Origin of the sequence: Streptomyces sp. NBC_01012, from assembly GCF_045162755.1 — a bacterium.
In the GTDB taxonomy this organism is placed as follows: domain Bacteria; phylum Actinomycetota; class Actinomycetes; order Streptomycetales; family Streptomycetaceae; genus Streptomyces.
The window spans coordinates 1-230,686 of record NZ_CP108688.1; the positions used below are offsets into that span (position 1 = coordinate 1).

194 protein-coding genes and 3 pseudogenes (1 of these 197 cut by a window edge) are annotated in these 230,686 nt (G+C 70.5%); 96 read left to right on the forward strand and 101 right to left on the reverse strand.

What is annotated here, in order from left to right:
• The first annotated feature begins 1,096 nt into the window (after positions 1-1,096).
• A complete protein-coding gene (locus OG623_RS00005; RefSeq protein ID WP_406143076.1) occupies positions 1,097-3,778 on the forward strand; it encodes a Helicase associated domain protein in 2,682 nt (893 codons plus the stop codon).
• A 220-nt stretch (positions 3,779-3,998) separates the two neighbouring features.
• On the opposite strand, the gene tpg is transcribed toward OG623_RS00005, so the two are convergent.
• The 8 genes and pseudogenes from tpg to OG623_RS00045 form a co-directional block, all read right to left on the reverse strand.
• Positions 3,999-4,556 carry a telomere-protecting terminal protein Tpg gene (gene tpg / locus OG623_RS00010; RefSeq protein ID WP_406143078.1) on the reverse strand — a complete coding sequence of 186 codons (558 nt, stop codon included), beginning with the start codon at positions 4,554-4,556 and terminating at the stop codon, positions 3,999-4,001.
• A 12-nt stretch (positions 4,557-4,568) separates the two neighbouring features.
• Positions 4,569-6,812, reverse strand: a complete 2,244-nt coding sequence (gene tap / locus OG623_RS00015) for a telomere-associated protein Tap (protein ID WP_406143079.1) — start codon at positions 6,810-6,812, stop codon at positions 4,569-4,571.
• A 201-nt stretch (positions 6,813-7,013) separates the two neighbouring features.
• Positions 7,014-7,529: a hypothetical protein gene (locus OG623_RS00020; protein WP_406143081.1), complete on the reverse strand. Its 516-nt coding sequence runs from the start codon at positions 7,527-7,529 to the stop codon at positions 7,014-7,016.
• Between the two features lie 866 nt (positions 7,530-8,395).
• The gene (locus tag OG623_RS00025) at positions 8,396-9,811 is read right to left on the reverse strand and encodes a lamin tail domain-containing protein (RefSeq protein WP_406143083.1); all 1,416 of its coding nucleotides are present in this window, start codon (positions 9,809-9,811) and stop codon (positions 8,396-8,398) included.
• Positions 9,812-10,022: 211 nt separating this feature from the next.
• A pseudogene (locus tag OG623_RS00030) lies at positions 10,023-10,775 on the reverse strand (phosphotransferase family protein).
• A gap of 99 nt (positions 10,776-10,874) precedes the next feature.
• Positions 10,875-11,705: a hypothetical protein gene (locus OG623_RS00035; RefSeq protein WP_406143085.1), complete on the reverse strand. Its 831-nt coding sequence runs from the start codon at positions 11,703-11,705 to the stop codon at positions 10,875-10,877.
• Entirely contained in the window at positions 11,702-12,958 is a 1,257-nt protein-coding gene (locus tag OG623_RS00040; protein WP_406151610.1) for a glycosyltransferase family 4 protein, read from the reverse strand. Before OG623_RS00040 ends, OG623_RS00035 begins: the two co-directional genes overlap by 4 nt.
• A 669-nt stretch (positions 12,959-13,627) precedes the next feature.
• Positions 13,628-14,386, reverse strand: a complete 759-nt coding sequence (locus tag OG623_RS00045) for a siderophore-interacting protein (protein WP_406143087.1) — start codon at positions 14,384-14,386, stop codon at positions 13,628-13,630.
• A 206-nt stretch (positions 14,387-14,592) separates the two neighbouring features.
• Between OG623_RS00045 and OG623_RS00050 the strand changes: the two genes are divergently transcribed.
• From OG623_RS00050 to OG623_RS00065, 4 genes are all read left to right on the forward strand, one after another.
• Positions 14,593-15,510: an NAD-dependent protein deacetylase gene (locus OG623_RS00050; protein ID WP_406143089.1), complete on the forward strand. Its 918-nt coding sequence runs from the start codon at positions 14,593-14,595 to the stop codon at positions 15,508-15,510.
• A gap of 102 nt (positions 15,511-15,612) precedes the next feature.
• Entirely contained in the window at positions 15,613-16,224 is a 612-nt protein-coding gene (locus OG623_RS00055) for a TetR family transcriptional regulator (RefSeq protein ID WP_406143091.1), read from the forward strand.
• A 92-nt stretch (positions 16,225-16,316) separates the two neighbouring features.
• Entirely contained in the window at positions 16,317-17,798 is a 1,482-nt protein-coding gene (locus tag OG623_RS00060) for an FAD-dependent monooxygenase (RefSeq protein WP_406143092.1), read from the forward strand.
• Between the two features lie 99 nt (positions 17,799-17,897).
• Entirely contained in the window at positions 17,898-20,228 is a 2,331-nt protein-coding gene (locus OG623_RS00065) for an FUSC family protein (protein ID WP_406143094.1), read from the forward strand.
• Here OG623_RS00065 and OG623_RS00070 read toward each other — a convergent pair.
• Positions 20,216-20,743, reverse strand: a complete 528-nt coding sequence (locus OG623_RS00070; RefSeq protein WP_406143096.1) for a secreted protein/lipoprotein — start codon at positions 20,741-20,743, stop codon at positions 20,216-20,218. The genes OG623_RS00065 and OG623_RS00070 overlap by 13 nt on opposite strands.
• 257 nt (positions 20,744-21,000) lie before the next feature.
• On the opposite strand from OG623_RS00070, the gene OG623_RS00075 reads away from it, so the two are divergent.
• The 4 genes from OG623_RS00075 (at position 21,001) to OG623_RS00090 (ending at position 26,513) form a co-directional block, all read left to right on the forward strand.
• A complete protein-coding gene (locus tag OG623_RS00075; RefSeq protein ID WP_406143098.1) occupies positions 21,001-22,224 on the forward strand; it encodes an alginate lyase family protein in 1,224 nt (407 codons plus the stop codon).
• 105 nt (positions 22,225-22,329) lie between these two features.
• The gene (gene thpR, locus OG623_RS00080) at positions 22,330-22,905 is read left to right on the forward strand and encodes an RNA 2',3'-cyclic phosphodiesterase (RefSeq protein WP_406143100.1); all 576 of its coding nucleotides are present in this window, start codon (positions 22,330-22,332) and stop codon (positions 22,903-22,905) included.
• Positions 22,906-22,947: 42 nt separating this feature from the next.
• Positions 22,948-24,918, forward strand: a complete 1,971-nt coding sequence (locus OG623_RS00085) for a DUF4139 domain-containing protein (protein WP_406143101.1) — start codon at positions 22,948-22,950, stop codon at positions 24,916-24,918.
• Positions 24,919-24,926: 8 nt separating this feature from the next.
• Entirely contained in the window at positions 24,927-26,513 is a 1,587-nt protein-coding gene (locus OG623_RS00090) for a mucoidy inhibitor MuiA family protein (RefSeq protein ID WP_406143103.1), read from the forward strand.
• 172 nt (positions 26,514-26,685) lie between these two features.
• Here the strand turns inward: OG623_RS00090 and OG623_RS00095 are convergent, their stop codons facing one another.
• Complete coding sequence (locus OG623_RS00095) at positions 26,686-27,135, reverse strand: spore-associated protein (RefSeq protein ID WP_406143104.1); 450 nt, start codon at positions 27,133-27,135, stop codon at positions 26,686-26,688.
• A gap of 259 nt (positions 27,136-27,394) precedes the next feature.
• Here OG623_RS00095 and bla point away from each other — a divergent pair, with 259 nt between their 5' ends.
• The gene (gene bla / locus OG623_RS00100) at positions 27,395-28,312 is read left to right on the forward strand and encodes a class A beta-lactamase (protein ID WP_406143106.1); all 918 of its coding nucleotides are present in this window, start codon (positions 27,395-27,397) and stop codon (positions 28,310-28,312) included.
• A gap of 22 nt (positions 28,313-28,334) precedes the next feature.
• On the opposite strand, the gene OG623_RS00105 is transcribed toward bla, so the two are convergent.
• Positions 28,335-28,721 (reverse strand): VOC family protein, encoded by a 387-nt coding sequence (locus OG623_RS00105; protein WP_406143108.1) that lies wholly within the window; start codon positions 28,719-28,721, stop codon positions 28,335-28,337.
• A 278-nt stretch (positions 28,722-28,999) separates the two neighbouring features.
• On the opposite strand from OG623_RS00105, the gene OG623_RS00110 reads away from it, so the two are divergent.
• Genes OG623_RS00110 through OG623_RS00135 form a run of 6 tightly spaced genes read left to right on the forward strand, consistent with a single transcriptional unit; the run spans position 29,000 to position 34,514 of the window.
• A complete protein-coding gene (locus OG623_RS00110) occupies positions 29,000-30,571 on the forward strand; it encodes an ATP-binding protein (protein WP_406143110.1) in 1,572 nt (523 codons plus the stop codon).
• A 38-nt stretch (positions 30,572-30,609) separates the two neighbouring features.
• Complete coding sequence (locus OG623_RS00115) at positions 30,610-30,981, forward strand: roadblock/LC7 domain-containing protein (protein WP_362895659.1); 372 nt, start codon at positions 30,610-30,612, stop codon at positions 30,979-30,981.
• Positions 30,978-31,343 carry a DUF742 domain-containing protein gene (locus OG623_RS00120; RefSeq protein ID WP_406143111.1) on the forward strand — a complete coding sequence of 122 codons (366 nt, stop codon included), beginning with the start codon at positions 30,978-30,980 and terminating at the stop codon, positions 31,341-31,343. Before OG623_RS00115 ends, OG623_RS00120 begins: the two co-directional genes overlap by 4 nt.
• The gene (locus OG623_RS00125; protein WP_406143113.1) at positions 31,321-31,929 is read left to right on the forward strand and encodes a GTP-binding protein; all 609 of its coding nucleotides are present in this window, start codon (positions 31,321-31,323) and stop codon (positions 31,927-31,929) included. Before OG623_RS00120 ends, OG623_RS00125 begins: the two co-directional genes overlap by 23 nt.
• Positions 31,926-33,200 (forward strand): cytochrome P450, encoded by a 1,275-nt coding sequence (locus tag OG623_RS00130; RefSeq protein WP_406143115.1) that lies wholly within the window; start codon positions 31,926-31,928, stop codon positions 33,198-33,200. The genes OG623_RS00125 and OG623_RS00130 overlap by 4 nt, the downstream gene beginning before the upstream one ends.
• Before the next feature lie 60 nt (positions 33,201-33,260).
• Positions 33,261-34,514, forward strand: a complete 1,254-nt coding sequence (locus OG623_RS00135; RefSeq protein WP_406143117.1) for a cytochrome P450 — start codon at positions 33,261-33,263, stop codon at positions 34,512-34,514.
• 53 nt (positions 34,515-34,567) lie between these two features.
• On the opposite strand, the gene hemC is transcribed toward OG623_RS00135, so the two are convergent.
• Positions 34,568-35,503, reverse strand: a complete 936-nt coding sequence (gene hemC / locus OG623_RS00140; protein ID WP_406143118.1) for a hydroxymethylbilane synthase — start codon at positions 35,501-35,503, stop codon at positions 34,568-34,570.
• Positions 35,504-35,901: 398 nt separating this feature from the next.
• Between hemC and OG623_RS00145 the strand changes: the two genes are divergently transcribed.
• Positions 35,902-36,717, forward strand: coding sequence for an SAM-dependent methyltransferase (locus OG623_RS00145; protein ID WP_406143119.1), 816 nt, complete (start codon positions 35,902-35,904; stop codon positions 36,715-36,717).
• A 100-nt stretch (positions 36,718-36,817) separates the two neighbouring features.
• Here OG623_RS00145 and OG623_RS00150 read toward each other — a convergent pair whose 3' ends face one another.
• From OG623_RS00150 to OG623_RS00170, 5 genes are all read right to left on the reverse strand, one after another.
• Positions 36,818-37,759 carry a helix-turn-helix domain-containing protein gene (locus OG623_RS00150; RefSeq protein ID WP_406143121.1) on the reverse strand — a complete coding sequence of 314 codons (942 nt, stop codon included), beginning with the start codon at positions 37,757-37,759 and terminating at the stop codon, positions 36,818-36,820.
• Positions 37,760-37,866: 107 nt separating this feature from the next.
• The gene (locus OG623_RS00155) at positions 37,867-38,103 is read right to left on the reverse strand and encodes a DUF397 domain-containing protein (RefSeq protein WP_362895630.1); all 237 of its coding nucleotides are present in this window, start codon (positions 38,101-38,103) and stop codon (positions 37,867-37,869) included.
• A gap of 207 nt (positions 38,104-38,310) precedes the next feature.
• Positions 38,311-38,943, reverse strand: coding sequence for an SGNH/GDSL hydrolase family protein (locus OG623_RS00160; RefSeq protein WP_406143122.1), 633 nt, complete (start codon positions 38,941-38,943; stop codon positions 38,311-38,313).
• 110 nt (positions 38,944-39,053) lie between these two features.
• A complete protein-coding gene (locus OG623_RS00165; protein ID WP_406143123.1) occupies positions 39,054-39,215 on the reverse strand; it encodes a hypothetical protein in 162 nt (53 codons plus the stop codon).
• Between the two features lie 137 nt (positions 39,216-39,352).
• Complete coding sequence (locus OG623_RS00170) at positions 39,353-39,763, reverse strand: organic hydroperoxide resistance protein (protein WP_362895624.1); 411 nt, start codon at positions 39,761-39,763, stop codon at positions 39,353-39,355.
• 110 nt (positions 39,764-39,873) lie between these two features.
• Here OG623_RS00170 and OG623_RS00175 point away from each other — a divergent pair, with 110 nt between their 5' ends.
• From OG623_RS00175 to OG623_RS00185, 3 genes are all read left to right on the forward strand, one after another.
• Entirely contained in the window at positions 39,874-40,347 is a 474-nt protein-coding gene (locus OG623_RS00175) for a MarR family winged helix-turn-helix transcriptional regulator (RefSeq protein WP_406143125.1), read from the forward strand.
• Between the two features lie 99 nt (positions 40,348-40,446).
• The gene (locus tag OG623_RS00180; RefSeq protein ID WP_406143126.1) at positions 40,447-41,280 is read left to right on the forward strand and encodes a PP2C family protein-serine/threonine phosphatase; all 834 of its coding nucleotides are present in this window, start codon (positions 40,447-40,449) and stop codon (positions 41,278-41,280) included.
• A gap of 63 nt (positions 41,281-41,343) precedes the next feature.
• The gene (locus OG623_RS00185; RefSeq protein WP_406143128.1) at positions 41,344-42,330 is read left to right on the forward strand and encodes an MASE1 domain-containing protein; all 987 of its coding nucleotides are present in this window, start codon (positions 41,344-41,346) and stop codon (positions 42,328-42,330) included.
• Positions 42,331-42,357: 27 nt separating this feature from the next.
• On the opposite strand, the gene OG623_RS00190 is transcribed toward OG623_RS00185, so the two are convergent.
• Positions 42,358-43,647, reverse strand: coding sequence for an FAD-binding protein (locus OG623_RS00190; RefSeq protein WP_406143130.1), 1,290 nt, complete (start codon positions 43,645-43,647; stop codon positions 42,358-42,360).
• 621 nt (positions 43,648-44,268) lie between these two features.
• On the opposite strand from OG623_RS00190, the gene OG623_RS00195 reads away from it, so the two are divergent.
• The 3 genes from OG623_RS00195 (at position 44,269) to OG623_RS00205 (ending at position 48,243) form a co-directional block, all read left to right on the forward strand.
• The gene (locus tag OG623_RS00195; protein WP_406143132.1) at positions 44,269-44,463 is read left to right on the forward strand and encodes an antitoxin; all 195 of its coding nucleotides are present in this window, start codon (positions 44,269-44,271) and stop codon (positions 44,461-44,463) included.
• 208 nt (positions 44,464-44,671) lie between these two features.
• Positions 44,672-46,264 carry a sigma-70 family RNA polymerase sigma factor gene (locus tag OG623_RS00200; RefSeq protein ID WP_406143134.1) on the forward strand — a complete coding sequence of 531 codons (1,593 nt, stop codon included), beginning with the start codon at positions 44,672-44,674 and terminating at the stop codon, positions 46,262-46,264.
• Between the two features lie 155 nt (positions 46,265-46,419).
• Positions 46,420-48,243, forward strand: a complete 1,824-nt coding sequence (locus OG623_RS00205; protein WP_406143135.1) for an FUSC family protein — start codon at positions 46,420-46,422, stop codon at positions 48,241-48,243.
• Positions 48,244-48,316: 73 nt separating this feature from the next.
• Here OG623_RS00205 and OG623_RS00210 read toward each other — a convergent pair whose 3' ends face one another.
• The 3 genes from OG623_RS00210 to OG623_RS00220 all read right to left on the reverse strand — a co-directional run bounded on the left by OG623_RS00210 (position 48,317) and on the right by OG623_RS00220 (position 51,189).
• The gene (locus OG623_RS00210) at positions 48,317-48,658 is read right to left on the reverse strand and encodes a hypothetical protein (protein WP_406143137.1); all 342 of its coding nucleotides are present in this window, start codon (positions 48,656-48,658) and stop codon (positions 48,317-48,319) included.
• 33 nt (positions 48,659-48,691) lie between these two features.
• Complete coding sequence (gene ctaD, locus OG623_RS00215; protein WP_406143139.1) at positions 48,692-50,422, reverse strand: cytochrome c oxidase subunit I; 1,731 nt, start codon at positions 50,420-50,422, stop codon at positions 48,692-48,694.
• Positions 50,423-50,637: 215 nt separating this feature from the next.
• Positions 50,638-51,189: a glycoside hydrolase family 25 protein gene (locus OG623_RS00220; protein WP_406151612.1), complete on the reverse strand. Its 552-nt coding sequence runs from the start codon at positions 51,187-51,189 to the stop codon at positions 50,638-50,640.
• Between the two features lie 135 nt (positions 51,190-51,324).
• Here OG623_RS00220 and OG623_RS00225 point away from each other — a divergent pair, with 135 nt between their 5' ends.
• Positions 51,325-52,038 (forward strand): NADPH-dependent F420 reductase, encoded by a 714-nt coding sequence (locus tag OG623_RS00225; RefSeq protein WP_406143140.1) that lies wholly within the window; start codon positions 51,325-51,327, stop codon positions 52,036-52,038.
• Between the two features lie 66 nt (positions 52,039-52,104).
• Here OG623_RS00225 and OG623_RS00230 read toward each other — a convergent pair whose 3' ends face one another.
• The gene (locus tag OG623_RS00230) at positions 52,105-53,454 is read right to left on the reverse strand and encodes a radical SAM protein (RefSeq protein ID WP_406143142.1); all 1,350 of its coding nucleotides are present in this window, start codon (positions 53,452-53,454) and stop codon (positions 52,105-52,107) included.
• A gap of 143 nt (positions 53,455-53,597) precedes the next feature.
• On the opposite strand from OG623_RS00230, the gene OG623_RS00235 reads away from it, so the two are divergent.
• Positions 53,598-54,125 carry an SRPBCC family protein gene (locus OG623_RS00235; protein ID WP_406143144.1) on the forward strand — a complete coding sequence of 176 codons (528 nt, stop codon included), beginning with the start codon at positions 53,598-53,600 and terminating at the stop codon, positions 54,123-54,125.
• 100 nt (positions 54,126-54,225) lie between these two features.
• Positions 54,226-54,843, forward strand: coding sequence for a TOPRIM nucleotidyl transferase/hydrolase domain-containing protein (locus OG623_RS00240; RefSeq protein ID WP_406143145.1), 618 nt, complete (start codon positions 54,226-54,228; stop codon positions 54,841-54,843).
• Between the two features lie 5 nt (positions 54,844-54,848).
• Here the strand turns inward: OG623_RS00240 and OG623_RS00245 are convergent, their stop codons facing one another.
• On the reverse strand, positions 54,849-55,706 hold the full coding sequence (locus OG623_RS00245; protein WP_406143147.1) for a pentapeptide repeat-containing protein: 858 nt from the start codon (positions 55,704-55,706) through the stop codon (positions 54,849-54,851).
• Between the two features lie 128 nt (positions 55,707-55,834).
• Between OG623_RS00245 and OG623_RS00250 the strand changes: the two genes are divergently transcribed.
• The 5 genes from OG623_RS00250 (at position 55,835) to OG623_RS00270 (ending at position 61,720) form a co-directional block, all read left to right on the forward strand.
• On the forward strand, positions 55,835-56,335 hold the full coding sequence (locus OG623_RS00250) for a hypothetical protein (protein WP_406143148.1): 501 nt from the start codon (positions 55,835-55,837) through the stop codon (positions 56,333-56,335).
• A gap of 86 nt (positions 56,336-56,421) precedes the next feature.
• Positions 56,422-56,649: a hypothetical protein gene (locus OG623_RS00255; protein ID WP_406143150.1), complete on the forward strand. Its 228-nt coding sequence runs from the start codon at positions 56,422-56,424 to the stop codon at positions 56,647-56,649.
• A gap of 216 nt (positions 56,650-56,865) precedes the next feature.
• Positions 56,866-58,032 (forward strand): L-rhamnose isomerase, encoded by a 1,167-nt coding sequence (rhaI, locus tag OG623_RS00260; protein ID WP_406143152.1) that lies wholly within the window; start codon positions 56,866-56,868, stop codon positions 58,030-58,032.
• A 79-nt stretch (positions 58,033-58,111) separates the two neighbouring features.
• Positions 58,112-60,157: a bifunctional aldolase/short-chain dehydrogenase gene (locus OG623_RS00265; protein ID WP_406143154.1), complete on the forward strand. Its 2,046-nt coding sequence runs from the start codon at positions 58,112-58,114 to the stop codon at positions 60,155-60,157.
• 81 nt (positions 60,158-60,238) lie between these two features.
• Positions 60,239-61,720, forward strand: a complete 1,482-nt coding sequence (locus OG623_RS00270) for a rhamnulokinase family protein (RefSeq protein WP_406143156.1) — start codon at positions 60,239-60,241, stop codon at positions 61,718-61,720.
• Between the two features lie 9 nt (positions 61,721-61,729).
• On the opposite strand, the gene OG623_RS00275 is transcribed toward OG623_RS00270, so the two are convergent.
• Positions 61,730-62,788, reverse strand: a complete 1,059-nt coding sequence (locus OG623_RS00275; protein WP_406143157.1) for an enoyl-CoA hydratase/isomerase family protein — start codon at positions 62,786-62,788, stop codon at positions 61,730-61,732.
• Positions 62,789-62,979: 191 nt separating this feature from the next.
• On the opposite strand from OG623_RS00275, the gene OG623_RS00280 reads away from it, so the two are divergent.
• A complete protein-coding gene (locus OG623_RS00280) occupies positions 62,980-65,103 on the forward strand; it encodes a SpoIIE family protein phosphatase (RefSeq protein WP_406143159.1) in 2,124 nt (707 codons plus the stop codon).
• A 137-nt stretch (positions 65,104-65,240) separates the two neighbouring features.
• Here the strand turns inward: OG623_RS00280 and OG623_RS00285 are convergent, their stop codons facing one another.
• The 5 genes from OG623_RS00285 to OG623_RS00305 all read right to left on the reverse strand — a co-directional run bounded on the left by OG623_RS00285 (position 65,241) and on the right by OG623_RS00305 (position 68,927).
• Positions 65,241-65,873 (reverse strand): LAETG motif-containing sortase-dependent surface protein, encoded by a 633-nt coding sequence (locus tag OG623_RS00285; RefSeq protein ID WP_406143160.1) that lies wholly within the window; start codon positions 65,871-65,873, stop codon positions 65,241-65,243.
• A gap of 203 nt (positions 65,874-66,076) precedes the next feature.
• The gene (locus OG623_RS00290) at positions 66,077-66,565 is read right to left on the reverse strand and encodes a GNAT family N-acetyltransferase (protein WP_406143162.1); all 489 of its coding nucleotides are present in this window, start codon (positions 66,563-66,565) and stop codon (positions 66,077-66,079) included.
• Positions 66,566-66,609: 44 nt separating this feature from the next.
• The gene (locus OG623_RS00295; protein ID WP_406143164.1) at positions 66,610-67,590 is read right to left on the reverse strand and encodes a DUF6397 family protein; all 981 of its coding nucleotides are present in this window, start codon (positions 67,588-67,590) and stop codon (positions 66,610-66,612) included.
• 108 nt (positions 67,591-67,698) lie between these two features.
• Positions 67,699-68,109 (reverse strand): roadblock/LC7 domain-containing protein, encoded by a 411-nt coding sequence (locus OG623_RS00300; RefSeq protein ID WP_406151613.1) that lies wholly within the window; start codon positions 68,107-68,109, stop codon positions 67,699-67,701.
• A 182-nt stretch (positions 68,110-68,291) separates the two neighbouring features.
• Positions 68,292-68,927 carry a GTP-binding protein gene (locus OG623_RS00305; RefSeq protein ID WP_406143165.1) on the reverse strand — a complete coding sequence of 212 codons (636 nt, stop codon included), beginning with the start codon at positions 68,925-68,927 and terminating at the stop codon, positions 68,292-68,294.
• A 180-nt stretch (positions 68,928-69,107) separates the two neighbouring features.
• Between OG623_RS00305 and OG623_RS00310 the strand changes: the two genes are divergently transcribed.
• Entirely contained in the window at positions 69,108-69,707 is a 600-nt protein-coding gene (locus OG623_RS00310) for a class I SAM-dependent methyltransferase (protein ID WP_406143166.1), read from the forward strand.
• Positions 69,708-69,765: 58 nt separating this feature from the next.
• On the opposite strand, the gene OG623_RS00315 is transcribed toward OG623_RS00310, so the two are convergent.
• Entirely contained in the window at positions 69,766-70,671 is a 906-nt protein-coding gene (locus OG623_RS00315) for an oxygenase MpaB family protein (RefSeq protein WP_406143167.1), read from the reverse strand.
• A 208-nt stretch (positions 70,672-70,879) separates the two neighbouring features.
• On the opposite strand from OG623_RS00315, the gene OG623_RS00320 reads away from it, so the two are divergent.
• Entirely contained in the window at positions 70,880-71,770 is an 891-nt protein-coding gene (locus OG623_RS00320; protein ID WP_406143169.1) for a hypothetical protein, read from the forward strand.
• A gap of 95 nt (positions 71,771-71,865) precedes the next feature.
• Here OG623_RS00320 and OG623_RS00325 read toward each other — a convergent pair whose 3' ends face one another.
• Positions 71,866-72,048: a hypothetical protein gene (locus tag OG623_RS00325; protein ID WP_406143171.1), complete on the reverse strand. Its 183-nt coding sequence runs from the start codon at positions 72,046-72,048 to the stop codon at positions 71,866-71,868.
• A 97-nt stretch (positions 72,049-72,145) separates the two neighbouring features.
• Positions 72,146-73,210 carry a fatty acid desaturase family protein gene (locus tag OG623_RS00330; RefSeq protein WP_406143173.1) on the reverse strand — a complete coding sequence of 355 codons (1,065 nt, stop codon included), beginning with the start codon at positions 73,208-73,210 and terminating at the stop codon, positions 72,146-72,148.
• A gap of 259 nt (positions 73,211-73,469) precedes the next feature.
• Here OG623_RS00330 and OG623_RS00335 point away from each other — a divergent pair, with 259 nt between their 5' ends.
• The 3 genes from OG623_RS00335 to OG623_RS00345 all read left to right on the forward strand — a co-directional run bounded on the left by OG623_RS00335 (position 73,470) and on the right by OG623_RS00345 (position 78,344).
• A complete protein-coding gene (locus OG623_RS00335; RefSeq protein WP_406143174.1) occupies positions 73,470-76,343 on the forward strand; it encodes a DEAD/DEAH box helicase in 2,874 nt (957 codons plus the stop codon).
• Positions 76,340-77,632 carry an SWF or SNF family helicase gene (locus OG623_RS00340; protein WP_406143175.1) on the forward strand — a complete coding sequence of 431 codons (1,293 nt, stop codon included), beginning with the start codon at positions 76,340-76,342 and terminating at the stop codon, positions 77,630-77,632. Before OG623_RS00335 ends, OG623_RS00340 begins: the two co-directional genes overlap by 4 nt.
• Before the next feature lie 127 nt (positions 77,633-77,759).
• A complete protein-coding gene (locus OG623_RS00345) occupies positions 77,760-78,344 on the forward strand; it encodes an N-acetylmuramoyl-L-alanine amidase (RefSeq protein ID WP_406143176.1) in 585 nt (194 codons plus the stop codon).
• A gap of 39 nt (positions 78,345-78,383) precedes the next feature.
• Here the strand turns inward: OG623_RS00345 and OG623_RS00350 are convergent, their stop codons facing one another.
• Both OG623_RS00350 and OG623_RS00355 read right to left on the reverse strand, forming a co-directional pair.
• On the reverse strand, positions 78,384-80,075 hold the full coding sequence (locus tag OG623_RS00350) for an MFS transporter (RefSeq protein ID WP_406143177.1): 1,692 nt from the start codon (positions 80,073-80,075) through the stop codon (positions 78,384-78,386).
• A gap of 179 nt (positions 80,076-80,254) precedes the next feature.
• On the reverse strand, positions 80,255-80,923 hold the full coding sequence (locus tag OG623_RS00355; protein ID WP_406143179.1) for a lytic polysaccharide monooxygenase: 669 nt from the start codon (positions 80,921-80,923) through the stop codon (positions 80,255-80,257).
• A 215-nt stretch (positions 80,924-81,138) separates the two neighbouring features.
• Between OG623_RS00355 and OG623_RS00360 the strand changes: the two genes are divergently transcribed.
• The 5 genes from OG623_RS00360 (at position 81,139) to OG623_RS00380 (ending at position 84,647) form a co-directional block, all read left to right on the forward strand.
• Positions 81,139-81,582, forward strand: a complete 444-nt coding sequence (locus OG623_RS00360) for a hypothetical protein (protein WP_406143181.1) — start codon at positions 81,139-81,141, stop codon at positions 81,580-81,582.
• 1 nt (position 81,583) lies between these two features.
• Positions 81,584-82,603: a PHP domain-containing protein gene (locus OG623_RS00365; protein WP_406143183.1), complete on the forward strand. Its 1,020-nt coding sequence runs from the start codon at positions 81,584-81,586 to the stop codon at positions 82,601-82,603.
• Positions 82,604-82,724: 121 nt separating this feature from the next.
• Complete coding sequence (locus OG623_RS00370) at positions 82,725-83,699, forward strand: iron-containing redox enzyme family protein (RefSeq protein ID WP_406143184.1); 975 nt, start codon at positions 82,725-82,727, stop codon at positions 83,697-83,699.
• 50 nt (positions 83,700-83,749) lie between these two features.
• Positions 83,750-84,433, forward strand: coding sequence for a HemK2/MTQ2 family protein methyltransferase (locus tag OG623_RS00375; RefSeq protein ID WP_406143186.1), 684 nt, complete (start codon positions 83,750-83,752; stop codon positions 84,431-84,433).
• A complete protein-coding gene (locus tag OG623_RS00380) occupies positions 84,417-84,647 on the forward strand; it encodes a CDGSH iron-sulfur domain-containing protein (RefSeq protein WP_406143187.1) in 231 nt (76 codons plus the stop codon). Before OG623_RS00375 ends, OG623_RS00380 begins: the two co-directional genes overlap by 17 nt.
• A gap of 6 nt (positions 84,648-84,653) precedes the next feature.
• On the opposite strand, the gene OG623_RS00385 is transcribed toward OG623_RS00380, so the two are convergent.
• Positions 84,654-85,892 carry an FUSC family protein gene (locus OG623_RS00385; RefSeq protein ID WP_406143189.1) on the reverse strand — a complete coding sequence of 413 codons (1,239 nt, stop codon included), beginning with the start codon at positions 85,890-85,892 and terminating at the stop codon, positions 84,654-84,656.
• Between the two features lie 138 nt (positions 85,893-86,030).
• Here OG623_RS00385 and OG623_RS00390 point away from each other — a divergent pair, with 138 nt between their 5' ends.
• Together OG623_RS00390 and OG623_RS00395 are read left to right on the forward strand one after the other, a co-directional pair.
• Positions 86,031-86,213, forward strand: a complete 183-nt coding sequence (locus tag OG623_RS00390; RefSeq protein ID WP_406143191.1) for a DUF6480 family protein — start codon at positions 86,031-86,033, stop codon at positions 86,211-86,213.
• The gene (locus OG623_RS00395) at positions 86,210-86,824 is read left to right on the forward strand and encodes an endonuclease (protein WP_406143193.1); all 615 of its coding nucleotides are present in this window, start codon (positions 86,210-86,212) and stop codon (positions 86,822-86,824) included. The genes OG623_RS00390 and OG623_RS00395 overlap by 4 nt, the downstream gene beginning before the upstream one ends.
• 6 nt (positions 86,825-86,830) lie before the next feature.
• Here OG623_RS00395 and OG623_RS00400 read toward each other — a convergent pair whose 3' ends face one another.
• Positions 86,831-87,580, reverse strand: coding sequence for a hypothetical protein (locus OG623_RS00400; RefSeq protein WP_406143194.1), 750 nt, complete (start codon positions 87,578-87,580; stop codon positions 86,831-86,833).
• Positions 87,581-87,741: 161 nt separating this feature from the next.
• Positions 87,742-87,936, reverse strand: a complete 195-nt coding sequence (locus tag OG623_RS00405; protein ID WP_362895531.1) for a hypothetical protein — start codon at positions 87,934-87,936, stop codon at positions 87,742-87,744.
• Positions 87,937-88,351: 415 nt separating this feature from the next.
• Here OG623_RS00405 and OG623_RS00410 point away from each other — a divergent pair, with 415 nt between their 5' ends.
• Complete coding sequence (locus OG623_RS00410) at positions 88,352-89,269, forward strand: response regulator transcription factor (protein WP_406143196.1); 918 nt, start codon at positions 88,352-88,354, stop codon at positions 89,267-89,269.
• On the opposite strand, the gene OG623_RS00415 is transcribed toward OG623_RS00410, so the two are convergent.
• The 8 genes from OG623_RS00415 to OG623_RS00450 form a co-directional block, all read right to left on the reverse strand.
• Complete coding sequence (locus OG623_RS00415) at positions 89,249-90,481, reverse strand: cytochrome P450 (protein WP_406143197.1); 1,233 nt, start codon at positions 90,479-90,481, stop codon at positions 89,249-89,251. The two genes, OG623_RS00410 and OG623_RS00415, sit on opposite strands and share 21 nt — an antisense overlap.
• Before the next feature lie 12 nt (positions 90,482-90,493).
• The gene (locus OG623_RS00420; protein ID WP_406143198.1) at positions 90,494-90,703 is read right to left on the reverse strand and encodes an MbtH family protein; all 210 of its coding nucleotides are present in this window, start codon (positions 90,701-90,703) and stop codon (positions 90,494-90,496) included.
• 68 nt (positions 90,704-90,771) lie between these two features.
• The gene (locus OG623_RS00425; protein ID WP_406143200.1) at positions 90,772-94,680 is read right to left on the reverse strand and encodes an amino acid adenylation domain-containing protein; all 3,909 of its coding nucleotides are present in this window, start codon (positions 94,678-94,680) and stop codon (positions 90,772-90,774) included.
• Positions 94,677-109,928, reverse strand: a complete 15,252-nt coding sequence (locus OG623_RS00430; protein ID WP_406143202.1) for an amino acid adenylation domain-containing protein — start codon at positions 109,926-109,928, stop codon at positions 94,677-94,679. Before OG623_RS00430 ends, OG623_RS00425 begins: the two co-directional genes overlap by 4 nt.
• A complete protein-coding gene (locus OG623_RS00435; protein WP_406143204.1) occupies positions 109,921-110,997 on the reverse strand; it encodes a methyltransferase in 1,077 nt (358 codons plus the stop codon). The genes OG623_RS00430 and OG623_RS00435 overlap by 8 nt, the downstream gene beginning before the upstream one ends.
• Complete coding sequence (locus tag OG623_RS00440; protein ID WP_406143205.1) at positions 110,997-111,689, reverse strand: DUF6875 domain-containing protein; 693 nt, start codon at positions 111,687-111,689, stop codon at positions 110,997-110,999. The genes OG623_RS00435 and OG623_RS00440 overlap by 1 nt, the downstream gene beginning before the upstream one ends.
• 29 nt (positions 111,690-111,718) lie before the next feature.
• Positions 111,719-112,972: a pyridoxal phosphate-dependent aminotransferase gene (locus tag OG623_RS00445; RefSeq protein WP_406143207.1), complete on the reverse strand. Its 1,254-nt coding sequence runs from the start codon at positions 112,970-112,972 to the stop codon at positions 111,719-111,721.
• Positions 112,969-114,303 (reverse strand): KamA family radical SAM protein, encoded by a 1,335-nt coding sequence (locus OG623_RS00450; RefSeq protein ID WP_406143209.1) that lies wholly within the window; start codon positions 114,301-114,303, stop codon positions 112,969-112,971. Before OG623_RS00450 ends, OG623_RS00445 begins: the two co-directional genes overlap by 4 nt.
• A gap of 259 nt (positions 114,304-114,562) precedes the next feature.
• Between OG623_RS00450 and OG623_RS00455 the strand changes: the two genes are divergently transcribed.
• Positions 114,563-115,804: a cytochrome P450 gene (locus OG623_RS00455; RefSeq protein WP_406143210.1), complete on the forward strand. Its 1,242-nt coding sequence runs from the start codon at positions 114,563-114,565 to the stop codon at positions 115,802-115,804.
• A gap of 12 nt (positions 115,805-115,816) precedes the next feature.
• Positions 115,817-117,040, forward strand: a complete 1,224-nt coding sequence (locus OG623_RS00460; RefSeq protein ID WP_406143211.1) for a cytochrome P450 — start codon at positions 115,817-115,819, stop codon at positions 117,038-117,040.
• 6 nt (positions 117,041-117,046) lie between these two features.
• Here the strand turns inward: OG623_RS00460 and OG623_RS00465 are convergent, their stop codons facing one another.
• Positions 117,047-118,168 carry a PLP-dependent cysteine synthase family protein gene (locus OG623_RS00465; RefSeq protein WP_406143212.1) on the reverse strand — a complete coding sequence of 374 codons (1,122 nt, stop codon included), beginning with the start codon at positions 118,166-118,168 and terminating at the stop codon, positions 117,047-117,049.
• Between the two features lie 137 nt (positions 118,169-118,305).
• Between OG623_RS00465 and OG623_RS00470 the strand changes: the two genes are divergently transcribed.
• Together OG623_RS00470 and OG623_RS00475 are read left to right on the forward strand one after the other, a co-directional pair.
• On the forward strand, positions 118,306-119,838 hold the full coding sequence (locus tag OG623_RS00470; RefSeq protein WP_406143213.1) for an MFS transporter: 1,533 nt from the start codon (positions 118,306-118,308) through the stop codon (positions 119,836-119,838).
• 83 nt (positions 119,839-119,921) lie between these two features.
• Positions 119,922-120,674, forward strand: a complete 753-nt coding sequence (locus OG623_RS00475; RefSeq protein ID WP_406143215.1) for a TetR/AcrR family transcriptional regulator — start codon at positions 119,922-119,924, stop codon at positions 120,672-120,674.
• Positions 120,675-120,715: 41 nt separating this feature from the next.
• Here OG623_RS00475 and OG623_RS00480 read toward each other — a convergent pair whose 3' ends face one another.
• From OG623_RS00480 to OG623_RS00500, 5 genes are all read right to left on the reverse strand, one after another.
• Positions 120,716-121,837, reverse strand: coding sequence for an acyl-CoA dehydrogenase family protein (locus OG623_RS00480; protein ID WP_406143217.1), 1,122 nt, complete (start codon positions 121,835-121,837; stop codon positions 120,716-120,718).
• Positions 121,834-123,030, reverse strand: a complete 1,197-nt coding sequence (locus OG623_RS00485; RefSeq protein WP_406143219.1) for an acyl-CoA dehydrogenase family protein — start codon at positions 123,028-123,030, stop codon at positions 121,834-121,836. The genes OG623_RS00480 and OG623_RS00485 overlap by 4 nt, the downstream gene beginning before the upstream one ends.
• The gene (locus tag OG623_RS00490) at positions 123,027-123,995 is read right to left on the reverse strand and encodes an NADPH:quinone oxidoreductase family protein (protein ID WP_406143220.1); all 969 of its coding nucleotides are present in this window, start codon (positions 123,993-123,995) and stop codon (positions 123,027-123,029) included. Before OG623_RS00490 ends, OG623_RS00485 begins: the two co-directional genes overlap by 4 nt.
• Positions 123,996-124,100: 105 nt before the next feature.
• Positions 124,101-124,700 carry a helix-turn-helix domain-containing protein gene (locus OG623_RS00495; protein ID WP_406143222.1) on the reverse strand — a complete coding sequence of 200 codons (600 nt, stop codon included), beginning with the start codon at positions 124,698-124,700 and terminating at the stop codon, positions 124,101-124,103.
• 42 nt (positions 124,701-124,742) lie between these two features.
• On the reverse strand, positions 124,743-125,474 hold the full coding sequence (locus OG623_RS00500; RefSeq protein WP_406143224.1) for a PIG-L deacetylase family protein: 732 nt from the start codon (positions 125,472-125,474) through the stop codon (positions 124,743-124,745).
• Positions 125,475-125,678: 204 nt separating this feature from the next.
• On the opposite strand from OG623_RS00500, the gene OG623_RS00505 reads away from it, so the two are divergent.
• Positions 125,679-126,251 (forward strand): rhodanese-like domain-containing protein, encoded by a 573-nt coding sequence (locus OG623_RS00505; RefSeq protein WP_406143225.1) that lies wholly within the window; start codon positions 125,679-125,681, stop codon positions 126,249-126,251.
• Between the two features lie 20 nt (positions 126,252-126,271).
• Here the strand turns inward: OG623_RS00505 and OG623_RS00510 are convergent, their stop codons facing one another.
• Complete coding sequence (locus OG623_RS00510; RefSeq protein ID WP_406143227.1) at positions 126,272-127,573, reverse strand: alpha/beta fold hydrolase; 1,302 nt, start codon at positions 127,571-127,573, stop codon at positions 126,272-126,274.
• A gap of 187 nt (positions 127,574-127,760) precedes the next feature.
• Here OG623_RS00510 and OG623_RS00515 point away from each other — a divergent pair, with 187 nt between their 5' ends.
• Positions 127,761-128,585, forward strand: a complete 825-nt coding sequence (locus OG623_RS00515) for an aldo/keto reductase (protein WP_406143228.1) — start codon at positions 127,761-127,763, stop codon at positions 128,583-128,585.
• Between the two features lie 84 nt (positions 128,586-128,669).
• On the forward strand, positions 128,670-129,644 hold the full coding sequence (locus tag OG623_RS00520) for an acetylxylan esterase (RefSeq protein WP_406143230.1): 975 nt from the start codon (positions 128,670-128,672) through the stop codon (positions 129,642-129,644).
• A 97-nt stretch (positions 129,645-129,741) separates the two neighbouring features.
• On the opposite strand, the gene OG623_RS00525 is transcribed toward OG623_RS00520, so the two are convergent.
• Positions 129,742-130,185 carry a nitroreductase family deazaflavin-dependent oxidoreductase gene (locus tag OG623_RS00525; RefSeq protein ID WP_406151614.1) on the reverse strand — a complete coding sequence of 148 codons (444 nt, stop codon included), beginning with the start codon at positions 130,183-130,185 and terminating at the stop codon, positions 129,742-129,744.
• Positions 130,186-130,480: 295 nt separating this feature from the next.
• On the opposite strand from OG623_RS00525, the gene OG623_RS00530 reads away from it, so the two are divergent.
• The 3 genes from OG623_RS00530 to OG623_RS00540 all read left to right on the forward strand — a co-directional run bounded on the left by OG623_RS00530 (position 130,481) and on the right by OG623_RS00540 (position 132,878).
• Complete coding sequence (locus OG623_RS00530; RefSeq protein ID WP_406143232.1) at positions 130,481-131,842, forward strand: FAD-dependent oxidoreductase; 1,362 nt, start codon at positions 130,481-130,483, stop codon at positions 131,840-131,842.
• 94 nt (positions 131,843-131,936) lie between these two features.
• Complete coding sequence (locus OG623_RS00535; RefSeq protein ID WP_406143234.1) at positions 131,937-132,557, forward strand: L-threonylcarbamoyladenylate synthase; 621 nt, start codon at positions 131,937-131,939, stop codon at positions 132,555-132,557.
• Between the two features lie 126 nt (positions 132,558-132,683).
• Positions 132,684-132,878: a DUF6381 family protein gene (locus OG623_RS00540; protein ID WP_406143236.1), complete on the forward strand. Its 195-nt coding sequence runs from the start codon at positions 132,684-132,686 to the stop codon at positions 132,876-132,878.
• Here the strand turns inward: OG623_RS00540 and OG623_RS00545 are convergent.
• Complete coding sequence (locus OG623_RS00545) at positions 132,863-133,909, reverse strand: MsnO8 family LLM class oxidoreductase (RefSeq protein WP_406143238.1); 1,047 nt, start codon at positions 133,907-133,909, stop codon at positions 132,863-132,865. The two genes, OG623_RS00540 and OG623_RS00545, sit on opposite strands and share 16 nt — an antisense overlap.
• On the opposite strand from OG623_RS00545, the gene OG623_RS00550 reads away from it, so the two are divergent.
• Positions 133,838-134,083, forward strand: coding sequence for an arginine deiminase family protein (locus OG623_RS00550; protein ID WP_406143240.1), 246 nt, complete (start codon positions 133,838-133,840; stop codon positions 134,081-134,083). The genes OG623_RS00545 and OG623_RS00550 overlap by 72 nt on opposite strands.
• Before the next feature lie 47 nt (positions 134,084-134,130).
• Here OG623_RS00550 and OG623_RS00555 read toward each other — a convergent pair whose 3' ends face one another.
• A complete protein-coding gene (locus tag OG623_RS00555) occupies positions 134,131-135,036 on the reverse strand; it encodes an endo alpha-1,4 polygalactosaminidase (RefSeq protein ID WP_406143242.1) in 906 nt (301 codons plus the stop codon).
• A gap of 42 nt (positions 135,037-135,078) precedes the next feature.
• Positions 135,079-135,486, reverse strand: a complete 408-nt coding sequence (locus OG623_RS00560) for a winged helix-turn-helix transcriptional regulator (protein WP_406143244.1) — start codon at positions 135,484-135,486, stop codon at positions 135,079-135,081.
• Between the two features lie 100 nt (positions 135,487-135,586).
• Between OG623_RS00560 and OG623_RS00565 the strand changes: the two genes are divergently transcribed.
• The gene (locus OG623_RS00565; RefSeq protein ID WP_406143246.1) at positions 135,587-136,426 is read left to right on the forward strand and encodes an alpha/beta fold hydrolase; all 840 of its coding nucleotides are present in this window, start codon (positions 135,587-135,589) and stop codon (positions 136,424-136,426) included.
• Positions 136,427-136,510: 84 nt separating this feature from the next.
• On the opposite strand, the gene OG623_RS00570 is transcribed toward OG623_RS00565, so the two are convergent.
• From OG623_RS00570 to OG623_RS00585, 4 genes are all read right to left on the reverse strand, one after another.
• A complete protein-coding gene (locus tag OG623_RS00570; protein WP_406143248.1) occupies positions 136,511-137,197 on the reverse strand; it encodes a glycoside hydrolase family 11 protein in 687 nt (228 codons plus the stop codon).
• 367 nt (positions 137,198-137,564) lie between these two features.
• Positions 137,565-138,944 carry an alpha-amylase family protein gene (locus OG623_RS00575; protein ID WP_406143250.1) on the reverse strand — a complete coding sequence of 460 codons (1,380 nt, stop codon included), beginning with the start codon at positions 138,942-138,944 and terminating at the stop codon, positions 137,565-137,567.
• A 196-nt stretch (positions 138,945-139,140) separates the two neighbouring features.
• Complete coding sequence (locus OG623_RS00580) at positions 139,141-139,902, reverse strand: IclR family transcriptional regulator (RefSeq protein ID WP_406143252.1); 762 nt, start codon at positions 139,900-139,902, stop codon at positions 139,141-139,143.
• Positions 139,848-140,441, reverse strand: a complete 594-nt coding sequence (locus tag OG623_RS00585; protein ID WP_406143254.1) for a winged helix-turn-helix transcriptional regulator — start codon at positions 140,439-140,441, stop codon at positions 139,848-139,850. Before OG623_RS00585 ends, OG623_RS00580 begins: the two co-directional genes overlap by 55 nt.
• A gap of 159 nt (positions 140,442-140,600) precedes the next feature.
• Here OG623_RS00585 and OG623_RS00590 point away from each other — a divergent pair, with 159 nt between their 5' ends.
• Both OG623_RS00590 and argB read left to right on the forward strand, forming a co-directional pair.
• Entirely contained in the window at positions 140,601-141,470 is an 870-nt protein-coding gene (locus OG623_RS00590) for an NAD(P)H-binding protein (RefSeq protein ID WP_406143256.1), read from the forward strand.
• Between the two features lie 92 nt (positions 141,471-141,562).
• Positions 141,563-142,441: an acetylglutamate kinase gene (gene argB / locus OG623_RS00595; protein WP_406143258.1), complete on the forward strand. Its 879-nt coding sequence runs from the start codon at positions 141,563-141,565 to the stop codon at positions 142,439-142,441.
• A 10-nt stretch (positions 142,442-142,451) separates the two neighbouring features.
• Here argB and OG623_RS00600 read toward each other — a convergent pair whose 3' ends face one another.
• Positions 142,452-142,973 (reverse strand): GNAT family N-acetyltransferase, encoded by a 522-nt coding sequence (locus OG623_RS00600; protein WP_406143260.1) that lies wholly within the window; start codon positions 142,971-142,973, stop codon positions 142,452-142,454.
• A 157-nt stretch (positions 142,974-143,130) separates the two neighbouring features.
• Between OG623_RS00600 and OG623_RS00605 the strand changes: the two genes are divergently transcribed.
• Positions 143,131-144,219 carry an alpha/beta hydrolase-fold protein gene (locus OG623_RS00605; RefSeq protein WP_406143262.1) on the forward strand — a complete coding sequence of 363 codons (1,089 nt, stop codon included), beginning with the start codon at positions 143,131-143,133 and terminating at the stop codon, positions 144,217-144,219.
• 6 nt (positions 144,220-144,225) lie between these two features.
• Here OG623_RS00605 and OG623_RS00610 read toward each other — a convergent pair whose 3' ends face one another.
• The 7 genes from OG623_RS00610 to OG623_RS00640 all read right to left on the reverse strand — a co-directional run bounded on the left by OG623_RS00610 (position 144,226) and on the right by OG623_RS00640 (position 162,957).
• Entirely contained in the window at positions 144,226-145,926 is a 1,701-nt protein-coding gene (locus tag OG623_RS00610; protein WP_406143264.1) for an ABC transporter ATP-binding protein, read from the reverse strand.
• The gene (locus tag OG623_RS00615) at positions 145,913-156,826 is read right to left on the reverse strand and encodes an amino acid adenylation domain-containing protein (protein ID WP_406143266.1); all 10,914 of its coding nucleotides are present in this window, start codon (positions 156,824-156,826) and stop codon (positions 145,913-145,915) included. Before OG623_RS00615 ends, OG623_RS00610 begins: the two co-directional genes overlap by 14 nt.
• Positions 156,827-156,936: 110 nt before the next feature.
• The gene (locus tag OG623_RS00620; RefSeq protein ID WP_406143268.1) at positions 156,937-158,742 is read right to left on the reverse strand and encodes an ABC transporter ATP-binding protein; all 1,806 of its coding nucleotides are present in this window, start codon (positions 158,740-158,742) and stop codon (positions 156,937-156,939) included.
• Positions 158,743-158,785: 43 nt separating this feature from the next.
• Entirely contained in the window at positions 158,786-159,838 is a 1,053-nt protein-coding gene (locus tag OG623_RS00625; protein WP_406143270.1) for an iron-siderophore ABC transporter substrate-binding protein, read from the reverse strand.
• Between the two features lie 115 nt (positions 159,839-159,953).
• Entirely contained in the window at positions 159,954-160,778 is an 825-nt protein-coding gene (locus tag OG623_RS00630) for an ABC transporter ATP-binding protein (RefSeq protein WP_406143272.1), read from the reverse strand.
• A gap of 59 nt (positions 160,779-160,837) precedes the next feature.
• Positions 160,838-161,902 (reverse strand): FecCD family ABC transporter permease, encoded by a 1,065-nt coding sequence (locus OG623_RS00635; RefSeq protein WP_406143274.1) that lies wholly within the window; start codon positions 161,900-161,902, stop codon positions 160,838-160,840.
• Positions 161,899-162,957, reverse strand: coding sequence for a FecCD family ABC transporter permease (locus OG623_RS00640; protein WP_406143276.1), 1,059 nt, complete (start codon positions 162,955-162,957; stop codon positions 161,899-161,901). Before OG623_RS00640 ends, OG623_RS00635 begins: the two co-directional genes overlap by 4 nt.
• 309 nt (positions 162,958-163,266) lie before the next feature.
• Between OG623_RS00640 and OG623_RS00645 the strand changes: the two genes are divergently transcribed.
• From OG623_RS00645 to OG623_RS00675, 7 genes are all read left to right on the forward strand, one after another.
• Positions 163,267-163,614 carry a VOC family protein gene (locus OG623_RS00645; RefSeq protein WP_406143278.1) on the forward strand — a complete coding sequence of 116 codons (348 nt, stop codon included), beginning with the start codon at positions 163,267-163,269 and terminating at the stop codon, positions 163,612-163,614.
• 174 nt (positions 163,615-163,788) lie between these two features.
• Positions 163,789-165,270, forward strand: a complete 1,482-nt coding sequence (locus OG623_RS00650; protein ID WP_406143280.1) for a glycosyltransferase — start codon at positions 163,789-163,791, stop codon at positions 165,268-165,270.
• Positions 165,271-165,276: 6 nt separating this feature from the next.
• Positions 165,277-166,821, forward strand: coding sequence for a DUF6056 family protein (locus OG623_RS00655; RefSeq protein WP_406143282.1), 1,545 nt, complete (start codon positions 165,277-165,279; stop codon positions 166,819-166,821).
• Between the two features lie 68 nt (positions 166,822-166,889).
• Positions 166,890-167,837 (forward strand): DUF1648 domain-containing protein, encoded by a 948-nt coding sequence (locus tag OG623_RS00660; RefSeq protein WP_406143284.1) that lies wholly within the window; start codon positions 166,890-166,892, stop codon positions 167,835-167,837.
• 2 nt (positions 167,838-167,839) lie between these two features.
• On the forward strand, positions 167,840-168,241 hold the full coding sequence (locus OG623_RS00665; RefSeq protein ID WP_406143286.1) for a GntR family transcriptional regulator: 402 nt from the start codon (positions 167,840-167,842) through the stop codon (positions 168,239-168,241).
• Between the two features lie 200 nt (positions 168,242-168,441).
• On the forward strand, positions 168,442-170,319 hold the full coding sequence (locus tag OG623_RS00670; protein ID WP_406143288.1) for a CocE/NonD family hydrolase: 1,878 nt from the start codon (positions 168,442-168,444) through the stop codon (positions 170,317-170,319).
• A gap of 88 nt (positions 170,320-170,407) precedes the next feature.
• The gene (locus OG623_RS00675; protein WP_406143290.1) at positions 170,408-171,193 is read left to right on the forward strand and encodes an integrase; all 786 of its coding nucleotides are present in this window, start codon (positions 170,408-170,410) and stop codon (positions 171,191-171,193) included.
• A 27-nt stretch (positions 171,194-171,220) separates the two neighbouring features.
• Here OG623_RS00675 and OG623_RS00680 read toward each other — a convergent pair whose 3' ends face one another.
• From OG623_RS00680 to OG623_RS00690, 3 genes are all read right to left on the reverse strand, one after another.
• Positions 171,221-172,579 (reverse strand): NtaA/DmoA family FMN-dependent monooxygenase, encoded by a 1,359-nt coding sequence (locus OG623_RS00680; RefSeq protein WP_406143292.1) that lies wholly within the window; start codon positions 172,577-172,579, stop codon positions 171,221-171,223.
• Between the two features lie 10 nt (positions 172,580-172,589).
• Complete coding sequence (locus tag OG623_RS00685) at positions 172,590-173,699, reverse strand: LLM class flavin-dependent oxidoreductase (RefSeq protein WP_406143294.1); 1,110 nt, start codon at positions 173,697-173,699, stop codon at positions 172,590-172,592.
• A 249-nt stretch (positions 173,700-173,948) separates the two neighbouring features.
• Positions 173,949-174,089 carry a putative leader peptide gene (locus OG623_RS00690; protein WP_406143296.1) on the reverse strand — a complete coding sequence of 47 codons (141 nt, stop codon included), beginning with the start codon at positions 174,087-174,089 and terminating at the stop codon, positions 173,949-173,951.
• 469 nt (positions 174,090-174,558) lie between these two features.
• Here OG623_RS00690 and OG623_RS00695 point away from each other — a divergent pair, with 469 nt between their 5' ends.
• The 8 genes and pseudogenes from OG623_RS00695 (at position 174,559) to OG623_RS00730 (ending at position 183,884) form a co-directional block, all read left to right on the forward strand.
• On the forward strand, positions 174,559-176,175 hold the full coding sequence (locus OG623_RS00695) for an ABC transporter substrate-binding protein (protein WP_406143298.1): 1,617 nt from the start codon (positions 174,559-174,561) through the stop codon (positions 176,173-176,175).
• A complete protein-coding gene (locus OG623_RS00700; protein ID WP_406143300.1) occupies positions 176,172-177,122 on the forward strand; it encodes an ABC transporter permease in 951 nt (316 codons plus the stop codon). Before OG623_RS00695 ends, OG623_RS00700 begins: the two co-directional genes overlap by 4 nt.
• On the forward strand, positions 177,119-178,042 hold the full coding sequence (locus tag OG623_RS00705; RefSeq protein ID WP_406143302.1) for an ABC transporter permease: 924 nt from the start codon (positions 177,119-177,121) through the stop codon (positions 178,040-178,042). Before OG623_RS00700 ends, OG623_RS00705 begins: the two co-directional genes overlap by 4 nt.
• Complete coding sequence (locus tag OG623_RS00710; RefSeq protein WP_406143304.1) at positions 178,039-179,694, forward strand: dipeptide ABC transporter ATP-binding protein; 1,656 nt, start codon at positions 178,039-178,041, stop codon at positions 179,692-179,694. Before OG623_RS00705 ends, OG623_RS00710 begins: the two co-directional genes overlap by 4 nt.
• Positions 179,695-179,731: 37 nt before the next feature.
• Positions 179,732-180,724 (forward strand): annotated as a pseudogene (locus tag OG623_RS00715) (PLP-dependent cysteine synthase family protein); the annotation flags it as partial.
• A gap of 62 nt (positions 180,725-180,786) precedes the next feature.
• The gene (locus OG623_RS00720) at positions 180,787-181,311 is read left to right on the forward strand and encodes a GNAT family N-acetyltransferase (protein ID WP_406143305.1); all 525 of its coding nucleotides are present in this window, start codon (positions 180,787-180,789) and stop codon (positions 181,309-181,311) included.
• A gap of 43 nt (positions 181,312-181,354) precedes the next feature.
• Complete coding sequence (locus OG623_RS00725; RefSeq protein ID WP_406143307.1) at positions 181,355-182,176, forward strand: DUF1684 domain-containing protein; 822 nt, start codon at positions 181,355-181,357, stop codon at positions 182,174-182,176.
• A gap of 226 nt (positions 182,177-182,402) precedes the next feature.
• Positions 182,403-183,884 (forward strand): family 43 glycosylhydrolase, encoded by a 1,482-nt coding sequence (locus OG623_RS00730; RefSeq protein WP_406143309.1) that lies wholly within the window; start codon positions 182,403-182,405, stop codon positions 183,882-183,884.
• A 273-nt stretch (positions 183,885-184,157) separates the two neighbouring features.
• Here OG623_RS00730 and OG623_RS00735 read toward each other — a convergent pair whose 3' ends face one another.
• Positions 184,158-184,904: an esterase/lipase family protein gene (locus tag OG623_RS00735; protein WP_406143311.1), complete on the reverse strand. Its 747-nt coding sequence runs from the start codon at positions 184,902-184,904 to the stop codon at positions 184,158-184,160.
• Positions 184,905-185,252: 348 nt separating this feature from the next.
• Between OG623_RS00735 and OG623_RS00740 the strand changes: the two genes are divergently transcribed.
• The gene (locus tag OG623_RS00740) at positions 185,253-185,837 is read left to right on the forward strand and encodes a hypothetical protein (protein WP_406143312.1); all 585 of its coding nucleotides are present in this window, start codon (positions 185,253-185,255) and stop codon (positions 185,835-185,837) included.
• A gap of 53 nt (positions 185,838-185,890) precedes the next feature.
• On the opposite strand, the gene OG623_RS00745 is transcribed toward OG623_RS00740, so the two are convergent.
• Both OG623_RS00745 and OG623_RS00750 read right to left on the reverse strand, forming a co-directional pair.
• Positions 185,891-186,778, reverse strand: coding sequence for a universal stress protein (locus OG623_RS00745; protein WP_406143314.1), 888 nt, complete (start codon positions 186,776-186,778; stop codon positions 185,891-185,893).
• 75 nt (positions 186,779-186,853) lie between these two features.
• Positions 186,854-187,543, reverse strand: coding sequence for a helix-turn-helix domain-containing protein (locus tag OG623_RS00750; RefSeq protein ID WP_406143316.1), 690 nt, complete (start codon positions 187,541-187,543; stop codon positions 186,854-186,856).
• Between the two features lie 215 nt (positions 187,544-187,758).
• On the opposite strand from OG623_RS00750, the gene OG623_RS00755 reads away from it, so the two are divergent.
• Positions 187,759-188,205, forward strand: coding sequence for a universal stress protein (locus tag OG623_RS00755; RefSeq protein ID WP_406143317.1), 447 nt, complete (start codon positions 187,759-187,761; stop codon positions 188,203-188,205).
• A 5-nt stretch (positions 188,206-188,210) separates the two neighbouring features.
• Here OG623_RS00755 and OG623_RS00760 read toward each other — a convergent pair whose 3' ends face one another.
• From OG623_RS00760 to OG623_RS00775, 4 genes are all read right to left on the reverse strand, one after another.
• Positions 188,211-188,942 carry an amino acid ABC transporter ATP-binding protein gene (locus OG623_RS00760; protein ID WP_406143319.1) on the reverse strand — a complete coding sequence of 244 codons (732 nt, stop codon included), beginning with the start codon at positions 188,940-188,942 and terminating at the stop codon, positions 188,211-188,213.
• The gene (locus OG623_RS00765) at positions 188,942-190,453 is read right to left on the reverse strand and encodes an ABC transporter substrate-binding protein/permease (protein WP_406143320.1); all 1,512 of its coding nucleotides are present in this window, start codon (positions 190,451-190,453) and stop codon (positions 188,942-188,944) included. The genes OG623_RS00760 and OG623_RS00765 overlap by 1 nt, the downstream gene beginning before the upstream one ends.
• Positions 190,454-190,523: 70 nt before the next feature.
• Positions 190,524-191,540, reverse strand: a complete 1,017-nt coding sequence (gene hutG / locus OG623_RS00770; protein ID WP_406143321.1) for a formimidoylglutamase — start codon at positions 191,538-191,540, stop codon at positions 190,524-190,526.
• Positions 191,541-191,591: 51 nt separating this feature from the next.
• Positions 191,592-192,335, reverse strand: a complete 744-nt coding sequence (locus OG623_RS00775) for an IclR family transcriptional regulator (protein WP_406143323.1) — start codon at positions 192,333-192,335, stop codon at positions 191,592-191,594.
• A 638-nt stretch (positions 192,336-192,973) separates the two neighbouring features.
• Between OG623_RS00775 and OG623_RS00780 the strand changes: the two genes are divergently transcribed.
• On the forward strand, positions 192,974-193,144 hold the full coding sequence (locus OG623_RS00780; protein ID WP_406143325.1) for a hypothetical protein: 171 nt from the start codon (positions 192,974-192,976) through the stop codon (positions 193,142-193,144).
• 43 nt (positions 193,145-193,187) lie between these two features.
• Here OG623_RS00780 and OG623_RS00785 read toward each other — a convergent pair.
• From OG623_RS00785 to OG623_RS00795, 3 genes and pseudogenes are all read right to left on the reverse strand, one after another.
• Positions 193,188-193,986, reverse strand: a pseudogene (locus tag OG623_RS00785) (hypothetical protein); the annotation flags it as partial.
• A 314-nt stretch (positions 193,987-194,300) separates the two neighbouring features.
• Entirely contained in the window at positions 194,301-195,266 is a 966-nt protein-coding gene (locus tag OG623_RS00790) for an SRPBCC family protein (protein WP_406143326.1), read from the reverse strand.
• Between the two features lie 5 nt (positions 195,267-195,271).
• Positions 195,272-195,859 (reverse strand): hypothetical protein, encoded by a 588-nt coding sequence (locus OG623_RS00795; protein ID WP_406143327.1) that lies wholly within the window; start codon positions 195,857-195,859, stop codon positions 195,272-195,274.
• Between the two features lie 414 nt (positions 195,860-196,273).
• Here OG623_RS00795 and OG623_RS00800 point away from each other — a divergent pair, with 414 nt between their 5' ends.
• The 9 genes from OG623_RS00800 (at position 196,274) to OG623_RS00840 (ending at position 200,593) form a co-directional block, all read left to right on the forward strand.
• The gene (locus OG623_RS00800; protein ID WP_406143328.1) at positions 196,274-196,597 is read left to right on the forward strand and encodes a gas vesicle protein; all 324 of its coding nucleotides are present in this window, start codon (positions 196,274-196,276) and stop codon (positions 196,595-196,597) included.
• A gap of 40 nt (positions 196,598-196,637) precedes the next feature.
• Positions 196,638-197,090 carry a gas vesicle protein GvpJ gene (gvpJ, locus tag OG623_RS00805; RefSeq protein WP_406143329.1) on the forward strand — a complete coding sequence of 151 codons (453 nt, stop codon included), beginning with the start codon at positions 196,638-196,640 and terminating at the stop codon, positions 197,088-197,090.
• A gap of 3 nt (positions 197,091-197,093) precedes the next feature.
• Entirely contained in the window at positions 197,094-197,834 is a 741-nt protein-coding gene (locus OG623_RS00810; RefSeq protein ID WP_406143331.1) for a GvpL/GvpF family gas vesicle protein, read from the forward strand.
• Between the two features lies 1 nt (position 197,835).
• Positions 197,836-198,084 carry a gas vesicle protein GvpG gene (locus OG623_RS00815; protein ID WP_406143332.1) on the forward strand — a complete coding sequence of 83 codons (249 nt, stop codon included), beginning with the start codon at positions 197,836-197,838 and terminating at the stop codon, positions 198,082-198,084.
• Complete coding sequence (locus OG623_RS00820) at positions 198,081-198,458, forward strand: gas vesicle protein (protein WP_406143334.1); 378 nt, start codon at positions 198,081-198,083, stop codon at positions 198,456-198,458. The genes OG623_RS00815 and OG623_RS00820 overlap by 4 nt, the downstream gene beginning before the upstream one ends.
• On the forward strand, positions 198,455-199,324 hold the full coding sequence (locus OG623_RS00825; RefSeq protein ID WP_406143336.1) for a GvpL/GvpF family gas vesicle protein: 870 nt from the start codon (positions 198,455-198,457) through the stop codon (positions 199,322-199,324). Before OG623_RS00820 ends, OG623_RS00825 begins: the two co-directional genes overlap by 4 nt.
• Entirely contained in the window at positions 199,308-199,538 is a 231-nt protein-coding gene (locus tag OG623_RS00830) for a gas vesicle protein (protein WP_406143337.1), read from the forward strand. Before OG623_RS00825 ends, OG623_RS00830 begins: the two co-directional genes overlap by 17 nt.
• Positions 199,535-199,819, forward strand: a complete 285-nt coding sequence (locus OG623_RS00835; protein ID WP_406143339.1) for a gas vesicle protein K — start codon at positions 199,535-199,537, stop codon at positions 199,817-199,819. The genes OG623_RS00830 and OG623_RS00835 overlap by 4 nt, the downstream gene beginning before the upstream one ends.
• A 180-nt stretch (positions 199,820-199,999) precedes the next feature.
• The gene (locus tag OG623_RS00840) at positions 200,000-200,593 is read left to right on the forward strand and encodes a LacI family DNA-binding transcriptional regulator (RefSeq protein ID WP_406151616.1); all 594 of its coding nucleotides are present in this window, start codon (positions 200,000-200,002) and stop codon (positions 200,591-200,593) included.
• A 106-nt stretch (positions 200,594-200,699) separates the two neighbouring features.
• Here OG623_RS00840 and OG623_RS00845 read toward each other — a convergent pair whose 3' ends face one another.
• Together OG623_RS00845 and OG623_RS00850 are read right to left on the reverse strand one after the other, a co-directional pair.
• On the reverse strand, positions 200,700-201,749 hold the full coding sequence (locus tag OG623_RS00845) for a FecCD family ABC transporter permease (protein ID WP_406143341.1): 1,050 nt from the start codon (positions 201,747-201,749) through the stop codon (positions 200,700-200,702).
• Positions 201,746-202,816, reverse strand: a complete 1,071-nt coding sequence (locus tag OG623_RS00850) for a FecCD family ABC transporter permease (RefSeq protein ID WP_406143343.1) — start codon at positions 202,814-202,816, stop codon at positions 201,746-201,748. The genes OG623_RS00845 and OG623_RS00850 overlap by 4 nt, the downstream gene beginning before the upstream one ends.
• 112 nt (positions 202,817-202,928) lie before the next feature.
• Here OG623_RS00850 and OG623_RS00855 point away from each other — a divergent pair, with 112 nt between their 5' ends.
• Positions 202,929-203,981 carry an ABC transporter substrate-binding protein gene (locus OG623_RS00855; RefSeq protein ID WP_406143345.1) on the forward strand — a complete coding sequence of 351 codons (1,053 nt, stop codon included), beginning with the start codon at positions 202,929-202,931 and terminating at the stop codon, positions 203,979-203,981.
• A gap of 64 nt (positions 203,982-204,045) precedes the next feature.
• On the opposite strand, the gene OG623_RS00860 is transcribed toward OG623_RS00855, so the two are convergent.
• Genes OG623_RS00860 through OG623_RS00870 form a run of 3 tightly spaced genes read right to left on the reverse strand, consistent with a single transcriptional unit; the run spans position 204,046 to position 207,076 of the window.
• Positions 204,046-204,729 carry a DAK2 domain-containing protein gene (locus OG623_RS00860; protein WP_406143346.1) on the reverse strand — a complete coding sequence of 228 codons (684 nt, stop codon included), beginning with the start codon at positions 204,727-204,729 and terminating at the stop codon, positions 204,046-204,048.
• Positions 204,726-205,733: a dihydroxyacetone kinase subunit DhaK gene (locus tag OG623_RS00865; protein ID WP_406143347.1), complete on the reverse strand. Its 1,008-nt coding sequence runs from the start codon at positions 205,731-205,733 to the stop codon at positions 204,726-204,728. Before OG623_RS00865 ends, OG623_RS00860 begins: the two co-directional genes overlap by 4 nt.
• Positions 205,730-207,076: an MFS transporter gene (locus OG623_RS00870; protein ID WP_406143349.1), complete on the reverse strand. Its 1,347-nt coding sequence runs from the start codon at positions 207,074-207,076 to the stop codon at positions 205,730-205,732. Before OG623_RS00870 ends, OG623_RS00865 begins: the two co-directional genes overlap by 4 nt.
• A 173-nt stretch (positions 207,077-207,249) precedes the next feature.
• Between OG623_RS00870 and OG623_RS00875 the strand changes: the two genes are divergently transcribed.
• The 3 genes from OG623_RS00875 (at position 207,250) to OG623_RS00885 (ending at position 210,405) form a co-directional block, all read left to right on the forward strand.
• Positions 207,250-208,137, forward strand: a complete 888-nt coding sequence (locus OG623_RS00875) for a dihydrodipicolinate synthase family protein (protein ID WP_406143351.1) — start codon at positions 207,250-207,252, stop codon at positions 208,135-208,137.
• A 72-nt stretch (positions 208,138-208,209) separates the two neighbouring features.
• Positions 208,210-208,908 (forward strand): GntR family transcriptional regulator, encoded by a 699-nt coding sequence (locus OG623_RS00880; protein ID WP_406143352.1) that lies wholly within the window; start codon positions 208,210-208,212, stop codon positions 208,906-208,908.
• An 18-nt stretch (positions 208,909-208,926) separates the two neighbouring features.
• Entirely contained in the window at positions 208,927-210,405 is a 1,479-nt protein-coding gene (locus OG623_RS00885) for an aldehyde dehydrogenase (NADP(+)) (protein ID WP_406143353.1), read from the forward strand.
• Here the strand turns inward: OG623_RS00885 and OG623_RS00890 are convergent.
• The 7 genes from OG623_RS00890 to OG623_RS00920 form a co-directional block, all read right to left on the reverse strand.
• Positions 210,392-211,342 (reverse strand): anchored repeat-type ABC transporter permease subunit, encoded by a 951-nt coding sequence (locus OG623_RS00890; protein WP_406143355.1) that lies wholly within the window; start codon positions 211,340-211,342, stop codon positions 210,392-210,394. The genes OG623_RS00885 and OG623_RS00890 overlap by 14 nt on opposite strands.
• Positions 211,339-212,109, reverse strand: a complete 771-nt coding sequence (locus OG623_RS00895) for an anchored repeat-type ABC transporter ATP-binding subunit (RefSeq protein ID WP_406143356.1) — start codon at positions 212,107-212,109, stop codon at positions 211,339-211,341. The genes OG623_RS00890 and OG623_RS00895 overlap by 4 nt, the downstream gene beginning before the upstream one ends.
• Positions 212,096-213,058 (reverse strand): TIGR03773 family transporter-associated surface protein, encoded by a 963-nt coding sequence (locus OG623_RS00900; protein WP_406143357.1) that lies wholly within the window; start codon positions 213,056-213,058, stop codon positions 212,096-212,098. The genes OG623_RS00895 and OG623_RS00900 overlap by 14 nt, the downstream gene beginning before the upstream one ends.
• On the reverse strand, positions 213,055-214,497 hold the full coding sequence (locus OG623_RS00905; protein ID WP_406143358.1) for an anchored repeat ABC transporter, substrate-binding protein: 1,443 nt from the start codon (positions 214,495-214,497) through the stop codon (positions 213,055-213,057). The genes OG623_RS00900 and OG623_RS00905 overlap by 4 nt, the downstream gene beginning before the upstream one ends.
• A gap of 276 nt (positions 214,498-214,773) precedes the next feature.
• Entirely contained in the window at positions 214,774-216,573 is a 1,800-nt protein-coding gene (locus OG623_RS00910; protein WP_406143359.1) for a choice-of-anchor M domain-containing protein, read from the reverse strand.
• Between the two features lie 172 nt (positions 216,574-216,745).
• The gene (locus OG623_RS00915; RefSeq protein WP_406143361.1) at positions 216,746-216,955 is read right to left on the reverse strand and encodes a hypothetical protein; all 210 of its coding nucleotides are present in this window, start codon (positions 216,953-216,955) and stop codon (positions 216,746-216,748) included.
• 112 nt (positions 216,956-217,067) lie between these two features.
• Positions 217,068-218,033: a pirin family protein gene (locus OG623_RS00920; protein WP_406143363.1), complete on the reverse strand. Its 966-nt coding sequence runs from the start codon at positions 218,031-218,033 to the stop codon at positions 217,068-217,070.
• A 120-nt stretch (positions 218,034-218,153) separates the two neighbouring features.
• Here OG623_RS00920 and OG623_RS00925 point away from each other — a divergent pair, with 120 nt between their 5' ends.
• Positions 218,154-218,567, forward strand: coding sequence for a tetratricopeptide repeat protein (locus OG623_RS00925; protein WP_406143365.1), 414 nt, complete (start codon positions 218,154-218,156; stop codon positions 218,565-218,567).
• An 88-nt stretch (positions 218,568-218,655) separates the two neighbouring features.
• Here OG623_RS00925 and OG623_RS00930 read toward each other — a convergent pair whose 3' ends face one another.
• On the reverse strand, positions 218,656-219,351 hold the full coding sequence (locus tag OG623_RS00930) for a TetR/AcrR family transcriptional regulator (protein WP_406143367.1): 696 nt from the start codon (positions 219,349-219,351) through the stop codon (positions 218,656-218,658).
• A 92-nt stretch (positions 219,352-219,443) separates the two neighbouring features.
• Positions 219,444-220,193, reverse strand: a complete 750-nt coding sequence (locus tag OG623_RS00935; protein WP_406143369.1) for an SDR family oxidoreductase — start codon at positions 220,191-220,193, stop codon at positions 219,444-219,446.
• 187 nt (positions 220,194-220,380) lie between these two features.
• On the opposite strand from OG623_RS00935, the gene OG623_RS00940 reads away from it, so the two are divergent.
• Positions 220,381-220,947 carry a GNAT family N-acetyltransferase gene (locus OG623_RS00940; RefSeq protein WP_406143371.1) on the forward strand — a complete coding sequence of 189 codons (567 nt, stop codon included), beginning with the start codon at positions 220,381-220,383 and terminating at the stop codon, positions 220,945-220,947.
• 17 nt (positions 220,948-220,964) lie between these two features.
• Here OG623_RS00940 and OG623_RS00945 read toward each other — a convergent pair whose 3' ends face one another.
• The 4 genes from OG623_RS00945 to OG623_RS00960 all read right to left on the reverse strand — a co-directional run bounded on the left by OG623_RS00945 (position 220,965) and on the right by OG623_RS00960 (position 224,919).
• Positions 220,965-221,639: a 4'-phosphopantetheinyl transferase gene (locus tag OG623_RS00945; protein ID WP_406143373.1), complete on the reverse strand. Its 675-nt coding sequence runs from the start codon at positions 221,637-221,639 to the stop codon at positions 220,965-220,967.
• Complete coding sequence (locus OG623_RS00950; RefSeq protein ID WP_406143375.1) at positions 221,636-222,553, reverse strand: metallophosphoesterase family protein; 918 nt, start codon at positions 222,551-222,553, stop codon at positions 221,636-221,638. Before OG623_RS00950 ends, OG623_RS00945 begins: the two co-directional genes overlap by 4 nt.
• A 118-nt stretch (positions 222,554-222,671) precedes the next feature.
• The gene (locus OG623_RS00955) at positions 222,672-223,847 is read right to left on the reverse strand and encodes an epoxide hydrolase family protein (protein ID WP_406143377.1); all 1,176 of its coding nucleotides are present in this window, start codon (positions 223,845-223,847) and stop codon (positions 222,672-222,674) included.
• 121 nt (positions 223,848-223,968) lie between these two features.
• Positions 223,969-224,919: a MerR family transcriptional regulator gene (locus OG623_RS00960; RefSeq protein ID WP_406143379.1), complete on the reverse strand. Its 951-nt coding sequence runs from the start codon at positions 224,917-224,919 to the stop codon at positions 223,969-223,971.
• Between the two features lie 104 nt (positions 224,920-225,023).
• Here OG623_RS00960 and OG623_RS00965 point away from each other — a divergent pair, with 104 nt between their 5' ends.
• From OG623_RS00965 to OG623_RS00975, 3 genes are all read left to right on the forward strand, one after another.
• Entirely contained in the window at positions 225,024-226,553 is a 1,530-nt protein-coding gene (locus OG623_RS00965) for an alpha/beta hydrolase (protein WP_406143381.1), read from the forward strand.
• 151 nt (positions 226,554-226,704) lie between these two features.
• Complete coding sequence (locus tag OG623_RS00970) at positions 226,705-227,913, forward strand: lycopene cyclase family protein (RefSeq protein WP_406143383.1); 1,209 nt, start codon at positions 226,705-226,707, stop codon at positions 227,911-227,913.
• Entirely contained in the window at positions 227,913-229,466 is a 1,554-nt protein-coding gene (locus tag OG623_RS00975) for an FAD-dependent oxidoreductase (RefSeq protein ID WP_406143384.1), read from the forward strand. Before OG623_RS00970 ends, OG623_RS00975 begins: the two co-directional genes overlap by 1 nt.
• A gap of 3 nt (positions 229,467-229,469) precedes the next feature.
• On the opposite strand, the gene OG623_RS00980 is transcribed toward OG623_RS00975, so the two are convergent.
• A complete protein-coding gene (locus OG623_RS00980) occupies positions 229,470-230,477 on the reverse strand; it encodes a DUF5914 domain-containing protein (RefSeq protein ID WP_406143385.1) in 1,008 nt (335 codons plus the stop codon).
• Positions 230,474-230,686: the final stretch of a phytoene/squalene synthase family protein gene (locus OG623_RS00985; RefSeq protein ID WP_406143387.1), read on the reverse strand. The gene runs 774 nt beyond the window's last position; 213 of the gene's 987 nt are visible here — the last part of the coding sequence; its start codon lies beyond the right edge, outside the window; it ends in the stop codon at positions 230,474-230,476. The genes OG623_RS00980 and OG623_RS00985 overlap by 4 nt, the downstream gene beginning before the upstream one ends.

The window sequence follows — 230,686 nt, forward strand, 5'->3', positions numbered from 1 at the left end:
ATCGCTGCGCGATATGCAAGCGGGGCGGTCGCTGCGCTCCCGCTGGCCCTCGCGATGCGAGGGCGGTCCCCTCCGCTGCGCTCCAGGGACCGGTGGAGCCGGCCGCTGCGCGCCCGGCTGGCCGCGCATCGCGCGGCCGTGGCTGGCGGCGTGTCAAGGTACAGGTATTGGGGGTCTTCAGTAAGGGAGTTGAGAGTGCTCCGCACCTCTTGGGCGGGTCCGCTGCGCTCCCCCGTCTGACGGTCCTTCCCGCTGCGCCTCCAGTCCCTTGGGGCCCGCTGGCGCGGGCCGGGCTGGCTGCAAGGGGTGGGGGTCGCTCGTTGGTATGAGGTCTAGTGTACCGTGTGCATCAATTTGATGCAGCATGTACCGTTGGCAGAAACATGGGACACCCCCAACCGCCCGGGAGCCTTCCCTAAATTCCGAGAGGAACGGCCTCAGGTGACTGTTCACCACGAATCTACCGGACCCCATCCCAATCGAGTGCCGGGTTCTGTGCGTCGGGTGACGCAGTACCAGACAGCGGGCGTGAACGCCCGGTTGAAGCTGTTCGCGCTCCTGGAGGCGCAGGGGTGCCCGCAAGCGAGGCGGACGACCTGATGGCCGCGCTGGAGGCCCGCTGTTCGCGGACGGATAGGACAAAGGCGTGACGGCCATGAGGGAGGCCCTGGTGGCATCGCGGATCGGGACTGGTCATGGGCGCGGCGGTCAATCTGCCGAAGCGGCTGAACTGCCGTACACATGGCGTACGTGAGACAGCGTGAGCGGGTTGGCCTGGTGTGGCTGGAGAGGCTCGTCCGGGAGACCGTGTTGCCGCGCACGCACCCGAACACCACGCAGTCGCGGCGGGTGCTGGAGGCGCTGGGCGAGGCCGGATGTCTGTGCGCGGCGGGGGGGGATGTCCAGTGGGGACGTCATCTTCTGCATGCGCAAGACCGGGCACTACGCCCCGGACGACAAGCCGTCCTTCATGGACAGAAAAGCCCGGCGGCTGGCATCTCACGGACGTGTCGATCTGGGACGACTCCGCCTACGCACATCTACACATGGCCATCTGAGGCACCACCAGGAAATGGGCATCGGGAGAGCAAAGTAAATGTCTGTGATTCCACTCAAGGAACATCAAGTAGACCAAAAGTCGAGCTTCCGAAACTGGGTCGGATTCCCTGCAAGATCACCTGTGCCTCCGGAGGGGGCCCGCGCCACTGGGGTGTCGGCGACCGGATCCGGGAAGACGATCATGGCCGCCGCGAGCGCGCTGGAGTGCTTCCCGGACGGGCGGATCCTCGTGATGGTGCCCACCCTGGACCTGATCGTGCAGAGCGCCCAGTCCTGGCGCCGGGTCGGACACCGCGCGCCGATGGTCGCCGTCTGCAGGGTGGACAAGGACGAGGTCCTGGAGCAGCTCGGGGTGCGCACCACCACCAACGCCATCCAGCTCGCGCTGTGGGCAGGGTCCGGGCCGGTGGTCGTGTTCGCCACGTACGCGTCCCTGGTTGACCGCGAGGATCCCACCGACGTCACCGGCCGCCGGAAGGTCCGGGGGCCGCTGGAGGCGGCGCTGGCGGGTGGGGAGCAGCTGTACGGGCAGCGGATGGCCCCGTTCGACCTGGCGGTTCTGGACGAGGCTCACATGACGGCCGGGGACATGGGGCGGCCCTGGGCTGCGATCCACGACCAGTCGCGGATTCCGGTTGATTTCCGGCTGTACCTGACCGCTACCCCGCGGATCCTGGCCGCGCCGCGGCCACAGCGGGGGCGGGACGGGAAGGAGTTGGTGATCGCCTCGATGGAGGACGACAGCGTCACCTATGGCAACAGGATCTTCGACCTCGGACTGGCGGAAGCCGTCGAGCGGGCGATCCTTGCCGGGTTCGAGATCGACGTGCTGGAGATCCGGGACCCCGACCCGATCCTGGGTCTGCCCGAGGATGCTCTGCGCGGCCGGCGGCTCGCGCTGCTCCAGGCCGCGCTGCTGGAGCATGCGGCGCAGATGAACCTGCACACCGTCATGACTTTCCATCAGCGGGTCGAGGAAGCGGAGGCGTTCGCGGAGCAGATGCCGCGTACGGCAGCCGAGCTCTACGCAACCGAGGCGTCCGAGGCTGCTCTCGCTCACGCGAAGGAGCTGTCGGCCTCCTCCATCGACGCCTCGCTGTACGAGCTCGAGGACGGCCGCCACGTGCCCTCGGACAGGGTCTGGGCCGGCTGGCTGTGCGGCGACCACCCCATCGCCCACCGGCGCGAGCTCATCCGCCAGTTCGCAGACGGCATCAACGCCGCGAACCGGCGAGTCCATCGGGCATTCCTCGCCTCCGTACGCGCCCTCGGCGTCGGCGTCGACATCACCGGACTGCGCGGTGTGGAAGCGGTGTGCATCGTCGGCTCCCGCAGCTCCCAGGTCGACATCGTCCAGAACATCGGGCGGGCGCTGCGCCCGAATCCGGACGGCAGCACGAAGGTCGCGCGGATCATCATCCCGATCTTCCTGCGGCCCGGTGAGGACCCCAGGGACATGGTCGCCTCCGCCAGCTACCAGCCTCTCGTCGACATCCTCCAGGCCCTGCGCTCACACTCGGAGCGCCTCGTCGAGCAGCTCGCCTCGCGTGCCCTGACCCGCGGCGCCGAGCGCCGGCTTCTCCACGTCCGCCCTGCCCCCGCGGGAGGAACCGGCGGCGGGGGGAACGGCGGGGGCGTCGAGGAAACCAGTGAGGCGCAGCGGGAGATCGAGCGCGTCACCCAGGTCGTGGTCAACTTCGCCCGCCCCCGTGACGCCGCCGACATCGCTGCTCTGACCCGCTGCCGCGTCATCCGGCCCGAGTCCCTGGTCTGGCTCGAGGGCTACCAAGCCCTCGTCCGCTGGCGGAAGGAGAACGAGATCACCGGCCTGCACGCCGTCGCCTACGACACCGAGGCGGCCGTGGGCGCGACGACGGACTTCCCTCTGGGCAGATGGGTCCACCAGCAGCGAAGAGCGCTGCGTGCCGGTGAGCTCGGTCCCCACCGCAAGGAGCTCCTCGACCTGCCGGAAGCCGGGATGGTGTGGGAGCCGGCTGAGGAAGCCTGGGAGACGAAGCTCGCCATGCTCCGCTCCTACCACCGGGCCACCGGACACCTCGCCCCCAGGCAGAATGCTGTGTGGGGCGAGGGCGAGGCGGTGGTGCCCGTCGGACAGCACATGACCAACCTCCGCCGGAAGGGGCAGAAGAACGGCCTGGGCGGGGACTCGGAGCGGGCCGCCGTGCGCGCGGCGCAGCTGACGGAGATCGACCCGGACTGGGACTGCCCATGGCCGCTGGACTGGCAACGCCACCACCGCGTCCTCGCAGACCTCGCCGACGCCGACGGGCACCTCCCCGACATCCAGCCCGGCGTACTGATGGACGGCGACGACCTGGGGAAGTGGCTGAAGCAGCAGAAACAGCCGGTTACCTGGGCAAGGCTCCTGCCCGAGCAACAAGAGCGCCTCACCCGGCTGGGCGTGAGGCCCGATGAGCCGTCGTCTCCCGCCCCCGCAGCGCTGCGTGCGGCGAAGGGGCCGAGCAAGGCGCAGCAGGCGTTCCAGCGCGGCCTGGCAGCCATGGCGCAGTGGGTGGAGCGGGAGGGCGCCCACCGGCCGGTGCCCCGCGCCCACGGCGAGGAGATCACCGTCGAGGGCAAGGCGGAGCCGGTGATCGTGAAACTGGGCGTGTGGGTCTCGAACGCCAAGTCGAGGCGCGACAAGCTCACCGCGGAACAGCTGGCCGCGCTGCGGAAGCTCGGCGTGGAATGGGCCTGACACCGTCTCCGGCTGATCGTTTGAACCGTCTGGACACGCGAAGTGCGCAGAGACTCCGGGGAGTCGGGTCCTGGATCTTGTGCGGTCAGTGCTCGAGTTCGAGCGGTAGACCACAGGCCCAGTGTCGAGCAGGAGTGCGGCCGACAGTCTCGCTCAGGGCGCTGTCGGAACGCGGGGACGGCCTGCAGCAGCGGGAGCCGTCTGCCGTTGGGCGCGGCTGCTAGAGCCCGAACTCCAGGTGCTCGATGTCCGTAAAACGGACCTCCTCCAGGCTGCCGGCGCGGCGGCCGTTGTCCTGGAAGTACACCTCTTTGAGCGCTTCGGCAGCGATCTCCTGGAGTTCGCGTTCGCCGGCGCCGGCCTCCTGGGCCTCGAAGAGGCGGGCGGCGTGCTGCGGGGGCAGGGCGACGGTCAGGTGCCGGATGCGGTCCTGGTCGGTCGACCCGATCGGCGCGGTGTAGCCCATGCGGGCGCGGGTGTCGATGACGATGCCGCCGGTGGTGGCCGCCTTCTGCCTGGCCTTGGCCCTGATCTGCGGCTGCCACCGGGCCTTCACCTCACGCTCCAGGCGCGCGGCGAGGTCGGCGCGAGGCTTCTTGATCTGGTCCTTCACGTACCGCTCGACGGTGCGCTGGGAGATGTGCAGCATCTGGGCGACCGCCTTGGTGCCCTTGAGCTGCTTGACCAGGTACCGCATCTGCGCGGGCGCGCTTTGGGGTGTCGGGCGGGTGAACGCCTTGTGCACCGCGGCGTCCAGGCCGTCCCCGAACAGGCTCATCGTGCCCTTCTCCTACTCTCCGTTGTCGGCGTCGGTGACGGTGCCGTCCTTGATGTACCGGGCGAGGTTGAGCTCCGGGGCGTTGAACCGGTCACGGACCTCTTCGCCCCACAGGACGCTCTGGGTGCCCTCGTGCTTGACCAGGCCCGGGTTGATGCCGAGCTTGAAGCCGCCGGGCAGCGGCTTGCCGTCCCGGTAGGGCAGGAAGTCCGGGGGGCTGGTGCCGTCGGCCGCGTAGACGACGCAGTCGGAGAGGATCGCGATCGGGTACTGGCCGGTGAACGACGCATGCTTGACGATCTTGCGGTGCAGGTTGATCCGGGTGCGGGAGATGACCGCCGCGCGGATGTCGGGGCGCCAGGTCGGGCGGGACAGGGCGCGCCACGGCTCGCCGGGCCGCCAGCCCTCCCCGCGCGGGCGTTCGCGCAGCTTCCCCAGGCCGCCCTTCACTGTCGCCTTGATGGCCGAGACGGCGATCGCCAGGTGCGGGTCTCGGTTCTTGTAGCTGTCCATCGCCGCGAGGAAGTCCTCCGGCGACAGGTCGGCGTGGATGCCGAGGTCGGCCATCGTGGCGAGGTAGGCGTCACGCAGCCGGTTGTACCAGCTGTCCAGGTAGCGGCCGTTGTCGTACCGGACGTATGCCTCGATCGGCGTAACGTCGTAGCCGAGCTCCACCGCGTAGGCGACGGTGGGCGTGGCGTACCAGGCCGGGCCCTCGGGACGGTCGCCCTTCGGGGTGAACGGGCTGGGCAGCAGACTCGCGTCCAGGTCCGCCCAGGTGTCCTTGGCGGCCTTCACCCGGTTCAGGTCGACGTGGGACAGGTCCACCAGCCATGAGCCGGGCAGCTTCGGGTCGAAGACCGGGTTCTTGACATGGGTGGGCGCGCCGAGGCCGACAGTCAGGCCGTTGGCGCCCGCGCCGAACGCGAGGTTCACGTCGATGCCGACCAGGTGGCGCAGGGTGCACTCGGCATCCGTCATCGGCCGCGCCCAGTCGTACGCCTCCTCGAACAACTTCTCCCCGGGACCACGGACATGGAAGCGCGGGAGGTCCGCCAGGAGCGGGTGTCCGTCGGGCGCCTCGCACGGCGCGCAGTCCACCGGGTCCTTCCCCAGCGAGCCGGGGTTGTGCTCGGAGTGCCGCCTGCCGTCGGTGTCCGGCGCGGATGCGCGGGTCGGCGGGTGCAGGGCGGTCATCAGTTCCAGGCCGGTGACGGCCGTGGAGCCGCGCGGCGTCATCACCCGGGCGGCGTACACGCCCAGGAGGCGGGCGAGTTCCGCCGGCGGGAGCCGCCCGGCCTCGCCCCAGTGCCGGGTGTCCAGCGCGTTCCAGGAGGGGATGCACAGTTGCACGCAGGCCCGCTCCGAACCCTGCGCGGGGCGGTAGATCCGGGCCCACGGCCCCAGGCCGCGCTTGGTCAGCATCCAATCGGCGCGGGCGAGCTGCTTGACGGCCTTGTGGTTGTCCGGGATCCGCCCGGCGAGCCGCTCCTCGTCTGTGAGGGTGCCCGGGAGGCCGTAGCGCTCCAGCGCGGCCTCGGTGAGCACGAGCAGCGGGTCGGCGTCCTTACCGGGACCAGACAGCTTCGACTGACCGAGTTTCGCCTCGCGCAGTGTCCAGTCCACCAGTGCCGGCAGCGACTTGGCGGGCACGTCCAGGACCAGGCCGCCGACGCAGTACGCCAGTACCTTCCCGTCCTCGATGTCCAGGACCGCCAGCGGGCCGTTCTCGAACCGCAGACCCGTCTCGCCCGCGGGGGGTACGGGCGGGGCCGCCTTCCGTGCGCCCGGACGGCGCGATGTCGACGTCGGCCCGGCGGTGCGCGCAGGACGGAATGCGGTCGATGGAGTGGCGGTGGGGGCAGAGGTCTGGGTGTTCTCGTGTGCCGTCGTCATGGCCGCAGCCCCGCGGGCCGGGCCTGTGTGCTGAGCCCGATCTTCCGGCGCGGGGGCCACGGGGCCGTCGAACATCGCCGGTGCCGCCGTGTCCTCCTCCGCCGCACCGGTGGTGACCGGGGCGGGGTAGAGCCTCGCAAGCCCGTCGAGAAGCCGCGCATACGCGTCACGCTCCGGCGGGCGGGGCTCGGTCTTGCCGGACTCCCAGCCGGACACCGTGGCCCGGCGCACCTGCAGCGCGGTGGCCACCTCGTCGATCGTCAGGCCGTGCGCGGCACGCAGCCTCTTGCGCTCCGCCGGCGGCGGAAGCACGGCGCGGGACGCGAGCAGCGCATCGACCGCGTCGAACAACTCGGACATGGAGCACCTCCCGACTGGGAGCCTACCCCATGAACCGCACGGATCACGTACGTTCGCCGTTCGAACAGCGTACATATGGCGTGCTTTTCAGGTGATGGTGTTCCAGGGACCCGGCAGACCGATCTCTCGCAGCGAAGGTCGAGCGGCCGTTACAGCCAGGCTGCCTGGGGCAGGCGATCAGGGACGGGGACTCCCAGGCCGCTACGAGGTCCGTTCCGGGCACGGGCGGGCATCCGGGGCCCCGGCCAGCGGCGCCTCCCACTCATACGGCGTCGCGGTCAGATACAAGCGGCGCTTGGTGCGGACCCGGGAGGAGCCGTGGAACACCGTCCAGTCCCTTGTCCCAGCCGCCCGCGGTGCGGTATGCCTCATCCACGTCGCGAGAACGAAGACCGCAGCCGGGAAGACGGAGTGCTGGACCTCCTCGATCCGCGGGAGCGAGTCGAGGGTCACGGACACGGTCGCCGACTCGTTCTTCTTGGCACCCTGGGCCAGCCAGTACGCCAGGTGCTCCCCCGAACCCGTGGACACCGCCCCTGCCTCGGCCGGCACGGGATGCTTGCGTACCTCGAGTGAGGACATGGCCATCAGCGGCTCGCGGCGGCCATCCGCACGGGCGGCCTGGGCCCAGCACCACACCAGCAGAAGCCGGGTATCGACGGCCTCGACCGTCCGCAGGGCGATCAGCGTCCTGCCCGTGCCGCACGCGAACACCATGTGACCACACGAACCCGGCTTCCTGGGGCCGCGTAGCCCGCTGTGAACCACCGCCTGCCGGCCGGAGCGCAGCATACAGCGGACGGGCGCGACGGCGTCGGCCAGAGACGGGGGGCGGTCCGGGGCGACAGAGCTGAGGTCTCGGCGGCCATCAGGTGGTCCTTGAGAGAACCGGCCGAACGCCGCAGGGCGGAAGGCCCCGCGACGACATCGACCATCGCCTCAACCAGATCGGTCCAGTGGGTGAGAACCTTGACCACCACGGCCGTACCGAAGATCTCCAACACACTGGTCGCCAGAGGCCACCGACCGCTGCCACATGACGATGGATTCCTCGGCCCGCCCCACCGACTTCAGGGCTCCGGCCACCCGGGCCAAGCCAAGTGCCGCAATCGAAGCCCTCCGACCCGTGGAAGGACGGCACTCCGGCATGTCGGAGGGGACGCCTGCTACCCAAGTCCGCTCGTACGGTTCCAGTGAGCCGACAACGACGTACCGGGAACGGCTTGGCGGGCACGTCCAAGACCGGGCCGCCCCCGTGGACCGCGTGGGCGCTTCCGCCGGAGCGGGAACCGCCCCGCTGAACCCGCAGCCTCAGACGCCGTTGGCGATGACCGCACCGGGACGGGGCAGCAAGGCCCTGATCCAGGGATCTGGGACCTGCACGCAGTTCCTTCATGCGCAGTCAGGTGAACTGCCGTCGCGGGAGTGCGCCGGCGTCTTCGGCATACGGGAGAGAGCGCAGGGAGCCCCAGACCCTGCGGTCCGGGGCTCCCTGATCGTGTTCACCCGTCCTTGCCACCCCGGTCCCGCTGCCGTTCAGCCCGGCCGGCCGGTGCCTCCCGGCAACGCGTCACCGTGAAGGATCAGCAGGTGATGGTGCCCCTGCGCAGGGCGTGGCCGCCGTCGTTGGCGTCGTCGGCCCAGTGCACAGGCTTGGAGCCGGCCACGCAAGCATCCGAGCCGGCGAGCGTGAAGCCCTCGTTGTTGTAGTTGGGCATGCCGGCGGGGCGGTCGTAGACAGCGGCCGTGGCGAAGGCACCGGAGGTGTCGACCTTCAACGTGCTGTGCCGGCCCTCGCAGGTGTCGTCGCAGACCGCCCACAAGCGTTCCGCCTGGGGTTCCCACTGCAGTTCCATCACCCCGGCCATACCGCTGCTGAACGAGGCGACACGGGTGTAACTGCCGGAGTCGGTCAGAACATAGCCGTAGATCATGCCCGTGCCCTCCAACCCGACGAAGAACACCCCGCCGCTGTGAGCGCCGTAGCCGGCCGGATCGTACACCGCCCCCGTGGAGGCGTCCCTGAAACCAGCACCGCTCAGGTAGGCGTCGGGAATCCAGGTGATCCCCTCGAAGCCCAGGTTGGAACCCGTCCCGGGCAGATCAGAGGTCAGGTCCCACTCCCTGGAGGCAGCCAGCAACGACCCCGATCCGGTGACGTCGTACCTCAGCACCGACAGGCGGCTGGTGCCCGAAACATCACCATCGCGTTCACTGGCGACGAACACCCCACCCGCAGAACCGGAACCGGCCAGCGTGACACCCTCGCTGTCAGGGCTCCCGGAACCACCGGTGAAACGCAGAACCCTGCCCGAAGACCATCCACCGCCCCCCTCCGGCTCCCAACCACCCACGCCGTCCTGCACCAGCCGCCACAGCTTCCCGCTGTTCTGCACACCCCACAGCACATCACCCTCCTGGAAGAGACCGCTCAGATCCTCCCCGAACACACCGGAAGCATCCGCGGTCTCCACCCCGCTGCCACCCGGCCACACGACCGGACCACCCGGACTCCCGCAGCTGTTCAGGCCACCGAGACTCACAGCCGCCGCCTGCCCGAACTCACCACTGCCGTCCGGGCAACGTGACCAGGACGGATCGGAATGCTCACTCCAGGAAAAGCCATCCACCAAGGTCTCACCGTCAGCAAGATAAAGACGCGCCTCATCACCGGAGCCAAGCCCGAACGAATCCCCGACAACGAACGCCCGAGCCTCACCCGCCGCCAAAGCGCTCCCAGAGGCAATCCTGTAAACGTGATCCCGGTCGCCGTCCCTGAGAACCCAGCCCGAAACATCGACCGTGGCAGTGCCCTTGTTGAACAGCTCGACAGAGTCACCGGCATCCCCCCTGGTCACCACCTCGTTGATACGGACATCATCAAACACAGCCGCATGCGCCACCGGCACAGCACTCAACACGGGAGCGGCCAACAACGGACCGGCCACGAGGAAACCCGCAAGAACACGACGCCTACCGCGGCCGATCGATCTGTACACGAAACCGTCCTGACATGGTCATGAGCAAGACCATTCGATCCTCCCCACCCAGACCCAACAAACCCCTCCCACCAAAAAGACAACCCATGAACGCCAGACACACCCCACGACCACAAGACCGCCGGGCACCCGAACCCCCAGCCCCGGCCCATGACCGGCCGAGCCCACCACCTCCACTCACACCCCCACCCGCAAAGGCCATGCCCGCGACTCACATCCGGGACCTCAACACGCCCACCTCACAGCCCCGCGCGAACGGGTCGAAACCATGCTCCAACAGCCAGCGAACCACCAACAGGCTTCACAACGACCACCACCCGCGGATCACATCAACATCGACCTCGACATCGGTGCCGTAGCCGGCGACGACATCATCGAGATGCTCCTCGTGCCCGAGCGTAAAAGTGGCAAGGTCATACATCGCATCACCCCGGCCCGCCTCGGACCAGTCGATGATGCCCGTGACCTCGTCACCGTCAAGAAAGACATGCGCGATCTGCAGGTCGCCATGCGTGAACACCTCAGTCCACGGCCGGAACACAGCCTCCGCGACCCCGCGGTTACGCGCCACCAGACCGGCAGGCAGAATCCCGTCCCGCACCAGCACCCCGCACTCCTCATCGAGCTCCGCCGCCAGCACACCGCCACTCCGGCTGGCCCTGCCCGACCACGACGGCAACGGCGCATCATGCAGCTCCCGGATAACGGCGCCCGCCGCGGCCCACCCCGCTCCTGACCCGGCCGACGACCCGCCAAGACGCCCCAGCGTCACCCCCGCAAGCGCACCGAGCGCCAGCACAGGCGGCTTACACCACAACACCTCAGGAGTCGGGACCGGCGCCCGGGACATCGCATCGACCTCGATGCTGATACGCGCCTGATCGGCATCCGCCTTCAAGAACACGTCACCGACACGCAAAGTCACACGCTCACCATGAGCGACAACCACTTCGACCTCATCCACGGGCCACCATTATGCCGGGAACCACCCACCGGCGTCGCGGGCTTTCCGGCGTACGACCACACCCGACGGCGTCCACGACGCACCTCCCACCGGCCCCCCTCACCCCGTCCCGGACGAAGAAACCTCCACGGACAGGTCGTTGTCAACCGTGTAATACACACGCGCCGACACCCCACCAGCCACAACCACCGGATAAACAAAAACCCCTTTACGATCCGCGATGTCATCCAACAACCGAGCCACCCGAACCCGCGGCGCGCCCAAAGCCGGGCGCACGAACACGTCCCACACCACCTGCTCCCCGCCACCCGGAGCAAGCTCCCGGCAGCCGACCGTGAACGAGAAATCCTGACCATCCCCGGCATCGAGCACCGCCTCCCGCACCACCGAGGCCTGCCCCCGACGGACCAGCGACACCGACGCGCCCTCCCCCAGCCGGGCACCGAGCAGACGCGCCGCCACCGTCACCGAGCCGCCCCCGAGCACAATCCGGCCGGCCTCCGCATGCGCCGCCCGCATCCAGGCGCGCACAGCCAATCGCCCATCCTTGGTGACATAAGGAATCCGGACCGCCAACGGCACCCTCCCGCCGCCCGACACCAGCTCCCGCAGATCACGCAGACCAGGCAGCAGCGCCATACGCTCCTCCCCCGGCACACCCACCACATAGACGTCCCAGCGGCCCTCCTCGAAAGCCGGAGCCGCCTCCAGGACAGCCTGCCACCGGTCCCCGCCCACACACTCCAACGCCACAACCCGTCCGGTCTCCGGCGCCTGCCCCTTCTTCACACGCCGCTGAAAGAGCAGTTGAGGGCTCGACCCTGCAGCCGGTGACAGCTGCACATCCACCACCAGCCGACCGTCCTCACCCACCGACACATCCGCCCGCGGCCTCACCACACCCAGCACACCCTCACCACTGCCGCTCATCCCCGCACCCTCCGCACAGCCCGCACCACACCGCTCGCCGCGACGAGCGCCACGTCCCTGGCCGCGTAACCACCACTCACCAAAGCACTGTCCGCCCCACCCACCGACACCCCGCCACCGCTCCGGGCCGCCAACAACTCCTCGAACAAACCCTCCGCCTGCGCCACCACAGGACCCGGCGCATAACGCCGGGAATTCTCCACAGCCGCACACCCCATACGACGCCGCAGACCGTCGTCACGCACAAGATCCAGCAGAGCCCCCGCCAACGCCTCCCGGTCCCCCACAGGAACCAGCCGGCCGTCCTCACCCGCAGAAATGATCTCGCCCGGGCCGTACGCGCAATCGGTACTCACCACAGGCAGTCCACACCGCATCGCCTCGACGATGGTCATACCGAACGGCTCAAAACTCGACGTCGCCACACCGATCGAGCCCTTCACCCACTCCGCTTCCATCGGAGTGACCGCACCCATCAGGAACACATTGTTGTACAACCCCAACCGATCAATAAGCCCACGCAACCGCTCCCCTTCCTCGCCCCTGCCATAAATACGCAAAACCCAATCAGGACACTCGGTCACCACCGACGCAAACGCCTCGATCAAAAGATCGAAACGCTTCACCGGCACCAGCCGCCCAGCGGCGACCACCACACGCTCATCACCCCCCGCCGGGGCCAGGGTCGGAGTCGGAACACTGTTGGGCAACGCCCGCACCCGCACACCCGGCAGCCGCATCCTGCGCCGGTAAACAGCCGCGTCCGCCTCCGTGACAGTGGTGACCGCGTCCAGACGCCGATACGCCCGGCGCAGGACATTACGCAGACGCGGCGGATGATTGTTCAGCGTGAGGTGCTCCTGCCCGACCCGCACCACCCGCGCGGGAGCCTGAAGCGCAACATGAACATTGAGCCCCGGACGGGTCCCCACCACGACGTCGGCGTCGATCGACGCCAGGGCCTCACCGATCCGCTCATCGGTCAGCGCACTGTACTGGCCGAAACGGTACTCGGACGCCGGGAAGACCCTCGCCGGAGCCAGATGACGCGGATCGTTCTTCTCCCGCCGAAGGTCCACCAACGCCCTCAACCGCACCCGGGGATCAAGCACGAGATTCGGCTGCTCCCGATGACGGAACACCGAAACGATCTCGACGTCGTGCCGAGCCGCCAGCGCCCCCGCCAGGTTGAACGTCGTGGTAATCGTCCCCCCTATCCCATACCCGTTATGAATGAAAAGTGAGATTTTCATACCGTGCATGACGGTCAGCACTCCCGAGAGGTTGCCTCCGCAACCCCCCGGCAAGAAAAAAGATCCCTCGCCGTAACCCGGCCGGACCGGACCGCTCAGAGACCGGTGACCACCCAGGTGCGACGTCCGGCCGGCCCGTGCCCGTACCGCACCCGGTGGCGGACCGATGGGCGGTGAGCTGACGCAGGACGTCGTCCCCGCTCGTCGAGTGACCGGGGGCCAGACCTCCCTGAGAGAGGACCAGCAAGCACACCTGCCGTTCCTGATCGGACAGATGCACCGTGACCCGGGATCCGGAGTCCGCGGTCGCTGTCGCGGTCTCGACGAGAAGCGTCACCATCTGGCCGACCGTGCCGGCCGCCTCCGGGGAGAGTCGGTACCCCCATGTGCCGAGCTTGCTCAACACCCCGGGCCGGACCCCGGGCCGGGCCTTGCCCTCAGCCCAGGCCCCGATTCCAGAACCCGGTTCGTGCAACGGCGGTTCGCCATCACCACCCCGCGCCTCGCGGACCCTGAGGAGTGGGCGGAACTCAACGGCACCGCTACCCCGACACAGTAGGCGCAGCCCCGGCGGCAATATGGGGAGTCAGTCCCATTCGCCGCATTCCCGCCCGGCGGCCCCCTCGTGCTCGATCCGCGGCGTGCCGTCCAGCCCTTGGGCGCGTCGGATCAGGCGTGTACAGGTTCCCGCTTCTTTTCGGTGGCCACCGGGGTGGTGGACGGCGTACCGCGCCAGTAACCGCAGAAGTAGATCTGCTGCTTGTCGATACCTCGTTCGTTCACCAGATAACGACGTACGGACGTGGCCAGAGCGGACTCGCCCGCCACCCAGACGTACGGGGTGCCGGGCGGGAAGGGCAGGGCGCGCAGGGCCTCCACGGCCCGGGTACCGGGAGAACCCGAGCGGTACAGCCAGGTCGCCTCGCCTGCCAGGTCCAACTCGTCCTGTTCGTCCTTGACCTCGAGCAGTGTGTGCACGGGGGTACGGACACCTTCCAGCATGCACGCGATGGCGGGCAGGGCCGTCTCGTCGCCGATCAGCAGCTGCCAGTCCGCGTCGCCCGGCTGGTACCGGGCACCGTCGCTGAGGATTCCGATCCGGTCGCCCGGCTTGGCGGCGCAGGCCCAGGCCGACGCAGGACCGCTGTCGCCGTGCAGTGCGAAGTCGACGTCGAGCCGACGCCGGGCGTGGTCGATACGGCGCACCGTGTAGTTGCGCACAACGGGGCGGCGATCAGCCGGCATCGCCTGCAGTTCGGTCCACCAGTCCGCGCTGGTCGGCAGCTGCAGATCGTCCCCGACCGGCAGGAAAAGCCGCACCAGGTGGTCGGCTCCGGCGTGGTGGAAGTCGACCACGTCGTCCCCGGCCAGGGTGATCCGGACCATGCGAGGCGCGATCCGCCGCACCTCGGCGACGGTCACGAACATGGGTCGCTGCGGTGGCACTTCACGAGCTGCGGGCGCTGGGGACATCGAAGAACCACTCCTCAACCAGGGACACCGTTATTAGGTTAGGTTTAGCTTAGTCGCAATGCGCTTGAGCGCCACACCGGCCCTGCTGGGAAACGGGCTCACCGTGCCCGCCTCGACCACAGGGCGACGGGGTGCCGCGGCCTGTTCCGTACCCTGGTGGCATGCGTATGCGCCCCACTCTGAGCTGGACCCCCGGCGACGACCTGCCGCCCGGCACCACGGATCCGGGACCGGTCACCGATGCGCTGAGCACCGGCGGCGTGCTGGTACTCAGCGGGGCGGGAATGTCCACGGAGTCGGGCATCCCCGACTACCGGGGTGAGGGCGGGAGCCTGAGCCGGCACACGCCGATGACCTACCAGGAGTTCACCGCCGATGCCCAGGCGCGGCGCCGGTACTGGGCGCGCAGTCATCTCGGCTGGCGCACGTTCGGGCGTGCGCGGCCCAACGACGGGCACCGGGCCGTGGCCGCGTTCGGGCGGCATGGGCGGCTCTCGGGTGTGATCACACAGAACGTCGACAGCCTGCACCAGGCCGCCGGCAGCCAGGACGTCGTGGAGCTCCACGGAAGTCTGGACCGGGTTGTCTGTCTTTCGTGCGGCACCTTCAGCTCGCGCCGCGAACTCGCCCTGCGGCTCGATGAAATCAATGCGGGCTTCGCACCGGTGGCCGCCGAGATCAACCCGGACGGTGACGCCGACCTCACGGACGAACAGGTCGGGGACTTCCGCGTGGCTCCTTGTACGGTCTGCGGCGGCATTCTCAAACCGGACGTGGTGTTCTTCGGCGAATCCGTGCCCCCGCAGCGGGTCGAGCACTGCCGTGCACTGGTTCGAGAGGCGGCCTCGCTGCTGGTCCTTGGCTCGTCGCTGACCGTGCTGTCCGGGCTCAGGTTCGTCCGCCAGGCGGCCGAGGCCGCCAAGCCCGTGCTGATCGTCAACAGGGATCCGACCCGTGGTGACCGGTACGCCGTCACCCGCCTCGCGCTCCCGCTGGGAACCACCCTCACCGCCGTCGCGGACCGGCTCGGGATCCCTCTCGACGACGATGGTGTGGCCGGGCAACGGGACGGTGCGTGACCGCTCCGGCACTCCGGGCCCGAACTCAGGGCACCGGCCGGTGATACTTTTTTGCGTGGCACGCAATAGTGCGTGGCACGCACTTTTTGCTACCCTGGGTGCGTGAGTGGTCTTCGGGAACGCAAGAAGGAAGCCACGCGGGCAGCTCTGAGCTGGGCCGCGATCAGGCTTACGGTCGAGCGCGGGTTCAACGCGGTCAAGGTCGAGGACATCGCCGAAGCGGTCGGCGTGTCGTCACGTACGTTCAACAACTACTTCTCCAGCAAGGCCGAGGCCATCGCCTTCCGGCACCTCGAGCGCTCACTGCGGGTCGCAGCCGAGCTGCGTCAGGGACCCCCCGGTGAGCCCTTGTGGGAGGCGATCACCCGCGCGGTGCTGCGGCAGCTGGAGCCGGGCCCGGAGGTGCGGCACATGCCTCCGCAGGAGCCCGCCGAATGGGCGGCCGGCCTGAGGGTGATGCTGGCCGAGCCCGCGCTGGAGGCCGAGATGCTCCGCGCGAGCAAGATCGCGGAGAAGGAGCTGGCCTCGGCGGTCGCCGACCGCACAGGCACCGATTCCGAGTCCGACCTCTATCCCCGGCTGGTGGCCGCGAATGTGATGGCGACCAATGGCGTCGCGATCGAACTGTACGTACAGGGCGGCACGGAGCAGCCGATGGAGGTCCTGCTGTCCAGGGCACTGAAAATGCTGGCCACCGGATTGCCCACTCCCTAGCCTGCGCCCACCTCACGCAAGATCCCCGCGGCCATGTCCCCTTGGCCGCGCCCCCTTCCATCTCTCCGAACAGTCCGAGCAGGAGGATTCTCATGTGGGACGTAGTAATCGTCGGCGGTGGCCCGAACGGGCTGATGCTCGCCTGCGAGCTGGCGTTGGCCGGGGTGCGTCCGGTCGTGATCGAGCGGCTCACCGGCCCGAAGACCGAGCCCCGTGCGAACGGCCTCGTCGGTCAGATCGTCCGCATGCTCGACCGCCGTGGCCTCTACGCCCGTATCAGCGGATCCGCCGGCCCGCCCCGGCCCGCGCCGCGTTACATGTTCGGTGCGTTCACGCTGGATCTCGCGGACGTCAAGGACAACCCCGTGAGGATTCTCCCGGCGCCGCAGGAGCAGATCGAAAGGGTCCTCTCCGAACGTGCCGTGGAGTTGGGCGTCTCCCTCCGCATGGGGCAGGAAGTGGCGGATGTGGAACAGACCGACGACGTCGTACGCATCACCCTGGGCAGCGGTGAGACGCTCACCGCCCGTTATCTGGTGGGGGCGGACGGCGGACGCAGTACGGTGCGGCGTCTGTCCGGCATCGGCTTCCCCGGCGTGACGGACGACGACTTCGTCTCCCGTTCGGCGAACGTGTCGGTGGCGCCCGAGTACCTCGCCCCGAACGGCGACCTGATCGTCCCGGGTCACGGCAGCCTGCCGGCCCTGCTGTACGTGCGCACGGAGCGCGGGACGATCGTGTGGGCGCTGCTGCCGGGCCGTCCGCCCACACTGCACACCACCGAAGTCGGTACGTCGGACGAGCACGGCGCGCCGATGACCTTCGAGGAGATGATGGCGAGCGCCGAACGCGTGCTGGGCGTGCCTGTCCCGGTGCGTCCGCCGGAGGGTGAAGGGCCGCATCTGCTGCGCCGTCTCACCGGCGGCAACACCCGGCTGGCCGAACGCTACCGGGACGGTCGGGTCCTGCTGCTGGGCGATGCGGCCCATGTGCACTCGGCGATCGGAGGTCCGGGCCTCAACCTGGGCCTGCAGGACGCGGTCAATCTCGGCTGGAAGCTGGCCGGCACGGTGCAGGGGTGGGCCCCCGAGGGTCTGCTGGACACCTACGACGAGGAACGTCGTCCTGTCGCGGAGCGTGTCGTGGCGTCGACCCTGGCCCAGTCGGCGCTGATGCGTCCCGGCCCGGAAGTCACCGCCCTGCGGAGCGTCTTCGGTGAGCTGCTCGCCTCACCCGGCGGCACCGAGCGGATCGCCCACCTGCTCGCAGGCAGCACGGAGGGCTTCGCTCCCGACCTGGAGGTGCGGACCGGAGACGGTACGCGTCGGCTGGCCGAGCTGACGACGACGGCGCGCCCCCTGCTGCTCGACCTCGGCGGTGACTTCTCCGACGCCGCGAGGCCCTGGCGTGACCGGGTGGACGTGGTGAGCGGCAAGTCCGAAGGCACGACCGCGACCGGGCTGCTGCTGCGTCCCGACTGCCATGTCGCGTGGACCGGTTACGGGCCCGACGATGTCAGCGGTCTGCGGACCGCGCTGAACAGATGGTTCGGGGCACCGCTGTGTGAGTCCTGAGGTCCGGACGGCGACGGCTGATGCGCCGGCCGGACCCACGGACGCACACGCCGTGTCACGGACCCGGCAGTCATTCGTCCTCGGGTTCGCCGTCGTGCGATGCTGAACAGCACGTGGGGCACGGTGGGTGGCGGAGGAAAGCGCAGGGTGAGGGCAGTGCGGCGGGGCGCGGCGAGGGTGTGGGACCGGTTCGCGGCGTCCGATCCTGGGCTGTTGCGGCTCACCGCGGGGCTGCGGACCGTCTCGGCGATCGCACTCGCGCTGGTGGTTCTGGCCCTGCTCGACACCGGGGTCAGTCACATGGTGGCCGGTGCGATGACGGCGATGACGGCCACTTTCGCGATCAAGGACAAGCTGGTGCGCGACCAGGCGGTCACGCTTGCCCTCGGACTGCCGGTGGCGCTCGTCGCGATATCGCTGGGCGCGCTGCTGACCTCGCAGGTCATCGCGGGCGATCTGTTCTTCGTCGTCCTCATCTTCGGTGCCGTCTACTGCCGGCGGTTCGGCGAGCGTGGCACGGCACTTGGCCTCATCGGCTTCCAGGTCTACTTCCTCGCCCTGTTCGTCGGTGCCGCGACGGATGCTCTGCCGGCGCTCTATCTGTCGCTGACCGTCGGATTCGCCTCCAGCGCGGTGGTGCGGTTCGCCATCGTTCCGGAAACGCCCCAACGTGTCCTGGCACGACTGCGCGACGCCTTCCGGACGCGGCTGGCTCAACTCGTGTCCATGCAGATCGAGCTGCTCGACGCCGGCCCCGAGCAGCTGGAGAAGGTTCTCGACGACATGCGCCAGCGCACCGCGCGGCTGCATGAGACGGCCCTGATGATCCAGGACCGTCTGGAGGAGGGCACGCAGGACGCGGACAAGGCGTCGCTGCTGCAACGTCGGGTCGCGGATGCCGAGATCGCCACGGAGCGGCTGGGGATGCTGCTGCTGAACGCCCGCAGTGTCGAGCGTGCGGACACCCTGACCCTTCATCTGCCGCACGCGCCTGTGCCGCTCACCGGGGACTGGAGGCCTGCCGAGGACGACGCCACCATCGCCCTTCGCCGGGACCTGAAGGCTCTGCACCTCCTGGTGAGCAGGCCGCCCTCGCGCGACGGCGGCACGGCTGTGGCCCACGTACGCAACAGGCTGCTCGGCTACCGCGAGGAGGAGAGGCTGCCGTCCGCGCCGTCGGGCATCCAGGACGCCTTTCGTGGCATCGGTGAGGCCGCCCGGTCCGTGCTGGGGCTACGGCTCGCGCTGGGCGCTCCGCAGGACGAGTCCGACGACTCCCCGGCCACCATCCGTTCCCGGGAGGAGTTCGACGCGGAGGACATCGCTCTCGGCACCGCCGAGCCGTCCGGGAGTGGGGACAAGGACAAGGATCCTGGAGGGCTGCAGCGTCCCACCACGAGGGCGGCCTTCCAGGTGTCGGTGGGCTCGGTACTGGCCATGATCGGCGGTGAGTTCCTCTCCTCCGACCGCTGGTACTGGGCTGTTCTCACCTGCTGGGTGGTCTTCCTCAACACCGCTTCCACCGGTGAGATCCTGGTCAAGGGCTACCGGCGGCTCCTGGGCACTCTGCTGGGTGCGGTCGCCGGTGTCGCTCTGGCGGGTCTGGTCGGTGACAACACCTGGGTCTCGTTCGCGCTGGTCCTTGTCCTCATCTTCGCGATGTTCTTCAGCGCGCCGCTGTCGTACGCCGTCATGTCCTTCTTCGTCACGGCCATGCTGGGCCTGCTGTACACCTTGCTGAACTCGTACAGCTTCGACGTATTGGTGCTGCGCATCGAGGAGACGGCGATCGGCGCCGCGTGCGGCGTCGTCGCGGCTGTCCTGGTGCTGCCGGTGCGTACCGACCGTCGCACCGACGAACTGCTGGGGACGGTCCTTGAGCGGCTGGGTGATGTCGCGTCCGCAGCGGTGGAACAGCTCAGCGGTGGGCCCGCGTCCGATCTGCTCGGCAAGGCGCGGGGCCTGGACACGGCGCTGGACGAGCTGCGGGATTCGACCAGCCCGTTGACGTATCCCATCGCCCCGCAGCGGGGTCGGCGTCGCACCGTCCGCTATCTGGTGGCGCTGCTGGAGACGTGCGCGTACCACGCCCGTTCGCTCGCGGCGACGGCCGAGCTCGTGCCGCACAGCAGGACTGTCGCGGCCGACCCGCGGCTTCACCGGGCCGGGCAGCGTATCGCCCACAACATCGAGGTGCTCGCCGCGTATGTCGAGGACGAGGAGGCCCGGGGCAAGGTCGAGTCCGGTGCCAGTATCGCCTCGACGCTGCGCGACGACGGTTCGGGCACGGAGCCCTCAGGCACGGTGACCTTCCGCGTGCTGCGGCACCTGCAGCGTCTCGATGAAGGGGTCGTCGGGCTCGCCCGCCCCCTGGACGTGCCCGTCGCCGAGCGCTCCGATGCGAAGGCAGGGCGCGGTCAGCACCCGTGAGTTCTGTCCTCGGTGTACTCCGTGACCGTCCACCGCTCCCCGCGCTCCATCCTCGCCGTGACCACGTACCTCACCTCTTGGTCGGCCGGTGGCGGGAGCCGCCACCCTGTGGTCGTGTCGAGGATCTGCCATCTCGAACTGTCCACACAGTCCCGCACCGTCGCCGTGTTCGGTTGGGCGCCGACCGTGAGCGTGGTGATCTCCGGCTCGTGCCCGAGATCACCACGCATCACCGTGCGTTCCTTGCTCATGCGCGCCAGATCCGCCTCGACGGTGCGCAGTTCGGCCGGCGCCAGGTACCGCCAAAGGTCGGTCTCCCGCGTCGACGCCACGCGGTACGCCTTCGTCTGCTCCGCCCACATCGCGCCGTACGCGTCGAGGACCTCGGTCTCCGTCGCCGGCGACTTCGCGTCGCTCTCGCCGTTCCCGGCGCAGCCACTCAGCGCGAGGAGGCACATCACCGCGCCGCACCGGAGCACGCGGCCCGCCCGGGAGAACTTCTGTCGAGCCGTCACCAGGGTCCCCCGAGCCAGCCGTCGGATATCGGTCACCGGCTCAACGACGTCCGCCCCGGTGAGGTCACCGCTCCCCAGGGGTGACCAGTGGCCGAGAGCTCTCGAAGCGCGGTCAAGTTCTCATCCGTGAACGGCGGTTGAGTCGCAGATCCTGAGCTGAGCCTTGACGGGGCCCTGGTCTGTACCTATGGTCACCGATCAGCGCGCACGTTCAGCATCCAGTGCATCGTTCACATACACGAATGGATGGCCCCCACATGCCAGACGTCCCCGCACACCGCCGCTCCGGACGGCGTCCAGCGCTCCTGGTCACGGCCGCCGCCGCGACCGCCGCTCTGGTGGCCGGCTTCCTCTCCCTTCCCGGCTCGGCACACCGCGCCGACGCCGCTCCCGCCGCCTTCGCCCACCCGGGAGTGACCGTCTCCCAGGGACAGCTGGACTTCACCCGCGAGAAGGTCAACGCAGGTGAGCAGCCCTGGAAGGGCGCGTACGACCAGATGATGTCGAGCAGGTACGCCGATCAGGGCCGTACCGCCAAACCTCGCGCGACCGTCGAGTGCGGCTCCTACTCCGACCCGAACTACGGCTGCACGGACGAACGCGAGGACGCGATCGCCGCGTACACCAACGCCCTCGCCTGGTACATCACACGCGATGAGCAGTACGCGAAGAAGTCGATCGAGCTGATGGACGCCTGGTCGGCGGTGATCGAGGAGCACACCAACAGCAACGCCCCGCTGCAGACAGGCTGGGCCGGATCCTCCTGGCCGAAGGCGGCCGAGATCATCAAGCACACCTACACGGGCACATGGCAGGAATCGGGACGCTTCGCGGACATGCTGCGCGATGTCTACCTGCCCGAGATCATCAACGGCTCCAACTCCAACGGCAACTGGGAGCTGTCCATGATGGAGGCCGCCGTCGGCATCTCCGTCTTCCTCGACGACAAGACGTCCTACGACAAGGCCATGGCGACCTTCCGGACTCGCACGGCCGCGTACGTCTACCTCGAATCCGACGGCGCGGTGCCGAAGACCGTGCCGAGCCAGAACCTCGACACCACCGAGAAGATCGTCAACTACTGGCAGGGGCAGTCCACTTTCGTCACCGGACTCACCCAGGAGACCTGCCGCGACTTCACGCACACCGGTTACGGCATCTCGGCCATCGCCCACATCGCGGAGACCAGCTGGATCCAGGGCGAGGACCTCTACGGCACGGACGTCGGCGAGCGGCTGCGGCAGGCGCTCGGTTTCCAGTCGACGTACGAGCTCGGCGAGCCGGTGCCGGACTGGCTGTGCGGCGGATCGGTCAACACGGGCCTCGGTCCCGTCACCGAGGTCGGGTACAACGCCCTCCACAACCGCCTCGGCACCGCGATGACCAACACCCAGCGGCTGACCGAGCAGAACCGCCCGTCCGGCAGCAACAACCTCTTCGTGGCCTGGGAGACACTGACCCACGGCGACAATCCGAGCTGATCCGCTCGGCGGATGCGTCCCCGCGGCCGCTCGTCGCGCGGACGCATCCCCTCCACCACGCACCCGGTCCTGGGCCGGCCGAGGGGATGCTGTACGAAGTCCTGTGTGAACGAACAGACTCAGCCCGCGACCGTTCGCGTGTTCATCGCCCTCGCCCCGCCCGACGACGCGAAGGACGAACTGGCCGGGGAGCTGCGCCCCGCGTACGACACACACCCTCATGTGCGGTGGAACCGCATCGAGGACTGGCACATCACCCTGGCGTTCCTCGGGGAACTTCCGGCCGGGACCGTTCCGCTCCTGCGTCGGCCGCTCGCGGCCCTCGCGGCGGACCATCAGCCGCCGCGCCTCGCCCTGCGCGGCAGCGGCACCTTCGACGACCGGGTGCTGTGGAGCGGGATCGAGGGAGACCTCGACGCACTTCACAGGCTCGCCGCCGACGTGCGTACCGCGGTCAGGAACTGCGGTGTCGCCCTGGAGGACCGGCCTCTGTGCCCCCATCTGACCTTGGCGCGTGCCCGGCGCGGGGACCTGACCTCGGCGGCTGAGATCGCCGAAGGGTTCGCCGGATTCGCCGGCCGACGGTGGCCCGCCGAACGTCTGCACCTGGTCGGCAGCAACGCCGGACGCGGCCGTGGACCGATCCACTACCGGGACATCGAGGCCTGGCCCCTCGGTTGAGGCCCGGGCATAGACTCGACCCGGCACCGATGGGGGGAACGTATGACGGGCGAGACAGCGCAGAGGTGGACGTCGACTCTCGACTCGGTGGTGGTCCACGAGCAGGGCGCGGTCTGCCGTCGCCTGGCCCGTGGACTTGTGCCGTCGGACGGCAGGGTCCGGGTGACCGGGCTGCCCAGGTCCCTGGACGCGGGGTCGCTGCGGGCCCGCGTTCCCGGGGGCGGCGGGGTGCGTGTCGGCGAAGCGCGGGTGGAGGTCGAGGCCGAGCCGCTCGGCGCCTCCACATCCGACGGACTGCGGAGCAGGGTCGAACGGCTGCGTGAGGAGTGCACGGCCGCGCAGGGACGGCGCGACCACCAGCTGAGCCTCATCGAGGAGGTCGGGGCTCTGCGTCCGGTCACGCCCGGCCGTCGGCGTGAGGACGGGCATCGTCGCACCCCGGTCGATGCGTGGCTGGAGCTCGCCGGCTTCGTGGACGAGCGGCTGACGGGTCTGCACACCCGCCTTGTCGAACTGGAGGAGGCGCTGAGCCGTGCCGAGCACGAGCTCGCTGTCGCCCTGGACGCACTCGCTCGCGCCTCCACCGACGCACCGTCCGAGCACGTCGACACCACGGTCTCGGCCGTCCTGACCATCGATCCCTCCGGCGCGGACGCGCCCGATGCCGAGGTGGAGCTCGAACTCGAATACGGGGTGCCGGGCGCTGTCTGGGCGCCGGTGTACCGGCTCGCCTACCGTCAGGGTGAGCCCGACGGCCGTCTGGTGCTGCGTGCGGCGGTGGCCCAGCGCACCGGCGAGGACTGGTCGGGCGTGTCCGTCGGCCTCGCCACCGCCGATCTGCGGCGCGGGACCGAGCTGCCGAAGCTCCGCTCGATCCGGATCGGGCGCAGCCAGCCCGCCCCCGCACTGTCCGGCTGGCGCGAACCCCCGCGAGGTCTGGCCGATCTGTTCGCCGGATACGACGCCGCGCTTCCTCTCCCGTCCACGAGGCCGGCGCCCGTGGCCGCCGCGGCCGGACTCCCCGCACCACCGCACCCGCCGCAGGCCTACGGCGGGCCGGCTGCTCCGCCCGCACAGCCGGTACGGGCGCGCAGGAGTGCCGGGCTGAGTGCGGAGGCCGGGCCGCCCCCTGCCGCCCCCGGCGGAGCCGCACCGCCTCCGGTCCCTCCGGCCGGTCCACCACAGCCGAGCGGGGCCGAGCTCGACTACGCCGCCCTCGTCCTGTGCGGCCCCGGCGAGCAGCACAGTCGCAGGGGAAGGCTGTTCCCCGACTCCCCGTTCGATCCGGTGGCGGCCGAACACCGCCGCCGCGCCGCATCGGTGGCGGCGCTTCCGCTGCCCGGGCATGCCGTGCGGCCACGGGAGTCGGCGGGTTCCTTCGACCACCGCTTCGACACCGCCGCCCGCGCCGACATCCCGTCGGACGGCACCTGGCACACCGTCACCGTCGGCGAGATCGCAGTGGGAATGCGCACCGAGTACCTCTGCGTACCGTCCGTGGAGCAGACCGTGTATGCCACCTCGGTGCTCTCCAACGCCACGGGCCAGGCTCTCCTGGCCGGCCCGGTGGAGGTCAGCGTCGACGGCGAGTTCCTGCTGACCGCCGCACTGCCCACGCTCGCCCCCGGCGCTGTCCGCAGGGTCGGGCTCGGCCCCGCGGAGGGCATCCGGGTCACCCGCCGTACGAACGTGCGCGAGTCCGCATCGGGGCTGCGCAACAGCACCACGGTACTCGACCACCGCGTCCGTGTGGAGCTGGCCAACCGCCTCGCCGGACCCGTCACCGTGGAGGTGCGCGAGCGGGTGCCCGTCACCTCCGATCCGGATGTCAGGATCGAGGAGCGGGCCGATTGGTCTGTGCCCGAGGACGGCCCTGGGCCCGACAGCCATGCCCCGGGGGCCCGCGTGTGGCGGGTGGATCTGCCCGCCGGTGGAACCGCCCTGCTCGAAGGCGGCTACGAGATCCGTACGCCGGCCGGCAAGTCCCTCGTCGGCGGCAACCGGAGGAGCTGACACCCGACATGACCAAGACCCCGCATTCGGCTTCGGCCTCGGCTGCCGGCTCGATCGCCCTGCCCGTCACCGCTGTGACCTGCCTGGAGGATCGGGCCCATATCGAGCGTGCCGTGGTACTCGATCTGGAGGCGGGTGTACAGCGGCTGCGCCTCGGCCCCGTCAGCGCACTGGCCGTCGACCGGACCCTCCATGCCGAGCTGTCCGCCGATCATCCGGCGAACGTGCTCGACGTACGGATCGTCCGCAGTTGGACACCGCGTGATCCCCTGCCGCACGCCGAGGACGACTCCGCTCTGCGCCGACGGATACATGCCATCGAGGACGAGCAACTCACCCTGGGGCAGCGGCGCGACCGGTTGCACGCCCGCCGGGACCTTCTCGGCCGTCTTGCCGCGGATCTGCTGCGGGAGATCGGCGAGGGTGCCGGCTACGGGGAGACGGACACGCCCCGGTGGGGCGCCGAGCTGGACCGGGTCGACGGCGAACGTGCCTCGTGCGGCGAGGAGCTGCGCACCGTGGAGGCCCGGCTGACCACGCTCGCCCACGAACTCGGACAGGCCGAGCGGGCCGTGCAGGCGTCCGAGGAGGAGCCGGCCGAGCTCGTCGGCCATATCGAACTGACCGTGGAAGCGGCGGCGTCAGGTCCGGTCGGGCTGCGTCTGAGTCATCTCACCTCGTGTGCGCTGTGGCGGCCCGCCTACCGGGCGGTGCTCGACGGTGACTCGTTGGCCCTGGAGACGGACGCGGTGGTCTGGCAGCGCACAGGTGAGGACTGGTCGGACGTTCGCCTCACACTGTCGACGGCCCGCTCCGCACTCGCCACCGAACCGCCGCGCCTCGACGAGGATCGTCTGACGCTCACGGACCGTTCCCCCGAGGAGCGCCGCACGGTGGGCGTCGAGCTGCGCGAGGAGGAGATCGCCGGCCTCGGGCCGGCGCCGGTCAATGGTCTGCCGGGGGTGGACGACGGCGGCGAGCCACGGGTGCTACGGCCGTCCGCGCCGGTCTCGGTGCCTGCCGACGGTCGGGCGCACCGTGTGCCACTGTCCGCCTTCAGCACGGCCGCGCGCAGCGAGTACGCGTGCGCGCCCGAGTTGTCTCCTCTGGTCACCCGCGTCGTACGGTTCGACAACCTGGCAGGGCATGCGCTGCTCGCCGGGCCCGTGGACCTGGTGCGTGACAGTGGATTCGCGGGCCGCGGCACGCTGGACTTCACCGCACCCGGCGCCCCCGTCGAGCTCGCCTTCGGCAGCTGCGACGACCACCGGGTGGTCCGGCATGCCGAGGAGACCCGGGACACGGCCGGCATCACCCAGCGGACCGTCATCACCCGCACGGTCCGACTGCATCTGTCCCGGTTCTCCGCTCCCGAGGAGCGGGGCGACCAGGTGGTCACCGTGCGGGAGCGGCTGCCGGTCTCCGAGGTCTCGGCCGTGGAGATACGCGTGCGGAAGGATTCCTGCTCCCCCGAGCCCGACACGGTCGATGCCGACGGCATCGCCCGTTGGGATGTCACGCTCCCGCCCGGTGGGCACCGCACGGTCACCCTGGTCTACGAGCTGTCGGCGAGCGCCAAGGTCGTCGGAATCTGAGCCGTACGCGTCCGCCGCCGGTGGTCGTCTCCGTCCGACGCGCCCTGCCGGTCGCGGGACGCTGGGGCGTCACGTGCCGCGGCGGGCCCGGCAGGGGTTTCCTGCTGGGCCCGCCGCCGCAGAAGGCACAGGCCGGCTCCGCTGCTGAGACTCCGCTGCTGAGAGCGGAGTGTCAGCGGACTTCGGTGACCCTGTGCTCCTTCAGGGCGGCACAGTTGGAGTTCTCCACCGACACGTACACGTTGTCGATGTGCCCGCCCCAGCTCACGCAGTGACCCTTGCCCTGGACGTAGCCGGGTCCCGCGTACGAGGTGAACTCACCGTCGTCACCGGCCCATTCGTCGGTGTCGGGGACGTAGACGTACGCGGACATGCTGACGGCCGTACCCGGGTTGGTGCGGATGGTCGCCACACAGTTCTGGCCGTTGGAGGCGTTGTACGTCAGATAGACCGTGCCCTGTGAGCCGATGGCCGCTGAGTTCACGGTCTTGTAGGCCGCTCCACAGACACCCTGCGGCGTGACGTTCGGTGCGGCGGAGGCCGTCGCGCTGAACGCCGCCGTGCCGCCCACCGCGAGCACGGTGACTGTCCCGACAGCGGCGAGATTACGAGCAATGCGCATATTTCCCCCTTGCATCATTGAGAGCCGTTTGCTCCCACTTGATGTGACCCATGAGGGGCACGGATGGTTGCATCACATCCGCACGAAGAACCCGAACGGCCGACAGGCACGGTGGAGAACACGAGGGTCCGCCCTACGCTGGAGCGCCAGAACGCTGTCGGCCACATCGCCCCTGCGCCCCCGGACACCCGCGCCGACAGGGGCGCGTCAGCGGACGGGCGGTGGGCAGCCCACCCGGACCCAGGAGGCCGTCGTACTCATGCTCAGCCCTCTCCCCCGCCGTACGGCGCTCTGCGCACTGGTCGGCCTCGCCACCCTTCCGCTCGCCGCGTGTGACACGACGACGTCCGATGCCGCGCCGCCGGCGCCCTCACCGTCCGGAGGCGCAACGCCCGGGACGCAGCGCGCGTTCGAGGCGCTGGAGCGGAAGTTCGATGCCCGTCTGGGCGTGTACGCGGTCGACAGCGGGAGTGGCCTGTCCGTCACCCACCGCCCTGACGAGCGCTTCGCCTACGCCTCGACCTGCAAGGCCCTGCTGGCGGGTGCTGTGCTGGACACGTACAGGATTCAGCGGCTCGACCGCCGCGTGCGGTACGACCGTGCTGATCTCGTCGCCAACTCGCCGGTCACCGAGCAGCACGTGGACACGGGGCTCACTCTGCGCGAACTGTGCGACGCTGCCATCCGCTACAGCGACAACGCGGCGGCCAATCTCCTCTTCCGCGAGCTCGGTGGTCCCCGTGCCCTGCAGAAGGCGCTCGTGGCTCTCGGCGACCGCACCACCCGGTGCGACCGCCTCGAACCCGACCTCAGCGAGGGTGCGCCCGGTGATCCCCGCGACACCAGCACGCCTCGGGCCCTGGCCGCCGGTCTGCGCGCCTACACGCTCGGCGATGCTCTCGGCGCGGACGAACGGGCACTGCTGAACGACTGGCTGAAGCGCAACACCACCGGCGACGCCCTCATCCGCGCGGGCACCCCGGCCGGATGGCTGGTGGGCGACAAGACCGGTACGGGCGGCTACGGCGCCCGCAACGACATCGCAGTCGTCCGGCCGCCGGACTCGGCGCCGATCGTCCTCGCCGTACTCTCCCGTCGCGATGTCCGCGACGCGGAGCCGCAGGACGCGCTCGTCGCGCAGGCCGCCCGTGTCGCCCTGGACGTCTTCGCACGGTGAGGTCCGCCGTCCTCCGCGACGCTCAGGGGCGGTAGCGCAGAGGGTGGTCGGCGGGTACCTCGGTCAGTACGATCCGGTGACCGTCCGGATCGGCGATCCACATCTCGATCAGCCCCCAGGGCTCCTGGAGCGGCGGCCGGAGGACGCGTGCCCCGCGGGCCGCGATCTCCTCGTGGGCCGCCGCACAGTCGTCGACCTGCATCCAGAGCTGCAGCGTGTCGGCCGGTTCGCCGTCCGAACGCCCGGACACCTCGAGGAAGCCGCCGCCGAGGAAGTACACCGTGCCGCGCTCGGGTCCTGTGCCGAACTCCCTGTAGACGGGCAGCGCCAGCGTCCGTCCGTAGAAGTCCCTGGAGGCCTCCGGGTCGCCGGGCCTCAGCAATACCCTGCTGCTCAGTACATGCACCATGGCCTTGACCCTACGCGGACCGGTTCCGCGCCGCAGCCCGCGACCACTGGTCACGGGCCAGGGGGTGACGACGACGCTGTCCGGAACGGTTCACGCGTTCCCCTTGACCGCACTCCTGAGCGTATTCGACGTGCCCAAGTGCGTGTGTATATGCGATGACCTGTGAGGGGACCGTGCCCAAGTGTGGTGCAGACCGGCGGAGTTAGTGTCACTTGTCTCCTCCGCTTAGCCGGTGGGGGCTACGATCTTTTGACGTGTCGCCGACTCGAAGGTCTTCCATGGCTCGTCCCCCCACTCCCCCGGTCAAGCGCCGAAGGAGCAACATTCTCTGGACGGTGGCCCTCGTCCTCCTCGTCGCGTTCGCGGCAGCGCTCATACCTGTGGCCGGTCTCGGTACCGGTGTGACCGTGGCCTTCTCCGCGGCGTTCGTGCTCGTCCTCGCCCTCCTCCTGTCCCTGCGGAAGCAGCACCTGGCCTCCGTGGCCGAGGCCGCCGGCCTGCACGCCGAGGTACGTGAGCGGGAGGCGGAGGCCTCGCGCCGTGACGCAGACTGGCACGCGTACGTGCGTACCCAGACCGAGGCGGCGCTGCAGGGGGCCGAGTTCCTCGTGGCGGAGCGGGTGCCCGCCGCGCTGAGCCTGAGCGAGGTTCCCGAATCCCCGCAGACCGACGAGCCCCTCGCACTGGAACTCGCCAAGTGGTACGACCGGCTCCTCGCGGACGTGACCGAGGTCGTCGACGGCCGTGGCGAGTCGCAGCGCATCGCGCTGGTGGAACTGGCGAGCCGCGTCCAGACCTCGGCGCACCGGATCCAGGCCACCGTGTCGGGAATGGCGGAACGCCATCCCTCCGACTCCGGTCTGCTCGAGGCCACCATGCAGGTGGACCATGCGGCGACGCAGCAGGCCCGTCATGCCCAGAGTCTCAAGGTGCTGTGCGGGGAGTGGCCGGGTCAGCAGTGGCAGAAGCCGCTGGCGCTGGTCGATGTGGTGCGAGCCGCTTCGGGCCGGATCATCTCGTTCAGGCGTGTGGAGGTCACCGGCGACCCCGATGTAGGGATCACCGCTTCGGTGGTCGAGCCGCTGATCCACCTGATCGCGGAGCTGCTGGCCAACGCGACGGAGTACTCACCGCCCAGAACGAGCGTGCCCGTCACGGTCCGCACGGTGCAGCGCGGGGCCGTGGTCGAGGTGGACGACGGTGGTCTGGGCCTGGACGAGTACCGGCTGGCCGAGGCGCGCGAGGTCGTCTCGGGCCGGCGTCTGCTGGGTGTCGGCGACGTCGGCGAGATTCCGCAGACCGGATTCGCCGTCGTCGGCCGCTTCGCCCACCGTCACGGTCTCGGCGTCGATCTGGGTCCTTCGCCGTACGGAGGCGTCCGCGCGGTCATCCTGGTGCCGCTCGAACTCCTCAAGACGCTCGCACCCGCCGGCGGGACGGACGGACGGGTGCTGCCCACACCTCCGCCGGCTCCGGCGCCGGCCGGCGCCTCCCCCGGGGCGCCGGCGGACACGCCCGAGGCCACCGTTCCCCGGCAGGCACCGGAGCCCGAGGCGCGTCCTGCGCCGTCGTCCGAGCTGCCCTCGCAGCAGGCGGATGAACCCGCCGGCCGCCGTCGGCTCCCCCAGCGCCGGTCCCGCCGTGACGGGTACGTCCCCGCGGTGGAAGAGGCACCGACGGCTATCACCCCGCCGGGTTCGCCCGAGGACGCCGGCGACTGGATGGAGCAGTTCTTCGAGGGCAGCAGGACCCCACCCCCCTCGACGGGCTCCCTCCCCACGGATCCCGTCCCGTACGACCCCCCGTACGACCCCTCCGAATCCCCCGATTCCTCGGAAGGACAGAAGTGAGCACCAATTACGTGGAGAACCCGGAACAGCGCGGCTGGATGATTTCCGAGGTCGCCGCGGTGCCCGGCGTACGCCAGGCCATCGTCTTCAGCTCGGACGGTCTGCTGCTGGCCAGCTCCGAGGGCATGGACCGTGACTCCGCCGACCGTCTCTCAGCGAGCTGCTCGGGTCTTCAGTCGCTCGGCCGGGGGCTGGGGCGGGAGTTCGGCGAGGACGGCGGCACGGTCCATCAGCAGATGGTGGAGTTCAACGGCGGCTTCCTCTTCATGCGCAGCGCCAACGGCGCGCATCTCGCCGTCGTGACCGGCCCGGTGGTCGACCCGAAGCTGGTGGCCCGGCAGATGCAGGCCCAGGTGATGAAGATCGGAGCACGCAACCTCACCAGTCCCCCTCGCCAGGGCTCCGTATGAGCGGCCCTCGCGAGGGCTTCTCGGAGGGCGCGTTAAGGCCGTACGTGATCACGAAGGGGCGCTCCAGGCCTTCCCGCAACACGATCGGGGTGGAGACGCTGCTCGTCGCTGTGGACCCACCCCGGACGCTCCCCCTCACGGCGACCAGGGAGGAGACCGCTCTCGTACGGATGTGTGGGCAGCTGCTGTCCCTGGTGGAGGCTGCCGCGCATCTCGGGCTGCCCGTCAGCCTGGTGAAGGTGCTGGCGTCCGATCTCGTCGACAGCGGGCATCTGTCCGCGCGCTCCGGTGTTCCGCAGGCCGCGCTGCCTGAAAAGCAACTGCTACAGGAGGTACTGGATGGTCTCCGTCGGCTCCGCTGACCGCTATCTGCCCGACACGGTGCAGCAGGCCGTCAAGATCCTCGTCGTCGGTGCGTTCGGCGTGGGCAAGACGACGCTCGTGGGGTCGGTCAGCGAGATCGCACCGCTACGCACCGAGGAGGTGATGACGGAGGCCAGCGTGGGGGTCGACGAACTGGCCGGCCTCGAGGAAAAGAACACCACCACGGTGGCCCTGGACTTCGGCCGCATCACGCTCAGTTCGCGGCTGGTCATGTACCTGTTCGGCACCCCGGGCCAGCGGCGGTTCTGGGATCTGTGGGAAGGGCTGGCCGAGGGCGCCCTCGGTGTGCTCGTCCTGATCGACACGCGTCGGCTGGAGGACAGCTTCGACGTCCTGGAGCAGTTGGAGATCCGGGGGCTGCCGTTCGCGGTGGCGGTCAATCAGTTCCCGGACAGCGAGCAGTACTCCGAGGAGGAGCTGCGCGGTGCGCTGGATCTGCTGCCGTCGACGCCGATCGTGCTCTGCGACGCCCGTGAGCGCGTCTCGTCGGTCGATTCCCTGATCACTCTTGTGCGGCACGTGTCGCACACCGGCACGGCACGGCGTACGGAGGCTGTTTCATGAGTACGCCGCCGCCCGGGTGCCCGGCGCACGTACAGCAACAGGGCGGCGGCCTCGCGTCGCTCCCTTCGGTGGTCGGTTCACCCGACCCGCGGGCCGTCTACCGGGGGCTTCGCGAGCAGTGGGGCAACGTCGCGAAGGTCGAGCTCGAACCGGGTGTCCCCGCCTGGCTGGTGATGGGCTACCGGGAGCTGCTGACCATCACCCGTCAGGAGCAGATCTTCTCCCGTGACGCCCGTAACTGGCGTGATCTGAACGAGGGCGTCGTCCCCTCGCATTCGGGGCTCATCCCGATGATGGGCTGGCGTGCCAACGTCATCGGTGCGGACGGTCCCGAGCACCGTCGGCTGCGGGCGCCTCTCGACGACGGGATCGCGCGGATGGACCAGCGCAGAGTGCGTCGTGAGGTCGAGGCCCTGTGCACGGAGCTGATCGCGGCGTTCTCCGGACGTGGCAGTGCCGATCTGGTCAACGAGTACGCGACGATCGTGCCGATGCTGTCTCTGGCCTCACTGTTCGGCCTGGACAGCACGGAGGGCCGGGAGCTGTTGGACGCGCTCATCGCCCTGTTCGGCAGTGCGGACAACTCGCAGGCGGGGAACCGGAACTTCGAGCAGATCCTTCTCGACACGGTGCGTGAGCGCCGTCGTCACCCCACCGACGACATGACGACGGTCTTCATCGATCACCCGAATCTGCGCAACGAGGCGGAGCGCCTCCAGTCCATCGTGGTGATGATCTCCGCCGGGAACGAGACCGTCACGGCGTGGATCTCGCACACGCTGCGGCTGATGCTGACGGACCCGCGTTTCGCCGCGCGCCTGCACGGCGGGCGGCTGGGGGTGGACGACGCCCTGGACGAGGCGCTCTGGCGGGATCCGCCGATGAACAACATGCCCGCCAGATACGCGCTCCACGACACGGAGCTCGGCGGTCACCACATCCGGCGGGGTGACTGCCTCATCCTCGGGCACGCCGCGGCGAACGACGATCCCGATGTCAGGCCGGACGGTGCGGAGGACGGCTGGGGCAATCGTTCGCATCTGGCGTTCTCCTCAGGTCCGCATGTGTGTCCCGCACAGGTGCCCGCACGCCTGATCACGCGTACAGCGGTGCAGACCGCCCTTCATCTGCTGCCGGACATGAGGCTCGCTGTTCCGGCGAAACAGCTGGCCTGGCGTCCGTCGCCCTGGACGAGGATCCCGGTCGCCCTGCCCGCGGAGTTCTCCGCCGCCCGTATACCGGCCCGTGTCCCCCGCGCGTCCCGCCGGTGAACTGCCCCATCCCACTCAGGACCGCCGGACGGCGGGTCCCCCAGACCAGGAGCAGCCCGTATGACATCTCAGACGAACTCCGCCACCGGGGACCGGATACCGGTCGTCGCTCTGGACCCTCACGGGACGGATCACCAGGGCGAGGCCGCCAGGCTCCGTGAACTCGGGCCCGTGGTGAAGGTCCTGCTGCCGGGGGATGTGATGGCCTGGTCGGTGACGGAGCACACCCTGCTCAACGAGATGATCACCGACCCACGGTTCAGCAAGGACTGGCGCAACTGGAATGCCATCATCCGGGATGAGATAACCGACGGCTGGCCTCTCATCGGCATGGTGAAGGTCACCAACATGGTGACCTCCGACGGGCAGGAGCACCGTCGGCTTCGCAAACTCGTCACCCAGACCTTCACCCCGCGCCGGGTCCAGGCCCTGCGTCCCCGCATCCAGCAGATCGTGGACCATCTGCTGGACGAGTTGCCCTCGCACGCCGGAGCGGACGGCAGCGTCGACCTCCGCAGGCACTTCGCGCACCCCGTGCCGATGCAGGTCATCTGCGAGCTGTTCGGGGTTCCGGCGGACGAGCGTCCTCGTCTTCAGGAGCTGATGGACAACATCTTCCGCTCCGATCTGGCGCCGGAGGACGTCACCGCGAGCCAGCTCGAGCAGTACCAACTGCTGGCCAGGGTGGTCGAGGGGCGCAGGCGCGATCCCGGCGAGGACCTCACCAGCGCGCTGATAGCGGCCCGTGCCGCGGACCCCGACTCGCTGAGCGAGGAGGAGCTGGTCGGGACCCTGCTGCTCATGCTGTCGGCGGGGCAGGAGACCACCCTGAGCCTCATCACCAACGCCGTGCGGGCGCTGCTGACCCACCCCGATCAGCGGGAGATCGCCGTACGCGGGGACGCGGACACCTGGTCGGACGTGGTGGAGGAGACACTGCGCTGGGACGCCCCGATCGGGAACTTCCCCTTCCGTTATCCCCTGGAGGACGTCGAGCTGGCCGGGGTCCGCATCCCGAAGGGTGAGGCGATCATGGCTCCGTTCAGCGCGGTGGGGCGTGACACGGGCCAGCACGGAGAGGACGCCGACCGGTTCGACATCGCCAGGGAGCAGCGCAGGCACCTGGCGTTCAGCAACGGTCCGCACTTCTGTCTGGGCGCGCCGCTGGCCCGGCTGGAGGCGGCGCTGGCTCTGCCCGCGGTGTTCGCGCGGTATCCAGGGATGTCGCTGGCCGTCGATCCCGATGAGCTCGTGGCGGTGCCGTCCCTGTTCTCGAACAGTTCCTCGACCCTGCCGGTTCGGCTCGGCGGCTGAGCCCGTGGGGCCGACGGACCGCGGGTCCGCCGGGCAGGCGGCCGGGGCGGGGCTCAGTGGGCGATGCTGTCGATCAGTTCGCGTGCGCCCTGGCGCAGCAGGGCGACGGCCACGGAGGTGCCGAGGGTGGCGGGGTCCAGGGGGCCGGCCCATTCGTGCGCGTTGAGGATGGTCTTGCCGTCGGGCGTGAACACGCAGGCGCGCAGTGACAGGTCTCCGTTGCGGTGGGCCGTGGCGTACCCGGCGATCGGCGAGTTGCAGTGGCCCTGCAGGACGTGGAGGAACATGCGCTCCGCCGTGGTCTCCCGGTAGGTGCCCGGGTGGCTGAGCGGGCTCACGGCGTCGATGGTCGCCGTGTCGTCCTCACGGCACTGCAGGGCGAGGACACCGGCGCCGATGGGCGGGCACATCGTGTCCGGGGCGAGAATCTCGCTGATCACGTCGGGGCGTCCGATGCGGTGGAGGCCCGCGGCGGCCAGAACGAGGGCGTCGGCCTCCCCCGCGGCGAGTTTCGCCAGTCGCCGGTTGGCGTTCCCACGGAACGGAACGCAGGTCAGGTGGGGGTACGAAGCGGCCAGTTGCGCGGATCTGCGGACGGACGACGTCCCGACGCGGGCGCCGTCGGGGAGCTGGTCGAGCGTAAGCCCGTCGGGGTGGACGAGGGCGTCGCGGATGTCGTCGCGCTCGAGGAAGGCGGCGAACGTCGTGCCGGCGGGCAACGGGCGGTCGGCGGGGATGTCCTTGACGCAGTGGACGGCCAGGTCCGCCTCCCCGGCGAGCAGGGCGGCGTCGACCTCCTTGGTGAAGGCTCCCTTGCCTTCGACCTTCGAGAGGTCGCCCATCCACTTGTCGCCCGTGGTCCTGACGGGAACGACCTCGGTGACGATGGAGGGGCTGTGGGCCGCGAGTTCGGCTTGGACGCGCTCGACCTGGGCCAAGGCCATCGGCGAGTCGCGTGAGACGATGCGAATCAGCTCTGGGGCGGACATGGAACCCACGATAGACCGCCGGGCTTGAGCGGCGATCCACCGACGCGGTTCCGTGCCGTCGCTTCCAGGACGCCGGGTCGGCTACGGGCCGTCACCACATCGTCGATTTCCGGCCGCGTTGGAGCAACGTCGCGTACGCCCCGTACATGGGCCCCTGGCCCACCTGCCGGGGCAACAATAGGTAGTTCATCAGGCAGAGTTGACATACCGTCGGGCAGAAGGGGCCTCATCGGTGGAATCGGACCCGGCGACACGGCTTCGGGACCCGCCCACAGATGGCTGATTCGAACCCCTGCGGCCTTGCCTCACTCCCCCGAGGACTGTCAGCCACCCGGCGAGATCTCTAGCATGACGTCACGGACACCGACTTCACTCTCTTTGAGAACCGCGAGGGCTGGATGAGCAACGGGGATACCTCCATTCCGAAGAACATCGACGTACACGTGCCGAGCGTCGCGCGAATGTACGACTACTACCTGGGTGGCAAGGACAATTACCCGGCCGACCGGGAGGCATCCGAGCAGCTCCTGGTACGTGTGCCCAGCACCAAGGTCCTGGCGGTGAACAACCGCAGGTTCCTGCGCCGCGTCGTGCGTCATCTGGCGTCCGAGTACGGAATCCGTCAGTTCATCGACCATGGATCCGGCCTGCCGACCCAGGACAACGTCCATCAGGTCGCCCAGTCGGTGGACCCCGAGTCCAGGGTCGTCTACATAGACAACGACCCCATTGTCCTGGCGCACGGCAAGGCCATACTCGAGGAGAACGACCGGACCTCGGTCATCCAGGCGGACATGCGGGACACCGAGGGGATCTTCGGCCATCCCGAGGTGAACCGGCTCATCGACCTCGACGAGCCGGTCGCCGCCCTGTTCGTGTCCGTCATGCACTGCATCCCGGACGAGGACGACCCGGCGGATCTGGTGCGCCGGACGGCGGCCCGGCTGGCGCCGGGAAGCTTCCTGGTGGTGTGTCAGCTGGTGAGCGAGGACGCGGCCACCCGCGATTTCGTCACGGACTTCATGGCGAAGAGCACCGGCAACCAATGGGGCCGGGTGCGCCAACAGCACGATGTGCACAGCTTCCTGGAGGGCCTGGAGGTGCTGGAACCCGGACTGGTCGAGGTATCGACCTGGCTGCCCGATTCGGACCTGGCGCCGAAGCAGGAGACCGAGGAGTGGATCGAGTACGGCGGAGTCGGCCGCAAATGGTGAGGTGACGGGCCGTCAGCGACGAGTCGGCTGCCGCGGACGCGCCTGCCCCCCTGGCCATCCCCGTGCCGATGGGTGGGCGCAAGCCGTCGGAGCGGAGCGGTCACACAGTGGGACCGTCGGAGAGCCGGCCGTCCCCGCTGTAGCGCTTGAGCGCCAGCCTCAGCAGGTCCCGGCTCTCGGCGGGGCTCGGCGACTGCGCGCTGAGTGAGTCCAGGATCCACCGGTACTCATCCGTACTCTCCGGCTTGTTCACCGATGTGGCGTTCGTCAGGTGCTCGATGTACGCGACGTCGGGGAGCCCGTCCACCGCGAACCGCAGATAGGTGATGCCGTTCCCCGGAGACGTATGGGCGGTCACCTCGAATGGGGCCACCTGCACGATCACATGGGGCAGTTCCGTCATCTCCAGCAGATGCGCGAGCTGCTCACGCATCACCCGGACGCCGCCCGTCGGGCGCATCAGCACGGCCTCGTCCAACAGGACCCAGAGCTTCGGCGCGTCCCTTCGCTGCAGCAACTGCTGCCGCCTGAGCCTGAGTTCGACGCGACGCTGGGTGATCTCCTCGGATTCGAGGGCATGGCCCGAACGCACCACGGCATAGGCATAGTCGGCGGTCTGCAGGAGCCCAGGGATGTAGTGCGCCTCATAGGTACGGATGGACGCCGCAGCCTCCTCAAGACCGACCAGGGGCTCGAACCAGTCCGGCAGCACGTCGGCGAAATTGCGCCACCAGCCGCGCTGGCCGGCCTTGCGCACCAGGTCGATGAACTCGGCTGTCCTCGCGGGGTCGGCCACGCCGTAGAGCGCGAGAAGGTCGGCGGCGTCGCGCTCCTTGCAGGGAGAGTGCCCTGTCTCCATCCTGCTGATCTTCGCCGTCGAGCACCGGATCCGCTCGGCGGCGGCTTCCGGCGTGATGCCCGCCTCGCCGCGCATCCGTCGCAGCTGCGCGCCCAGAACCAGGCGCAGTGCTGTGGGACTTGCCCCGGTGGCCGGGGTGAGCGTCGGCTTTCGTGAGGGCTGAAGCGGTTCGATGCCGGGCATGCGGACTCCTGAGGGCGGGCGTCGTCACACCAGTGTGCCATCAGGAGTCCCCTCAGGGACCGGCCGATCCGAGAGTGCCGTGTCTTTCGGCCCGACCTGCCGTGGATTCAGCCGGTCATGGTGTCGAAGTCGCCGTCCCTGACGCCCGCGAGGAACGCGCGCACCTCGTCCCGGGTGTACACGAGGGCGGGTCCTTCGGGGTGCCGGGAGTTGCGTACGGCCACCGAGCCGCCGGGCAGGAGCGCCATCTCGACGCAATTCCCACTGGGGTTGCTGTGATGACTCTTCTTCCACTCCACGCCGGTCAGGGAGTTGGCGGGAACGCCGTTGTCGATGTGCTGCATGCGGTCCGTCCTTTCGTTGCGCCGACACCACTTCCTGGTGTGCCACCGGAGCCCGCCACGGGTGAACAGGCCTCCCGTGCCCACACCTCTGGATGCAATTCCGGATGCAATTGCATCAGAAGCGGACGGCGAGATACTAGCGGCCATCCGGCCTCCGTGGCACCACTGGCCAGCGTTCAACTGAAGGTGATCGCACGGACTCCCGCGCTAGAGACCCGCGAGCTCCGTCCAGGCTTCGGCCAGCACCGTGTGGCCGAGCGGGGTGGGGTGGACCCCGTCCCCCGTGATGAGCTCGGCACCGCCGACGGCGCGCGCCGCCTGGTTGAGCAGACCGTCCGCCGCCAGCAGCTCGGCGTCGAACTCCTCGGCCAGCCTGCGGACGACCTGGATCCTGGGGTCGAGGTCCTCGCGCCAGGCCCACTGCTCGTCCTGTACGGGCACGAGGAAGGGCTCGATGAGGATCAGCTGGGCGTCCAGCTCATCCCTGACCTGGGCGAGCATGGTGCGGTAGTCGTTCTCGTACGCCCGCACCGACGTGACGACGCCGGAACAGTAGCGGCGCCAGGTGTCGTTGACACCGATGAGGACGGACACCACGTCCGGCTGGATGTCCAGTGCGTCCTCACGCCAGCGGGCGCGCAGATCCGAGACACCGTCGCCTGCGACGCCCCGGTTGACGAACGTGATGCCGGCGTCGGGCAGCGCGGTCAGCACCCGCTCGGCGGCCATCCTGACGTATCCGTTGCCCAGAGGGCTGTCGGGCTCCACCAGCCGTCCCACATCGGTGATGCTGTCGCCCTGGAACAGGACGGTTGCCGAGCGGTGCAGGCTGATGGTCACGCGGCGCTCCGGGGGTGAGGGGATCCAGGGGACGGACCTGCATCCTGCCCGCCGAGGCCCCGCTCGATCCGGACCGGGGCCACTGGGGCGCCGGCGTGTCCGGGCCGGGGTCAGCGGGCGGCGGCCGGTGCGCGCACCGCGCTGAAGTCGAGGGCGCTCTCCACCTCGAGCAGGGTCTCCTCCGCCACCCGCCGAACCTCGGCCGGAACGTCGCCCTGCTCTTCCACCAGACCGGCGTAGATCGGTGCGTCGGTTGCCTCTGCGAAACTCACGTGAACTGCCCATCCATCGGTTATGCCCGCCAATCAGCGGAAACGGGAGCCGAGTGTACGCGTTCGCCACCGGCCGCTCGGGGGCGGTACCCGGCAAACGGTTCCCCACCCGGGCAGCGGGTGGGGAACCGGGCCTTCTATTCGATCACGAGCTCGACGTCGATGTTGCCGCGCGTGGCCTTGGAGTAGGGGCAGTACGCGTGCGTCGCCTCGACCAGACGCCGGCCCGTCTCCCCCTCCAGCGCCTCGGGCAGCTCGACACGCATGACGACCGCGAGGCCGAAGCCCGAATCGTCCTTGCCGATGGAGACCTCGGCCGTCACGGCCACGTCCTTGGTGTCGACCTTCATCTCGCGGGCGACCGAGCTCATGGCGCTGGCGAAGCACGCGGCATATCCGGCGGCGAAGAGCTGCTCCGGGTTGGTGCCCTCCCCGTTGCCCCCGAGGGCCGGCGGCATGGCGAGCGCGAGGTCGATCCGTCCGTCGGAGCTCACGGCCCGGCCTTCACGGCCGTTGGCGGTGGCGGCAGCGGTGTACAGCGCGTCCATGGGGTGACCTTCTCTCGTACGACGGTGACCGCGACCCGGCCACCCCTTAAGAGTTGCACACAATTCAATTGCACACAACTCAATGATGGGCATCGGGTTACGCTGGAGTCATGACGTCTCCCCCTGCCCCCGGATCGACCGACCTGCCCGACACGGAACTGCTCAGGCTGGACCACCAGGTCTGCTTCTCCCTGCAGGCGGCGTCACGCGCGTTCGGCGGCGTGTACCGGGAGGCGCTCAAGGATCTCGGCCTCACCTACCCGCAGTACCTGGCGATGATGGTCCTGTGGGAGCACGGCCCTCTCCCGGTCAAGACGATCGGTGAGCGGCTGCATCTGGACTCCGGCACGCTGTCGCCGCTGCTGAAGCGGCTGGAATCAGCGGGTCTGGTCAGGCGTGAGCGCAGCCCGGAGGACGAGCGTTCGGTCACGGTCCACCTCACCGACGCCGGAACGGGGCTGCGTGAGCGCGCGCTGCCCGTGCCCCGCGCGATCCTCAAGGCCACGGGGCTGTCGGTCCAGGAGGTACTGGCCCTTCAGGAGACCCTGGGACGGCTCACCGCAGCACTCGGCCGGGCCTGCTGATCGCGCCGGCCGGCCGGCGCCTCCTGGTCCGCCGACAGCGCTCGCAGGAGTTCCGGCGCCGAAATATGATGCAGGGACTATCGCAACGCGAGGCGGCCCATGAACCGGCGTCGAACTCCCCGGTCCGCCAGCGCCGAGGATCTGCTCAGCACTTTGCAGCATCTGACCGCGCGCGCCCGGGAAGAGGTGGAGCTGCATCAGGCCCGCGTCGAGCTGGCTCAGGCCCTGCAGCGCAAGATGCTGCCCGCGACACTGCCCGTCTTCCCCGGGCTGGAGACCGCCGCTCGCTACGCGCCCGCGCGCGACGGGCTGGACATCGGCGGCGACTGGTACGACGGCTTCGTCCTGCCGGACGGGGCTCTCGGCCTGGCCATAGGTGACGTCCAGGGGCACGACGTGGAGGCGGCGGCCTTCATGGGGCAGATCCGGATCGCCATGCGGGCCATCGCCAGCTCGGCCGCCGATCCGGGTGAGGTGATGAGCCGCACCAACGATCTGATCCTCTCCATGGACTCGGATCTCTTCGCCACGTGCTCCTTCCTCCGGCTCGATCCGCGCACCCGTGAGCTGTGGAGCGCCCGCGCGGGGCATGTCGCGTCCGTGTGGGCGACGGCCGACGGCCGCTCAGGTGTGACCGCCGACGCCGGCGGGCTCCCGCTCGGCATAGCGCTGCGGCAGCACTACCCCGTCACCCGGCGCGCTCTGGACGTCACCGGTGCGTTCGTCCTGCTCACCGACGGAGTCATCGAAGGGCCGTCACTCTCGCTCGACGACGGTCTTGACCGGATCAGGCGTCTGGTGAGTGCCCACGCCACCGCCGACGCCGAGGAGCTCGCGGACCGGGTCCTCCGGGCCGCGGGGCTCACGGGCCACGAGGACGACGCGGCCGTGCTCGTTCTGCGCCACGGCGACGCGGCCCCTGGCCCGGGGTGAGGCGGTCCCCGGCCGCGCGTGTCACCAAGGGCCCGCTGTCATGAGCGGTGTCTTATGAGATGCGTGATCCGCAGCGAGCAAACCAGACGCCGGACCGTGATCGTTCTGCAGATGCTGGGCATCGCCGCCGCCTATTACGTCTCCGGACAGCTCGGACTCCTCAGAAAGGTCGAGGTGGAGGGCACGGTCGTCACCCCTCTGTGGCCGCCGTCCGGAATCGCCCTGGCTTCCCTGTTGTATCTGGGGCCACGGATCCTGCCCGGAATCGCGCTCGGGGCGCTGCTCACCGTCACCTCCATGAGCGGCGGGTTCAACCTCTGGGTCCTCGTCATCACGGCGGGCAGCACGCTGGCCCCCCTGTGCTCCTTCCTGGCCCTGCGCGCGGTGGGGTTCCGCCGAGAGCTGGACCGCCTGCGTGACGGGGTCGCCCTGGTCTTCCTGGGAGCCCTGGCCGGTATGGTCATCAGCTCCACGGCGGGCACGGGGGTGCAGTTGCTGAGCGGAGCGCTGTCCGCGAACCGGTTCTGGCCGATCTGGTCGGCCTGGTGGGCGGGGGACGCGATGGGCGTGCTGACGGTCACTCCCCTGCTACTCGTCCTGCGCCGGGCACGCATGCCCCGGAGGGACGACCGGTGGGCGGAGGGGCTGGCACTCGCGGTGGTCGCGTCGGGCGTGACCACGGTCGCGACCAGAAGCCCGTTGTCCATGATCTACCTCCTGTTCCCGGTGCTCGTCTGGGCGGCGCTCCGGTTCCAGCTGGCCGGCAGCGCTCCCTGCGCCCTAGTGATGTCCGTCATGGCCATCGTCGCGGGAACTCAGGGTGCCGGACCGTTCCACGACCACACGGTGCTGGAGGTCATGCTCAACCTGTGCGTGCTGAACGGTTGTGTGGCGCTCACCGCGCTCCTGCTCGCGGCGATCGTGACCGAACACAACAACATCCGCCACGAGACGGAGGTGGCGTGCGAGGAGCTCGCCGCGCTCGTGGAGAAGCTCGCGCCCGGCCCGACGGCGAGCCGCCGGCCCGACGGACCGAGCGGGGCGTTCTAGGCTCCGTCGGGGTGGAGGCCCGGGGCCTCAGTCGGTACGGGGGAAGTGGTCCGCCAGGAAATCGTTGCGGAAGGTGCCGGTGGGGTCGAACCGCTCGGTCAGCCGCTCGAAGTCGCCGTAGTGGCCGTACAGCTCCCGGAGCGCGCCGGGCGGGGTGGTGAAGACCTTGCCCCAGTGGGGCCTGGCGCCGAAGGGGGCGAGCGCCTCCTCGATGGCCCTGAGCGCGGGCGTGACGGCTGCGGTGTCGGGCACCCAGGTGAAGTGGAACGCCACGGAGTCCCGTCCCTGGGCCGGGCTCAGCCACAGGTCGTCGGCGGCCACGGTGCGGATCTCGCCGATCTGCAGCAGCGGCGAGAACTCCTGCCGGATCCGGTCGAGTGCCTCGTAGGCCGCCACCGCGTCACGCCGGGCGACGAAGTACTCGGACTGGAGTTCCTCACCGTTGCTGGGGGTGAATTCCAGGCGGAAGTGAGGGAGGCGGGCATGCCAGGGTCCGGGGACGCCCTGCTGCTGCGTGCAGTGCTCCGCGTCGACACCGGGGACGGGGTGCTTCGCGCCCTGCGCGAGCGTCGCTCCGAGCCAGTGCCGCGGGGCGGTCCGGGGGCCGCCGTCCGGGACCCGCTGCTTGAGCCACACCTGGTCGACCGGGCCGCCGTGCCAGCCGGTGAAGAGGCTCACGCTGTAGGCCGCGGACATCACTTCGTCGAACTGGCCGAGCAGCTGCTCCTGCGGGAGCCCTTCGTACACCCACTGCTGGATCTCGAACGCCGGTACGAGGTCCAGGGTCAGCCGGGTCACGACGCCGAGCGCCCCCATCGAGACCACCGCTCCGTCGAATCCGGCGTCGCCCCGCTCCAGCGAGACGATGCCGCCATCGGCGGTGACGAGTTCCAGCGCCCTGACGGCGCCGGGCAGGGAGCGGTTTCCCGGGCCCGAACCGTGGGTGCCTGTGGCGCACGCTCCCGCCACGGAGATGTGGGGCAGGGAGCCGAGGTTGTGCAGGGCGAACCCGCTGCGGTGCAGGGGCCCGGTGAGCTCACCGAAGCGCAGACCGGCGCTCACCGTCGCGGTCCGGGCCTCCTGGTCGATCTCGATGGAGCGGGGCAGGTCCGCGACGGATATCAGGTCGCCGTGTGTATCGGCCACGGTGTTGAAGGAGTGGCCGGTGCCCAGCACCCTGACCGCTGTGCCGGCGGACACGATGTCCTGGAGTTCGGCGACGGAGGCGGGGGCGTGCAGCCGCTTCGCGCCGAAGGTGATGTTGCCCGCCCAGTTCGTCGTGCGAGCGGACGGGGCGTGCGCCGAATGGTCGATCATGTCTCGGGAGCTTACGCCTCGCCCGACCAGGCCTCAGGGCTTGCGCCCCACACCGCTGACGCATCGCTCGGCGGTGTCTGCTGCCCGCCCCTGACCGGGTCGGGACGCCGGTCCGATGTCCTGACGACCCCCGGCTCGACCATCGCGAGCCCGTCGAAGAACGCGGCGATCCGTGCCGGGGGCGCGCAGGTGGCAGGAACTCCAGGAGTGCACTACCTGCTCGGGGGCAAGGACAACTACCCCGCTGACGCCGAAGCCCCGTCAACCGGTGGCTGTCGGTGATCGCTCATGTCGAAACCTCGCACACCGCAGTGGTGACGGGGCAGGGTACGCGCCCGGGGTGTCCCGGAGCGGCTCAGTACGGCAGGGGCCGTCCGGACGGCGTCCTCAGGTCCAGCGGGGGCGGCCCCGCGGGGGGTTGCGGTCGGCGGACGATCTGGATGCGGCCCACGGCCACCACCTCCTCCTGGTAACCCGGTATCTGCCCACCCAGCCGCTCTTCACACGTCGGGGGGCCGTCGGACCCGTACGGACCCCGTGCGGCAGCGCTCGCGGATGCGGAGCCGGCGATCTGCGGTAACCCTGGATACGTGGGGGGACCCGACACGAGGAGGATCCGCCATGTCCGCGCTGGACAAGATCAAGAAGATGCTGAAGGGCCACGAGGACCAGGCCGGCAAGGGCGTCGACAAGGCCGGAGACATGATCGACGAACGGACGCACGGCAAGTACGGCAAGCAGGTCGACGCCGGTCGGGACAAGCTGAAGCAGCAGCTCGGCTCGGACCGCGGCAAGGACGACCCGCCCCGCTCCTGACCGTACGGGCGCGTCGGTCCGCCGTCCGTCCCTCGTCCCGTTCCTGACCCGGTGACCGCGCACGCGGCCACCGGGTCAGGCGCGCTTCACGCGCGGATCTCCCGACGCCTCTCGAGCACATGACCGGTTTCCTGTTATCGTCCCCGCCGCACGGCGTCTCCCGAGTGTGGGAAGTGACGGAACAGGATCCCGGAAGAGTGAGCACAGCATGGGCGAGACACGCGAGACGGCGTTGATCAAGGCCGCGCAGCAGGGCGACCCCGAGGCGCAGGACCGGCTCGTCGCGTCCTACCTGCCGCTGGTCTACAACATCGTCGGCCGGGCGCTGAACGGGCACGCCGATGTCGACGACGTGGTCCAGGACAGTGTGCTGCGCATGCTCCGCGGACTGCCCTCCCTGCGTGACCCGAAGAGTTTCCGGTCCTGGTTCGTGGCCATCACCATGAACGAGATACGCGGGCACTGGCGTCGGCGCAGGACCGGGGAGATATCCGCGGACGGGATGGACGACGCGTACGACGTCGTCGACCCCGCCGCCGACTTCGTCGAACTGACGATCGTCCGGCTCGGCCTGACGGGCCAGCGCCGGGAGGCGGCCGAGGCCACGCGGTGGCTCGACGACGACGACCGGGAGCTGGTGTCGCTCTGGTGGCTGGAGACCGCGGGGGAACTGTCCCGGGCGGAGGTCGCGGGCGCTCTCGATCTGTCTCCCCAGCACACGGCCGTGCGGGTCCAGCGGATGAAGGAGCGGCTGGAGGCCGCCCGGGTGGTGGTACGCGCGCTGGCGGCGGATCCACGCTGTGTCCTGCTCGAGGACCTGACGGCCCGGTGGGACGGGATGCCGTCCGCACTGTGGCGCAAGCGTCTGGCGCGACACGCGCGTGAGTGCACGGTGTGTTCGGGGCACCGGTCGGGTCTTGTCCCCGCGGAGGGCCTGCTGGTGGGGCTGGCGCTGGTTCCCGTGGCGGCGTCCGCCGGTGGCCGGGCGACCGAGTTCCTGCCCACGGCGTCGTCGGCCGGGTCGGGGACGGTCGCCGTGTCCGGCCCCGGCCGCGCCGAGCGCCGTCGGGACGGTGCCAGGAGACGCCGGCGGCGCACCACGGTCGTCGCGGGCCTGGCAGCGGTCGCGGTGCTGGGGGGTGGCGGGACCGCGGTGCATCTGTACACGGATGACGGGGACGAGGACCCGGCGACCGCCGTCGCTCCGCTCACCGGCCCTTCGACGTCGGTGACCACGTCGGCCTCCCCGTCCCTCTCCTCCCCCGCCCCTTCGTCCTCGTCGGCCTCGCCCTCGCCGTCCAGGAGCGCCTCCGCTTCGCCCTCGAAGAGCCGGAGTCCTTCGACCGCTCCCGTGAAGACGCGGAGTCCGCACCCACCGTCCTCCGCGCCCGCTTCCGCCCCCAAGGCCTCTGCCGCCCCGTCGGCGGCCGACGAGGTCATCGGTCTGGTCAACACCGAACGGGCGAAGGAGGGGTGCGCGCCGGTGAGCGACAACAGCCTGCTGGCGAAGGCCGCTTCGGGCCATTCGGCGGACATGGTGGCGCGGGACTACTTCGACCACACCTCTCCGGACGGCACCGATCCCGGTGCGCGTATCACCGCCGCCGGGTACCGGTGGAGCACGTACGGCGAGAACATCGCGAAGGGGCAGCAGTCCGCTGCGGCGGTGATGGACGCCTGGATGAACAGCGAGGGTCACCGGGCGAACATCCTCAACTGTGCGTTCAAGGAGATCGGGATCGGCAGGGTGGACTCACCGGGTGGGCCTGTGTGGACCCAGAACTTCGGCGCCGCGCTGTGACGCCTGGTGACGCCGGCGGTCCAGGGCTCTGTCATGCGGTGGAAACGGACAGGTAGCACAGCCTCCATGTAGGGGATCTACGCTGGGCAGGAGCCCAGGCCGAAGGTGTCCGCCGGCGATGTCGTCCCTATCCCGCGGACAGGAGCACGGTGCCCATGCCTTCCCTTCTTGCCTCTCGGCTCCCTCCCTGGCTCGCCCATGTGCTGCGCGCGCAGCGCGGACCGGTCCCGTGGAACGCGGTGCTGCGTGGAGGGCCGGCCGCCCTGCCGCTGCTCGTGGCGGTGCTCGCCGAGCGGCCGAGCGCCGGGGTCCCCGCCGCGCTCGGAGCGATGCTGGCCGGCATCAACGACCGGCCCGGCAGCCGCCGTGCCTCGGTGGCGAGGCTGGGGTTGCCCGCTCTGGCCGGATCGGCGGGTCTGCTGCTCGGCACGGTGATCGCCGCGGCTGTGGGGGACGGCCGGTCCATGGTCGTTCTGCCGCTCGTGTTCGGGCTGCTGGGTCTGGTCGCGGGAGCGGTCAGCTCGACGGGGCCGGTCGCGTCGGCGTGCGGTACGCAGGTTCTGGTCGCGGTCGTGATCGGCGCGGGCATGCCACTGCCGGAGCCGGGGCCGGTGCGCGCGCTGCTGTTCCTGGCCGGTGCGGGATGGCTCCTCGTGCTCCGTCTGGTTCTGCCCTCGCCGGGGCGGCTCGGCAACGGTCCGTACCGTTTCGACGGGGAGCGGGAGGCGGTCGCCGGGGTGTACGAGGCAGTCGCCCGGCTCCTGGAGGCCACCGGCGGCCCACGGGCACGGGCGGGGCGCGCAGCGCTGAGTGCCGCGCTCGACCAGGCCCAGGATGCTCTTGCGGGCCCGCGGCTGCGGCGTTACGCGAGCTCGGCGGCCGAGCGCCGACTGCACGCCCAGTATGCGGCGGCGTTTCCGCTGGCCGAGGCGGCGACCGCGCTGGCGTGGGCCGGATATCCGTTGCCTGCGAGAATCGTGCAGGGTCCCCGAAGGCTGGCGGCAGCGGTGCGGGCGGGCAGGCCGTGCGGACCGCTGGCCGCTCCTGCCAGGACGGATGCCGGGCTGCGGGCCCTGGACGACGCCCTGCTGCGGGCCGCCGCGGTCTTCGACCGCCCTGCCGGCGTTCCCCCGGGCGGCGGTGCTCGCTCGTACGTGTCCGGCCTGCGCCGGGCGTGGAGCGCCGCGGGGTACGAGTACGGTCTTCGGGTCGCGGTGTGCTGTGCGACGAGTACGGTCCTGGCGCAGTGGTTGCATCATGACCACTGGTACTGGCTGCCGGCGACGACCGTGTTCCTCGTCAAGCCCGATCTCGGGCCGCTGGCCTCGCGGGTGGTGTGCAGGGCGGCGGGCACGGTCGTGGGCGCCGCTGTCTTCGGGGCCGTGATCGTGCAGGTGCCGGGACCCTTCCCGCTGGTCGCGGCGGTGGCGTTGTGCGGCGCTCTTCTGCCGGTGGCGACCCGTCACTTCGCGGTGCAGACGGCGGTGGTCACCGTACTCGTGCTGTCTCTTGTCGTGCTGGGCGGCGAACCGCCCGCCTCCTGGGGACGGGTGGTGGAGTCGCTCCTCGCCTGTGTGACGGTGCTGCTCGTCGGGCACCTGCCGCTGCCGGTTCGGCGGGGCCACGCGGTACGGGCCGCCCTCGACACGGCGGTGGGTGCGGCGCACCGCTATCTGGGGCATGTCCTGGAGGCCCGGGGGGATCACGCCGGAAGGGCGGCCCTGCGCCGGGACGCCTACCGCTCGCTGGCGGTGGCGCGTGCGGCGATCGACCGCTCGGCGGCCGAACTCCCCTCGGTGGCCAGGCACTCGGCCGGCTCCGAGGGCGTCGCGGGCACGCTGGAACAGCTCATCGACACCACGACCGCGTGCGCGGTGCAGTTGGACAGGCCCGCCGCCGAACTCCCCTCGCTCCACGCCGAACTGCTTGCCTCGCATCTCGGCGAGCTCGACCGCGCGTGGGCGGTACCTGCCCGGTGAGGACCTCCGCCTCCGGCGGAGCACGGAGTACCGGCCCGGGTGCCCGGGTCCTGCGCGGGCACCCGGGCCGGGATCAGCGGGAGATCAGCGTCAGGACGGTGCAGGTGCCGCCGACCGTGCCGATCGTCAGGACGCTCAGGGCCAGACAGCGGGCCCTGAGCCGGCCGTAGCGCGCGGTGTACTCGCCGCGGAGTTCCACGGCCCGGCCGGCGATCCGGGTGAGCGTCTCCCGGCAGACCTCCATCCGGTCCGCGGCGTAGACACGTTCGACGTCCTCCCGCTGGGCGGTGGTGAGCCAGGGCAGCGCGTCGGTGAAGCGGCGAGCCTGTCGGCGGGCCTCCTCGATCTCGGCGTTCCAGAGCAGGTAGCCCTCCACCTGAGCCACGCCCCGGGCACTCTCCTTGTCCGGCTTCACGCGGTCCTCCTCTCGACCTGTCGCTCCGGGCTTCTATACCTGCTTGTCCCCGGGGGCCACGGTGGCGGAATCGTGAGGATGGGTGGCGGCTTCCTCGATGGCACGGACCGAGGGGTGGTGCAGGTCGAAAGCGGGGGATTCGGAACGGATCCTCGGCAGAGTCAGGAAATTGTGCCGCGGGGGCGGGCAGGACGTCGCCCATTCCAGCGAGCGACCATAACCCCAGGGGTCGTCGACCTCGATCTTCTTGCCGTACTTGGAGGTTTTCCAGACGTTGTAGAGGAAGGGCAGCATCGACAGGCCGAGCAGGAACGAGGAAATCGAGGAAATCGTGTTGAGGGCGGTGAAACCGTCGGTTGCGAGGTAGTCCGCGTAGCGCCGTGGCATGCCCTCGACACCGAGCCAGTGCTGTACGAGGAAGGTGCCGTGGAAGCCGGTGAACAGCATCCAGAACGCCATCTTGCCGAGCCGCTCGTCGAGCATCTTGCCGGTGAACTTCGGCCACCAGAAGTGGAATCCTGCGAACATCGCGAAGACCACGGTACCGAAGACGACGTAGTGGAAGTGTGCGACCACGAAATACGAGTCGGAGACGTGGAAGTCCATCGGTGGTGACGCCAGGATGACACCGGTCAGACCGCCGAAAAGGAATGTGACCAGGAATCCGATGGACCAGAGCATGGGTGTCTCGAAGGACAACGACCCCTTCCACATCGTGCCGATCCAGTTGAAGAACTTCACACCTGTCGGCACCGCGATGAGGAAGGACATGAAGGAGAAGAAGGGCAACAGCACACCGCCGGTGACGAACATGTGGTGCGCCCACACGGTCACGGAAAGCCCCGCGATGGCAATCGTCGCCGCGACGAGACCGACGTAGCCGAAGATCGGTTTCCTGCTGAAGACGGGAAGGATGTCGGAGACGATTCCGAAAAACGGCAGCGCGATGATGTACACCTCTGGATGCCCGAAGAACCAGAAGAGATGTTGCCAGAGCAATGCGCCGCCGTTGGCGGCTTCGAAGACGTGTGCGCCGAATTTCCTGTCGGCCTCCAGCGCGAAGAGCGCACCGGCCAGGACCGGGAAGGCCAGCAGGACCAGCACGCCGGTCAGCAGGACGTTCCAGGTGAAGATCGGCATACGAAACATCGTCATTCCGGGTGCGCGCATGCAGATGATCGTGGTGAGGAAGTTGACCGACCCGAGGATCGTGCCGAAGCCGTTGAAGGCCAGACCCATGATCCACATGTCGGCGCCCACGCCCGGCGAGTGAATCGCGTCGGTGAGCGGTGAGTAGGCGAACCAGCCGAAGTCGGCCGCGCCCTGCGGGGTGAGGAAGCCGGCCACGGCGATCAGCGAGCCGAAGAGGTACAGCCAGTACGCGAACATGTTCAGCCGCGGGAACGCCACGTCGGGCGCGCCGATCTGCAGCGGCATGATCCAGTTCGCGAACCCGGAGAACAGCGGCGTCGCGAACATCAGCAGCATGATCGTGCCGTGCATCGTGAACGCCTGGTTGAACTGCTCGTTCGAGACGATCTGGTTACCCGGACGAGCCAGCTCGGCGCGCATGACGAGCGCGAGGACACCACCGACGATGAAGAAGGCGAACGAGGTGACCAGGTACATCGTGCCGATGGTCTTGTGGTCGGTGGTGGTCAGCCAGCTGATGACCACGCTCCCCGGCTGCCGACGCCTCACGGGCAGTTCGTCCGGGTAGGTGTCATCGGCTTGCGCCGATACTGAGGGACCCCTCGTCGTCACTGCGGCACTCCTTCGGTCGACGGCCGATTGCGGACTCGGCGACCAGAATGGACTCCCCGCGGCGGTACCGCGGGTCATCTCCGTGCGCACTGCACCGGTGGCTGCCAAAGGGCACTCCACTGGCCGATGGGCATGTTGTCCACGTTGACGGGGGGACGCTGCGCGCTCTCAGGAGCTCTCCGGGCTTTCGGGGCTCTCAGGAGCGCGCCGCTCCCTCAAGCCGTGGCCCAGGCACGCATTTCCTTCCTCGACGAGAAGTCGGCCACGTTCTTGTCGAGTGGATCGTCGGTGTACTGGTGGATGCGCCAGTCGGCCTGGATCCGCGGTGCGCCCGCCTTGCCGTAGTCGGCGATCCAGAGTCCGTCCCCGGCGTACGACGTCGTGTCGTAGTTGAGCCAGAAGGAGCGGTTGCAGTAGAGCAGGACACGGTGATGGGGCCTCAGCTTTTTCACCTCCCGGATGAAGCTGTCCTTCTCCCCGTTGCTCGCGTGTGTCCCCTCGCCCGTCTGTTCCCAGTCGACGGCGAGCAGGTCGCCCTCGCGCTCTGGGGTCTTGTCGAGGAAGTACGCCGCCTGCTCCTTCGTGTTCCCGGGCCAGAGGAAGTGGTAGAAGCCGACGACGCAGTCGGCGTCCCTGGCACGTTTCACCTGGCTCTTCAGTCTCGGATTGACGTAGGAACGGCCCTCTGTCGCCTTGACGAAGACAAAGCTCGAGCCTGCCGTGTCGTAGTCCGTCTGGTAGGCGCTGACATCGACGCCGTGCAGCACAGGCGCCACCTCCAAGTGGGGCATCGCGGTTCCGTTTCTCTCTCCCATACGTGCCCACCCGGAGCTCTCCCATCCGTCGCCCGGGCGGTGAACCGATCCGGCGCGCCCGGAATAGTGGCTGTACCCCGGGGGTTGGTGATCCGGCGAGACCCTTTCACTTCAGGCACTCGGTATCGGAAGGTCGGATTCATGAAGATCGGCATCATCGGGGCAGGCAACATCGGCGGGAATCTCACCCGGCGGCTCACCGCGCTCGGCCATGACGTCTCCGTCGCCAATTCACGCGGCCCGGAGACTCTCGCGGCCCTCGCCGCCGAAACGGGTGCTGTGCCGGTCACGTCGGCCGAGGCGGCACGGGGAGCGCGGATCGTCGTGGTGACCGTCCCGCTCAAGCGCGTCCCGGACCTGCCGTCGGGCTTCCTCGACGGAGCGGCGGACGATGTCGCGGTCATCGACACGGGCAACTACTACCCGCAGCAGCGTGACGGACGTATCGCCGCTGTCGAGGACGGGCTCACGGAGAGCCGGTGGACCGAGCAGCAGATCGGCCATCCGGTGATCAAGGCGTTCAACGGCACGTACGCCCAGGACATCCTCGACAAGGGGCAGCCCCAGGGAACTCCTGGCCGGCAGGCGCTGCCGGTCGCGGGTGACGACCCGGCGGCCAAGCGGACGGTCCGCGATCTGATCGACCAGCTGGGCTTCGACACCGTCGACGCGGGCGGCATCGAGGAGTCCTGGCGCCAGCAGCCGGGCACGCCCGTGTACGGGAACCGGGGCGACGCCGAAGCCATCGCGAAGGCACTGGCCGACGCGTCCCCGGAGCGCACCGCCGAGTGGCGCGCCTGACGATCGCTGCGCCGGTGCGGCGCCGCGCACCGATCGGGGGACGGTGCGCGGCGTTCTGTCCCGGGCTCAGCTCCCGGCGGGCAGGCTGTCCATGAACGAACTGACCGAGAACACGGCCCGCCCGGGGCCCGCGGGGCCGTAACCGGGCGGTGAGGAGAGGCCGTACTCCTCCATGGTCGAGCGATAGGCGTCGAGCAGCCTGATGTGGTATTCGAGGGGTGCGCCGTCGGGATTGGTCTTTCCCAGCGGTGTCGTGGGCTCGGGGCACCAGGTGGTGAAGCGCGGGGTGATGCCGTGCGACATGAAGAAGCGAAGGCCTTCGGTGGTCGAGGCGATGGCTTCGTCGACGGTCGTGAAGCCGAAGGGTTCGGCCATCTCCACGCCGGCGACGAAGTTGGGAATCACGTTCCGCGCGCCGAAGACGTCGGCGGAGTCGAGGATGCGGCGGTGCCATTCGTCGCGGCCGACATAGCGTTCCTTGCCCGGGCAGTACAGCTCGAACAGACGCCGGTCCCACACCTCGTAGTTGGGGTGGTAGATCTGCACGCCGTAGTCGTGGAAGCGCTGGACGTCTGCCTTGGGGAGCGCCTGGGCGACGACCTTGCCGGTCCAGCGGCCGGGGAAGCGCTCCTCGATCGCCTTGGCGTACTGCCCGTAGAAGTCGGCCTCGTCACGCCCCTGGATGTGGGAGGTGATGGCACCGCCGGTGAGCGTGTAGGCGGTGGTCGTCCGCGCGGTGTCGTGGCGGTCGATGATCGCGAGGGCTTCGAGCACCTCCTCGACGTCCTTCACTCCGGTGTAGGGGCGGCCTGCCGCCTTGTGCTGGCGCCAGTTGTGGTTGATGTCGCAGTACTGGCACTCCTCCTTGGCGCCGAAGTACTGGCAGACCCTGAAGACCGTGAGATAGATCAGATAGCCCCACTGGATGGTGGGCGCCACCTCCATGACGGACTTTCCGTTGGCCAGCGTGTGCCGGTAGTAGTCCGGCATCGGCGGCAGGCCGACGTCGGAGATGCGGACGTTGTCGAGATAGAGCCCGAGGACGCCGTCGGGTCCGGCCGCGACGCGGTACGGCGAGGCGGGATTGACCCGTACCGACACCACCGTGCGGCGGAGGTCGTAGGGGCCGCCGGTGAGCACGATCTCCTCGGGCGGGCGGCGCAGTGCGGCGGCTCCCAGTTCGGGCAGGGTGCTGTGGTCGAAGGAGAAGATGAAGTAGGACTTGGGTTTGATGTCCCCGTGCTCGTTGTCGCTGAGTGCGGAGTCGTCGAACGCCATGCCGCCGCGCAGCAGGTCCTCCTTGAGGACGGCCTCTCTCGGTACATGGGGGAATCGCTCCATGAGCTGCTCCACCAGACGTGTCCGGTCGCCGGTGACGGTGGTGCGGGTGGGGCCGGGTTTGCTGGGGCTTGACATGTGCGGGCTCCTCGGGTCCGGTGTTCTGGACGCTGTTGCGTGTAGGCCACACTGTCCAACGAATCAGCACCACCAAGTGTTCGCAGTTGATCCGTCCGGCTCACCCGAGATGCCCGGCCGGCCCAGGACGAGGAGTACCTCCCATGCCCCGCACCATGTCCGTGTCGGACAGCATCCTGATCCGGGCGGCACCGTCCACGGTGTACGAACAGCTGAGCGACCCTACGGCGATGGGACGTTGGAGTCCGGAGAACCGGGGCGCCCGGGTCGTCGGGGAGCGACGGGGAGCGCATGTCGGCATGGTCTTCGAGGGCCGCAACAAGCGTGGCTCGTTCCGTTGGACGACCAGGTGCACGGTGACGGCGGCCGACCCGGGCGAGCGGTTCGCCTTCCGCGTGCACGCGATCGGGTTGCGGCGTCCGCGGCTGTCGGGCGCCATCGCACTGTGGGAGTACCGCTTCGAGCCGGTCGACGGCCTCACCCGGGTCACGGAGACCTGGACCGACAACCGGAGGGCCTGGCCCGACTTCCTGGCCGACGCCTTCGACCGGGTGGCGACGCGTGGGCACACGTTCGCGGAATTCCAGCGGGGAAACATCCGTACGACGTTGGAGCGCCTCAAGGCCGCGATGGAGCAGGACCGTCCGCAGGCGTCGGGCCGGGACGTGTGAGCGTGGGCCTGGCGAGTACCTCCGTAGGGCGTTGAGACCGAGGACGTTCCGGAGAAATACTCGGTGCCGTTCGGACCGGTGAACGTGCAGACTCACCCCCATGACGGACATGCGCGCATTCCGGGACGCCGTCGGCCACTGGGCGGCCGGCGGGCCCCAGGCACCGGCGAGTGATCTGGCTGCCCGACTGGGGGTGCGGACGGCGGTGCTGCTCGAAGGGGCGAGCGATCTCGCGGCGGTCGAGACGCTGGCCGCACGGCGTGGCCTGGACCTCGCGGCGGAAGGGGTGTGCGTCGTGGCGATGGGCGGAGCCATGAGTATCGGCCGCTACGCCGCGCTGCTCGGGCCGCCCGGTCTCGGACTGCGGCTGAGGGGGCTGTGCGACGAGGGTGAACAGCGCTTCTACGACCGCGGTCTGCGACGCGCCGGCGCTTCGCAGCAGGGTTTCTTCGTCTGTGTGGCGGACCTGGAGGACGAACTCATCCGTGCGCTGGGCACCGCGCGGGCCGAGGAAGTGGTCAGGGCCGAGGGCGACCTGCGTGCCTGGCAGACCTTCCTGTGCCAGCCCTCGCAGCACGGCAGGGCACGGGAACAGCAGCTGCGGCGCTTCCTCGGCACGAAGAAGGGCCGCAAGATCCGCTACGGCCGTCTGCTGGTGGAGGCACTCGGCCCCGGCGAGATGCCGGCCCCTCTCGACGGCCTCGTCACGGGCCTGTGAGACGTTCAGGCGGTGGGGAGGCGGTCCGCCGACCAGTGCGAAGGCCGGGTCAGGGAGTCCGGCAGCTTCGTGGCCGCATTGCCCTTCGCCGCGTTCAGCTGGGCCTGGGTGAGGAAGAGGGCACCGGTGAGGTCCGCGTCGGAGAGGTCGGCGTCACGGAAGTCGGCACCGATGAGCTCAGCACGGCGCAGGTCGGCTCCGCGCAGGTCGGCCGCGATGAGGTACGCCCCTCGGAGTTCCGCCCCGCGCAGGTCGGCGCCTGTGAGCCGGGCTCCGATGAGATCGGCACCCCGCCGGCTGCGCTTCCCACGCCGGGCGACGCCGGCGCGTTCCAGCTCCCCGGCGCGCAGCAGCAGCGCCGCGACCCGGTCGCGGTGCTCCGACACGTCCAGCTCCGCCAGATCCTCTGCGGGAAGCCGGGTGAGCCGTTCGGTCGCGTCGAGGGAGGCCCGGAGCTCGGCGTGCAGGCTCACCGCGGCCGGCAACGTGAGAGCTTCGGTCAGATACCACAGCAGTTCGTGCAGCTGCCTCATCACGGGGAAGACCCTGAACATCTGGCGGGCGATGTCCGGGGACGTCCGCCAGTCCTGGCCGGCGTACGTCTCCTGGGAGACCTTCTGGCCCGCGCCGAAACAGTCGTAGACCGTGCAGCCCGAGAAGCCCTCGCGCCTCAGCCGGGTGTGTATACCGCAGCGGAAGTCCTCCGCAAGGTTGGGGCAGGGGGTCCCCGCGTCCTTGTTGATCGCGAAGTCCGCCGAGGCGGTCAGCGTCAGCGCGACGCAGCAGAGCCCGAAGCAGCTCGCACAGTCGGCGCGCAGGGCCGTGCGCTCGCTGACGGGCGGGCCTGTCGGGTCGTCGGACATGCGCGTGGTTCCTCCGGTGTGCGGTCTGCGCCGAGTTTACGGGCACCGGCGGATGGGGCGGCACGGCCTCTGTCAGTCGGTGGCCGCACACTTGGCGACAGGGCTCGAAACCGGCGAGGGGACAGGACATGAGCGCGTCGCAGCGGCGGGAGAGCGGGTTCGAGCCCGCGACCGGGGACGGCCCCGAGGCGCACGAGGCCTCGGACGGGCGGGCCTCGGAGGTGCGGACCGCAGAGGTGCGGGCGGCTTTCGAGGGGATGCTTCAGATCAGGCGGCTGACCGGTGCGGGGCGTCCGGATCCCGAAGGCGTACCGGCGCCCTGGGAGCTGCACCGGCCGCTGCGGGCCGTGGCGTTGGCACTGGAGGCCGGCGGTATACCCGCGTCGTCGGTCGCGCCGTCCGGGGCGAGGGCGGCCACGGGGTATCGCGTGTGCGAGGGCGAGGCGCCGGGCTCGGTGCGGGTCGAGTGGACGGGTCCGCCCGGCAGTGGCGCGGCGCACGACGAGGAGGAGGCATTGGCCGGGTGTGCCTCGGTGCTGCGGCGGCTGGGGTGGACGGCCCTGCTGTACCGCGGGCCCCGCAGGCGACGCTTCCTCGAGGTCGAGCCGCCGTCAGGGGCCCGGCCCTGAGCGCCGTTGTCCGTCGCGCGCGAGGGCGTTGTCAGACCCATGGGGGATGCTTGACGGTCCGACACCTCTGACCGGGAGATGCTGAGATGCACCAAGCCGAAATCGCCGCGGCCCAGGCGTACGTCCGTCTACTGGCCGCGACGCGCGCCGCGCTCGCCGACCCGGCCGAAGCCCCTCTGTACATGCCCTTGCTCGCCTCCCCGATCGAGGAGGCCGACGAGGCACTGAAAAGCGCGGGCCTCGCGGGGAACGAGGACCGGCTGTTCACGCTCGTACGGAAGCTCCAGCCGAGTCTGACCGGGTCCGGGCGCTGACCGTTTCCGGATGACGGTGGGTGCCCGCTCCCGGGAGGGGCGGGCACACCTCCTTGAGAGCTGCCGCTCCGGGGCTCGATGAATTGATTCAAATCGAGAAGAAAGCTGACCAGCCGCTTGACTGTGTCTGCCCACAAACCTAGCGTACGTTCCGGATGAAACGATTCACATCCCGATCCTCATCGGTCGCCAGGTGACTCTGCTTACGAGGTGTTCATGTCTGATGTGTCGGCCGTCAAGGCAGCTCTGAAGTCTCAGGTCATCGAGACGCCCTCCTGGGGCTACGGCAATTCGGGGACCCGTTTCAAGGTCTTCGCCCAGCCCGGCGTCCCGCGCGACCCGTTCGAAAAACTGGCGGACGCCGCACAGGTGCACGCGGCCACCGGGGTCGCCCCGAAGGTCTCGCTGCACATTCCGTGGGACCGGGTGGACGACTACGCGGCGCTGACCCGGTACGCCGAGGGGCTCGGGCTGCGGATCGGCGCGATCAACTCCAATGTCTTCCAGGACGACGACTTCAAGCTGGGCTCGGTCACCCACCCGGACCCGAAGGTCCGCCGCAAGGCCACCGATCATCTGCTCGAATGCGTCGACATCATGGACGCCACCGGCTCACCCGACCTCAAGCTGTGGTTCTCGGACGGCACCAACTATCCGGGCCAGGACGACATGGCGAGCCGCCAGGACCGCCTGTCCGAGGCGCTCGCCGAGGTCTACGAGCGGCTCGGCGACGACCAGCGGATGCTGTTGGAGTACAAGCTCTTCGAGCCCGCGTTCTACACCACGGACGTCCCGGACTGGGGCACCTCCTACGCCCACTGCCTCAAGCTCGGGCCCAAGGCACAGGTCGTCGTCGACACCGGGCATCACGCACCGGGCACCAACATCGAGTTCATCGTGGCCTTCCTGCTGCGGGAGGGAAAGCTCGGCGCGTTCGACTTCAACTCCCGCTTCTACGCGGACGACGACCTGATGGCAGGCGCCGCCGACCCCTTCCAGCTCTTCCGCATCATGCACGAGGTCGTCAAGAACGGTGGGCTCGCCCCCGAGACCAACGTCAACTTCATGCTCGACCAGTGCCACAACATCGAGGCCAAGATCCCGGCCGTGGTCCGGTCGGTCACCAATGTCCAGGAGGCCACGGCCAAGGCGCTGCTGATCGATGCCGAGGCGCTGGCCGCCGCGCAGCGGTCCGGGGATGTCCTCGCCTCCAACGGCGTGTTCATGGACGCGTTCAACACGGACGTACGGCCGCTGCTCGCCGAGGTCCGCGAGGAGCTGGGCCTGGCCCGCGACCCGTTCGCGGCCTACCTCGCCTCCGGCAACCAGGAGCGCATCGCCGCCGACCGTGTCGGGGGCACGCAGGCGGGCTGGGGCGCCTGAGTCCCGCCCTCTCCCCCGCCCTTCTACGCCCGGCCGTCGCCGTGTCCGTACCCGCCCCACTCTTCTCGAAGGAACCCTCATGACGTCCGCGACGCACGCCGAGGTCGCCGCGCTCCTGGAGCGCGCCCACCGGATCGGGTCCGACCCGCGCAACACCAACTACGCCGGTGGCAACGCCTCGGCCAAGGCGGCGGAGACCGACCCGGTCACCGGTGGCGAAGCAGAACTGCTCTGGGTCAAGGGCTCGGGCGGCGACCTCGGGACGCTGACCGAGGCGGGGCTCGCCGTGCTCCGGCTGGACCGGGTGCGTGCGCTCAAGGACGTGTACCCGGGGGTGGAGCGCGAGGACGAGATGGTCTCGGCGTTCGACTACTGCCTGCATGGAAAGGGTGGAGCGGCCCCGTCGATCGACACCGCTATGCACGCGCTGGTCGAGGCCGCGCACGTCGACCATCTGCACCCGGACTCCGGGATCGCCCTGGCGTGCGCGGCCGACGGCGAGAAGCTGACCGCCGAGTGCTTCGGTGACAAGGTCGCGTGGGTGGGGTGGCGTCGGCCCGGATTCCAGCTGGGTCTGGACATCGCGGCGGTGAAGGAGGCCAGTCCGCAGGCGGTCGGTGTCGTCCTGGGCGGTCACGGCATCACGGCCTGGGGCGCCACCTCCGAGGAGTGCGAACGCAACGCACTGTGGATGATCCGTACGGCCGAGACGTTCCTGGAGGAACACGGCAGGGCCGAGCCGTTCGGACCCGTACTCCCCGGCCGGGGGGCCCTGGACGAGGAGGCGCGCCGGGAGCGGGCGGCGGCCCTCGCCCCGGTGATCCGCGGGCTGGCGTCCACCGACCGCCCGCAGGTCGGGCACTTCACCGACGCGCCCCCTGTGCTGGATTTCCTCGCACGGGCCGAGCACCCACGTCTCGCCGCTCTCGGCACGTCGTGCCCTGACCACTTCCTCCGTACGAAGGTGCGCCCGCTGGTCCTCGATCTGCCCGCCGGTGCGCCGCTGGAGGACGCGGTGGCCCGGCTCGGGGTGCTGCACGAGGAGTACAGGACGGCGTATCGCGCGTACTACGAGCGCCACGCGGCGCCGGACTCGCCGGCGATGCGCGGGGCGGACCCGGCGATCGTGCTGGTGCCCGGTGTCGGCATGTTCTCGTTCGGCAAGGACAAGCAGACCGCCCGGGTCGCCGGGGAGTTCTACCTCAACGCCATCAATGTGATGCGGGGCGCCGAGGCCGTTTCCACGTATGCGCCGATCGAGGAGTCCGAGAAGTTCCGCATCGAGTACTGGGAACTGGAGGAGGCCAAGCTCCGCCGGATGCCGAAGCCGAAGGCGCTGGCCACCCGGGTCGCACTCGTCACCGGTGCGGGGTCGGGCATCGGCAAGGCCATCGCCCACCGGCTCGTCGGCGAGGGCGCCTGTGTGGTCGTCGCGGATCTGAACGCCGAGAGCGCGGCGGCTGTCGCCGAGGAGCTCGGAGGCCCGGACAAGGCCGTCGCGGTGACCGTGGATGTCACGTCCGAGGAGCAGATCGCCGCTGCGTTCAAGGCCGCCGCGCTCACTTTCGGCGGTGTGGACCTGGTCGTGAACAACGCGGGCATCTCCATCTCCAAGCCGCTGCTGGAGACCACGGCCCAGGACTGGGATCTGCAGCACGGCATCATGGCGCGCGGCTCGTTCCTGGTGTCCCGTGAGGCGGCGCAGGTGATGCGGGCCCAGGGTCTCGGCGGCGACATCGTCTACATCGCGTCCAAGAACGCGGTGTTCGCGGGCCCGAACAACATCGCGTACTCGGCCACCAAGGCCGACCAGGCGCACCAGGTACGCCTGCTGGCCGCCGAGCTGGGAGAGCACGGCATCCGGGTCAACGGGGTCAACCCGGACGGGGTGGTGCGTGGTTCCGGAATCTTCGCGGCGGGCTGGGGGGCTCAGCGCGCGGCGACCTACGGGATCGAGGAGGAGAAGCTCGGCGAGTTCTACGCCCAGCGCACGATCCTCAAGCGGGAGGTCCTCCCGGAGCATGTCGCGAACGCCGTCTTCGCGCTGACGGGCGGCGATCTCACCCACACCACCGGCCTGCACATCCCCGTCGACGCCGGTGTGGCGGCGGCGTTCCTGCGCTGACCCCGTGCCACCGTGCCGCGCCCCGGTGCCGCCGTGTGCGTGCCGGGGCGCGGGCTTCACCCTGATCGGATGAGATTCTCCATGTCTGCGACTTCACGGCACGACCCGGTGTTCGCCGCGGTGGACCTGGGCGCCACCAGTGGTCGGGTGATCACCGGAAGGGTCGGTCCCGGCGACCTCGAACTGACCGAGGCGCACCGCTTCGCCAATACGCCCGTCCTGCTCCCCGACGGGCTGCACTGGGACGTACTCGCCCTGTACCAGGGCATGCTGGAGGGGTTGCGGGCGGCGGCACGGCGCGGTCCCGTGGCGTCGGTGGGCATCGACACCTGGGCGGTGGACTACGGCCTTCTGGACGCGGACGGGTCGCTCCTCGGCCTCCCGTTCCACTACCGCGACGGGCGTAACACCGCCGCCGCGGAGGAGGTCATGGCCCGTTTCGACGCACAGGAGCTGTACGACGTCGGCGGGCTGCAGCATCTCCCGTTCAACACCGTCTTCCAGTTGGCCGCCCACCGTTCGTCGGCTCAGTGGCCGGCGGCCCGGACGCTGCTGCTGATGCCCGATCTGCTGGTGTACTGGCTGACGGGTTCGGTGGGTGCGGAAGTGACCAACGCGTCGACGACCGCTCTGTTCGACGCGCGGACCGGCCGATGGTCCGATGCCCTGATCGGGCGGCTGGGTCTGGAGCGTTCACTCTTCCCCGCGTTGCGGGAACCGGGCGGTCGGGCGGGGACTCTGCTTCCGCACGTGGCGGAGTTCACCGGTCTGCCTGCGGACACGCCGGTGACGACCGTCGCTTCGCACGACACGGCGTCGGCGGTGGCCGCGGTCCCGGCCACCGATCCGGGATGCGCCTATGTGTCCTGCGGCACCTGGTCGTTGGCCGGCCTCGAACTCGACGCACCCGTGCTGACCGAGGAGTCCAGGGCCGCGAACTTCACCAATGAACGCGGTGTGGACGGCACGGTGCGCTATCTCCGCAACATCATGGGGATGTGGCTGCTGGAGGAGTGCCGTCGTACGTGGGAGCGCGAGGGTACGCCGACGAGCCTCGCGGCTCTCCTCGCCGAGGCGGAGCGTGCCCGGCCGTTCGCCGCGGTGATCGATCCGGACGACCCGGCCTTCCTGGCCCCCGGCGACATGCCGGCGCGGATCCGCGCCGCGCTCTCCCGGACCGGGCAGGCGACGCCCGACGGTCCCGGCGGGTATGTGCGGTGCGTGTTGGAGAGCCTGGCGCTGGCCCACCGCAGGACGCTGCGCGAGGCCGCGGAGCTGGCCGGGCGCGAGCTGACGCGCATCCATCTCGTGGGCGGCGGCTCGCGCAACGAGCTGCTGTGTCAGTGGACCGCGGACGCCTCCGGTCTGCCGGTCACCGCGGGGCCCGCCGAGGCCACGGCTCTCGGTAATGTGCTGCTCCAGGCGCGGGCCCACGGCCTCGTGGGCGGGCTGACGGACATGCGGAGGCTGGTCGCCCGCACACAGGACCTGCGCCACTACACCCCGCGGGGGGACCCGGGGGCGTGGGACCGTGCGGCGGACCGGCTGACGGGACGCGGTTGAGCGCGGAGGTCAGATCGAGGTCAGGCCCAGTTCCTGGGCTCCGAGCGGCTCGAAGTAGCGGGCGACGTCGGCGGCGGTGACGTCGCCGGGGTCGGCGGGGCTCCAGCGCGGGGTGCGGTCCTTGTCGATGATCCGGGCGCGGACGCCCTCGACCAGGTCATGCCCGTCGAACGCCCGGCAGGAGACACGGAACTCCTGGTCGAGAGCAGCTTCGAGGGTGCCGAGCCGCCCCGCACGGCGCACGGCGGACAGAGTGACCTTGAGCGCGGTGGGTGATGCGGTGAGGAGATCATCGGCGGTCTCCTTCGCGGCGGGCAGTCCGCTGTTCGCCAGCCGGTCGATGATCTCCTCGACGGTGTCGGCGGCGTAGCAGTCGTCGATCCATGCGCGATGGGCTGCCAGCTCCCCCTCCGGTGCTTCGGTCGCGTACTGCCGCACGGTGTCCGTGATCTCGGCGGGTGTCGTACAGGGGGCGAGCGCGGTGGTGAGGTCGGCGAGGCGGTGGGACGGGACGAAGTGGTCGGCGAGTCCGCACAGGATGGCGTCGGCCGCGCCGACGGCACGGCCGGTGAGTGCGAGGTGGGTGCCGAGGCGGCCCGGCGCCCCGGCCAGCAGGTGGGTGCCCCCGACGTCGGGAACGAAGCCGATTCCGGTCTCGGGCATCGCGACGCGTGAGCGCTCGGTGACGACACGCACGTCCCCGTGCGCCGATACGCCGACCCCGCCGCCCATCACGATGCCGTCCATGAGCGCCACGTACGGTTTGGGGAACCGCCCGATGTGGGCGTTGAGGCGGTACTCGTCGCGCCAGAAGTCCACGGAGGCGCGGCGGCCCGCACGGGCGTCCTCGTAGATCGAGCGGATGTCACCGCCTGCGCAGAGGCCGCGCTCACCCGCGCCGCTGATGACGACCGCGGTGACCCCGTCGTCGTCCGCCGCACCGGTGAGCGCCTCGTCGATTGCGCGCACCATGGTGTGTGTGAGGGCGTTCAGGGCCCGAGGGCGGTTGAGGGCGATGTGCAGGATGCGGCCCTCGGTGTGCAGCAGGACGGGCTCGTCGTCATTCATGTGTGCGCTCCGGTCAGCCGTGGACGATCTCTGCGTGCCATTCTGCGACGGCCCTGCCGGGGCCCTGTCGCCGGGTCTCCCGTGTACCGCTGTGGCACTCCGCCATCGCAGGCTCGACAATTGGGACTCACGGGCGGCGACGTCCAGCAGCCCCGCCGGACGACCTCCGGAGCAGGTATGACGGAGCAGGTATGACCGACCCTTCCTGGCGAGCGGACGACGACTCGGCGTCGCGGCTCCTGTCCGAACGGCATCACGCGGACGGGACCGCCATCGCGGAGCGCCTCGCCATGAACCGCACCGGCAGCTTCGAATGGGATCTGGACGCCCGGACGCTGGATATCGACGAGGCGGGGCTGCTGGTGTTCGGCCTGGATCCCGAGACGTTCGACGCCCGGCCGGGGGTGGTGCTCGAACGTCTGGACGAACCTGATCGTGCGCGTCTGGACGTCACGATCGATGGGGCGATCTCCGGCGGGAGCAGTTCCTACAGCGTTCACTTCCAGGTTCCCCTGGAGGACGGGACCCGCCAGTGGACACACGTCCAGGCAAGGATCCTGCGGTCGGCCGACGGCCGGGCACACCGTGTCATCGGCGTGGTGCGGGACGCGACGGCCGAGGTCACCCATTCGGCCTTCGTGCTGGATCTGGAAAAACGGCGCCGCCGCCAGACGAGCATCGTCGAGCGCACCACCGCCGCGATGTCACGCGCGGTGACCGTGGACGACGTCACCGCCGCGCTCACCGGCCCTGGCGGTCTGGTGGGGATCGGTGCGGACGGACTGGCGCTCGGTCTGGTGGAGAACTCCACACTCAAGATCATCGCGCTGAGCGGTGAGTCGGTGGAGGTGCTCCAGGGCCTGGGCTCCGGACAGCTCGACGCGACGCTTCCCCTCGGGGACACCGTCCTCAGCGGGCGCCCCCGGTTCATCACCTCGCTCGGTTCCCTCATCCGGCGCTATCCCGCGCTCGAACCTCACATCGGCGAGCTGAACTTCCAGGCGGTCGCCTATCTTCCGCTGATAGCGCAGGCCCGCTCCCTGGGCGGACTCGCCCTCTTCTACCGTCAACGCACCGCGTTCAGCGCGGACGAGAGAAACCTTTCTCTGGGGCTGGCCGCCATCGTGGCCCAGTCCCTGCAGCGGGCGATCCTCTTCGACGAGGAGCGCGAGTTCGCCACCGGGCTCCAGTCGGCGATGCTTCCGCGGCGGATCCAGGAGATCGAGGGTGGCGAGATCGCGGTCCGCTACCACACGGCGTGGAGCGGGCGCGAGGTCGGCGGCGACTGGTACGACGTGATCACGCTCCCCCGGGGCCGGATCGGTGTCGTGGTGGGCGATGTGCAGGGACACGACACGCATGCCGCGGCGATCATGGGCCAGCTGCGCATCGCGCTGCGCGCCTACGCGGCCGAGGGGCATCCTCCGGCGACAGTGCTGGCGCGGGCCTCCCGCTTCCTCGCCGAGCTCGACACCGACCGGTTCGCGACGTCGACGTACGCACAGGTGGATCTCGCCACGGGGGCGGTGCGTGTGACGCGTGCCGGACACTTCGGGCCGCTGATCAGGCACACCGACGGGCGGGTCGGGGTTCCTCAGGTGCGTGGCGGTCTGCCGCTGGGGATCTCCACGGACTTCCGGGACGAGGAGTACCCGGAGACCCGTCTCGATCTGGTGCCGGGTGAGACCCTCGTCCTGTACACCGACGGGCTGGTCGAGGAGCCGGGAGCCGATGTCGATGTGGGGGTCGCGGCCTTGATCCACGAGGTGAGCGGCGGGCCCGACGGTGCTGAGGCGCTGGCCGATCATCTGTCGGACCGGCTGTGGGAGCGGTGGGGGTCGGGCGACGACGTGGCGCTGCTGGTGCTGCGGCGCAGCCCTGATCTCGGATCTCCGCGTGCTCCCCGGCTGCACCAGTACATCCATCAGGCGGATCCACAGGGGCTGTCGGAGGCCAGGTCCATCGTGCGTCAGGCACTGACGGACTGGGATCTCGCCGACCTGGCGGACGACGCGGAGCTGGTCACCGGTGAGTTGCTGGTCAATGTGCTGCTGCACACGGAGGGCGGGGCTGTGCTGACTCTCGAGGTGCTGCCGGAGCCCGTTCGGCGCATCAGGCTGTCGGTGCAGGACCGCTCCAGCGTCTGGCCGCGACGCCGCACTCCGGGCGAGACATCGACCTCGGGGCGTGGCTTGCTGCTTCTCGACGCGGTCTCCGTGCGCTGGGGCATCGAGCCCAGGGGCGAGGGCAAGGCCGTATGGTGCGAGATCGGCCCCTCAGCCGACCGCGGCCGACGGCCGACGGCTGCCGGCTGACCGGTTGGCGGCCGGCCGGCTGACGGCGTCCCGTCCTGGAACGCGGCAGGGGCGTACCGCACCGAAGTCGATGCGGTACGCCCCTCACCCGGCGCGCCGGTGTACTGCCACCGCCGCGCCGGGATGCCGTGAGCGCGTCAGTGCTGCGCGGTGCGGCGCTTCCGGACGGACCACAGGATGCCGCCACCCGCGAGCAGGACCGCGGCAGCGGCTCCGCCGATCACGGGCGTGGCGGACGACGAACCGGTCTCGGCCAGGTCGGGCCCACTGCTGCTCGGCTCCGCGGGGGCGGGCGCGGCCTCAGAAGGGGTCTCGCTCGGCGCGGGGGTCTCCGAGGCCGGCGGCTCCGTGCTCGGGGTCTCCGAAGGCGTCGCCTCGGTCGGGGTGGGCGACGGGGTGTCGTCCTCACACACCGGAGCGGTCTTCGTGTCGTCGACGGAGTACTTGTCGTCGTCCCCGGCCTTGACGACGAGGCGGACGGTCAGCTCCTTGTCGTGCTTCGGGAGCTGCAGCGGCGTCTTCGTGCTGAAGTCCCGGCCGAACTGGGTCGTGGCAAGCAGATCGTCGCCGCCCACGACGGACACGGTCACCTCATTGGTGGCGTTGCCCGAGTAGGCCGTCAGGTTGAGCGTCACGTCGGAGCAGGTCACGGCCCAGGTGGGGGTGTGAGCTGCGGCCGGACTTGCGGAGAGGACCCCGCCGGCCAGGCCGACTACCGCGGCGGCCGCGAATGCTCCCGCGCCGCGCCACGATCTCCTGCGTATGGTCATGGATTCTTCCTCCATATGAGTTCCCCGCTGGGATGGCGGTGGGGCGCACAGTACTGCCCCGCGTCCCAGCGGTCGCACTCGCCCCATGGTTGAGCGATGTGTCAACCCGTCCTACATCACCGCTACTTGGGACATGACGGACAGTGCAGGATGGCCGGAAGTAACTGTGCTCACCGGTGCCGCGACGGCCTGTGAGGTTGTGTTCAGAGGGACTTGTGCATGATGTGCAGACCCACATAGCCGTGTGTGGGATGGTTGAACCCCTCGGGCAGCGTGCCGATGATCTCGAAGCCGAGGGAGCGATACAGCCGCACGGCATGCGTGTTCGTCTCCGTCACGGCGTTGAACTGCATGGCGCGGTACCCCGCCGCACGCGCCCAGTCCACCGTGTACGCGCAGAGGGCCCTGCCCACGCCCCTGCCGGCGTGCTCCGGGGCGACCATGTAGCTGGCGCCGGCGATGTGCGAGCCATTGCCCATGTGATTCCTGTTCATCTTGGCCGTCCCGAGGACGCTTCCGTCGTCGTCGACCGCGACAACCGTGCGACTGGGCTCCGGGAGGAGCCACCAGTCCCGCGCCGTGTCCTCGCCGAGGTCCACGGGGTAGGTGTAGGTCTCGCCGGCAGCGACGATGACGTGGAAGAACGGCCAGATCGCGGGCCAGTCCTTGTCGGTGGCTTCTCTGATCAACATGGTGGCCAAGGTTGCCCGGGCCGGCAGCCCCGTGCAATCGCTTTTCAGCGGCCTCTTCCCCCCACTCCGCGCAGGCCGATCCGGCCCAGCAGCCCTCGCCCGGTGCCGGCCCTCGCTCCGGGGCGGCCGTCCCTCCGCCGCCCTGGAGCGGCACGGCCTCGAACGGCACGGGCCGGAGTAGGGCGAGAGTGGACAGGGCGAGCCGGAACGGGGCGGAAGGCGGGGTCGCATCCGGGGCGCGGGGCGGGGCGGAATTCACGCGCCTGCTCCAGCTCCTGCGTCAGATTCACCCGGCGCCAGAGGATCTCGTCCGGGTCGTCCGCCAGCATCAGCCTCTCCATCGCCTCCCTCCCGGACGCCGACCCCGGCCGGCCGAACGCGGCATCCGGCCGCACCCGGGCCAGGTAGGCGCGCTCGTACGGGTCCTCCACCACCTCCGCGAGCTGGACCGGGTCGAGAGCGGACGCCTGCAGGGCCGCGCGCGTCCATGGGTCTTCCGCGCGGTTCAGCAGCCGGTCGGTCCTGCGTGAACGCCAGTTGCGCGCACGGTGGTCGGTGCCGGCCTCCAGCAGGGTCCGCATGCCCGCCGGGCTCCTCCCCCCGATCAGATCAGGCTCTTTCGCGGCGAAGGCGAGGAGCTCGTCCACCAGATAGAGCCAAACCACCGCGCGGTAGCGGTTCAGACAGAACGCGATCGGTGAGACGCATCCGATGCGGGCCAGGCCGGTGAAACGCACCGGGCTGACTCCGAGCAGCTTGGCGCCTTCCGCTGTGCCCGTCGTACGCACCTGGTCCTTGAGCCGGCCCGGAAATCCCGGCAGAGCGCGCAGCCGGTCGATCTCCTGCTGCCGGACCCGCGGCCTGCCCATGCCCGTCACCGGCTCCGCACAGATCAGTCCCAGATGGACGGCGAGGTCGAATTCGCCGCGCTTCAACGTCAGTTCCTGAGCCGCGCGTCCTGCGGAGACGCAACTGGGCTCCGTCGTGCCCGCAGTGTGCGTGCGCGTGGCTTCCGTAACGGCCATGGCCGTCCTCCCCCGTGAGGTCGAATACTCTGTGTGACCACGCTATCTCAGGGTGGAATGACCTGCACGGCCTGTGGATAACTGCCGGGGGCTCGGAGAACAGGCAGGTCAGAGGTTGTCCAGGCCGTCGCTGCCCTGCCGCACTGTTACACCGAGATGTTCGCCCACCCTGTTGACCAGGAGGGTCATCTCGTAGGCGACCTGGCCGACATCGGCTTCGGCGGCGGTCAGTACGCACAGACAGCTGCCGTCCCCCGCAGCCGTGACGAAGAGCAGCGCCTCGTCGAACTCCACCATGGTCTGGCGGGCCTTTCCCGCTCCGAAATGACGCCCCGATCCGCGGGCCAGGCTCTGCAGCCCGGACGAGACCGCGGCCAGGTGCTCCGCGTCCTCCCGCGCCAGGCTCGTGCTGGCCCCGGTCACCAGCCCGTCGTTCGACAGCACCAGCGCGTGGCGGACGTTCTCCACCCGGCTGGTGAGATCGTCGAGCAGCCAGTCAAGTCCCCGGTCCAGCGCCATGTGCTCGTCCTCCCCGTTCATTCGTTCCCCCGCGTTTGCGCGCAAGCCTCGCCTACGGCCCCGCTGCGGGCAAGCGCCTCCCCACACCGGGGGCGCTGCTTCGCGCCACCGTCGATCCGCTGCCGGGAACGGGCGTCATCCGCACGCCGGGAGCAGGAAACGACCGTGCCGGAATCCTCATCTCACGCGGGGCCGGGCGCCTGGCCGACCGAGTCGAGAATCCTCGCGGTGTGCATGCGTCCGGCGTACTCGACCATGCGGATCAGGACTTCCTTCCCTGAGGCACGGTCACGTGCGTCGCACAGGACGACGGGAGTGCCCCGGTCGAGATCCAGTGCGCGCGCGACATCGTCCTCCGCACAGGTCCGCGCGCCGGTGAAGCAGTTGACGGCGACGACGAACGGGATGCGGCGGTGCTCGAAGTAGTCGACGGCCGGGAAACAGTCCTCGAGTCGCCGTGTGTCGGCCAGGACGATCGCGCCCAGGGCGCCCTGCGACAACTCGTCCCACAGGAACCAGAACCGGTCCTGTCCCGGCGTGCCGAACAGATAGAGCGTCAGGCCCGACCGGATGGTGATCCTCCCGAAGTCCATGGCGACCGTCGTTGTTGTCTTCTGTTCGACCCCCTCGGTGGCGTCGACGGACTCTCCGGCCTTGCTGGGGACCTCCTCCGTGCGCAACGGCCGGATTTCGCTCACCGCACCGACGAGAGTCGTCTTGCCGACTCCGAATCCGCCCGCGACCAATATTTTCAGGGCGAGGTCCGTGGAGTCATCGGCCTCTTCCTCACCCGTGCTGTCCATGCGCCCTGAGGACATCGATCACTTCTCCCGCGAGTGCCGTCAGTAGGAGGCGACAGCATGGCAATCGAGGGCAGCCGGAGAAGCGGGTGAACGGTTTTTGACTTATGTGTCCGAACAGGTTCGCCAGACGCCCGGATGAGGTCGCAATCCGTCCTGAGTGGGCGGTGCGCACGAGCGATCAGTCACCATGTCGGTATGACCGATGACCGGGCACAGGTCCAGAACTTCTTCTCCGCACGGGCGGCAGAATGGGACAGTCGTTTCCCCGACGACGGCCCGGCCTACGCCGCCGCCGTGCACGAGCTCGGCCTGCGCCCCGGCGACGCCGTGCTGGACGCGGGCTGCGGGACCGGGCGTGCGCTGCCGGCCCTGCGGATCGCGGTCGGATCCGGCGGGACGGTGCTCGGGGCCGACCTGACGCCCGCCATGCTGGAGGCGGCCCTGCGAGCGGGAAGGGAGGCGAGCGGTGCACTCCTGCTGGCCGATGCCGCGCGGCTCCCGCTGCGCGCCGGGGCCCTGGACGCCGTCTTCGCCGCCGGGCTGATCTCACATCTGGCGCATCCCGAGCAGGGGCTCTCGGAGTTGGCCCGGGTGGTGCGTCCGGGCGGCCGGCTCGCCCTGTTCCATCCTCTTGGGCGCGCCGCGCTGGCCGCACGGCACGGCCGGGTCCTCTCGGACGACGACCTCAGGTCCGAGCCCCGTCTCACGCCCCTGCTGGCGGAGTCGGGCTGGCGGCTGGACTCCTACGCCGACGAGGACAGCCGCTTCCTGGCGCTGGCCGTACGGACCGGCTGAGCGGCCGCCACCGGGCACACCACTGCCTCCACCGCCTCCGGAACCGCCGCCTCCGGCTTCATTCGGCAGGTGCGTCCGGCAGCCGTCCGTGCGGCACGGGGCAGCCTCGCACGCCCGGTGTGGGGAACGTGCCGAGCCTGGCCACCTCGTAACCGTCCGGGTATCCCTTGATCTCGGGATTCTGGCGGGCGTAGTGGGGCGTGGAGCGCGGCGGCAGGAGGCGTACGGCGCGAGCCCTCAGGCGCAGGGCCCCCCGGGTCAGGCCCCGGGCGACGGGCCCCGGCCGCTCGTACCGGAACGCCCGTAGCAGTGAGTCGTCGAGGAGGGCCATGCTGGCCCCGCGGACCAGGGGCGCGAGCGGACGTGGATACCAGGAGCCCATCAGGTCCAGGGTGGCGTCGGAGACCGCACGTGCGCCCTCGTCCCAGCCGAAGTGCTCCTCCTCGTAGGTGTCCAGGGTGCGCTCGAAGTCCTCGTACGTCTGTGGCACGTCCTGGATGCCCATGCGTGCTCCGAGCGTGCGGTAGTACGCGGCGAAGGCACGCAGCTCATGGCCGGACAGCCGGCGCCAGCCGTACACGTCGAGCCAGCGTTTCGGCGTGACGACGAACGTGCACAGCACATAGCGCATGTCGTCGTTGCTGATGTCGTAGCTACGGTGCATCCGGTTGATCCTGCGGATGGCCGTACGGCCCTCCTCGCTGTCGAAGCCGTGCTCGACGACGGCGTCGAGGAGAAGTGCGGTGTCGTCGTACCTCTTCTGTGAACTTTCCGTCAGTTCGGCTGTCTCCGCCAGCAGTCGGCCGATGCTGGGCACGGCGTACGTGCGGTACAGGGCGAGTTCGAGAGCGCGGGTGATGTCCCAGGGGAATTCGTACGACACGGTGAGCCGGTAGATCTCCAGGAAGTCCCGCTCCGGGTCCAGACGCTGGATCTCCTTCAGGCGATCGAACCGCTGCGCCATGTTGTCCCCCCTCGTCGGCCGGAGAGACAACCGTACGTGTCCCGGGCCGGCCGGCACCACGGCACGAGGGGTGTTTCGGCGTGCGCCCGCGCACCGCGTCGGGCTCCGGGTCCGTGTCCGTTGCCGCTCGTCAGGGCCTCGACGGCAGGGTTACCCAGTAGTTAAGGTGCGCCGACGGAACAAGCGATCAGGAATGAGGGTGGGTGCTGTGGCAGCGACGGACGACACGGTCGCCGACGATGACGCGCTGTTTGTGCTGACCGCGGTACTGCTGACCCCCGCGCAGTTTCCCAGTGTGCTCGGCGACGACTACGTGGCGGCGTGCGCCGAGCTCGGCCTCGAACCGTTCGCGGAGGGGTACGGCCTCGTGCTCGGCCAGGACAGCGGCGGCGCCCGGTGGACGGTGGTGGTCGAGGACGTCTCGCTGGTGGCTGTCGCCATCGCCGCCTGGGACTGCGGGATGGAGTACGACCTCTCCCCCGACGACCGCTCGGTGGTCTGCGCACTCCCGGGATGGCCGCTCGCGCTGGCGGTCGCCGCACCCGGCGTCCCCGACCCGCACGATCCCCGACCCGGCCCCGACGACGAGGGCCCCGCACCACTGACACCACCAAACACCGAGGTCTGGGGCGCTCCGCAGCGGCGCCTGGGAGCCGACGAGATCGCCCTGCAGTGGGCGGCGTGGCGCGACCAGATCGACGACGAGACAGCGTTCGGCCGGTCCGGGGAACCCCGGCCGGAGGACCAGGCTCCCGCCGACAGTTCCTCGGCCGACGCAGCGCCGGCCGAGGAGAGGGAGCGGGACGCTGCGGATTCCACCGGATCCGGGCAGCACCCCGGCGTACGCAAGGCGCTCGAAGCTGCCCGGGCCTATGTCGGCTCTCCGCCGCCGCCAGGACGGATCCGCTCGGCGTTCGCTCCCGGCGGGGCGCGTACGCTACGGGCCGACGGCCCCGGCTGGTCCCTGGTGGCCAGGACCGACGACATCGCGTTCATCCTGCTGGACGAGGAGCCGGGCGAGATCATGACGGTGGGCCGCGGCCCGGAACTGCCCGGCCTGCTGAAGTCGCTCGACGAACTCGCCGTCCGGCCGTCCTGAGAGCGGGCCGGACGCGCCCGTCCCCCGGAGCGGCCGGCCCGACCCGCCCTGGACGCGCTCCGGTGGACCGGGCGGCTCCGCGGCGGTCGTGCCGCTCAGCGCCCGATCTCCTTACGGCTGATCCTGCGGAGCCTGCGCCGCTGTGTCGGGTCGAGCATCAGGTACCCCACGGCGGGTACACCGATGAGGACCAGCAGCGACCACCAGAATCCGATGAACGGAATCAGGACGACTGCCGCGACGACTCCCCCGATGGCGATCTTTGCACCGTTCGACATGATCCCTGCCTCCTCCGCGGCCGAGGCCGCTCCTGATGAGAGAACGCCTGTGCGTCTCTGTCGGTTCCGGCTTCGCCGTACGAGCCCTGCGACGGGTCTACCGGAGCGGCTCACCCACCTCGTGCATATGCTCCAGCGCCTGCCGGTAGGACTCGATGATCCCGGTCTCCGCGTACGGCATCCCTATGGATGCACAGTGCGCCTTCACCAGCGGCTGCGCCAGCCGCAGGTGGGGACGGGGCATGCTGGGGAAGAGGTGGTGCTCGATCTGGTAGTTCAGACCGCCGAGGAACCAGTCGGTGAGGACGGCGCCCCGGACGTTGCGCGAGGTGAGGACCTGGCGCTGCAGATGGCCCCAGCGGTCACCGTCCGGGTCGGGCATCTCCATGCCCTTGTGGTTCGGGGCGAAGGCCATGCCCAGGTGGAGGCCGAAGAGCGCATGGTGGACGAGGGCGAAGACGACGGCCTTGCCCGGGGACATCACGGTCAGCAGCAGCGTCGCGTACAGCCCGAGGTGGACGGTCAGCAGAAGGCCGGACAGCACACGCTCACGGACGGGCTGACGCCGCAGGAACTGGAAGCCGTAGATCTTGAGGGCGATGCCTTCGAGGAGCAGCATCGGGAAGAAGAGCCGCGCCTGGTTACGGGTGAGCCAGCGGGCGAACCCTTCGCGCTGGGCGGCCTGCTTCTGGGTCCACACCAGGGCGCCCACGCCGACGTCGGGGTCCTTGTCCACGTGGTTCGGATTGGCGTGATGGCGTACATGCTTGTCGTTCCACCAGGCCTCGTTCATGCCCAGGAGCAGATTCGCGTGCACAAGGCCCACGGCCCGGCCGGCCTTGCGGTCGGCGGTTATCTGGGCATGGCCCGCGTCGTGTCCGAAGAAGGCCGTACGTGTCCACAGGACCGCCAGCGGCAGGGCGAGGAACAGGTTCCACCAGGAGTCACCGAGGAGCACCATGCCGGTGATCACGGCTCCGAGAGCGACCAGGTTGGCGGCGATCCCCACCGTGTACCAGCCCGTGCGCCGCTCCAGCAGTCCCTGCCCCCTGACGGTCCGCAGGAGCGGTGTGAAATCGCTTCCGGCGGCCGACGGGGCCGGCGCCCCCTCCGATGTGTCGCCGATGTGTTGCACAACGGTGGCTTCTACCGCCTGGGGCATGACGTCTCCGGTTTCTGGGCAACTGCGCTGACCTCGTCAAACGTACGGAGAGCGGGCCTGAGGGAGCCATGGCGCCATCACCCCGGCCATGCGGGGGCAATCCCCCGTGTCCGATGGTGGGGCGGGCTGTACCTCGGGCTTCAGAAGGCAGAAATGAGTGAGGTGGATCACTGGGCACTTCTCCCGGAATGTGCCGTGGGTGGAGTACCCTCGGCGAACCCCGGGCTCACTAGTCAAATTTGAGGAATCTGACATCGCTGTGCACAGGCTCCCTGCGGTAACGCTCAACGAGATCTCTGAACTGTCCCGCTGCTCCGCAGTCTTCCTCCCCGCGGATCCGGCCCGTACCGGCCTGATCGCGTTCTGGAATGCGGACGGTAGCACCCCTCCCGGCCATACAAGCAGTCCGGCCGATCTGACGGTCGTAGGAAGTGACGTCCGCCCGTACGCGGTCCCGGCGTTGCTGCTACCCGTGCGGGACGCTCTGCCGGTCCTGACCAGGGCGCGGGCGGACTCACACGCCTCTCCGTCGGCGGCTTTCTGGGGCGCTGCCGGAGTGCTCGCGCTCCAACTCGTCGCGCGTGGACTGCTGCTGCCCGGGCTGAGCCCCACGGACCGTGATGCCTGGCGGGCCGGCCCGTTGAGCACGGACGACATCGAGCGGATCCGCGTGCTGGCGGCCTCCATGCCGCCCCAGGCCCACGCGGTGCCGCTCGACGTGCCGGACGGTCCGGTGATGCTGGCGGAGCCGGAAGCGTTGCTGCGGTCGTTCCTCGACGCGGTGGCCGACGGCCTGCCGCGTACTCCGGCGGCCGAATTCGTCACGGGCACACCGGCGTTCACCGCGTCGGCCGCGCAGCATCTGCCGGGGCTGCGGCCGTGGGCGGCCGATGTGGCCGCGGGACACGATGCGGGGGTGCGGCTCTCCCTGCGTGTCGAGGTTCTGGGTCTCGGCGACGCGACGGGCGTGGAGGACGCCGATGAGGCTCCTTCGTTCCGTGTGGTGACGCAGATCCACAGCGTCCAGGATCCGGCCCTGGTCGCCGACGCGGCGGATGTATGGGCCGACCGCTCCCCGGCCGTAGCGCGGTTCGGTCCGCGTGCGCGTATGGACGCCCTGCTCGCCCTGCGGCGCGCCGCCCGCGCCTGGCCGCCGCTGACGCCCCTGCTGTCGGCGGCGGTTCCGGACGCGGTGGAGCCCGCCGACGAAGAGATCGCGGAACTGCTGGGCCCAGCGGCGAGGGCGCTCGCCGCGACGGGTGTGCAGGTGCACTGGCCGAAGGAGCTGGGGAGGAAGCTCACCGCGCGTGCGGTGATCGGCCCGCGGGACGACGGCGCCGGGACGGCCGGACGGACCGGCGGGGGCATGCCGTCCTTCCTGTCGGCCGACGCGGCTCTGGCGTTCGACTGGCGGTTCGCACTGGGTGACAGGGAGCTGAGCCGGGCCGAGCTCGACCGGCTGGCGGAGGCGGGAAGACCGCTGGTCAGACTGCACGACCAGTGGGTGCTCGTCGATCCGGACGCCGCCCGTCGGGCACGCGGCACCCGGGACCGCGAAGTCACCCCTGTCGACGCGCTGGGAGCCGTGCTGACCGGGAGCACCGACGTCGACGGGCACCGGGTCGAGGTGGCGGCGACGGGCTGGCTCGAGCGGCTGCGCGAGAGGATCGCGTATCCCGAGCAGGGGGACCACGGGACGGTCGGGCAGCCGGACGCTCTCGACGCGAGCCTGCGCGACTATCAACTGCGTGGCCTGAACTGGCTGCACACCATGACCTCGCTCGGCCTGGGCTGCTGTCTCGCCGACGACATGGGGCTCGGCAAGACGATCATGCTGATCGCTTTGCACCTGCACCGACAGGGCACCGAATCCGCCGCCGGGCCCACACTCGTGGTGTGCCCGACCTCGCTGATGGGGAACTGGCAGCGGGAGATCGAGAAGTTCGCCCCTGGGACACCGGTGCGGCGCTTCCACGGCGCGTCGCGCTCCCTGGAGGGCCTGGTGGACGGCGAGTTCGTCCTCACCACCTACGGCACCATGCGGCTCGACGCGGCGCGGCTGGCGCAGGCGTCGTGGGGCATGGTCGTCGCCGACGAGGCGCAACACGTCAAGAACCCGCACTCGGCGACGGCCCGGCAGTTGCGCACCATCGGTGGGCGCGCGCGTGTCGCCCTCACCGGAACCCCGGTGGAGAACAACCTTTCCGAACTGTGGGCGATCCTGGACTGGACGACCCCCGGACTGCTGGGGCGGCTCGGCACGTTCCGTACGCGTTACGCGAGCGCGGTGGAGGGAGGCAACGATCCCGCCGCGGCCGAAAGGCTCGCCTCGCTGGTGCGCCCGTTCCTCCTGCGGCGTCACAAGTCCGACCCGGGCATCGCACCGGAGCTTCCACCGAAGACGGAGACCGACCGCGCGGTGTCCCTGACGGCGGAGCAGACCGGGCTGTACGAGGCCGTGGTGCGGGAAACACTGGATGCGATCTCCGGCGCGGACGGCTTCGCACGGCGGGGGCTGGTCATGAAGCTGCTGACAGCGCTCAAGCAGATCTGCAACCACCCGGCGCAGTACCTCAAGGAGGAACAGCCGCGCATCGTGGACCGCTCGGGGAAGGTGGAGCTGCTGGACGAGCTGCTCGACACGATCCTCGCCGAAGGCGCGAGCGTGCTCGTGTTCACCCAGTACGTACAGATGGCGCGGCTCCTGGAGCAGCATCTGTCGGCCCGCGGGGTGCTCACCCAGTTCCTGCACGGCGGGACGCCGGTCGCCGAAAGGGAGACCATGGTGAACCGGTTCCAGGCGGGCGAGGCACCGGTGTTCCTGCTGTCACTCAAGGCCGCGGGTACGGGGCTCAACCTCACCAGGGCAGGTCATGTGGTGCACTTCGACCGCTGGTGGAATCCGGCGGTGGAGGCACAGGCCACCGACCGTGCGTACCGGATCGGGCAGACCCAGCCGGTGCAGGTGCACCGGCTGATCGCCGAGGGCACCATCGAGGACAGGATCGCCGCCATGCTGGCCCGGAAGCAGGGGCTCGCGGACGCGGTACTCGGCAGCGGGGAGGCCGCGTTGACGGAACTGAGCGATGCGGAGCTGGCCGAGCTGGTCGAGCTGCGAGGGGGCGCACGATGAGCGAGGGTTACGAGCCGGAGCGCACGTTCGCCGCGCTTCCGCCCGCACAGGGACGTGGATTCGCCTCGTCCTGGTGGGGGCAGGCGTGGCTGAAGGCTCTGGAGGACACCGCGCTCGACGGTGGACAGCTCAAGAGGGGGCGGAGACTGGCCCGGGAGGGCAGGGTCGGTGCGGTGTCCGTACGGCCCGGTCGGCTCACCGCGGTCGTGAAGGACCCCGACTCGACGGCGTACCGCAGTGATGTGCTCCTCCAGGAGCTGACCGAGGAGGAATGGGACCGCTTCCTGGACATGGCGTCCGAACGCTCCGGGCACATCGCCGCGCTGCTCGACCGGGAGATGCCACCCCATCTGGTGGAGGACGCGGCGGCCGCCGGGCTGGATCTGCTGCCGGGGATCGGCGACCTGGAGCCGGAGTGCAGCTGCGAGGCCTGGGACCACTGTCCGCATTCGGGCGCCCTGTGCTATCAGGTGGCGCGGCTGCTCGACCAGGACCCCTTCGTGCTGCTGCTGTTGCGGGGGCGGGACGAGCGGCGACTGCTCGATGAGTTGCAGATGCGAAGTGCCGCCCGCGCGGTACGGGGGACGGCTGACGAGGCACCGGCGGACGATCAGCCCGACGGGCCGGCGTCACGCGGGGTGCTGGCCGACGAGGCGTACGCGGCGCGGGGCATCCTGCCGCCGCTGCCCCCTCCCCCGCCTCTGCCCGCGGAGCCCGGACCGGCGCAGTCGCTGGACGCGGAGACGGACCCGATCGCGGGTGTCGACCCCTCGGCTCTGGAGTTCCTGGCCGCGGACAGTGCCGTACGGGCGTTCGCGATGCTGGTGGAGGCGCTCTCCGACGGTCACGGACAGCGGCCCCCGGCAGCCGGTCCGACGCCGGAGCAGGACGCCGTGAGGATGGCCGCCGACGGCCGACCGGAGGCCCGTCTCACGGCGCGGCTCGGCGCGGTGGCCGGTCGCGGACCGGCGGGGCTGGACGTCGCGGTGCGGGCCTGGAGGTACGGCGGCACAGCCGCGCTGGCGGTCTGCGAGGAGGAGTGGCTGCCGGGCCCGGACGATCTCGCCCGAGCCCGGGGGCGTCTCTCCTCGGCGTGGGAGGAGGGCGAGGGCCCGCGACTGCGTGCGTCGGGCAACCGCTGGACCGTGGTCGGTTCGGGTGCCCAGCTGCGTTACGGGCGCGACGGGCGCTGGTGGCCCTACGCCAAGGAGCGGGGCAGGTGGGTGCCGGCCGGACCGGCGGAGGACGATCCGGCGGCCGCGCTGGCCGGGATGCTCTCCAGCTCCTGAGGGGCGGTCGCACGGTCACGGCCATCGGCACAACCCCGGCTCCCGCACCGCGCGGAACCGCACGGTGGGGAGGCGCGTGTTGTGCCGTGGAGGGCCGACCCGGCTCCCCGCACCGACAGGAGTGCCGATGCAGCGAAGACGGATCATCCAGGGCGCCGCGGTCACGGCCGCCGCGGCGCTCCTTCCTGCCTCGGCGCGGGCCGGTGCCGAGCAGGCGGCGGACACGGACCACCCGGGTGCGCAGTGGTCTCCCGCGTCGACATCCAACTACACGGTGTCGAGCCGTCCCTCGGAGTATCCGGTCGAGCGTGTCATCATCCATGTCGCCCAGCAGACGTTCACCGAGACGGTCGGTATCTTCCAGAATCCGGCCAAGGCGGTGTCCGCCCATTACGTGGTGCGCTCGGGGGACGGATTCGTGGCCCAGTGCGTGCGGGAGCGTGACATCGCCTGGCACGCGGGGAACTGGGACTTCAACACCCGCAGCATCGGTATCGAGCACGAGGGCTGGATCGATCAACCGTCGTACTTCACGCCCACGATGTACGAGCGGTCGGCGCGACTCACGGCGGACATCTGCGACCGCTACGGCCTGACCAAGGACCGGGCGCACATCATCGGCCATCACGAGGTGCCGGGCAGCGATCACACCGACCCCGGGGCGAACTGGGACTGGGTGCGCTACATCCGTCTCGTCAACCTGCTCGGGTGATCCGCCCTCGCGGCAGGGGCGGGTCTCCTCGCACCCTCCTCACCCGGGTGGCGGGGGACGAGGAGGGCCTTCGCCGGTGTCGCGCTCTTGTGCCGGAGTGCCGGCGTCGCGCGGGTCGCCACTGCCGCCCGGCCCCTCGGTGCCGTCTTCGGTCACGGCTTCTCCCGGGCCGTCCTGCGCGGGCATCGGCGGCCCTGCGCCCCCTCCGCCCCTCAGCCGTTCCAGGTCGGACGCCCGGACCTGGATGACGAACAGTGCGATCAGCGCCGCGATGACGGAGACGGCGGCGGCGACGGTGAACGCGCTCGAGACGCCGGAAGCCAGTACCTGGTCGCCCCATGGCGCGGGGAGCTGCCCGGTCCTGCGGAACCGCAACTGCTGCGCGGGGGTCGCCTCGGCCATGAAGCGGGAGATCTGGTCCTTCGCCTCGTTGCGGCTGGCCGTACCGAACACCGTGACCAGAATGGACAGCCCCAGTGAGCCCCCGACCTGCTGGGTGGTGTTGAGGACTCCGGAGGCTGCCCCCGCCTCCCTCGGCTCCACACCCGAGACCGCCATCAGGGTCAGCGACACGAACTGCATGCCCATGCCGGAGCCGAAGACCAGGATCGGACCGAGGAGGCTGCCGAGGTACGTGCTGTCGACATCGGTTCGGGTGAGCCAGGCGAGCCCCGCCGCCGCCAGGATCGCGCCGGTCACCATGAACGGCTTGGGGCCCCACCTGGGCAGCAGTCGAGACGCGATTCCCGCTGTGATCGCGATGACCACACTCACCGGCAGGAAGGCCAGCCCTGCCCGCAGCGGGCTGAAGTCGAGGATGTTCTGCACGAAGAGGGTCAGGAAGAAGAACATCCCGAACATCGCCGCGGCCAGGCACAGCATCATCCCGTAGGCACCGGCGCGGTTGCGGTCACCGAACATGTGCAGCGGGGTGATGGGCTGCCTCGACCGGCGCTCGACGGTCAGGAAGACGAACAGGAACACCACGGCGCCGCCGAAGGACGCCAGGGTGAACCCGTCGCTCCAGCCGTCCTCGGAGGCACGGATGAAGCCGTAGACGAGCATCACCATGCCGAGCGTGCAGGTGAGCGCCCCGAGGAGGTCGAAGTGGCCGGGGTGGCGCTCGGACTCCTTGATGTGACGGGGTGTCGCCAGTGCGATCAGCAGACCGATGGGCACGTTGACGAAGAGCACCCAGCGCCAGTCGAGCCACTCCACGAGCACCCCGCCGGCGAGCAGCCCGATCGCGCTGCCGCCCGCGGACACGGCGGCGAACACACCGAACGCCCGGTTCCGATCGGGTCCTTCGCGGAAGGTCGTGGTGATGAGGGAGAGCGCGGTCGGTGAGGCGATCGCACCGCCGATGCCCTGCAGCGAACGCGCTGCGAGCAGTTGCCAGGACTCCTGCGAGAGACCGCCCAGCAGCGAGGCCAGCACGAAGAGCAGCACACCGAACATGAAGACCCTGCGGCGCCCGAGAATGTCGCCCAGGCGCCCGCCGAGCAGGAGCAGCCCGCCGAAGGTCAGGGTGTAGGCGTTGATCACCCACGACAGACTCTCGGTCGAGAAGCCGAGAGATCTCTGGATGTGCGGGAGAGCGATGTTGACGATGGTGACGTCGAGTACCACCATCAGCTGGCACGAGGCGATCACGAGCAGGGCGATCCCCTTGCCGTGGCCCCGCTCCGGGGATGCGGCAATCGACGCAGACTTCTCTCGTGATCCGGTCATGGTATGAGTGCCGTACGAGTCAGCAGTGAACAGAAGTGTTCACTCGTCGACGTTAGGACGGGCAGGACCCGACCGCCAATCGATCACACGGCGGACGCACACACACGCGGACGCACGGTCGTTCGAGGCCCCGTCGGTGTGAGCGGCCGACGGGGCCAGGGGACGTGGACGGCGCGGGATCAGGTGAAGTTCACGTCGCTGCAGAGGAAGTACGTCTGGTCCATGTGTGAGGCCTGCCAGATCGTGTAGACCACATGACGGCCGCTGAGGCCTGAGGTGCTCACGGGGATCTCGTAGTTCTCACTGGGGCCGTAGCTGCCGGTCTCGGCGACAAGCTGGAGGTCGTCCCACGTCAGCGCCTCCGTGGCGGGATCGAAACCCTGCTGCGTGACGTACACCTGGAAGTAGTCGGCGCCATGGCTGGCCTGGTCGTACAGCTTCACCGTGAAGTCGCCGGTGATGTCGGTGGTCTGCCACGGGCCCACGGTGTCGAGGGCGTCGTACCGTCCGCTCTCCGTCCGGCCGCCGCTGCACAGCTGACCGTCGGGTACGACGCCGGGGAAGTCGCCGCCGGACCCGTTGCGGTACAGCCCGTTCCAGTTCCACATGGCATTCGGGTCGGCCTGCCACGCCTGCCAGCACATGGGGTCTTCCTGCTCCATGGCCGGGTTCTGGAAGTCATCGCCCCAGCGCAGCCAGCAGCCGTAGTTGCGTGAGGCCGGGTCGACGACGGAGCCGTGGGCGTTGGCGGTGCCCGTCCACGGGAGGAGACAGAGAACGGCTGCGACGAACACGCCGGCGAGGCGGAGCGCCCAGCCGCTCATATTGACGCGATCATGACAGATCATGGTGCGAACTCCATTCCGGATCAGGTGGGGTACTTGGCGTGGGAGCGCTCCCGCGCCACTGGGGCTTTGCCCCGCCCTTCCCTCCTCAAACATGCTGAGACATGTCGTCGATGAGGGCGGCAGTGCGGGCGGTACCCCTCTGCCGCACGGTCTGCGCTCACCCTTTCGCCGTTCCGGCGGGACGCATCGTCCGGGACATGTGCACAGTCGTATGCATGAGTGAGAGCCGTGGCCCCACCGGGCCCGATGAAGAGCATGTGCGGCCTCCCGGGGTCGACGACACGACCGTCGAGGCGGTGGGGGCGCTGGCGGAGGCGCTGGAGGGGGTGGAGCGTGCCCGGGGGCAGCTCTACGGCTTCCACCAGCTCACGGGCGGCGCGGATCTGACGCTCGACCGGGCGGTGGAGCTGCTCCGGATGGGCGGCCACGCGGAGCAGGCCGACCTGGTGGAGCAGGAGATCATCGGCCGCAACGTCGTACCCGGCTGCTGGACGTTCCAGCTCGTCGAGGCGTACGACGCCACGTACTACCGGCCGTTCGTCGCGGTCGAGGAGAGGGTGCGCACGGAGCTCGTGGGAGGGCGGCGCCATCTCTACGAGGCGGAGATGAAGGAAGCCCGCCGTACACACGGGCACCACCAGCACACCGCGCGGCCCTGACATGGAGCCGGCAGACGCCCTGCGGCGGATCGCGTTCCTGCTGGAGCGGTCCCAGGCGGCCACCTACCGGGTGAAGGCCTTCCGTACGGCGGCGGAGGCGATCAGCTCCATGGACGGGGACGAGGTCGCCCGGCGGGTGGCGCACGGTTCGCTGGAGACGGTACGCGGCATCGGTCCGAAGACGGCCAAGGTGATCCGCGAGGCGGTGGAGGGCGCGACTCCGGGATATCTCGAAGCGCTGGAGGAAGAGGCCGCGACGCCGCCGGTCCCAGGCGGAGAAACGCTCCTGGCCGCACTGCGCGGTGACTGCCACATGCACTCGGACTGGTCCGACGGGGGCAGCTCCATCGCGGAGATGGGCCGTACGGCGGCCGGGCTGGGCCATGACTGGGCGGTGCTCACGGACCACTCCCCCAGGCTGACCGTGGCCAACGGGCTCTCCACGGAACGCCTCCTTGATCAGTTGTCCGTCGTGGCGGATCTCAACGAGCGGTGGGCGCCTTTCCGGCTGCTCACCGGTATCGAGTGCGACATCCTTCCCGACGGCTCGCTGGACCAGGACCCCGACGTGCTGGAGCGGCTCGACGTGGTGGTCGTCTCGGTGCACTCGAAGCTGCGTATGGACGCGGCGGCGATGACCGAGCGGATGCTCGCCGCCGTGCGCGACCCGCACGCCGACATCCTGGGGCACTGCACCGGGCGGCTCGTCGGAGGCAAGAAGCGGCCCGCGTCGGAGTTCGACGCCGAGCGGGTCTTCGCGGCGTGCGCGGAGGCCGGGACGGCGGTGGAGATCAACTGCCGCCCGGAGCGCCTCGATCCCCCGCGCGCCCTGCTCCGGCAGGCGGTCGCGTCGGGCGCGCTTCTCTCGGTCGACACCGACGCGCACGCGCCGGGCCAGCTGGACTGGCAGCTCTACGGATGCGCCAGGGCGGAGGAGTGCGGCGTACCGGCGGACCGGATCGTCACCACCTGGCCCGTGGAGCGGCTCCTGGACTGGACGGGTGGGAAGGGGCGGCGGTAGCGCCACGGCCGGTGCGCGCCCGGGGGCGCCCGGTGTGGACGGGCTGGTCGCGGGTGTCCGGCGTACAGTCGATCACGGTTGTTCATGTGGCTCCGGGGCATGCCGGGCCAGGAGGGAAGCCATGTCGCCTCACCGCGCAGCCCCGTCCTCAGAGCCATCCCTTCCGCGACCGCGTGGAGTGCTGTCCGCCGCGGTGACCGCTTTCCTGCGGGACGGCGGCGCTCTGCCGGACCCGGGCACCGCTCGCGCCGCCGAGCCGTACGGCGACGACCTTCAGCTCGCCCTGTACGTCTGCTACGAGCTGCACTACCGCGGCTTCGGCGGCGTGAGCCCCGCGCTGGAGTGGGACCCTCCGCTGCTCGCGGTGCGTGCGGCGATGGAGGACCGTTTCCTGACGGCTCTGCGGCACGACGCACCGGCGACGGCGAGTCTGGACGAGGTCCTGGACGGCCTCCTGGTCGAACCGGTGCGCGGGTCCGGCGTCCCGTGGTTCCTGCAGACCCGGGGCGAGCTGCGCCATCTTCGCGCGTACGCCAAGCAGCGTTCGCTGTACCACCTCAAGGAGGCCGACCCGCATGCCTGGGTGCTGCCCCGGCTCAGCGGGCGGGCGAAGGCGGGCATGGCCGCCATCGAGTACGACGAGTTCGGCGCAGGGCGCGCGGATCGTGTCCACGCCCAGCTGTTCGCCGACCTCATGACCGATCTGGGCCTCGACACCGCGTACGGCCGCTATCTGGACGAGGGCTGCGCCCCCATGCTCGCCCTGGTGAATCTGATGTCCCTGTTCGGCCTGCACCGTCGGCTGCGCGGAGCGTCGGTGGGTCACTTCGCGGCTGTCGAGATCACCTCGTCGCCCGCGTCGCGGCGCCTCGCCGACGCCATGAAACGCACCGGCGCCGGCCCCGCGGCCGAGTTCTTCTACACCGAGCACGTCGAGGCGGACGCGGTGCACGAGCAGGTGGTGCGACGCGACGTGATCGGCGGTCTGCTCGACGACGAACCCGCGCTGGCGGCCGACATCGCGTTCGGCATCACCGCCACCTCCTTTCTGGAGGACCGGCTCGGGGACCGGTTGCTGGCGGACTGGCAGGCCTGAACCGTCGTACTGATCCGCACCCGCAGGTGAAGTCCCGAAGGGAGCCGCAGATGTCCGCAGACACGGCCGAGGACGCCCGCACCGCCCGCTTGATGACCCTCCCAGGGGTGTACGCGCCCCAGCACGACACCCGCCTGCTCATGGCGGCGCTGGACCGGGAGGACATCGGTCCGGGCGCCGAAGTCCTGGATGTCGGTACGGGCAGCGGCGCCCTCGCCCTGCACGCGGCGCGGCTGGGGGCGCGAGTGACGGCCGTGGACGTCGCGTGGCGTGCCCTGATGACAGCCCGGCTGAACGCACTGATGCACCGCCGGCGCATCACCGTGCGGCGCAGCGATCTCCTCTCGGAACTGCGGGGCCGCTCCTACGACCTGGTGATCTGCAACCCGCCCTACGTGCCCTCACCCCTGGGCCGGCTCCCCGGGCACGGTGCGGCGCTGGCCTGGGAGGCAGGGCGCGACGGCCGTGCGCTCCTGGACAGGATCTGTGAGACCGTCCCGGCGGCGCTGCGTCCCGGCGGACGGCTGCTCCTCGTCCACTCCGGCCTGTGCGACAGCGAGGCGACCCTGAGACGTCTGTCCGACGCGGGACTGCGGGCCGGTGTCAGTGACCGCGCTCTGGTGCCCCTCGGACCCGTGCTGCGCTCCAGACTCCGGTGGCTCCGGGAGACGGGGATGGTGGACGTGGGCGAGACGACGGAGGAGCTGGTGGTGATCCGTGCCGGACAGGACTGAACGCCCGTGCCGGATCGTCCTGGGCGACGAGGGGCCGCTTCTGGTCGAGGGACCGGTGGAGGTCACCTGTGCGGACGGCAGCGTGGCTGTCTCCGAGCGGTTCGTGGTGGCCCTGTGCATGTGCCGGCGCAGCCGGATGTACCCGTGGTGCGACACCAGCCACCGGCGCCGTACGCGGCACGGTGAGGCGGGCCGCCGCCGTTCGGCGGACTGACCACGTTCACTTGCCGGCACGCCGCCGCGTCGGCTTCGCCCCGCGCAGCCGACGGGACATCTCCCGCAGCCTCGGGTGGCGTTCGTGGGCCTGTGCGGAACGGCGGTCCAGCTCCTCGGCCAGGCGCTCGGTGCGTTTGTCGATGTCGAGTTCGTCGAGGATGCGGTCGACCTCCGCGAGGAGCGCACCGTGCAGCTGCCACTGTCTGGGGTGTTCCTGGACGTCCTCGAGCAGCAGGTTCGCCACGCGGTCGCGCGTCGTGCGGCTCCGGGCGAGTGCGTCGGCCAGGCGCTCCTCGGCCTCCTCACCGCTCTCGGCCAGCGGCGTCGTGATCATCAGGGCGAACCCCTCGATGGCGTCGGACATCTGCCCGAAGAGTTCCCGCAGGTCCATGGCCACGTCCTCGGGGAAGAGCGCTTCCTCCCTGCGCTCCTTGGCGAGGTCGGTCAGCGTACGGGTGAGGACGCGGAGCACCACGGCGCAGATCTCCAGCGTGTCCAGCCCGGTCCGCAGGACGACACGGTAGAGCAGCCCCTCCTTGACGCGAGGGTTGAGCATGAGGCTTTCCTCGGCCTGCCTCAGGGAAGCGTCGACCTGCACGATGTCGTGGTCCAGACGGCGAGCCTCGTGCAGACGCGCCGCCGCCTCCCCGACGGGGTGGTTGCCACCGATCTCGTCGCCCAGGGCCCGGAACATCTTTCCCATCCGCTCCCCCAGACCGCCGATGGAGGCGCCCGCCGACTCGACCCAGACGGGCGGTGCGAGCAGGAGGTTGAAGAGCAGGCCGACCCCGGCGCCGATCAGCGTCTCCAGCACACGCAGCCAGGCGCTGACGGCGACCTGCGACACCCCGAGTACCAGCATCGCGCTGATGGCCACCTCAGGCACGAACTCGTTGACTCGTACCAGGCGTCCGATCAGCAGCGCGGTGAAGATCGTCAGCCCGAGACTCCACCAGCTGAGGCCGACCAGGGCGCTGAATCCACTGGCGATCAGAACCCCGACGACGACCGCGTTCACGCGCCGGATACCGGTGGTGAGCGTGGCGTAGAGCGTCACCTGCACCACCAGGAGGGCGGTGAGGGGGGCGGTGAGGGGTGAGGGGTGGGGGTCGGGCAGAACCGCCTGGGCCACGGCGAAGGCGATGACGGCCGCCGCCGTCGACCGTAGCGTCTGGACCGCGGCCGGCTCGGCGGTGCGCTGGACGAGTTTGACGACGGGCTCGGGCGTGGAAACTGCAGGCATTTCTAGACGGTGCCCCGTTCCTCGGTTCCCCAGCGCTTCGGGGACCGGTCCCACTCCGTACGGACGCACGCGTGCCGCCACCGGCGCCCCGATGCGACCGCCCTCGCGGACCTGGCCGTGTGGAGGGAAGGTGGAGGCATGGCTATCTCACTCACGCCCCCCGGGGAGACGCCTCCGGCCGAGGGCTGCATAAGCGAAGCACATGTCGAGCGCCCGGACGGGGGGATCTGGGAGCACCCCGCCTTCTGGGCCGCCTTGGTGCTGTTCGGCTCGCTCGTCGTCGCGGGGTACTTCATCGCGCGGATCTTCGGATTCACGTGAGCGCCCGCCGGACTCTGGACGCACTGCTGGAGCGGCACGGCACCACCTACGCCACCGAGGCGGGCATCCGGCTGCGCGACACCCCTCAGCCCCTGTACCAACTGCTCGTCCTGAGCGATCTGCTGAGTGCGCGGATCCGGGCGGAGATCGCGGTCGCCTCGGCGCGGGCGCTCTTCGCTCACCGGTTGCGCACCCCGCGCCGTATGGCCGACGCGACCTGGCAGGAGCGGGTCGACGCACTGGGCGAGGGCGGCTACCGCCGGTACGACGAACGGACTGCGACGCAGCTGGGGGACGGCGCCCTGCTGCTGCTCGACGCGTACGGCGGTGACCTGCGGCGGCTGCGCCGGGAGGCCGACGGCGACATGGACTCGCTACGGGCGGGGTTGCGCCGCTTTCCCGGCATAGGTCCCGCGGGCGCCGACATCTTCCTGCGCGAGGTGCAGGCGGTGTGGCCCGAGGTATCGCCCTACCTGGACACGAAGGCGCTCCAGGGAGCGGAGCGGCTCGGCCTGCCCACCGCACCGGACGAGCTCATCCGGCTGGCGAAGGGCCAGGACCCGGCCGTACTCGCCGCCGCACTGGTGCGCGGAGCGCTGGACAGGTCCTGAGCCGAATCAGCCTGTCGGACGCCGCTTGCCTGGTTCGGTGGAGCGGCCCTCCAGGAGCGCGCGCCTGATCTGCGCGGCGGTGGCCCGGGCGTGTTCCGTGGTGGCCGTCCGGTCGGCCACCGATGTGACGAAACGGTGGGTGGGCCGCAGGCACTGGGCGCACGGTGTGTCGGTGGTGATCAGGTAGCCGTCCTCGCACTGGGGATTCGCGCAGGGGCCGGGGCCGACGAGCGCCTCGGCGATCTCCTGCGGTGCCCAGCGGCGGCGGCCGTCCTCGTCCTTCTCGTGCAGGGCGTGGGACCAGCGGACGTTCCACCGGCGTTCGAGCCGCTCCAGTAGCTGGTCGGGGGTGCGCCGGCCCAGCTCCTGGTGGATCAGGTCGTGGACCGTACGGGGATGACGGTGGGCGAGTGCCTGGACGAGCGGTTGCGGGAGGGCCTGGAGGATGTAGCTGACGGGATCGCCGGCCGCGCGCTCACGCCACTTGCGGCAGGGGCAGGGGCCCTCGGCCGGCAGCACCCGCTGGCACCGGCCGCACCGGCCACGGCACTCGGCGCAGAGCCCGTCGTCGAGCCCGTCCAGATAGGGCGCGGGTGCCCGGCCGCAGTCGCGGCAGCAGGCGGCGCAGGGGCCGCAGAGTCGTTCGTCGCCGAGCTTCGTCGTCCACTGCCGCTGCTGGCAGCGGCAGCACAGGGCGTTGTTGCAGTACTCGTGGTGGGCGGCGCCCGAGTGCCGTCCGGGGGGCGGGAAGGACAATGCGTTCTCCAGGTACGTGGCGAGGACCGGTCAGGTCCGAGCCATGTCGACGAAGCGCGCGCGCAGGGGCCTTTCGACGACGGTAACGCCCCGGTCGGGTCCCGCGCGGTGCTGTGCCGCGATCGGACCGACATTCTCCCGCACCCGGACGGTGCGTGCGGTCAGGGCCTCAGGCCGCTGACCACGTTCGCGGTGGCGGTGATCCCCTCATGGATGGTGGGAGCCATGCGCGTACTCGCGAGGAGGAATCCCAGCAGGGCGCAGACGATCGCGTGCGAGATCTTGAGTCCGCCGTTACGCAGGAAGATCACTGCGAGAATCAGCAGAAGCAGCACCACTGAGATCGAAATGGCCATGGCCAACCTCCTCCGCCGCACCGAATTGCGGCATTCGGCGGCCAGTGTGGCGCAACGGAGGGGCCGTTCGGCGCACCGGCGTGTCCGCCGAACGGGTGTTGACGCTCGGTGACGGGCCCCGGTGGGCTGCCATGACGATCACCGCGGCCGACGGGCGCCTCCCCTGCCGGGTGGTGGCGTGTTTTGGCCTACCTGAAACGCCTGTGCACACCGGATATGGATTCTCGCATTCCATATGAACAGAGCGTTTTCCCGGGTCAGCGGCTGCCTGTGAAGATTGCAAGACCCCCACGGAGTGGCTCAAAAGCAGCCATGAGGAACCGATTTATCGTATCATCGCATTGAAATAGATGGACTGAGCGACAGCTGGAGAGAACGAGCACGATAAAGAAACAAAAAGCGATACGGGGGAATTTTGAGTACGCCGGTAAGCGGCCTCTCGCAAGAAAAGCCGTACATACACGAGTCCGTCCCCAACACTACCGACGACCATGTCAGAGCGGCCCTGGCCCAGGCACAGACACTCATCCAGTCCGCGCTGAGAGCCCATGACAGCGGCCGGGGAGCCGGTCCGGGCCCGGTCGAGTCACTGCGCACCGAGGACGCGTTCCGCGCCGCGATGAGCCACTGGCAGTCCCAGCCCCGGCGCACGCCCCCGGAACTCTCCTACGTCGACGTCAACTCCCTCTACTCCTGCAGTTACGGCGGAGCATGGCCGATGCAGGAGTGGCTGCTGGAGCGGGGAGCTCCCTTGCGTGTGCTGACCGCGGCTCCCGGAGAGAGCTGCCGCATCGGCTGCATGGAGCGCGTGCTGCACAGCAGTGCGCAGGTACGGGTGTCCATGCATCCGCTGCCCGGCTTCGCCGTACTGAACCGCACCGTGGCGATCCTGCCCGCCGTCCACCGGGACCCCGCACACTCGGTGCTGGTCAGGGAACCGCACACGGTCAACTCCCTGAGCGCGCTGTTCGACGCGGTGTTCAGCAGGGCCACCGACTGGTCCATCGCCATGCGGTTCGCCTCCCCGGACGGCGACGAGGAGGACGACGTACTGCTGCAGGTCCTGCACCTCATGGGCACCGGCCGCACCGACGAGGTGACCGCCCGCGAACTGGGGATGTCCGTACGCACGTTCAGGCGCCATGTCTCCGAGGTCATGCAGCGTCTCGGCGCCTCGTCCCGGTTCCAGGCCGGTCTGCGCGCCGCCGAGCTCGGGCTGACGACCGGAGCCCCTTCGGTGCTCGATGAGCCGCCGCCCGTGCGCGGCCGGACGGCGGCCCTCGGGGTGTCCGGCCGGCGGGGGCACTCCTCCTCAGCGGGTCCGCGGTTGTAGCCGCACCGGCAGGGACTCGAAGCCCCGGACAAGACTGGAAGCTGTCCGGACCGGCGCGCCCGCCGGTTCGGGCAGCTCCACTCGGGAGACCAACTCCTCGAAGAAGATGGTGAGCTCGGAGAGGGCCAGGGAGGCACCCAGGCAGTAGTGCTCGCCCGGGGCGAGCGCCACATGCCGGTTGGAGGCCCGTAGCGCGTCGAAGTGGTCGGGGCGGGGGAAGACCGCGGGATCGCGATTGGCTGCGGGCAGCCACACCGCGACCCGGTCCCCCGCCCGCACCGGCTGCCCCGCCAGTTCCGTGTCCCGGGCCGCGGTGCGCAGGACGTGCATGGCCGGGCTGGTGAACCGGAGGATTTCCTGCGCGGTGGTCTCCATCGGATGGTCCGCACGGCGGGCGACCTCCCACTCCTCGGGCTGCCGCATCAGGGCGAGCAGTCCGCCGACCGTGGCGTGCCGGGTCGTCTCGTTGCCGCCGGAGACGAGTCCGTCACAGTTGAGGTAGATCTCCTCGTCGGTCAGCGGCCGCCCCTCGACCGTTCCCTGGACCAGCGCGGTGACGACGTCCTCCGCCGGTTCACGCCGCCGCCGTTCGGCGAGTTCGGCGTAGTAGAGCAGGATGTCCGTGTGGGCTCGGGCCGCCGCGGCACGGTCGGCGGATCCGGGCCCCGCATGGCCGAATGCCGTCATGGTGCGGTCCAGCATGAAGGACCGGTCCGCGGGCGGCACTCCGAGCAGATCGCAGATCACCGTCACCGGCAGCCGGGCCGCGACGTCCACGAAGTCGCAGTCGCCGCGCTCGAGCGCCTCCGCGATGACCTCCCTCGCGGTCGCCCGGACGGTGTGGCGCAGCCGGTCGACCATGCGCGGCGTGAAGGCCGCGTTCATGACGTGCCGCAGCCGGGCGTGCCGAGGCGGGTCGGTGACGATGAGCATGCGCTGCGATGCCGCCTCGGTGGCTCCCGGCGAGTCGTCCAGCCGCATACCCCGCCCGGAGACGAAGATCTCCGGGCGGCGCAGCACTTCGAGTGCCTCGCGGTGTCCGAGTACCGCCCAGAACGGCTCCTTGTCCGTACGCTCGTTGCGGTACACGGGCGACCGCTCTCGCAGCCGCGCCCACAGGGTCTCCGGGTCGCCGTCCCGGTACAGCGACGGGTCGGCCAGGTCGGGGCCGCCGGTCTCCGGCCAGGTGCCGGTCTGTTCGAGAAGGGTCATGGCGGGCGCCGGTCAGGCTTCGTCGGCACGGAGCAGGCTCGCGGGCCTCATGTCGGTCCAGTGCTCCTCGATGTGGTCGAGGCACTCCTGCCGGTCCGCCTGCCCGTGCACTGTCGTCCAGCCGTCGGGGACGGAGGCGAACGCAGGCCAAAGGGAGTACTGGCCTTCGTCGTTGCGCAGGACCAGGAAGCGGGCGTCGTTGTCCTCGAAGGGATTGCTCATGGTGCTGCTCCTTGAGTGGAGAGGGAACAAACGGGTCGGAGGTCAGAGGCGTAGCGAGTCGGCCGGCGTCACCCCGCGGCGTCCAGCCTGGCCCGTACGATCGGGCCGAGCTGTGCGAGTTCGTCGGGCCGGGTCATCCGGCCGTGGGTGGTGGCGATGTCATGGCTCTCGATCCGTCCGGTGACGTGCGGCCGCCACGCACCCGCTTCGGGCAGGCCCTCAGGCCTGCCGAGGGTGGCGCGGAAGTGCAGCAGGTCGCCGTCGTAAGGGGTGGGCTCATGGTCGCGGGCGGCACGGGCGCCGGCGGACAGCACGTCGGCGATGGCCGCCAGGTGGTCGTCGGTGAAATCGGCGAGACCTGCGGCGCGGAGCATCCGGGCGGCACGGGCCGGGTCGAGCGGTCCTTCAGCACGGTCGGGCGGCTCGACGCCGAAGTACTCGGCGAACAGGAAGCGCAGTACCTCGCCTCGGTCCGCCGGCTCATCGGCCGGCAGCGCCTCGGGCGGATAGGAGTCGAGCATGGCCAGCAGCCCGACCTGGTGGCCTGCCCCCCGCAGCCGGGCCGCGACGGCCTGGGCGAGCTGCCCGCCGAAGGACCAGCCGAGCAGGTGGAACGGGCCGGTGGGCGCGACGTCGAGTATGCGGGCGCAGTAGTCGTCGGCCATCCGCTCAACGCCGTCGTGGATGTGCTCGGGTTCGCTCAGGCCGCGCGCCTGGATTCCGTAGACCGGCCGGTCGGGCGGCAGATGGCGGAGCAGGCCCGTGTAGCACCAGCTGAATCCGCCGGCGGGGTGCAGGCAGAACAGCGGGGGCCTGGTGCCGGTGGAGCGCAGTGGCAGGAGTACGGACCATGCGTCACGCCCCTCGCCACCGCCGAGCCGAGTCGCGAGCCCGGCCGGGGTGGGCGCCTCGAACAGGGTGCGCAGGCCGAGCTCCGCCCCGAGCACGGAGCGGGCCCGGGCGGCGAGTCTGGTGGCCAGCAGGGAGTGTCCGCCGAGCGCGAAGAAGTCGTCCTGCGGGCCCACCCGGGGCAGTTCGAGCACTTCCGCGAACAGTTCGCACAGCACCTGCTCGTCGGGGCCCGAAGGGGGCGCCGTACGCGCCGCGGCCGGGTCGGGCGCGGGCAGGGCGCGCCTGTTGACCTTTCCGTTCGGGGTGCGCGGCAGGGCGTCCACGACGACCAGGGCGCCCGGCACCATGGCCGCGGGCAGCCGGGCGGCGGCGTGGCGGCGCAGCGCGACCGGGTCCAGGGGGGCGCCGCCGCCCCCCTGGACGACGTAGCCGACGAGGGCTCGTGCGGCGCCGGGCAGGTCCCGGGCGGCCACCGCGGCCTCGGTGACTCCCGGGTGGGTGGCGAGTACGGCCTCGACCTCACCGGGCTCGACGCGCACCCCGCGTACCTTCAGCTGGTCATCGGCGCGCCCCAGGAAGGCGAGGCTGCCGTCGGGCCGCCACATCACCAGGTCGCCGGTGCGGTACATCCGGGCGCCGGGTCGTCCGAAAGGGTCGGCGACGAAGCGTTCGGCGGTGGCCGCCACCCGGCCCAGGTAGCCGCGCCCCACGCCGATGCCGCCGTAGTAGAGCTCGCCGGGCGTGCCCGGGGGCACCGGGCGCAGGGCGGAGTCGAGGACGAGGGCGCGGGTGTTCCACAGCGGGCGGCCGATGGACTGGTCGTGCGCGGTGCAATGGGCGTACAGGCTCTCGCTGCTGACCTCGGTGCAGCCGCAGAAGTTGATCAGCCGGGCGTCGGGGCAGCTGCGGGCAAGGCGGGCGGGCAGCCCGGGCGGCATGGGCTCGCCGCTGCTGAGCACCAGCCGCAGCGATGTCAGCCGCCCCGCACCGGCCTCCTCCTCGTGCAGCAGTGCCTGGAGCAGACTCGGCACGGCGGTCAGCACACGGGTGCCGCTCTTGCCGATCAGGTCGGCGAGTGCGGCCGGGTCCTTCGCGGTGGCGGCGTCGGCGAGGACGACACGGCCGCCGTGCACGAGGGTCTGCAGGATCTCCACGGTGCCGTCGATGAAACTGATAGAACTCTTCGCGCACACGGGGTCGTTCGCGTCGAACGAGTACAGCTCGGCGAACCAGGCCATGCGGTTGACCAGGCCGCGCTGCGTGCCGATGACACCCTTGGGGCGGCCGGTGGAGCCGGATGTGTAGACGACGTTCACGGCTGTCTGTCCGGTGACCGCGACGTTCACCGGCGCGGCGGAGTACTCGGAGATGCGGGCCTGGAGGCCGGGGTCGTCGAGCACGGTCCAGTCGGCTGCGGGCAGTCGGCCGACGGCGGCGCTGTCCGTGAGCAGCAGGGCGGGCCTGGCGTCGTCGAGCATGCCGGTGATCCGCTCGGCCGGGTAGTCCGGGTCCACGGGCAGGTAGGCGGCGCCGGTGCGGACGACGGCGAGCAGGGCGACGACGAGCGGAACGGAGCGGTCGGCGGCGAGCGCGACGATCCTCTCGGGGCCCGCACCCCGCTCGATCAGGTACCGGGCCAGCCGTGCTGCCCGCGAGTCGAGTTCGGCGTACGTCAGCTCCTCGTCGCCGAGGACGAGGGCCACGTCCCCCGGTCGGCGGCGGAAGGAGTTGTCGAGGAGACCGGCGAGGGTGTTGTCGGGCACCGCCCGGGCGGTGTCGTTCCAGTCGGTGAGCACCTGCCGCAGGTGCGTGGTCGGCAGCGGTTCGACGCGGCCCGTGGCTTGTTCCGGGTCGACGGCGAAGGCGGTGAGAACCGCGTGCAGTGCGGCCATGATCTCTTCGGCCCGCTCGTCGTCGATCACGTCGGGGCGGTGGTCGAGCCGTAGATGCAGCCGCGCGCCGGGGACGACGGCCAGCATCAGCGGGTAGTGGGTGGCGTCGTGGCCCGAGATACCGGTGACGGTCAGCTGCCCCGCAGTGAGGGCGGCGGATCCTGTGGGGTAGTTCTCGAAGACGACGATGGTGTCGAAGAGCTCGGTGACCCCGGCGGCCTTCTGGATGTCGGCGAGCGGTAGATGGTGGTGTCCGCTCGTCGCCAGATGGCGGTCCCTGGCCTCGACGGCCACCGAGACGAGGGACGCGGCGGCGGGCGTACGGACCCGGGTGGGCACCGTGTTGATGAACAGCCCCACCATGCTGTCGACGCCGGGCAGTTCGGCCGGCCGCCCGGAGACCACGGTGCCGAAGACGATGTCGTCGCGGCCGGTGAGCCGGCCCAGCAGCACCGCCCAGGCAGCCTGCACCAGGTTGCTCAGGGTCAGCCCGCGCGCACGGGCGAGGTCGGTGAGCCTCCGGGTGAGGTCCTCGTCGAGGTCGGCCGTACGGCGTTTCGGGACCTGCGGTGCGGTGGACCCGGCGCCGTGCGGGGCGAGCAGGGTGGGCTCGTCGACCCCGGCGAGTTCGGTGCGCCAGGCCTCGCGGGCGGCTGCTCCGTCCTGCCGGGCCACCCAGGCCAGATAATCGCGGTAGGGCGGGGCGGGCGGTAGGCCGGACGGTGTACCGCCGGCGTCGTGGAGCGCGAAGAGTTCGCGGACCAGCACGGGCGTGGACCAGCCGTCCAGGAGGATGTGATGGACCGTGAGTACGAAGCGGTGGTGCTCCGGTCCCAGCCGGAGCAGGGCGGTGCGCAGCAGCGGTGGGGTCGCGAGGTCGAAGCGTCGGGCTCGGTCGTCGGCGAGGAAGGCCTCGGCCCGCGCCGTCCGTTCCGGTTCCGCCAGACCGCTCAGGTCGACCGGCCGCCAGGTGAGTTCGACCGTACGCGGCACGACCTGGACCGGCCTGTCGAGGCCCTCGGTCCAGAACGCCGCGCCCAGATGGGGATGGCGCACCAGCAGTGCCTCGGCAGACCGCCGCAGTGCGGCGGCGTCGAGGGGTCCGGTGAGGTCGAGGACGAGCTGCGTGACGTAGACGTCCGTCCCGTCCGGGTGGTAGTGACTGTGGAAGAACAGGCCTTCCTGCAGCGGGGAGAGCGGCAGGATGTCGCTCAGTCCGGACCGGTCGTTCACCTCGGGGACCTCCAAGCTGCTTCGATGCGGTCGAGCTGGTCCTGGCTGAGGCCGACCAGCGGAACGTCGGACGGTGTGCGCCCCGCGTCGCCCGTGTCGTGTCGTGCGAGCGCGCCCAGTGCCGCCAGCCAGGCGTCGGCGAGCGTCGTCACGTCGCTCTCGTCGAGCAGCGCGCCCGGCCAGGTCCACCCGGCGCGCAGGACCGGTCCCTCGGGACGGTCCTCGGCGACAACGTTCAGGTCGAGGGTGTGCACCGCGGGCAGGTCCGGGTCGGCGCCGCCGCCGAAGGCGCCCGGGGCGGGGTCCACCGTCCAGTCGGCGGCCGGGCCGCCGGAGGGCAGCCTGCCCAGGTAGTTGAAGCCGACGCGCGGCACGGCCAGGCCGGCGAACCGGGGCGCGGTGCGCGGATTGAGGTGGCGCAGCAGACCCTCACCGATACGGTCGCCGGGGGCGGACCGCACCTGCTCCTTGGTCCGCTTCACTGCGTCACCGAGGGCGGGGCCGCCGCTCAGGGCCTCGTTCGGGTCGATGTGCGCGAGGTCGAGCCGGACCGGGTGCGCGCTGGTGAACCAGCCGACCGTGCGTGAGGTGTCTGTGCCATCCAGGTCCGCTCTTCCGTGCCCCTCCAGCTCGACGAGCAGTCCGCCGGCCGGTGCGCCACGGTCCCGGCGCCACCGGGCCACGGCCAATGCCAGGGCGGTCAGGAGCAGTTCGTCCGGGCCGCAGTGGAATGCCGTGGCGACGGTGGTGAGCAGCGCCCGGCCGGTGCCCGCGTCAAGGCTGTCGACGCGGCGCCGGATCGTACGGGTGACGTCGCGTCCGGGAACCGGGTCGAGGCCGGGGGCGAGCGGCGCGGGTTCGGCCACCGTGGCCAGCCAGTGGGGCAGTTCGGCGGTGCGGTGAGGGCTGTCGGACTCGGCGGCCAGCAGCTCCGACCAGCGCCTGAAGGAGGTGATGACCGGCTGTGGGCGTGGCTCGCGGCCCTCGGTGAGCGCTCGGCCCACCTCGGCCATGTCCTCCAGCAGGATCCGCCAGGAGACGCCGTCGACCGCGAGATGGTGCACGGCAAGGAACAGTCGTCCGGCCTCCCCGGGCCCGTGGTCGAACCGGACGGCGGCCACCGTGCGGCCTTCGGCGGGGGCGAGTTCACCGACCGTGCGCGCCGACTCATCGGCGACCGCACGGGCACGCTCCTGCTCACCGCGTCCGGAGAGGTCCACGCGGCGCAGCAGCTGGACGGCGCGGACGCTGCCCGCGGGCGGGACGACGAGCCGCCCGTCCTCATCCCGGCGCAGCCGCAGCATGTCGTGGTGGTCGAGCAGGGTCTGGAGCACGGCCTCCACCGTGTCCTCGGGTACGCCCTCCGGCGTCCGCAGCAGCATCGACTGGTGGAACCGGTCGGTGGGTCCGCCGAGCCCGTGCAGCCATCGCATCACCGGCGTCGGTGCGATCTCTCCGGTGCCGTCGTCCGCCTGTACGGCCGTACCTGTCTCCGTGGCGACGAGGGCCAGGGCGGCGACGGTGCGGTGCCTGAAGACATCCTTGGGCGACAGTGAGAGTCCGGCGGCCCGGGCCCGGCTGCTGACCTGGATGGCGGTGATGCTGTCGCCGCCGAGATCGAAGAAGTCGGCCGCCACACCGGCGTCCGGCATCCCGAGCGCCTCGCGCACGATGGCGCACAGTGTCTCCTCGACCGGACCGCGGGGCGCCCGCCCGTCGACGGCGCCGGCAGGCTCCGGAGCGGGCAGAGCGGCCCGGTCCAGCTTGCCGTTGGGTGACAGCGGCAACCGGTCCAGCGTGACGAAGGCGGCCGGGACCATGTAATCGGGCAGCGTCCGCGCGACGAAGGCCCGCAGCCCGGCGCTGTCCGGGCCGGCCCCGTCCCGCGCGGGTACGACGTAACCGACGAGGCGGCTCGTGCGCGGGCCGGTGTGCACGGCGACCGCGGCCTGCGCGACGTCGGGGTGCGCGGCCAGCACGGTCCCGATCTCGTTGAGTTCGATGCGATAGCCACGGATCTTGACCTGCTCGTCCACCCGGCCGACGAACTCCAGCTGTCCGTCCGGCAGGCGCCTCGCGAGGTCGCCCGTACGGTACATCCGGCTGCCCCGCTCACCCCAGGGGTCGGCCACGAAGCGTTCCGCGGTGATGGTGGGCCGGTTCCGGTAGCCGCGGGCCACGCCCGCGCCGCCGAGGTACACCTCGGCCACCACGCCGGGCGGCACCGGCCGCAGCCGTCCGTCCAGCAGATGGGCACGCACCCCGCGGATGGGGGTTCCGATGGGCGGGTTGCCGCCACCGGTGAGCGGTTCGGTGACGGTCGCGGAGACGGTGGTCTCGGTGGGGCCGTAGGAGTTGAGCATCCGGCAGCGGGGCGCCCAGTGCTCCACCAGCGCGGGCGGGCAGGCCTCGCCGACGACGAACAGCGTGGTCTCCGGGAGCAGCGCGTCGTCCGGCAGGATCGCCAGCACGGACGGTGGGATGGCCAGATGCGTCACCTTCTGCGAGGTCACCAGCGGGACGAGGTCCTCGGCCGCGTTCCAGGCACCCGTGGGGTGCATGACCACACATCCGCCGGCCAGCAGCGTGCCGCCGATCTCCCAGAACGCCCCGTCGAAGCTCGGTGAGGCGAACTGCAGCACCCGGCTGCCCGGCCCGACCCCGCCCAGCTCCCCCGCGGAGGCGGCGACCAGGTTGGCGACACCCCGATGCGGTACCTCGACCCCTTTGGGCCGCCCCGTCGAGCCGGAGGTGTAGGTGACGTAGGCGATATGGGCGGGGCGCAGGGGCGCACGCCGCTCGGAGTCGTCCAGGTCGTGCGGGAACGCCGAATCCAGGGCCGCACGCGTCTCCTCGGTGTCGAGGTCGAGGAACGGCACCGGGGCTTCGGTGGCCGGCCCGACGAGCAACACCGGCCGGGCGTCGTCGAGCATGTACGCGATGCGGTCGGGTGGATAGGCCGGGTCGAGCGGAAGATAGGCCGCGCCCGACTTCAGTACGGCGAGCATCGCCTCGGCGAGCCGGGGCCCACGTGGAATCCGGACCGCCACCACTGCGTCGGGACCGGCCCCGCGCTCGATCAGCACCCGCGCCAGCCGGTTCGCGGACTCGTTCAGCTTCCGGTACGTGAGCTGCTCGCGCCCCGCCGTCACCGCGACCGCGTGCGGCGCCTCCCGGACCCGTTCCTCGAACAGTTCGGGCCCCGTGGCCTCGGGGGCGGCCGGGGAACGGCCGGCCGTCGCCAGCGCCGCGTACTCCTCATCGGCGAGGATCTCCAGGTCGCCGAAGGGTACGTCGGGCCGGGCCACCGCCTGCCCCAGCAAGCGCAGCAGCCGGGCCGCGAACGCGTCGACGGTCGCAGCGTCGAACAGGTCGGTGCTGTACTCGACGCTGCCCTGGACGCCCTCTCCCCCCTGGTCTCCCACGACCCGCTCGCTCAGCCCGACCGTGAGGTCGAAGCGCGCGGCCCGTGTGGCCACCGGCCTGGGGCGCACCCGAAGCCCCGGCAGCTCCACGGCGGTGTCGGCGTTGTTGTCCAGGGCCAGCATCACCTGGAACAGAGGGTTGTACGCCATGGACCGCTCGGCGCCGACCGCGTCCACCAGTTGTTCGAAGGGAAGGTCTTGATGGGCGTACGCCTCCAGGTCGGTTGCACGGACGCGGGCCAGCAGCTCACGGAAACTGGGGTCGCCCGAGGTATCGGTCCGCAGCACCAGCGTGTTCACGAAGAACCCGACCAGCTCCTCCAGGCTGTCATCCGTCCGCCCCGCCACCGGAGTACCGAGCGGAATGTCATCCCCCGCACCCAGCCGGGACAACAGCGCCGCCAGACCCGCCTGCACCACCATGAACAACGTCGCCCCCGACTCCCGCGCCACATCCAGAAGCGCCCGGTGCAGGTCCGGCTCGATGAAGAAGTGCCGCATGTCGCCCCGGTAGCTGGGCTCGGCCGGCCTGGCGCGGTCGGCGGGAAGTGCGAGCTGTTCCGGAACGCCCGTCAAGGTCTCTTGCCAGTAGGCGAGTTGTCGGGCGGCGAGAGTGCCTGGCTCGTTCTCGTCGCCGAGCAGGTCCCGCTGCCACAGGGCGTAGTCCGTGTATGTCACCGGAAGAGTGGTCCATTCCGGCGCCGCGCCGACCAGCCGTGCCGCGTAGGCCTCGGTCAGGTCGCGCAGCAAGGGCCTCAGCGACCAGCCGTCCCCGGCGATGTGATGCACCAGCAGCAACACCGACCACCGCTCGGGGCCGTGCCGGAGGGCCTCGACACGCAGGGGAAGTTCACGGCTCAGGTCGAAGGGATGGGTCACCGCCCCGCCCAGCACGGACTCCGCATCCTCGGGTGCCACGTCCCGTCGCCAGACCCGGACGAGATCCGGTGTCGGCTCGTGGATGATCTGCTGGGGAACACCGTCCCGCTCCCCGACCAGAGTCCGCAGAGGCTCATGCCGGGCCACCACATCATTGACAGCCGCCTCCAGCACCACCACATCCAACGGCCCCTCCACCTCCAGAGCCAACGGAATGTTGTACGTCGCACCCGGCCCCTCAAGACGATGCAGAAACCACAACCTGCGCTGCGCGAACGACAACGGCACAACCTCCGACCGCCCCCGCCGCACCACACCAGGCCGCACCCGACCCGACACCCCCCTCAACCGACCCACAAGACCAGCAGGCGTCGGCGCATCAAAAAGCGCCTGAATCGACACATCCACCCCGAACAACGACCGCAAACGACCCACCACCCGAGTCGCCAACAGCGAATGACCACCCAACTCGAAGAAATGACCGTCAACCCCCACCCGCGAAAGCCCCAACACCTCCGCGAACACCCGACACACCATCTCCTCCTCCGGCGACCCCGCCGACCGACCACCCTCCCCCCGCACCACACCCACCGAAGGAACCACCAACGCCCGCCGATCCACCTTCCCGTTCGGCGTCAACGGCAACTCCCCCACCACCACAAACACCCCCGGCACCATGAACCCCGGCAACCGCCCCGCGAGATGAGCCCGCAGCTCGGCCTTCAGCCGACTGGAGCGCGGTGCGGCGGACGGGGTGTTGGTGAGCGGGCCGGTGACCGGGGTGTCCGTCCGGTGGGTGCCGGCCAGCGGGCGGGCGGACAGGGTCGCCCTGGCGACGAGGACGAGGTCGAGTTCGCTCTCGCGCCGGTCGGCGGACCAGGTGACGGCGGTGTCGTAGCCGAGTCGTCCGCCGAGTTCGGCCAGCTCGTCGGGCTCGGGGCCGTCGGGCTCGGGACCCTCGGCGGCCGACTCGTCACTGAGGTCGCTCGCCGTACGGGCGTTGGGCACACCTGTCACCCGCAGCAGCTCAGGACGCCGCGCCGACAGCGCGGCGGCCAGCGCCTCGGCCGAGCCGCCGAGCTCTTCCCAGGTCGTGCGAGGAGCGTCGGCAACGCTCAGCAGCGCGTCGGCGGGCTTCTTGTGGAGCACCACCTCGTAGCGATAGCGCGTGAGTTCGTTGTGCCTGAGTCCGCGCTTGACACGGATGTCGGCGCCCCCGAGATCCGGGGACATGGCGGCGAAGTGGGTGAACAGCGCCGGGTCCACCAGCAGTTCCTTCTCCTCCGCGAGGGCGAGGCCGGCCGCGGTACGCACCTCCTCGGCAGGTGCGGCCGCGCCGAGGCGTCCGGTCTGCGCGGCCAGGTGCAGCCGCTTCGCCGACCTGAGGTCCCGGACGTCGCCCAGGTAGAGGGCGCCGCCAGGGGCCAGCAGCCGGACCGCGCTGTGGAGGACGTCGACGAGGTAGCGCTCACTCGGGAAGTACTGGGCGACGGAGTTGAGCACGACCGTGTCGAACTCACCCTCGGGCAGGGTGTCCACGGCGTCGGCCGCGAGGGCGGTGAGCCGAACCCGGTCCACGGCGTCGGGACGGGCGGCGGCCAGCCGGGAGCCGAGGGCGGCGACCGCTTCGGGCGAGACGTCGGTACCCCAGTACGTCTCGCAGTGGTCGAGCAGCGGTGCGAGAAGCAGTCCACTGCCGACGCCGATCTCCAGGATCCGCCGGGGTTCGAGCGCACGGATGGCGTCCACGGCCGCGGCGCGCCACTCCCGCATGTCGTCGAGCGGGATGGGACCGCCGTCGTAGGTGCTGTGCCAGCCTGAGAAGTCCTCACCGAATCCGGCACCGGCACCGGGATCATCGCCGCCGTACTGCCTGCTGAACACCGAGGCCCAGGACTCCAGTTGGTCCCGGTCCCCGGCGTCTTCCAGAGCCGGAACGCCGTCGGTGCCCGGGACGACGTACGCGGTGAGACGGGCGTCGCCCTGGGGGTCGCGGTGGACGGCCACCGCGGCGGCGGCCACCGCCGGGTGTTCGGCGAGCGCGGTCTCGATCTCGCCGAGCTCGATACGGTGGCCGCGGATCTTCACCTGCTCGTCGGTGCGCCCGACGAACACCAGCTGTCCGTCCCCGGTCCACCGCACGAGGTCGCCGGTACGGTACATGCGCTCGCCCGGCGCCCCGAACGGACTGGCCACGAACCGGCCTGCCGTCAGGCCTGGCCGGCCCAGGTAACCGCGGGCCAGCGCCGGGCCGCTCACATACAGCTCGCCGGGCACCCCGGGGGGCACCGGGCGCAGCCGCGCGTCGAGAACGTAGACCCGGGTGCCGGTCAGCGGGCGGCCGATGGGGGGCGGGGCGTCATCGGCGCCGAGCGGGGCGCTGGTGGTGGCGCAGACGGTGGTCTCCGTCGGACCGTACGCATTGATCATGCGGCGTTCCGGCGCCCACTGCCGTACCAGGTCGGCGGGGACGGTCTCGCCCGCGACGACGAGTGAGCGGACCGAGGGCAGTTCGCGGTCATCGAGCGCGCGCAGCGCGGACGGCGGCAGCGTGGCGTGGGTGACGTCGAACTCCTGGATCAGCCCGGCCAGCGGATCGCCCGGCATCAGCCGGTCGGCCGGGGCCACCACGAGGGCGGCGCCGGTCAGCAGCCCCATCAGGGTCTCCCAGAAGGCCGCGTCGAAGCTGGGAGAGGCGAACTGGAGCACGCGGCTTCCGGGGCCGGCCCCGAGGCGCTCCCGCTGCGAGGCGACGAGGGCGGCGACACCGCTGTGGGTGACCACGACCCCCTTGGGACGGCCGGTGGAGCCCGAGGTGTAGATGACGTATGCGGCGCGTCCAGGCTCGTCCGGGCGGTCAGGAGCGGTGGCGGGGGCGTTGTCGAGCGCCGCGACGACCTCGGGGGCGTCGAGCAGCAGCGCGGGCACCTCGCCCTCCCCCGGGCGTGGATCGGTGAGCCCGTGGGTGACCAGGAGGGCGGGCCGCGAGTCGTCGAGGAGGTAGCTGATCCGGGCCGCGGGATAGGCCGGGTCCACGGGCACGTAGGCGGCGCCCGTCTTGAGGACGGCGAGCAGCGCCACGACGGTCTCCGGGCCGCGCGGCACGGCCAGCGCGACCCTGTCCTCCCGGCCGATGCCGTGCCTCAACAGCAGATGAGCCAGCTTGTCGGCCCGCACATCCAGTTCGCGGTAGGTGAGCTGCCCGCCCGGGAAGAGCAGCGCGGGACTGTCGGGGGCCGCGGCCACGCGCTGCTCGAAGAGTGTGGGTACATCGGCCTCCGCAGGTGGCGCCGCGGTCTGGTTCCAGGTCTCCAGCACGCGCCGACGGTCCTCGCCGGTCACCGTCTCGATCTCACCGATGGGGAGGTCGCGGTCCTCGGCGAAGCCACTCAGCAGCCGGTCGAGCAGCTCGACGGTACGCACGACCGTGGCCCGGTCGAAGAGATCGGTCGAGTACTCGACGTACCCTTCGATGCCGTCCGGCCGCCCCTCGGCGTCGTAGGTCTCGTGCAGGCTGAGCGAGTAGTCGAACTTCGACACACCGGGCACGGTCGGCACCGGCCTGATGTCCAGCCCGGGCAGGGAGTATGCCGCCGCCGGCGCGTTCTGCAGCACGACCAGCACCTGGAAGAGGGGCTGCCGGGACAGGGACCGCTCCGGGTTGAGCGCCTCCACCAACTGCTCGAAGGGCAGATCCTGATGGGCGTACGCCTCCAGGTCCGTCGAACGCACACGGGCCAGCAGCTCACGGAAACTGGGATCACCCGAGGTATCGGTCCGCAACACCAACGTGTTCACGAAGAACCCGACCAACTCCTCCAGACTCTCATCCGTCCGCCCCGCCACCGGAGTACCGAGCGGAATGTCATCCCCCGCACCCAGCCGGGACAACAGCGCCGCCAGACCCGCCTGCACCACCATGAACAACGTCGCCCCCGACTCCCGCGCGACATCCAGAAGCGCCCGGTGCAGGGAGCCGCTGAACCGCACCCGGTGCACATCACCCCGGAAGCTCGTCACGGCGGGCCTGGGGCGGTCCGTGGGCAGCGCGAGCTGTTCCGGGATTCCTGCCAGCTTCTCTCGCCAGTAGGCGAGTTGTCCGTGCGCGAGGGAGTCCGGCGCGTCCTGGTCGCCGAGCAGATCCCGCTGCCAGAAGGTGTAGTCCGTGTATGTCACCGGAAGAGTGGTCCATTCCGGCGCCGCGCCGACCAGCCGTGCCGCGTAGGCCTCGGTCAGGTCGCGCAGCAAGGGCCTCAGCGACCAGCCGTCCCCGGCGATGTGATGCACCAGCAACAGTACGGTCCACCGGTCGGGGGCTGTCCGGAACGTATCGACACGCAACGGCAGTTCACTGCCGAGATCGAAGGGATACGTCACCGCGGCCCCGAGGGCCGAAGGCAGTACGTCCGTCCCGGTTTCGTGCGTCTCCACGGACACCGCACCCGGTGTCGGCTCGTGGATGATCTGCTGGGGAACACCGTCCCGCTCCCCGACCAGAGTCCGCAGAGGCTCATGCCGGGCCACCACATCATTGACAGCCGCCTCCAGCACCACCACATCCAACGGCCCCTCCACCTCCAGAGCCAACGGAATGTTGTACGTCGCACCCGGCCCCTCAAGACGATGCAGAAACCACAACCTGCGCTGCGCGAACGACAACGGCACAACCTCCGACCGCCCCCGCCGCACCACACCAGGCCGCACCCGACCCGACACCCCCCTCAACCGACCCACAAGACCAGCAGGCGTCGGCGCATCAAAAAGCGCCTGAATCGACACATCCACCCCGAACAACGACCGCAAACGACCCACCACCCGAGTCGCCAACAGCGAATGACCACCCAACTCGAAGAAATGACCGTCAACCCCCACCCGCGAAAGCCCCAACACCTCCGCGAACACCCGACACACCATCTCCTCCTCCGGCGACCCCGCCGACCGACCACCCTCCCCCCGCACCACACCCACCGAAGGAACCACCAACGCCCGCCGATCCACCTTCCCGTTCGGCGTCAACGGCAACTCCCCCACCACCACAAACACCCCCGGCACCATGAACCCCGGCAACCGCCCCGCGAGCCGGGTGTGCAGCCGGTCCGCTGTCGGCGGATCGGTGAGGTCGGTGGGCACGACATGGGCGGCAAGACGGCGGCCGATGGTGAGGTCGTCGAGGACACTCACCACAGCGTGCGCAACGGTCGGGTCGTCCAGCAGGGCGGCCTGGATCTCGCCGAGCTCGATACGGTGGCCGCGAATCTTCACCTGGTCGTCGGAGCGGCCCACGAAGACGAGCTGTCCGTCCCCGGTCCACCGCACGAGGTCGCCGGTACGGTACATCCGCTCGCCCGGCGCCCCGAACGGGCAGGCCACAAAGCGGGTGGCCGTCAGCCCAGGCTGACCGAGGTATCCCCGGGCCACGCCCTCGCCCGCGATGTGGAGTTCGCCCACCACATGCGGCGGCACGGGCCGCAGCCGCTCGTCGAGCACGAAGCAGCGGTCGCCGTCCAGAGCGCGGCCGATCGGTACGGTTTCGTCCCGGACGGACCCGGGCCCCGCCAGCGGGTGGCAGACCGCGAACGTGGTGGTTTCGGTGGGCCCGTAGACATGCACGACCGTGGTGTCAGGGCAGCGTTCCAGGGCCCTGCGGACCGCCGCAGGGGAGACGAACTCGCCGCCGGTCCAGACCTCTCGCACCCCCGACAAGGCGTGGGGGTGATCCTCGACGAGGTGGTTGAACAGTGCTGTGGTGAGGAACACCGAGCGGACGTCGTACCGTTCGACGGTGTCGGCGAGTGCGGCGGAGTCGAGCCGGCCGGCGGGCGCGAGCACCGCTTCCCCGCCGTGCAGCAGCGGCACCCACATCTCGTAGGTCGAGGCGTCGAAGGCGTACGGCGAGTGCAGGAGGACACGGCTGTGTGCGCCCGAGCGCCAGTGCCGGTCGTCGACCAGGGCCAGGATGTTGGCGTGGGTCACGGCGATGCCCTTGGGGGCCCCGGTCGAGCCCGAGGTGTACATGACGTAGGCGAGATCGTCGGGCCTGCCCGCGAAGGGTGGGTTGTCTACAGGCCCCTCCGGGCCCGGTGTGTCGACGCGCACCGCCGGGACGCCCGGTTCGGGCAGAACGTCGGCCGGGTCGCGGTCGGTGAGCAGGACCACGGCGTCCGTCTCGGCCAGAACGTGCCGCATCCGGGGCGCGGGGTCGGCCGGGTTCAGCGGGACGTAGGCGGCACCGGTGGCCAGCACGGCCAGTGTGGTGACGACCAGCGCCGCCGATCGCTCCTGGAGGACGGCGACCCGGTGACCGGGTCGGACGTCGAGGGCGCGCAGCCGTGCGGCGAGGAGGCGCTGCCGCTGGTCCAGTTCGCGATAGGTGACGGTAGCGCCGTCGGCCTCCCGCAGCGCGACCGCGTCCGGTGTACGGGCGGCCTGCTCGGTGAACCGTTCCTGGACCGTGCGGGGCGTGCGTTCCGTCGCGGAGGGCAGCGCGGGCGCGTTCCACCCCTCGGTCAGGGTCGCGGCCTCGCCGGCCGTGAGGACGTCCAGGTCGGACACGGCGGCGGACGGGTCGGCCACGGCTGCTTCGAGCAGTCCTGTCAGGCGTGCCATGAGCGCGGCGGCGGTGTCCGCCTCGAACAGGTCGGTGGCGTACTCCAGGGATCCTTCGATGCCGCCCCCCGCCTTCACCTCGCTGAGGCTCAGCGTCAGATCGACTCGGGCGGCCTCGGCCCGGACGACCCTGGTACGTACGCGGAGTCCGGGCATGGTGACGACGGCCGACGGGTTGTTGTCGAGCGACAGCATCACCTGGAAGAGGGGCTGCCGGGACAGGGACCGCTCCGGGTTGAGCGCCTCCACCAACTGCTCGAAGGGCAGATCCTGATGGGCGTACGCCTCCAGGTCCGTCGAACGCACACGGGCCAGCAGCTCACGGAAACTGGGATCACCCGAGGTATCGGTCCGCAACACCAACGTGTTCACGAAGAACCCGACCAACTCCTCCAGACTCTCATCCGTCCGCCCCGCCACCGGAGTACCGAGCGGAATGTCATCCCCCGCACCCAGCCGGGACAACAGCGCCGCCAGACCCGCCTGCACCACCATGAACAACGTCGCCCCCGACTCCCGCGCCAGCGCCAGGAGGCCTTGGTGGAGCTCCGGTTCGACACGGAAGGTGTGCACGGCACCGCGGTGGCTGCTGACCGCCGGGCGGGGCCGGTCGGAGGGCAGCTCCAAGGCGTCCGGCAATCCGGCGAGAGCGGCGCGCCAGTACGTCAGGTCGGGACGCTCCTCGTCCTCCCCGAACTGCTCCCGCTGCCACAGGGCGTAGTCGGTGTACGTCACAGGAAGCGCAGCCCATCGCGGCGCGTGCCCGCTCGACCGTGCCGCGTACGCCTCCGTCAGATGCCGCAGCAGCGGCCTCAGGGAGGCACCGTCGCCTGCGATGTGGTGCATGAGGAGCAGCACCGCGTGCCGGTCGGCTCCGGTGCGGAACACGGTGACACGCAGGGGAAGTTCACGGCTGAGGTCGAAGGGGTGGGCCACAGCCCGTGCGAGGGTGTACGGCAGTCGGTCCGTCTCGGCCTCCTGCGACTCGACGACCACGAGATCCGGCGCCGGTTCACGGATGTCCTGCTCGGGGTCGCCGTCGCGCTCCCTGATCAGGGTCCGCAGGGGCTCGTGCCGCGCGACCACGTCATTGACAGCCGCCTCCAGCGCCCTCACGTCCAACGGCCCCTCCACCTCCAGGGCCAGGGGAATGTTGTACGTCGCACTCGGTCCCTCGAGACGGTGCAGGAACCACAGCCTGCGCTGCGCGAACGACAACGGCACGACCTCCGGCCGCTCCCGCCGTACCACGCCCCCGTTGCCCGGAGGGGTCAGACGGGCCGCGAGGCCCGCGGGGGTGGGTGCGTCGAAGAGGTCGGCGACGGAGAGATCGCCGCCGGCGGTCGTACGGATCTTCACCAGGAGGCGGGTGGCCAGCAGCGAATGGCCCCCGAGGTCGAAGAAGTCGTCGTCGGGACCGACCTCGGTGAGCTCCAGGACCTCGGCGAACAGCCGGCACAGCAACGCCTCGTGCTCGGTGAACGGACGGCGGGCGTCCGCAGTGGTGGACGTGGCCCGGAAGTCGGGTGCCGGGAGCGCCGCCCGGTCCGTCTTGCCGTTGTGGGTGAGCGGGAGCGCGTCCAGGAGGACGACGGTGCCGGGCACCATGTGCTCGGGCAGGCGGCCCGCGGCGTGTCCGCGCAGGGCCCCGACGTCGATGCTCGCGCCGGGCGCGGCCACGACGTAGGCGACGAGCAGCTCGCCGTGGACGGTCACCGCGTTCTGCGCGACGCCCGGCAGGCGCCGCAGGACGGCCTCCACCTCGCCGAGCTCCAGCCGGTGGCCGCGGAGCTTGACCTGGTCGTCGGAGCGGCCCACGAAGACGAGTTGTCCGTCGTCCGTCCACCGCACGAGGTCGCCGGTACGGTACATACGCTCACCCGGCGCCCCGAACGGGCACGCCACGAAGCGAGCGGCCGTCAGGCCCGGCCTGCGCAGGTAACCGCGGGCGAGGGAGTGCCCCGTGACGTAGAGCTCTCCGGTGCCGCCGGCGGCGACCGGTCGCAGGGCATCGTCCAGGACATGGACGCGGGTGCCCTGGACGCCGGTGCCGAGGGGGGCGGGGCCCGCGTCGGCGGAGAGCGGGCCGCTGGTGGTGGCACAGACGGTCGTCTCGGTCGGTCCGTAGGCGTTGACCAGGGTGCGGCCTGGTGCCCAGCTGCCCACCAGTTGCTCGGTCACCGCTTCGCCGGCGACGACGAGCGTGGTCACGGTGGGGAGGTCGAGGCCGCTCATCGCGGACAGGGCCGAGGGCGGCACGGTGAGATGGGTGACCCGGTGCCGGGCCACGGTCGCGGCGAGCGCGGGCCCAGGGGTCAGCCTGTCGGCCGGCTCGACCACCAGTGCCGCCCCGCTGAACAGGCCCATCGCCATCTCCCAGAACGCCGCGTCGAAGCTGGGCGAGGCGAACTGCAGCACGCGGGCGCCGGGTCCGGCGTTCAGCCGGGTCCGCTGGGTGGCCACGAGGTCGGCGATCCCGGCGTGGGTGACGACGACGCCCTTGGGACGGCCGGTGGAGCCCGAGGTGTAGATGACGTAGGCCGGGTGGGCGGGGTCGGCCGACGGGAGCGGGGCGGCAGCCGGCTCGGGGCCGGTGTCGTCGCTCCGGAGCGTCATCCGGGGCAGTCCGGCCAGTTCCACCGCCGACAGGTCGACGGACGGTTCGGTGAGCAGCAGCACGGGACGGGCGTCGGCCAGCATGAACTCGACCCGGTCCGGCGGATAGTCGGGGTCCACGGGCAGAAACGCGGCTCCGGCCTTCCACACCGCGAGTACGGCCGTCGTCAGTGTCCGGCCCCGGGGCAGTGCAAGCGCCACAAGGCTCTCGGGGCCGACTCCGCGCTCCACCAGACGCCGGGACAGCCGGTCGGCCTGGTGGTCCAACTCGCCGTACGAGAGTGGTGTTTCACCTTCGGTGAGCAGTGCGGGGGCCTCGGGGTCCACGGCGACGCGGGCGGCGAACAGCGCGCCTGCGCTGCCGGTGGGCGGCCCGGCGGTCGTCGCGGTGGTGAGCGGCGCTGCGGTGAGCGGCGGCCGAGTGAGGTGCGCGAGCGGTGTGTCCGGGTCTGCCCCGGCAAGGCGGGTGAGCAGCGCGATGACCTCGGCGCCGTGGCGGGCCACGGTCTCGGCCGGGTACACGGCGGCGTTGGCCCACAGGTTGAGCTGGAGCTCCCCGGTGGCCGACTCCTGGATCATGAACTCCAGGTCGTCCACGGGCCCGATGGCGATCCACTGCCGTACGGCCGGCGCTCCGCCGAACGTCGGCTCTGCGGAGAACGCGAGCACATTGACGATCGGACCGTAGAGCTTGGGCGCGTCGGCCGGGGCGCCCAACTCGCGGCGGAGCCGCTCGTACGGGTACCGCTGGTGGACGAGCGCTTCGTCGACCCGCTCAGCGACCTGCGCCGTGAACGCGCCCAGCGTGGCGTCCGGGTCGTGGTCGAGCAGCAGGGGCTGCATCGTGGCAAGCATGCCCGGCACCTCACGGGCGGCCGGTGTCGTACGCCCGGTGACGGGCAGCGTCAGCAGCAGGTCCCGCCGTCCGGTCTCCGCGTGCACATGTGCGGCGACTGCCGCGACGGCTGTGCGCGTCCATCGCTGTCCGAGCCGCTCGGCGAGCGTGTGCAGACCCCGCAGGACGGCGGCGCCGGCGCCGGTACGGTGCAGGATGTACTCCGGTCCTGCGGGGGCGCTGCGGCCGCCCAGTCGTACCGGCGCCGGCCGCGCGGCAAACCGCCGGTGCCAGTGGGCGCGGTCACGGTCGTGGTCTTCGGAGCCGAGGTAGGCGGAGTACTCGTCGAGCAGGTCGCCGAGCGGCCGCATCGGTGTGCCCGCCGTGTCGGCGCCCGCGAGCAGGGCGGCGTAGAGCTCGGCCGTACGCCGGGTGAGCAGCCAAACGCCGTAGCCGTCCAGTACGAGATGGTGGGAGCGCTGGTACCACAGATGCCGGTCGGGCCCGATCCGGAACAGCGCCTCCGCGTGTGTCGGCCCGGTCGCCAGGTCGACGGGGCGCGCCAGCTCCGCGCGCATCCATGCCTCGGCCTCGGCCCGCGGGTCGTCCGCGCCGGTCACGTCGAACACCGGGAAGGGGAACGGCTCCGGCGCGTACGGGTACTGCACGGGACCGGTGGCGTCGGCCGCGAACCGCATCCGCAGCGCGTCGGTCTCTGCGACCGCGCTCCTGAGCGCCGTCTCCAGCAGGTCGGCCCGCAGCGGACCGGTGATCTCCAGGTAGGACGCCTGGTTGTACGTCGACTTCAGCGGGTCCAGTTCATGGCCGTAGTAGGCGCCGAGCTGCGGGCCGGTCAGCGGGTGGCGAGGTGCGGGGGTCTCAGGCATGGTCGGTGCTCCGCTCACGGCTCGTACGGAAGGACGGGGCGGCGGGTTCGGGGGTCGCGACGAGCAGGGCCTTCTGTCCGGTCAGCCGGCTCACGGAGTCCAGCCGCAGGCCCGCCGCACCGAGCAGCGCCCCGAACTCGCGAGGGGTACGCTCGCGGCCGGGCAGCACCGAGAGCATGTACAGCGTCATCAGGGCGGTCGTGCGGGCGTCGGCGTCGGTGCCCGGCCGGTCGTCGGCCGCGAGTTCGATCACGACGAGACGGGCGTGCGGGGGCATGGCCCGGCGGCAGGCCGCGAGGAGCGTGACGCATTGCTCGTCGTCCCAGTCGTGCAGGATCTCCCGCATCAGGTACACGTCTCCGCCACCCGGCACGGCGGTGAAGAAGTCCCCGGGGAGTGCCTCGGCGCGGTCGGCGAGCCCGGCGGCGGAGAACCGGGCGCGGGCAGCGGCGGCCGCGGCAGGGCGGTCGACCAGCACCCCGCGCAGGCCCGGGTGGGCCGCCAGAAGGTGGCCGAGCAGGGCGCCGTCGCCGCCGCCGACGTCGATCAGGGTGGCCGCCGAGGAGAAGTCGTGGGCGCGCAGGACGGCCGCGCTCTCCAGTTCGACGTCGCGGGCCTGTGTGGCGTCGAACAGGCCCCGCAGCTCGGGTCGTCGGTCCAGGACGGTGAAGAAGTCGGCGCCGAACTCCTTGTCGAACGCGGGCGTTCCCGTGCGTACGGTGTCCGGGATGCCCTGCCAGGCGCGGGCCGAGAGTGCCTGCGCCATCAGGGCGCTGGGCAGGGCGCTGCCGGGTGCACCCGGGGTGAGGGCGGTGCCGAGGAGAGCCAGGGCGAAGCGGCCGTCAGGCAGCACCTCGAAGACCTCGAAGGCGGTCAGCGCGGTCAGTACCTGGTGCAGGGCGTTCTCGTGGGCGCCGGTGTCCCGGGCCAGCTCGGCCGCGGTGCGCGGGCCGTGCGACAGGATGTCGGGGATGCCGAGCTCGGCCACGCTGCACAGGGCACGCGAGACCAGAGGGGCGTACAGCAGGGCACGTACGGCGACGGCGGCTTCGGCTTCGTCGGGGCGCATCAGGATTCCTTCCGCCGGATGTGGCGGCGCTCGGCCGCGGCGAACAGGCCGAGCATCAGAGGCTCGCGGATCCGTCCCTCGGCGAACTGGTCCCCGAAGCGTTCGCGGTAGGCGTCGAACCAGTGCGGGAGTTCGTGCAGGAAGAGAATGTCGTGCGAGGCCATGTGCCGGATCGCGAGCAGCGGCAGCGGGGAGCGGGAGACCCGGAACCCGTCGTTGCGGACCGAGCGTTCGTCGCAGGCGGGGTGGAACTGGCCGATCATGACGCCGCCCCGCACAGCGGTGTCCTTCAGCCGTGCGTGGGCGTCGTCCAGGGCGCCGTATCCGTCCTCGGTGAGGTCGGGCAGCACCACGACGAGGCTGTCCAGGGGATCGTCGGCGGGAGTCCGCATGAAGCGGGTGAGTTCGTCCTCCAGGAGGTCGTGCAGTTCGTCGGGGTCCTTGCCGGTGATCTCGTAGTGGAAGCCGGCGCGCAGCGCGTCGGCCTGGAGTGCGGCCGGCATGAAGGGGCAGACGGCTCCCTTGCGGCGCAGCTGCGGACGAGGCCGGCTGATGTAGTCGCTCAGCCAGGTGTCCAGGACGGCGACGTCCTGGCGCAGCCGGTGGTCGTACCCGCGTGGCGGTGACACAGTGGTGTCGCCGCTGAACCCGGCGAGTGACGGCTGTGTGCCCTGTTCGGCACCCGTGGTCATGTGACTTCCTCCGGTGGGCACAGCGGCCGTCAGGCCGTCAGCTTCGTCAGGACCTGTGCGAGATGTTCCAGCTCGCGGCGGATGTGCGGCAGGTCGGTGGGATCGTCGGACTCCATGGCGATACGGCGCAGGCGTTCGGTCCCGCCGTGGAGCAGGCTGGTCGCCACGCGGAAGCGCAGGGCCCCCGGGTCGTCGCCGAAGTGGTGGCCTCCGAGCACCGCGACTCCGGCCCGCTCCAGCAGTACGCGTTCCAGGGATGCCGAGTCCGCGGCGCCCTGGGCGGCGAGCACGGCCCGGGCGGGTTCGAAGTCGGGGTAGACGTAGAAGCCGCCGTCGGGGGCGCGGACCCGGGCGCCCGCATCGGTCATGATGCGGTGCACGGCCCGGGTGACGGCGGCGTGCAGCCGGGCGCCGCGGGCGACGTGCTCCGTCAGCTCGGGCGGCTCGTCGTAGGCGTACCGGGCGACCCCCTGCAGGGGCCCGGCGAGCGAGGACCAGACTTCGCTGGCGGTGGCGAGGACCCTGGCGCGCAGCTCGGGGCCCCGGTCACCGGCGGGAAAGCGGGCCGAGCCGATCCGCCAGCCGCCGACGGCGTGTGTCTTGCTGAGCCCGGTGGTGACGACGGTGCGTTCGGGGGCGGCTTCCGCGGGGCTGAGGAAGGTGGTGGCGGGGTCGTGCAGAAGGTCCCGGTAGATCTCGTCGGAGACCACGGTGAGGTCCGCCGCGCGGGCGATCTCGCAGACCTCGCGGACGAGTCCGGGCGGCGCCAGGGTGCCGGTCGGGTTGTCCGGCAGGGTCAGCACGAGCAGCCCGGGCTTTCGGCCCCGTTGCCGCATCCGCCGGAGAGTGTCGGCCAGCGCGGACGGGTCGGGCACTCCCCCGCACCGTTCCGGGATCTCCACCCCCCAGGCCTCCCGCCCCATCAGCCGCGCCTGCGGGGCGTACGTCACCCAGGCGGGCCGCGGCAGCAGCACATCGCCGTCGACGGCGGCGACCAGCGCCATCAGCAGCGGTTTACTGCCGGGTGCCACGACGATCTGCTCGCCCTCGGTGGGCAGCCCGCGTCGGCCGTGGTAGCCGGCGACGGCGGTGAGCACCTCGGGGCGTCCCGCGACCGGGCCGTAGGCGGTGTGCCCGGACCCGTCGGCCAGCGCCCGTGCCAGCCCGGCGTGCAGCGGCAACCGCGCCTCCCCGAACCCCAGATGCAGCACGCGCTCCCCGGCGGCCCGCAGCCGGGCGACTTCCTGGTCGAGCGCGAGGTTGGGCGAGATCCCGGTGCTCATCGCACGGCCTCCGTCCGCGAACCCGCTGTCAGCGCGGCGCGCAGCGCCTCGTCGTCACCCGGCTCCGGCCGAAGATCGTCGAGCCAGGCGGCATCGGGCGACCAGGGCGCCCTGAACGGACGCCCGACCAGCCGGGGATCGCGGGCCTGGAGCAGCCGTAGCCGGAAGTAGCGCCCCTCGGGCACCCGCTCCACCCCGTCCACGACGACCTTGCCGGCGGTCGTCGACATCACGGGCCCGCGCACGGTCCGGGCGAGGCCGGGCAGATCTCGGTAGGCCTCCTGGAAGATGTCCACCGCACGGGCGATGGGCACGCGGTAGTAGGTGTGCGGCCCGGTGTCGCGGGCCATGAACATGTAGTACGGCACGAGTCCCGCGGTGAGTTCGGCCCGCCACAGCGCGGACCAGGTGGCGGCGCTGTCGTTGACGTGCCTGATGAGGGGCGCCTGGCAGTACACCACCGCGCCGGTCGCCCGGATCCGTTCCAGCGCACGCCTGGCGACCGGGGTGGCGAGCTCGCGCGGATGGCTGAAGTGCGCCAGCACCGCGAGGACGCGACCGGAGCCCACGATCCGCTCGAACAGGCGCAGTACGTCGTCTGCGTCGGCGTCGCTGACGAACCGCTGCGGCCAGTAGGCCGGCGACTTGGTGCCGATCCTGACCGTGCGCACGGTCGGCACATCGAGCAACGGCTCCAGGTGGGTGCGCAGTCGGTCGGCTGTCATCACCATCGGGTCACCGCCGGTGACCAGCACATCGCTGACGTCGGGGTGTCCGCGCAGATACCGGATCAGACCCTCGGGCCCCCGCGCCGCGAACCGCAGGTCGGCGTCCCCGACGAACTGTGCCCAGCGGAAGCAGTAGGTGCAGTAGGTGTGGCAGGTCTGGCCCTGGCCGGGGAAGTACAGGACGGTCTCGCGGTACTTGTGCTGGAGGCCGGGGACCGGACCCGATGCGCCGCGCGGCACGTTCAGCTCCTGCTGCCCGCCGGGGTGGGGGTTGAGCCGCTCCCGGATCGCACGGACCGTGGCGACCACCTCCGGATCGCTGTCCCTGTGCCCGGCCAGCCGGCGCAGGACCGCCATGTCGCCCTCGTCGAGCATGCCGTCCTGCGGGAACACGAGCTGGTACATGGGATCGTCCGGAACCCGGGTCCAGTCGACGAGTTCGGAGAGCACGTACTCGTTCACCCGGAAAGGCAGCACCCTGGACAGCAGCCGGACCGTCTCACGCGCGGCGTCCGGGAGCGGATGGCGCCGGGCGATCTCGTCCAGCTGCCGCGGCCCGTACGCGCGCAAGCGGGTGGTGGTGCCGTCGGCCGTCAGGTGCACGCTGGGTCCCCCGTCCCTCGACGCCCGGCCCGTAGCGCGGACGTTCGACTGCGACTCGAGGGGAACGCTAGGTCGGCGGACCGGGGCCACCGCCCGGATGGCACGTTCCTGACCCGAGCGCGGCAGCTTCCGGCAACGACACGGGGCATGGGCCCGGTCGGGGGCTAGCGTCCGGCCCCAGGCGCCGAAGCGCCGGACCGGCGGTGTGCCCGAGGCACGCGCCGGTCGGCCGCATCCACCCGCGAGGAGTGAAGCTGCGATGACCCGACCGATGGAACCGACGGATCCCGCCGGGACGGCTGAGGTACCCCGGCCCCCGACCGGAGTGGGTGACGGCCGTCAGCTGCTCGACTGGCTGAAGACGATGCGGGACCGCCATCCGGTGTGGCGGGACGAGATGACCGGCGCGGCCCATGTGTTCCGCTACGACGACCTGCTGAAGGTGATGTCCTCCCCGGACGTGTTCAGCTCCGACTTCAGCGCGGTCATGCCGCCGCCGGACCCGGACGCCCCCAACTTCACCGAGGGCGTGCTGACCATGACCGACCCGCCCCGGCACGGCAAGCTGCGCCGGCTGGTCAGCCAGGCGTTCACCCCGCGCATGATCGCGCAGTTGGAGCCCAAGGTGGAGGTGCTGACCCGGGAGCTGTTCGACACGGTCGCCGGGGAGCGGGACTTCGACCTGGTGAGCGCCGTCGCCTACCCGCTGCCGGTGATCGTCATCGCCGAGATGCTGGGCATTCCCCCGGCCGACCGCGAGCTGTTCCGCGGCTGGGGCGAGGCCCTCCTGTCGACCAACTACGAGCTGCCGGTGGGCGCGGTGCCCGACGGAGCGATGCCGGATCAGATCGTGGGCCAGCTCAAGGACATGCACGCCTATCTGCTCGGCCACGTCAGGGACCGGCGTACCACCGCGCGCGACGACCTGATCAGCCGGCTGGTGACGGCCGAGGTCGACGGCGACGCGCTGACCGACGGCGAGACCGTCAGCTTCCTGAACTTCCTGCTACTGGCCGGCCATCTGACGACGTCGCTGCTGATGGGCAACGCTCTGCTGAGCTTCGCGGACGAGCCCGGGCAGGCGAAGGCGGTACGCGAGGACCGCGAGCTGGTGCCGGCCTTTCTCGAGGAGGTACTGCGGCACCGCCCGCCGGTGGTCTTCCAGGCCAGGGTCACCCGCCAGGAGACCGAGCTGTCCGGGGTCACCCTGCCGGCGAACGTGCCGGTGATGTGCTGGCAGATGTCGGGCAACCGCGACGAGCGGCAGTTCCCCGCCCCGGACCGCTTCGACATCTCGCGCAAGCCCAAGGCCCATCTGACGTTCGGCCACGGCATCCACTTCTGCATCGGCACCCCGCTCGCCCGGCTGGAGTCCCGGATCGTTCTCAACCAGCTCCTCGACCGCTACCGCCAGGTGGACATCGGAACGCCCGTCTACTACGAGCGCAGTCCCGAGATCTTCGGGGTGAAGAGCCTGCCGATCACCGTACATACCCCCTGAGGAGACGATCCGATGACGTCAGTGACACCCGAGTCCGCACCGTTCGAAGGGCCGCCCGCCGTGGTGGGTGACGGCCGGGAGCTGTACGCGTGGCTGAAGCGGATGCGTCGCGACGCACCCACGTGGATCGACCCGGCGAGTGGCTCGTGCCATGTCCTCACCCATGCCGACGCGCTGCGTGTGCTGTCCGAACCGTCGGTGTTCTCCTCCGACTTCAGTTCCCTCACACCACCGCCGGAGCCCGGTCTGCCGAATTTCGCGGAGGCGTCCCTGAGCGTGACCGACCCTCCCCGGCACGGGCAGCTGCGCAAGCTGATCAGTCAGGCGTTCACCCCGCGCACGGTGGCGGCACTCGAGCCGCGGATCCAGGCGGTGACGGCGGAACTCCTCGACTCGATCGGCGGACGCACGGAGTTCGACCTCGTGGAGGAGCTGTCGGGGCCGCTGCCGGTGGTGGTGATCGCCGAACTGCTGGGCATTCCGACGTCGGACCGGGAGATGTTCCGTCGCTGGGCGGAGTATCTGCTGCCACCCAGCGACGAGGTGACGGCCGGCCAGTTCCTCGAGGGCGGTTACGCCAAGACCCGTGCCGCCGAGCTCAACGAGATGGCGGACTATCTGCTCGCCCACGTCAAGGACCGCCGTGCCACCCCTCGGGAAGACCTGCTGTCCCGCCTGGTCGAGGCGGAGGCCGACGGCGAGCGCCTCAGCGACAAGCAGATGGTCAACTTCTCGGCGTTCCTGCTGCTCGCCGGACATCTGACGACCACCCTGCTGATGAGCAACGCCCTGCTCAGCTTCGACGAGGCACCGGGCTCCCTCACCCTCGTCCGCGAGGATCCGTCGCTGATCCCCGGGGCCCTGGACGAGGTGCTGCGCTACCGCCCGCCGGTGTCCTTCCTCTACCGGCTCACCCGTGAGGACACCCGGATCGGTGAGGTGGACGTCCCCGCGGGGCGCATCGTGGTCACCTGGCTGCTGTCGGCCAACCGCGACGAACTGCAGTTCCCCGACCCGGACCGCTTCGACCCCCGCCGCACCCCGACGGGCCATCTGACCTTCTCCCACGGCATCCACTTCTGCCTGGGCGCGCCCCTGGCCAGGATGGAGTCGTCGATCGTCCTGCGCGCCCTGCTGGACCGCTACCAGGACATCGCCGTCGGCACCCCCGCCTACCACCAGCGCCCCGACATCTTCGGCGTGACGAGCCTGCCGGTGTCGGTACGGGCCGCCTGAGAGACCTCAGGTGGTGTCGCCCCGGGCGGGTTCACCCGGGGCGACACCCCAGTCCCCCGTCGCGGTGAAGCGCTCCATGTCGGAGAGCGGGCCGTGCAGTCGCCAGCCCTTGGCCTCGGTCCAGGCGTCGTCGTAGTAGGTGTCCCGGTAGGTCTCACCGCCGTCCCCGACGACCATCACCACCGGTCCCCCGGTGCCCTCCCGCCGCATGCGGTCCAGCACCTGGAAGGCGCCCCACAGACAGCTTCCCGAGGAGGGTCCCGCCATCAGCCCGGTGATCGCGTGCAGATGGCGCATGGCCGCCACGCTCGCCACGTCCGGCACCGGGATCACCAGATCGACCACGGAGGGGTCGAAGGCGGGCTCCATACGCGGCCGTCCGATCCCCTCGATACGCGAGGGCATGCCGGTGGTGTACCCGGGAAAGTCCGCGGCCCAGCCGGCGAAGTACGCCGAGTTCTCGGGATCGACCACCGCGAGCCTGGTCGCGGCTCCGCGCGTCCGGAGATACCGGCCGACGGCGGCCGAGGTGGCCCCGCTGCCGACCCCTACGACGATCCACGCGGGCTCGGGCTCCCCCGCCTTCTCCATGTCGCCCAGGATCTGCGCGCCGAGACTCGCCGGACCGCTCCAGTCGACCGCGCCGCCCACCCGCTCCAGATGGTCCAGACAGTGACCGCCGGACTCCTCGGCGAGGAGGCGCGCCTGCCCGTAGACCGCGAGCGGCGGGTCGAAGGGGTGGCAGCGCCCGCCCTGCGCCTCGATCCGCTGCCGCTTGGCCGCCCCGGTCTTCCCCGGGACGACGGCGGTGTACGGCAGGCCGAGGAGCCGTGCGAAGTGGGCCTGCGAAACGGCCATGTTGCCGCTGGTGGCCTCGAACAGCGGTGTGCCGGGCCCGATCTCACGGGCGCGCAGGGCGTCGAGCAGCAGGTCACGGGCCGGCCCGTGCTTCAGGCTTCCCGTCGGCCGACGCGACTCGTCCTTCAGATACAGCGCCGCATCCGGCATCCCCGCGAGCGGGAACGCCACCAGGGGCGTGGGGGGTTCGTCCGCCCGGTCGGCCAGCAGCAGCTCGATCGCCCGGCCGGCCCAGGCGCGGTCGCTCTCGTCCCCGACTCTCCGTGCCACGCGATGCGTCTCCGTTCTCGTAGCCAGGTCTCCACGGATGACCTTCCCCAGTTGGCCGGAATCCGCACCCAGAACCTCTCGTCCAGTGTACGACTGCATCGTATGGTGTACGAGACCGGCCCGGAAGGAGCACGCTGATGGCGACATCCGAACGTGACCGCAAGTGGTGGATCCTGGGGGTCCTCTGCCTGACCCTGCTGACGACGGTGCTCGACAACACCGTGCTGAACGTCGCCGTCCCCACCCTCATCGAGGACCTCGACGCCAGTACGGCCGACGTGCAGTGGGTGATCAACGCCTATTCGCTCGCCCTGGCCGGCTTCCTCATCGCCTCCGGCGGCATGGCCGACCATTTCGGCCGCAGGCGTGCCCTGTTCGCGGGACTCGCCCTGTTCGGCGGGGGCTCACTGATCGGTGCACTGGCCGGGTCCGTCGGCATGCTGATCACGGCCCGTGTCGTCATGGGTCTCGGCGCGTCCCTGCTCATGCCGGCCACGCTCGCGGTCCTGATGCATGTCTTCGGTGACGAGGAGCGGATGAAGGCCATCGGCATCTGGATGGCCGTGTCGGCCGCCGGCATGGCGGGCGGCCCCGTCATCGGCGGGTTCCTGCTCGCCCACTTCTGGTGGGGCTCGGTCTTCCTGATCAACGTGCCGATCGCGGTCGTCGGTCTGCTCGCCATCGCGTGGCTGGTCCCCGAGTCCCGTAACCCGAACAGCGAACGGCCCGACTTCGTCGGCCTGCCGCTGTCGGTACTCGGCATGGTGTCCCTGGTCTGGGCGGTCATCGCCGTCGCCGAGCACGGCTGGACCGACCCGGTGGTGCTCGGCCCGCTCGCCGTCGCCGCCGTGGCCATCGCCGTGTTCGCGGTCTGGGAGCGGCACACGCCCCATCCGATGCTGGACATGGGCCTGTTCGCCGAACGCCGGTTCACGGGCGCGGCACTCGGCGGCCTGCTCGCCGCCTTCGGTATGGGGGGCTCGCTGTTCCTGCTCACCCAGCAGCTCCAGTTCGTCCTCGGCTACTCCCCGCTCGAGACCGGCCTGCGGATCGTGCCGTTCGCCGTGGCCCTGCTCATCGGCAGCGGCGCCGCCAGCGCGCCGCTGGGCAAGAAGATCGGTCTCGCCAGGACCGTCGCGCTGAGCATGGTGACGGCGGCGCTCGGCCTGTGCGCCATCGCCGCGGCGAGCGACAGTGGTTACGGATGGACCCTGCCCGGTCTGATCGTGGTCGGGTTCGCCATGGGCACCGCGGGCCCCGCGGCCGGCGCGGCCCTGATGAGCGCCATCCCGCCGGCCAGGGCCGGTACCGCTTCGGGCGTCAACGGCACGCTCCAGGAGCTGGGCACCGGTCTCGGCGTGGCCGCGCTCGGCGCCGCGCTGGTCGCCCGGTTCGACGCGGGTCTTCCGTCCGCCCTGCCCGACGGGGCGGAGAAGTCGTTGCCCACCGCACTGGCCTCCGCGGGCGGGCGGGTCGCGGAGGTACGCGACGCCTTCGTCTCCGCCCTGGAGACCAGCCAGTTCCTGGGCGCTCTCGCCGTGGCGGTCGGCGGTGTCGCGGCCGGCGCGCTGCTCGGCTGGGCCGGGCGGGACCGGACCGCGCCTCCGACGCCGGTCGGCGCGGCGGTCTCCGGCAAGCCGAGCGAGCCTGATCAGCAGACCCCGGCATGACCGGCGTGCGCCGGGACACGCGGCGCACGGCCGTAGGATGACGGACGGGCGGACCAGTGGCGGAACGAAACCGGAGGCCGGGCGTGGCAGAGCGCAAGCGGGGAGCGGCACAGCCCGCGAGCGTGTGGCTGACTCCCCCCGCACGGCAGCCAGGTCCGCCGGGTCTCAGCCGGGACCGCATCGTGCGCACCGCGGTCGAACTCCTGGACGCCGAGGGTCTGCAGGCCCTGTCGATGCGCCGGGTCGCGGCGCAGCTCGACGCGGGGCACATGTCCCTGTACTGGCATGTGAACACCAAGGGCGCGCTGCTCGAGTTGGCGCTGGACGAGGTGTTCGGCGAGGTCGTGGCACCTGCGGACGACCTTCCGTGGGACGAGCGGCTGTGCGCGCTCGCGGGCAGCCTGCGCGCGATGTTCGCCCGGCACCGGTGGGCCGCCCGGCTGATCGGCGAGTACCTCAACATCGGCCCGAACGCGCTGCGTATGACCGACACCGCGCTGCGCGTGGCGAGCGGCTCCGGGCTGTCCCCCGATCAGACCGACAGCGCCGCCGCCCTGGTCCTCGAGTACGTCTGCGGGTTCGCCACGGCGGAGACCCGCATGCTGGAGAACGCGGCGACGGCGGAGCGGGACGGCGGCCAGTCGGCGGAGGAGGGCTTCGCGAACGTCTCGGACGCGGTGCGGTCCGGATTCACGGAGTTCGCGACCCTGCGGGAGCTCGCGAGCCGGGACATCGGCACGGCCACCGAGATCCGCGACCGTAACTTCACCTTCGGCCTCCGGTGCATCATCGCCGGCCTCGGGACGCTCGCCGACTCCGACGAGACGCCCGCCTGAGGCCGCTCCCGCACCGATCCGGCCCGCCGTTCGCCCCCCTTCTACGGAGCCGGTAGCTCCACCAGTCCTGCCACGGCGGCGCGGTGGCGGCCCGCTGTGCCGTACGCGATCGAGTCGGCCTTGGCCCGCTTCAGATACAGGTGCGCGGGGTGCTCCCAGGTCATCCCGATCCCACCGTGCAGCTGGACGCATTCCTCGGCCGCTTGCACCGCGACCCCGGAGCAGTACGCCTGCGCCACGGCGACGGCGAGCGGGGCGTCCGGGCTGCCGGTGGCGAGCGCGTCGGCGGCGTTGCGGGCGGCGGCGCGCGCCGAGACGACCTCCAGCCAGAGCTGGGCCATCCGGTGCTTGAGCGACTGGAACGAGCCCACCGGCCTGTTGAACTGGTGCCGTTCGCGGGTGTACCGGACGGTCTCGGTCAGGCACCACTCGGCCAGTCCGAGCTGTTCGGACGCGAGCAGCCCCGCACCCGCGAGCAGTCCCCGGCTCACAGCCGCGGACGCGGGGCCCGCCTCCGCGAGCCTGGTGCCGGTGGCGCCGGTCAGGGTGACCGTGGAGAGCGGGCGGGTCAGGTCCAGCGGGACGAGCGGCTGGACGGTGACACCGGACCCGCCTGTCTCCACCGCGTACAGCCCGTCCGCCGTGGGCACCAGCAGCACATCGGCCGCCGCCGCTTCCGCGACGCCGGTCACCTGCCGGTCCACGGTGCCCGCCATCGCGGCGGGCGCGTCGGCGGGGGGTGTGGCGAACGGCAGGGCGAGCACGGCGACCTTGCCGCCCGCCGCCAGTTCCCCGAGGAGTCCGGCGGCCGGGCCGCCGCCGTCGGCCAGCGCGAGAAGGATCTCGGTCGCGACGACGGAACTTGTCAGGTACGGCGCCGGGGCCACGGCGCGTCCCAGCTCCTCCAGGACCACGGCGGCCTCGCGGTGGGTGGCTCCCTGGCCGCCGAGCTTCTCCGGGACCAGCAGGCCGGCCGCTCCGATGCCCGCCGCCAGCGACTCCCACAGCCGCAGGTCGTACGGCGTGTCGGACTCGACCTCTGCGATCACCTTCGGCGCGTCGGCCCGGTCGGCCAGCAGCGCGCGCACGGCGGCCCGCAGGTCGCCCTCGGCCTCCGAGTAGAGCAGATCGGGTGTCCGGTCGGCTTCGGTCTGTGCGGTCATCGGGCAAGATCCTTCCAGGCGACGTCCTTGTCGTTGCGCGGCTCGGCGGGCAGTCCGAGAACGCGCTCGGCGACGATGTTGAGCAGGACCTCGCTCGTCCCGCCCTCGATGGAATTGCCCTTGGACCGCAGATAACGGTATCCGGCGTCGCGTCCGGTGAAGTCGACCAGCTCCGGGCGGCGCATGGTCCAGTCGCTGTACAACAGGCCTTCGTCACCGAGGAGTTCGACTTCGAGACCGCTGATCTCCTGGTTGAGGCGGGCGAACGCGAGCTTCATCCCGGAGCCTTCGGGTCCGGGCTGTCCCGCGACGAGCTGCTGACGCAGCCGTTCACCGGTGAGCCTGGCGACCTCGGCCTCGACCCACAGGGTGAGCAGTCGCTGGTGGAGGTCGTGGGTCCGCAGGCCGGGCTGCTCGCGCCAGGTCTTCGCGACGCTGCCGATCATGCCGCCCTCACGGGCGATGCGGGCTCCGCCGATGGACACGCGCTCGTTCATCAGGGTGGTCCGGGCCACCTTCCAGCCCTCGCCCACCGGGCCGAGGCGCCTGCTGTCCGGGATGCGCACCCCGGTGAGGAAGACCTCGTTGAACTCGGCCTCGCCGGTGATCTGCCGCAGCGGCCGCACCTCGACGCCGGGGTCGGTCATGTCGCAGATGAAGTAGCTGATGCCGCGGTGCTTGGGCACGTCGGGGTCGGTGCGGGCGATCAGGATCGCCCAGCGGGCCACATGGGCGCTGGACGTCCAGACCTTCTGCCCGTCGACCACCCAGTCGCCCCCTCCTTCGTCGCGGACCGCGCGGGTGCCGAGGGCGGCGAGGTCGGAGCCGGCGCCGGGCTCGCTGAAGAGCTGGCACCACACCTCTTCGCCGACCCACAGCGGGCGCAGGAAGCGGTGCTTCTGCTCCTCGGTGCCGTAGCCGAGGATGGTCGGCGCGGCCATGCCGAGGCCGATACCGATGCGGCGCGGATCGTTGTCGGGGGCACCGGCCGCGGCGAGTTCGGCGTCGACGACGGACTGCAGGGAGCGCGGCGCGTCGAGGCCCCCGAGCCCCGCGGGGTAGTGCACCCAGGCCAGGCCAGCGTCGAAGCGCGCCTTGAGGAAGTCGGTGCGGTCCGTGGTGGCCGGCGGGTGTGCCGCCAGCAGCTCCTGGGTGAGGCCGCGGATCTGTTCCGCGTCGATGGGGGCGCTCATCGGGTACCTCCTGTCGGCAGGATGACGACACGGCCGGTGCTGGTGCCGTCGGCGACCCGCTGGACGGCTCGTCCCGCGTCGGCCATGGGGACGCGCTCGCTGATCAGCGGCTTGACGACACCCCGTGCCGCGAGCTCGGTGAGCTCGTCGTGGCAGGCAAGGATGGCGGCGGGGTCCTTGGTCTTGTACAGACCCCAGTGGAGCCCGACGATCGAGTAGTTCTTCACCAGGGCGTGGTTGAGACCGGGTGTGGGGATGACGCCGCTCGCGAAGCCGACGATGACGACACGGCCCTCGAAGGCGATGCACTTGACGGACTTGGCGTAGGCGTCCCCGCCGACCGGGTCGTAGACGACGTCGGCGCCGCGCCCGCCCGTGGCCTCCTTCACCGCCGCCACGATGTCCTCGCTCCGGCGGTCGATGACCAGGTCGCAGCCCAGCTCCCGGGCGACCGCGGCCTTCTCGGCACCTCCCACGACACCGATGACGGTGGCGCCTGCGGCCTTACCCAGCTGGACGGCCGCGCTGCCGACGCCGCCCGCGGCGGCGTGCACCAGCAGCGTCTCACCGGCCTGCAGATGTGCCCGCCGGTGCAGCCCGAACCAGCCCGTCTGGTAACCGATGTGCAGCGCGGCGGCCTCGGCGTCGTCCAGGGCGTCGGGAACCGGCAGCAGGGCCGCCTCGTCCGCGACGACGTACTCGGCGAAACCTCCCCCGGGGAGGGCGGGGGTGGCGAGGACCCGGCGTCCGTCCTCGGTCTCGCCGCAGATCTCCACTCCGGGGGTGAACGGTAGCGGTGGCGTCACCTGGTACTGGCCCCGGCAGAGCAGCGCGTCGGGGAAGTTGATGTTCGCCGCTCGCACCTTGAGCAGCACCTGCCCGTCCCCGGGGGTCTGCCGTTCGGTCTCCTCGAGCTTCATCACCTCGCTCGGCTCGCCGTTCCGGTGCACTCGCCATGCCTGCATGAGGGGCCTCCACAACACTGTCGGCATTACCACTGCTCCGCCGCATACTAAGCGGTCGCTTGCCCCTCTGGGAACACCTCGCGGCCACCGGTCCCGACCGGTCGCTCACGACCGCTTCGGCTTGGCCCTGACATGCATCCGCTCCCCCTGCGGCCCGAACAGACTGAGGTACTCGACCGGCTCGTCCCCGGCGGGGCCGAACCAGTGCGGGAGCCTGGTGTCGAACTCGGCGGCCTCGCCGGGAGCCAGGACCAGGTCGTGCTCGGCGAGCTTGAGCCGCAGCCGGCCGTTCAGCACGTACACCCACTCGTACCCCTCGTGGGTGCGCTGCTCGGGCGTCTCGTCGCAGGGCGCCTCCTGGATGACCTTGTACGCCTGAAGACCACCCGGCCGGGCGGTGAGCGGCAGGGCGGTCTTCGATCCCCACACGATCGGCTTCGCCTTGACCCGCGGGTCGCCGACCGGCGGCGCCCCGATGAGATCGTCGAGCGGCACCTCATGGGCCCGGGCGATGGGGAGCAGCAGCTCCAGGCTGGGCCGCCGGCCGCCGGATTCGAGGCGCGACAGGGTGGAGACCGAGATCCCGGTGGCCTCGGAGAGTCCTGCGAGCGTCACGCCCCGGTCCTTGCGCAGCCGCCTCAGCCGTGGACCCACCCCGGTGAGCACGGCATCGAGTTCGGCGTCCTGGTCGTTCTGTTCCGTCATGGACCCATTGCAGAATCAGCAAACCCACTTGTCAATCGCGGGTCAGCGGGCGAAGACCTCGAAGGCCACGGCCGGACGACCGCCGAAGCGCTCGGCAGCCGCCTCCGTGGTGCCGCGGAGGAACGTACGGCAGTAGGCCTCCGGGTCCTGGTCGGTCAGCACCTCGATATAGGTGCGGTGGGCCAGCAGCGACTGGACGGAGCGCTCGAAGCCGGGCGTCGCGTCGACCGCGTGGGTGGGTGCGTCGGTGCCCGCGACGGCGACCCAGCGCACCCCGTCCCACGGTTCGAGGCCCTGTTCGCCCAGCTCGGGGAAGATCCAGCGGTTGCCCGCGTCACCCGCGGCGTCCAGGGTGGCCCGGCCGACCGCCTGGTGGTCCGGGGTGTTCCATGCGACGCCGCCCCAGGTGTCCCGGTGGTTGAGGGTGATGAGGAGTTCGGGCCGGTGACGGCGGACGGCCGCAGTGATGTCACGGCGCAGAGCCGTGCCGTACTCGATGACACCGTCCCGGTGGCCGAGGAACTCCACCGCGGCGACCCCGACGGCCGCGGCGCTCGCCCGCTGTTCCCGCTCCCGCAGCGGAGCGCATTCCTCGGGGGCGATCGTGTCGATCCCGGCCTCTCCCCGGCTCGCCAGGAGGTAGGTGACCTCACGTCCCTCGTCGGTCCAGCCGGCCACGGCCGCGGCGCAGCCGTACTCCAGGTCGTCGGGGTGGGCGACCACGGCCAGGGCACGACGCCAGTCCGTGGGCATGGCTTCCAGCTGCTGTGTCATACCCCACAGGCTATCCAGCGGAAGGTGACGGATGCGTGCATTCCGGAAGCGGTTCGGGGCAGGGAGCAGGGAGGCGTTCCGGTGATCGCCTCGGCGCACGGAGCCGGATCGCAATACCCCTAGGGGTATTATTGCCGTCCCGGGGCGCCGGGGTGAGCAGGACCCTGGACCCCACCGCTCCGGCGACCGAAAGGACCCCCGCCCGTGATCAGCCCCGCCTCCCTCTCCCCCACCGAAGCCGCGGCCCGACTGGAGGAGTTCACCGTCATCGACGTCAGGGCCCCCGGCGAGTACGCGGCGGGACATGTGCCTGGCGCCCTGAACATCCCGCTGGACCGGCTGCCCGAGGCGGTGCCCGCCCTGAAGTCGGCCTCCGCCCGCGGCTCCCTGCTGGTGGTGTGCGCCTCCGGCGTGCGCTCCACCAGGGCGTGCGAGGTCCTCGCCGACGCCGACATCGACGCCGCCACGCTCACCGGCGGGACCTCCGCCTGGGAGGGCGACGGGCACGGCCTCGACCGCCCGGTGGGCGCCCGGGCGGTCTGGCCGATGGAGCGCCAGGTGCGGCTCGCCGCCGGTTCACTGGTGGTGGCCGGCCTGCTGGTGGGCCGGCGCTTCCCCGCGGCGCGTTGGCTGTCGGCCGGCATCGGCGCCGGGCTCGTCTACTCAGCGGTGACCGACAGCTGCGGCATGGCGGCCGCCCTGTCGAGGCTCCCGTACAACCGTGCACCGCGGTCGGCGGCCGGTCTGGACGCGACGCTGGACGCCCTGCAGGGCTGACCGCGCTCGGCCCTCGGTCCTCAGCGGTCGCTCTCCCCCCGTACGAGGGCGAGCAGCCGGTCCAGGACCCGGGGGCCGCCCGCACGCACACCGTCGTGCTCGTATTCACTGGTCACCCAGGTGCGCAGCCCGCGGATCGAGGACGCGGTGCGCAGCGCGTGACCGGTGTCCACGTACATGTCGTCGTGGTAGACGGCGGCGGCGACCGGCACCTCGTTGGCCGCGAGCCGCTCCGCGTCGTACAGGACGGGCCAGTCGGTACGGGCGGCGAGCAGCTCCGCCGTCTCGCGCAGCGGTCGAAGCGCGGGGTCGACGTCGAAGTGCCAGGGGTGGATGCTCTCGCCGGTGAAGAGCAGAGGCCCCTCGCCCGCCAGGGCCCCGGCGGCGTCGAACTGCGGGAACTCGGCGCGCACACGCTCGGCGGCCCAGTCCGTGGGCCGCGCGCCCTGACCGTAGATGATCTCGTGCATCACGGCGTACAGCGGGTGGCCGGCGAATGAGGTGGCGGTGCGCATGGCCTCCTGGAAGGCGTCGGACAGCTCGGCGCCGTCCGGGCCTTCGACGAACGCGTTCTCCAGGAGATAGTGCAGCTGGTGGCTGCCGTTGCCGGAGCCCAGCATGATCCCGAGGGACTGGAACCCCTCGGGTGTCAGCGTGTGGCCCGCGCTGTCCGGGCGGTGCTCGGCGAGGTGGGCGGCGATGGCGCGGGCGCGGGCGACGTCCCGCGGGTAGCGGGCATAGTGCGCGGCGACCTTGCGCTCGATCCTCGGATAGGCGGCGCGGTAGACGTCGTCGGCATGCGCGTCCAGCGAGGGCAGGCCGCCGGTGATCAGGACGGCCGAGAGGCCTTCCGGGGCGGCCGAGAGATAGCGGACGGCACAGAAGCCGCCGAAGGACTGCCCGAGGACGGTCCAGGGCGCACCGCCGGTGAGCAGGGGGCGGATCAGTTCGCAGTCGCGGACGATGCTGTCGGAACGGAAGTGGGCGAGGTAGTCGGCCTGCTCACGCGGGCCGCCACGCAGCGGCAGAGTCTGCCGGTTGGCAGGGGTGGACAGCCCCGTACCGCGCTGGTCGAGGAGCAGCACCCGGAACTCTCGCACCGCCCGCCCCAGCCAGGCCTCCGTCCCGACGAAGCGGCGGGCGCCGAAGCCGGGGCCGCCCTCCAGATAGACCAGCCAGGGCAGATCCTCGCCGGTCCTCCCGCTCGCCACCGCTTCGCGGCCGAAGATCTCGATCGTCTCGCCCCCCGGGTCGTCGTGGTCCAGCGGGACCGTGAAGTGCCGGTCGGTGAGGACGATGCCGGGCTGGCGACAGCTGTTCAAGAGGGCTCCTGTATCCGGTGTTCCCGGACAGTCCAGCACACCGCCCGATCGCCGGATATACCGGCGCTTGCCATTAACCCGCGTGTGCAATTATTGTCTACGCCAGTAACCATTGCACGCGGATCGAATCGGCCCGCAGAACATCCGGGCCCGCACCTCACGGTCCGGCACCACGAGAGGCATCACCATGTCCACGGTCCCCACCGTCACCCTCAACAACGGCGTCACGATTCCACAGCTCGGATTCGGCGTCTTCCAGGTTCCGGACGACGAGACCACCGCCGCGGTCACCGCGGCCCTGGACGCGGGCTACCGCTCCATCGACACCGCCACCGTCTACGGCAACGAGGCCGGGGTGGGCCGCGCGCTCGCCGAGTCCGGGCTGGCCCGCGACGAGCTGTTCGTGACCACGAAGCTCTGGAACGCGGACCAGGGATACGACGCGACGCTCACCGCCTTCGACACGAGCCTGGCCGCACTGGGCCTCGACCATGTGGACCTCTATCTCATCCACTGGCCCACCCCGGCCCGCGACCTCTACACCGACACCTGGCGCGCCCTGGAGAAGCTGCTGGCCGACGGCCGGATCAGGGCCGCCGGCGTCTCCAACTTCCAGCCCGCACACCTGCGTCGGCTGCGGGAGGCGAGCTCCCTGGTTCCCGCGGTCAACCAGATCGAACTGCACCCGGGCCTCCAGCAGGGCGAACTGCGCGCTCTGCACACGGAGTACGGCATCGCCACCGAGGCCTGGAGCCCGCTGGCCCAGGGCGCGCTGCTGGACGACGCGGTCCTCGTGTCCCTGGCCGAACAGCACGGGAAGACTCCGGCCCAGGTGGTTCTGCGCTGGCACCTCCAGCTCGGCAATGTCGTGATCCCCAAGTCGGTCACGCCCGCGCGCATCCGCCAGAACATCGATGTCTTCGACTTCGAGCTGTCGGCCGCCGACATGGACGCGATCGCGGGCCTCGACCGTGGCATGCGCACCGGCCCGGACCCCGACACGCTCAACTGACCGGCTTCCCAGGTCGTTCACGGGCCGCGGGCCGACCGTCGTACGGTGTGACCATTCATCTCTCGCGACGTGAGGCGGTCCCACATGGCCCTGTTCGATCTCCCTCTCGATGAACTGCACGCCTACCGCAGCAGTTCGGTGGAGCCCGAGGACTTCGACACCTTCTGGTCGGACACGCTCGACGAGGCCAGGACCCACGACCTGGACGCCCGCTTCGAACCGCGCACCGACATCGGCCTGGTCACGGTCGACGTGTACGACGTCACGTTCGCCGGCTTCGGCGGCCACCCCGTCAAGGGATGGTTCGTGATACCCGCGGGAACCACCGAGCCCGTGCCGGTGGTGGTGGAGTTCATCGGATACGGCGGAGGCCGGAGCCTGCCGCACACGCACCTGCTCTGGGCCTCCGCCGGCATGGCCCACTTCGTCATGGACACCCGCGGCCAGGGCAGCGGGTGGGCCCCGGGCGACACCGCCGACCCGGTGGGCTCCGCCCCCTCCCTGCCCGGATTCATGACCCAGGGCATAGAGGACCCGGCCACCTACTACTACCGCAGGGTGATCACGGATGCCGTACGCGCGGTGGAGGCGGCCCGCTCGCACCCGCTGGCCGACGCGTCCCGGACCGCGGCGGTCGGTGCGAGCCAGGGCGGCGGACTGGCGCTCGCGGTCGGCGGGCTCGTGCCGGACCTGGCGGCCGTGGCACCGGATGTGCCGTTCCTCTGCGACTTCCCCCGGGCGACCCGGATGACCGACCGCAAGCCCTATCGCGAGATCGGCGACTACCTCAAGACGCACCGGGGTAAGGCCGAGCAGGCCGCGCGGACACTCGCCTACTTCGACGGGGTGCACTTCGCCGCGCGGGGGCGGGCGCCCGCGCTGTTCTCCGTGGCCATGGAAGACCTGACCTGCCCGCCGTCCACGGTGTTCGCCGCGTTCAACGCCTACGCCCATGCCGAGAAGGAGATCGAGGTGTACGACTTCAACGACCACGAGGGCGGTGGCCCGTTCCAGCATGCCGTGCAGCTCACTCGGCTCCCCCGGCTGCTGAAGGCCTGACGACGGACGCACCGGCCAGGCCCCCTTCGGCCCGCCTCACGGGCGAGTACCGCCTCACAGGCGGGTCAGGGATCCGGCCGGCCCCGGTCGCCCGCGGTCAGCTCCGACCGGCCGGGGAGAGGACGAAGACCGGGATCTCCCGGTCGGTCTTGGCCTGGTAGTCGGCGTAGTCGGGGAACGCCTCGACCGCACGGCCCCACCACAGCGCCTTCTCCTCGCCCGTGACCTCACGGGCGACCATGTCCTGGCTGATGGTCCCGTCCCGCAGCCCGACCTGGGGGTCGGCCCGCACGTTGTAGTACCAGACGGGGTGCTTGGGGGCGCCGCCCAGGGAGGCGACCACGGCGTACTCCCCGTCGTGCTCGACCCGCATGAGCGGGGTCTTGCGGATCTTGCCGCTCCTGGCGCCGCGCGTCGTCAGGAGGATGACGGGCATGCCGCGCATGGTCATCCCCTGCGTTCCGCCGGAGCTCTCGATGAGTTCGACCTGCTCACGGACCCACGTCGTCGGGCTCGGCTCGTATGCGCCCTCGATCGGCATGGCGCGTGTCCTCTCGTCGGAGTGCTGTCGTGCGTCCATCATGGCTCCGACGTGCGCCGCAGACGCGCAGGGACCTGCCGTCTCACTTCCTGGACATCCGTGAGACAACTCGGAAAAGATCCGCGCACAGAATTCGGCACCTTTCATACCCATACGTCCGCCTATTTCCGATATATATACTCGCCCCGCTCCAGGGACTTTCATGCGCAGGCCGTACCGTGGGGGCAGCGGAGTAAGCCAAGCCTTACCCCGCGCCACTCTGCCCGCGTTCGTCCGCCCTAAGGAACATCACTCCATGACACGCCCCGTCCGCGTCGCCATCGTCGGAGCCGGTCCTGCCGGAATCTACGCAGCGGACGCGCTTCTCAAATCCGAGGCCGCCCAGGAGCCGGGCGTTTCGATCGACCTGTTCGAGCGCATGCCCGCCCCCTTCGGTCTGATCCGGTACGGAGTGGCTCCGGACCACCCGCGTATCAAGGGCATCGTCAAGGCGCTGCACCAGGTGCTCGACAAGCCGCAGCTGCGTCTGTTCGGCAATGTCGACTACCCCGCCGACATCGGCCTGGACGACCTGCGGTCCTTCTACGACGCCGTGATCTTCTCCACCGGAGCCGACGCCGACCGTGCCCTCGACATAGCGGGCATCGAGCTGGAGGGTTCCTACGGCGCCGCCGACTTCGTCGCCTGGTACGACGGGCACCCGGAGGTCCCGCGCACCTGGCCGCTGGAGGCCGAGAAGGTCGCCGTGCTCGGTGTCGGCAATGTGGCCCTGGACGTCGCGCGCATCCTCGCGAAGACCGCGGACGAGCTGCTCCCGACCGAGATCCCCGCGAACGTCTACGACGGGCTCAAGGCGAACAAGGCGCTGGAGGTGCACGTCTTCGGACGGCGCGGGCCCGCCCAGGCGAAGTTCAGCCCGATGGAGCTGCGCGAGCTCGACCACTCGCCGAACATCGAGGTCATCGTCAACCCCGAGGACATCGACTACGACGCGGGCTCGATCGCCACCCGGCGGGAGAACAAGCAGGCCAACATGGTCGCCTCCACGCTGGAGAACTGGGCGATCCGCGACGTCGGCGACCGCCCGCACAAGCTGTTCCTGCACTTCTTCGAGTCCCCGGTCGAGGTCGTCGGCGAGGACGGCCGCGTCGTCGCCCTGCGCACCGAGCGCACGGAGCTGGACGGCACGGGCAACGTCAAGGGCACGGGCCGGCACACGGACTGGGACGTGCAGAGCGTCTACCGCGCGGTCGGCTACTACTCGGAGGAGCTCCCGAAGCTGCCCTTCGACGTGGTCTCCGGCACCGTCCCGCACGCGGCAGGACGCGTACTGACCGGCGACGAGCCGATGCCGTCGGTGTACGTCACCGGGTGGATCAAGCGCGGTCCGATCGGCCTGATCGGGCACACCAAGGGCGACGCCAACGAGACCGTGGCCTGCCTGCTGGAGGACCACGCCGCCGGACGGCTGCCCGCCCCCACGCAGCCGGGGCCGGACGCGATCGTCGACTTCCTGGAGCAGCGCGGCGTCCGGTACACCACCAAGGAGGGCTGGCACCGCCTGAACGCCCACGAGCAGGCGCTCGGCGCCGAGCAGGGCCGTGAGCGCATCAAGGTCGTCGAGCGCACGGACATGCTGGACGCGTCCGGAGCCTGACGGCACCCGCGTGAACCCGTGTCCCCGGCAATCCCCCGAACGATGAGGGAACGCCGGGGGTCACGGTGCCGTCCGGCGGCCTTACACTCCCCGAATGGCCAAGTACTTCGATGTGCATCCCGAGAACCCGCAGCGCCGCACCATCACCAACGTGGCCGAGAGCATCCGGTCCGGCGCCCTCGTCGCGTATCCCACCGATTCCTGCTACGCCCTCGGCAGCCAGCTCGGCAGCCGCGACGGGATCGACCGCATCCGGTCGATCCGGAACCTCGACGACCGCCACCACTTCACCCTGGTGTGCCAGAACTTCGCGCAGCTCGGCCAGTTCGTCCAGGTCGACAACGACGTCTTCCGCGCGATCAAGGCGGCGACGCCCGGGAGTTACACCTTCATCCTTCCCGCCACCAAAGAGGTGCCGCGGCAGTTGCTGCACCCCAAGAAGAAGACGGTCGGCGTCCGGATCCCGGACCACACCGTCACACAGGCACTGCTGGCCGAGCTCGGTGAGCCACTGCTGTCCAGCACGCTGCTCCTGCCCGACGAGGAGGAACCGCTGACGCAGGGCTGGGAGATCAAGGAGCGCCTCGACCACGTCGTGGACATCGTGCTCGATTCCGGCGACTGCGGTACGGAGCCGACGACCGTCATCGACTTCTCGGGAGGCGAGCTCGAGGTCGTACGCAGGGGAGCCGGCGATCTGACCAGGTTCGAGTAGGACGGACCGGCCCGAAGCCCGCACGCACGGTCACTCCGCGCTTCCGGCGGCCCCGCCGAGATGCGCGCACCCCCGGGTGCCTGGTTCGGTGGAAGGGTCCGCTCCGCCCAGCGCCAGGGAGTGATCATGAGCGAGCCAGAGGAAGACGTCCGGGACCGTCTCCGGCGGATGCGCGGCCGGACCAAGGATCTCGAGAAGGCCGCCGAGCAGGCCACGGATCCGGCGGAACGCCGGCGTCTGCGGGATGAAGCGCATCAGCTCGAATCACGGAGCGTTCAGGTCAGCGGCATGGCGAGTGGGGACATCTACCCCATGGAGTAGGCCGGATCCTGGGACACCGGGCCCAGGCCCGCGATCCGGGCGAGGCGGCGCAGCGAGTCGACGAGCGCCGGGCGGTCGTACGTGCTGGTGGTGACCAGCACCTCGTCCGCTCCGGTCTCCTTGATCGCCAGCTCAAGACCGGCCGCCACGGTGTCCTCGGTGCCCGCCAGATGTCCCCGCAGCCCGTTCTCGAACAGACCCCGCTCCTTCTCCGTCATGGCCAGGGCCTCGATCCGCTCGGTCGGCGCGAGCGGCGGGAAGGATCCGTGGGTGCGTGAGTACGCCATGGACCAGGCTTCGGGGACCAGGAGCCGCCGGGCCTCCTCCGCGGAGCCGGCGACGGCGACGGTGCCCGCGACGATCACATGGGGTTCGCGGCCCCAGGCGGAGGGGCGGAAGCCGTCACGGTAGGCATCGACCGCGTGTATCAGCTTGTCCCGGCCGCGGAGATCACCGATGACGAGCGGCAGGCCGGCGGCCGCGGCGATGGCGGCGCCTTCCCCGGTCGCCAGGACGTAGGGAGGGATGCGCAGCCCCTCGGCGGGGCGGGCGTGGACCTGGGGGTGGGCCCGCTGGGTGCCGTCCAGCCAGCCGAGCAGCTCCGCGAGCCGGTCGGCGAAGGCGTCGGCGTCCTCCTTGTCCCGGCCGAGTGCCCTGCGGATCCCGTCGGTGAAGCCGACCGAACGCCCGAGCCCCATGTCGATCCGGCCGGGGAAGAGCGAGGCGAGCACCCCGAACTGCTCGGCCACGACGAAGGGCTGATGGTTCGGGAGCATCACTCCGCCGGTTCCGACCCTGATGGTGGAGGTCGCGGCCGCGACGGCGGCGGCCAGCACGGTCGGCGCCGAGCCCGCCACCCCGGGCACGCTGTGGTGCTCGGACACCCAGAAGCGGTGGTAGCCGAGGGCCTCGGCCTCACCCGCCAGCGCGACCGTGTCCCGCAGCGCCTGCGGGCCGTCGTGGCCTTCTCGGGTGCGGGAGCGGTCGAGGAAGGAGAACCGGGTCGATGCGATGGAAGAGCTCACGTACATGTTCAACGCCTGCGGCGCGCCGGGATTCCCCCGGCCGTCGATGGCCCGGGGCACGACCCGCCACTCACACCGGGGGTCGAGGTCATCACGATCGTCGGCGGGGAGCTGGGCCGTGGCCGGTGCGGCGGGCGCTGCATGACCTGCCCGCTCATCCGCGAGCCGGTGGACTTCTGAGGTCCGTGCCGGCCCGCGGATCCCGTGCGTCGGTGAGCGGGGTGCGCTCAGCAGGTCCGGTGGACGTACCCCTTCTCGCCCGCGGGGCGCACATCGAGGTCCCGCAGGACGAGGGAGATCCCGGCGCCCCAGGCGGAGCAGCTCTCCTCGAAGCTCACATCGCCCTCGCCCTCGTACTCGACGGCGAAGACCCGGTCTTCGTACACGTCGGCGTAGGCGTCGCATTCGTCGAACTGGGCGCACTCCTCCGTCACCGCGAAGTCGAAGCCGATCTCGGCATGCCGTCCGAGCAGGTCGGTGGTGTTCTTCTGCCCGATCGCGAGGCCGTCGCTGTGCGCCCGTGCGGCCAGCGTCTCGGCGAAGGCGGCGTTGTGCTCCTTCGTCAGCCTGCCCTTCGAACGTTCGAAGGAGTCGAGGTTGTCCGGCTCCACCGCCTGGAAGCCGCTCTCCGCGCAGCCGTCGATCCAGTCCCCGACGATCTCCGCGAGCTCGGTGCGGCGGGCGGCCGTCGAGGTGTCCAGAAGCACTTCGTCCCAGCCCTCGTCGATGATCGGCTCCCCGTCGTCGTCGCGCAGCAGGAGGCCGGGGTGGGTGTCCTGCCACCACGACAGTGCGCCGGGTTGTGTCTGGAAGGCGTTGACGTAACAGACGTTGTACAGGCCCGGGGCGGGCTCGTCCTCACGGTCGCGGGACACCGCCCGCGCCCCTTCGGGCGGTGTGTACCCCCCGCCGATCTGGTAGTCGAACTCCATGCCCGCGGTCGGCAGGAGCACGTCGGCGGTCCCGGCGGGCCGCCGGGATCCGGCCGGCGGCTCGGACCCGGCGCCGGCGGGCGCTCCGTCCGCGACGGAGCACGACGCCAGTACGCACGCCCCGAGGACGGCGGCAAGGCTCGCCGCCGCGCCGGCCGCTCGTCTGCGGCGGGAGAACAGGGAACGGGCGCGGCTGGTCACATGGGCTCCAGGTGTCGGGGATCGGGAGATCCGAAAGACGATCTACGTATCTTCCGTCACCGCGTCGGCGCTCTGCTGGGCGCGGTCGATCTCGGCCATGTGTTCCTCCGCCCACCGGCGGACGGCGGCCAACGGGATCTCCAGCGACAGCCCGAGCTCGGTGAGGCCGTAGTACACGCGCGGCGGCACGGTGGTCTCCACCCGTCGGCTGACGAGGCCGTCACGGCACAGCGACTGCAGCGTGACCGACAGCATCTTCTGCGAGACACCGGCCATGCGGCGCTGGAGTTCGGCGAAGCGCACCTCGTCCGGGGAGGCTTCCGCCAGTACCTTGACGGCCATCGAGGTCCACTTTCCACCGATCCGGTCGAGAAGCCGACGGGTCGGACACAGCGGGTCGAACAGATCGCCGCGCGTGCCGTCCGGCGTACGCGTGGTCCGAGGGGTCACCTGGAGCTCACCACCTGGGGTAGAAGTGCCGTCTTGGCCGCCCCAGGCTAGTTACCTATCGTTCTGTTGTCACCATCAGATACCACTCGAAGAGGCCGTCATGTCTGTCGCTCCCGTCCGGATGCACCGTGTCGCCGTCAACGGCGTCGAACTCGACGTGGCCACCGCGGGCACGGGCCCCGCCGTGCTGCTGCTCCACGGTTTCCCGCACACCTGGCGGCTGTGGACCCACGTCCTGGACGATCTGTCCGCCCGGCACCGGGTGATCGCCCCTGACCTCCGGGGACTCGGTGGGAGCACACGCGCCCCGGACGGCTACGACGCCGGGACCCTCGCCGAGGACTGCCTCGCGCTCCTGGACGCGTTCGACGAGAGCTCCGCGTCCGTGATGGGCATCGACGCGGGTACTCCGCCCGCCTTCCTGATGGCGATGCGCAGCCCCGGGCGTGTCCGTCGGCTGGTGCTCATGGAGTCACTGCTGGGCACTCTGCCGGGCGCGGAACGGTTCCTGGCGTCAGGGCCGCCCTGGTGGTTCGGCTTCCACTCGGTTCCCGGCCTGGCGGAGACCGTACTGCCGGGCAACGAGGCGGCGTACATCGACTGGTTCCTCGACTCGGGCACCCTGGGGCAGGGGATCGAGCCCGGGATCCGGGACGCCTTCGTCAGCGCCTACACGGGCTCCGAGGCGCTTCGCTGTGCGTTCTCCTACTACCGCGCCATGCCCACCGGCGCCCGGCAGATCCAGTCGGCCGTGGAGGCGGGCCGGTTGTCGGTGCCCACGCTGGCCATCGGCGCCCGTCCGGTGGGGGACGCGCTGGAACGGCAGTTGCGGCCTGTCGCCGACGAGCTCACGGGTCATGTCATCGAGGACTGCGGTCACATCATTCCGCTGCACCGCCCGGAGGAGCTCCTCCGGCTGGTACGTCCTTTTCTCGCCTGAGGGCTGTCCCACTCGATCCGGCGGACGGCTGGGGCGCGGCGCCCTCCCGGCCGCCGTGCCCCAGCCGGCTGACGCGTGGGTGCGTCAGCTCACCGAGATGCTGGAGCTCCCGCTGCTCTGATAGCCCTCCGTGGCCATGATCATGTAGTAGTTGAAGCTGCCCAGCGGCATTCCGTAGCCGGCCCAGGCGTCGAAGTGGTTGCCGGCGGTGATGCTTCCGCCCGTCCGCTGCGACTGGCGGACGCTCCAGTACTGGTCGAAGGTCTTGGTGCCTTCGACGGAGGGGGCGTTGTACCGCGTCGTCCGGTAGACGTCGTAGGTTCCGCCGTCGCTCGTGACCGTGCCCTGGAACGTCCCGGTGGGCCGGTAGGTACCCCAGTTGTCGACGATGTAGTACTCCACGAGGGGATTCGCCGTCCAGCCGTAAAGGGTCAGGTAGGAGTTGCCCGACGGGTTGAAGCTGCCGGAGTAGTTCACGGTCCTGCGTGCGCCGTTGGCCCAGCCCTTGCCGGCGACGAAGTTCCCGCAGTTGGTCCACGAGGTGCTGTAGCTGCCGCCGGACGACAGGTTCATGGAGACCGAACCACCACCGTCGGTCCAGAACGAGTAGTAGTAGCCGTTGTCGGTGCCCTCCTGATTCGTGGTGATGACCGTGTCGGCGTGAGCGGTGCCAGGCAGCATCAGTCCGGACGTCGCCAGCGCCAGGGCACCGGCCCGGCCGATGAAGCCTCTGCGGCTGACCGGCCGGTTGGGGATGTCGTCCACGTTCATACCTTCTCCTTCTGACGGCTTGCGGGAGCCAGGTGTGGGCCCGGCCTGGCGATGCCGACAGTGTTGAGCGGTACCCGTCAAGAGTCAACAGTTTCCGCAATGATTGCGAAATAGCAGAGCGGCACGTGAGGGCAAGGGGAGTCAATATCAGCAGGTCCAGGGGCAGACGTGTCGCTGAAGCGGATCGAAGAGAAGTGCGAGGCCGGATTTCTGCTGGTGATTCAACACCGAAAGTTTCGAAACTTTCGGCTGTCTTTCGGATCGAGTGATGTGTCCGCGAACCGGCTCGAACGCATCACGACCGACGACGCGCAGGACGGAGTGGACTCCGTCCTGCGCGTCGTCGGTCGTGATGTGCCCCGGGCGGTCAGCCCGCCTGGGCCCCGGTGTGCAGCGCCAGCGCACCGCGGGCAGGCACCTCGGCCTGAACGGTGCCGTCGTCGCCGACCGTCACCGTGTTGCCGTCGCAGTCGTCCGGCGAGGCCGCGGCGACGTTGCAGTAGGTGCCGGCGGGCAGGGACGTCGTGAACGTCTCCGTCAGAGCGCCGTCCCCGTCGTTCAGTGCGACGAATCCCTTGTCGCCACGGCCGAACGCGAGGGCGCTGCCGCCGTTGTCCCACCAGTCGGTCAGCTCGGCCGAGCCCACCTCGTTACGGAAGCCGACCAGTCCGGTGATCGCCTGCTGGGTGTGCGTGTTCGTCCAGCCGTCGCCTCCGCTCGGCGGGCCTGCGTCCGTGTCCGACCACTCGTAGCCCGAGTACACGTTCGGCGAACCGTACGGCGAGGCCAGCATGAAGACGTTCGCGAGGGTGTACACCTCGCCGTCCTTGTAGGTCAGGGTCGAGCCGTTGCGTTCGGTGTCCCAGTTGTCGACGAACGTCCGCGCGGAGCCGCTGTCCAGCTTGCCGTCCGCGACGGACTTCAGCTGGGCGATGCTGCCGCCCCCGAAGGCGCTCTTGAGGTGGCCGCCGTAACGGAATTCGTCCACGTCACCGACTCCGGTGTACTCCTCGGGCTGTACGGCCTCGCCGCCTCCCTGGATGACCTCCTGCACCCAGAACCCCGGATCGCTCATCTTCCCCTTGATCGCGGCGACATCGTCGGCGGCCATGTGCTTGGCCGCGTCGATACGGAAGCCGTCGGCCCCCAGGGAGCGCAGGTCGTCGAGGTAGGCGGCGATGGTGGAGCGGACCTGGTCGCCGCCCGTGTCGAGGTCGGCCAGTCCCACCAGTTCGCAGTTCTGTACGTCGTCGCGGTCCGTGTAGTCGGAGATGTCGCTCCGGCAGGTGTGGAAGTCGGCGTCCTCGAAGTAACCGGGGTAGTCGTACTTCGTGTAGGCAGTTCCGCCCGTGCCCGTCCCGGACCCGGCCGCCATGTGGTTGATGACGGCGTCGGCGATGACCTTGACGCCCACGGTGTGACAGGCGTCCACCATGGCGGCGAACGCGTCGCTGTCGCCGAGCCGTCCGGCGATCTTGTAGCTGACCGGCTGGTAGGACGTCCACCACTGGTCGCCCTCGATGTGCTCGCTGGCGGGTGACACCTCCACATAGCCGTAACCGGCGGGGCCGAGCTGGTCGGTGCAGGCGGTCGCCACATCCGCGAACGGCCGCTCGAACATGGTGACGGTGACGTCCTTCTCGCCGGGCGGCGTCGCCTGCGACTGCCAGGGGGCGAGCGCGGCGAGACCGGCGACGGTCATGACTCCGGCGAGCGTTCCGCCTATCAGACGGAATCGGTGCTGCATGTGCGGCTCCTTCGGCGACAGGGCACGGCTGTGCCCTCGAAGACAGCCACGCGCCAGGCTGCCGTGGGGGGAACGAGTGGGAGCCTGCCGCCCCGCCCGTACCGCCGTCAAGGACTTCTGCAAGCTCTTTCAGATTCTTGCGCAACACCATCGGCCGGTCGGCTGCGGCCAGTTCGCCCGCCCGGGTGCGCCCCGGTCACGATGACGGCGGGGGAAGAAGCCCGGCCGCCCGCCGCAACGCTGCCGCGTGCCGGGCCAGTTCGGGTTCACTCCCGCGGTCCGCCGGCATCGACGCCATCAGGGCGAGCCGGTCGCGCCAGCTGCTTCCGGCCAGCGGCACGGCCACGGCGCGCATTCCGCACACCGGCTCACCGGCACTGTCGGCGCGGCCGTCAGCGCCGATTCCGGCCAGTTCGGCGAGCAGGGCGGTACGGGAGACCGAAGTACGTCCCGTGACACCGGACAGCCGCTCATCCGGGTAGAGGGCACAGACCTGTTCGTCGGTCAGCTGGGCGAGCAGCACCTTGCCCGCCGGTGTGGCGTGTGCGGGATGGGCGCGTCCTGTCTCCAGGACGGCGCGCACGGGGTGCGACGATTCCCGGCCGTCGGTGATGATCACCTGGTCGCCGATCAGGGCGGCGGTACTGATCGTCTCCCCCGTGGCGGTGGCCGCCGCGTCCAGCACCACCCGCAGGCGATCCCGCATCCCGGGGCCGTAACCCGCCGGGCGGCCCAGCATGACCAGTTCGGGTCCCGCGGAGTAGCCGCGGCCCGAGGTGTCACGGGTGGCGAAGCCGCGCGATTCGAGGGTGCTCAGCACACGGTGCGCCGTGGAGCGGGCCACGCCCAGCTCCCTGGCCGCGTCGGTGACCGACAGGGTGTCGTGGGTCAGGAAGAGACGCATCAGGCGCAGCCCGGTGTCCAACGACTCGATGATGTAACTCCTGGGGTCGGCCATGGGGTCCTCCCGGTCGTGTCACCGGCCGTTCTCCGACGCGGCGTCGGCCCCCATGATTCCGGGTCGGCGCCGTCGCTGTCCGTCCGACCGGTCGTGACCGGGGTTCGGCCGTCGTCGGCGGTATCCGACGCGGACCGCGCGTCGTACGCCCCACGGGCGCTCACGATGTCCTGACCGTGCGCCACCCCCCACTCGGCCAGGGTCGCGATCGGAGTCAGCAGTGACGCGCCCAGCGGGCTCAGCGCGTACTCCACCGTGGCGGGCACCGTGGGGAAGACGGTGCGGGTCACCAGGCCGTCCCGCTCCAGGGTGCGCAGCGTGCGGGTGAGCATCCGCCGGCTGACCCCCTCGATCGAACGGTGCAACTCGTTGTAGCGCCGCGTGCCCTGTCCCAGCAGCACGACGACCAGCACGCTCCACTTGTCGCCCACCCGGCGCAGCAGGTCCGTCACCGGGCAGTTTCCGTGCTCCTCGGAACTGACCGGCGATCCGAGATCGACGGCGAGCGCGACAGGAACGCCGACGGGTGTGTCGGTCATGGCAGATCCTTCCTCTCGTGGCAGGTGAACCGCGGGCATACCGCAGGCATTGAACCGCGCACAGGCACATCAATGTGCGTTCTTCCCCGCGCCGCCCGGCTCGTCCAGGGTGAGGGCAGGAGTCGTACAACCGGCATCACACACCATGAGGGGCCGAAAATGATCGTTGTCACCGGAGTCGCCGGCGAGCTCGCGCGGCTCACCGTCGGCCGGCTCGTCGAGCGGCTGCCGGCCGCGGAGGTCGTGGGGACGTCCCGTACGCCGGAGAAGGCCGCGGGCCTGCCCATCGAGGTGCGCGCGGCGGACTTCGGCGACCCCGCTTCGCTGGTGACCGCGTTCGACGGTGCCGACGCTCTGCTGATCGTCAGTCTGCACCCGCTCCCCGAGCGTTCGAGGCTCCAGGCGAATGCCATCGAGGCGGCTGTCGAGGCCGGAGTGGGGCATGTCGTCTACACCTCGTTCACCCGGGCCGGTGAGCCGGACAACCCGGTCAGCGTCGTGCCCGACCATCGGCTCGCCGAGCAGGCGCTCCTCCGGTCGGGGACGGCGTTCACCGCGCTGCGCTTCAACATGTGGCCGGAGATGCTGCTCCTGATGGGCACCGCGCGCCGCGCCGTGTCGTCGGGGAAGCTGCTCAGCAACTCGGGGAGCGGAGGCGTCGGATACGTCACCAAGGACGACTCCGCGGCGGTCGCGGCCGCTGTGCTCGCACAGGGCAGCGACAAGGGTGAGCTGCTGGAGGTCTCCGGCCCTGCGGCCGTCACCGACGCCGAACTCGCCCGGATCCTCACGGAGGTCACCGGCCGTACGGTCGGCTACGAAGCCGCGTCCGACGAGGCCGTCGCGGCCGCTCTGCTGGCCGACGGCCTGCTCGAGCCGATGGCGAACGCGCTGGCCGCCAACGGCGTCGCGCGCCGTGACGGCTGGTACGGGGCGACGACGCGTGCCGTGGAGCGGCTGACGGGCCGTGAGCCGACCTCCCTCGGCGCCTTCCTCGCCCGCCACCGGGCGGCCCTGACGACTGCCTGATCAAGGGCCGACATCTCTTATTAGGTTAGGCTAAGCTTCCCACGCCCGGGGTGACCCAGGGCGCGTGTGCCATCAACGGAGGGACCTGATCCATGGACGTGGTCGTCGTCAAGTTCGGCGGTCATGCCATGGTCGACGCCGCCCTTCAACGCTCCTTCGCACACGACGTGGTGGAGCTGTGGCGTGCCGGTCTGCGCCCGGTCGTGGTGCACGGGGGCGGGCCCCAGATCAACGCGATGCTCGATCGCCTCAGCCTCGAGAGCCGCTTCGAGGCGGGGATGCGGGTGACCACCCCGGAGACCATGGAGGTGGTGCGCATGGTGCTGACGGGGCAGGTCCAGCGCGATCTGGTGGGCCATATCAATACCCATGGGCCCTTCGCCGTCGGCATGACGGGTGAGGACGCGCACACGATGACGGCCGTCCGGCGGCCGGCCTGGGTGGACGGCCGCCCGGTGGACATCGGCCTGGTCGGTGACATCGTTCACGTGGACCCGGTCATGCCGCGCCTGCTCCTGGAGCAGGGCTCCATTCCGGTGGTCTCCCCCGTGGCGCGCGGCGAGGACGGGCAGGTCTACAACGTCAACGCCGATCTCGCGGCGTCGGCCCTGGCCGTGGCGCTCGACGCCGAGCGACTGGTCATGCTCACCGATGTGGAGGGGCTGTACGCGAACTGGCCGGACAGCACCGATGTGATCGAGCGGGTGACCGCCGAGGCACTGGACGCGCTGCTGCCGGAGCTGACGAGCGGGATGCTGCCCAAGATGGAGGGCTGCCTGCGGGCTGTCCGGGGCGGCGTCCGCAGGGCGCACGTGCTCGACGGGCGCGTGCCGCACGCGGTGCTGCGCGGAGTTCTCGACGAGAACAGCCCGGGGACCACCGTGGTGCCCGACAGCGACGGCGGTCACGGTCCTGGCGGCGTACGACCGCCGCGCACCGCGCGGGCCTCACAGACCGCCGGCCGGAGCTGACGGCGCGCGCTCACCAAGTGAGCGCGAGTACCCGCGCGTTGCGCCGGGGGTCCAGGGACTTCGCCCACGCCCGGGGCGCGCCGCTCACGGCCGCGGGAGCGAATCCGTGCCGCAGGAACAGTCCGCCGTCACCGGTCGTCGCCGTGAAGAGGGCATCGAGCGACCGGGCGCGCGAACGCGCCAGCGCGGCGCGCAGAAGTCCGGCCCCCACGCCGCGTCCCTGGCTGTGCCCGGCCACGCAGAAGTTGTACAGAACGCCCGTCGGCCCGCGCCCCTCCCCCGCGTCCGCCGGGTAGACCCGCAGTGCCAGACACCCTTCGAGGAGACCTCCTGGGCCTTCCGCCACCACGAAGTCGGCGGCACGCTCCGTGTAGAGCGCGAGGGGACGGTCCCGGAGGGCTCCGGAGCATACGAACGGCCGGGCGAGCTCGGCGAGCGCTGTGGCATCCGCCGGGCAGGCGGGACGCAGACGCGGCGCGGGCGCCCGCAACGCTCGCGGCAAGGGGACGGAGCGGGGGGCGACCGTGGTCACGAAACGTCCTGACGAGGTCGGGGACGGAGTACTCGGCAGAACATGAGGGCCCGTTCAGGAGCTGGTCCGGGATGGATACGCCGAAGATGATTAGGTTAGGCTCACCTAATCATTGCGAGGCTCGGCCTTGCAACTCCCCTCTCGCAAGGAGACGTTCATGGCCCTCGCGGACAGCGCGTTCGGCGCGTTCGGTCTGTCAGGCAGGCCCGGTACCGACGCGTTCTGGGCGACGGTGAAGGCGCCCGCATCGGTGCCGGCCGAAGGCGGCGGCTGGGTGACGCTGTTCCTGCGGCGCGGCTCCCCCGCGACGATCGACTTCGAGAGCTGGTCGGAGCCCGTACCCCTGCGCCGCTGGGAGGACACCGACTGCTGGTACGCCGAGGTGCGCATGCCCCCGCGCCTGCGCGTCACCTACCGCTTCGTCGCGGACGACGCCGCGTACGCCGACCCGTTCAACCCCGTCGGTGCGGGTGGTGACCGGTCCGTCACGGCGACCCCTGACGCCCCGCACCAGCCGCACTGGCCCGTCATCGGCGCCGACGACGTCCTGCCCGTCCCGTCCACCCGCTTCCGCTGGACCGGCGGGCGGCTCGGCGGACGGCGTACGGTGCGGGTCCATCCGGCGGGTGGTGGCGGTCCTGTGGTGCTGCTGCTCGACGGCGACGACTGGCTGTATCTGCATCCGGCCATGAGCGCGTTCGACTCGGCCGTGGCCGGCGGCGAGATGCCTCCGGTCACCCTCGTCTTCCTGCCGGCCAGGGACAGGGAGACCGAGTTCGCGTGCAGGCCCGAGCTGTGGGAGGCGGTACGCGACGAACTGCCGCGGCTGGTGGCGGATTCCGGGGTGACCGCGGACTGGGAGCGGCTGGTGGTCGCCGGACAGAGTCTCGGCGGGCTGAGCGCGATGTACGCGGCGCTGGAGTTCCCCGGCCTGGTGTCCCGCGTCGCCTGTCAGTCGCCGTCCTTCTGGTGGTCTCCCGGGTCCCCGGACCGGGATCACCTCGTGGACGGTCCGGTCGGTGGCGCCGTCGCCGCGCGGCTGAAGGAGCGCCCCGACCTGTCAGGTCTGCGGGTCGCGTTCGACGTGGGGGAACACGAGACACGGATGCTCCCCCACTGCGAGCTGGCCGAGACCCTCACCGCGGAGGCCGGCGCGACCGTACGTGTCTCACGCTCGGCCTCGGGGCACGACAGGGCGGGCTGGCGGCACGCCCTGCTCAGGGACGTCGCCTGGGCGCTCGCCTGACCGAGGTCACCGCGCCACCGCCCTGCAGTACGCCTCGTCCGACGCGAGGAGGTGACGATGCGTGTCGTCGGCCGTGACGGCGCCGTCGTCCAGGACGAGGACCCGGTCGGCGGCGTCCAGGAGGGCCGGGCTGCTGGTGATCACCACGGTGGTGCGCCCCTTGCGCAGCTTGGCGACGTTGCGCGCGATGAGCTGTTCGGTGACCGCGTCGACCGCGGTCGTCGGGTCGTGGAGAACCAGGACGTCGGAGTCGGCTGCGAGGGCGCGGGCCAGGGACAGCCGTTGGCGCTGCCCCCCGGAGAGGTTCGCGCCCCGGTCACGGACACCGTGGTCGAGTCCCTCGCGGTGCAGGGCGACGACATCGGTCAGGAGTGACGCCTCCACGGCCTCGGGGACCAGCCGGCTCGCCCCCGACGGGTCGATGTTCGTACGGAGGCTTCCCTCGAAGATCTCGCCGTCGTAGGGGTTCACCAGCACCTGCTCGCGCAGGGCCTCGACCGACAGCTCCCCGATCTCCCGCCCGCCGACCCGTACGGCCCCTTCGTACGCCCCTGGCGGGACGTTCACCCCCAGGATCGCGGCAAGATCGGCCGCGGCGCGTGGCTGGTAGGGGGCGATCGCCACGAACTCGCCCGCGTGCACCCGGAACGTGAGCCCGTGCAGGGACCCGTACCCGACACCGTCGATCTCCAGGTCCCCGCCCGCTTCCGGACGCGCCTCGCCCGGCGCCGCCAGCGGTGGCGCGGCGAGCACGAGTGCCATCCGCTCCGCCGAGGCCCGCGCCATCATCACGTACTTGGGCATCTCCGAGAACATCTTCAGCGGTTCCATGATGAACTGCGCCAGGCCCACGGCCATGACGAGTTCCCCGATGGTGATGCGGCCTCCGTAGGCCAGCCAGCCCGCGGTCAGGGTCACGGCTGCCGCGAGGACCGCGTTGAGGGCCAGTGCCACGCCCGCGTACACACCGTTCACCCGGGCGACGGTGATCGCCTGACGCCTCGCCTCGCTGCTGACCCTCCGATAGGTCAGGAACGCCGTGTGGTTGCCGCCGAAGCCGTGCAGCGGGCGCAGGCCGGTGATCAGGTCTGCGACCTTGGCACCCGCGCGCGCCACCCTCGCCTGCTGTTCGCGTGTGCTGGAGCCGATCCGTCTGGACATCACGCTCAGGACGGACAGGATCGCCACGGTACCCACGACCACCAGCAGACCGAGTCTGAGATCGGCCAGGCCCAGCGCGACCGAGGCGACCACCACCGCGACGAGCGAGCTGACCAGGAGCGGCACGACCTCGACGATGTCGGCGGTCTGGTCGGCGTCCTCGGTGGCGATGGTCAGCACCTCGCCGGACTTCAGACCGACGTCCCTGGCCACCGGCTGGAGTCCGCAGGCCGCGACCCGCACCCGCCAGCGGTGCGCCTCGGTGGTGTTGGCCTTCTGCAGGACACGCATCCCGAACCGCCACGACAGCGAGACGGTCGTGATGATCACGGCAAGCGCGGCGATCGACAGGCCGAGCGAGCCGAGGCTGCGGTCCCGCATGGTGTGCTCGACGATCAGGCCGAGCGCGATGGGGAAGGCGGTCTCACCGGCCTGGTAGAGGCCCATGAGGACGGTGCCCCTGACCACCGCGCCGGCGTTACGGCGCAGTGCGGTACGGAGGATGTCGGCGCCCGGGCGAGGCCGTCGCACGTCAGGTGTTGTCATCAAGGTGGCGCGCAATCGCTTCCGGGGTTCGAAGGGTGAGCAGATCACGGATCGTGATCACAGGACCGTACTCCCGGCGGAGCAGCCCGACGAGCCGCACCGCCAGCATGGAATGGCCGCCGAGGGAGACGAAGTCGCTTACGGCGCTGACCTCGTCGTCGTCGAGGTCCAGTGCCTCGGCGAAGAGTTCGCACACCACCGTCTCGGTCTCCGTCTCCGGCCCGCGCTCCCCTCCCGTGGTCAGCACGCCGAGCGGCCTCGCCTCGGGCAGCGCCTTGGTGTCGGCCTTCCCGTTCACGGTCAGCGGGATGCTGTCGACCTGGGCGTAGTGCGTCGGGCGCAGGAAGTCCGGCAGTCCCGCGCCCACATCGGCGGCGACCTCCGCGAGACCCGAGCCGCTCAGCACCAGATAGGCGGCCAGCCGGTGGGCACCGTCGACCTGCGGGTCGGGCTGCGCCACGGCGGCGGCGAAGCGCACCGCGGGATGTGCGGCGAACGCGGCCTCCACCTCGCCGGGCTCGACCCGGTGGCCCCGGATCTTCACCTGCTGGTCGGTGCGGCCGAGGTACATCAGATTCCCGTCGGGCCTGCGCGCCACCAGGTCCCCCGTGCGGTACATGCGCTCGCCGGGCGCGCCGAAGGGGCAGGCGACGAACCGGTCCGCGGTCTGGGCGCTCTGCCCGAGATAGCCACGCGCGATGCCGATGCCCGATACGTACAGCTCGCCCGGCACGCCGTCGGGCAGCGGCCGGAGCCAGGGGTCGAGCACGTACACATCGGTGTTGTCGATCGCCACGCCCACCACCGGGTCCTGGCATTCGAAGGTGCCGACGCCGAGGGTGTTGATGGTGTACTCGGTGGGTCCGTACAGGTTGTAGCCCGCCGTCCCCTCGGTCTCCGCGAGTCGCTGCCACAGTGCCGGGGTGACGGCCTCCCCTCCCAGCAGCACCAGCGCGGGCCGTCGCGCGGGGTCGTCCAGCAGGCCTTCGGCGACCAGCTGTTGCGCGTAGGTCGGGGTCACGTTGACGACGTCGATGCCGTGCTCCGCGCAGTACGCGACCAGTCGGGGAGCGTCACGGCGCAGTTCCTCGTCGCAGATGTGCACCTCGTGTCCGTCGGCGAGCCACAGCAGCTCTTCCCAGGACATGTCGAACGCGAAGGACACCGTGTGGGCGATCCGGAAGGTCCGGTGCCCGTGTTCCGCGAGGACCGGTTCGAAGATCCGGCGCTGATGGTTGATCAGCATGTTGGTGAGCCCGGCGTACTCGGTCACCACGCCCTTGGGCTTGCCGGTCGATCCGGAGGTGTAGATCGTGTAGGCGGGGTGCCGCAGGCGGTCCGGGGCTTCGGGCGTGAAGGTCACGAAGGGGTCCGCGTCGGGCAGGGGCCGGTCGAGTGCGATCAGGTCACCGGTCAGCCGCGGGGACACCGCGCTCACGGTGAGGATCACGTCCGGGCGTGCGGCGTCGATGATCGCGGCGATCCGCTCGTCGGGGTGATCGAGCTCCAGCGGCACGTACGCCGCGCCGGTCCGCAACACGGCGAACAGGGCGACGATCGAGTCGAGGGAGCGCGGGACGGCGAGGCCCACGGTCGTCTCGGGGCCGATGCCCCGCCGCACGAGCACACCGGCCACCGCGCGGCTGCGGTCGCGAAGCTGCTCGAAGGTCATGGCGGAGCCGTCGGCGACGAGGGCGACCCGCTGCGGGTCCTGGCCGGCCGCCCGGTCGAAACGGTCGACGACGGTGTCCGTGCCGATGTCCGTGCGTACGGCGGGCTCGGGTTCGGGGCCGGGGCCGCGCAGCCGTCCGAGCGGTCCGGACGACCGGGTCAGCCGGTCGAGCACGCCGAGGTAGTCGTCGAGGAGGCGGCGGGCCTTTCCGGGGTCGCCTTCGCGGTGCTCCAGCTTGACCGTGAGCCGGTCCCCGGGGGTGACGACCCAGGTGTACGGATAGTGCGTCGAGTCGTCGGCCTTCACCTCCGCGATGCCGTGCCGGGCGTTCATCGCGGCGAACGCGTCCATGTCCAGGAAGTTCTGAAGCACGAACAGGTTGTCGAACAGGGTGTCGTGTCCGCCGGCCCGCTGGATCTCACCGAGCCCGAGGTGCTCGTGCTCCATCGCCTCGACCCTGGCCGCCTGGACGGCCGAGAGGTACTCCTTGACCGTGTCGTGCGCCCGTGCCCGCGTCCACATCGGAACGGTGTTGAGGAGCACCCCGACGATGCCCTCCAGGCCCTCGCCCTCCCGTCCTGAGACGGTCACGCCGAACACGGCGTCGCTCCGTCCGGTGTGCGCGCCGAGCAGGAGTCCGAACGCACCGGTCAGCACTGTGTTCAGTGTGACGCCGTGCGCCTTGGCCGTCTCCCGGACGAGTTCGGACTGCCCGGCCGAGAGTGTGTGTACGAGCGCGGGCGGCAGGCCGTCGTCGAGGGCCGGTTCCGGGCCGGCCAGGAGTGTCGGTCCGGTGAGCCCGGACAGGTGCTCCCCCCAGAAGCGCTCCGACACCGCGGGGTCACGGGCGTCGAGTGCCCTGGCGTACTCCTCGAAGCTCGGTACGGCCGGGACGGCGACCGGCGTCCTGCCCTCCAGAATTTCCTGGTACGCGTCGAACAGGTCGCGCAGCAGGATCTCTCGGGACCAGCCGTCCCACAGCAGCAGGTGATAGCTGAGCAGCAGGCCGTCGCGCCCGTCGGGCAGACGCAGGACGGTCAGCCGGATCAGTGGTGGCTCGCCGGGGTCGAATCCCGTGTCGCGGTCCCTGGCCCGCAGCGCGTCGACCTCCGCGTCCGTCGTCAGCCGCACCGTACGGACGTCGACCCGCCGGCCCGCCGAGAGGACCTGGACGGGGTTGCCGTCGTCGTCGGTGGTGAATCCCGCGCCCACGGCCGGGTGCCGCGCGATGACGTACGCCATCGCATCGGACAGCGCGTCGGTGTCCAGGCGCCGGTCGAAGCCGAAGTAGCTCTGTGCGACGTAGTGTCCGGCCGGGCCCGCCATCTGGGCCTGGAAGTACAGGCCCCGTTGCAGCGGGGTGACCGGTGCTGTGCGCTCGGCCGTGGCGGCCGCGTCCGCGAGGGCTTCGAGTGCGTCGCGCCAGTGGCCGGTCAGCGCGTCGGGAACACCTTCGGCGAGCGTGAAGGCCGCGTGCAGGCTTCCGGTCGTCGCGTCGGTCCACGCGTTGACCTCGACGGCGTACGGGCTGTGCCCTTCGCCGCCGGTGATGTGCGGGACCTGGGACTCGCTCCCCCGGCCGAGGTAGTTGAACAGCACCTGCGGGCGGGCCGTCAGCAGGGGCGCCGTCTGCGGGTCGAGGTACCTGAGCCGGCCGTAGGCGACGTGTCCGTGCTCGTCGGGCTGGCGTGCGGCGACCTCGCGCGCCGCCGCCACGGGATCGGTGTGCGCGCTCAGCCGCACGGGGGCGATGGAGGTGAACCAGCCGACCGTACGGGTGTAGTCGTGATGTTCGAGAGCGGGTACACGGCCGTGCCGTTCCAGCTCGACGGCGAGGTCGGTGGGCATCGGCTGAATGTGTGTCAGCGCGGCTCTGAGCGCCCCGCACAGCAGCTCGGTCAGGCCGACACCCAGTGCGGCGGGCGCGGTGCGCGTCAGCCGGTCGCTCACCTCCGGCGCGAGCACGACGGTGGTCTCGCGCCACCGCTCGGCCTTCGGGAGCGACGCGGGCGCCTGGAGCGTGGTGAGCCAGTGGCCCAGGTCGCCGGTGGGGCGGGCGGCACCGGAGCTGAGGGCTTCGGCGTACTCGGCGTAGGACGTGGTCGGCGGTGGCAGCGTCTCCCCGCGCAGGGCGGTGGCCAGGTCGTCCAGGAGGATCAGCCAGGAGACGGAGTCGACGGCGATGTGGTGGACGGTGACCACGAGCGTCCGGCTCGGCTCCAGCCACGAGAACGCGATGAGGTCGCCGGACTCGGGGGCGAGTCGGCCGGCCGCCTCGTTCGCCGCGGCCGTCGCGTCGGTGGTCTCCGTACGCACCACGGTGATCTCACGGGCGGGCTCGGTACGCAGCGCCCACACCCCGTGCTCCACCTGGAGCCGGAGCCGGAGAGCCGGATGTGCGGCCACGACCGCGTTCGCGGCTGCCTCGACGTCGGCGAAGCCGGTTCCCTCGGGCGCCGCGAGTGTCCTGGCCTGCGCGAACCGGGCGAGCGAGCCACCCAGTTCCCGCTGGCGCAGGATGATCGGCGTCAGGGCGAGCGGACCGTTCTCACGGGTGGCCGGCACGGGCGAGGCGGCCTGCGCCGTACGGGATCCGAGGTGCTCGGCGAGCGCGCGGGGTGTCCTGTGCAGGAACACGTCACGGGGTGCGATGGACAGTCCGAGCGCCCTGGCACGGTTGATCACGGTGATGGCGACGATGCTGTCGCCCCCGGCCGAGAAGAAGTCGGTGTCACCGTCCGCGGCGAAGGATCCTGGCAGGGTCTCGGTGAAGATGCCGACGAGCGCGGCGAGCGCGGACCCGTCACTCGGGGCGGTGGGCCCGGGGGCGTCCTCGGCGGCGCGTTCGGCCAGGGCCTTGCGGTCCAGCTTGCCGTTGACCGTCAGCGGCAGGGCGTCCGCCCGGAGCACCCGGCCGGGCACCATGTGCGCGGGCAGCTTCGCGGACAGCCGGTCCATGAGGTCGTCAGGCACCCGGCCCACGACGTGCGCGACCAGGTGGTCACCGCTGTCCGCCACGGTGACGGCCACGTCGACGACCCCGTCGGCCTCCCTGACGGCGGACTCCACCTCACCGAGCTCGATACGGAATCCCTTGAGCTGCACCTGGTCGTCGGCGCGGCCGGCGAACTCCAGCTCGCCGTCGAGGGTGCGCCGGGCGAGGTCACCCGTGTGGTACATGCGGGAACCGTCGTTCGCGAACGGGTTCGACACGAACCGACCCGCCGTGAGACCGGCCCTGCCCAGGTAGCCGAGCGACACCTGGTCACCGGCCACGTAGATGGCGCCCACCCGGCCCGGCGGCACCGGCCTGAGCCGGTCGTCGAGCAGATGGACGGTCAGGCCCGGGATCGGGCCGCCGATCGGGCTGACGTCGCCGTCGAGGTCGGCGTCGTCGAGCACCCGGTGGGTGACGTGGACGGTGGTCTCGGTGATGCCGTACATGTTGACCAGCTCGGGCGAGAGCGTGCCGTGCCGTTCCACCCAGCCGCGCAGCCGCGCGGGGTCCAGCGCTTCGCCTCCGAAGATGATCCGGCGCAGCGCGGGCAGGGGTCCGGGGGCGTGCCGGTCGGCCTCGACGAACTGGTAGAAGGCCGAAGGGGTCTGGTTGAGCACGGTCACTCCGCGCTCCCGGACGAGCCGGTGGAAGTCCACCGGGGAGCGGGTCACCCCGTAGTCGGGTACGAGCAGTTCGGCGCCGTGCGCCAGCGCGCCCCACAGCTCCCAGACCGCGAAGTCGAAGGAGTAGGAGTGGAACTGGACCCAGACGTCCTGCGGGCCGAAGTCCATACCGGGTCCGGTGTTCCCGAGCAGCGTCACCACGCCGGCGTGCGGGACGACGACCCCCTTGGGCCTGCCGGTCGATCCGGACGTGTAGATCACGTACGCGGGATCGTGCCAGCCGGGCCGGGTGGCCGGCACGGGCGCGGGCTCGCTCTCCCCCGAGGGTTCCTCGGCCTCCTCGCCCAGCACGAGTACGCGGGGCGGGGCGCCCTCTCCCCGGCCCAGCAGTTGTGCGAACCGGTCGCGCTGGTCGGGGTCCACGAGGACGACCTGCGGGGCGGCGTCGGTGAGGATGTACTCCAGTCGTTCGTCCGGGTAGGCCAGATCCAGGGGTACATACGCGCCGCCCGCAGTGACGATCGCCACCAGGGCGACCACCTGTTCGAGGGAACGTGGGACGGCGACGGCGACGCGTCGGCCCGGACCCACTCCGGCCGCGCGCAGGGTCGAGGCCAGCGTGCTCTTCGCGTCCGCGAGTTCGCCGTAGGTCAGGGACCTGGCTGTGCCGTCGAGCGCGCAGTGGGTGACGGCTGTGGCCCCCGGGTCACGGTTCGCGGCGCTGTCGAACAGTGCGTCCAGGGTCGTGCGGGTGATGCGCGCGGGGCGCCCCGTGTCCTCGGGCGCCACAGTGCCGATGGGGGTGTCCGGACGGGTGAGCAGGCCGGTGAGGGCCTCGGTGAACGTGCGCAGGATCGCCTGGACGCTCGCCTCGCGCAGCAGCTCCCTGTCGTAGATCAGGTTGAAGCGGGGGCGGCCCGCCGGGGTGCGCTCCACGACCAGCGTCAGGGGGTAATGGGGTGCTCCCTCGTTGACGATGGCGGTGATGGCCAGTTCATCACCCGGCTCCCGCAGAGCCGCCACGTCGGTCGCCACGTCGAAGACCACGAGGGTGTCGAACAGGGCACCGCCGCCCGTGCGGCGGCCGATCCTCGCCAGCGAGACGTGCTGGTGCGCCAGGACGGCGCTCTGGTGTTCGCGCACCGAGACGAGCAGCTCTCGCGCCGTGCTGCCTTCGTCCCAACGGGCGCGCAGCGGGATCGTGTTGATGAACAGGCCCACCATGTCCTCGATGCCGGACACTTCGGCGTCACGACCTGACACGGTGGAGCCGAAGACCACGTCCCTGCCCCGCAGGATGCCGCCCAGGGTCACGGCCCAGGCGCTGTGGACCGCCACGCTCAGCGGCACGCCCGCCGACCGGGCGGCGGCGTCGATGTCGTCGTCGGGCTCCACGGCGGTGTCGGCGAACCGGTCGGAGGGGGTGTGCCCTTCCGCGACCAGGGAGGGTCCTGGCAGACCGGCGAGCTGCTCGCGCCAGACCCGGTCGCTCTCGTCGTCGTCGAGCTCGGCGAGCCGGCGTACGTAGTCGGGGAATCCGCCGAGCGGATACCGGCTGCCCGGCGCGTGGTACTCGCGCAGCAGGGCACGCAGCATCGGCGGCACGGACCAGCCGTCGGCGATGATGTGGTGCACGGTCTGCACCAGCACGTTCCTGCCGGAGCCCGCGCGGATCAGTGTGTACCGCATCAGCGGTCCGGTGGCCAGGTCGAAGCCTGCGCGGCGGTCCCGCTCGGCGTGGTCGCGGATCTCGGCTTCCGTGATGCCGGGGCGGTCCAGGGTGATGAAGGGCGCCTCCACCCCGCTCTCCAGCACGGAGACCACGCGCCCGTCGGCGAGTGCCACGAAGCGGGCGGCCAGATTCGGGTACAGCGTGAGCAGCCGGGTCGCCGCCGCTGCCAGCCTGCCCGCGTCCACCTCGCCCTCCAACGTGAGCAGTTGCTGCTCGACGTAGCTGCCGGCCGAGTCCTCGTCGAAGACCGAGTGGAAGTAGAGGCCCTCCTGCAAGGGGGTCAGGGGCAGGATGTCCCTGAGCTCAGGGCCGTCCAGGGCGTCGACGTCCGTCTGGGTGAGCGGCACCAGGGCGAAGTCGCCGGGTGAGTGGCCGCCTTGCTCCAGCGCGGAGAGGCCGGTCAGTGCCTCGCGCAGATATCCGCAGATGGCCGCGATGTCCTGGTCGGTGAACATCCCGTCGGGCCAGGAGACCGTGGTGACCAGCTCGTACGCTCCGTCGGACGCGGGTTCGGCGATGGCGTTGAACTCCAGGGCGCGCGGCAGGCGCATCCTCGGGTCACGCCTCTCGCCCAGCTGCCCGGTGGCGCCCGCGAACTGCCAGGCCCCCGAGGTGCCCGAGTCGAAGCGGCCCAGGTAGTTGAAGAGCACCTGCGGGGCGGCGGGCCCTTCGAGTCCGGTGTCGGTCAGATACCGCAGGACGCCGTAGGGGAGGCCGTTGCCCGGCACCCGGCCGAGGTCGTCCTTGACCGACTTGAGCGCGGCGGCCAGATACGCGGGGGCGGTGAGGTCGGCCGCCGCACCTGGATCCACGACCACGGGGAACAGGGTGGTGAACCATCCGAAGGTGCGGGACAGTTCGGGTTCGTAGCCCGCGGTGTCCGCCAGGAACCGCCCCTCGCGGCCGTGGCCCTCCAGCTCGATGTGCGCGAACGTCTGGTCCTGGCCCAGGTCGCGTCGCCACCTGGCGAGTGCGACGGCGAGCCCGGTCAGCAGGACGTCGTTGACGCCCGCGTGGAACCTCGCGGGTATCTCCCCGAGCAGCGCCGCCGTGGCCTCAGGGTCCACGGAGACGGTCCGGCTGCGCTCGCGGGCGACGGTGTCGGTCCCGGCCGGTGCCCGCCTGCCCAGCGGTCCGTCCGGTCCCGGCAGGGGACGCTGGAAGGCCGCACGGTCGGGTGCGAACCCGGCGGCCTCCAGCAGCTGCGTCCAGCGCCGGAACGACGTGCCCACCGGGGGCAGCTCCAGCGGCTCGCCGGAGGTGAACTGCCGCCAGGCGGTGGCCAGGTCGTCCATGAGGATCCGCCAGGACACGCCGTCGACGACCACGTGGTGCACGACGACGACCAGCTGCCGTGCGGCCCGGCGCCAGACGGCGCGCAGCATCACACCGCGGTCCGGGTCGATCGCCTCGGTGGCGAGCTGCACACAGGCGTCGAGCGGCAGTTCGCTCTCCTGCCACCCGGGGGTGGTGCCGTCCGACTCGGGGATGTCGAAGCTCCAGCGGTCGCCGCGCACCAGCACGGCGCGCAGCATGTCGTGCCGGCCCGCCACAGCGGTGAGGATCGCGTCGAGGGCCTCGGCGGTGAGATCTGCCGGAGTGTTCAGCACGACCGACTGCACGAAGCCGTCGATCGCGTCCGTCGTCTCGCCGAGCCAGCGCACGATGGGCGATCCGGCGACGGAGCCGGTCGCCTCGTCGCCGTGTTCCGCGGTGGAGGCGTCCTCCCGGCTCACGACCGCCGCGAGCGCGCCCACGACGCTGTGGGTGAAGATCTGCTGCGCCGTGACGTAGAGACCCTCGGCGCGCAGCGCGCTCAGCAGGGAGATGGCCAGGATGCTGTCGCCGCCGAGCCGGAAGAAGTCCTGGTCGACACCGACCTCGTCCAGCCGCAGCACCGACGCGACCGCGGCGCAGACCAGACGCTCGCTCTCGGTGGCGGGGGCCAGGACCGAGCCGTTCCCGGTCACCGGCTCCGGCAGCGCGGCCCGGTCGACCTTGCCGTTGGCGGTGAGCGGGAACTCCTCCAGCACGACGACATGGGTGGGCACCATGTACTCCACCATGTGCTCCTCGGCCCACGCCCTGACCTTGTCGCGGTGCAGATCCTCGCTGCCGGCGGCCGGGATGACGTAGCCCACCAGATAGGTGCCGCCCGCCGTGTTCTTCTTGGCGACGACGCAGGTGTGCCGTACCGAGGGGTGTTCGGCGAGGCCCAGCTCGACGTCCTCGATCTCCAGCCGCATCCCGCGGATCTTGACCTGGTTGTCGGCCCGGCCGAGGAAGTCCAGCGAGCCGTCCGGGGCGAACCGTGCGAGGTCACCGGTCCTGTACAGCCGGGACCCGTCGTCCGCGAAGGGGTTCGCGATGAAGCGGGACGCCGTCAGACCCGGCGCGTTGACATAGCCGCGCCCCAGCAGGAAGCCACCGGCGTACAGCTCGCCGCCCACCCCGACCGGGACGGGGCGCAGCTCGTCGTCGAGCACGTACAGCTGGGTGTTGGGGTTGGCCCTGCCGATCGATGTCGACAGGCGCTCGGCCTCGCCCCGGTAGACGACGTGCGAGACGCCGATCGTCGTCTCGGCCGGTCCGTAGCCGTGGTACAGGGGGATGCCGAGCCTGGTGCGGAAACGCTCGTACAGTTCGGGGGTCAGTACCTCGCCGCCGCACCACACGTGCCGCAGGGTGTTCAGCCGCCCGGAACCGCCGTCCATCTCCAGCAGCACGTCCAGCATGGACGACACCAGATAGGTGAAGGTGACGCGCTGTTCGGACAGCACGCTCAGCAGATGGTGGGGGTCTCGTTCGCCGCCGGGCCGCAGGACCACGAGCCGGCCGCCGCACACCAGCGGCAGGAAGATCTCGTTGATCGAGATGTCGAAGGACAGGGGCGCCTTGAAGAGGGACGCGTCGTCATGGCCGAAGCCCAGCATCTCCCGGGACTGCCACAGGAGGCGCTCGCTGATGGCGTCGTGCCGGATCATGGCGCCCTTGGGCCGGCCCGTCGAACCGGACGTGAAGATGACGTACGCCAGTGCGGCGCCGGGGACGGTGACCTCGGGTGCCTCGCAGGGGTACGCACCGAGGCGCCAGTCGCCGAGGTCCACGGGCACCGCTTCGGGTTCGCCGCTCCGGTGCTCGCCCGAGTCGTTGAGCTGGAGCACGGCACGGGCGTCCTCGATGACGACGGCCCTGCGCTCGGCAGGCCACTGCGGGTCGAGCGGCACGAACGCGCACCCGGCCTGGAGCACGCCGAGGAGTCCGATCACCATGTCGGCCGAGCGGCCCAGCGAGATGCCGACGACCTGCTCGGCGGTGAGCCCGCGTTCGATCAGATGGTGGGCCAGTTGACCGGAGTACTCGGCCACTTCACGGTACGTCAGCGTACGGTGCCGGTCGACGATCGCCACGGCGTCCGGCCTGGTCCGGGCCTGCTCGCGGAACATCTCGACGACGGTCGGGCGGATCCGTTCGGTCCCGGTGTCGTTCCACTCGGCGAGAGTCCTGATCCTGGCCTCCGCGCCGACAGGGCCGATGGTTCCGAGGGGACGGTCGGGGAAGTCCGCGAGATCGTCCAGCGCGAGCTGCGCGTCGGCGGGCGTGACGCCTTCGGGGACGGGGACACTCCGACCCTCGCCGCCGGCCTGCCGACCGGCCGGTGCCGTGTCGCGGTCGCCCACCCGTCGAAGCACGTCGGTGAAGAGAGTGCCGTCGGTGAGGCCCATGTCCTCGGGGCCGCGGCCCGTCGCCCAGTACGCCAGGGCGATGGCGCACGCCTCGACGACGGTTCTGTCGGAATGGTCACCGGTGCGCCTGCGTATGCCGTCCAGACCCGCGGGGGACAGCGCTACCGGGCGAGCTGTGGGATCCGTCATCGGAGACTCATCGTCCTTCCAGCGTGTGAACGTGGGACCGACCTCAACCAGGTGCGAGCACCTGGGTGTGAATAGCGGGTGCGACTGCCGGGTGTGACTGCCGGGTGTGACTAACTGCCCTCGCGCCAGGCTCTCCACAGCCGGGCGTACCGTCCGCCCAGAGCCACGAGCTCCTCGTGGGTTCCCTGCTCCACCACGCGGCCCTCGTCCAGCACGGCGATCCGGTCCGCCGCCATCGCCTGGGTCAGCCGGTGCGCGACGAAGAGCGTGGTCCTGCCGGAACACGCCGCCCGTACGGACCGCTCCAGTTCGGCGGCGCCCTCACTGCCGGCCTCCGCCGTCGACTCGTCCAGCACCACGACGGGCGCCCGGTTCAGTACGAGCCTGGCCAGGGCGATCTGGGCGACCTTCGTGACGTCCAGGCGTTCACCCCCCTCGCCGACCGTGGTGCCGAGGCCGTCGGGGAGCGCGGAGACCCAGTCCCCGGCGCCGACCGTGCGCAGGGCGTCCATGAGTTCCGCGTCGGTGGCTCGCGGCGCGGCCAGCCGCAGGTCGTCGGCGAGCGGACCGGAGAACACGTGCGTCTCCTGGGTCAGGATGCTCACCAGGGCCCGTGCGTCCGCCTCGTCCATGTCGGCGAGGTCCTCGGAACCGACGCGCACCGAACCGGTCTGCGGACGCCCGATGCCCGCGATCAGAGCGGCCAGGGTGGACTTGCCCGCGCCCGTCGCCCCCACCAGGGCGAGCGAGCCGCCGGCCGGGATCGTCAGGCTGACGTCACGCAGGACGGGGTCCTCCGCCCCTGGATAGCTGAAGGTCAGCCCTTGGACCGTCACCGGGTACTCCGCGACGTCCATGGGGCCTTCCGATGCGTCGGATGTCGCGGAGGCATGGCCCACCAGCCGGTCCTCGGAGGGCTCCCCCAGCACCCCGACCAGCCGCGTGAGGCTCGCGCCCGACTTCTGCGCCTCGTCGAAGGTGAACATGATGGCGCCCAGCGGGGTGAACAGCCGGTGGAACATGAGCGGCGCCGCCGACACGTCGCCCAGGGTCGCGGCGTCGTTCTCCAGCAGGACGTAGCCCACCACGAGGATCAGGACCAGACCGATGAACTCGGCGCGGTTCTCCCGTCCGACGAACCGGCCGAAGATCCGGAAGACGTCGATCCCGAGATCGCGCACGCGCCACGACCTGGCGGTGACCTGCTCACGGAAGGCGCCTTCGAGGCGGTAGGCCCGTACGGTGTCGATCCCGTTCAGGCCGCTGATCAACGCCTGTGCGCGGTCTGCCTGGGCCACCCTCTGCCGCTGGTAGAGCGGGGCGGACCGGGGCAGATACCAGCGCAGGGCCAGAGCGTAGGCGGGCAGTGCGCCGGCGCCCGCCAGACCGAGCCGCCAGTCGAGCCCGAACATGCCGACGGTGGCGATGGCGACGAGTACGCCCGCCGAGAACACGGTGGGCACTGCGGTCCTTATGCCCTTGGAGATCACGGCGACATCGTCACCGACCCGCGACAGCACATCGCCCCGGCCGACCTGTTCGATCCGTGTGCTCGGCATACCCAGCACCGCACGGACGGCGGCTTCCCGCAGCCGTGCGAGGAGATCCGCGCCGAGCCGCCCGATCAGATACGTCGACACCGCCGTGGCCGCGGCACCGAGCAGCGCGGCGGCTCCCATCAGGATTCCTGTCGTGACCAGGACCGAGCGCCCGTCTCCGTCGACCACGCCGTCGACCACACGGCCGAGCAGGAGCACGGGGAGCACCTGGAGCGCCGCCCCGGCCACCGTGGTGAGCACGGTGGCCGCGGTCAGCCACGGCACTTCGCGGCAGCGCGCGGCGACCCAGCGGGTGGCCTCGCCGCCGGCCGCCGTGCGCAGGGCGGCCGGGGCGATGTGGGTGGCGGTGCTGGTCACTCGGGAACCGGACCGCGTCGATGTCGGGACCGGGCGGCCCGCATCACTGGTCGACCGACTTCACGAGCTCGTCGATCGCGTACGGCAGGGAGAGCAGGGTGCCCTGGGACATGGCAGCGCCGACGGCCGGGCCCTCGCTGTCCAGCAGGTACGACACCTTGCCGTCCTTGACCGCGGACAGGTTGGCGAACAGCTCGGACTTCTTCAACGCCTCCTGGTCCGCCTTGTCGTTGATGACGAAGATGCGGTCGACGTCGATCAGGTCCATGCGCTCGGGCGAGAGCTTGGTGAAGAACTTGTCGCCGGCGATCTCGTCGATCTTCGTCGCACCCTTGAAGCCGATGCCCGTCACCAGCCGTCCGCGTACGTCGGTGGTGGTGAACGGCGCGACCGAGTCCTCGTACCAGGACAGCGGTACCGCGGTCTGGTCGGCGAACTCCGGGTGTGCTTCGCGGGCGGCGTCGAGCTTGCCCTGGATGCCCTTCACCAGTGCGGCGCCCTCGTCCTCCTTACCGAGCGCCTTGGCGATGTGGACGGCGTTGTCCTGCCAGGGCGCGCTGAAGAGTTCCTTCTCGCCCTTGGTGCGGCCCACGGTGGGGGCGATCTTCGAGAGTTTGTCGTAGGCGGCCTTGTCGATCTCGGAGTAGACCGCGACGATCAGGTCGGGCCGCAGGGCCGCGATCTTCTCGTAGTTGGGTCCTGAGTCGCCGTTGCTCATGACGACCTCGGGGCGGGTGTCGCCCCACTTCTCCTTGGCCCAGGGCCACTGGGTGTTGATGTCGGGGGACTTGCCGGCCGGGTTGGGGTACTGGTCGACCATGCCGACGGGCTTGATGCCGAGCGCGAGGATGGCCTGGTCGTCGGTGTACCCGACGGAGACGACCCGTTCGGGAGCCTTGGTGATCTTCGTCGATCCGAACGCGTGCTCCACGGTCACCGGAAACACGCCCGATGAGGCGGCCGGAGCCTTGTCGCTCGCCGTGTCCTGCGAGTCGGAGCCGCATCCCGCGAGGAGGGCGACGCCGAGCGTCACCGCGGTGATGGCCGCAGCCGGCCGCCGCCATGGCTTGTGGAACGTCGATCTGTGGAAGAGCATCCGGAATCCCTTGCTTTCGCGCTGTCCGCTTCACCCCGCACGAGGGCAGCCAAACCATATCCGCGCCGAGTGAGGTTAGCCTAGCCTAACTGACGTTATTTTCGTTGCCCGAACCTCAGTTGAGCTGCACATGAGTGCGCCCGATGGGCACGATGAGCGGGCGGTCGCCCACCGGGTCGTCGATCACCTTGGCCCGCAGCCCGAACGCCTCCTGCAGCAGCTCGGCCGTGATCACGTCACGCGGGTGCCCCTGCGCCAGGATCGACCCCTCCCGCATGACGACGAGATGGTCGCTGTAACGGGTCGCCAGATTGAGGTCGTGCAGCACCATGACCACCGTGCGGCCCGACTCGTGCAGGTCGTCCACCAGATCGAGCACATCGATCGCGTGCGCCAGGTCCAGGTACGTGGTGGGCTCGTCCAGCAGCAGCAGGTCGGTGCCCTGGGCCAGCGTCATCGATATCCAGACGCGCTGCCGCTGCCCTCCGGACAGCGAGTCGACCGGCCGGCCGGCGAGTTCGGACACCCCGGTCATCTCCAGCGCGCGCTCCACGACGGAGGCGTCGTCCGACGACCACTGCCGTAGCCAGCTCTGGTGCGGATGCCGCCCTCTGGCGACCAGGTCGGCCACTGTCAGCCCTTCCGGCGCGACCGGGGCCTGCGGCAGCAGGCCGAGCTTCCTCGCGACATCCCTGGTCCTGAGCTCGGAGATGTCCTGACCGTCCAGCACCACCGCCCCCGAGGACGGCTTGAGGAGCCGTGTCAGGGTGCGCAGCAGGGTGGACTTCCCGCAGCCGTTGGGGCCGATGATCGTGGTGATCAGGCCGGGCGGGACCGTCACGTCGAGGCCGTCGATGACCGTACGGTCGCCGTAGCCGACCGTGACATCCTTCGCCGCCAGCCGTGCGACGTCACCGCCCGCCGGGCCGGTCTTCGTCATGATGTGCTCAGCGCTCACAGGTCCCCCCGTTGTCCGGTTCGTACACGTCGTTGCGTCAGCTATCTGAGGTTGGCCCGCACCAGCAGATATACAAGGAAGGGCCCGCCGATCGCGGCCGTGACCACGCCGACCGGAAGGGTGATCGGCAGCGCCGAACGCGCGGTCAGGTCCGCGCCGATCAGCAGCAGCGCGCCGACCAGACCTGAGGCCACCAGCGGCGGTGTCGGGTATCTCGCCAGGCGCATCGCCACCTGGGGCGCGACCAGCGCCACGAACGGCACAGGACCGGCGGCGCTCACCGCCGCGGCGGCCAACAGGACCGCGCACAGCAGCAGGATCGCCCGCACCCTGGAGAAGCGGACGCCCAGTCCCGCCGCGACCTCGTCACCGAGGTGCAGGGGCTTGAACTGGAAGGCGGCGCCCGCCACGACCACCATGAGGACGAGCGTGCACCAGAACACGATCCGGACCTCGTCCCACGACCGGTTGTCCAGCGAACCGACCAGCCAGGCCTGGGCGCGCGCCACGTCCCGGATGTCGGCCGTGGTCAGGAGCCAGGTGGTGATCGCCTCCATCACGGCGGTCACCGAGATGCCGATGAGGATGAGCCGGAAGCCGTCGATCCCGCGCCGCCAGGCCAGGAAGTACACCAGGAGACCCGTGCCGAGGCCGCCCAGGAGCGCCGCCGCCGACAGGCCCACGGTGCTCACGACGGCGGCGGTCGCCCCGCCCGACACCGTCACCAGGAACACCGCGACGGCACTGGCGCCCCCGGTGATCCCCAGGATGTCGGGGCTGGCGAGCGGATTGCGGGCCACGGACTGCGTGATCGCCCCCGACACCCCGAGGGCGAGGCCCACCAGGAGCCCCGCCAGGGCACGTGGCATCCGCAGATCCATGATGACGAATTCGTCCACCTGCTCGCCCCGGCCCAGGATCGTGGCGATCACCCGGGACAGGCCGATGGGGAAGTCCCCCACCCCGATGGACAGACAGAACACCAGGAAGGTGGCAGCCGCCAGCAGCAGCGTGACGCACACCATCCACGGCCGCCAGACGAACGACACCTGGCCCAGCCGCACGCCGGGCGCCGCCCGCCGCTCCACATCCGTTGTCCCGTTCATGCGCTCCTGAACTTTCCTCGCCATACGAGAGCCGCGAAGAACGGGGCTCCGAGGAGTGCCACGACGACACCCACGCTCAGCTCTCCCGGCCGCACCACGACGCGTCCCACGATGTCGCACACCAGGAGGACACAGGCGCCGAGAAGGCCCGCGTAGGGGACCAGCCAGCGGTAGTCGGGTCCGGTCAGGTACCGGGCGATGTGCGCCACCATCAGTCCGAGGAACGCGATGGGGCCGCATGCCGCCGTCGCCGCTCCCGCCAGCAGGGTGATGGCGACGATGCCGACGGTCCGGCTGAGTGCGATGTTCACACCGAGACCGCGCGCCACGTCGTCCCCCAGGTTGAGCAGGTTGAGGGTGGGCAGCGTGGTGAGCGCCAGCACCACGCCGACCGCGATGAACGCGGTCACCGGCCAGATCACGTCGAAGCCGACGCCGGCCACGGATCCCGCGTTCCAGAACCGCAGCGCGTTCAGGGACTTCTGGTCCGAGAGCGCCACCGCCGTGGTCATCGCCGCGAGGAACACCGTCACTCCCTGACCGGCCAGTGCGAGCGTCAGCGGGTTGCCCGCCCCCCGGCCGATGCTGGAGAGACCGAACACGACGACTCCGGCGACGGCCGCCCCGATGAAGGCGAACCAGACGGACTGGAAGGGGTCGGAGAAGCCGAGGACCGCGATCACGGTCACCACGGCGAACGAGGCTCCGGCGTTCACGCCGAGCAGCCCGGTGTCCGCGATCGGGTTGCGTGTGTACCCCTGGATCAGCGCCCCGCCGATCCCCAGCGCGATGCCCGCGACGATCGCGAGGACCGTGCGGGGCACCCGTACGGTCTGCACGATGAGCCTGATCTCGGTGAGCCGCCGGTCGCTGTCGTGCCCCGCGAACAGCCCGTGCCACACCTCCCCCGGGCTCAACGCGCGTGCGCCGACGGCCAGCGACAGGGCCGCCCCGGCCACCAGGACCACCACCAGCGCAACCAGGCCCACAAGTCGTCTTCCACGGGGTCCTGTTGTGCCCCTGGGAGCGGAACGCTCCACTGCAGTCGCGCTCATGTCGACGTACGTTATCCCTTTGATCTTCATGGACGGCACGGGCACCGGGCATCCGCGCCCGGCGTGCTCGTGCCGGAGTGGACGTCGGCCGCCTGCCCCTGCGCGACCGCCCGGACCTCGTCGGACCGTCGGTAATTTAGGTGAGCCTAAGCTCATCCTGGGGAACTGTCGATAGCGCACAGAACGGGCTGTCCGACACCAACCCCCATAAACAAGGCGCCGATGGCCCACGATCTCGCGTGCGCACCCGTGCCCCTGCGGACAGAATGCGGGGGCACGGTCCCATCCGCCCGTCAGCAGGAGTGCACCATGTCCATCCGCCGCGTCATGCCGGACATCCACTCGCAGGACCTGGAGGAGAGCCGCGGCTTCTACGAACTCCTGGGGTTCCAGGAGGTCATGAACCTCGGCTGGGTCATGACGCTCGCCTCCCCCTCCAACCCCACGGCACAGGTCACCTTCATGAGCCACGACAGGACGGCGCCGGTCATCCCCGACATGAGTGTGGAGGTGGACGATGTGGACGCGGCCTACACGGTCATGCAGGAGAGCGGCGCTGAGATCGTGCACCCCCTGCGGGACGAGGAGTGGGGAGTGCGCCGGTTCTTCGTACGCGACCCCGACGGCCGCGTGGTCAACGTGGTGGGCCACCGCTGATCCGCCCCGCCCGCTCCTCCTCCCGCGCCGGGCGTGCGCCGTTCGTGCGAAAGAGCCCGACGGCCCGCGCGTCCGGAGCGGGAGGAGGAGGACTTCACCACCGGATGCGCGACTGTGGTGCCCGGAGCGAGCCGGATCCCCGGCTCCGGGTACCAGAGCGTCCGGAGGTGTCGTGTGGCCGGCCTTCAGCTGTCGGTCGTCGTGCCCTGCTTCAACGAGGCGGAGGGCATCACTTCCTTCCACAGGGCGCTGACCGCCGTCCTGGAAGGGCTCGATGAGACATTCGAGATCTGCTACGTCGACGACGGCAGCAACGACCGCACACGGCTGCTGATCGGCGCGTTCGCAGCCGGGGACGAGCGGACCCGCTACACGGCGTTCAGCCGGAACTTCGGCAAGGAGGCGGCCATGCTCGCCGGTCTCCGCATGGCGCGGGGCGCCGCCGTGGTGATCATGGATGCCGATCTCCAGCATCCGCCGGAACTCATCCCGCGCATGCTCGAACTGCACCGGCACGGCTACGACCAGGTCATCCCGCGTCGTGACCGGTCCGGCGATGGCATGGTCCGCAGCGCCCTCAGCCGTGCCTACTACGCCGTCGTACGCCGCTGTGTGGACGTGGAGCTCCTGGACGGAACCGGGGACTTCCGCCTGCTGTCCCGGCGGGCGGTCGTGAGCGTCCTGTCCATGCCGGAGAGCAACCGCTTCTCCAAGGGGATCTTCTCCTGGATCGGCTTCGACACGGTCAGCTTCCGCTACCGGAACAGCGCGCGCGTGGCGGGCCGCTCGAAATGGGGAAACAGACGCCTGCTGAACTACGGCATCGACGGGCTCCTGTCCTTCAACAACCGCCCGTTGCGCCTGGCCATCTACACCGGCTTCTGGGTCTTCCTCTCGGCACTGGCGTACGCGGTGTGGACGGTGGTGACCGTCGTGCTGCACGGCGCCGACACACCGGGATACGCCACCCTGCTCACCGCGGTGGTGGCGCTCAGCGGCATCCAGCTGGTGACCCTCGGGGTGATCGGCGAGTATGTGGGCCGCATCTATCACGAGGCGAAGCACCGTCCGCCCTATGTCGTGCGGGAGACCGACGAGAGCTGTCCCGTACTGTCGGACCGCCCGCCGCCCCGGCTGAGCGACGGGCTGGACGCACCCGCCCCGTCCCGGACCCGCACCGCCCGCCAGTTCGGCAGTTTCGTCCTGGTGGGGTGCGTCAACACAGCGGTCTATCTGGGCGTCTACGCCGCCCTGAACCGGTGGATCCCCTATCTGACCGCCCATGTCCTCGGCTACGCGGTCAGCATCGTGTGCTCGTTCCTGCTCAACTCCTGTGTCACCTGCCGGACGCGGCCCACCTGGCGTGCCTTCGTGCGCTATCCCGTGTCGAGCGCCGTCAATCTCGTGGCGTCGGGCGCTCTGCTCTACGGCGCGGTCAGCGGTCTCGGCATGGACAAGAATCTGGCCGCGCTCGTCGCCGGTGTCCTGGTCACCCCGGTCTCCTTCCTGCTGGCCCGGTGGGCGATCATGTCGGGCCGCCGCGAGGTCACGCCCCCGGGCGTACGGGCACGGGAACAGCGGGTGGGCGCACGGGACCGTGCCCTGGGCGCCCCGGCCCCCGACCATCTTCCCCTCCACGCCTCCGAGGACCGGTGAACACCGATGTCCGACAGCACTCCGGAATCCGCGGCACCTGACCGGCCGGACGCCACCCGGCGGCTGGACGTGCGGGGCCCACGGAGCGCCTCGGAACAGTCGCGGCGCACCCCTGGGCCCGATGCGCGGACCTCGATCTGGGTGACCGCGCTCGCGCTGCCGCCGCTCGCGCTGCTGGCAGCCGCCGCCTGGTTCGGGCGGTCGGTGCGGCCGGGCGCTGACGACTGGTGCTTTCTGCCCGTGGTGCGGGACCACGGGGTCACCGGGCTCGTCGGACGGTTCTACTTCGAGGACAACGGTCGGGTCGCCAACGCCGTACTGGTCGGCGCCTATGCGAAGTTCCAGGTGGCGGGCCACCAGTGGTTCGGCCTGGTGAGCGGCGTACTGGTCCTCACGGTGCTGTGGGCGGCGACCGTGCTCGCGCTGCGGCGGCTCCGGCTCACCGTGCCGCGCGGACTGCCGCTGCTGGTCTCCGCGATGGCGACCGCGCTGTTCCTGTTCGTCACGCCGAACACCTACAAGACGTTCTACTGGCCGGCCGCGTCGGTCTCGCACACCCTTCCGCCGGTGCTTGCCTGCGCCGCGCTGCTCCCGTTCCTGGTGGCTCGTTCACGCCGGGGCAGGGGCGTGGCTCTCACCGTGGCCCTGTGCGCGGGTGCGGTCATCGGCACCCTGTCGGAGGAGACCGCGATCGTCGTGGTGGTGGGGCTGGCCACGGTCCTTCTGCTCAGTTGCCGTGGCACCGCCCCGCCTTCCCGGCGGTTCCTGCGTCTCTGGTGCGCCGCGGGGATCTGCGGGGTCGCCGTCGGGGGCCTCGTCCTGATCACCTCGCCCGGCTCGAACAGCCGGCGGGGAAGGTTCGGGGCGGGCACGACGTCCATGGTCGCGCCCGAATCGCTCGCCTCCTCCCTGCGCGGATTCGGGGAGATCGCCCTGAGCACCGTCACCACCTGGCAGTACGTCGGGGCGCTGGCGGTGGGGGTGCTCCTCGGGCTGCTGTGCGCACGTCCTGACGGGACCGCGCCCAGACCGCCCGCCGGGTGGCTGCCGGCGGCCTGCGCCGCGGTGGCCGCGCTCCTGGTGTCCGGCTTCCTCTGCACCGTCATCGCCTACCCGGTGTTCCAGGACCGGGTGAGCGCGCCCAGCGCGGCCCGGCTGTGGAACGACTACCTCCTGGTGTACGTCGCCCTGCTCGTCGGCGCCGGTGCGCTGCTGGGGGCGGCCGCCCGCCTGCGCGCGAGGCGTACCGGTCCGCTGCGGGCCGTCTGCGCGGTGCTCTGCGTCCTGGTCTGCTTCGCCCCTGCCCTCACGCTGCTCGACCTCGACACGGACATGCGGGCACGGGCCGGGAAGTGGGACGCGCAGGACCGACGGCTGCGCGAGGGTGCGGGCAGCGGTGCCCGCGTCCTCCCGTACGAACGCCTCGTGATCGGACAGATGCTGGAGCCGTTCAGCCGGCGGGGACGCTCCTACTGGCCCGGTGGATGCGTCGCGGACTACTACCGGATCGACCGTGTCACCGACGCCACCCGTCCCCCTGCCGGTGATTGACGGATCCACTCCTCCCCCGACAACTGCTATTGTTCTACTTGCATGCAAACAAGTAGAGGGGGAGAAAGATGACCGCCATCAGAAGGAGCGCCCTGACGGCCGTGCCTTTCGGCGCCGCCATAGCCGCCTACGCGACTGTTTTCCTGGCGAACGACGACCGGCTGCCCGACCGGCTGGCCACCCACTTCTCGTCGGGCGGCGGGGCGGACGACTACATGAGCCGGGGCACCGCACTGTGGTTCGGATGCGCCCTGCTCGCCGGTCTCGGAGTGCTGTTCGTCGTCCTGCCCCTGGTCTCCAGGGACAGCGGTGGATCGAAGGTCAATTCCGCCATCGGGGCCGGCACCGCGGTCACGGTCGGCTATCCGCTGATCGTCACCGTCCTCATCAACACGGACGTCCAGGACCCGGCCGACGCGCACATGCCCCTGTGGCACATCGCCGTCATGCTCGTCGCCGGGGTGGCCACCGGCGCCCTGGCCTGGCGACTGATGGGCCCTGAGACACGCCCGGAGCCGGCGACGCCCGGCCGCTCGCTTCCGCTGGCCGAGGGGGAGGCAGCGGCCTGGAGCCGCACGGTCGTGTCCCGCGTGCTGCTGCTCGCGGCCGGTGTCCTCGCGGTCGTCGGGATTTCCCTCCTGACGTTCGGCCCGTTGCGGTCAGGGCTGCCGCCGCTCGTCATCGGCCTGTTCTGCGCAGCGTTCGCGGGCATCCGGGTCACTGTCGACCGGCGCGGCCTCACCGTCGCCTCGACGGTCCTGCCCAGGCCCCGGCTCGCCCTGCCGCTGGACGGCATCGCCGGCGCCGACAGCGTCCGGATCAACCCCACCGCGGACTTCGGCGGCTGGGGCTACCGGCTCCGCCCGAACAGACGCGGCGTGATCATGCGTTCAGGAGAGGCCCTGTCGGTCCGTACGGCTCAGGGACGCGAGTACGTGGTGACGGTCGATGACTCGGCCACCGCGGCCGCTCTCCTCAACGGTCTGACGGAACGCCGCGCGAGGGAGCAGTCCTAGTCATGCTGTTCCGGGTACTCCCCGGCTCACCCGTACCGCTGGGTGAGCAGATCGCCGCCTGTGTGCGGGGGGCCATCGCCGACGGCTCGGCGGCCCCGGGCGAGCGGCTGCCGTCCGCCCGTGAGGTCGCCGAGTCGCTGGGCGTCAATGTGCACACCGTGCTCCGCGGTTACCAGCGGCTGCGTGACGAGAGCCTGATCGAGCTGCGCCGGGGCCGGGGGGCGGTGATCACCGCGGCGCCCGGCGCCGCCGGTCAGGCCAGGCTCACCGACGCGGTGCACAGCCTCATCGCCCAGGCGCGCGAACTCGGCCTCACGGACCAGGAGTTCCTGACCCTGGTCCGCAGCGGCCTGGCGGGCGCGCCGGCGCCCGCCACCCCCGGGGCTCACCCCTCGGATCAGTAACACGTGTGACACACGCGCCTGTTGAAGCATGCCCGGAGTGATCATAGACTTTACCGCCGTCGGCTCCGGTTCTTGTCCGCGCCTGTGATCCAGCTCCGCGGACACGCGTGACCAGCGTGCGCTTCTCACGGTGGGCCGGAGTCCGCTGCTCGTGCCTGCACCACTGCGACACCCCGTATCCACCCAGCCGGGAGAAGCATGTGAGAGCACGTCGTACGGCCACCTGGGCCGCCTCCGCACTCGTCACCACCCTCGCGCTGACCGGCGTACTCGCCGGCCCGGCGGCCGCCTCCGCGCCCCCCTCGGCGCAGGACCGTACGAGGCAGGTCGCCACCGCGACCGGCCCCGTCACCCATCAGGACAACGACCGCGTCCCCGAGGGTTCCCGCTGGACGCAGCACTACTTCCCGTCCTCGGACCGCTCGGGCACCGAACTGCACGCCGACGTGCTGCTGCCCGAGTCGCTGCCGAAGAAGGCGAAGGTGCCCGTCATCCTGTCGGTCGGCCCCTACTTCGGGCACTCCGGGCAGTCGGACGCCGAAGGATGGACCCACGCCGGCCCCTCCGACCGCTTCCAGGACTTCATCGAGGGCACCGACCTGTTCGATCAGGGCTACGCCTTCGTCATGGTGGACCTGCGCGGCTTCGGCGGCTCCACCGGCTGCCTCGACTGGGCCGGGCCCGGCGAGCAGGCGGACGTGAAGGCCGCCATCGACTGGGCTGCGAAACAGCCCTGGTCCACGGGTGCCGTGGGCCTGTACGGAAAGTCCTACGACGCGGTGACAGGTCTCATCGGCAACAATCTGGACCAGCGCGCGCTCAAGGCCGTCGTCGCCCAGGAGCCCGTCTGGGACATGTACCAGTACATCTACTCCAACGGCGTACCCCGCCCGAACGTCACAGGTACCGCCAACGCCTACAACTCCATCGCCACGCTCGGCCAGCTGCCGGACGACGACCCGCGCTACCTGGCCAACTCCCGGTACGAGGAGGCTCATCCGGAGTGCCTGACGCAGAACGCGGCGGGGTACCGGATATCCGACCAGAACGACCCGTTCTGGAAGTCCCGGGACCTCGCGAAGGCCGCCAAGGGCACCGACACCCCACTCTTCGTGACCCAGGGGTTCATCGAGAACAACACCAAGCCCGAGGAGATGCAGGAGTACCTGGACAACCACAAGGGCCCCGAGCGCGGCTGGGTCGGCCAGTGGGAGCACGTGCGCGGCGGGGACCGCACCGCCGACGGGCGTCTGTCCATGGGGCGTGAGGGCTGGTACGAGGAGACCCTCTCCTTCTACGACCAGTACCTCAAGGGCGTCAGGCCGACGGGCGGGCACCCGGCCTACTCCGTCGAGGACTCCACCGGCGCGTGGCGGGCTCAGAAGACCTGGCCGGTCGTGGACCATTCCGTCACCCTCCCCGTCGGCGGCGGCTCGTACGTGGACGACGGCGGCCTCTCCTCGCTCGCCGCACCGGCCACGTCCGGCCTCACGGCGCTACCGGAGCGCCTGAGGGCCTCGGGTGACTGGGACATGGAGAACGCGCCCGCGACCGATCCGGCCGCACCGGAGGAACTGGCCGGTGGAGGGGACCTGATCCGACAGACCGGGGCGGTCACATCGAGCTTCGTCGTCCGGTCCAAGGCACTCGAGAAGGACGTGCGGATCACGGGCACCCCGCGGATCTCCCTGACCGCGAAGGGACAAGGCAACGTCATGCTCAAGCTGTACGACGTGTCCCCGGACGGCAGCGCCGTGATGTTCGACGAGCAGGTCTCGCTGCTGAGCACCGGCAGGCTCACCGTCGATCTCAAGGCGACGGACTGGAAGCTGGCGGCCGGGCACGTCCTGGCGGTGGAGATCGGGTCCATCCGGACGGGCTCGTGGCGCGACACGCCTTCCGGCGAGAAGATCACGGTCAAGGGCGCACAGCTGCGACTCGCCCTGGACGACCCCTCCGACGACGTCCCCACCCAGGGAGACCGTTCGCCGTATCTGGACACCTATCTGAGTCAGTACACGGTGGACCTGCCGGCCGGTCCCGCCACGTTCACCGTGCTTCCCGGAGGCCGCCTCTGATCCTCGGCACGTGTCCGGCCGTCGGGGCGTCGGCTGTAGGGTCGACGCCCCGACCGGCGGAAGGCGGCGGAACCGCATGCGGGTGACGATGACGAGCACGTCCGCGGCACGGCCGGACCGTGTGAACGAGGACTTCGCGGGCGCGGTGCCGACAGCTGCCGTGCTGGTCGACGGCGCGGGCATTCCCGGCTCCGGGTGGACCTGCTCGCACGGGGTGGCCTGGTACGCCACACGCCTGGGAGGCAGCCTCCTCGGCCTCCTGTCACTCGTGCCGGACCGCGGCCTGCCGACGCTGCTCGCCGAGGCGATCGAGCAGGTGACGGACGTTCACCGGGACAGCTGTCACGTCGCCGATGTCATCAGCCCGTCGGCTGCCGTGGCCGTCCTGCGTGTGTCCGGCGGTCTCGCCGAGTGTGCGGTCCTCGGTGACGCGACCGTCGTGCTCGACAGGACGCACGGCGCCCCGCTCGTCTTCTCCGATCCTCGGGAGGTGGTCATCAGCCGGTCCTACGAACCCGCCCTCGATGCCGCCCGGGGCGGTGACGCCTATCTCCGGGTGCTCGGTGAGCTGCGCTCCCACCGGAACCGGCCCGGCGGCTTCTGGGTGGCCAAGGACGACCCGCGGGCCGCGGACGAGGCGGTCACCGGAAGCTGTCCGGTCTCCGAACTGTCCGGTGCCGCCGCCCTGTTCAGCAACGGCGCGAGCGGGATCGTGGACCGGTTCGGGCTGTGCGACTGGCCCGAAGTCATGACCGTCCTGGCGTCGGACGGACCCGACGCAGTCATCCGCCGGGTCCGGCGGACGGAGGCGCGCCACGCCGTGGCCTCGGACGATGCGACGGTGGTGTACTGCACCGGTCTCGGCGCGCCCTGACCGCCCGTACACCGGGGACGCCGGCCGTCACCCCAGTGGAGGAAGGTCCAGGTGTTCCCGCAGGGTGGTGCCGGTGTATGCGGTCCGGTAGACGCCCCGTTCCTGGAGTTCGGGGACGAGCTTGTCGACGATGTCCGTGACGGAGGCCGGAAGCAGGTGCGGCAGGAGGTTGAAGCCGTCGACGGCGCGGGTGCTGACATAGCGGGTCCACTCGTCGGCGACGGCCGAAGGTGTCCCGACGAACGACGAGTGCCCTGGAGAGACTTCGAGCACCAACTCACGTATGGAAAGGCCGCGTTCAGCCGCCTGTTCCCGCCACTTCCGGATCAGGGCGGCCTTGCCGGTGCGGCGTTCGATGGAGATCGTGCCGCGTGAGGGGTCGAGTTCGCCCTCGCTGGGCTCGATGTCGGGCAGCGGACCGTCGGGGTCGTATGCGGACAGGTCAGTGCCCCAGTACTGCTCCAGGAAGGCGATCGCCCGCGGTCCGTTGACCTGCTCGCCGCGCACCCAGCGCGCCTTCTCCTCCGCCTCGGCCGCCGTGTCGCCGAGTACGACGCTCGCTCCCGGCAGGATCCGCAGCGAGTCCGGGGTCCTGCCGTGGCGGGCCAGCCGGTCGCGCAGGTCGGCGGCGTAGGCCACGGCCTTGCCGTATTCGGTGTTGGCGGAGAAGACCACATCGGCGTGGCGGGCCGCGAGTTCACGGCCGCCGTCCGAGTCGCCGGCCTGGAACAGCACCGGCCGGCCCTGCCCGCTACCCGGCACGGTGGCGGTGGCGCGCAGGGCCACGAGGTCGCTGTCGCGCTCCACCGGGCTGATCGAGCCTGGCCTGGCCCAGCTCGCGGTGTCACGGCCGTCGGGCGCGACGGCGTCCGTGGCCCAGGACCCCCACAGCTCCTTGGCGGCGTCGACGAACTGCCCCGCGCGCTCGTAGCGGCGTTCGTGCTCCAGCCAGCCTCCGTGCCGGAAGTTGGCTCCGGTCCAGGCGTTGTCGGTGGTGACGATGTTCCAGCCGGCCCGGCCTTCGGACAGCAGATCGAGGCTGGCCAGCCGACGGGCCAGGTCGGCCGGGTAGTTGTAGGTGGTGTTCTGGGTGGCCACCAGGCCGATCCGCTCGGTCACGGCGGCGAGCGCGGACAGTTGTGTGATCGCGTCGGGCCGGCCGGCCACGTCGAGGTCGAAGACCTTGCCTCGGTTCTCGCGTACCCTCAGCCCCTCCCCCAGGAAGAACGCGTCGAACAGGCCTCGTTCCAGGATCTGGACGATCTCGGTGAATGTCTCGAACGCGGTGTGCGAGGGCGCTTGCGGATCCGCCCAGATGAGCTGCGGCCCGACGCCGGTGAAGAACACACCGAGGTGGAGCTGCGGACGGGGGTTCAGTTCGGTCATGACACTCACCTCAGGTGTTCGATGCCGCGGCGGCGGCGAATCGGTTCGCGGGACGGGCGAGGCCGAGCGTGTCGCGCAGGGTGGTGCCCGGACCGCGGTTCGACGCTGCCCCGGCCAGCCTCGGCAGGACCCGCTCGGCCAGGACAGGCAGGTCGACGGCGAGTACGGCCGGATGCAGCCGCACCCCGTCGACCGAGTCGGCCAGCTCGCGCAACAACTCCAGCAGCGACTCCGGGGATCCGGTGTGCCGCAGCCTTCCGGACTCCGGCTGGAAGGCCGCGGCGTCCAGCTCGGCGAGCCGGTCCGTGGCCGGGACCTCGGCGTCCAGGACCACGTCCACCTCGGCGAGTACCAGGGGCGCGCCCGCCTCCCTCGCCGTGGCCGCGCGGGCCGCGACCTCGGCGAGGCCCGGCCGCCCGACCAGGACGACGTCGGCGCGTGCGTCGATGTCCAGCCCGTCGGAAGCCAGTACGACGATCTGGCCCTGCGGCGGACGTGGGGTGATCAAAGGCCCCTTGACGGTGAACGACGCGCCTTCGAAGTCGATGTGATGCACCCGTCGCGAGTCCAGGAACCTGCCGCTCGCCACGTCCTTGATGACCGCGTCGTCCTCCCACGAGTCCCACAGGGCGCGGGCGGTGTCGATGACGTCGGCCGTCTCACGGGCCAGCGCGGCGGTGGAGGGTGCGGCTCCCCCGATGGTGGCGAGGTCGTCCTCGCCTGCCGCCGTGCCGACCACCCAGCCGGCCCTGCCGTGCGAGACGTGGTCCAGGCTCGCCAGCTGGGTGGCGAGGTGGAAGGGTTCCGTGGTGGCCACCTGCAGGGTGGGTGCGAGACCGATCCGGCCGGTCAGGGGTGCGACGTACGCGGCGCGGGTGCCGGCTTCCAGCCGTCCGGCAGCCGCCCCGGGGCCGCCCCCTGGCGGCAGCGGCGAGTCGGCGAAGGTGACGAGGGCGAAGCCCGCGTCCTCGGCGGCGGCGACCACATCGCGCAGCGCGCGGGGGCCGAGGACGGCGCCCGGCGGGCGCCCCGAGTGGCGCCAGGCAGCGGGATGGGCGCCGTCGCCGTCGGCTTCCAGCGCGAGACGCAGGCCGGCGAGCCCGGCTGCTCGGTCAGTCATGGGGTGTACCTCCGGTCGGAGTGGAGTAGTTCCGGTGGTCACGCGCCCGGAGCGCGGCGAACACGCCTGCGCGTGCGATGCTCTTGGGCACCGTGGTCCTCTCGGTCAGCTGTGCGGGCATGCCGGAAGAACCGGCTGCCGGGCACGGGAAGAAGAAGGGGGAGGAGGCGTGCGCGGAGCGGAGCGCGGGTGATCGTGGGACGCGCGTTCAGAGCGCGGCGAGGCCCGGAGTGAACAGCACGTACGCGCTCAGCGGCGCGGGGGCGTCCCCGGACACAGCGCGCTGCTCACCCTGAGCAGGTCGACATGGCGACGGGCGACCAAGAGGCCCAAGGCCCCGGCGTGGGTCGGCGTACGGTCGTCGCGGTCGAGGACGGATCGCGCCTGCATGCCGGTCACCTCACAGCCGTCGGGTCGCTCAGCGGCTCGACAGGGGCCGCTGATGTGTGTGATCTCCTCACGTTAACCGTTCGCCCACGGTTGAACAATGGCGTGCCGGTCGCGGCCAAAGCCTCCTTCTCATACCGCTGTTCGAGCTGGTACGTTGCCTGGCGACGTCCCTGGTGGACGATGCCAGGTGGACGAAAGGACCGCGTTCCTCATGCCGTACCAGCCGACTGCCGCCGGGGCCCGACCCCCGAGCCGCGTTGCCGGTATGCGCCGCGCGGGATTCTTCCTTCCGCGTCTCGCGGTCCGTCGCCACATCGATCTGCACCGCGTCTCCAGCGCCATCTGTCAGGCCTGACCTCACCCCTGCCTGACCGGCCCGCGTCACGGCCCGGCCTGCTTCTGCTCACACTCTTGTCCGAGCAGGTCACCGCCGTGCCCCGGCATCCTCCCTTTTCCTGGAGACACGCTGATGTCCGGACCACGTTCCCAGCACCGTCCTGCCCTGGCCTCGCTCGCCGCCGTCACCGTACTGTCGCTCTCGGCGACCGCCTGCTCCTCGTCCACCGCCGGCGGTGCCGGCGGCTCCGCCCCGCACTCCGGGGGACAGCTGACCTTCGCCCTGGCATCCGACCCGATCTGCGTCGACCCTCAGCAGGCGGGCAACAACGACGCGATCTACCCGGCCCGCCAGCTGGTGGACTCACTGACCGACCAGGACCCGGCGACCGGGAAGATCGTGCCCTGGCTGGCGAAGTCCTGGGAGGTGAGCAAGGACGCGAAGACCTTCACCTTCCACCTGCGCGACGGGGCGACCTTCAGCGACGGCACCCCGGTGAACGCGGCTTCGGTGAAGAGCAACTTCGACGGCATCGTCGAGCTGGGTGCGAAGGCAGTACTCGGCAGCAGCTATCTGGACGGCTACAGGCGCACCACCGTTGTCGACGAACACACCGCCGAGGTCACCTTCTCCACCCCGAACGCACAGTTCTTGCAGGCCACTTCCACCTTCACACTCGGGCTGCTCGCCGAGTCGACGGTGAAGCTGCCCGCCGGCAAACGGTGCACGGACAACCTGGTGGGCTCCGGACCGTTCACCCTCACCGACTACACGCCGAACAAGTCCGTGGAGGAGCGCCGTCGCTCCGGATACGCGTGGGGCTCCTCGCTGTGGAGCCGCAAGGGCCCCGCCTATCTGGAGAAGCTGTCCTTCAAGGTGATCCCCGAGTCCGGGGTGCGCACGGGCAGCCTGCGGTCGGGCCAGGTCGACGCGGTCGGCGGAGTGGCCCCGCAGGACGAGGACGGGCTGAAGGGCGCCGGTTTCACCTTGTTGAGCCGGGCGAACCCGGGACTGCCGTTCGCTCTGTCGGCGAATGTGGCCCGGCCCATCACCAAGGACATCAAGGTCCGCCGGGCGATCCAGAAGGCCGTCGACCGGCAGGAGATCGTCGACACGGTCCTGAGCGGCAGCTACAAGCCGGCCACGAGCGCCCTGGCGAGCACCACGGCCGACTACACCGACCTGGGTGACCTGCTCGGCCACGACCCCGGGGGAGCGGCGAAGCTGCTCGACGAGGCGGGGTGGAGGACCGGCTCGGACGGCATCCGTACGAAGAACGGCAGGAAGCTCTCCCTCAAGATCGTGTGGGCGTCCAACTTCGGCCCCAACCAGACCGCCCTGGAGCTGATCCAGCTGCAGCTGAAGAAGGTCGGCATCGACATCACCCTGCAGTCCACCACCATCGGGGACTTCGTCTCGCTCCGGCAGAAGGGTGACTACGACTTCTCCTGGGGCAACTCGACACGGGTCGACCCCGACATCCTGCGTACCGGCTTCTCCGGTCAGCTGCTCAACTTCGGTCACCTCTCCGACAGCGAGCTCGACGGCCTCCTGGACAAGCAGGCCGCCGCGAGCGACCCGGCGCGGCGCGGACCGTACGTCGCTCAGGCGCAGAAGACCGTGCTGGACAAGGCCTACCAGATCCCGGCATTCGAACTGACCACTGTCCTCGGCCTGTCTGAGAAGGTCCACGACCTGGACTTCGAAGCCTCGTCCAGGCTGCAGTTCCACGACACGTGGCTGTCATGAGCAAGTATCTGGCACGTCGGCTGGCGCAGTCGGTGTTCGTCCTGTGGGCGGCGTTCACCCTGTCCTTCGCCATCCTGTACCTGCTGCCCGGCGACCCGGTGTCGATCATGGCCGCGGGCGGTGGTGAGACCAACGACATCGGCCCCGAACAGCTCGCCGAGCTCAAGAAGTCGTACGGGCTCGACAAGCCGGTCTTCGAGCAGTACGGCACGCAGCTCTGGCACGCGCTCCAGGGGGACTTCGGAAGCTCGGTGCAGAGCGGCGACGAGGTCGGTCAGCTGATCGCCTCGAACCTGCCGGCCACCCTGGAGCTCACCTCGGCGGCTCTTCTGCTCGCGCTGGTGCTGGGCGCGGGCGTGGCACTCATCGGTACGTACACCCGGTGGCGCTGGCTGCGGCAGGCGCTGCTCTCGCTGCCGGCGCTCGGCGTCTCCGCGCCTTCGTTCCTGGTGGGTCTGGTGCTGGTGCAGTTCTTCTCGTTCCGCTGGGGGCTGCTGCCCGCCATCGGCAACGAGGGCTTCGGCAGTCTGGTCCTGCCGGTGATCACCTTGTCCCTGCCGACCGGCGCGGTGATCGCCCAGGTCTTCGCCAAGAGCCTGCGGACCGCCCTCGCCGAGCCCTACGTCGGGACCGCGCTGGCCAAGGGCGCGAGCCGGGGGCGTGTGCACCTGCGGCACGCAGCGCGTAACGCGGCCATCCCACCGCTGACGGTGCTGGGCATACTGACCGGCAATCTGCTGGCGGGCTCGGTGGTCGTGGAGACGGTGTTCTCCCGTACCGGGGTGGGGCGCATCACCGCGACGGCCGTGAGTGCCCAGGACATTCCGGTGGTGCAGGGTCTGGTGGTGTTCGGCGCCCTGGTGTTCGTGCTGGCGAGTCTGGTGGTCGATCTCGTCTGTCCGCTGCTCGATCCACGGATCACGACCGTAGGGGCGGTGGCGCGATGACCGAGCTCATGACCGCCCGGGCGCTGACAGGCACGGCGCCGGGCGCACGCCCGCCGGCGCCCGACGGCTCCGTCCGCGAGGGGGCGGGTGAACGCGCACGGCGCCTGGCCGGGTTTCTGCTCCGCTCCCCCGGTCTCGTGCTGTCGGTCGTGCTGGTGACGCTGGTGATCGTGTCGGCGTTCCTCCCCGGGGTGTTCACCTCGCAGGACCCGCTGTCCGGGGTGCCGCGGGACAGGCTTCAGGGTCCCGGTGCGGCCCATCCCTTCGGCACCGACCAGTTGGGCCGTGATCTGTTCGCCCGGGTGGTCCACGGTGCGGCTCTGTCGCTCCAGGCGACCGTGGTGGCGGTGACCGTGGGCCTGGTGGTGGGATCGCTGCTGGGACTGCTGGCCGGATTCATCGGTGGGCGCATCGACGACGTCCTGATGCGCGTGGTGGACGTCCTGCTGGCGATCCCGGGCCTGTTGCTGTCCCTGGCCGTGGTGACCGCGCTGGGATTCGGCACCGTCAAGGTCGCGATCGCGGTGGGCGTCGCCAGTGTGGCGAGCTTCGCCCGTGTCATGCGCTCCGAGGTGCTGCGGGTGCGCGGCGCGGTGTACGTGGAGGCGGCACACTCCTCCGGGGCCCGCCGCCTCTCGGTGCTGTTCCGGCATGTGCTGCCGAACTCCGCCGGTCCTGTACTGGTCTACGCCGCCGTCGACTTCGGCGCGGTCATCCTGCAGGTGTCCACGTTGAGCTTCCTCGGCTACGGAGCCGTCCCGCCGGCCCCCGAATGGGGCTCACTGGTCTCGGGCGGCCGGGACTACCTGGCCACGGCATGGTGGCTGACCACTCTGCCCGGCCTGACCATCTCGGCCACCGTGCTGGCCGCCAACCGGATCTCCCGGGCGCTCGACGGGGAAGGCAGGGAGAAGCGATGAGCGGCGAACCACTGCTCGACGTACGCGGGCTGCGGGTGTCCTACCGCACCCGTTCGGGCATCGTGCCGGCGGTGCGTGGGATCGATCTGACCGTGGGAGCCGGCGAAGTCGTCGCGGTGGTCGGCGAGTCGGGCTCGGGCAAGAGCACGACGGCGCACTCGGTCATCGGGCTGCTGCCGGCCGGGAGCGTGCTGGAGGGGGGCGAAGTCCTCTTCGACGGTGTCGATCTGGCCCGGGTGAAGGACAAGGAGCTCCGGGCGCGGCGCGGCCGTGACATCGGGCTGATCCCGCAGGATCCGATGGTGTCGCTCAATCCCGTGCAGCGCGTCGGGACCCAGGTCGCCGAGGTGCTGCTGATCCACGGGCTCGCCGACCGGGACACCGCGGCGCAGCGCGCTGTGGAGATCCTCGGGCAGGCCGGTCTGCCCGACCCCGGGGTGCGGGCACGGCAGTATCCTCACGAGCTCTCCGGCGGGATGCGGCAGCGGGTGCTGATCGCCATCGCCGTGGCCGCCAGGCCCCGGCTGGTGATCGCCGACGAGCCGACCAGCGCCCTGGACGTCACGGTGCAACGGCAGATCCTCGACCACATCGGGAGCCTGACCCGGGAGTCGGGCACCGCCGTCCTGCTGATCACCCATGACCTCGGGGTCGCCGCCGACCGGGCGCAGCGCATCGTGGTCATGTCCCAGGGCGAGGCCGTCGAGACCGGCCCCACGGAGCAGGTTCTGAACGACCCGCGGCACGCTCGCACCAGGCAGCTGCTGGCCTCGGCGCCGAGCCTGGCGGGAGGCCGTCTCGTGGCCGAGCGCAGGGGCTCCGCGCGGGCGGATCCGCGCAACAGTGAGGCGGCCACGGATCTCGTCGTCGCCCGGAACCTGGTGAAGGACTTCCCGCTGCCCGGCGGGACGGGTGGCGCCAGGACGCTTCGGGCCGTCGACGACGTCAGCTTCACCATCGGCCGCGGCGAGACGTTCGCGCTGGTCGGGGAGTCGGGCTCCGGCAAGTCCACCACGGCGCGGCTGGTGGTACGGCTCGCGGATCCCTCGCAGGGCGCCGTCACCTTCGACGGGCAGGACATCACGGGCCTGCGCGGCGGCGCGTTGCGACGGCTGCGGCGGCGCATGCAGATCGTGTACCAGAGCCCGTACGCGTCCCTGGACCCACGCCGGTCCGTCGCCGAGGTGATCACCGAGCCGCTGCGGGCGTTCGGTGTCGGCGGCCGCAGGGAACGCCTGGAGCGGGCGTCCGACCTGCTGGAACGGGTGGCGCTCCCGGTCTCCGTGCTGCGGCGCAGACCGTCCGAACTGTCCGGCGGCCAGCGGCAGCGGGTGGCCATCGCCCGGGCTCTCGCCCTGGAGCCCGACCTGGTCGTGTGCGACGAGCCGGTGTCGGCGCTCGATGTGTCCGCGCAGTCGCAGATACTGGAGCTGCTCGTGGATCTCCAGCGCGACCTGGGCCTGAGCTACCTCTTCATCTCCCACGACCTGGCCGTGGTACGCCAGATCGCCGACCGGGTGGGGGTGATGCGGCAGGGTCGTCTGGTCGAGACGGGCACGACCGACGACATCTTCGCGGCGCCTGCCGACCCGTACACGAAGGAACTGCTCGCCGCCATCCCCGGCAGCCTGCGGGCGACCGCCGCCAACTGAATCCCGCAGAGCCCCGCTCGACGCAAGGAGCACCGCATTGGACGTCCACGCATCGCTGACCGACGTGGTCGGCAACACGCCGCTGGTGCGGCTCAACCGCGTCACGGGCACGGTGCCCGCACCCGTCCACGTCAAACTGGAGTACGTCAATCCCGGTGGCAGCGTGAAGGACCGTATCGCTCTGTCGATGGTCGAGGCGGCGGAGGAGGCCGGGCTGCTCCTGCCTGGCGGCACCATCGTCGAGGGCACATCGGGCAATACGGGGGTCGGCCTGGCCATGGTCGCCGCGCAGCGCGGTTACCGCTGTGTCTTCGCGATCCCGGACAAGAGCAGCGCGGAGAAGATCGCCGTACTGCGCGCCTACGGTGCCGAGGTCATCGTCTGCCCCAGCGACGTGCCGCGCGAGGATCCCGCTCATGTGCACTCCGTGGCCGGCCGTGTCGCCGCCGAGACGCCGGGCGGCTGGCTGGCCGACCAGTACGACAACCCGGCCAACCCTCTGGCCCACCACCGCACCACGGGCCCCGAGATCTGGCGGCAGACCGACGGGCGGGTCACGCACCTGGTGTCCGGGATCGGCACGGGCGGCACCATCACCGGGACCGGCGGGTATCTCAAGGAGGTGAGCGGTGGCCGGGTCACGGTCGTGGGCGCCGACCCGGAGGCCTCGCTCTACTCCGGTGGCGACGGCAGCCCGTACAACGTGGAGAGCATCGGCCGGTTCCGTCACCCCGAGACGGTGGACGACACCTGGCCGCAGTCCTACGACCCGGGAGTCGTGGACCGGTTCGAACGGATCAGTGACCGCGACTCCCTGCTGACCGCCCGGCGTCTGGCCCGGGAGGAAGGGCTGCTCGTCGGTGGCTCCGCGGGCACGGCGGTCGCGGCCGCCCTGCGGGTTGCGGCCGAACTGGGCCCGGACGATCTCGTGGTGGTTCTGCTGCCGGATTCCGGCCGCAACTATCTCTCCAAGGTCTTCGACGACGACTGGCTGCGTGGTCTCGGCCTGCTGGAAGGCGACGACCCCGCCGGGACCGAGGAGGGCGCCGGGACCGTGGGCCCGGTGGACGACCGGATCACGGACGGTGCCGGGTGAGCGCGGAGCAGTCGTTCCACACGGACGTCCTGTCGTCGGGCGGCGGCGCCGTGCGCTGGGTTGCCGCCGACTGGGACCACCCCGACGCGCTGGCCCTGCGCAACCGCATGGACGCCGAACTGCGGCCTCGTTACGCACCCTTCGACGCCGAGCGTGCGGGCCGTCGTCCGGGGCCGCCGAGCGCGGCGGAGATAGCCGTCACCTGGCTCGCGTACGAGGGCTCGAGACCGCTGGCGACAGCCTCTCTGAGGCTGCTGCGCCGACGCGACGGTGTGGACCTCTACGAGGTGAAGCGCGTTTATGTGCACGACGAGCACCGTGGGCGGGGCCTCGCGAGGGCTGCGCTCGACGCCGTGGAGAACAGCGCCCGTGCGCTCGGCGCCGACCGGCTCCATCTGCAGACCGGGAAGCTCCAGCCGGAGGCCATGGGGCTTTACGAACGGCAGGGCTGGCACCGCGTCTCCTGCTGTCCGCCCTACGACAAGGACCCGTTCAGCGTCTGCTTCGGCAAGCACCTGTGACACGGCCGGGGCGGCCCACCAGCAACCACACGAAGGAGCGAGGATGACAGTCAACGACGTCGACCAGGGCAATTTCGTCCAGGAATGGGAGCAGTGGCACCGCGAGCACGATGAGGTGCTCTCCGCACCGCACGGGTTTCTCGCCATCACCAGCCTGCACTGGCTGAGCGCGGAGCCGACCCGCTTCGAGGACGCACCGGGGGCGTGGTCCAGCACACCGGACGGGGTGGTGGTCGAGCTGGCGGAGGGCGAGGAACTCACCGTCGACGGCGTCGCGGTCCACGGCCGGCACGACTTCGGGGTCATCGGTGAGCGTGACAGCCTGTTCCCCGGCTCCGGGGACGCGGTCATCGAGGTCGCCAAGCGCGGCGGACATGACATCCTGCGCCCGCGTCACCCCGAGAACGCGCTGCGCACCTCGTTCACCCGGACCCCCGCCTACGCGCCGGACCCTCGGTGGATCCGTCCCGGCCGCTTCGTTCCGTTCGATCCGCCGCGCCCGGTGACCGTCGGCGCGTCGGTCGAGGGCCTTGAGCATGTGTACGACTCCCCCGGCCGGATCGAGTTCGAACTGGCCGGTGAGGTCCGCCGGCTGACGGCGTTCAACGGCAAGCGCCCCGGCAGTCTGACGGTGCTGTTCACGGACAGGACATCGGGGGTGACCACCTATGCGGCGAACCGCTCCCTCCAGGTCGCGCCGCCCGACGCCGAAGGGCGGCTGAGCATCGACTTCAACCGCGCCGCGAATCTTCCCTGCGCCTACACCGACCTGGCGACCTGCCCTCTGCCCCCGGCGGAGAACCGTCTGCCGGTCGCGGTCGAGACGGGCGAGCGGATCCCGCTGGAGCGCGGCGGACAGCCCTGATCCCGTACGGCTCCCACCGACGGGCGAACAGCCGGCCGGCCCTGTCACATCGCGGCCGTCCGGCTGTTCCGCGTGCGGGGGCGCGGGGGGACTCCAACTCGGCCCGCTGTGAGAGGCATTGACAGGGCAGCGGTCCGTACTTAACGTGTCGCCCCGTAATTACATCGATGTAAATGCGTGTGGTCCCCGTACCTCAGTGGGCTCGGCCCCGGAAGGAAACTGCCTCATGCCCTCGCAGTCACCGCAACGCCCCGCACTCCGCGTCGGAGCGCTCGTCACCGCACTTCTCGGGCTGCTCCTGGGCCTGCTTCCCGCCGTCACCGCCCCTGCCACGGCAGCACCGGCGTCCTCCGTGCCACCGGTGGCGGCCGCCGAGGCGGGGACGTTCCGCAATCCGCTGAATACCGGGCCCGATCCGTTCATGACCCATTGGAACGGGAACTACTACCTCACCACCACCCAGGGTGACAGCATCAGGATGTGGCGCTCGCCCTCCCTCGGGACGCTCGCCGCAGCCGACCCCATCACGGTGTGGACCGACTCCGACACCTCGAGGAACCGCAACATCTGGGCTCCGGAGTTCTACCGCTTCGGTGACCGCTGGTATCTCTACTACACGGCGGACGACGGGGTGGACGACCACCACCGCCTGTACGTCCTGGAGTCGGACGGCGACGACCCCGCCGGCCCGTACCACTTCAAGGCGAAGCTCGCCCCGCCCAACCACGCCGACGACTTCGCCATCGACGCCGGCATCCTCCAGCTGAACGGCCGCCTCTACCTCGCCTACAGCGGAATCAACCAGTACCAGCACAACGGCCTCAACATCGCTCCGATGTCCAGCCCGTACGCCGTCTCGGGGGACGCCGTGGCCATCGACGCGGACGGAGGGTGCCCCGAGGTCCGTGAAGGGCCGGAGTTCCTCTACCGCAACGACCGTGTCTGGATGACGTACTCCGCCTGCGACACCGGCAAGCCCGACTACCAGATCCGGATGATGTCGCTGCCGATGGACGCCGACCCGCTCACGCCGGGCGCCTGGCAGCAGTACCCGGACGCGGTGTTCTCACGGGCCGATGACCGAGGTGTGTTCGGCCCCGGGCACCACGCCTTCTTCAGCTCCCCGGACGGCACCGAGGACTGGATCGTCTACCACGCGAAGACCACGTCCGAAGCGACCTACAGCAACCGCACCACCCGCGCCCAGAAGTTCACCTGGCGCGCCGACGGCACTCCCGACTTCGGCAGCCCGCTCGCCCTCGGCGCCACCCAGGACCTGCCGTCGGGCGATCCCGGCTCGGGCAATCACTGGATCAACGACGACGCCCGCTCCAGCGGTTCGGGCAGCGTGACGTACAGCGGCGCCTGGAACTCCGGTACGGACTGCGCGACCCAGTGCTTCTGGGGCGACGACCACTGGAGCGACAGTACGGACGCCACGGCCACGTTCTCCTTCACCGGTACCCGTATCGCCCTGCTGTCCGTCAAGGACACGGGCAACGGTTACGCGGCCATCAGCATCGACGGCGGAGCGGAACAGACGGTGGACTTCCACGGCCCCCTCCGCATCGGGGAGGCCGTGCAGTACAGGAGCCCGCGACTGGAGTCCGGCGACCACACCCTCCGTGTACGGGTGACCGGTCAGCACAACTCCGACTCCCAGGGGGCCTTCGTGAGCATCGACCGTGCGGAGGTCTACACCGACTGAGGCGGTCAACCGGCCGGGGTGTGCGGATCCGGTCGGGACAGCGTCTCGGACAGTGGCAGTCCGTCCCGCGCCGCGGCGCGCTCACGCGCCCGCAGTGCGGCGCGCGTCCGCGGACGGTAGCCGGGCTCCTTGTCGCATCCGCATTGACCGGCGCAGAGGAGAGGCGGAGGTCTCGGCGTAGACGCACACACGGGCACCCTGTTGCACCGACCGTGCCCCGTTCCCGGCGTCCGTGACGGCCGGGAACGGGGCGGCTGCGGGTCCTACGGACGGTCAGGAGGCGACGAAGTTGGCTACCTGGCCCAGCACGACCGTGTCCGCCAGGTACCCGATGTGGGTCTGGCAGAGGACGTTGTTGTTCGTGGCGCCGTCCAGCCGGGTGCTGGTGTACGGCAGGATGATGCCGTCGCAGGCCGAGTACCACGTCGCGTACTTGGTGTCGCCCGGCGTCTCGTCACCCGAGGTGATCTGGGAGATGAACGAGGAGCCCGGGTACATCTGCCGGCAGGTCGTGTAGACGAGGCAGGCGCCGGCGTACGTGGTCCCGTGGTTCGCGCCCGCGATCGACGCGAGGTGGCTGACGCTGCTGTCTCCGCCCAGCACCTTCAGGTAGTACTGGCTGACCAGGCCGCCCATCGAGTGGTTGACGATCGCGACCTTGCTCGCTCCGGTCCTGGACTTCACGTCGTCGACGAAGGTGGCCAGTCCCTGGGCGTTGCTGATGTTGTTGCCGTAGGAGTTGTACTCGTAGGCGAAGAGGTCGGAACCGGACCAGCCCTTGAGCTGGAAGACGCTTCTCGCGGTGACCCAGTTCGAGGCGTTGCCGGTGTACCCGTGGACGAAGACGACCGGCGTGCTGGTCGACAGCGGCCGGGCAGCGGCCTCGGCGGCCCGTGCCGCCGAGGCCGACGTGGCGTCCGCGGCCGGGGCCGCGCCGGCCGTCGGGGCCGAGGAGAACAGGGTGAACGCGACCGTGGCGGCCGCGAGGAAGCCGAGTAGCCGGCGGGGGGAACGACGCATGGAGCACTCCTGACGGGGATGCGGGTGCTGACCCGACAAGAGTCGGGGCCCGCGGCGCGGGCGCCATCGGTGAAATCACCGGCGTTCGCGAGCGGCCCCCGGGGCTCCCGCACTTCTCGGCCATCGCCGGTGTGTGGAACTGGATCGGCCCTTTTGCCGTCTCGGCGAGGACGTGGACACTGGGAGGAGCGAGGCGTCGGCCGCCGGACCGGAAGCAGGGGTCCCCTCTCCGCCCTCGGGGGCGAAGCACGGCCTGGAGGCCGGACCGTGGCCTGGAGAGGCCCGAGCATGGCCGGGAGGCCGGAGTATTGCCTGGAAGGCCATGAGCGCCTGGAAGGCTGTGAGCGCATGTCCGCGATCGGGAGCCGACGGTGGCGTACGAACCCGCTGCGTCGGGGCATCGATGTCATCGAGGCACGGCTGTTCCTTCTCCTGTGCGCCCTGGTTCTCGTATGCGCTTCGGTGATCGGCGTGGCGCAGGGCTGGAGCGCCCTCGACCAGGGACGGTCGGTCGCCGCCGAACAGCGCGCGGACCGGCACCAGGTGCGCGCCGTGGTCCTGCGCGACGCCGCCAGGTCGGGCCCGTGGGCGGACGAGTCGGGGCGTTCCGAGCGCGTCTCGGTGCCGGTCCGCTGGACCTCGTCCCCCGGTGGCGACTCCGCCAAGGGGAACGCGCTGGTCGCCCCGGGGACCAAGCGCGGGGAGAGCACGAAGGTCTGGCTGGACAGCCAGGGCCGCCACACCTCCGCCCCTCTCAAGGACAGCGACCTGTGGGCGGACGCTCTGCTGGAGGGCGGAAGCGGTGCCGTCGTCACCCTCGGCGTCGGTGTACTGACCGGGCTCGGGATCCGGGTGGTGTGCAACCGGCGGCGGGCGGCCGGCTGGGAGACGGAGTGGAGCAGGGTGGAACCGCAGTGGAGCCGACGTGACTGAACCCCGACGCCCCGGCGCGTGGGGTTCGACCGCTCCCGTTCAACCGCTCCCGTTCATCCCCGCCCCCTCGCCTGGGACGGCTCGCCGGGCACGGTGATCACCGGGCATTCGGCCCGGTGCAGAAGGCCGTGGACGACCGACCCGAGGCGCATGCCCGTGTAGCCGCCGAAGCCACGCCTTCCGACGACGACTGCGAGCGCGTCCGAAGCGGCACGGGCGAGTTCTTCCACCGGGTGTCCGCGGCGCACCTCCTGCGTCAGGCTCACGCCCGGGTGTCCGGTGGAGCACTCGGCAACCACCTCACCGAGACGGCGCGTGCGCTCTTCGAGTCCGGCCTCGCCTCCCCCGAACTCGATGAGGGGGCGCGGCCACACCCACACGGCGTGCACGGACGCGTGACGCGCGTCCGCCTCCTCGAAGGCGAACTTCGCGGCCTCCCGCGAGGACGCGCTGCCGTCCACTCCGACGACCAGACGAGCGGGGTGACGCGCAGTGTGCTCGGGGGACTTCACGACGACGACGGGACAGTGGGCCTGTGCGCTGAGAGGCACCGCCACCGACCGGGCGCTGAGGATCTCCGCCGCACGGCTGAGTCCCCGGGAACCGACCACGATCATGCGGATGGGTCCGACCGTACGTCGGCAGAGCGCCACCGCGGGCTGCCCGTCGAGGAGTTCGGTCGACACCCGCGCACGCGGGGTGTGGCGCAGGACGGTGTCACGTGCGGCGGCCAGCGCCTCACCGCCCTGCTCCCGCCGGGAGATGTGCTGAGGTGTCGACTCCCGTTGCTGGGTGTCGTGCACGGGTGGGACGGCCAGCAACAGCCGCAGCGGCAGGCCTCTGCGCTCGGCCTCGTCCGCTGCCCAGGTCAGCATGGGAACCGAAGGATCGTTCGGATCGATGCCGACCAGTATCTGCTGGTCGGCGTCCTGGTTCGTCATACGACCTCCTCGGTGTGGTGCCGGGGCACGCTCTCGATCGCAGTCGCAGGTATGCGTCGTCCTCAGAGGCTGCGCTCAGTGGTCGTGGACGACGATGCGTCGCCCCGTCACCCTGTCGGGTGTCACCACGATCCACTGATCCCGCTGCCCACCGGCCCACGGAGAGGACGTGTGTGCAGCCGTGTCGAGCCGCTGGACGGCCTCCGGCTCGGTGACGGCCCGTGCCTCACCGACGATGAGCACGCTCCATCCCCGGCTGAAGGCGTCGTCGATGTGGTCCACCTCGAAGGCGGTCTCGTGGCCGGCCGCCTCCACCGGGCCGGAGTCGGGTGAGGTCCGGTAGGCGACCTCTTTCCGGGTCGCGACGTAGTTGACGGGGAAGACGGCCGGACCTCGCTGGTCGCTGACCACCACGCGCCCCACCCCGTGGGTCCCGAGCAGTTCCCAGCACTCCTCCTGGTCCAGCTCCACCAGCTCGGGGTGGTAGGCCGCCCTGCCCACACCGGGCGGCAGGCCGACCGTGCCCCCGGTGAGCTCGTCCACCGTCGTCTCGAGGGCATTGGCCAGCCGCACCATGAAGCCCATCCCGTGGGCTCCGGGCTGGGTCTCCACGTACTCGATGTAGCCGGGTGCGGAGGCGGTACGGAGCGCGAGATCCCTCCGGGACAGCCCCAGATACTCACGCCGCGCCGCCACACGTCTGCCGATGTCGCCCACTGCCGGTGCACCGGGCCCGTGCGGGGCCTTCTGCGGTCGGTCGGCCATGACCCTTCACCTTCCTGCTTCCGGACGGCGGAGGGGGCGCCGCGCCCGCCCACGACGAGCCGGCGGCGCGGACCGCCGTCCATTCACGCTAGGCACGGATGCGCGTCACCGCACCACGGCCGAGCGCGTGACGGCCGCTCCCGTCCCCGCTGGCGCGGCACCCGGAGCCCGGGCACTGTGGACGGAGAAGGACTCGGACGAGCGATGAGGCGGTCATGGACAGCGATACGGAAACTCCCCGCGTCGTGGTCGGTGTCGACGGATCCACCCCGTCCCAGGAAGCCCTGCGATGGGCGGCGCAGCACGCTCAGCTCACGGGTGCTGTCGTCGAGGCCGTGTGCGCCTGGGACACCCCGTCGGAGATCGGCTGGGCAGGACCTGCCACGGAGACCGGCTTCGATCTGGAGCAGGCCCGGCTCCGCTTCACCGAGGGGATCCGTTCGGTCTTCAGCGAGGTCAAGCCCGCCGAGGTACGCGAGATGCTCGTCCGCGGGGACCCTTCCGAAGTGCTGGTGAGGGCCTCGGAAGGCGCGGAGCTGCTCGTGGTCGGCAACAGCGGACGGGGCGGTTTCGCCCGGGCCATGCTGGGCTCCGTGAGCCAGCGCTGCGCACAGCACGCCAAGTGCCCCGTGGTCGTGGTCCGGGCCGGGGACAGGACCTAGAGGACCTAGAGGACCTTGGCCAGGAAGGCCTTGATCCGGTCGTTGTCGTTGCCGGGTGAGAAGAACTCCTCGGGCGGCAGGTCCGCGGCTATCCGGCCGCCGTCGATGAAGACGACCCGGTCCGCGACCTTACGGGCGAAGCCCATCTCGTGGGTGACCACGACCATCGTCATGCCGTCCTTGGCCAGACCGCTCATGACCTCGAGGACGTCATGGACCACCTCGGGGTCCAGCGCGGACGTGGGTTCGTCGAAGAGCATCAGCTGCGGGTCCATGGCCACGGCCCGCGCGATGGCGACGCGCTGCTTCTGGCCTCCGGAGAGCCGGTTGGGGAAGATGTCCGCCCGGTGACTCATGCCCACCCGGCCGAGCAACGCACGGCCTCGTTCCTCGGCCTCCTCACGGCTGCGCCCGAGCACGTTCATCTGCGGCAGCACGACGTTGCGCAGCGCGGTCATGTGGGGGAACAGGTTGAACTGCTGGAAGACCATGCCCATACGGGCGCGCAGCTGATCGAGGTCGGACCGCGTCGCGCTGAGCTCCTCCCCGGCGAACACGACATGGCCCGTGGTCGGTGTCTCGAGCAGGTTGAGACAGCGCAGGAAGGTCGACTTGCCGCCTCCGCTGGGCCCGATGACGGCGACGACCTGGCCCGGCTCGACGGTGAAGTCGATGCCGCGCAGCACTTCGTGGTCGCCGTACGTCTTGGTGACGCCGTGGGTTTCGAGGAGTGCCATCAGACATACACCGCCATCTTCTTTTCGATCGCCTGGGTCGCGGATCCGATGAGGTTGGTCAGGACGTAGTAGAGGAAGCCGATGAACAGATAGACGGTCAGTGCGTCGAACGTACGGGAGATGATCGTCTGGCCGACGAGGAACAGTTCACCGATGGTGATGAAGGAGACCAGTGCGGAGTTCTTCGTCAGCGACACGAATTCGTTGCCCAGCGGGGGCAGCATGCGCAGGAACGCCTGGGGCACCACGACATGGCGCATGGCCGCGGCGTGCGACATACCGCAGGAACGGGCGGCCTCGATCTGGCCACGGTCCACCGCCTGTACGGCGCCACGGAAGATCTCGGTGACGTAGGAGCCGCTGTAGAGGCCGAGGGCGAGCACCCCGGCGACCATGGGCGACAGTTGCAGTCCGAGCTGGGGCAGACCGAAGTAGATGAAGAACAACTGGACGACGAACGGGGTCCCGCGGATCACCGAGACGTAGGCGTTGCCCAGCCAGCGCACCGGAAGAACCTTGCTGAGCTTGGCGAAGCCGCCGAGCATGCCGAGGACGAGGCTGAGGCAGAGCGACAGCAGGATGACCATGATGCTGACCAGCAGACCGTGCCAGATCTGGTCCCAGGAGTCCACGATCGTCGACGGGTTGAGGAGAGGCTGGTCCTTCTCGGACGTGGCCGTGTCCTTGGCGGCGAACCACTTGTCGGTCAGCTTCGTGTACGAGCCGTCGGACTTCATGTTCTTGAGTGCGGAGTCGAACGCGGCGGTCACCGCGGTATCCGACTTCGGGAAGGCGTAGCCGTAGTTCTCGCCGGTCAGCCGCTTGCCGACCTGCTTCAGGCCGCCTTGCTGGGCGATGAAGTACTGACCGCCGGGGGCTCCGGTGATGACGGCGTCGGCCTGGCCTAGCTTCACCGAGGAGAACATCTGCTCGTTGGTCTGCACGGTCACGGGCTGGGCGTGGGGCTGGTGCTCCTTGAGCCACTCCACGGACTTGGTGCCGACCTGGACCGCGACCTTCTTGCCCGCGAGGTCGTCCAGCGCGTGCACGGAGTCGTCGTCGTCGGGGACGAACATCGCGAGGCCGCCGGGGTAGTAGACATCGGTGAAGTCCACGGCCTTGGAGCGGGCGTCACTGATGTAGATCGCCGAGGCGCCGACGTCTATCTGGTGGGCCTGCAGCGCCGGGACGATGTTCCCGAACGGCATCTGCGTGAACGTGACCTTCTTGATGCCCGCGCGCTGGGCCAGTGCCCGGACCAGGTCGACATCGAAACCGGTCTTGCCGCCCCCGGCCTCGGTGAACTCGAAGGGCGGGAACGTCGCGTCGGTACCCACGCGCAGGGTCGCCTTGCCCGAACGGAGCCGGTCGAGCTTCTGGGCACCCTTCTCCTGAGTTGCCTCGCCTGCCTGGTCGGCGAGGGCGGGCGAGGCGCCGGCCAGCAGGAGGACCGACGCGAGGAACCCGGCCAGGACGGCCGCGGCCCTTCGTCCTATGCGTGCTTTCACCATGTTCAACTCCATTCGGACCGTGTGTGGCGTGGACGTGACGCCCGGTGGCCACCGACGGGACGGGGGGTGGTCAGCCGACGGGTGTGGCGTCCGTGCCGGTGGGCGCGGTGGCACGGCGGCGGGCGCGCTGGGAGCCCACCGTGAGGGTGTGGGCGAGCCGCGCCGCGAGTCCGGCGGTGCGGTGGTCGATGTCGTGGGCGGGATTCAGCTCGACGATGTCCGCGAGGGTGAGTTTCGGGTCGGCTGCGACCGCCTTGCAGATCTCGACGACGACCGTCGGTGGTACGCCGACCGCGGCGGGTGCGCTGACACCGGGGGCGGACGCGGCGGGCAGCACATCCAGATCGATGGTCAGGTACAGCACGTCGACGGATTCCACGAAACGCGCCACGAAGTCCAGCACCTCGGAGAGATGCCGCTCCTGGCACTCCTCGTCCGTCCGGTACCGGACGTTCAGGGCGTTCGCGGTGTCGAAGAGGGCTGTGGTGTTGCTCGGCTCGCTGATGCCCACCACCGCGTAGGTGAAGGGCGCGCCGCGGTCGGCCTCGAGAGCGGCGATCTGCCGGAAGGGCGTGCCCGATGTCGCCCGGGCCGCCTCGCGCAGATCGAAGTGCGCGTCGAGGTTGAGGATGCCGAGCCGCCGCCCGTCCAGGGCACCGCCGGCGGCGAGCCCCTGGTAGGAGCCGTAGGCCGTCTCGTGGCCGCCGCCGAGCACCAGGGGGAGATGGCCGGCGCGGACCAGCGAAGCGACGGCGGCCGCGAGCCGGCCGTGGCCGTCCTCCAGGTCCTCGCCCACCACTGTGACGTCACCCATGTCGTGGACGACGATGCCGGTGTCCAGGGCCTTGGACGCCAGGGCCCGGCGGATCTCACCGGGGCCGTCGGCCGCTCCCCTGCGCCCGCCGTTGCGGCGTACGCCTTCGTCACTGCGGAAGCCGATCAGGGCCGTGCCTGGGGTGGTGGCATCGTCCGCGTCGACCGCGGAGTGCCAGCGTCTGTGCGCCGCGCCCGGACCGTCGACACGGCCGGTCCAGGCGGGGCGGGCGTTCGCGTCGGGGGTGGTGGCGGGGCTGGGGGGCGTGTTCATGTGCAGTCCGCATTCATGGCAGTGATGTCTGGCAGTGATGTGGTCGAGGTGTCATGACAGTTCGTCGAAGCGACTGATGTCCTGAGCCGCGGCGTGGGTAAGGGTCAGCAGGGCCTGATGGCTGCGACGCACCCGGAATTCGGGTGCCATGGTGCTGACGGTGCCGTTGACCTGGCCGAGGCGGTCGAAGACGGGCACGCTCACACCCCACACGCCTTCGTCGACGGCCCCGGTGCTCACCGCGTATCCGCGGTCGCGGACACGCCTCAGCTCCAGGTGGAGTGCCGCGACGCGTTCGGCGGTGAGCTGGTGGGCCTCGCTGACCTCGGCGATGCGCTCCGCGGGAAGGTGGGCGAGTATCGCCTGCGCGCTGGCTCCGAACGTCAGCGGCTTGGTCAGGCCCGGAGAGAAGCTGCACTTGATCACCCGGGCGCCCTCGGCTGCTTCGACGCACAGCACGTGGTGACCGCTGGGGATCAGGAAGGCGGCCAGCTCCTGGGTGTCGGCCGTGAGCTGGGTCAGCCGACGCTTGACCTCGCCACCGCTGAGCATCTCGCGACGATAGTTTTCGGCCATCTGCACGGAGAGCGAGCCGGCACAGTACCGGCCGCGGGTCCGGGTGGAGGCCGCGAGGCCGAGTTGCACGAGATCGTGCAGGTGCCGGTAGACCGCACTGATGGGGATCCCGGTACGTCGGGACAGGTCCTGGGCCGTCACGGTCGTCTGCTCGGCGAGTGCGGCCAGGATCACGCCGGTGCGGTACCCCGGCCCCTGTGGAGTCGTTCTCGATGTCACCCGCTGGACAGTAGGGGTTTGTTTCGGCCACGCGGGATCCGTCCACCCACTGGATGGGAATTTACCTATCGATCAGTGGGAGGTGCCCGACGCCCGGGGGTCGACGAATCCGAGACCCGACGAACTCCGTGGCCCGCCTCGTCGTGATGTCACCCGATCAGGGAACGGGTTCCGAGGCCCGTTGTTCGGTGCTTGTTGGTCCGGCGCTCACGCACGACACCGAACAACCTCCCGCCGCTGCAAAGAGGCGGTGGCACCGAGCTCGATGCCACCGTCCGGGGCGGTCCGGGAAGGAGAGGGACATGCTGAAGCACGTACGTCGACACTGGGCTGTGACCATCGCGGTCGCCGGCTCCCTGTCGGCCGGCCTGCTCGCGACCGGCGGGTGCTCGCAGGGCGACACGCACTCCCTTCCGCCTCCGTACCTCCCCCGCCGACGGCACCGCCCGCGACCGCCGGGTCTCCCTTATGGCACGCCGGCCCGCGCGATGGCCAGGCCGGAGAGGAGTCCTCACCCGGACGAGGCCGACGGGGTGCGAAAACCCTGTGCCCGGTTCTCTACGCCATGCATCATTCGTACGCATATGCGAATCTGGAAGTGTCCCCCGTTGTTCCGGACGCTGACAGGAGGCACGATCATGAGCAAGAAGCAGAGCAGACAGAACCGCGGAGATCGCAGCAGCGGCCATCAGCGCAGCGCCCCCGCGGAGCCCAAGGAACAGACGCCGACGTCGACGACTCCGGACGCGGTGCGTGCGATCGGGCAGTCCGAGTCGCACAAGAAGGAGCGGAAGTTCGGGCACAACTGATCGGCACCCTCCTGCTCAGACAGTCCTGCTCAAACAGTCGTGATCAGGCGGCCGGCCCGATGGTGACGCTGACGTGCTTCATGATCGGCTGGTCGCTCTGGGGGCTGTGGTCGCCGAGTGCGCACAGCACGTTCATCTCGGGCATGTAGCCGGCGGCGCAGCCCCGGGGAATGTCGTAGGGGACGCGAGGTAGCCGTTGAGGAACCGTCGGCTGCCGTCCCGCGCGGTGCTCGTGATGTCCACCGGGCCGAGGTCGGCGATTCCGCGTTCGCGCATGTCGGTCCGGTTCATGAAGACGAGGGTGGATGAGTGCCTGGCGGCCGTGGACGAGGTGGCTGCGGTTCAGTTCGGTGCTCACCTGCACGGTGAGGTCGCACGTGCGCAGCGCCGCCCAGGTGACCGGGGTGCCGGGCGTGGCGAGGGCGAAGTTGCCGCCCATGCCGACGAACACCTTCACGTCGCCCCGCTGCATCGCCTCGATGGTCCTGACGGTGTCCATACCGTGCTCGCGGGGCGGCTCGATCGCGCAGGCGTCGGCGAGGCGGTCGAGGAACGCGTCGTCGGGACGGTGGTCGATACCGCGGGTGCAGTTGCCCTTGTACGCTGCTGTGCCCTCGCACGGGTGAGGGACCCGCGCCCTCCCGGACCAGATTTCCGCGCAGCAGGAACAGGTTGACGATCTCCCTGACGGTGTCGACGCCGTGCTCGTGCTGGCTCACGCCGAGGCACCAGCTGATGATGTTGCGGTCGGCGTCTCCGCACACGCGTGCCGCTTTCAAGATGCCGTCACGACTCGGTGCGGACTGGCTCTCGATCTCCTCCCACGACGTGCTCTCGCACAGCGTGAGCCGCCACTGGCCGGTGCTTTCCGCCGTTCCCCGACTCGTCGGTTCAGCCGTGATCGGAGCGGCTGTCGGGGCCGTCGTCGGTACGCTGACTCACGCGCGTTGAGCGTCCTGCCACCACCATCAGCCTGGTGACCGGGATCGTCACGGGCTGACGCACCAACCGCCGATGGTGGAGCATGATCTGCGGCGGCGCGCGGTTCCACCCCGAAGGCGCGCTCCTCGACCTGGGACTCGTCGAGGAGCGCGCCTTCCACAGCTGACCGATCCACGGGCGCTGCCGGACCGGCTCAGCAGCCGGCCGGGACTTCTCACCTTGCTTCGTCGTCCTCTTCGCCCGTCTCGTATTCGTCCTCTGGTTCCTCGTCGTCGTCCTCGGGTTCCTCGTCGTCGTCCTCGTCCGGCTCCTCGTCCTCGTCGGGCTCCTCGTCCTCCGGTTCGTCGTCCTCAAGCCCTTCCTCATGGCTCCGGACGACCTCCCCATCACGGATCTCCCCGCGCCAGCCTTCGACGTCCTCGTCGTCGGTGAGCGTGGCGTACCGCTGGAAATGCTTGAGATCGAGTCGCAGGCGGCGTCCCTGCGCACGCCAGATGTTGCCCGTCTTCTCCAAGAATCCGGCCGGGGTGTACTCGACGACAACGACGATGCGCGTCAGGCTCGGGGCCAGTTCATGGAAGGTGATGGCACCGTGCGTCGTCCCCTGAGCGCCTTCAGATGTCCAGACGATGCGGTCGTCGGGCACCTGCTCCTGCACCGTGGCTTTCCAACTGCGGTTGGAGAAGGCGACCTTGAGTTTCCAGTCGCTCTCGATCTCATCCGACTTCGACACGTCGGTGACTCCCTTGGTGAAGGAGTTGAACTCCTCTATCTCGGTCCAGCGGTCATAGACCGAGCGCAGGGGTTTACCGACATCGATAACTTCCACGATGTTGGTCACCTTGGCGCTGCCGGATTTGCCACCATCGCCACCGCCACCGCCACCGAATGCGCCCTTCACCGAGTCCACGGCCTTGTCCTTCAGCCCACCGGCCTTCTCGCCCACGAAGGCCTTGGCCGGGTTCTCGCCGCCGAGTACCCGCTTCCCGACATTCAGAAGACCCCCGTCTCCACCCCCGTCATCGGTATCGCCAAGTCCCTGCGCGAGCTCGTTGAGCTTCCCGCCGGCAGAATCCAGCAGCCGCTGTCCCTGCGCCCCGGCGTAGGCGGACAGTTGCTCCTTGATCCGGTCCAGGCCGGATGCGGCCTTGTCCGTAGGGTCGTCCTCCTGCTTGCCCATGTGAGCTACCTCCTCCGGCTGTCGCGCTTCGCGGACTTCTTCGCAGTGGCCTTCTCCGGCGGTGGCTTCTTGGCCGCGGCCTTCTTGGCGGGTTTACCGGGCGCCGTCTTCTTGGCGGGTGGCTTCTTCGCGGCCGCGCGCTTCGCCGGACGACGCCTGGGAGGTTCCTCCTCGTCCGGCTCCTCGTCCTCGGGCTCGTTCTCCTCATCGGAGTCCTCGAGCTCGTCCTCCTCCTCGGAGTCCTCCTGCTCGGGCTCCTCCTCGTCCTCTTCGCGCGGCCCTTCGAGCAGGGCCTCGGTGCGCTCCTGGAGGGCGTCGGCGACGGCTTCGAGGCGTCGGTTCGCCGTTGCCGACAGCGCTGCGCGCCCGGCATCCAGCACCTCACCCCGTGCCTGCTCGACCAGCGGCGCCACTGCCGGATTGTCCGCCAGCTTGCGTGCGCCCAGGATGATGGCCTCCCTGGGATTGAGCGGAAGGTGCTGGCCCATCACAAAGGAAGCGACGCCGAGGGCAACCTTCCCCTTCTTGGTCCGGCCAAGGACATAGCCCGCCGACACCGCGGCGGCGAGAGCGACCTTCTTACTGTTTTCCATGAGTGCCTCGAAACACGTGGGAGAAGGGTGGCGGGACTTTTCAGGCCCTGGGAGCGGCGCTACCGGACCCACTGGCTCCAGCCACCGCTGTCCTCGTCTTCGCCTTCGTCATCCGATGTCCTGTACCGACCGAAGGGTGGTCGTGCCACGTGGCCTTCCGCCGTTGCCGCTCGTGCCTTGGGGCGTGCTGCGGCTGATGTCGGTGCTGGCCATCGGAGATCCTCCAGAAAAGAGGGATGTGTCTGCGAGTGGCACGACGGTCTTGCGGCGGGCGGCGGCCCGCGTCACGGTCCGCACCCCTGACTCCAATGTCCCCCGGCTTGCGGGAAGCCGCCATTCGGCTGGTTCCCTGAGACAGCCCGTTCGGTCCATCACCGCATGCGACGCGGTCACACGGTCAGCAGACTGGCGACCATGCCAGAGCAGCGTGCGGGGAAAACCCGGACCTCCCGATCCACCCGGGCCTCCGCGGCCAAAAAGCACCTCGGCGGAGCGGAGAAGGCAGCCGAACACGCCTGTCAGAGCCTGCGAAGGCTGATCGGGCACAAGCCCGAAGGCGTCTCCGCGATCTCACGGAACGACGACGGCTGGCACATCGACGTCGATGTCCTGGAACTCCCACGCATTCCCGACACCACCAGCCTCCTCGCCACGTACGAAGTGGACATCGATGAGGACGGTGCGCTCCTGCAGTACCGCAGGGTGCGTCGCTACCGCCGCGGTCAGGCAGACACGTGAGCACCCGGCACCTGACCCCATCCCGAGAGACGGTCACCCCATGAGTGCATACAGTGAGGAGATTGTCCGCGTTCCGCGCGCCGGCAGCCTCTATGACGTCCTGGAACTCATCCTCGACCGGGGCATGGTCATCGACATCTTCGTCCGCGTATCGCTGGTCGGCATCGAGATCCTGAAGATCGACGCACGGATCGTCGTCGCCAGTGTCGACACCTACCTGCGGTTCGCCGAGGCCTGCAATCGACTGGACCTGGAGACCGACTCGACCAGCAGGACCGTGCCGGAACTGTTCGGTGGCGGCATGGCGAAGAGCGCCGGCAAGGCAGGGGCGAAAAGGGCCGCGCACTCCGTGGGCGACAAGGTCAAGAAGGCCGTCGGTGTCGACGGGGACGACGAGGACGATCTGGAAAAGAAACGCCCGCACAGGTCCAAGACGTCCCGCTCACGGAGCACCGAGAGCGAGCGACCCCGCCGCCGCAAAGAGGACCGCTGACCCATGACTCCTTCAGGCATTTACGTGTACGGCATCGTGGGCAGCTCCCACTCGCTTCCCCCGGGTGCCGGCGGCGTCGGAGAGCCGCCGGCACCGGTGCGGCTGCTGCCGGCCGAGGATCTCGCTGTCGTGGTCAGCGCAGCGCACCCGGGCCTGAGGGCCCGGCGAAGGGACCTGATGGCTCATCAGAGCCTCCTCATGGGGCTGGCCGAATCCGGACCCGTGCTGCCGATGCGCTTCGGAATGGTGGCACCGGACGAAGCCACGCTGCTGGCGGGCGTAGCGGCACACCGGAGTGAGCACGCCGCGGTTCTGGAGCGGCTGGACTCCCGTGTCGAGATGAACGTCAAGATCACGCCGGTGCAGGACAGCCTGGCCGCACTGGTGCGTGAGGACCCGGAGGTACGGAGGATCCGCGAGGAGACGCGTCGGCGCCCTGGCTACGAAGCCAACATCCGGCTCGGCGAGGCCGTGGCCGCGGGTCTGCGGCGCAGGGCCGCGGCGGTGGCGGCCAGGTTGCCGGGCGAAGTCGCCGGGACCACCCACGCCATGTGTCCGGGGCCGGACGTGAACGGCTGCGTACTGAACGTGTCCTTCCTGGTCTCCCGCCACGAGGTAGCACGTTTCCGCGCCGTCGCCGAGCGATTCGCCGCGGACCATCCGGACCGCATCGATCTACGGGTCACAGGACCGCTGCCCTGCTACAGCTTCGTGGCTCCGGAACCCGTCCCGGCCAGGGCCTGACATGGGCCTGCTCTCCGGTGTCTTGCTCCTCCCCCTGGCTCCGGTACGCGGCGTGGTCTGGGTCTCCGACCGGCTCATCGACGCGGCGGAGGCGGAGCTCTACGACCCGGCGGTGATCCGCACGCAGCTCGCCGAGCTGAACCGCGCCCTGGACGACGGCGAGATCGACCTCACGCGGTTCGAGCGCGAGGAGGAGCGACTGCTGGACATGCTCGACAGGAAAACACCGGCCCCCGGAGGCACACCGTGACGGAACTCAACACCTGGACCGCCTCGGAACCCCGGTCGCACCCGCCCGCAACGGCCAACCTTGCCGAGATCCTTGAACGGGTACTGGACAAGGGCATCGTCATCGCCGGAGACATCAAGATCGACCTGCTGGATATCGAACTGCTGACCATTCGCCTACGGCTGTTCATTTCGTCCGTCGAGACAGCGAAGAAGGCAGGCATCGACTGGTGGGAGACCGACCCCGCTCTCTCCTCGCGCGCCGCGCACAACGCCCTGTCCGAGGAGAACGCACGGCTGCGCGAACGGATCGAGGCCCTGGAGGGCAGCGACGAACCGCAGGAAGTCAGCAGCTCTCAGCACGCCGGCAGCGGAAGGGAGTGGCCCCGCCGATGACCGTGACTCCACACCACCCACTCGGGTCGACCGATCGCATCGGCTCTGCCACCACCTATGTCTTCGCGGTCTGCCGGGCCGACCATCCCGGAGACTTCGCCACCACCACGTACGGACATGCCTCCGGTGGACCGCTGCGTCTGCTCACGGTCGGCGGGGTGTCCGCCGTGGTCCAGGACGTGCCTGCGGCGGAATTCTCCGAAGCGGCCCTGCGTGACCGGCTCGCGGATGCCGCCGAACTCGAGCGCTGCGCGCGTACCCACCATGACGTCGTAACCGCCGCCGCCTCGGTCGGTCCGGCGGTCCCGCTGCCTCTGGCCACGCTCTATCTCGATGACGAGAGGGCCTGCACCTCGCTTCGGGAGAACCAGGATCGCTTTCGCGCGGTGCTCGAACGCATCACCGGGCGGGCTGAGTGGGCCGTCAAGGTCTACATGACACACTCCGACACCCTGGCGCGGTCAGCAGCGTCGGGCCATGACGGGACGCCTCCGCCGGATACCGGGACGGAGCCTCGCCAACGCTCGGGCCGTGCGTACATGAACAGACTGCGCGGCCGACAGCAACTGCGTGAATCACACCGTGAAGCCGCGCTCGCCGCAGCCGAGCGGGTGGACAGTACGTTGCGGGATCTGGCAGTCGGTACGGTCCAGCGCCGTCCACACGGCCCCGAGGTGACCGGCAAGGACCGCACCCAGGTCATGAACGCCGCCTGTCTGATCGCCGAAGAAAGGACCGCGGAGCTGACGGACACGATGAGGCGGCTTCGCGCGTCCCTGGATGTCGACGGCATCGAGATCGATGTGTCCGGGCCCTGGGCCCCCTACTCGTTCACGGACGGAGAAGATCTTGCACAGCACCCGTAGCCCCGTCCCGTGGCAGGGTCCGGAAGCCACGGCCCCCATCGGCGTCCCCCTGGTCGATCTGCTCGACAGGGTGCTCGGCACCGGCGTCGTCATCAGCGGAGATCTGGTGATCGCCATCGCCGACGTGCCTCTGGTCCGCCTCTCACTTCACGCCCTGCTGGCATCCGTCAGCGAGCGCGTCCCCGCGCCGTGGGCCGACAGCGGGCCCCTGTGAACGACACCCGGGTGGACATCGATCCGCACAACGCGGGCCGCGATCTGGCCTCGCTGGTACTCACTGTCGTGGAGCTGCTCAGACAGTTGATGGAGCGTCAGGCTATTCGCCGCTTCGACAGTGGAGAGCTGACCGAGGAGCAGGAGGAGAGCGTGGGAACCACCCTGATGCTCCTCGACGAGCGGATGACACAACTCTGTGAGCTGCACGGCCTGCGCCGCGAGGACCTCAATCTGGACCTCGGCCCGCTCGGCACCCTGCTGTCCCACGAGGTGCGTTGACGCAGGCCTGTGGTTCGGCCTTCGACGTTCCGGGGCGGGTGGGTGGCGAACGGGTTCAGTCGACCGTGATGGCGTCGAGCTTGGCCCGCAGGTAGACGTGCGAGTCGACCGACTCGTACGCCACGACACCCTTCGGTGCGGGCAGCGCTCGCCGGGCAACTCGGTCTGGCCGCAGTGCTGGTGGGGCCGGCCCGCGCGGACAGCCCGCTGCCTTCCGTGAGCGTGGACGACGCGGCCGGGATACGTCGTGCGGTCAACCACCTCAGCGCGCTGGGCCACCGCGTCATCGGCCACGTCAGCGGCGGCGAGGGCCACGTCCACACCGACACCAGGCGCACGGCCTGGAGGAATGCGCTCATCGACGCGGGCCTGCCCGAAGGGCCCCTGGTCGCTGCCGACTTCACCGGGGCGGGCGGCTCCGCCGCCAGCCACGAGCTGCTCGATCTGCCCGAGCCACCCACCGCCATCGTCCACGCCAACGATCTGATGGCCATCGCGGGGATCGCCGCGGCCGTCAGCCGGGGCCTGCGCGTCCCGGACGAGCTCTCGGTCGTCGGCTTCGACGACGTGCCGCTCGCCCCGTACACGGCACCCGCGCTCACCACCGTCCGGCAGTCCGTCCCCGCGTGGGGACGCGCCGCCGCGCAGGTCCTGGTGGCCGAGGTCGAGGGCCGCTCCCACACCCCGGACGCCCTGCCCGCCGTCGAGTTCATCGTCCGCGCCGGCACAGCACCGCCCCGCCCGTCCCGCACCGGGCAGGTTTCGGGTACCTGACCCCGTATCGGCGTACAGGCCTTCCGAGTCGGCGGGGGCCGGTCCCGGCCACGGACCGGCGGCAGGCGCCTTCGCCCGAGCTGATCACACCTCCACGTCCCGGCTGTCACTCCTGCCGCCACAGCAGCCACATCAGGTACAGACCCCCGAGCGCTCCCGTGACGAGGCCGACAGGGATCTGGAAGGGAGCGAGCGCACGCTGCGCCACGAAGTCGGCCGCGCACAACAGCAGCGCACCTGTCAGGGCCGCCGTGGCCACCGGAGTGCCCGGTACGCGCCCGACCCGCCGCGCCAGCTGAGGCGCTGCCAGCGCGAGGAACCCGATCGGCCCGCTCACCGCGATGGCCGTGCCCGTCAGCATGACCCCCACCACCAGGACAGCGGTACGCACGTGGGCGATCCGGACCCCGAGGCCCGCCGCGGTGTCGTCGCCCATCTCCAGCATCCGCAGAGGCCGCGCCAGCAGGGCCGTCGCGACCAACAGCACGGGAAACGCAAGCGCCACGGGTGCCACCTGCGTCCATGTGATCGCGTTCAGACTCCCGAAGGTCCATGCCTTGGCGCTCTCCGCGGACTCGGTGTCCGCACGGGTGATGAGATAGTCGTTCACCGAGGCCAGCATCGAGCCCACCGCGATACCGGTGATCACGAGTCGGCTGCCCCCGGCCCCTCCCCGTGCGGTGGACATCACCTGCACGAGCACAGCGGTCGCGAGACCGCCCAGCACCGCGCCACCGCCTGCCCCGATCCCCGTGCTTCCGCCACCGACGAGCAGAATGGTCAGTGCGCCCGTGGTCGAGCCGGTGGTGAAGCCGATGATGTCGGGGCTGCCCAGCGGGTTCCGGGACAGTGTCTGGAACAGGGAACCGGCCATGCCCAACGACGCACCGACCATCAGAGCGGCGGCCAGGCGTGCCACGCGCTGATCGATCACGATGAAGCGGTCGGTCGCGCTGCCTCCGCCGCCCAGCACCTCCAACACCCGGGCCGTGGTGATGTGGTAGGTCCCGGTGAACACACCCGACGCACACACCAGGAGACATGCCACGGCGGTGATCACCCCGGCCCAGCACGTCCGGCGGGCGAGCCGCACCGATCTGCCGTACGGAAGACGCAACACCAGGTGGGCTGCGCGGGATGTGACACCGGTACTCATATGCGGCCCTTCCTGCTCCGGTTGACGAGCCACATGAGGACCGGCGCACCCATGAACGCGGTCACGATGCCCGCCTCGATCTCTCCCGGCCCGGCAACCACCCGGCCGACGATGTCGCCGACCAGCACGAGCACCGCGCCGGCCGGGACCGCGTAGGCGAGCAGCCACCGCACGTCGGGGCCGAGCATCATCCGCAGTACGTGCGGGACGACCAGTCCCACGAAGGCGATCGGACCCGCCGCGGCAGTGGCCGCCCCGCACAACAGCATCACCGACATCAGACCCGCGGCACGGACCGCGCCCGTGCGCAGTCCCAACGCGGAGCCCTGCTCCTCACCGAGCGCCAAGGCGTTGAGCGCCGGTCCGAGCGGCAGGGCCAGGGCGATTCCCACGACCACGAACGGCACCGATGCGACCAGCGCGGGTGTCCCCCGGTTCTCCAGCGCTCCGACCACCCAGAACCGGTACGAGTCGAAGGCGTCCGTATCGAACATCGTGAGGATGCCGGTCACCGCGCCCAGGGTGGCCGACGCGGCAGCGCCCGCCAGCACGAGTCGCGTGTGCTGTCCGGCGGCATTGCGCCGTGTGAGCCCGTGGACGGCCAGAGCCGCCATGACCGCGCCGCCGAAGGCGAACCATACGTAGCCGGAGGTCTGTGTGACACCGAACAGGGAGACGGCAACGACCACCGCGAACGAGGCTCCCGCGTTCACGCCCGCAAGACCGGGCTCCGCCAGCGGATTCCGGGTCAGGGACTGCATCACCACGCCGGCCACACCCAGCGCCGCACCGACGACACATCCCAGGACGGTACGCGGCATACGCAACTGCCAGACGACGGCTGTCTCCGCCGCGCTGCCGTGGCCGCTCAGAGCTCTCCACACACCGTCCGGAGGGATGGTCCGCGAGCCGACCGCCAGACTGACCGAAGCCAGTACGGCCACCAGGGACACACAGACGAACCACCCCACCACGCGTCCGGCATGCCGCTCCCGGTGGGTGCCCCGGGGTGCCGGTGTCGTCGGCCCGGACAATTGAGCCTTCGGCGGCTCAAGGTGGTTCTTCACAGGTGTTGTTCTCTTCGACAGTGCAGTGAAATATCCCTCATGGCGTATATGTGATGCAGCCCACCAGCCGGCCGGACAAGCGCACCACTTAGGTAAGCCTAAGCTACTTTCTATGAGTAGATTCAACCACCGATGGCGTCCGCGGCTCATCTCGGCGACCTGCCTCGGTGCCCTCCTGGCACTGGCCGGCTGTTCCGGCGGCACTCCGGACAACACTGCGGCCGACAGCAGTGGTTCGAAAGGTACGTCGGGCACCGTCCACACAGCACCCCGCTCGATCCCCGCAGGTATGGGCAGCGGGAAGAAGGACGGCGAGTTCCCGCGGACCGTCGTGCACTTCGAGGGCAGCACGACCCTCAAGACGGCTCCCGCGAAGGTGGTCGTCATCTCCACCGGCCAGGCCGACGCACTGCTCACCCTCGGGGTCGTCCCCGCGGGTTCCACGCGCGGTGACGGCGCCGACCTCGTCCCCGCGTATCTCAGGACAGCGTTCAGCGCCGACGCCGAGCAGCTCGCGGCAGTCGCCGACGTCGGATCGCGCTTCGAGCCGAGCCTCGAGTCCATCGCGAACATCAAGCCGGACCTGATCCTGATGAACACCGCCGGGAAGGACGCCAAGGGCCTGTACAAGTCACTCAGCGCACTGGCCCCGACCGTCGCCACACAGGGAACCGGTCTGTACTGGAAGCAGGACTTCCTCCTCCTCGCGGACGCGGTGGGCAGGACGCAGCAGGCCCAGAAGTTCCTCGACACGTTCCACTCCGACGCCGCGGCCCTGGGCGAGCAACTCAAGAAGCCCACCACGGTCTCGTTCCTGCGGATGAACGGCAACCGGCTGCGTGTCTTCGGGGTGCCGTCCTTCACCGGCAGCATCGCCGAGGACGCCGGCCTCCAGAGGCCCGAGAGCCAGCAGTTCGACAAGACGTCCGAGGACATCAGCAACGAGAAGCTCGACCGAGCCGATGCCGACTGGCTCTTCTACGGAGTCCAGGGTGGCGACAAGAAGGCGACATCACTCCTCGAAGCGCCACTGTGGCCCACCCTTCAGGCGGTGTCGGACAAGACCGCACTCCCGGTCGACGACGACGTGTTCTATCTCAACACCGGGCCCACAGCCGCTCGCAGCGTGCTGTCGGAGCTGCGGAAGCACATCGGTACCCAGTGAGCTGAGCCGGAGACTCGTCGGCGGGTCGCGAGACAGCCGGGGGCGCGGGAAGTACCGACCGAGGTCAGGAGCCGGTCTGTGGGGCCGCCCGCACGAGGCCGTCCTGCACCTCACCGGTGGCGTCGGCGCTGTGCAGGTGGTCGGTCAACTCCCCCGGAGCGACCCCCGCGACCCGCGCGCGGCACCAGAAGAGGAGCGCGATTCCCAGAGCGCCGGGGTCGGGAGAGCCGATGGCCCGGTTCCCGACGTAGGAGGCGCGGCCCCTGCGAGCGCGGAGGGCGGCGGTGGCGCGGGCTCCTTCCAGCGCGGCATCGGCCACGCCTCCCGGGCCGGCTCCCGCTTCCAGGGCGTCCCGGGCCGGGGCGAGGGTGTCCACCAGGGTTCGGTCGCCGGGTTCGGCCTCACCTACGCGCTGGATCGCGGCGAGCCCCTCCCGTGCACCGACCCGCCAGGCCTCCTGCTCGTCCTCCGGGTGCGCGGTGTGGGCATGGGCGAGCTCCTGGAAGAGCAGGCCGATGAGCGGACCGCTGGTCCCGCCCACCTCGTCGAGGAAGACCGCGGCGGCCACGGTGAACGGCGGCTCGGCCGGCCGGTCCGCCAGCGCGGCGGTCACGAGGGCGAGTCCGTCACGCAGGTTGTCGCCGAAGTCGCCGTCTCCGGAGAGCTGGTCGAGGGCGGTGAGGGCCGGATGGGCGGTACGGGCCGCCTCGGCGAAGGCGGTCAGGACGGGCAGGGCGTCGTTGCTCATCGGGCGGACTCCGTGACGGGGAAGGCAGGGGTGCGGGCAGGGGCGTGCCAGTGGGCGTGCCAGTCGTCGCGCAGCGCGGTGAGCGTGAGGGAGAAGCCACTCATGTCCAGGGCGGGGACGAAGGTACCGACGAGTCGTCCGGCCACCTCCAGGCCACGGTTCTCCAGCAGGGCGGTGACCCGTGAGTGGATCGCGTGGAGCTCCAGGAGGGTGGTCGCGCCGAGGCCGTTGACCAGCAGCAGCACGGAGCCGGTCGTGTGCGGCAGGGCGTCGAGGAGTTGCCCGGTCATCCGGTCGACCAGCGGCTCGAATCCGGGGTGCTCCAGGGTGGAGACCGCACGTTCGCCGTGGATCCCGACGCCGTACTCCAGTGTCCCGTCGGGGAGCTGGAAGGCCTCTCCGCCGCGGGAGAAGGAGGTCTGGGCGCGGGATGCGACCGCGACACTACGCGAGGCTGCCGCGAACTCGGCACCGAGCGAGGCGAGTTCATCGAGGCCGAGGCCGGCATCGGCCGCCCCGCCGAGCAGTTTCTCGACCAGCACCGTCGCGCCCGTGCCGCGCCGTCCCGTCGCCGTCTCGTCGCTTTCGGTGGCCAGGTCGTCGTCGACGAGGACCCGTCGTACGGGGATGCCCTCGGCGCGCAGACGCTCGGCCGCGATGCCGAAGTTGATGCGATCGCCCGTGTAGTTCTTGACGATGTGCAGCACCCCGCCCGCACCGGCGGCGTCCCGGGACGCCTCGAAGACCTGACGGTTGTGCGGGGAGGCGAAGACACGTCCCGGTACGGCGGCGTCCAGCATTCCGGAGCCGACGAAGCCGGTGTGCAGTGGTTCATGGCCTGAGCCTCCGCCGGAGACCAGGCCCACGCGCCGGGCGGGGTGCCTCTCACGGGCGGCGACGTACAGCGGGTTCTCGTTGAGCCGCAGCAGACCGGGATGGGACAGCGCCAGGCCGTTCAGGGCGTGCTCGACGGCGTGGTCGGCGGGCAGGAAGAGGTGGTTCACGAGACCTGCGTCCTTTCGGGACCTGCGGGGCGGTGCACGAGGTCGGGGGTGGCTCCGGCCTCACCCTGCCGGAGACGGGAGGCGGCGAGGCCGGAGACGAAGGCGACTGCCACGCAGTAGACGATCAGCCAGGACCAGTGGCCGCCGCCGAGGGACAGCAGCGCGGTCCCGATGAGCGGGGAGAGGCCGCCGCCGAGGGTGGCGCCGAACTGCTGGGTGACCGACAGGCCGGTGTACCGGACATCGACCGGGTAGAGATTGGAGAACAGCGCGCCCTGGGCCCCGTACATCGCGGCGTGTCCGATACCGAGCCCGAGGGTCATGCCCACGGCGTACGCCCAGAACTGTCCGGTCTCGATCAGCAGGAAGAAGGGCAGCGCGAGGACGGCCTGGAAGAGGGCGCCCGCGACGTACACCTTGCGGCGGCCGATGCGGTCGGAGAGTGCGCCGAAGAGCGGCAGGGTGAGGCACTCGACGGCACAGGCGATGAGGACGGCGAGCAGCACCGGCCCCTTGGGCAGGTCGAGTTCGGCGGTGACGTAGGTGATGGCCACCACGTAGTAGATGTTGAACAGACCGCTCTCGGCGATCTTGGCGAGCACCGAGAGGACGACCGTGCGTGTGCGGCGGGTGAGGACTTCGCGCACCGGCAGGCTCTGGACCTCGCGGTCCTCCCGCATCTTGACGAACTCGGGGCTCTCGGTGACGTGCAGGCGCATCCAGACGCCGACACCGACCAGCAGGATGCTGGCCAGGAAGGGCAGTCGCCAGGCCCAGGAGTCGTAGGACCCCGAAGGGAGCGTGCTGTCCAGGACGGTCACAAGACCCACCGGTATGAGGACACCGGCCGGTGTTCCGATGTGTACCAGCGAGGTGAAGAAGCCCTGCCGCGACGGCGGGCTGTACTCCAGGGCCATGAGGACACCGCCGCCGTACTCGCCACCCATGCCCAGCCCCTGGATCAGGCGGATGAGGACGAGGAGGAGGGGCGCGGCCATGCCGATGCTGTCGTACGAGGGCAGCAGGCCGATCGCGAAGGTACCGAGTCCCATCATCAGCATGGTGGTGATGAGGACGTTCTTGCGTCCGATGCGGTCACCGTAGTGGCCGAAGATGATCCCTCCGAGCGGGCGGGCCGCGTAGCCGACGAAGTATGTGGCGAAGGCGGCCAGCGTGCCGACCAGAGGTGACGCGTCGGGGAAGAAGACCTTGTCGAAGACCAGTGCGGCGGTCGTCGCGTAGAGGGTGAAGTCGTAGTACTCGACGGTGGTGCCCAGTGCGCTCGCGGTGACGACCTTACGCAGGGACGCCCTTGATCGAGGGGTGGAGGCCGGTGCGGGCATGCTCGCTCCATTGCGATGGCGGCTCGGGGTGATGCGGTCGGTTTCCGTCGCCGTTCGGGGGACGCCGGTGGTGTCCGGATTGCGACGGTACTCCTGACGGGACCGCATGCTAATGTCTGATGCATCAGACATTACATTCGCAGTCTGTGTGCGGCAATACCCCAGGAGGACACGTGAAGGACATACAGCTCGGCGGGATGATCTCCACCGTGGTGACGCCGTTCGACGAGAACGACGAGGTCGATCTGGACCTGCTGCGGGGCGAGGTGACGTACCTGCTCGCCCAGGGCGTGACGGCCATCTGCGCCTGCGGCAGCACCGGCGAGGGACAGACCCTCTCGCTGGAGGAGAGCGTGGCGATCTGCGAGGTCGTCGTCGACGAGGTCGCCGGCCGGGTCCCGGTCATCGGCGGTGTCATCCAGAACTCGACGGCACAGGCCAAGCGCTACTCGCTCGCCCTGAAGGAAGCCGGGGTCGACGCACTCCAGGTCACGCCTGTGCACTACGTCTTCGCACCGTCGCCCGAGGAGACCGTCGCGCACTACCGCGAGATCGGTGAGGCCACCGACCTGCCGATCGTGCTCTACAACGTCGTCCCCTGGGCTCTGGTCCCCGTGGACACGATCGAGATGCTGTCCGCCGTTCCGCAGGTCGTCGCCGTCAAGCAGTCGGGCGGCGACATCCATCTCCTCGCCGATCTGCTGCACCGGCTGCGCGACCGCTTCACCGTGCTCGCCGCCCTGGACGACCTGCACTACCCGGCGTTCGTGATGGGCGCCCACGGTGCGCTCGCCGCCATCCCGACCGTGACACCCAGGCTGAGTGTCGAGCTGTGGGACGCCGTTCAGGCAGGCGACCACACCACGGCCCTCGCACTCCACGAGCGGATCCTCACGGTCTGGCGTGCCATCGACGCCCCCAACCTGCCCGCGACCCTCAAGGCCGCCCTGGAACTGCTGGGCCGCTCCCCCGGACTGCCCCGCCGGCCGTTCAAGCCCGCCACCGAGGCCGAGCGCGATCGCATCAGGACCGCCCTCCGAGCGGCTAACCTGATCGACTGAACAGCGATCGTGATCCGTAGGGAATGCGCGTCCAGGGAAGGACGCGTCCGAGAAGAGCAGAGAGAGAGCACCGTGGCCACCACGTCCGCCCGCGGCCGTCGCGGGAGCAGCCCCCTGGTCGTGGAGTCGATCTCCGAACAGCTCTATTCGATCCTCTGCGAACGGATCACCACCGGAGCGTACGCACCGGGCTCGCGGATCGATCCGCAGGCCATCGCCGCCGAGTTCGGTGTGTCACGCACCCCCGTGCGTGACACGCTGGTGCGCCTCGAACACGACCGCCTCGTCGAGACCCGCCCCAGGTCGGGCACCTTCGTCACCCGGCCGTCCCGCCAGGACGTCCACGAGGTGTGCCAGCTGCGCAAGGCCCTCGAATGGCTCGCCACCGGCGTCGCCGCTGAGGCGATGCCGGCCGAGCAGATCACCGATCTGCGCGAGGAGGCCGTCGAGGCGATGCGCGCCGCCGAACGAGGCGACTACGAACCGTTCTTCGCCAGCGACACCCGTCTGCACCGGGAGATCATCGCGGCCACCGGCAACACGCGGCTGATCACGGCCCGGGAGTCGGTCGAGCCGTTCGTCTACTGGCTGCGCGTCCTCGGCGCCACCGGCCCGCACCGCTTGGCCGGCTCCACCCGGCGCCACCTGGAGATTCTCGACGCCATGGCCGCCCGGGACGTCCCGGGCGCGCAGGAAGCCGCAGCACTCCACCTAGTCGAAGTCGAGGAGTGGACGCTGGCCGACATGGCCTCCCACTCCATCGTCACCTGACCCTTTTCGAGGCCCGTCATGAGCACCGACATACCCGGCGCCCCGCCGTCAACGGGCGCCACCGACACCGTTTCTCCGTCCCCTTTCCCTGGCACGTCGTCCGAAGGCCCTGCGGGGCCGCCGCTCGACGCCGTCCTGGACCGCGCCCGCGCAGCCGCCGACGAGGCCCGCACAGCCACACCCGCCGAGCGGGCGCGCTGGCTGTCCGCCGTGGCGGACGCCATCGACGCGGCGGCTGACACCCTCCTGCCGGTCGCGCAACGCGAGTCGCATCTCCCCGACACCCGCCTCTCCGGAGAACTACGGCGCACCACCTTCCAGTGCCGGCTGTTCGCCGACCGGCTCTCCACGGGCGCCCTGGACGACATCCACATCGACCACGCCGACCCCGACTGGCCGATGGGCGCGCGACCCGACATCCGACGCACCACCGTCCCCCTCGGTCCGGTGCTGGTCTTCGCCGCGAGCAATTTCCCCTTCGCCTTCAGCGTCGTCGGAGGAGACACCGCCAGCGCCCTGGCAGCGGGCTGCTCCGTGGTCGTCAAGGCCCACCCGGGTCACCCTGAACTGTCCCGGCTCACGGCCGTCACCGCGCGGACGGCCCTGGGGGACGCCGGCGCACCGCCTGACCTGCTCCAGCTCGTCGAAGGCGAGCAGGCCGGAGCGGACGCCGTACAGGACCGTCGTATCAAGGCCGTCGGGTTCACCGGTTCCACGCGGGGCGGGCGTCACCTCTACGACCTGGCGGCCGCCCGTCCCGACCCCATCCCCTTCTACGGGGAGCTCGGCTCGACCAATCCGGTCGTCGTCACCCCCGCCGGGTGGGCCGAGCGTCCCGAGGAGATCGCCACGGGTTTCGCCCAGTCCTGCACGATGGGTTCAGGACAGTTCTGCACCCAGCCGGGCGTGATCTTCGTCCCCGACGCCGATCAGTTCCTCGCCGCGCTTCCTCCGGTGACCGCGGGACCCATGCTCAACGAGCGCATCAGCACGGGCTACGCGCAGACCCTCCAGGAACTCTCCGCCAGGGACGGCGTCGAGATCGCGCAGCGCACCCCCGGCGGGGAGGGACGGCCTGACGTCGTCATCCTCCGGACCACCGCCGAAGCCGTACGGTCCGACCCCTCGCTCATCACCACGGAAGTCTTCGGACCGGCATCCCTCGTCGTCGGCTACCGGTCCCCGGACGAGATCGACGCCGCCCTCGCCGGACTCGAAGGCACTCTGACCGGAACCGTGCAGGCGGGCCGTACGGACGACGAGGACGGTCTACGGATGCTGGGCCTGCTCGCCCGGTACGCCGGACGCGTCATCTGGAACCAATGGCCCACCGGAGTCACCGTCAGCGACGCCCAGCAGCACGGCGGCCCCTGGCCCGCTTCGACCGCCCCCACCACCACCTCGGTCGGCACCGCGGCGGTCCGACGGTTCCGCCGGCCCGTGGCGTTCCAGAACGTACCCGTCGCCGCGCTGCCGCCCGAGCTCAGGGACGCGTAGGGAAGTCACGCGGTCCGGCCGTGGCTGTGACCCGCGACTCCGCCGTGTCGTTGGAGATCGCGTCCGCTTCCGCGCCCTGGCCGGCCTTCCTGCGGCGGCTTCCGCCCATGAGAAGGCCGTGCCGGGGCGCGCACAGCCAGCAGACGATGAACACGGCCGTGACGACGAGCACGATCAGCCCACCGGCCGCGAGGTTGAAGGCATACGACAGGTACAGACCCGTCACGGCCGAGGCACCACCGATGACCGGCGCCAGCACCATCATCACGCCGATCCGGTCGGTGAGCAGACGTGCGCACGCGGCGGGTGTGATCAGCAGGGCGAGGACCAGGATGTTGCCGACCGCCTGCAAGGAGATCACCACGGTCACCGTGACGAGGGCGTACAGGACGATGTCCAGGACGAAGACGGGCAGCCCGGCGGCTCGGGCGGTCTCCCGGTCCAGGCTCACGGTGACCAGTTCCTTGTGCACCGCGGCTGCGACCAGCAGCAGCACCGATCCCATGACCGCGACCGTGGTGACGTCTTCGTCACTGATGCCCAGAATCTGCCCGAAGAGGAAGGACTCGAGTGATCCGCTGTAACCGGGCGCGGTACTGAGAATCACGATGCCGAGTCCGAAGGCCGCGGCGAAGAAGACGCCGATGACCGTGTCCTCCTTCAGGCGCCGGTTCTGGGAGAACACCGCGACGGCCACGGCTGTCAGCAGCCCGGCCACCGCGCCGCCGACCACCAGGTTGAACTGGAAGACGAAGGCGATGGCCACCCCGGGGAAGACCGAGTGGGACACCGCGTCGCCGATGAACGCCATGCCGCGAAGCACCACATGTGCTCCGACGACGCCCGAGACCACGCCGCACATCACGGCCACAGCGAAGGCACGCTGCATGAAGAGGTGGTGCCACGGGTCGGCCAGGAAGTCGATGACAGCGCTCACTTCGTCACTCCCAGGGACGTCAGCAGTTGGTCGGAGCCGGCCACCCCGAAGGCGCGCAGCCAGACGGAGGAGTCCCGCAGGGTGTCCGGAGGCCCGTCCGCGATCACTGTCCTGTTGAGCAGGCACAGTCTGTCGGCCATGTCCGCGGCGGCGGCCAGATCGTGTGTGGTCATCAGCAGTGCCTTGCCCTCCTCGCGCAGGCGCTCGAAGAGTGAGGTCAGCAGTTCCTGTGTGGGGACGTCGAGGCCGGTGAACGGCTCGTCGAGAAGGAGCAGTGTGGGTTTCAGCGCCAGGGCACGGGCCACCAGCACACGTTGACGCTGTCCGCCGGAGAGTTCACCGATCGGGCGGTGCCTCAGATGGGTCATGGCAACCCGTTCGAGCGCCTCGCTCACGGCGTCGCGGTCAGCGGGCCCGACCCGGCGCAGCCAGCCGATGCGATGGACGCGTCCGGTGAGTACGGCCTTCTCCACCGACAGGGGGAAGTCCCAGGCGAACTCATGGCGCTGGGGGACGTACCCCACCTCGCCCCTGGCCCGGTCCGCGGGCCGGCCGTCGAGCAGAACGGTGCCGCTCCGAGGGGTGAGCAGCCCCAGTACCGCACGCAGAAGAGTGGTCTTTCCGGCGCCGTTGGGGCCGATCAGACCGACGAGTTCGCCGGTACGGACCGTCAGCTCCACCTGGTCGAGGGCGATCCGTCCGCCCAGCTCGACATCGAGGGAACGTACCCGCAGTGCGGGCGCGTCCGTGGTCTCAGGCCGGTTCATCGGTCTCTCCCTTCCCCGCGGCGGGGGCATCGGTCTCTGCGGCGGGAGCAGGTTCCTCACGGCCGCCGCGTCGTCTGCTTCGTCTGCGTCGTACGGCGATCAGTGCGGTGGCCCCGACGAGGGCCACTGCCCCGATGCCCCACCACAGCGCCGTCGAGGAACCAGGGCTGTCCGGCGAGCCGTCCGTCCGCGCGTGAGCGGGGCTGTTCCGGGTTTTCCGGTCCTCGTCGCTGCCGGCGGAGTCGCTCGCAGTGAAGGCCTTCTCCGGGTCCTGGGGACCGACGGAGAAGTGAAGGGTCCTGCGGCTGTCGTACGTCCTGCCTTGCTTCGTCGTCGCCTTCATCCGCATGTCGAGCAGATAGGTGCCCGGCTCGGTGAACGCCCAGTTGCCGTGCACATGGGTGTTGACGTCGATCCCGGTCTCCTGCGGCAACCGCGCGGTGCTGTCGAACACGGTCTCCGGCGTGCCGAAGGCACCGTTGAGGAACAGTACGAAGTCACCCGGCCCGGTGACATCGGTCAGTTCCCACGTCACTTCCCGTACCACCGACGCGGTCACCTCCGCGTCCTGGCTGTTCCAGCCCGGCCACACCACACCCTCCTGCTGCGCTTGCGGCAGCACCCAGACGTCGTCGCCGGAATCGCCGAGGAAGCCGAACTCCTCACCACCCGGGGCCTCGATCCTCGCCGGGTCCCCGACCTGGAGGACGACATCGTCCGTGTCACGCCACACCGCGGGGTGTGCCGTGCCGTCGTGGATCTGAACGGTCCAGCCGTCCTCCGCGAAGCGCGGTCCGATGTCCACATGTCCGGTGCTGATGACCGTGCGCCCGGTGGCCGTTTCTGACTCGGCGGCGCCGTCCGCCGCTGCGGGGAGCGCCGCGGACAGGGTGAGGCAGACGGCCGCGCTCAGGGCCCTGGCGGTGTGTCGCAGTGCGGTGCTCGTCACTTCTTCTCGCCTCCGAGGCAGGACAGAAGCTCATCCGCGTTGTGGCGCATCATGTCGGTGTAGTGCCGCACGTCGTCGTCGAAGGCGTCGCCGTAGAGCGTGCAGACCTGGACGTTCTGGTCCTCCGCGACCTGGTTGAGCACTGTGGCGCGCTGTACGAGGTTGGGTTCCATGAAGACGGCCGGGATCTTGAGGTTGCTGATGGTGCGGGTCAGCTTCCGCACGTCGTCCGCGCTCGGTTCCTGAGCGGGATTGGGCACGACGAAGCCGGCGATCGACACACCGTAGGCGTCCTTCAGGTAGCCGAACGCGTCGTGGGTGGTGACCAGTTGCCGCCTCTCGGCGGGTATGCGTCCGATCCGGTCCGCCATGTAGGCGTCCACGTCGTCGAGCTCACCCTCGTAGGAGCGGGAGTTGGCGCCGTAGGTCTCGGCGCCCTCCGGGTCCTCCTTCGTCAAGGTGTCGCGTATCAACTGCACGTAGGCCTTGGCGTTCTCGGCGTCCTGCCACAGGTGCGGGTCGATCTCACCGTGCACGTGCTTGCCCAGAACCGCCTGCGGAAGCTGGTAGATCTCCGCGCCCTGCTCGCCGAGAAACGAGAACTGCTTCCCCGACGGGACCTTGTCCAGCGCCCGGTTGGGCACGTCTATGACGACGTCACCCGGAGGGATCTCCTCCTGCTCCGCGCCCTCGGTGCGTGAATCGGTGAAGACCGATATCCGGCCCGAGTCGATGTTCACGGTCAGATCGCTGTGTCCGTCGTCGAGAACGGTGTCCCCGGATCCGGCGACGGTGTGCGGATCGACGCCCACCGCGAAGGTGAACGTGCCCTTTCCGACCGGTTCCGCTTTCGCACCCGCGTTCTTCAGCTTGGCCTCAAGGGTCAGCCTGTAGACACCGGGTTTGGTGAAGGCCCAGTTCAGGTGCGTATGGGCGGCCGGGGGCAGAGAGGCGGTGTCCTTCGCGGTGAAGCCGTCGGCCGAGTCGAAGTAGACGTTCGGCCGGCCAAGTGACTCCGTCAGATAGCCCTTGAGTTCCCCGGGCCCCTCCAGGCCGGTCGCGGAGAGCTGTACGTCGGAGGAGCGGGTCGCACCGCGTTCCTCGCCTTCTCCCTTGACCCGCAGTCCCAGCCAGATGACATCCAGACCGATGTCTTCGACCAGCGGGATGACGTGGGCGCCGTAGGTCTCGGATGCCTCGGCGAGCGACACGTTCGGCGTGCCCTTTCGCGCGTTGGAGTCGATCGTCTTGATCAGCGCGTGTTCCTCGAGCAGGAGATGGTTGGTGAAGGTGACATCGGCCCGGGACACCGCGTCCGCGTCGGCAGGGGTGGGCTCGTACGAATGCGGATCACCGCCCGACGGGACGATGGAGTCGACATGGACCCGGTCACCGCCGACCTGCCGGACCAGGTCGGCCAGGATCTCGGTCGTGGTCACCACCCGCAGAGCGGCGTCCGGGTCCTCGTCAGCGCCCGATCGGGCGTGACCTCTGCATCCGGTTACGGTCACGGCGAGCACGGCGAGCACAGTCAGTGCCCGCGTCGCCGGTCGGGGCACACGCATGGGGAACAACTCCGGTGGCAGGAGGCAGCGCCGGGCCGGGACGGACCCGGCGCTGCCCGGGAGAGAAGGAACTGCTGGGCCGAACGAACGGTGGTCGTCCTGCCGCTGTGTCGGGTCGCCTGCCGCGCGGGGGCGAGCGACACCTGTCTGTTACTGCGGGTCGCCGGCAGTCTCCGCCGCCGTACCCTTCTTGCGCCTGAGTACGAACCACACGGCCAGAGCCGCGACGACGACCACGGCGCCGGCTCCCGTCCACAGGACGGCCGTGCTCGACGAATCGGACCGCTCCTGATCGGAGGCCACGGCCCCCTGGGCGCCGGACTTCTTGGCCCCACTCACCTTCAGCACCGGCACGGTGCCCTCGGCGACCACCTTTCCGTCCGCGTCCTTGACGGTGGCCAGGACCTGGGCGCCGTTCCAGTCCGCGGGCACGGTGCGCTCCATCGTCGCGCCCCGGGCGCCGGCGATCTCGGTGAAGGGGTTCTCCGCGTTCTGGCGCACGGACCAGGAGACGGAGTGGCCCTTCGGCGCGTTGCTCACCTCCGCGGTGAACGAGGCCTTCGCACCGGCCGTGTACTGCTCGGTGTCCTGATCGACCCCGACGGTGACGGCAGACGTCTCGTCACCCGCGTCCACGGACAGGGTGAGGGGTGCGGACTCGGCGAGCACGGCGTGGTCGGCGTTGAAGAGGCGCGCCAGGACCTGCGCGCCGTCGAGGCCGGCCGTCACCGGGAGCTCCTGGTCGGCGAGCCGGGACTCCTCGATCCACTCGTAGGCGCTCTCGCCCGGCCGCTTGAGGTACCAGTGGTAGTGCTCGTCGTCGGTCTTCGGGTTCTGAGCGGACGTGAAGTGAGCCGTGTCCCCCTTGTGGTACGTCTTCCTGTCAGCGGTCACGGTGAGCTGCGTCGTGGGATCGAGCGCCCGTACGTGCACGGTGGTCGGCTCGGACTTCTCGACGGCCTTGCCGTCCTTCAGCAGCTCCGCGTACACCTGCGTACCGTCGAGCACACGGTCCGGCTTCGTGGTGTAGACCGCCGCCTGCTGCTCCGGGTCCTCGGAGTAGTCGCTCTCGCCTTCCTTCTTGACGTACCAGCGGTATGCGGAGTCCTCCTCGGCCTTGCCGGAGGAGGCGGTGAGATCGATGGTCTGCCCGACGAAGTACTCGGCGTCCACCTTGCTGGGGGTGATCAGCAGCCCTTCGGCGTCCTCGCTGTAATGGCGGACCTTCTGAGGTGCGGGTTCCTTCTGCTCATCGGGCACATCACCGACGATGAAACGTACGGTGGCGGTGTCTTCCAGAGCCTTGCCGTCGGCGAGCGTGGCGTGGACGCTGAAATCGATGTCGTAGGTGCCCTGTTCGGTGAACAGCCAGTTGGCGTGCGTGTGCGAGCCGACCTCTCCCGACACACTGCTGAAGGCCGAGCCGGGAACTATGAGCTGGCTGACCTTCTTGTTGCCGAACCCGCCGGGCTGAGTGACGGCGAACGTGGGTGACTTCGCTTCACCGGCATAGGCGAAACCCTCGAAGTCGATGCTGACCGTGCCCTTGAGCTTGCCGTTGGGGATGCCTTCGAAGGACCAGCCCGGCCAGACCACGGACGTGTCCTGCGTCTGCGGGCTGATCCATGCCTCGGAGCCCGGTTCACCGAGGAAGGCGTACTCCTCCGGCAGTTCGATGCGAGAGGTCTTGGTGTCGGGTATGTGCAGGGCCAGGTCGTCGGGGTCGGCCTCACCGTCGTCCGTCAGGGAACGGATGGTCAGATCGTCGCCCTTGATCACCGGGTACACGGCGTCGACGTGCTGACCCGCACCCAACACCGTGCGGTGACCGGCCGGACCGGTCGCCGCCGCTGCCGGTGCGGTGACCGCCAGTGCGAGCACACCTCCCAGCGCCAGCAGCGAGCATGCGCGACGGACGCGCCTGGGGGCGCGCCCCGGGAACAGAGTCATCAGTGCCTTCCAAGGTGGGGCGTTCGCTTAGATGAGAACCATACACAGAATGAAAACGATATTCATTTCACTGTGTGTGACATAGCTCTCCGCCGGAGCGGGACCGAGGCGGGACGGGGGCGGGACCGGGGCGGCCGGGCCGGGCCGGGCGGGGCCGAGGAATGCGCTTGGCTCAAGCGGGCTGCGGAGTAAGCCGCTTGAGGCTCTTGCGGCCGTAGTGCGCGGTCATCGCGAAGTCGAAGCGCAGGACGATGAACACGAACATGGACACCGGTCCGTGAACCCGGGAGGAATCACCAGGACGCGGCTCGCCGGTGGTCGAGCTGACGAGGGCGATGGGCAGGGCGTGCAGGTCGCGCTGCGGGTTGACGATGCTGCCCATGTGGAGCAGGGACAGCGGCACCGGCCGGACGGGGTTCGTGAGGTCCGGGACATCCGGCCGGTACAGCTCGGCGCGGCGGGGAGCGGGGCGCCGAAGAAGACATCACTCCACGTCAGCGCACCCGACCCCGCGGCTTCAGCGCTACGGGCGGCAGTTCGGGAGCAGGGAGCCGGCCGCCGTCGTAGCCGTGCACTTCACCGAAGCGGGAGCCCTCGGCCCATGCCCGCCTGGCCTCCTCGATCTCCTCGTGGGACCGGCCCACGAAGTTCCACCACATGACGATCTCCTCCTCGAACGGCTCACCGCCGAGCAGCATCAGCCCGGCGTCGGAGTCCGCGCGCAGTGGCAGTTCGGTGCGGCCGCAGCCGAGGTAGAGCATCGATCCGGGCAGGACCGGGACACCGTCGACCCGGGCCTCGCCGGACATCGACAGCACGGCGTACTCGAAGTCCGGGTCCAGCGGCAGCCGGGCTTCGGCGCCTTCGGTCAGGGTCAGATCCGCTCCGACGATCGGGGTGTACGACCTGCCGGGCGACGCCGCACCGTCGAGTTCGCCCAGGATCACGGTGGCGCTGAGGCCCGGGGCGGTGACGGTGGGCAGATCGGTGTGGTGCTGGAAATGCGGCTCGACATGCCGGTCGGCGTCGGGCAGGGCCACCCAGAGCTGTGCGCCGTGCAGAAACCTGGCGTGCGGCTTGGGGCTCTCCTCGGAGTGGCTGATCGCACGGCCGGACGTCATCAGACCCAGCTCGCGCGGCCGGATCTGCTGGAGGCTGCCCAGGCTGTCGCGGTGCAGGACCTCACCGTCGTGCAGCCAGCTGACCGTCTGCAGGCCCATGTGCGGGTGCGGCGGCACCTGCATCCCGGGCTCGTCCGCGATGTCGTCGGGACCGTAGTGATCCACGAACGCCCAGGCGCCGACCATACGGCGCCCCAGGTTGGGCAGCAGCCTGCGCACCTCGGTGGATTCGCCGAGCTGGACACGGCGGGGAGTGAGGAGTTCACGTACCGGTTCGGCGACGACGAAGCCGCGTCCCCCGCAGACGGAGGGAACGGCCTGGCGATCGAGATTGCTCATGGCGCACAACCTAATCCCGTACGGTCATCGCGTGCGGGTCCCCACGCCGAAAATTTAGTGGAATATTCAACCACCCTCCCGGGTTGACGTGTCCGGAAAGACTCCCGCGAAGGAGGAGAAGTGGACGACACCTACTACGAGTTCGGTACGCCCGCCGATCGCTGGGACCGGGCGCAGCTGTTCTTCGAGGCGAAGGAATACCTGACCGCGGCGCGGATCCTCGGCGGGCTGGTGCAGGAGGCGCCGGAGCAGGTGGCGCCCCGGCTGCTGCTGGCGCGTGCCTACTACCACTCGGCCAGGCTCGCCAAGGCCGAGGCGGAGCTGCGTGAGGTGCTGGAGCGCAGCCCTGTCGAGGATTATGCGCGGCTGATGCTCGGGCGCACCCTCGAGCGCCAGGGCCGGCAGGCGGAGGCGGCCCCGCATCTGCGGATGGCGCAGGCCATGACCGAGGACCTTGGGCCCGCGCTCCTCGCGCAGGAAGGGACGCAGGAGCGGAAGGAAAAGCAGGCGCAGGGGCAGAAGAACGACGGGTGACAGAAACAGGCCAGGTCACGCATGCCCCGTGAGCCCGGCATGATCCGGACAGGTGGCCCTGGATCCCGGGGCCACCCCTCCGGCAGGCTCAGCCTTCGGTGTTCGACACCCGGTCGAGCCATTCCGTCATCAGCGCCGCTTCAGCCGTACTGAGGCCCGTGCCGTGCGACCGGCGCAACAGGGCTCCCAGGCGGGCCGCCGCCGTCGGGACTCCGGTGTCCACCGGCTCGCTCACGCGCACATCCGGAGTGAAGACCGCCGCGTGCAGTGCGTCGCGCACGCGCGGCGAGACTCCGGCGTCCGAGAAGGTCGCGGGCCGGGAGACCAGCATCAGTGCGACCCCCGTCGTGGCCGACATGATCATCTGGGCGGCCACCTCGGGCGCCACACGTAGCTTCCCCTGCTCGGCCGCCCGCTCCAGGTCCCGCGTCAGGATGCGGTGCGACTCGAGGGCGGCCGCCGGCGGCGTCCTCATCGCCGGGGAGTTCATCAGCCGGTACAGATTCGGGTTCCGAAGAGCGAACTCGACGTGACTGTCCCAGCCGTTACGGAGGTCCTCGACGGGGTCGCCGGTCTCGCCCCGCTCCCGCTTGGTCGCCAGGTAGGCGTCGAAGCCGTGGTCCACGACAGCCGACAGCAGGCCCTCCTTGTCCCCGAAGTGCCGGTAGAGGGCCGGTGCTCCGACCTGCGCCGCCTCGCACACCGCCCGCGTGGAGATGTCCCCGTCCGGCGACTCGGCGACCAGCCGGGCCGCGACTTCGAGGATGCGCGCTCGTGTACTCATCGGGGGGACGCTATCAAGTGCCGCACGGGACGAGCCGGGCGGCGGGAGCGAGGACGCTCGCCCCTGCGCGGCCTGTCCCACTGCCCGGGCGGTCAGATGATGCCGCCGTTGGCCCGCAGCACCTGCCCGTTGACCCAGCGGGCGGGACCGGCGAGGAAGGAGACGACCTCGGCGATGTCCTGCGGGGCGCCGAGCCGTTCGAGGGGAGGCTGCGCGGCCATCCTCGCGACGGTCTCCTCGTCCTTGCCGTCCAGGAACAAGGCGGTGGCGGTCGGTCCTGGGGCGACGGCGTTCACCGTGATGTCCCGGCCGCGCAGCTCACGCGCGAGGATCAGCGTCATCGCCTCCACGGCCCCCTTGGTGGCGGCGTAAGCGGTGTATCCGGGTATGGCCAGCCCCAGCACCGAGGTGGAGAAATTGATGATCGCTCCGCCGGCACGCAGTCGGCGCGCGGCCTGCTGGTCGACAGCGAAGGTGCCCCGGATATTGGTGCGGTACATCCGGTCGAGCTCGTCCAGGTCGAGGTCGACCAGCGGCGACAGCGCCATGACGCCTGCGGCATGGACGACCACGTCGACGCCCCCGAAGGTCTCCTCGGCGGCATCGAAGAGGGCGGCGACCGCCGCCTCGTCGGCGACATCCGCCTGGTGGGCGAAGGCCTCGCCGCCCGCGGCGACGACATGCGCGACCGCCGCCTCGGCCTCGGTCCTGTTCCCCGCGTAGTTGATGACGACCGCGAACCCGTCCGCCGCCAGCCGCTCGGCGCTCTCGCGGCCGATACCTCGCGAACCCCCGGTCACGAGCGCGACCCTGCGAGCGGGCGTGGTGTGGTGCTCGGTCATGACATTGCTCCTGTGGCAAAGAGGCTGTCGGCGGTTCCATGAACCGATCCCTGTCGAGAACAACGCTAACACCATAACGATAGCGTCGCTACCCCTCACAGTAACAATGTTAGTAACGTCGCTACCCTGAGCCGGTCGGCAGAAACCAGGGTGCGCCCGCCCACCGCCCGGTGGTAGTCAGGCCTCCATGGACCCCTCCATGGACCTGGGCACCCTCATGACCGACCGGCTCGCACTGCATCCACTCACCACCGCGGAAGCCACGGCCGTGGAGGCCGGTGACACCCGCCATCCTCCGGAGGGTGCGCGATGGGCTCCCGGATATCCCGACGACGGCGACCGGTCGGGCGCCCGCCGCTTCCTGGCGGCCTGCGTGAGCACGGGCAACCCCCAGCCCTTCGGCCCGTACGAGATCCGACGCCGCACGGACGGACTGGCGATCGGCGGTGTGGCGTTCCACGGCCGACCGGATCCCGCCGGCCAGGTCACCATCGGGTACGGCCTCATCAGCTCCGCACGCGGCCGGGGTTACGCCTCCGAGGCACTCAGGGCGCTGCTGGCCTTCGCCAGGTCCCAGGGGGTCCGTTCCGTGAAGGGCGACGCCGATCTGGACAACATCGGATCCCACCGCGTCATGGCATCGGCCGGCATGCGGCTGGTGGCCGTGGACGACCGTCTGAAGCATTACCGCATCGGCTGGTCCGTCACGTCACGGCAGGACCGGGAGTGTCGATCCGACCGCGCGGACAGGTGAAGGAGAGGGGCGCGGGGTCACACGGCGGAGGCCACGGGGAGCACGATCGCGGTCACCGCGAAGCCGCCGTCCATCAGCCACTCTCCCTCGTACGTCCGCGGCATCCCGGGCGCCGTCGGCGAGAGCCGCGCGACGAACGTTCCTTCGGTGGCGATGTCGGGACTCGTACGGAAGCTGATGTCCGCCTCGTCGAAGTCGAGTTCGATCCGGGTGAGCGGGAACCATGTCTTGAAGACGCTCTCCTTGGCGCTGAACAGCAGCCGGTCCCAGTGGACCGCCGGGTTGTGCGCGCTCAGGAGCGCCGCCCTCTCCCGCTCCTGAGGCAGCGAGATCGCCTCCCACACACCGGTCGGCAGCGGTTCGTTCGGCTCGGCGTCGATGCCGATCCCGCGCGCCTCGGACGCCCTTGCCAGTACGGCCGCACGATAACCCTCGCAGTGCGTCATGCTGCCGACCGTCCCGTCGGGCCACAACGGGACGCCGCGATGGCCGGTCAACACGGGCGCAGGGGGCAGCCCGAGGACAGCCATGGCCCGCCGCGCGCACGCACGGACCGCCGCGAATTCATGTCGGCGCTTGTCCACGCTCGCGGCCACCAGCCGCGCTTCCTCCGGGTACAGAGTGCCCGGAGGAGCGTCCGTGTCGTGGGTGTCCGCGCACGCGACGTACGCGGGGAGAAGCCGTTCGATCACGAGGCGTCGCCCTCGGCTGCCGGAACCTGCTCCGCGACCCGCTCCCCCGCGTACGGGAGGATCTGCCGCAACAGCCCCCGCGGATGGCCCCGTTTACGCCATTCCCTCGGGTAGCCGATCGAGACCTCTTCGAAGCGAACGCCGTCGTACCAGGTCGTCCGGGGGATGTGGAGGTGTCCGTAGACGACGGCTGCGACGTTGAAGCGACGGTGCCAGTCGGCGGTGAGTTCGGTGCCGCACCACTGGGCGAACTCCGGGTACCACATCACGGAGGTGGGTTCACGGACGAGGGGCCAGTGCCCGGCGATGACGAGCGGTACGTCCGGATCGTGCGCGGCCAGCCGCTGCTCGGTCAGTGCCACCCTTGCCCGGCACCAGTCGTCCCGGGTCTCGTACGGGTCCGGGTGCAGCAGGTACTCGTCGGTGCAGACGACACCCGCCTCGTGGGCGCGGGCCAAGGACTCCTCCTTCGTCGACGTTCCCGGAGCCCTGAAGGAGTAGTCGTACAGAAGGAACACGGGGGCCACGGCCACGGGCCCTTCGGGTCCCTGCCAGAGCGGGTAGGGGTCCTCCGGGGTGGACACGCCGAGCTCGCGGCACACCTGGACGAGGTGCTCGTAGCGCGCATGGCCACGCAGCCGTACGGGGTCCTTGTCGACCGTCCACAGTTCGTGGTTCCCGGGGGTCCACACCACATGCGCGAAACGGTCGACGAGCACTTCCAGCGCGCGTTCGACCTCTTCCGCCTGTTCGGCCACGTCCCCGGCGACGATGAGCCAGTCCTCGTCGGATGACGGGTGCAGCCGGTCGGCGACGGGGCGGTTGTCGGCGATGCCCACATGGAGGTCGCTGACCGCGAGGAGTCGGCCGCCACCCGTCGGCGGGCGAGGTACGGACTCAGTGGAGGAGCTCATTGTTCGAATTTACCGTCTCCGCGCGTCCACCGGGGCCGATCCACTCGACATCCCGTCGCCACCTACGGCCTCGTCGCTCTCGACCGCCCCGATCCGAGCTCGCCTGCCCGCCTCGCTGTCAGACGCCTGCCGTCCGGTAGGGGCGGAAGAAGGCGCGGAGCTCCTCCGCGTACAGCTCGGGCTCCTCGAACGGCGCGAAGTGCCCGCCGCGCGGGGGCTCGGTCATGCGCACCATGTTCGTCGTGCGCTCCAGCCAGGCCCTCGGCGGGCGGACGACGTCGCCGGAGAAGATCGAGAAACCCGAGGGCACCTCGACCCGACGGGTGAGCTGGGCGGGCGGGATGGCCGCGTTCGCCCGGTACATGCGCATGGACGACCCGATCGTGCCGGTCAGCCAGTAGAGCATGACGTTCGTGAGGATCTCGTCCTTGGTGAAGCTCCGCTCGATGTCGCCGCCGCAATCGCTCCAGGACCTGAGCTTCTCCACGATCCATGCCGCGAGCCCGACCGGTGAGTCGTTGAGTCCGAAGGCGGCCGTCTGGGGCTTCGTCCGGTGGATCGAGGCGTAGGCCCCCTCCGTACCGCTCCAGGCCGCCACCTCCTCCATCCATGCCCTTTCCTCGGGCGCGAGGTCCGCCGGGTCGCCGGTGAAGACCGGCAGGCCGCCGTCGGTGCGGTGGACGGCCACGACACGGTCGGGATGGTCGAGACCCAGATAGCGGCTCACATGGCTGCCGACGTCCCCACCCGACGCACCGAACCGCCGGTAGCCGAGGACGGTCATGAGTTCGGCCCACAGGCCCGCGACGGCGATCGAGTCGAGGGGCGGGCCGGCAGGCCGGTCGGAGAATCCGAAGCCCGGATTGTCGGGCACGACCACGTCGAACGCGTCGGCGGGATCCCCACCGTGCGCGCCCGGGTCGGTGAGGAGCGGGACGACCTTCGAGTAGCGCCAGAACGAGTCCGGCCATCCATGGCTGAGCACGAGTGGCAGGACCGGTCCGGCAGGCGCGACGGCCCGGGCGTGGACGAAGTGGACTCCCAGGCCGCCCAGCGGAACGCGGAACCGGGGAAGTTGGGCGAGCGCCGCCTCCTGCGCGGTCCAGTCGAATCCGTCCGCCCAGTAGGCGACGAGCTCACGCAGATAGTCCAGATCGGTCCCCAGCGACCAGCCGGCGTCCTCGGGTGCGTCCGGCCAGCGCGTCGCGCGCAGCCGCGCGCGCAGGTCCGCGAGGGCGGCGGGAGAGGTCTGCCGGGTGAACGGCTCGGGACGGGGCTGTGCGTTGTCCGGCATGGACGCATCCTAGGACTTCCCGGTCGGTCGTGTCCCGGGACTTCTCGCCCGGTCGCGTCCTGGGGACGTATCGCCCGGTCGTGCCGGGCTCGCCCCTCGGCCGGGCGGCGGTACCGCGCCGTCAGCGCGGTACCGACTGGGATTCCAGGGCGGCGAGAAGCCAGTCGTGCGCGGTTCCCGGCGTCGGCTCGGGGCGGCCGCCCGGCGGGCTGACCAGCTCGGCCGTCAGCTCCCAGTACCGGTCGATGCGCGGATCGGCCGCGAGCCGCTGTGCGAGGGCCCGGCGGAAGTCCGGGGTGTCGGCGGTGTTCCGGGCGCTCGCGTACGCGTCCACGAACCCGTCCAGCGCATCCCCCGGGCCCGGCCCCCGGTCCTGGCGCATCTCGATGCCCGCCAGGTCGTACGCCTCGGCCAGGCCCGCGTACAGCACGGCCGACGCACGGGCCCCCGCGGTCCGGTGCGCGTGGGGCTGGGTCGGCTCGTCCCCGTCGCAGGGGCCGGTCACCATGGCGCACAGCCCGGCGAACGCGAGCACCTGGCCGGGCTCGGGGTCATCCGGCGGCTGAGGGACCGCTACCTCCAGGAAGGCGGTGACAGCCCCTGCGGGCATCCTCGGCGGCAGCCAGCCGCGCCAGAACCGGGCCAGCGGCGCGGTGCTCGGCGGTGCGGCCACCGTGCCGATCAGACGCAGCCGGCCCGCGCGTTCGGCCGCCGGGCTCTCCTGTACGGAGCGGAGTGCCGCCTCTCTCCAACGCAGCGCCCTCAGCTGCGAGCCGAGTGTGCGCAGCTGTCCCGCGACGGCGTCCTCCAGGGCGCCGCCCGCACGACCAGCGGTGTCGTCCTCGTCCAGGATGCGGCGCACCGTGGGGACGGGCAGGTCCATGGTGCGCAGGGAGCGGATCATCCGCAGCCGCTCGAGGGAGTCGGGGCCGTACCTGCGGTGACCGCCCGCGCTGCGGGAGGCCTCGGGCAGCAGACCGTTGTCGGAGTAGAAACGGACCGTCTTGACGGTCACTCCCGCCCGTTCGGCGAGCTCGCCGATGCCGCACAGCCCGTCGTACGACTGGAACACTTGAACCTCCCTCAGGGGGAGTTCCTACGGTACTCGCGAGAGGGCCGGAGCCGCCCGGTCCGTGGGCGACGACGGCGACGGCGACGACGTGTCGAGGAGAGACCATGACCACGTTCATCCTGGTGTCCGGCGTGTTCACAGGACCGCATGTGTGGGACGGCACGGCCGCTCGGCTGACGTCCGCGGGTGCCGAGGTCCGTGCGGTGGCTCTGACCGGGCTCGGCGGTGCCGGTCCTTCCGTCGGCACAGAGGCCGATCTGGAGACGCACATCGCGGATGTCGTCGCCGTGATCGACTCGGTGGGACAGGGGGCCGGCGGGCAGATCGTACTGGTCGGTCACGACTACGGGATCCATCCGGTGGTGGGCGCCGCCGACCGGCGGGCGGAGGCGGTCGCCCGGATCGTGTATCTGGACTCGGGGCTGCCCCAGGACGGTGTCCCCGCTCTGGCCGCCGTGCCGGACCCGGGTGTGCGCGACGAGGTGCTGCGGGCCGCCGCGGAAGGGACGCCGGGGACGGGCTCGGTGCTGCCTGCTCCGGGACGGGACGGGTGGCAGCTCTGGGGCAGCACCGCCGATGTGCCCGACGCGGCGCTCGACCGGCTCACCGCCCTCGCCTCACCGCAGCCCCTGGCCACGCTGCTGCAGCCCCTGAGGCTGACCGGCGCCGCGGCCGCCCTGCCCATGGCCGGAGTGCTGTGCGCGGGCAACGGAGCGAGCATCGCCATGGTCCAGGCCCAGGTGAATCTCGGTGAACCCGGCCTCCAGCCGCTCACCGACCCCCGGGTGACGTTCTTCGAACTGCCCACAGGGCACTGGCCGATGCTGTCCGGCACCACCGCGCTGGCGGTGACACTGCTGAAAGCAGCGGCGGGCGAAGGGCACCGTCTGACCCCGGTGGACGCCGCCCGGCCGGCGCCACACCTGCGGCCGTTCCTGCTGGACATGCCCGAGGTGCCGTGCGAGCGGACGGACACCATGGACCTGTACCTGCCGCAGGACGTCCATGGACCCCGCCCCGCGGTGGTGTTCGTCCACGGCGGCCCCGTGCCGCCGGGAGCCCGCCCCACCCCCCGTGACTGGCCGACCCTTACGGGATACGCCCGTTACGCCGCGGACCACGGTGTCGTGGGGGTGACCCTTGACCACCGTCTGCACGCGCTGACCGACTACGAGCGGGCAGCCGACGATGTGGCCGACACGGTACGACGGGTCAGGGCCGATCCACGGGTGGACGCGGACCGGGTCGCTCTGTGGTTCTTCTCCGGCAGCGGCCCGCTCACCGCTGACTGGCTGGCGAAGCCCCCGGCGTGGCTGCGTTGTCTGGCGGCCGACTACCCCATCATGGCTCCCCTGCCGAACTGGGGGCGGTTCGACAGCCGGTTCCATCCCGCGGACGCGGTCACCGGGGCGGGATCCCTGCCGCTCGTCCTGGTACGGGCCGGGCTGGAGGCGAACGAGATCGCGGCCACCGTCGAGGAGTTCCTGGCGGCCGCACGGCGGTGCGGTGCGAACATCGAGGTGGTCGACGTGCCGGACGGTCACCACGGGTTCGAGACGATCGACCGGACCGACGCGTCACGCGACGCGGTACACCGTGCGATGGGCACGCTTCTGCGGCATCTGACGGCCTGAGCAGCACCGTGCCGCCCGAGCCGATCACGCGCAGACGGGTCACACGAAGAGGCACTCCCCGTGGCGGCTCCTGGCTTCGGCGCCCGTAACGTGATCGGGTTGACAATCTGTCAGCCGTAGGGGACGACGGCGTCCGAGCCGAGGGACAGCGATGACGAACGGACCGCACCCGCCGCTGTCCGATGCCCTGGTCCTGGGTGGCGGCGCCGCCGGACTCTGCCTGGCCCACTGGCTCACCAGGACCGGTACGGGGGTGACCCTGGTCGAGGCCCCCCACGGACCGCTGCGCCCGGCCGAGCGCACCTGGTGCTACTGGGAGGCGGGTACCGGCGAGTTCGACGAGGCTGTCGTCGCCTCCTGGGAGCGGCTGCGGGTGCGGGGCCCGGACGGCGCGGTCATCGAGTCGGGGCCGGCGCCCCTGCACTACCGCATGGTGCGCTCAGCCGCCTTCGAACGGCTGGTTCTCTCAGGGCTGTCCGCCTCCCCGACGGCCCGCGTCCTGCGTGCCACGGCCCACGAGGTGCGCGACGCACCGTACGGCGCGGAAGTGCGCTGTACGACGGCCGGCGGCCGTCCGCTCACCCTGCGCGGCAGACACGTCTTCGACTCACGGCCCGTGCGTGTCGTACCACCGCACCACACGCTGCTGCTTCAGCACTTCAGGGGCTGGTACGTGCGCACCGCCGTCCCCCGCTTCGAGCCCGGCGTCGCGGACCTCATGGACTTCCGGGTCCCGCAGCCCCGTCATGGGCTGGCGTTCGGCTATGTTCTGCCGCTCGCACCGGACCGGGCGCTGGTGGAGTACACCGAGTTCTCCCGTGCCCCGCTCACGACAGACGCGTACGAGGCCGCCCTGCGGCAGTACACCGAGGGCGTCCTACGGCTCGGCCGGTTCACCGTGGAGTCGGCCGAGCAGGGTGTCATCCCGATGACCGACGCGCGCTTCGCCCGCCGGACGGGCCGCGCCGTCTTCCGTATCGGGGCCGCCGGAGGCGCCACCCGGCCGGCGACCGGCTACACCTTCGCCGCTGTGCAGCGTCAGAGCCGGGCCATCGCCACCGCGCTGCACCGCGGGTCGCCGGGCGTGGTGCCCCCGCCGCACGGACGCAGGGCGCTCGCCATGGACGCCGTGCTGCTCCGTGCTCTCGACACGGGGCGTGTGGACGGGCCGCGCTTCTTCACCGATCTCTTCCGCCGCGTCCCCATGGAGCGGCTGCTGCGTTTCCTCGACGGCGGGAGCACGCCGTGGGAGGAGTTCGGGATCGGTCTGCGTACGCCCGTGGGTCCGATGCTCCGCACAGCGGCCGAACTCCCCTTCCTCCCCCGCCGGGCCGGCGGCCTGACAGAAGAGAGCCTGTGATGATCCGGCGTCCCGACCCCGCCAGGCACGGACGCGACCGCCGGGCCGAGGTGCTCCTGCCACGGGCGGGGCGCGAGCGCTTCACCGGCGATGCCCCTTCGGCCGCGGTGATCGGCGGTGGCATCGCGGGCCTCGCCGCGGCGACCGGGCTCGCCGAACGCGGGGTCCGCGTGACGCTGTACGAACAGGGCGACGCCCTCGGTGGCCGCCTCGCCGGCAGGCCCGTCCGTCTCGCCGACGGGTCAGGGGCGACGATGAGCCGCGGCTTCCACGCGTTCTTCCGCCAGTACTACAACCTGCGCGGACTGCTGCGCCGTACGGACCCCGGGCTCGCGGCGCTGACTCCGCTGCCGGACTATCCGCTGCGGCACCGCGACGGCATGGCGGACAGTTTCGCCCGGGTGCCGAGGACCCCGCCGTGGAGTGCCCTCGGATTCGTGGCGCTCAGCCCTTCGTTCGGCTGGCGCGACCTCGCTTCGATGAACCCCCGTGAGGCGCTGCCGCTGCTCGACGTGCGGGTGCCCGAGGTGTACGAGCGGTTCGACGGGGTCAGCGCCGCCGACATCCTGCACCGGATCAACTTCCCCGCAGCGGCCCACCATCTGGCCTTCGAGGTGTTCTCCCGCAGCTTCTTCGCCGACCCGCGCGAGCTGTCCGCCGCCGAGCTGCTGCTGATGTTCCACATCTACTTCCTGGGTTCGTCGGAGGGGCTCCTCTTCGACGTGCCGCGCGAGCCGTTTCCCCAGGCCCTCTGGGAGCCCCTGGCCGGCTATCTGCGGCACCTGGGCGCCGAGGTGCGCACCGGTACCCCGGTCCGGCGCGTCCGCCCGGACTCCGACGGAGAGCTGGTCGTGCAGACCGACGGGGCCGACGACCATCACGATGCCGTGGTCCTCGCCCTGGACACCCACGGTCTGCGCCAGGTCGTGGGCGCCTCGGGCCGGTTGGGGTCCGCCTCGTGGCGCGCGGACATCGCGGCCCTGCGCACGGCGCCACCGTTCCTGGTGTCCCGGCTGTGGCTCGACCGACCCGTACGCGCGGACCGTGCGGGGTTTCTCGGCACCAGTGGTTTCGACGGTCTCGACAACGTCAGTGTGCTGGACCGCTGGGAGGGCGAGTCGGCCCGCTGGGCCGCGCGGACGGGAGGCTCCGTCGTCGAACTGCACGCCTACGCCGTCGACGGGGCAGCCGAGCCGAAGGAGGTCCAGCGCCGGATGCTCGACCGGCTGCACGAGGTCTACCCCGAGACGACGGACGCCCGGATCGTCGACGCCCGTCACGAGTGGCGCGCCGACTGTCCTGCCTTCCCCGTGGGCGGCTACCACCGTCGGCCCCCCGTGCGCACGCCTCACCCTCGCGTCGTGCTGGCGGGTGACCTGGTCCGCACCGGCCTCCCCGTCGCGCTGATGGAGCGCGCGGCGACCTCGGGCTTCCTGGCCGCCAACGCGCTCCTCGCCGACTGGGGGATCCGGGGGCAGGTGCTCTGGACCGTTCCGCGCGCCGGGCGCTCCCGTGTGCTGCGCGCCCTCGCAGGCGGGGCCGCCCTGCGCTGATGTTCAGCCGGGGAAGCGCCCGGTGCTCCGCAGCCACCAGCGACGCTCGGCGTACGCCAGGTCGTCGCGCCAGAGCCGGCCCGCCGTCCGGCGCATCAGGGGGCGCAGGGCGGGCGCGACGAGACGGGCCAGGGCGAATCCCCGCCGGTCCGATGCCGCGACGACGGCCTCGACGACGGCGGTCGTCGGGGCGCTCGCACCGGGCCTGGTGAGCGGCGTCGCGTGGGTCTCCACCACCGATCCGGCGCCCTCACCGTCGGTGATGCGCATGACCACCGTGCGCGGGCCAGGCGCGGTGAACACCGCACGCACCGGCACCACGAGTCGGCCGGCGACCTTGAAGGAGACATCGACGGCGAACGCGTCGTCCTCGCCGTCCCGCGGGGTGCCCGTCACCGTCAGGCCGACGAACGCGTACGGGTGGAACCAGGAGCCGTGCCAGGGGTCGAGCCGGTTGGCGACCACGTCCTCCGGTTCGCACCGGCCCACGGCCGTGAACACGGCGTCCACCGCGTCGCCCCGCACGGGCCTCTCCGTGGCGGCCGGGCGCTCCAGCGGGCTCTCGCCCCCTGCCCGGTCCAGCCTGACCCAGACCAGCACCCCGTCGTCGTACACCGGGTACGGTTCCCACCCGGCGAACGGACCGCCGTCCAGGGCCAGTCCGTGCCAGTGGCACAGGAGCGTCCCGCACACCACCCGGCTGTCGCGCAGCGGGGCTCCCAGGTGTGGGCACTCCCCCGGTCCCGCGCGCAGGGATCCGTCGTCGGAGCGCCACAGGACGACTTCCACCCCGGCGACGGTCCGGCCGTAGGGGCGTTCCCGTACGCCGATGTCCCGGGAGGCGCCGACGACGTACCAGTTGCCCGACGGCCTGGCGGCCGACCGCTTCAGCGCTTCGGCGATCACGGTGGGCTGCGCCTCGCGCCAGGTCGGCGCCTGCCGTTCCCAGCGGGGGGCTCGCCGCACCCGCAGGGGTGATGTCCACGTCCTCGTCGAGCGCCGTCCGTTCATCGCGGTGTGCCCTTCGCTCCGGCGACCGCCTCCTGTGTCGACGCGGGCGGCCGGGTCCGCATCCGTGCTCCCAGGATCCGTACGAGTCCGCCGGCGGCGGTGACGGCGCGCCGTCGGCGCGGCACCACGGAGCGCCGGTGCAGCACCCGGTAGCCGTCGGCGGCGATCGTGTCGAGGATCGCCCGGTACAGGACGAACGCCGTACGGAT

Bases quoted from the DNA above. Each gene is read 5' to 3' on its own strand.
- OG623_RS00005 (WP_406143076.1), top strand. From the start codon at position 1,097: ATGTCTGTGATTCCACTCAAGGAACATCAAGTAGACCAAAAGTCGAGC.
- tpg (WP_406143078.1), bottom strand. From the start codon at position 4,556: ATGAGCCTGTTCGGGGACGGCCTGGACGCCGCGGTGCACAAGGCGTTC.
- tap (WP_406143079.1), bottom strand. From the start codon at position 6,812: ATGTCCGAGTTGTTCGACGCGGTCGATGCGCTGCTCGCGTCCCGCGCC.
- OG623_RS00020 (WP_406143081.1), bottom strand. From the start codon at position 7,529: ATGGTGTTCGCGTGCGGCACGGGCAGGACGCTGATCGCCCTGCGGACG.
- OG623_RS00035 (WP_406143085.1), bottom strand. From the start codon at position 11,705: ATGAGCGGCAGTGGTGAGGGTGTGCTGGGTGTGGTGAGGCCGCGGGCG.
- OG623_RS00040 (WP_406151610.1), bottom strand. From the start codon at position 12,958: ATGAAAATCTCACTTTTCATTCATAACGGGTATGGGATAGGGGGGACG.
- OG623_RS00045 (WP_406143087.1), bottom strand. From the start codon at position 14,386: ATGTTCGTGACCGTCGCCGAGGTGCGGCGGATCGCGCCTCGCATGGTC.
- OG623_RS00050 (WP_406143089.1), top strand. From the start codon at position 14,593: ATGCGTATGCGCCCCACTCTGAGCTGGACCCCCGGCGACGACCTGCCG.
- OG623_RS00060 (WP_406143092.1), top strand. From the start codon at position 16,317: ATGTGGGACGTAGTAATCGTCGGCGGTGGCCCGAACGGGCTGATGCTC.
- OG623_RS00065 (WP_406143094.1), top strand. From the start codon at position 17,898: ATGCTGAACAGCACGTGGGGCACGGTGGGTGGCGGAGGAAAGCGCAGG.
- OG623_RS00075 (WP_406143098.1), top strand. From the start codon at position 21,001: ATGCCAGACGTCCCCGCACACCGCCGCTCCGGACGGCGTCCAGCGCTC.
- OG623_RS00085 (WP_406143101.1), top strand. From the start codon at position 22,948: ATGACGGGCGAGACAGCGCAGAGGTGGACGTCGACTCTCGACTCGGTG.
- OG623_RS00090 (WP_406143103.1), top strand. From the start codon at position 24,927: ATGACCAAGACCCCGCATTCGGCTTCGGCCTCGGCTGCCGGCTCGATC.
- OG623_RS00095 (WP_406143104.1), bottom strand. From the start codon at position 27,135: ATGCGCATTGCTCGTAATCTCGCCGCTGTCGGGACAGTCACCGTGCTC.
- bla (WP_406143106.1), top strand. From the start codon at position 27,395: ATGCTCAGCCCTCTCCCCCGCCGTACGGCGCTCTGCGCACTGGTCGGC.
- OG623_RS00105 (WP_406143108.1), bottom strand. From the start codon at position 28,721: ATGGTGCATGTACTGAGCAGCAGGGTATTGCTGAGGCCCGGCGACCCG.
- OG623_RS00110 (WP_406143110.1), top strand. From the start codon at position 29,000: ATGGCTCGTCCCCCCACTCCCCCGGTCAAGCGCCGAAGGAGCAACATT.
- OG623_RS00115 (WP_362895659.1), top strand. From the start codon at position 30,610: ATGATTTCCGAGGTCGCCGCGGTGCCCGGCGTACGCCAGGCCATCGTC.
- OG623_RS00120 (WP_406143111.1), top strand. From the start codon at position 30,978: ATGAGCGGCCCTCGCGAGGGCTTCTCGGAGGGCGCGTTAAGGCCGTAC.
- OG623_RS00125 (WP_406143113.1), top strand. From the start codon at position 31,321: ATGGTCTCCGTCGGCTCCGCTGACCGCTATCTGCCCGACACGGTGCAG.
- OG623_RS00130 (WP_406143115.1), top strand. From the start codon at position 31,926: ATGAGTACGCCGCCGCCCGGGTGCCCGGCGCACGTACAGCAACAGGGC.
- OG623_RS00135 (WP_406143117.1), top strand. From the start codon at position 33,261: ATGACATCTCAGACGAACTCCGCCACCGGGGACCGGATACCGGTCGTC.
- hemC (WP_406143118.1), bottom strand. From the start codon at position 35,503: ATGTCCGCCCCAGAGCTGATTCGCATCGTCTCACGCGACTCGCCGATG.
- OG623_RS00145 (WP_406143119.1), top strand. From the start codon at position 35,902: ATGAGCAACGGGGATACCTCCATTCCGAAGAACATCGACGTACACGTG.
- OG623_RS00150 (WP_406143121.1), bottom strand. From the start codon at position 37,759: ATGCCCGGCATCGAACCGCTTCAGCCCTCACGAAAGCCGACGCTCACC.
- OG623_RS00155 (WP_362895630.1), bottom strand. From the start codon at position 38,103: ATGCAGCACATCGACAACGGCGTTCCCGCCAACTCCCTGACCGGCGTG.
- OG623_RS00170 (WP_362895624.1), bottom strand. From the start codon at position 39,763: ATGGACGCGCTGTACACCGCTGCCGCCACCGCCAACGGCCGTGAAGGC.
- OG623_RS00175 (WP_406143125.1), top strand. From the start codon at position 39,874: ATGACGTCTCCCCCTGCCCCCGGATCGACCGACCTGCCCGACACGGAA.
- OG623_RS00180 (WP_406143126.1), top strand. From the start codon at position 40,447: ATGAACCGGCGTCGAACTCCCCGGTCCGCCAGCGCCGAGGATCTGCTC.
- OG623_RS00190 (WP_406143130.1), bottom strand. From the start codon at position 43,647: ATGATCGACCATTCGGCGCACGCCCCGTCCGCTCGCACGACGAACTGG.
- OG623_RS00195 (WP_406143132.1), top strand. From the start codon at position 44,269: ATGTCCGCGCTGGACAAGATCAAGAAGATGCTGAAGGGCCACGAGGAC.
- OG623_RS00200 (WP_406143134.1), top strand. From the start codon at position 44,672: ATGGGCGAGACACGCGAGACGGCGTTGATCAAGGCCGCGCAGCAGGGC.
- OG623_RS00205 (WP_406143135.1), top strand. From the start codon at position 46,420: ATGCCTTCCCTTCTTGCCTCTCGGCTCCCTCCCTGGCTCGCCCATGTG.
- OG623_RS00230 (WP_406143142.1), bottom strand. From the start codon at position 53,454: ATGTCAAGCCCCAGCAAACCCGGCCCCACCCGCACCACCGTCACCGGC.
- OG623_RS00235 (WP_406143144.1), top strand. From the start codon at position 53,598: ATGCCCCGCACCATGTCCGTGTCGGACAGCATCCTGATCCGGGCGGCA.
- OG623_RS00240 (WP_406143145.1), top strand. From the start codon at position 54,226: ATGACGGACATGCGCGCATTCCGGGACGCCGTCGGCCACTGGGCGGCC.
- OG623_RS00245 (WP_406143147.1), bottom strand. From the start codon at position 55,706: ATGTCCGACGACCCGACAGGCCCGCCCGTCAGCGAGCGCACGGCCCTG.
- OG623_RS00250 (WP_406143148.1), top strand. From the start codon at position 55,835: ATGAGCGCGTCGCAGCGGCGGGAGAGCGGGTTCGAGCCCGCGACCGGG.
- OG623_RS00255 (WP_406143150.1), top strand. From the start codon at position 56,422: ATGCACCAAGCCGAAATCGCCGCGGCCCAGGCGTACGTCCGTCTACTG.
- rhaI (WP_406143152.1), top strand. From the start codon at position 56,866: ATGTCTGATGTGTCGGCCGTCAAGGCAGCTCTGAAGTCTCAGGTCATC.
- OG623_RS00265 (WP_406143154.1), top strand. From the start codon at position 58,112: ATGACGTCCGCGACGCACGCCGAGGTCGCCGCGCTCCTGGAGCGCGCC.
- OG623_RS00270 (WP_406143156.1), top strand. From the start codon at position 60,239: ATGTCTGCGACTTCACGGCACGACCCGGTGTTCGCCGCGGTGGACCTG.
- OG623_RS00275 (WP_406143157.1), bottom strand. From the start codon at position 62,788: ATGAATGACGACGAGCCCGTCCTGCTGCACACCGAGGGCCGCATCCTG.
- OG623_RS00280 (WP_406143159.1), top strand. From the start codon at position 62,980: ATGACCGACCCTTCCTGGCGAGCGGACGACGACTCGGCGTCGCGGCTC.
- OG623_RS00285 (WP_406143160.1), bottom strand. From the start codon at position 65,873: ATGACCATACGCAGGAGATCGTGGCGCGGCGCGGGAGCATTCGCGGCC.
- OG623_RS00290 (WP_406143162.1), bottom strand. From the start codon at position 66,565: ATGTTGATCAGAGAAGCCACCGACAAGGACTGGCCCGCGATCTGGCCG.
- OG623_RS00295 (WP_406143164.1), bottom strand. From the start codon at position 67,590: ATGGCCGTTACGGAAGCCACGCGCACGCACACTGCGGGCACGACGGAG.
- OG623_RS00300 (WP_406151613.1), bottom strand. From the start codon at position 68,109: ATGGCGCTGGACCGGGGACTTGACTGGCTGCTCGACGATCTCACCAGC.
- OG623_RS00305 (WP_406143165.1), bottom strand. From the start codon at position 68,927: ATGTCCTCAGGGCGCATGGACAGCACGGGTGAGGAAGAGGCCGATGAC.
- OG623_RS00310 (WP_406143166.1), top strand. From the start codon at position 69,108: ATGACCGATGACCGGGCACAGGTCCAGAACTTCTTCTCCGCACGGGCG.
- OG623_RS00315 (WP_406143167.1), bottom strand. From the start codon at position 70,671: ATGGCGCAGCGGTTCGATCGCCTGAAGGAGATCCAGCGTCTGGACCCG.
- OG623_RS00325 (WP_406143171.1), bottom strand. From the start codon at position 72,048: ATGTCGAACGGTGCAAAGATCGCCATCGGGGGAGTCGTCGCGGCAGTC.
- OG623_RS00330 (WP_406143173.1), bottom strand. From the start codon at position 73,210: ATGCCCCAGGCGGTAGAAGCCACCGTTGTGCAACACATCGGCGACACA.
- OG623_RS00340 (WP_406143175.1), top strand. From the start codon at position 76,340: ATGAGCGAGGGTTACGAGCCGGAGCGCACGTTCGCCGCGCTTCCGCCC.
- OG623_RS00345 (WP_406143176.1), top strand. From the start codon at position 77,760: ATGCAGCGAAGACGGATCATCCAGGGCGCCGCGGTCACGGCCGCCGCG.
- OG623_RS00350 (WP_406143177.1), bottom strand. From the start codon at position 80,075: ATGACCGGATCACGAGAGAAGTCTGCGTCGATTGCCGCATCCCCGGAG.
- OG623_RS00355 (WP_406143179.1), bottom strand. From the start codon at position 80,923: ATGATCTGTCATGATCGCGTCAATATGAGCGGCTGGGCGCTCCGCCTC.
- OG623_RS00360 (WP_406143181.1), top strand. From the start codon at position 81,139: ATGAGTGAGAGCCGTGGCCCCACCGGGCCCGATGAAGAGCATGTGCGG.
- OG623_RS00365 (WP_406143183.1), top strand. From the start codon at position 81,584: ATGGAGCCGGCAGACGCCCTGCGGCGGATCGCGTTCCTGCTGGAGCGG.
- OG623_RS00370 (WP_406143184.1), top strand. From the start codon at position 82,725: ATGTCGCCTCACCGCGCAGCCCCGTCCTCAGAGCCATCCCTTCCGCGA.
- OG623_RS00375 (WP_406143186.1), top strand. From the start codon at position 83,750: ATGTCCGCAGACACGGCCGAGGACGCCCGCACCGCCCGCTTGATGACC.
- OG623_RS00385 (WP_406143189.1), bottom strand. From the start codon at position 85,892: ATGCCTGCAGTTTCCACGCCCGAGCCCGTCGTCAAACTCGTCCAGCGC.
- OG623_RS00390 (WP_406143191.1), top strand. From the start codon at position 86,031: ATGGCTATCTCACTCACGCCCCCCGGGGAGACGCCTCCGGCCGAGGGC.
- OG623_RS00405 (WP_362895531.1), bottom strand. From the start codon at position 87,936: ATGGCCATTTCGATCTCAGTGGTGCTGCTTCTGCTGATTCTCGCAGTG.
- OG623_RS00415 (WP_406143197.1), bottom strand. From the start codon at position 90,481: ATGACCCTTCTCGAACAGACCGGCACCTGGCCGGAGACCGGCGGCCCC.
- OG623_RS00420 (WP_406143198.1), bottom strand. From the start codon at position 90,703: ATGAGCAATCCCTTCGAGGACAACGACGCCCGCTTCCTGGTCCTGCGC.
- OG623_RS00430 (WP_406143202.1), bottom strand. From the start codon at position 109,928: ATGCCTGAGACCCCCGCACCTCGCCACCCGCTGACCGGCCCGCAGCTC.
- OG623_RS00435 (WP_406143204.1), bottom strand. From the start codon at position 110,997: ATGCGCCCCGACGAAGCCGAAGCCGCCGTCGCCGTACGTGCCCTGCTG.
- OG623_RS00440 (WP_406143205.1), bottom strand. From the start codon at position 111,689: ATGACCACGGGTGCCGAACAGGGCACACAGCCGTCACTCGCCGGGTTC.
- OG623_RS00445 (WP_406143207.1), bottom strand. From the start codon at position 112,972: ATGAGCACCGGGATCTCGCCCAACCTCGCGCTCGACCAGGAAGTCGCC.
- OG623_RS00455 (WP_406143210.1), top strand. From the start codon at position 114,563: ATGACCCGACCGATGGAACCGACGGATCCCGCCGGGACGGCTGAGGTA.
- OG623_RS00460 (WP_406143211.1), top strand. From the start codon at position 115,817: ATGACGTCAGTGACACCCGAGTCCGCACCGTTCGAAGGGCCGCCCGCC.
- OG623_RS00470 (WP_406143213.1), top strand. From the start codon at position 118,306: ATGGCGACATCCGAACGTGACCGCAAGTGGTGGATCCTGGGGGTCCTC.
- OG623_RS00480 (WP_406143217.1), bottom strand. From the start codon at position 121,837: ATGACCGCACAGACCGAAGCCGACCGGACACCCGATCTGCTCTACTCG.
- OG623_RS00485 (WP_406143219.1), bottom strand. From the start codon at position 123,030: ATGAGCGCCCCCATCGACGCGGAACAGATCCGCGGCCTCACCCAGGAG.
- OG623_RS00490 (WP_406143220.1), bottom strand. From the start codon at position 123,995: ATGCAGGCATGGCGAGTGCACCGGAACGGCGAGCCGAGCGAGGTGATG.
- OG623_RS00495 (WP_406143222.1), bottom strand. From the start codon at position 124,700: ATGACGGAACAGAACGACCAGGACGCCGAACTCGATGCCGTGCTCACC.
- OG623_RS00500 (WP_406143224.1), bottom strand. From the start codon at position 125,474: ATGACACAGCAGCTGGAAGCCATGCCCACGGACTGGCGTCGTGCCCTG.
- OG623_RS00515 (WP_406143228.1), top strand. From the start codon at position 127,761: ATGTCCACGGTCCCCACCGTCACCCTCAACAACGGCGTCACGATTCCA.
- OG623_RS00520 (WP_406143230.1), top strand. From the start codon at position 128,670: ATGGCCCTGTTCGATCTCCCTCTCGATGAACTGCACGCCTACCGCAGC.
- OG623_RS00525 (WP_406151614.1), bottom strand. From the start codon at position 130,185: ATGCCGATCGAGGGCGCATACGAGCCGAGCCCGACGACGTGGGTCCGT.
- OG623_RS00530 (WP_406143232.1), top strand. From the start codon at position 130,481: ATGACACGCCCCGTCCGCGTCGCCATCGTCGGAGCCGGTCCTGCCGGA.
- OG623_RS00535 (WP_406143234.1), top strand. From the start codon at position 131,937: ATGGCCAAGTACTTCGATGTGCATCCCGAGAACCCGCAGCGCCGCACC.
- OG623_RS00540 (WP_406143236.1), top strand. From the start codon at position 132,684: ATGAGCGAGCCAGAGGAAGACGTCCGGGACCGTCTCCGGCGGATGCGC.
- OG623_RS00545 (WP_406143238.1), bottom strand. From the start codon at position 133,909: ATGTACGTGAGCTCTTCCATCGCATCGACCCGGTTCTCCTTCCTCGAC.
- OG623_RS00565 (WP_406143246.1), top strand. From the start codon at position 135,587: ATGTCTGTCGCTCCCGTCCGGATGCACCGTGTCGCCGTCAACGGCGTC.
- OG623_RS00570 (WP_406143248.1), bottom strand. From the start codon at position 137,197: ATGAACGTGGACGACATCCCCAACCGGCCGGTCAGCCGCAGAGGCTTC.
- OG623_RS00575 (WP_406143250.1), bottom strand. From the start codon at position 138,944: ATGCAGCACCGATTCCGTCTGATAGGCGGAACGCTCGCCGGAGTCATG.
- OG623_RS00580 (WP_406143252.1), bottom strand. From the start codon at position 139,902: ATGGCCGACCCCAGGAGTTACATCATCGAGTCGTTGGACACCGGGCTG.
- OG623_RS00585 (WP_406143254.1), bottom strand. From the start codon at position 140,441: ATGACCGACACACCCGTCGGCGTTCCTGTCGCGCTCGCCGTCGATCTC.
- OG623_RS00590 (WP_406143256.1), top strand. From the start codon at position 140,601: ATGATCGTTGTCACCGGAGTCGCCGGCGAGCTCGCGCGGCTCACCGTC.
- argB (WP_406143258.1), top strand. From the start codon at position 141,563: ATGGACGTGGTCGTCGTCAAGTTCGGCGGTCATGCCATGGTCGACGCC.
- OG623_RS00605 (WP_406143262.1), top strand. From the start codon at position 143,131: ATGGCCCTCGCGGACAGCGCGTTCGGCGCGTTCGGTCTGTCAGGCAGG.
- OG623_RS00610 (WP_406143264.1), bottom strand. From the start codon at position 145,926: ATGACAACACCTGACGTGCGACGGCCTCGCCCGGGCGCCGACATCCTC.
- OG623_RS00615 (WP_406143266.1), bottom strand. From the start codon at position 156,826: ATGACGGATCCCACAGCTCGCCCGGTAGCGCTGTCCCCCGCGGGTCTG.
- OG623_RS00625 (WP_406143270.1), bottom strand. From the start codon at position 159,838: ATGCTCTTCCACAGATCGACGTTCCACAAGCCATGGCGGCGGCCGGCT.
- OG623_RS00630 (WP_406143272.1), bottom strand. From the start codon at position 160,778: ATGACGAAGACCGGCCCGGCGGGCGGTGACGTCGCACGGCTGGCGGCG.
- OG623_RS00635 (WP_406143274.1), bottom strand. From the start codon at position 161,902: ATGAACGGGACAACGGATGTGGAGCGGCGGGCGGCGCCCGGCGTGCGG.
- OG623_RS00640 (WP_406143276.1), bottom strand. From the start codon at position 162,957: ATGAGCGCGACTGCAGTGGAGCGTTCCGCTCCCAGGGGCACAACAGGA.
- OG623_RS00645 (WP_406143278.1), top strand. From the start codon at position 163,267: ATGTCCATCCGCCGCGTCATGCCGGACATCCACTCGCAGGACCTGGAG.
- OG623_RS00655 (WP_406143282.1), top strand. From the start codon at position 165,277: ATGTCCGACAGCACTCCGGAATCCGCGGCACCTGACCGGCCGGACGCC.
- OG623_RS00660 (WP_406143284.1), top strand. From the start codon at position 166,890: ATGACCGCCATCAGAAGGAGCGCCCTGACGGCCGTGCCTTTCGGCGCC.
- OG623_RS00665 (WP_406143286.1), top strand. From the start codon at position 167,840: ATGCTGTTCCGGGTACTCCCCGGCTCACCCGTACCGCTGGGTGAGCAG.
- OG623_RS00675 (WP_406143290.1), top strand. From the start codon at position 170,408: ATGACGAGCACGTCCGCGGCACGGCCGGACCGTGTGAACGAGGACTTC.
- OG623_RS00680 (WP_406143292.1), bottom strand. From the start codon at position 172,579: ATGACCGAACTGAACCCCCGTCCGCAGCTCCACCTCGGTGTGTTCTTC.
- OG623_RS00685 (WP_406143294.1), bottom strand. From the start codon at position 173,699: ATGACTGACCGAGCAGCCGGGCTCGCCGGCCTGCGTCTCGCGCTGGAA.
- OG623_RS00690 (WP_406143296.1), bottom strand. From the start codon at position 174,089: ATGCAGGCGCGATCCGTCCTCGACCGCGACGACCGTACGCCGACCCAC.
- OG623_RS00695 (WP_406143298.1), top strand. From the start codon at position 174,559: ATGTCCGGACCACGTTCCCAGCACCGTCCTGCCCTGGCCTCGCTCGCC.
- OG623_RS00700 (WP_406143300.1), top strand. From the start codon at position 176,172: ATGAGCAAGTATCTGGCACGTCGGCTGGCGCAGTCGGTGTTCGTCCTG.
- OG623_RS00705 (WP_406143302.1), top strand. From the start codon at position 177,119: ATGACCGAGCTCATGACCGCCCGGGCGCTGACAGGCACGGCGCCGGGC.
- OG623_RS00710 (WP_406143304.1), top strand. From the start codon at position 178,039: ATGAGCGGCGAACCACTGCTCGACGTACGCGGGCTGCGGGTGTCCTAC.
- OG623_RS00725 (WP_406143307.1), top strand. From the start codon at position 181,355: ATGACAGTCAACGACGTCGACCAGGGCAATTTCGTCCAGGAATGGGAG.
- OG623_RS00730 (WP_406143309.1), top strand. From the start codon at position 182,403: ATGCCCTCGCAGTCACCGCAACGCCCCGCACTCCGCGTCGGAGCGCTC.
- OG623_RS00735 (WP_406143311.1), bottom strand. From the start codon at position 184,904: ATGCGTCGTTCCCCCCGCCGGCTACTCGGCTTCCTCGCGGCCGCCACG.
- OG623_RS00740 (WP_406143312.1), top strand. From the start codon at position 185,253: ATGTCCGCGATCGGGAGCCGACGGTGGCGTACGAACCCGCTGCGTCGG.
- OG623_RS00745 (WP_406143314.1), bottom strand. From the start codon at position 186,778: ATGACGAACCAGGACGCCGACCAGCAGATACTGGTCGGCATCGATCCG.
- OG623_RS00750 (WP_406143316.1), bottom strand. From the start codon at position 187,543: ATGGCCGACCGACCGCAGAAGGCCCCGCACGGGCCCGGTGCACCGGCA.
- OG623_RS00755 (WP_406143317.1), top strand. From the start codon at position 187,759: ATGGACAGCGATACGGAAACTCCCCGCGTCGTGGTCGGTGTCGACGGA.
- OG623_RS00760 (WP_406143319.1), bottom strand. From the start codon at position 188,942: ATGGCACTCCTCGAAACCCACGGCGTCACCAAGACGTACGGCGACCAC.
- OG623_RS00765 (WP_406143320.1), bottom strand. From the start codon at position 190,453: ATGGTGAAAGCACGCATAGGACGAAGGGCCGCGGCCGTCCTGGCCGGG.
- hutG (WP_406143321.1), bottom strand. From the start codon at position 191,540: ATGAACACGCCCCCCAGCCCCGCCACCACCCCCGACGCGAACGCCCGC.
- OG623_RS00780 (WP_406143325.1), top strand. From the start codon at position 192,974: ATGAGCAAGAAGCAGAGCAGACAGAACCGCGGAGATCGCAGCAGCGGC.
- OG623_RS00790 (WP_406143326.1), bottom strand. From the start codon at position 195,266: ATGGGCAAGCAGGAGGACGACCCTACGGACAAGGCCGCATCCGGCCTG.
- OG623_RS00795 (WP_406143327.1), bottom strand. From the start codon at position 195,859: ATGGAAAACAGTAAGAAGGTCGCTCTCGCCGCCGCGGTGTCGGCGGGC.
- OG623_RS00800 (WP_406143328.1), top strand. From the start codon at position 196,274: ATGCCAGAGCAGCGTGCGGGGAAAACCCGGACCTCCCGATCCACCCGG.
- gvpJ (WP_406143329.1), top strand. From the start codon at position 196,638: ATGAGTGCATACAGTGAGGAGATTGTCCGCGTTCCGCGCGCCGGCAGC.
- OG623_RS00810 (WP_406143331.1), top strand. From the start codon at position 197,094: ATGACTCCTTCAGGCATTTACGTGTACGGCATCGTGGGCAGCTCCCAC.
- OG623_RS00815 (WP_406143332.1), top strand. From the start codon at position 197,836: ATGGGCCTGCTCTCCGGTGTCTTGCTCCTCCCCCTGGCTCCGGTACGC.
- OG623_RS00825 (WP_406143336.1), top strand. From the start codon at position 198,455: ATGACCGTGACTCCACACCACCCACTCGGGTCGACCGATCGCATCGGC.
- OG623_RS00845 (WP_406143341.1), bottom strand. From the start codon at position 201,749: ATGAGTACCGGTGTCACATCCCGCGCAGCCCACCTGGTGTTGCGTCTT.
- OG623_RS00855 (WP_406143345.1), top strand. From the start codon at position 202,929: ATGAGTAGATTCAACCACCGATGGCGTCCGCGGCTCATCTCGGCGACC.
- OG623_RS00860 (WP_406143346.1), bottom strand. From the start codon at position 204,729: ATGAGCAACGACGCCCTGCCCGTCCTGACCGCCTTCGCCGAGGCGGCC.
- OG623_RS00870 (WP_406143349.1), bottom strand. From the start codon at position 207,076: ATGCCCGCACCGGCCTCCACCCCTCGATCAAGGGCGTCCCTGCGTAAG.
- OG623_RS00885 (WP_406143353.1), top strand. From the start codon at position 208,927: ATGAGCACCGACATACCCGGCGCCCCGCCGTCAACGGGCGCCACCGAC.
- OG623_RS00895 (WP_406143356.1), bottom strand. From the start codon at position 212,109: ATGAACCGGCCTGAGACCACGGACGCGCCCGCACTGCGGGTACGTTCC.
- OG623_RS00910 (WP_406143359.1), bottom strand. From the start codon at position 216,573: ATGACTCTGTTCCCGGGGCGCGCCCCCAGGCGCGTCCGTCGCGCATGC.
- OG623_RS00915 (WP_406143361.1), bottom strand. From the start codon at position 216,955: ATGGGCAGCATCGTCAACCCGCAGCGCGACCTGCACGCCCTGCCCATC.
- OG623_RS00920 (WP_406143363.1), bottom strand. From the start codon at position 218,033: ATGAGCAATCTCGATCGCCAGGCCGTTCCCTCCGTCTGCGGGGGACGC.
- OG623_RS00930 (WP_406143367.1), bottom strand. From the start codon at position 219,351: ATGAGTACACGAGCGCGCATCCTCGAAGTCGCGGCCCGGCTGGTCGCC.
- OG623_RS00935 (WP_406143369.1), bottom strand. From the start codon at position 220,193: ATGACCGAGCACCACACCACGCCCGCTCGCAGGGTCGCGCTCGTGACC.
- OG623_RS00940 (WP_406143371.1), top strand. From the start codon at position 220,381: ATGGACCCCTCCATGGACCTGGGCACCCTCATGACCGACCGGCTCGCA.
- OG623_RS00950 (WP_406143375.1), bottom strand. From the start codon at position 222,553: ATGAGCTCCTCCACTGAGTCCGTACCTCGCCCGCCGACGGGTGGCGGC.
- OG623_RS00955 (WP_406143377.1), bottom strand. From the start codon at position 223,847: ATGCCGGACAACGCACAGCCCCGTCCCGAGCCGTTCACCCGGCAGACC.
- OG623_RS00965 (WP_406143381.1), top strand. From the start codon at position 225,024: ATGACCACGTTCATCCTGGTGTCCGGCGTGTTCACAGGACCGCATGTG.
- OG623_RS00970 (WP_406143383.1), top strand. From the start codon at position 226,705: ATGACGAACGGACCGCACCCGCCGCTGTCCGATGCCCTGGTCCTGGGT.
- OG623_RS00975 (WP_406143384.1), top strand. From the start codon at position 227,913: ATGATCCGGCGTCCCGACCCCGCCAGGCACGGACGCGACCGCCGGGCC.
- OG623_RS00980 (WP_406143385.1), bottom strand. From the start codon at position 230,477: ATGAACGGACGGCGCTCGACGAGGACGTGGACATCACCCCTGCGGGTG.